We start from the raw sequence: 225,917 nt of genomic DNA on the forward strand, positions 1-225,917 counted from the left end.
CATGGCGCCGAGCTCCAAACGGCGCTCCGGGCATTCGCGCAGGGCGCAATACGGATTGTTCACGGGCTACGTGCTCGCCGGGATCGGTGCGATCGTCGGCGCGCTTCTGCTCGGCATTTCGCTGTGGCGGCCTGCGACGTTCAGCGGGCCGCGCACGGCCGCGACCGATGCGGTCGCGCCGGTCGGAACCGCCGGCGCGGTCGCCCGGACGGAAGGACAGGGCCTGTTCGACAGCATCGCCGGCTATCTTGCCGCCGGCAGCCAGAACGCGAAGCTGAAGAAGGAAGTCGAACTCGCCCGCATCCGGCTCAAGGAAGCCGATGCGGTGCGCTCCGAAAACGCGCGTCTCAAGGCCATCCTCGGCTTCCGCGAGAGCGACACGCGGCCGGTCGCCGTTGCCCGCCTCGTCGGGTCGACCGCGTCGAGCACGCGGCGCTTCGCCTATCTAGGGGCCGGGTCGGACCAGGGGGTTGCGGTCGGCATGCCGGTCCGCTCCCCGCGCGGCATCGTAGGGCGGGTGCTCGAGACCGGCTCCGAAAGTTCTCGCGTCCTCTTGCTTGGGGATACCGAGAGCGTCATCCCCGTCCGCCGTGCGAAGGACGAGGTCGTCGCATTCGCCGAAGGACGTGGCGACGGGCGCCTGCGGATCCGGCTGATCAATCTCGGGATCAACCCGCTGAAGAAGGGCGACGTGTTCGTCACCAGCGGTGCCGGCGGGTATTACCGGCCCGGTATCGCCGTCGCGATCCTGCAGGAAAAGACAATCGACGGCGGCGTCGCCGCGGTAATCAGCGATCCGGCCGCAACCGACTTCGTCGCCGTGGAGCCGATCTGGCAACCGGCTGCGGTCGCTGCATCGAAGACTCCCGTGGAGGTAACCGTCGGGCCGGAAGCGCGCGCCGAGTGATCGATCCCCTGTCCTCCCGCGCCCGCCGCGACCCGTACGGCAGCAAGATCAATCGGGCCCACTCGCCCATCCTTGCCTATGCCGTGCCGTGGGCGTCGATCATGATCGGGTCGCTGCTTGCGCTGTTTCCCATCGCCAGCGCGGTACCGCTGGTGCCCCCGCTCGGCTACCTCATGCTGCTGTCGTGGCGGCTGGTGAGGCCCGGCCTGCTGCCCGTCTGGGCCGGCTTTCCGCTGGGGCTGTTCGACGACCTGTTCAGCGGGCAGCCATTCGGCAGTGCCATGGTGCTGTGGTCGCTGACGATGATCGGGCTGGAGATTCTCGAGGCGCGCTTCCCATGGCGCGGGTTCTATCAGGACTGGCTCGTCGCCGGCCTGGCGGCCTCGTGGTACCTGGTGATGGCGGCCCTTTTCTCGGGTGGACGCATCGGCGGCACGATGATCCTGGTGCTCGTGCCGCAGCTCATCCTCACGCTTGCCCTCCTACCCGTCCTCGCGCGCTTCACCGCCGGGCTCGATCGCTTTCGCCTCACGCGCGTCCGGTCGCTCGGCTGATGCCGCTGCGCCGTCACCGTCGCCGGCCCAAGAGCGGGCCGATCGTCAGTCCCGCGACCCTGGCGAGCGCGTTCGAGCGCCGCAGCTTCGTGGTGGGTGCGTTCCAGGGCGGCATCGGCGTGCTGTTGGCAAGCCGGATGGCGTACCTGTCGATTTTCGAGAACGAGAAATACGCGCTCGAGTCGGAAAGCAACCGCGTGAACCTGTCGCTGATCCCCCCGCGCCGTGGCTGGATCCTCGATCGCAACGGGGCGCCGCTGGCCAGCAACAAGGCCGATTTCCGCGTCGACATCATTCCCGAACGCATGCGCAATCCCGAAGCCGAGCTCGCACAACTGGCACCCCTCCTCGGGTTGAGCCAGGAACGTGTGCGCGACTTGCAGGACAAGATGGAAACCCAGCGCGGTTTTCAGCCGATCGAAGTCGCAAGCGGTCTCGACTACGACCAGTTTTCCGCCGTCAGCGTGCGTTTGCCCGAACTGCCGGGCGTCGTGCCGCAGCGCGGATTCTCGCGGTATTATCCGACCGGCCCCGCGGTCGGCCACCTGATCGGCTTCGTCGGACCCGCCAACGCCGAGGAATATGAGAAGGACCGCAACCCGATCCTCATCACGCCGGGTTACAAGATCGGCAAGGACGGGATCGAAAAGCAGTTCGAGCAGGCGCTGCGCGGTGTGCCGGGGGCCCGCCGGGTCGAAGTCACGGCATCGGGCCGCACCGTTCGCAATCTCGCCACGCGCGAAGACGTCCAGGGCAAACCGATCCAGCTCACCATCGACGGTCCGCTGCAGGATTATGCAGCGCGCCGCATCGGGCCCGAGTCCGGGTCGGTCGTCGTCATGGACTGCGACAGCGGCGATCTCCTGTGCATGTCCTCGATGCCGAGTTTCGACCCCAACAGCTTTTCCGACGGCATTGGCCGTGTCGAATATTCGATGCTGAGCCAGGACGAGCGTGTCCCGCTGCGCAACAAGACATTGAAGGGCCTCTATCCCCCGGGCTCGACCGTGAAGCCGATGGTGGCCATGGCCTTCCTCGAAGCCGGCCTCGATCCCAAGGCGAGCGTCAATTGCAGCGGCGGCCTGCGCGTTGGCAATCGCGTGTTCCACTGCTGGAACCGGCGCGGCCACGGCACGGTCGACATGGCCAAGGGCATCTACCAGTCGTGCGACGTCTACTTCTATTACTTCGCCCAGAAGCTCGGGATGGATGTGATCGCCAGCATGGCGCACCGCTGCGGTCTGGGTGAGGAATATCCCCTTCCCGTCACCAGCCAATTTTTCGGCACCGTCCCCGACCCGGCGTGGAAGATGAAAAAATACGGCCAGCCCTGGCAGCCGTACGACACCGTGAACGCGACCATTGGGCAAGGCTACATGCTGGCGAGCCCGCTCCAGCTGGCGGTGATGGCGGGGCGGCTGGCGACGGGGAAGAAGCTGATGCCCCGCCTGCTGCTCGACAAGACGCCGCCGCGCCCGGCGTCGATGGATTTCCACGGCAACCATGTTGAGGTCATCCAGCAGGCGATGAGCGACGTGGTCAACGGCCCCGGAACCGCGGGCCGCGCCAAGCTTCCGATCGACAATGTCCTGATGGCCGGGAAGACGGGCACCGCACAAGTCGTCGGCCTCAACATCTCCAGCGGCAAGGGCGGGATTTGGAAGCACCGCGACCACGGGCTGTTCATCTTCTTCGCGCCGTTCGACAAACCGAAGTACGCTGGGGCGGTGGTGATCGAGCACGGCGGGGGATCGGGCGCCGCCTACCCCATCGCGCGAGACGTGATGACCTTCATGTTCGATCCGGCCAAAGGGCTCGAAGCGCTTTACGCGATGGAAAAGCAGTGGGGCGGCACCGCCCAGCAGCGCCTCGACGCGCGCTACGCCGCGTTCGCCGCCGCTTCCGGAGAAAGCGTCTCGCGCGCGCCGCGTAACGACGCAGATGTCTTCGCCCGTGTCGATGCGGAGGCGCGTTCGGCCCAGGCAGCGAAGCCGCCGCTCGAAACCGGGGCAGTCGCGCCGCCGCCCGAGCCCAGCGCCGTCACCGACGAGCCCGAACCGCGATGAGTTCGATCATCCCAGCGCCGATCGCGCGCCAGCCATGGTCGATGCTGGCCCCGCTGGTGCTGCTCGTCTGCTTCGGCGCAGCGGTTCTGTTTTCCGCTGCCGGAGGGAGCCTCCAGCCTTTCGCGCTCAATCACCTGATCCGGTTCGCGGTCTTCCTGGTGATGGCCGGCGTGATGACCCTGTTCTCGCGCGAGATCGTCAGGCTCGTCGCCTATCCCATTTACGGTATCATTCTCGTTCTTCTGATGGCGGTCGAGGCGATCGGGTTCGTCGGAGGCGGCAGCCAGCGCTGGCTCGATCTGGGGTTCATCGTGTTGCAGCCTTCCGAACTGATGAAGCCGGCCGTCGTCCTCGTGCTGGCCCGCTTCTACGCCGATCTGCCAAGCGGAATGGTGCCGACATGGCGCTCGCTGGTCCCTGCCGGCGTACTCATCGGCTTTCCCATGCTGCTCGTGCTTGCTCAGCCCGACCTCGGTACGGCGCTCGCGATCGGTTTCGGCGGGGCGATCGTGATGTTCCTCGCCGGCTTGCCCATGAAATGGTTCGGATGGGCCGGGGCTGCCGGCGCCGTTCTTGCGCCCGTGGCATTCTTCTTCGGCCTGCAGCCTTACCAGCAGCGCCGCGTTTTCACGTTCCTCGACCCCGAAAACGACCCGCTGGGCGACGGCTATCACATCACGCAATCGAAGATCGCGATCGGATCGGGCGGCATCACGGGCAAAGGGTTCAACGAAGGGTCGCAAAGCCATCTCAATTACCTGCCCGAACCGCAAACCGACTTCGTTTTCGCAACGATGGCGGAGGAGTGGGGCCTCCTCGGCGGCCTTTTCGTGCTCTTCGTTTTCTTCCTCGTCCTGCGGTGGGGGTGGAAGGTGTCGCTCGCCTCGGAGGACCGCTTCGCGCGCCTCCTCGGCGGGGGCATGGTCGCGACGATCTTCTTCTACGTTTGCATCAACCTCATGATGGTCATGGGCCTGGCGCCGGTGGTCGGCATTCCCCTGCCGTTCATGAGCCACGGCGGCAGCTCGATGATGACGAATATGATCTGCATCGGCACGCTCATGATGATCAACCGGTGGAATATCCGAAGCGGACGGCGCGGACTGGCGCATTAGGCCCTATTGGCCCCTTGGCATACGCGAAGAGGCCGCTATATGCGCCTCTCCCGACGATTCGGGGCCGGGCGAAAACACGGTCCCACGCCGACGGAATGGACGCATAGCTCAGTTGGTAGAGCAGCTGACTCTTAATCAGCGGGTCCTAGGTTCGAGCCCTAGTGCGTCCACCATCCTCCCCATCGTTGTAATCGGCGTACCGCCCGCTAGGGCGTCGGCATGACCGAACCGACTACACCCGGCGCACTCGATGGAACCCGCGTTCTGGACCTTTCACGCGTGCTTGCGGGGCCGTGGAGCACGCAGGTGCTCGGCGATCTCGGGGCCGAGGTTGTCAAGGTCGAGCAACCCGGCGCCGGCGACGACACGCGGGCCTGGGGTCCTCCGTTCCTGCCGGGTTCGCAGGACTCCGCTTATTTCTCCTGCGCAAATCGCAACAAGCGGTCGATCGCAATCGATATCGCTTCGGCGGAGGGGCAAGCGCTGGTCCGCCGCCTCGCGGCCGTCAGCGATGTCGTGGTCGAGAATTTTCGCGTTGGCGGGCTCATGAAATACGGGCTCGACTACGAGAGCCTGCGCGCGGTCAAACCCGATCTCGTCTGGTGTTCGGTCACCGGCTTTGGCCAGACCGGACCGGAGAAGGACCGAGGCGGATACGATTTCCTCATCCAGGGGATGAGCGGTCTGATGAGCGTGACTGGGGATGCGGATGGCCCGCCGACCAAGGTGGGCATTCCGATCAGCGACCTCACCACCGGGCTCTACGCCGCGATCTCGATACTTGCCGCCCTGCGCCACCGGGATCGCACCGGCGAGGGTCAGCGCATCGATCTGGCGCTGCTCGATGCACAGCTGGCGGTGATGAGCAATCAGGCGGCCAATTGGCTTAATGGCGGGCCGGAGCCGCGAAGGCTCGGCAACCAGCATCCGAATATCGTGCCCTATCAGGTCTTCGCGTGTGCCGATGGCGACATCCTGATCGCGACCGCGAACGACCGCCAGTATGCCAAGATGTGCCGGGTGCTGGCGATGGACGAACTCGCCGTCGACCCGCGCTTCGCCGAGATGAGCGGACGCGGGACGAACCGCGATGCGCTGCTCGCCCTGATCGAGCCCGCCATCGCCCGATGGCAATCGGACGAACTCGTCGCGGCGCTGAACGATGCCGGCGTGCCCAGCGGACGTATCAACACCGTCCCCGAAGCGCTGGCGCACCCCCAAGTCGCGGCGCGAGGACAGGTCGGCACGCTGACACGGCAGGACGGCAGCGCGGTTCGTTTCGTCGGGTTTCCCGCCAAACTTTCCGCCAGCCCCGCAACCTACCGCAACGCACCGCCGCGGGCGGGTGAGGACGGAACAGCGGTACTGGAGGAAGTTCTCGGCCTCCAAGCGGACGAGATTGCCCGGCTGCGCGATGCGGGGACCGTCGGTTAGGCGTTGAGATCCTGGTCGGGAATGAAGATCGCACGATCTTGCGCGATGGCGTGTTCGCGGTCGAGCCGGCGACGCTGAATGCTCGGCGCGCGGTCGGACCAAGTGTAGAGCGGTTGGCCGGTAAAGAACTGTTCGCCCATCTGCGGCCGGTCTTCGATTTCGAATTCCACGATCGGCTCTCCTCTCCCCCGCAAAACGAGTGCGAAGCGAGACCGGTTCCGTAAATTTGCGACGAATTGCGGGCGGTTGCGACGAACCGCCGTTGTCTAGATGTGCAACGCGCGGCCGTATGCCGCCAGCACGCTTTCGTGCATGGATTCCGAGATCGTCGGGTGCGGGAAGATCGTTTTCATCAGTTCCGCCTCGGTCGTTTCCAGCGTCTTGCCGATGACATAACCCTGGATCATCTCGGTGACCTCGGCCCCGACCATATGCGCGCCAAGCAGTTCGCCGGTCTTTGCATCGAATACAGTCTTCACGAAGCCTTCTGCCTCCCCCAGCGCAATGGCCTTGCCGTTGCCGATGAAGGGGAAGGTACCGGCCTTTACCTCGTAGCCCGCTTCCTTCGCCTTCGCTTCGGTCAGTCCCACGCTGGCGATCTGCGGGTGGCAATAGGTGCAGCCCGGGATGTTAGAACGGTCGAGCGGGTGCGGGTGGACGTCCTTGTTGCCCAGTTCCTGCGCGATGGCTTCGGCGGCGGTCACGCCTTCATGGCTCGCCTTGTGCGCCAGCCAGGGACCGGGGGTGCAGTCGCCGATGGCCCACAGCCCCTTCGACTTCGTACGGCCGTACGGGTCGATCTGGATGAAGCCACGGTCGAGCTCGACGAGCTTCTCCAGCCCCACGTTCTCGGTGTTGGGCACGATGCCGATGGCGACGATGCAGTGGCTGAAGTCCTGCTCGGCGACCTTGCCGTCCTTCGCCTTGATCTTCGCCTTCAATCCGCTCGCGGTGACCTTCAGGTCCTCCACCCCGGCGCCGGTCATGATCGTCATGCCCTGCTTGGTGAGGCTCTTCTCGAGAAAGGCGGACACGTCCGCATCCTCCACCGGCACGATCCGGTCGAGCATCTCGACCACCGTCACCTCGCAGCCCATGTCGTTGTAGAAGCTCGCGAACTCGATCCCGATCGCGCCGCTGCCGATCACCAGCAGCTTGGTCGGCATTTCGGCCGGGGTCATCGCATGGCGATAGGTCCACACCCGCTTGCCGTCGGCTTTCGCGAACGGCAGATCGCGCGCGCGGGCGCCGGTGGCGACGATGACGTGCTTGGCGGACAGCTTCTCCTCGCCCTTCGCGCCCTTCACGGTCAGGCTGGTCGGGCCGGTCAGCGTCCCCTCCCCCATGTGCACCGCGATCTTGTTCTTCTTCATCAGGTGCGTGACGCCCTGGTTGAGCTGTTTCGCCACCCCGCGGCTGCGCTTCACCACCGCGTCGAGGTCGGCCTCGATCGTGCCGCCGATTTTCAGGCCGTAATCCTTCGCATGCTGGGCGTAGTGCATGATCTCGGCGCTCCGCAGCAGCGCCTTGGTCGGGATGCACCCCCAATTGAGGCAGATCCCGCCGAGCAGCTCGCGTTCCACGATCGCGGTCTTGAGGCCCAGCTGCGCGCAGCGAATCGCCGCGACGTAGCCGCCTGGGCCGCTACCGAGCACGATGACGTCGTATTGGGTGTCAGCCATGGGAAACCTGTCTTTGCGTGAAACCCGTGTCACAGCGAACGGGGGTGTTTTTCGATTGCGGGTTCGGGCCGTCCTGCCCTCGGCAGAAAGGGTCGAAACGGGTGTCCCGGTTGTCACCTTCCGTTTCGACTGCCCTCGCGTCCCGATGCCTCGCGACGAGAAAGTCAGGCAGGACGAAGTGGTTGGTCATGCCCGGCATTATGGCATCGCATGACGGGTGTAGGAAAACGCTCATTCGTCGTTCGCCGAAAGCGCTGCCTCACTGACCACGCGGGGCCGGTCGTCGTCGCCGAGCAGCACGAACTTGAACGTACCGCTGCATACTTTCGTGGTCGCCTCGCCATTACGCTCGCGCGCGATGCCCTCGGCAGCGACGGTGAGCGAGGTGGTGCCGGTTGCGGCGACCTCGCAGAAGACGCTGAGCTCGTCCCCCACCGCCATCGCGCCGGGAAACGCGAAGTCGCTCGCCGAAACGACCACCGCCTTGCCCTTGCCGACGCGCGACGCCAGCGCCCCCGCGCCGAGCGCCATCTGGCTCATCAGCCACCCACCGAACACCCCGCCGTAGGGGTTGGTGTCGGATGGCATCGCGGTGACGCGGATGAAGGGGTCGCGCTCGATCAAAGCCCCTCTCCCCTCGCGGGAGAGGGGTTGGGGAGAGGGGGCTCGAGCGCAGCGAGAATGGCCGTACCCACGCCTTCGGTGTTCGTCAGGATATCGGTGTTCCAGAAACGCAGCACTCGAAAACCCTGATTCTCCAACCATGCCGCGCGCTCAATGTCTGCAGCATTCTCGGCATGTTGTGATCCATCCGCCTCGACGATCAGACGTGCACCGAAGCATACGAAATCGACTATGAAGTCACCGATCTGTTCTTGCCGCCTGAACTTGTGGCCGCCGAGCCGTTTGCCGCGCAGGATCGACCACAGGCGGGCTTCCGCCTCAGTCGGTTCATGCCGCATGCGCTTTGCGAGCGGCAGCAAGTTGCGCTGGCCCCCTCTCCTTCCCACCCGCTGTCGCGGGCGGGCCCCTTCCTCTCCCGCGGGGGGAGAGGAGTTTTGTGCATACTCACTCCTCCCCGCTTGCCGGAGAGGATACGAAGACTTGCGAGCTGGCTCGCTAGTCGCAGTTGGAGAGGTCAAGCCACCAGCCCTAGCGGTGCCTCCACCAGCGCTTTGAACGCCTGCATCAGCTGTGCCCCGGTCGCGCCGTCGATGGCGCGGTGGTCGAAGCTGCCGGTGGCGGTCATCACGGTGGCGATCTGGAGCGCGTCGTCGATGACGTAGGGGCGCTTCTCGCCCGCGCCGACCGCCATGATCATCGCCTGCGGCGGGTTGATCACCGCCTCGAACTGCTTGATCCCGTACATGCCGAGGTTGGAGAGGCTGGCGGTGCCGCCCTGGTATTCGGCCGGCTGCAGCTTGCCCTCGCGAGCCTTGTCGACGAGCACCTTGAATTCGCTCGCGATGGCGCTGACAGACTTCGACCCAGCATCGACCACCACCGGTGTGATCAGACCGCTCGGCGCGGCAACCGCGACCGAGATGTCCGCGCGGCTGTAGCGGCGCAGCGTGTCGCCGGCGAACGCGACGTTGCAATCGGGGACCTGCAGCAGCGCCTTGGCCAGCGCCTTGATCAGCAGGTCGTTGACGCTGAGCTTGATCCCCTGCGCCTCGAGCGAGGCGTTGAGTTCCCCGCGCAGCTTCAGCAGCGGATCGAGCCGCACGTCGATCGCGAGGTAGTAGTGCGGGACGGTCTGTTTCGATTCGGTGAGACGCCGCGCGATGACCTTGCGGACGTTCGACAGCTTCTCGTCTTCGTGCGGGATGCCGAAATCGGGGAGCGCCGCGGGGGCCGCCGGTGCGGATGCGGGTGCCGGAGTTGCGGCCGGGGCACTGGACGCCGGCGCCGCTGCGGCGGGAGCCTCGCCCGGCTGCGCGCTTTCGACGTCGGCCTTCACGATGCGGCCATTGGGACCGGAGCCCTTCATGCCGGACAGGTCGATGCCCTTCTGCTCGGCGATCCGCTTGGCGAGTGGGGAGGCGATGATGCGGTCGCCCTTCGTCACCCCAGCGGAAGCTGGGGTCGCTTTCGACTGCGCGGAATTATCTTTGCCAGCGATCCCAGCGTTCGCTGGGATGACGGGGTCGGAAGGCTCGGTGCGTTTGCGCTCGCCCTCGACTTCTTCCTTGCGCTCCTGCGTCGCGGCCTGTTCGTTCTTCGATTCGGGGGCAGAAGCAGGCGCGGCATCGGCCACCTCACCCGCATCGTCGCCCACGGAATCATCTTCTCCGGCCAGCATCGCGATGACGGTGCCGACCTTCACGCCCTCGGTCCCTTCGGCCACCTCGATCTTCGCGATCGTGCCTTCGTCGACCGCTTCGAACTCCATCGTCGCCTTGTCGGTCTCGATCTCTGCCATCACGTCGCCGGCGGCGACCGTGTCGCCTTCCTTCACCAGCCAGCGGGCGAGCGTGCCCTCCTCCATCGTGGGGGAAAGGGCGGGCATCTTGATCGGCGTGGCCATGGGCATCCTGCACTGGGGAGTGATGCGACACGCTTTGGCAAAGCCGGTGCGGAACGGCAAGCGGCTTGCCCTGAATACGATTTCCGCCGATACCGCGCGCCGCCGGTGGGAGGGAAACGGACCCGATGCGCGTCTATCTCGTAATCATGGACGAAACGGAGGAAGCGACGCGCGCGCTGCGTTTCGCCAGTCGCCGCGCGCTGAAAACCGGCGGCGCGGTGCACATCCTGGCGCTCGTGCCGCGGCAGAACTTCAACGCGTTCGGTGCCGTTCAGGCGACCATCGAGGAAGAGGCCAAGGACCGGGCCGAAATGGTCGCCAGCAGCGCCGCCGGATCGATCTTCGCCGAAAGCGGCAAGATGCCGGTGATCTCGGTCCGCTCGGGCGGCGCGCAGGAGGTCATCGGAGACTACCTTGCCGAACGCCCCGAGGTTGCGGCGCTGGTGCTGGGCGCGGCGAAGGACGGCGGACCGGGTCCGCTCGTCGCACACTTTTCCGCCCAGGCCGGCGGGCTGCCCTGCCCGCTGTTCGTGATCCCGGGCAGCCTGTCCGACGACGAGATCGACCGTTTGAGCTAGGCTACTTCTTGCGGCCCTGGTGACGGATGTTGCCCGGCCGGCCGCGCTTTCCCTGCATGTGCTTCTGCCGGTCCTGGAACTTGGGCCCGGGTGGGGTGCGGTTGCCCCGCGGTTCGATCTTGCCCTGCTGGTCGGGGAGTTCGAACTTGAGCGCGCCGGTCAGCGGGTTCGCCTCGGCCAGGCGCAGGTCGAGCTTGTCGCCCGGCGCGTAGGTCGTGCCGCTGTCCTTGCCGACGAGGCGCTGGCCGGCCTCGTCGTAAGTGAAGTATTCGCTGCCCAGCGTGCTCACGGGAATGAGCCCGTCGCCGCCTAGGCCGACGATGGTCGCGAAGAAGCCGAAGCCCTGCACGCCGGTGATACGGGTCGGGAAGACCTCGCCCACGCGGCCCGCGAGCCAAGCGGCGACATAGCGGTCGATGGTGTCCCGCTCGGCTTCCATCGCGCGGCGTTCGGCCTTGCTGATCGCGTCGGACACTTTCGACAAGTCGGCGCGGTCGCGCTCGGCGAGGCCGCTCGTCTCCGGAATGCCGGCCGGCGGCTTGGGCTGCTCGAGTTTGTAGGCATCGACCAGGGCGCGGTGAACCAGCAGGTCGGCATAGCGGCGGATCGGCGAGGTGAAGTGCGCGTAAGAGCCGAGCGCGAGGCCGAAGTGGCCCGCGTTCGCCGGGCCGTAATACGCCTGCGTCTGGCTGCGAAGCACCGCCTCCATCACCTGCGCCTTCTCGCTTTCGTCGCCGATGTCCTTGAGCATGCGGTTGAACAGGCCCGGCGTAATGACCTGGCCGAGCGCGAGGGTATGGCCGAAGGTCTTCATATAGTCGCGCAAGGTCACGAGCTTCTCGCGGCCCGGCGTCTCGTGGACGCGGTAGACGACCGGGGCGGTCTTCGCCTCCAGCGCCTTGGCCGCCGCGACGTTGGCCGCGATCATGAAGTCCTCGACCACGCGGTGCGCGTCGAGCCGTTCGCGAACGGCGATCTCGGCGATCCTGCCCTGATCGTCGAGCCGGACCTGCCGTTCGGGCAAGTCGAGGTCGAGGGGGTCGCGCTCGGCACGCGCCTTCGCCAGCAGAGCCCACGCGCCCCACAGGTGCTGCAGGAACTCGCGCGGCTGGCCCTCGTCGATTTCCTTCTGCGCGTCCTCGTAGGCGATGTTGTGCGCGATGCGGACGAGGGCGCGGGTGAAGCGCCATTTCGTGACCTTGCCGTCCGGCGAAATGCGCAAATGGCACGCCATCGCCGCGCGGTCCTGGTCCTGCTTCAGCGAGCAGACGTCGGCGCTCAGCACTTCGGGCAGCATGGGCACGACGCGGTCGGGGAAGTAGACCGAGTTGCCGCGCCTCCTCGCCTCGCGGTCGAGCTGACCGCCGGGCCTGACATAATAGCTGACGTCGGCAATCGCGACGAGGGCATTGTAGCCGCCCTCCCCGTCCGGCTCGGCCCAAATGGCATCGTCGTGATCGCGCGCGTCGGCGGGATCGATCGCGACGATGGGCAGATGCGTCAGGTCCTCGCGGTGCTCCCTCGACAGCGGCAGCTTCGCCGCGCGCTCCGCCTCGGCGATGGTCTCGTCGGAGAAGACGTGCGGGATGCCATGTTTGGCGATGGCGATGAGGCTGAACGACTTCGGTGCCAGCGGATCGCCGTAGATTTCGACGACCTTGACCCCCGATCGCGGCGACTTGCCGGCCGGTTCGGCGAGCACCAGCTGCCCCTCCTCGGCACCGCCCAGGTCGGAGATGGGGCTCGATGAGCGGACGCGCTTGTCGACCGGCGCGAGCCAGCCCTTGCCGGTGCGGTCGATCTCGACGACGCCTATCAGGCCGTCCTCCCGCGCAGGGAGCTTCTTCATCGGATGCGCGGTCCACCCGCGCCCCGTTTCCTCGGTCCGGGCGAGAACGCGGTCGCCGATCTTCAGCGCCGGGATCTTGGTGTTCCCCTTCCCCTTGCGCCCTTCGATCACGCGGATGCGCGGGGGCGGTGCGCCGTCGTCGGGCGACCAGGCGTCGGGAATGGCGTAGGGTTCGCCGTCGTAGATCTCGGCGACGCGCAGCACGGTGACCTTCGGCACCCCGCCCATGCGGTGGTAGGCGGTCTTCTTGCCGTCGATCAGGCCTTCTTCGGCCATGTCCTTCAGCAGCGCCTTCAGCGCGATCTTCTCCTGCCCCTTCAGACCGAACGCCTTGGCGATCTCGCGCTTGCCGGCGATCTGGTCGGTGGTCTGGAGAAATTCGAGGACTTGCGCCTTCGTCGGCATTCCGGGCTTGTGGCCCGCATTTCTGTTCTGTTTCATTGACCGCCGATATGGGGGCGGAGGCGCTACTTGTCACCCTCCGCCGCGAGCAGCGGCTCGAACGCCCCGCCCGGCACCGCGCTCGCGACCGGGCTGCAGGCACCGTTCGCCGCGCAGGCATTCACGCCGAAAATCCAGTCGTCGCCGCGAACTTTGGCGACGTAGGAATGCGTGCGCTCGGCCGCGGGCGTGACGGGCCGGGTACCGGTGGGCGTCTCGTAATTCACAATTGCGATCGGCTCGCCCCAGTCCGCGGCATCGGTTCGGCGGGCGAACACGTTATACAGGGGTGCGCCCGCCGTGCCCTTCCACTCGATCAGCGTGTCGGTCCGCACCGCCGCATCGGCTGTGGGCACAGGCGGCATCGGCGCCCGGGCGAGATGGTCGAGCGTACGCACGTTGAGCGCAGTCACCTTGGCGAGATAGGGAAAGTCCATCGCATCGACGGTGTCGCCGTAATGCGTCCCGTCCTCGACCCGCAGATCCTGGTGCTGCTTGTCGTAGTTCTCAACCGCCACGGAGAACCGGATAGCGGGATAGCCCTTCTCGAGGAACGGCAGGTGATCCCCGCCCCGGCCCATGCGATCGGCGCGCCAGATCGGACGGACTTCCAGCCCCGGCCCGTCGAGCCCGTCGATGAAGCGCGACAGGTTGCGGCTCGGGCTGTCGTTCTCGCCCGCGAACCGCCGCTGGTCGGCGCGGGTCTTGGCATCGAGATCGGCGCGCGGCCCTTCGCTGAAGACGCGAACGTGGGTATCGTCGCAGAAGCCGTCGCTGCCGCACGAATTGCCGACGATGTCGTTGTTGAGCACGGCCTTCACCTGCCAGCCCTGCTCGGCCGCGTAGTTGGCCAGCAGTTGACCACCGAACAGGCCCTGCTCCTCGCCCGAAAGCAGGGCGTAGACGATGGTCACCGGATACTGCCGCTTGCTGAGCACGCGCGCCGCCTCGAGCACCAGCGCGGTGCCGCTGCCGTCGTCGTTGGCGCCCGGCGCGTCGGAGGTGAAGTCCATCACGTCGGTCACGCGGCTGTCGATGTGCCCCTGCACGATCACGACTTCGTTCGGCCGCTCGGTGCCGCGCTGGATGGCGACGACGTCGACGATCTTGGTCGGCGTGGGAATGCGGCCGCCCGAAACGGTGTTCTCGGGCAGCACGACGGTCAGGCACCCGCCGCAGGACTTGCTCGTCTTCTCGAACTCCGCCGCGCCCCAGCGCCGGGCGGCGCCGATGCCGCGCGTCTTGCCGTCGGGGTCGGACAGGGTGTGCCGCGTGCCGAAGCCGACCAGTCGCTCGACATCGGATTTCAGGCGCGCTTCGGAAACCCCGGTCGCGGGATCGTCGGAAGCGGCGAGCGGGGCGGAGACGGCGATGGCCGCGGCGGCGGCAATAGGGGCGAAACGCATGGCGCGGTTGTCGGCCAGCCCCGTTTGCATTGCAAGCCGTCAGTCACCCGTTTGCGATGCGCCCTTCGACTTCAGCAATCCGATCGCGATGAGCGAGATCAGCGGCACCCACCCGATCAGCGCCTTCAGCGGCGATCCCTGCTCGATCGCAGCCGCATCCTGAACCGACCGGGGATCGAGCGCAGCGGCGAGAATGGTTTCCATTTCGCCGATCTGGTCAATCGCGAACCACGTGCTGAGCGCCAGCGCGGCGAACGGGATCAGGACGATCGCACCGGGCAGCCCGGCGTCCTTCGCCCGGCGGACCAGCGCTGCGCCGAGCAGGACGCAATTGACCAGCGACAGGCCGATGCTGACCCACAGCATGGTCTTCATTCCGGGCAGCATCGAGGCCATGACCGTACGGCGCATTTCTTCCGCATCCTGGCGGCCCGCGTTCTCCATCGCGGCCCCCATGGCATCGGCGGTCGTCGAGAGGCTGAACCCGATGCTGACGACGATGTTGAGGATGATGACGGCCAGCACCCACAACCAGAATGTCGTGCGCGCCTCGCGCCCGGACAGGTCGAACAGATGGCCCAGGTGATACCTGATGGATTCGATCATGAGACTGCCCCCTTCCCGGTTCAATAGGCCCGCGCGACCAGCACCCGCTCTTGAGCGGTTTCGCCCGTGAAAACGCAGGCTCCGTCGGCCGGCGCTGCATCGGCGGGCACGTTGCGCAGCGTGAGCTTCAGGGCCTTGAGCTGCTCGACCACCTTTTCGAGGGCGGCGCCCGTTGGCTTCGACCATTGCACCTCGAGCCAGCCGGGGTTCTTCACCCCTTCGGCGAAGTGGGCCTCGATCCCCGCCAAGTCGGTGACCGTGCGGTCGATCCGACCATCGCGCACCGCGGCCGCATCGGCCAGCAGGCTCGCCTGCATGGATTCCAGGATGCCGGGGATCGCCGATGCCGCTTCGTCCAGTTGCGGATACTCGAACGCGGGTTTGCCGTTGTCCGTATTCCAAAGACGGTCGCGGCGCAGCATGCTGACCTTGCCCCCTTCCATGTCGCGCCCGCCGACCTCGACGATGATCGGAGCGCCCTTGCGCACCCAGTCCCAGCGCTTGGCGGCGGCCTTGCCGGGCTTGCTGTCGAGATAAACGCGCACCGGTTCGCGCAGCGCATCGCTGGCGGCGAGCTTCGCGCGCAAGCCTTCGCAGTAGGCGAGCAGCGCGGCATCGCCGTCGTCCTCGCGCAGCATCGGCACGATCACGACCTGCCACGGCGCGATGGCGGGCGGAACCTTCAGCCCGTCGTCGTCGCCATGCACCATGATCACGCCGCCGATCATGCGGGTCGACACGCCCCAGCTGGTCGTATGGGCAAGCTGCTGCCCGCCGTCGCGATCCTGGAACTTGATGCCGCTCGCTTGGGAAAAGTTGGTGCCGAGGTAGTGGCTGGTGCCGGCCTGCAGCGCCTTGCCGTCCTGCATCATCGCCTCGATCGACCAGGTCTCCACCGCGCCGGGAAAGCGCTCGTTCTCGGGCTTCTCGCCGGCGATGACCGGCAGCGCGAGGTCCTCTTCGGCGCAGGCGCGATAGACCTCGAGCATGCGCAGAGTGTGCTCTCTTGCCTCGTCCGCGGTCTCGTGCGCGGTGTGCCCTTCCTGCCAGAGGAATTCGCTGGTGCGCAGGAACATTCGCGTGCGCATTTCCCAACGCATGACGTTGGCCCACTGGTTGAGCTTCAACGGCAGGTCTCGCCACGACTGGACCCAGCGCGCCATCGCGTCGCCGATGATCGTCTCGCTGGTCGGGCGGATGACCAACGGTTCCTCCAGCTTGGCGTCGGGATCGGGGATCAGGCCGCCGTTCGGCCCGGCGATCAGGCGGTGGTGGGTGACGACTGCCATCTCCTTGGCAAACCCGTCGACGTGCTCGGCCTCGCGCTCGAAGTTTCTGAGGGGGATGAGCAGCGGAAAATAGGCGTTGTCGTGGCCCGTCGCCTTGATCCGGTCGTCGAGCAGGCGCTGGATGCGCTCCCAAAGGCCGTAGCCCCACGGCTTGATGACCATGCAGCCACGCACGCCAGACTCTTCGGCCATATCGGCGGCTGAGATGACCTCCTGGTACCATGCGGCGAAATCGTCGGCGCGCTTGACCGACAGGGCGTGGCGGATCTGGGACACTGGTATGCTTTCGAAAAAATGAGGAGTTGTGCGGGCTTACTGCCCGAGGTCGTCGAGCTTCTTCTGCATCGCGGCCATCTGCGCGCGCAGTTCGGCGATCTCGTCCGACGTGGCTTCCGCCTTGGGCGCCGGCTTGGGTTCGGCCTTGCGCGGCATGAAGGTGTCGGCGGCGGCGCGCATCATCGCCATGTTCGTTTCCGCGATCTTGCCAAGCGGCGTGCCGCCGGCGCGCGCCATGAAGGCGTCGTGCAGCTTGGACTGGTTTTCGCGGAAGTTGTCCATCATGGCGTCGAGGTAGCTCGGCATCATCGACTGCATCGAATTGCCGTACATCGCGATGAGGTTCCGCAGGAAGCTGATCGGCAGCATCTGTTCGCCGCCGCTCGATTCCTCTTCCATGATGATCTGGGTCAAGATCGTATGCGTGATGTCGTCGCCGGTCTTGGCATCGAGGACCTTGAACTCCACGTTCTCGCGCGTCATCCGGGCCAGGTCGTCCAGCGTGATGTAGCTCGAGGTACCGGTGTTGTAGAGCCGGCGGTTGGCGTACTTCTTGATGGTGACGACGCCGTCTTCGCTCGCGCGCTTGGCCATATGCGGTCCCCGTTCGATTGTGCGCCTGCGAGATAGCACCCGCAGCTATCGCAACGCAACACGTGCTGCACCGATTGTGCGCAGCATTTCAGAGGCGGAAGCGGAGGCCGAGCGTCGTCAGCATCTCGTACTGCGACAGGCCCGATATCGCGGAGCCGGACGGCAGGTCGTAGGGAACGTCGATCCAATCACTTTCGCGCAATGTCGGTGCAGCGGCGAGGTCGACCACGACCATGTCCATCGATACCTTGCCCAGAAGCGGCAGGTCTGTCCCACCGTGCCGCAGCGCACCACGCGCCCCCCAGCAGCGCAGGAACCCGTCGGCATAGCCCAACGACACCACTCCAACGCGCATCGGCCGGTCGGCGACGAACGCGGCATTGTAGCCGACCCCCTCCCCCGGCGTGATCTCGCGCACCTGCATGATGGCGGCGCGGGGATACGCGACTTGCGCGATCCGCCCCGCCATCTCGGCGCGCTGCACCCCGCCGTAGAGCGCGAGGCCGGGGCGGGTGAGGTCGAACGCGAAGTCCGGACCCAGCGCGATACCGGCGCTGTTGGCGAGGCTGCGGCGCCGCGCCGGGATCGCTGCGGCTGCGTCACGGAAGCGGGCGAGTTGCCGGGCGTTGAGATCGACGTCCTCGTCGGCGCTGGCGAGGTGCGACATCAGCGTCCGGACCTCGAGCCCCGCCAATGCCGGGTCGCCGATCGACGCCATCGGAATGCCGAGCCGGTTGATGCCGGTGTCGACCATCATGTCGCATGGCCCGCCGCCGCTCGCCTTCCATCGCGCAACTTGCGGCAGGCTGTTGAGGACGGGCCGCACGCCGGTAGCCCGGGCGAAGGCGCAGTCGGCATCGGTCAGCGGTCCGTGCAGCACGGACACGCGTTCAGGCTCCACGTGCGCGATGACGCCGGGCACCTCGCTCCAATGCGCGACGAAGAAGTCGCGGGCGCCCGCCTCGGCCAGCACGGGGACCACGTTCGCGGTGCCGAGACCATAGGCGTCGGCCTTGACCGCCGCCCCCGCCGCCGCGTTGCCCGACATCCGGTCGAGCGTGCGCCAGTTCGCCGCCAGTGCCGCGGCATCGAGGTCGAGCCGCAGGGACGGCGGCGGCAGGTCGGTCATGGGATGGACGGTGAGACCGGCGGCAGTTCGCCGCTGTCCTCGAAGTCGCGCGGCGGGCCGCCGGGAATGCCCCACCAGGCGACCAGCAGGCCGAACGCCATCACCACCCAGCAGTACCACAGCCCGGAGTATGCATTGCCGGTGCTCGCGACGATGTACCCTGCGATCAGCGGCAGGAACCCGCCGAGATAGCCGGCCCCGATGTGGTAGGGGATCGACATCGAGGAATAGCGGATGCGCGCCGGGAACATCTCCGCCAGCAGCGCCGCCACCGAACCGTATGTCAGCGCCGATAGCATTCCCAATGCGCATAGCAGCGCGACGATGCCGACGATGTTGCCGAACGGGGGCACCTGCTTCGCGAAGTCGTAGCCCAGGCTTTCCAGACGCTCCTGCACCGCGATCTTTCGCTCCGCATCTTCGCCCGGGAAATCTTCGGGCACGAATAACGTGGATGGTGTTGCGACCGCCTGTGTCCGCACGGGTACCGCACTTGTCGCGATATCATTCGCGATCTCAGCCTTCTGATCGGCGTCCATCGGTTGCAGGATGTCGTAGGACACACCCAGCGACGTAAGGTCCTGCAGCAACCGGCCGCACGGGCTGGCCTGCCGTTCGGCAAACGGATCGTACCGACAGTCGCGCCCCGCGACGTGGATCGGCGCAACGCGGGCGCTTTCCGCAAGCCCCGGATTGGCAAGCGCACCCAGCCCCCAGAATATCGGGAACACGAACACCAGCGTCGCGATCGCGCCGATGATCAGCGGCTTCTTGCGTCCCACCCGGTCGGACCATTTGCCGACCATCACATAGAAGCTCATCGAGATGAGGCCGGCCACCAGCATGACGATCTCGGTCAACCGTTCGTCCACCCGCATCGGTCCGCGCAGGAACGACAGGCCGTAAAAGAACGCGGTGTACCAGATTACCGTCAGTACGCCCGCCACCCCGAACAGCGCGACGAAGATGCGCCTCTTGTTGCCGGGGTAGGTGAAGCTTTCGACGAAGGGATTGCCCGCGGTCTCGCCCGCTTCCTTCATGGCCTGGAATACCGGGCTCTCGCTCAGTTTCAGGCGCATCCACAGGCTGATGCCGAGAAGGATCAGGCTGAGGAGGAACGGCACCCGCCATCCCCAGTCCGCGAAAGCGTCTTCGGGGATGAAGGTGCGGCACAGGATGACGACGACGATCGACAGGACGAAGCCGCCGACCACGCTGGCCTGGATGAAGCTCGTATAGAAACCGCGCCGCTCCGGCGGTGCGTGTTCGGCGACATAGATCGCCGCTCCGCCGTATTCCCCGCCCAGCGCAAGGCCCTGCAGGATGCGCAGGACGATGACGATGATGGGGGCGACGATGCCGATGCTGGCGGCCGAGGGGATGAGGCCGACGCCGGCGGTGGCGATGCCCATCAGCGTCACCGTGACGAGGAAGGTGTACTTGCGCCCGAGCCGGTCGCCGAGAAACCCGAACAGGACCGCGCCCAGCGGCCGGAACCCGAAGCCGACCGCGAAGCCGGCCCACACGAGGAGAAGCTGCAGCGTCTCGTTATCGGCCGGGAAGAACGCCTTGCCGATCAGCGCGGCGAGCGTACCGTAGATGAAGAAATCGTACCATTCGAAGACCGTCCCCGCGCTGGAGGCCGCGATGACGAGGCGTATTTCTTCCGGCGTCGGTTCCCGGTGCGACGGCCGGGCCCCCGGCGTGGCGGCGATCTCGCTCATGGCGATGGCGGCTCCCTCTCTGATCCGCCGGCGGCTCTAGCGAGGGTCCCCGCCCTTGGAAAGCGCGTCGAGCGCGGCATCCCACGCCAACACGATCGCACCGTGCCGGCCGGGGTATTCGCGTGCCGCCTCGAGGCGCTCGATCCCCGGCCATTCGGGCGCCGGCCCCTCGCCGTCGAGCCATCGGCCGAGACAGGTTCGGTGGGCTGCGATGCCATCGCGGTCCTGGCCTCCGGCTCCGTCGGCGAAGATCGCGGCAGCCGCCTGTCCCACCGCGCACGCGGTCGCGCGAACGCCCAGCGCCTCGATCGAACCCGCAGCATTCGTCCGGCAGCCGAGGGTCACGGCGCTGCCGCAAGTGCGCGAACGCGCTTCGCCCCTCAGCGGCAGGTCGCCCGTCAGGGGGCGGTTCGCCAGCGAAACCGCGAGCGCGAGGAGATCGGGAGTGTAAAGCTTCGCGCCGCCGCGGTCGCCGGTCACGCGGGTTCGTCGGCCGGAGCGGCTTCGCTTTGCGTATCGCGCGACGAATTGCCGCGATTGTCGATCATCTTGACCAGCGCATCCGCGCTTGCGTTGACGAGCGGATAGGTGCGCGCTTGCACGACCCATCCCGGCCGGCCCGCAATGCCCCAGGCAGCGTCGTAGCCCAGCACGAGCAAGGCGAAGGCGCAGGTGACCACGACCGCCCCCTTGATCGCCCCGAATCCGAAGCCGAGCACACGGTCGATCGGACCGAGGAAGGAGGTGCGCGAACTTTCGCCGAGGCGTCCCGCAATGAGCTTCATCCCGGCGTAGGGGATCAGCAGCAGCAGAGCGAAGGCGAGCGTGGCAGCGCCGGTCGGATTGCCGATGCGCAGCACCAGCCATTCGTAGAGCGGCGTGTGCAGGTTGTAGATGGCCAGGATCGCGACGGCCCACGCGAGGAGGGAAAGCACCTCCTGCACGAAACCGCGCATGAAGCCGCCTATCGCCGCGACGGCGACGATGGTCAGCACGATGATGTCGAAACCCGTCATTGCGATTGAGGGAATACTTATGCCTGCGCCATTACCCGGTCAACGAGATTGCCCAGGCGGCTTAAGCCCCGATAGTTAAGTCCGGGTGAACCGGTGTCGGCATCGGCGGGACCGTAGCCGTGCCCGAACCCCAGCTTTGCGGCCTCTCGCAACCGCAGCCCGGCGTGGGCGACGGGGCGGATTTCGCCCGCCAGCGAGACCTCGCCGAACCAGACACCGCGCGTTTCCAGTGGCTTGTCGGCCAGTGCGGAAACGAGCGCCGCGGCCACCGCCACGTCGGCTGCCGGGTCGGACAGACGGTAACCGCCCGCGACGTTGAGATAGACCTCGGCGGACGAAAAATTGAGGCCGCAGCGCGATTCAAGCACCGCGAGAAGCATCGCGAGCCGCCCGCTGTCCCAACCCACTACCGCGCGGCGCGGGGTCGCCCCCGATTGCAGGCGCACGATCAGTGCCTGGATTTCGACCAACACAGGCCGGGTCCCCTCCAGCGCCGGGAACACCGCGCTGCCGGCCAGCGGCTCCTCGCGGCCAGAGAGGAACAGCATCGAGGGATTGCCGACTTCGGCGAGCCCTGCCCCTTCCATCGCGAAGACGCCGATCTCGTCGACCGCACCGAAGCGGTTCTTGATCGCGCGCAGGATGCGGTATTGGTGACTGCGCTCGCCCTCGAACGCCATGACCACGTCGACCATGTGTTCCAGCACGCGCGGCCCGGCGATGCTGCCGTCCTTCGTCACGTGCCCGACCAGGACCATCGCCACGCCGTTTTCCTTGGCGTAGCGGATCAGTTCGAACGCGCAACCGCGGACTTGGCTGACGGTGCCGGGCGCGCCCTCGATGGTGTCGGAGTGCATGGTCTGGATCGAATCGATGACCAGCAGCGACGGCGGCGGCATCGTGCCGAGCGTGGTGAGAAGATCGCGCACGCTGGTGGAACTCGCCAGCTTGATCGGCGCGTCGGCGAGGCCGAGCCGCCCCGCCCGCATCCGCACCTGCGCGGCGGCTTCCTCGCCGCTGACGTAGACGACGCTCGCCCCCCGCTTGGCCACCGCGCCCGCCGTCTGGAGCAGCAGCGTCGATTTGCCGATGCCCGGATCGCCGCCCATGAGGATCGCCGATCCCGGCACCAACCCGCCGCCCAGCGCCCGGTCGAATTCGGCGAGCCCGGTCGGCAGGCGCACCAGCGGCTCCGACGGGGCATTCAGCGACTCGAACACGACCGCCCGCCCCCCGCTCGAAAGGTCGTGCTTCATCGAAAACACGCTCGCCGGCGCGTCCTCCACCAGCGTGTTCCATTCCGCGCAATCGGCGCACTGGCCCTGCCAGCGGTGGCTGACGGACCCGCAGGCCTGGCACAGGTAGCGGCGTTTGGTCTTGGCCATCGCCGGCGGGTAGCGGGAACATTTGTGGAACGCAATTGCCTTTGCGCGAATCCCCCGCCAAGGTCACGCGCGATGCGGCAGAAGGAATTGCGGATAGCGCTCGTCTGCTACGGCGGGGTCAGCCTGGCGGTGTACATGCACGGCGTGACCAAGGAGCTGTGGCACCTTGCGCGTGCCAGTCGCGACTTCCTCGGGGAAGGCGAACCGGCATCGGGTATCCGCGCCGTCTATCGCGATCTGCTGGACCGGTTGCAGGACAGCCACGAACTTAGGCTGCGGGTGCTGCCCGACATCGTCACCGGGGCGAGTGCCGGCGGGATCAACGCGGTCTTCCTCGCCCAGGCGATCCATTCGGGCCAGAGCCTCGAGCCGCTGACCGACTTGTGGTTGACGCAGGCGGACGTCGAGCGGCTGACGGCGAAGGATGCGCGCCCCGCCTGGCGATTTGCCAAGATCTGGGCACAGCCGCTCGCGTGGTGGATCCTGCGTCGCCCGGGCAATGTCGTGAGCGAAAGCGTCGCACCCGAGACCCGCGCCGAAGTGCGCCGCAAGGTGTCGGCCCTTGTCCGAGGCCGCTGGTTCGAGCCGCCGTTTTCGGGGCCCGGTTTCTCCCGCCTGCTGCTCGACGGGCTTGAGGCGATGGCGGGCGGTCCGGTCGAAGCGCCGCTGCTGCCGCCGCGCCATCCGCTCGACCTGTTCGTCACCGCGACGGATTTTCGAGGGTATCTCTCGCTGCTGGCGCTCCATAGCCCGCCGGTGGTGGAGGAAAGCGAGCACCGCACCCCGATCGCATTCCGGGCCCGTACTCCGCGCGATGGCGGAACGGGCATCGCCGATCCGCTGGAACTGACGTTCGCCGCGCGCGCCACCGCAAGCTTTCCTGGCGCCTTCCCGCCCTTGCGGCTGGAGGAGATCGACGCGCTCGCCGAAGAATCGGGGCGCGACTGGACCGGACGGGCGGCGTTCCTCGAACGGATCATGCCGGTGCACATACGGCAGGGGAACGAGGCGCATGTTTCGTTGATCGACGGATCGGTGCTCGTCAATGCGCCGTTCGCTGCGGCGCGGGCCGCCCTGCCCGCCCGCCCCGCCCAGCGCGAGGTCGACCGGCGTTTCGTCTACATCGACCCGCGGCCCGACCGGTTCGGCGACATCGGGGCCCGCGTCGACAAGCCGGTGGGCTTTTTCGCGGCGATCTTCGGCTCGCTGTCCACGATCCCGCGCGAACAGCCGATCCGCGACAACCTCGAGGTGATCGAAGCGCAATCGCGCCAGGCGGTGAAGCTGCAGCGGATCGTCGCCGCGCTCCGATCCGAGGTCGAAACGGCGGTCGAAAAACTGTTCGGCATGACGCTGTTTCTCGACCGGCCGACGCCCAAGCGCCTCGCCGCATGGCGCAACAAGGCGCAGGTCGCGGCGGCGGAGCGCGCAGGCTACGCGTTCCAGCCTTATGCCCAGTCCAAGGTGGCCGGGATCGTCGACACGCTCGCCCAGACGATCCGCGAGAACGCCCCCGGCCTGAAAATCGTGGATGCGACGCCGATCGCCGCGCGGCTGCGGCGCGAGCTCGATGCGCGCGGCCTCGCGATATTGTCGGATCCCGGCGGCGGCGCGAGCGAGGGAGCGATCGCGTTCCTGCGGGCGCACGATCTCGCCTTCCGGGTGCGCCGCCTGCGCCTCATCGCCCGCCGGCTTTCGCGCGAGTGGGAGGCGGACGCGACCATTCCCGACGATGCGTTGGAGGATGCGCGCGAGGCGATCTACCGCATCCTCGCGCTCTACTTCGCGCGCGAAGGCGGGGCGCCGCTGGGCGACGATTTCGTGCCGCTGGCCGAGAAAGTGATGGAGGACCCCGGCGCGGTGCTCGATGCGCTGGCGGAGCGCCGTCTCCTTCCCGAGGTCGACTTGGAAGCCGAACGCATGCTGGCCGAAGCGCTGGAGGCGATGCCGCGCGAACTGCGCCGCCGGGTGCTTCTCGCCTACCTGGGCTTCCCGTTCTACGACGTCGCGACCCTGCCCCTGCTGCAGAACGAAGGGCTGACCGAATTCGACGCGGTCAAGGTCGACCGGATCAGTCCGGAAGATGCGAAGTCGATCCGCGCCGGCGGCACGCGCGCGACGCTGCGCGGGACCGAATTCTACAACTTCGGGGCGTTCTTCAGCCGGGCCTACCGCGAGAACGATTACCTGTGGGGCCGCCTGCACGGGGCGGAGCGGATGATCGACCTCGTCTGCTCGACGGTGGACGGTTTCGAGGAACGAGAACGCGCCGCATTCAAGCGCCGCGCGTTTCTTGCCATCCTCGACGAGGAGGAGGGCCGGCTGACCGCCGATCGCAGCCTCGTGCCGCAGCTGCGGCAGGAGGTAGAGGAGAAGCTTCCAGCCTAGCCTGCGATACGCCGGGCGATCGCGCGCGCAGCTGTGGTAACGTCCTGCCAGGTGAACTCGAACTGGTCTTCCCCGTCGTAATAGGGATCGCTGACGCTGGCCCCTTCGCGGCCCCTGATCGTGTCGAGGATCAGCGAGGTCTCCGCAGTCGCATCGGCTGGCGCAATCGCTCGCAAGTCGGCGAGGTTCTGGTCATCCATCGCGTAGATGTGTGTGAAGCGGCGGAAGTCATCCTCGCATACCTGTCGCGCGCGCGAGTGCGCGATATCGACGCCCCATGCGCGCGCGACTTCGACCGAGCGCGGATCGGGCGGCTTGCCGACGTGCCAGTCGGACGTGCCGGCCGAATCGATCTCGATGTCGAGCCCCGCCCTCTCCGCTTCGGCGCGCATGGCGGCTTCGGCCAAAGGCGAGCGGCAGATGTTGCCGAGGCAGACGAACAGGATCGCCGGCTTGCGGCTCACCCGCCGAACGCTTCCTTGATCCGTTCGAAGAAACCGCGGCTCTCGGGACATTCGTCGCCGGTCTCGGTGTCGCGAAACTGCTGCAGGATTTCCTTCTGCACGCGGCTCAGCTTCGTCGGTGTCTCGACGACGATCTCCACCACCATGTCGCCCCGTCCGCGGCCCTGCAGCACCGGCATGCCCGCGCCGCGCACGCGCAACTGCTTACCGCTCTGGATGCCCGCCGGGATGGTGACCGTATGGGTGTCGCCGCCCAGGTCGGGGATCTCGATCGTGTCGCCGAGCGCAGCCGTGGTGAAGCTCACCGGCGCGCGGGTGAGCAGGGTCGTGCCTTCGCGCTGAAATACGCTGTGCGGTTTGACGTGGACGAAGATATACAGGTCGCCCGGAGGGGCGCCATGCGGCCCTGCCTCACCTTTGCCCGACAGGCGGATGCGGGTGCCGGTATCGACGCCGGGCGGGATCTCCACGTCGATCGCCTGCTCGCGGTCGATGCGCCCCTCGCCGTGGCAGGCGCGGCAAGGGCTTTCGATCACCTCGCCGCGGCCGTGGCAGTTGGGGCAGGCCCGCTCCACGACGAAGAAACCTTGCTTCGCGCGCACCTTGCCCATGCCGCTGCACAGGTTGCAGCGCCGCGCACCGGTGCCGGGCGTCGCGCCCGAGCCGTGGCAAGTATCGCAGGTCTGGCTGACCTCGATCTCGATCTGGCGACTGGCACCGTCGAACGCCTCGTCGAGGCCGATCTCCATGTCGTAGCGCAAGTCCGCGCCGCGGCGCGCCTGTTGCCGCCCGCCGCCACTGCCGAATGCGCTGCCGAAAATCGTCTCGAAGATGTCACCGATATCGCCGAAATCCTGCTGGCCGCCGAAACCGCCCGGCCCGCCGCCCTGCTGGAACGCGGCGTGGCCGAACCGGTCGTAGGCCGCACGCTTCTGCGGATCCTTGAGGCATTCGTAGGCCACCGAGATGGCCTTGAACTTGTCCTCGTTCTCCTTGCACCCGGCGTTGCGATCCGGATGGTGCTGCATCGCGAGTTTGCGATAGGCGCTCTTGATGGTTGCCCCGTCCGCATCGCGGGAGACGCCCAGCACTTCGTAGAAATCGATTTCGGCTGCCATTGTCCCTGCCCCAAACTCAGCCGCCACCGGTGCACTGGGCACCGGTGGCGGGCCGGTTTTCCATCAGGCGATCAGCCCTTGGCGTCTTCGTCGACTTCCGAGAACTCGGCATCGACGACGTCGTCGTCAGTTCCGCCTTCGGAAGGCGCCGCAGCATCACCCTCAGGTGCGCCGGCCGAAGCCTGCTCCTGCTGGTAGATCTGCTGACCCATCTTCATCGCGACGTCGGTCAGCGCCTGCGCCTTGGCATTCATCGCCTCGGCATCGTCGCCTTCGAGCGCGGTCTTCACTTCGGCGATCGCGGCCTCGACTTCGCCCTTCAACCCGGCGTCGATCTTGTCGCCGTGCTCCTCGAGCTGCTTCTCGGTCGCATGCACGAGGCTGTCGGCCTGGTTGCGGGCTTCGGCCGAAGCGCGGCGCTTCTTATCCTCTTCGGCGAACTTCTCGGCATCCTGCACCATCTGGTCGATGTCGCTGTCGCTGAGACCGCCCGAGGCCTGGATGCGGATCTGCTGTTCCTTGCCCGTACCCTTGTCCTTGGCCGACACGTTGACGATGCCGTTGGCGTCGATGTCGAAGGTCACCTCGATCTGCGGCACGCCGCGCGGTGCGGGCGGGATGCCGACCAGGTCGAACTGGCCGAGCAGTTTGTTGTCCTGCGCCATCTCGCGCTCGCCCTGGAAGACGCGGATGGTCACCGCGTTCTGGTTGTCTTCCGCGGTCGAATAGGTCTGCGCCTTCTTGGTCGGGATCGTGGTGTTCCGGTCGATCATGCGGGTCATGATGCCGCCCAGCGTCTCGATGCCCAGCGACAGCGGGGTCACGTCGAGCAGCAGCACGTCCTTGACGTCGCCCTGAAGCACGCCCGCCTGGATCGCCGCGCCCATGGCGACGACCTCATCCGGGTTCACGCCGGTGTGCGGTTCCTTGCCGAAGAACTCCTTCACGAACTCGCGCACGCGCGGCATGCGGGTCATGCCGCCGACGAGCACGACGTCGTCGATGTCGCTCGCCTTGATGCCCGCATCCTCGAGCGCCTTCTGCATCGGGCCCTTGGTGCGCTCGATCAGTTTGGCGACCATCTTCTCGAGGTCGGCGCGGCTGATTGTTTCGACCAGGTGCAGCGGGGTCGTGCTGCCGCCTTCCATGCGCGCGGTGATGAAGGGGAGGTTGATCTCGGTGGTCTGCGCGCTCGACAGCTCGATTTTCGCCTTCTCGGCGGCTTCCTTCAGCCGCTGGAGGGCCAGCTTGTCGGTGCGGAGATCCATGTTCTCCTTCCTCTTGAACTGGTCCGCGAGGTATTCGACGATCGCGGTGTCGAAGTCCTCGCCGCCCAGGAACGTGTCGCCGTTGGTCGACTTCACTTCGAACACGCCGTCGCCGATCTCCAGGATCGAGACGTCGAAGGTGCCGCCACCGAGGTCGTAGACCGCGATGGTCTTGCCGTCGTTCTTTTCGAGGCCATAGGCGAGCGCGGCCGCGGTCGGCTCGTTGATAATGCGCAGCACTTCAAGGCCGGCGATTTGCCCTGCGTCCTTGGTCGCCTGGCGCTGGGCGTCGTTGAAGTACGCCGGGACGGTAATGACCGCCTGCGTGACCTTTTCACCGAGGTAGCTTTCGGCGGTTTCCTTCATCTTCTGGAGGATGAACGCGGAGATCTGGCTGGGCGAGTAGTCCTCGCCGCCGGCCGCGACCCACGCGTCGCCGTTCTTGCCCTTGGTGATGGTGTAGGGGACGAGCTCGGTGTCCTTCTTGGTCACCGGGTCGTCGAAGCGGCGGCCGATGAGGCGCTTGACCGCGAAAATCGTGTTGTCGCCGTTCGTGACCGCCTGGCGCTTCGCCGGCTGGCCGATCAGGCGCTCGCCGTCCTTGGTAAAGGCGACGATCGAGGGCGTCGTGCGCGCACCTTCGGAATTCTCGATGACCTTGGGCTTGCCGCCGTCCATGACGGCAACGCAGGAGTTGGTGGTGCCGAGGTCGATGCCGATAACTTTGGCCATGTCTTCCCTATTCGATTGGGCCGGCTTCTGCCGGGGTTTGTTGGACACCGCCCATCGGTCCCCCCGCATGCGCGGCAGGGCCCCCTCGGCGGCTCGGATTGCGTGGGCGATATAGGAGCGGAAATTCTTGGCACAAGGGAACCCGGCGGCTAGTCCCCACCCGACTTCCAACGAGGGGAAACCGATATGAAACGGCCGCTTCTGGCATTCGCCCTGACCTGTGCCACGCTCGGGCTGGGGGCGTGCGGAGAGACCGCCGCGCCCACGCCCGAGGCTGGCGCACAAGCCGGCATTCCCGGCATGACGATCACCAACCCGCGCATGGTCCTGGCACCTGTAGCCGGCAACCCGGCGGCGGTCTATTTCGACCTCGCCTACGACGGCGACCGCAACGTCGCGCTCAAGGGCGAAGGCGAGGTCGAAGGCACGAAGTCGGCGATGTTCCACGATTACGGCGAATACGACTTCAAGGTGCAGATGATGGATATGCTGCCCGTGCCGCTGAAGAACGGCGACCGGATCGCGTTCGAGCCGGGCGGCAAGCACCTGATGGCGATGGACCCCGACGCCTCGCTGCAGCCCGGCGGCACCGCCAAGGTCACGATCATGGTCTCGGGCGGCGGACGCCAGACGTTCGACGCGCCGATCAGGGCCGCCGGGGAAGACCGCTGAACGAAGCGGTCGACGATCTCGGCCTCGAAAGCCACGACGAACCTGCGCCCCCCGCCTGCCCCGCGGGCGGGGACCGCAGGTTGACGGACGGCGAGATCGCGCTCGCCCGCAGCGTGTTTGGCACCGCGATCGACTACAACAGAGTGACGATCCGACGGCGCAAGTTCTTTCCCTTCCAGCCGCGAAACACCACGATGGCGCCGCGCGGGCACCTCCATTTCCACCCGGCCGGTACCGCCTACTGCGACGACTTCGCCGGTGCCGGCCGGATCGCGCAAGGCCTCTTCATCCACGAGATGACCCACGTCTGGCAAACCCAGACGCGCGGGGACTGGTACCTCCTCCTCCACCGCCACCCGTTCTGCCGCTACGACTACAGCCTCAAGCCTGGCTGGAATCTGGAGAGATACGGCATCGAACAGCAGGCGCAGATCGTGAAGCACGCCTTCTGGCTGCGCAACGGGGTGGCGGTCGCGGGCGTGTCCGACGTCGCGGCGTACGATCTTCTGGTGCGCTTTCCCGGTGCGGGGTGAGTTCGCGCACCGCTCAGTCGTCGCCGGGATCCCACACGAGCGACAGCACGATACCCGAAAGCAGTGCGGCCGCGCGCTCGTCCCGGCCGGTGCGCGGCAAGGCCACCCGTCGATCGAACCCGTTCGCGAACAGCACGGCTTCCCCGCCATCTTCGAAATCCATCGCATAGCCGAGCGGGCTGCCTGAGGGGATGGCCAACCCCGGTGAAGAATGCAGAGACGTAACCCGCATCCGCACCGGGCCGACTTCGCCGCCCCCCGATCGCGCGGTGCCGATAGAGCCACCTACCTCCTCGTGCATCGCGATGCCGCCGAGGGGCTCTCCGTCGCGGTAGAAACCACAGGTCAGGACGTATGGCCCGGTCAGATAACTCGCCCCCACCGTAGTGCGGCGCGAAACCTGCTCCGAAATTTCGAACGTCTCGCGCGAATGGGCACATTCCGCGGACAACCCGTCGAACTCCCCGCCCATAAGCGAGAACGCGAGATCGCCGATCGCCAACTTGTCGCCATTCACCGTCCGCGACTGCGCGCTGCGCTTGAAGATGCCGGCAGTGCCGAGCGGCGCGATGACGAACCGGCCCGATTGCCCCACCCCCCGACCGTCGATCCTGACGACCTCCCCGCGCGACGCGGCAGCGTCGAAGCCTTCAACCGTTGTGATGGACTGGCATGCGCCGAGCATCAGCCCGGCAGCGAGACTCGTGGCGATTATCCGTCTCATTTGCTTCCTCCCGCCGCGTTGCTACGCCGACGGAAGAAACCGGAGATGAACGAAATTACAGCGTCGAAAGATCGGGCAGATCGGCCTTGTCGAGCGTGCCCGAATTGTCGGCCAGCGGATACTTGAGACCAGTCGCGCAATTGAAGAGAACCGCTTCGTCGGTCTCGTCGATCCAGCCCTCGGCGACCGCCTTGCGCCACGCGGCAAGGGTCGCCCCGCCCTCGGGACACAGCAGCAGCCCGTCCTGCTTGCCGCAATCGTCCACAGCGGCGAGGATGTCGGCATCGTCCACCGCAATCGCTCTGCCGCCGCTTTCGCGGACCGCGCGCAGGATCAGGAAATCGCCGACGGCCTTCGGCACGCGGATCCCCATCGCGATGGTATCGGCGTCTTCCCAGCGCTCGGCATGTTCGGCGCCGTCTTCCCAGGCCTTGACGATCGGCGCGCAGCCGCTCGCCTGGACGGCAAACATCTTCGGCCGTTCGCTGCCGATCCAGCCCAGTGCCTCGAGCTCGGCGAATGCCTTCCACATGCCGATGAGGCCGGTGCCGCCGCCGGTCGGATAGAAGATCGCCTTGGGCAGCCGCCAGCCGAGCTGGGCGGCAAGTTCGAGGCCCATCGTCTTCTTGCCCTCGATCCGATATGGCTCCTTGAGCGTCGAGAAGTCGAACCACAGCCCCTCGGCCGCGCCCTTCCCCACGATCGCGCCGCATTCGTCGATGAGGCCGTCGACGCGGTAGACCCGGCCACCCTGCGCGCCGATCTCGCGGACGTTGATCTCGGGCGTATCGTCGGGGCACAAGATTACCGTCTCGATGCCCGCGCGGGTCGCATAGGCGGCGAGCGCCGCGCCGGCATTGCCGTTGGTCGGCATCGCGATGCGGGTGACGCCGAGTTCCCTGGCCATCGCGACGGCCATCACCAGCCCGCGTGCCTTGAAGCTTCCGGTGGGGAGCCGCCCCTCGTCCTTCACGAGGACGTTGGGCCCGGCGCAATTCGGGACCGGTATCAGCGGCGTCTCGATCTCGCCGAGGCTGACGATGCTGTCGGTGCGGCGGACAGGGAGCAGTTCGCGCCACCGCCAGAGGTCGGTGGGGCGAGCGCATAGATCGTCCCGGGACAACGCCTTTCCGAGAGCGTCGAGATCGTAACGGACAAGCAACGGTCGGCCGGCATCGGACAGTCCGTGCAGTGTGTCGGCATCGTACCGCTCGCCGGTGAGCGAGCATTCGAGGTGCGTAACGAAGGTCGGGCGCTCGCCCGACAGGTTATCGGTGAGCGCCACGCCGGTTCAGGGTTTCTTCGCGACGCCGACCATCGCCGGACGCAGCAGGCGGTCGCGGATCATCCACCCGCTCTGCATTTCCTGCACCACGGTGCCGGGTTCGTGCTCCTCCGTCGGGATCTCGAGCATGGCCTGGTGCTGATTGGGATCGAGCAGCAGGCCGTGCGCGGCGATGCGGCTGATGCCGTGGCTGCCGAAGACCTTCTCCACCTCGCGCTGGGTCGCCTCGACCCCGGTCACGAGACCCTTGAGGCGCGGATCGTCATGCAGTTCGGCCGGGATCGCCTCGATCGCGCGGACGAGGTTGTCGTAGACCGACAGGATATCGCGCGCGAAGCCGGTCGCGGCATAGGCGCGGGCATCGGCCACGTCCTTTTCCGCGCGGCGCCGCACGTTCTGCGATTCGGCGCGGGCGTAGAGCACTTCCTGTTTCGCTGCGTCGAGATCGCTCTTCAGCGCTTCGAGCGCGGTCGAGAGATCGTCCTTTTCTTCCGCGTCCTCGGCCCCGGTCGCATCAGGGTCGATCATGTCGGCGGGTACGCCTTCGAGTTCCTTCGCCACGGCCTCGTCGGCCGCCTGCTTGTTGTCTTCGATCATTGGTCTTCGTCTATCCGATCAGTTTGCCCAGGGACCGGGCCGTGAAATCCACCATGGGGACCACCCGCGCGTAATTCAACCGCGTCGGGCCGATGACGCCGAGCACACCAACGACCTTGCCCTCGCGGTCGCGATAGGGGCTGGCGATTACCGACGAACCGGTGAGCGCAAACAGCCGGTTCTCGGCCCCGATGAAGATGCGCGTCGCCTCCGACGCGCGCGCCGATTCGAGCAGTTCGGCCACCGCCTGCTTGCTTTCCAGATCGTCCAGCAGCTGCCGCACCCGCTCGATGTCGCCCAGCGTGCTTTCGTCGAGCAGGTTCGCCGCCCCGCGCACTATCAGCACCGGGCGGCGGGCGGCATCCTCGCTCCAGACCGCCAGCCCGCGTTCGACCAGATCGCGGCTCGCGCTGTCGAGCTGGGTTCGTCCGGCGGCGAGCTCCGCCCGCATGGAGACAGCGGCTTCCGCCAGCGTCCGCCCCGCAAGGCGCGCGGTGATGTAGTTGCCGGCCTGGTCGAGCGCCGATTGCGGGACCGGCGCGTCGAGCGCGACGATACGGTTCTCGATATTGCCGTCCTCGCCCACCAACACCGCCAGCGCGCGATCCGGCGCGAGCGAGACCAGCGACAACTGCACGAGCCTAGGTTCGCGGCGCGGGACCATGACCATGCCCGCCGCCCCCGATATGTCCGACAGGAGCGCGCTCGTCGCCTCCAATGCCGCCTCGACCGGGCCGGGCGCGGACAATCGCTGCTCGATCACCCGGCGTTCCTCGGGCGACGGCTCGGCGACCTGCATCATCCCGTCCACGAACAGGCGCAGCCCGCTGGTGGTCGGCAACCGCCCCGCGCTGGTATGCGGCGCGGCCAGCAGGCCCAACTGCTCGAGTTCGGCCAGCACCGACCGGATGGAGGCGGGCGACAGGTTGAGCCCGCCCTCGGTCGCCAGCGTCTTTGAGCCCACGGGCGTGCCGTGTGCCAGATACCCTTCCACGACCATGCGGAAGACATCGCGCGCGCGTGTGCTCAGTTCGGAGACGGGGGGTGTCGGCATTGCGGTCAATCTAGGCCCGCCACTTGCGGCGGCAAGGGGCTTGGGCCTAGGCGCGGGGCACGACTCACAAAGGAATACCCATGCGACCTTCCGGCCGTGCGCCCGACGAGATGCGCGCCATCACCATCGAAACCGGTTTCACCAAGCATGCCGAGGGTAGCTGCCTGGTCAGCTTCGGCGAAACCCGTGTGCTCGTGACCGCTTCCGTGGAGGACCGGATTCCGCCGTGGCTGCGCGGAAAGGGCGAAGGCTGGGTGACCGCCGAATACTCGATGCTCCCGCGTGCGACCCACACGCGCGGCCAGCGCGAGGCGGCAAAGGGCAAGCAAAGCGGGCGGACGCAGGAAATCCAGCGCCTGATCGGGCGGTCCCTGCGCGCCGTGGTCGATCTCAAGAAACTCGGCGAGCGGCAGGTCGTGCTCGATTGCGACGTCATCCAGGCCGACGGCGGCACCCGCACCGCCTCGATCAGCGGAGCATGGGTCGCGCTCCGGCTGGCGGTCGACAAGCTGATGGCCGAAGGCGCGATCAAGGAAGACCCGATCACAGGCAAGGTCGCGGCGATCAGTTGCGGCATCCACAACGGCACGCCGGTGCTCGACCTCGACTACATCGAGGACAGCTCGGCCGATGCCGACGCCAACTTCGTGCTGATCGAAGGCGGCAAGATCGCCGAAGTGCAGGCCACCGCCGAAGGCGCGACCTACGACGAGGAAGGTCTGCTGCGTCTCCTTCGCCTCGCTCAGATCGGCTGCGCGCAGGTATTCAAGGCGCAGGACGAAGCGACCCGCGCATGACACGCCGCATCGGTTCGGGCTCGCTGGTCATCGCCACGCACAACGCGGGCAAGCTGAAGGAAATCGGCGCGCTGCTCGAACCGTACGGCGTGAAATGCATCAGCGCCGGATCGCTCGGCCTGCCCGAGCCGAAGGAAACCGGCACCACGTTCGTCGCCAACGCGCTGCTCAAGGCGCGGGCGGCGGCGGAGGCGTCGGGGCTGGTCGCGCTGGCCGATGACAGCGGGTTGTCGGTCGCCGCGCTCGACGGGCGTCCGGGGGTCTATACGGCCGACTGGGCTGAACGGCAGTGGTTCGAAGGGGAACCGGGCCGCGACTGGTACATGGCGATGGGCAAAGTGGAGGGGATGCTCCAGCAACGGGGGCCGGACGCCCCGCGCGATGCGTGGTTCAGCTGCGTCCTCGCGCTCGCATGGCCCGACGGAGAGACCGCGGTCTACGAAGGCCGCGTCGACGGCTCACTCACCTGGCCGCCGCGCGGCACGCTCGGGTTCGGGTACGACCCCGTCTTCGTGCCAACCGGGCGCGATACGACTTTCGCCGAGCTCGACCGGGACGAAAAGCACCGCATCAGTCACCGGGCCGATGCCTTTGCCAAGCTGGTCGCGGACCAGTTCGCCCGCTAAACTGCCGGCCATGGCGCGCGCGCTCTATATCCACTGGCCGTTTTGCCTGAAGAAATGCCCGTACTGCGACTTCAATTCTCACGTGCGCTCCGGCTTGGACATCGGTGCATGGCAGGCCGCGCTGCTTGCCGACATGCGGCACGAGGCTGCGCTTGCCGGCGGGGAGGCGCTGGAGTCGATCTTCTTCGGGGGCGGCACGCCGAGCCTGATGCCCCCTGCCCTCGTCGATTCGCTGCTGGCGGAGGCCGAGCGACTGTGGGGGTTCGCTCCCGGCATAGAGATCACGCTGGAAGCCAATCCGTCTTCCGTCGAAGCGGCGGCGTTCGCCGGGCTCGCGGCGGCAGGCGTCAACCGGGTTTCGCTCGGTCTGCAATCGCTGGACGACGAGGCACTGCGCTTTCTCGGCCGCCTGCACAGCGCCGACGAGGGCCTGCGCGCACTCGACACGGCGCAGCGGGTGTTCGCCCGCGTGAACTCCGATTTCATCTACGCCCGCCCGCGGCAAACCGAGGCGGAATGGCGGGCCGAACTGGCGCGCGCGCTCGCTCTCGGCACCGATCACCTGTCGCTCTACCAATTGACGATCGAGCCCGGCACCCGCTTCGCAACCGACGTACGGACGGGCGCGTTCGAGCCGCTGGACGACGACCCCGCGGCGGACCTGTTCGCCGTGACGCGCGCGATGACCGCAGCGGCCGGGCTGCCGGCCTACGAAATTTCCAACCACGCGGCGCCGGAGCAGGAAAGCCGGCATAACCTCACCTACTGGCGCTACCGCGACTATGCCGGAATCGGACCCGGCGCGCACGGGCGGCGCGGCGGGCATGCGACCTTGCGGCACAAGAAGCCCGAGAACTGGCTGGCCGCCATAGAACGGCACGGCCACGGCATCGTCGAGGAACGCGCACTTGGCCTGCGCGAACAGGCGTCCGAAGCGCTCCTCATGGGCTTGCGGCTTGCCGAAGGGGTTGACCTTTCCGCCATGCGCGCACGGTTCGGGATCGACGAGCTGATCGATCCGCGGCGCCTCACGTTCCACCGGGACCTCGGCTTCGTCTGGACCGAAGGCGATTGCGTTGGGGTGACTGAGGCAGGCATGCCCTTGCTCGATGCGCTGCTCGGCGAACTGGTGCCCGAGGCGCTGGTGGCGGCGTGAGCAAGGCGGACCTGCTCGAAGCCTGGGGCGCGCATCTGCGCGACGGGCGGCGGCGCAGTCCCCACACTGTGCGGGCGTACGTTGCCGCGGCCGATCGCCTGCTCGTCGCAATGGGACTCGAGGATTGGCCCCCGGTCGCGGCGATGGATGGTCCGGCCTTGCGCCGGCAATTGGCCTTGCGCCGGGCCGACGGGCTCGCCAACGCGTCGGCGGCTCGCGAACTGTCGGCGCTCAAGGGCTTCGTCGCGTTCGCGCGGTCCCAAATCGGCGCGGACGCGACGCCGCCGCGCCTGCGCGGCCCGCGGATGAAAAAGGGTCTGCCCCGCCCCGTGACCCCGGACGAAGCGGTCAATGTCGCCGACCTCGTCGCGGACAGCGCGGCGGAGGACTGGATCGGGGCGCGCGATCGAGCGGTCCTGCTGCTGATGTACGGCGCCGGGCTACGGATCGCGGAGGCGCTGTCGCTGACCGGCGGCGAAGTTCCCCTGGGCGAAACTATGACGGTGACCGGCAAGGGCGGCAAGCAGCGGGTCGTGCCGCTGATTCCGATCGTCCGCGCTGCCGTCGCGGATTACGCCGCGCGCTCGCCATGGCCGGCGGCACGCGACGAGCCGCTGTTCCGCGGGGCGAAGGGCGGCACGCTCGGGCAGGGAATGGTACAGAAAGCGATGGCGAAGGCCCGCATCGCGCTGGGCCTGCCTGCCACCGCCACGCCCCATGCCCTGCGTCACAGCTTCGCTACGCACCTGCTGGGCGCGGGCGCAGATCTCAGGAGCCTGCAGGAACTGCTCGGCCATGCCAGCCTCGGCTCGACGCAGATATATACGCGGGTCGATGCCGCCACGCTGCTCGACACCTATCGCAAGGCGCATCCCCGCGGCGACTAGTCCTCCGCCCCGGCGCGCTCGGCCCGCGGCTTCCACGTGGCAACACGCCAGATGTAGCCGACGATTGCCAGGCCGATCAGGCCGACGATGATCCATCCGAACACGACGTTGTACTTCTCGATGTAGCCAGCCAGCGCTCTGCCACCCAAAATCAGCACCGCGTTCCAGATTGCCGACCCGGCGAACGTCATCGCCAGGAACTTCCACAGCGACATGTGCGCAAGGCCAGCGGGAAGCGAAATGATGGTCCGCATCAGCGGGCTGAACCGTAGGAAGAACACCACCCATTGGCCCCGGTTATGGAAGAAGCGGCTGGCCGCCTCCATGTGGTGCCACTCGATCGTCAGCCAGCGTCCCCACCGGTCGATGAAGGGCCGCGTCCGTTCGTAGCCCCACTTGTCGCCGATCCAGTACCAGACCCAATTGCCTGCGACCGTACCCAGCGTCCCGATGATCAGCAGTGGCCAGAACTGCATGCGCCCCTGAGCCACGAGTACCCCGCCGAGCCCCATGATGACCTCGCTCGGCACCGGCGGGAATACGTTCTCGAGCGCCATCAGCAGGAAAATACCGACGTAGCCGCCGCGGGCGATCGCCTCGATGATGAAGTCGTGCATGGGCGGACAACGACCATGCGCGCGATGGGGTCCGGCGGCGGCTTGGCAAATGCGCCGACCTCGCGCTATCGGCCATAGATGCAATCCGTCGACTCGATCCTTTCGCAAATCACCGAACTTTACGACCGCGCAGTGGACACCTTGCGCGCCGACATTCTCGCCTATGCGCGGGGCGGCGCGCTGCCGCCGACCGCGAAACGCCTCGACGGCAGCTACGCCTACCCGGAACTCGTCGTGCGCTATGCCGGCGAGCCGCCGACCGGCAGCAAGGGCCGCGCCTACGGCCGCCTGAACGCGCCCGGCACCTATGCCACGACCGTAACCAGGCCCAAGCTGTTCGCGCCGTACCTCAAGGAACAGCTCGAATTTATGGCCGCCGACTACGCGGTCGAAATCGAGGTGCGCCCATCGCGGCAGGAGATCCCCTTCCCTTACGTCCTCGACGGGGAGGCGGGGGCCGAACTGGCCGGCATCGCCCCGCAGATTCTCGCGCGCCATTTTCCCGCCACCGAACTCGCGCTGATCGGCGACGAACTGGCCGACGGCATCGAGATCGGAAGCCCCGACGATGCGATGCCGCTGTCGCTGTTCGACGGCCTGCGCACCGATTTCAGCTTGGCGCGGCTGGCTCACTACACGGGCACCGACACGAAACACTTCCAGCGTTTCGTCTTGTTCACCAACTATCACCGCTACGTCGACGAGTTCGTCGACTGGGCGGCCGAGCAACTCGGCAGCAACGGGTATTCCGCCCTCGCCGGGGCGGGCGGCCTGCTGCTGACCGAAAAGCGGCAGAACGCGCGGATGCAACTGTCCGATACCGCATGGCGGCGGCACCAGATGCCGGCCTACCACCTCATCAACGAGGACCGCAGCGGAATCACCCTCGTCAACATCGGCGTCGGTCCGTCGAACGCGAAGACGATCACCGATCACCTCGCCGTGCTGCGGCCCGAAGCGTGGCTGATGATCGGCCACTGCGGCGGCTTGCGTCCCAGTCAGAAGATCGGCGACTACGTGCTAGCGCACGCGTATTTGCGCGACGATCACGTGCTCGACCCGGTTCTGCCGCCGGAAATTCCCCTGCCCGCGATCGCCGAAGTCCAGCAGGCGCTTTACGGCGCGGCCGAAGAAGTGTCTGGCCGCCACGGTGCGGACCTCAAGCAGCGGATGCGGACCGGGACGGTGGTGACGACCGACGACCGGAACTGGGAACTGCGTTACACCAGCAGCGCACGTCGCATGAGCCTGAGCCGCGCGGTGGGGGTCGACATGGAAAGCGCCACGATCGCCGGGCAAGGCTATCGCTTCCGGGTCCCCTACGGCACCCTGCTTTGCGTCAGCGACAAGCCGCTGCACGGCGAGATCAAGCTGCCGGGCCAGGCCAACAAGTTCTACGAGGAGGCGATTGCAGCCCACCTCCAGATTGGCGTCGCCGCCTGCCGCCGGCTTCGCGAAGAGGGCGAGCGCCTGCACAGCCGCAAACTGCGTGCCTTCAACGAACCGCCGTTCCGTTAAAATTCAGCCGCTCCTCACCCGCGCCTCATGGCTTTCATGCCTGGGCCGTCCATCGACCGGTTCGAAGGAGAACCGATGATGGACGAGTACGATGATCGCGACTGGCCGGAAAAGGTGCGTGACGAACTTCTGCCGTTCGCCGCGTTCTACGGCATGGGCCTTGTCTGGCTGGCGACGGTGAGCACGATGCAGGCATGGGACGCGAGCATCGCGCGCGGGATACTCATGCTGACCGCTTTCTTCGGCCTCCCGGTCACCGCGCTGGTGACGCTGATGATGATCTGGCGCACGCTGATGGTCGGGATCGACAGTGGGAAGGTTGTCGGAATGGTCGTCGCGGCCAGCGCAGGCATGGCGATACTTGCCGCTGCGGCGAGCCTCCTCTTTCCCGCGCTCGCGATCGGTCATGCGATCGGAGAGTTCCAGCAGGCCGTGATCGGCTCGTTGGGCTAGCCAGTTGCACGCAGCGGGTCGCGTGATAGCCTCGGGATCATGACAAACGCCCTTTCCCGCTCCGTCGCCGGACGGCGCGCAATCGTTACCGGGGCCGCGAGCGGCATGGGGCGCGCGACCGCGCTGCTGCTCGCCGCCGAGGGGGCCCGGGTCGCGGTGACCGATCTCGATCCTGAGGCCTGCGCGGCCGTTGCCGACGAAGGAGGCGCAGACACCCTGCCCTTCGCGCTCGACGTGTCCGATGGGGTGGCGATCGCGCATACGGTGCCGCAGATTGCCGAGGCGCTCGGCGGGATCGACATTCTCGTCAACAACGCCGGGATCAGCGCCTTCGCCCCGCTCGATGCGGGCGATGATTATGAAGCCGTCTGGCACCGCGCGCTGGCCGTGATGCTGACGGCGCACCAGCGGATGGTGCGCGCTTCACTGCCGTGGCTGCGTCAGAGCGACGCGGCGCGCATCGTCAACGTCGCTTCGACCGAAGGGCTCGGCGCGACGGCAGGCGATACGCCCTATGTCGCCGCGAAATCCGGCGTCGTCGGCTTGACGAGGGGGCTCGCCGTCGATCTCGGCAAGGAGGGGATCACCGTCAACTGCGTGTGCCCCGGCCCGATCCGGACCGGAATGACCGCCGCTGTGCCCAACGAAGCCAAGGCGGAGTTCTCCCGCCGACGTACCGCGCTGAGGCGCTACGGCGAGCCCGAGGAAGTCGCGCACGTGACGCTCTCTCTCGTGCTACCCGCCGCCAGCTACATCACCGGGGCCATCATCCCGGTCGACGGAGGTTTGATGGCGCGCAACGCTTGAGGTTCGCCGCGCGCCGTCAATGTCACCAACCGCCCGGCTTGCCCTTGTTCTGCTGGTCGAGCCACTTTTTCAGCGGCGCGAAGTATTCCAGCATCGGCTTGGCGCTCATCTCGCTGGTGCCGGTGAACACCTTGAGCGCGTCGGGCCACGGCTTCGACGCGCCCATTTCCAGCATCGTGTTCAGCTTCGCGCCGACATCCTTGTTGCCGTAGAAGCTGCAGCGATGGAGCGGGCCCTTCCAACCGGCCTGGTCGCACGCCGCCTTGTAGAACTGGAACTGCAGGATCCGCGCGAGGAAGTACCGGGTGTACGGCGTGTTGCCGGGGATGTGGTACTTCGCGCCCGGATCGAACGCGTCGGCCGGGCGGTCGACCGGCGGCACGATGCCCTGGTACTCCTTTTTCAGGTCGACCCACGCCTGATTGTACGTCGCCGGCGTGATAGAGCCGTCGAACACGCCCCAGCGCCACTTGTCGACGAGCAGGCCGAACGGCAGGAAGGCGACCTTGTCCATTGCCTGGCGCAGCAGCAGCCCGGTATCCTTGTCGGCGCTCGGCACCTTCGCTTTGTCGAGCAAGCCGATATCGACGAGGTACTGCGGCGTGATCGACAGCGCCACGAAGTCGCCGATCGCCTCGTGGAAGCCGTCGTTGGCCCCGTTGAGGTACGCGAACGGCTGGTCCTTGTAGGCGCGCTGGTAATAGTTGTGGCCGAGTTCGTGGTGGATGGTCACGAAGTCGTCGGAATTGACCTTCGTGCACATCTTGATGCGGATGTCGTCCTTGTTGTCGATGTCCCACGCCGATGCGTGGCACACGACCTCGCGGTCTGCGGGCTTGGTGAACATGCTGCGCTCCCAGAACGTCTGGGGCAGCGGCGCCATGCCGAGCGAGGAATAGAAACCCTCGCCGATCTTCACCATGTCGAGCGGGGTCTTGCCCTGCGCGGTCAGCAGCTCGCCGATGTCGTAGCCGACATCGCCCGAACCCGCCGGGGCGACGAGCGGATAGATGTTGCCCCATTCCTGCGCCCACATGTTGCCGAGCAGGTCGGCGCGGATCGGGCCGGTCTTCGGCTGCACCGCGTCGCCGTACTTCTCGTTGAGCTTCCAGCGGACGTAGGTGTGGAGCGACTGGTAGAGCGGCTTGGTCTCGTTCCACAGCCGCTCGGTCATCGCGGTAAATTCGGCCGGGCTCATGTCGTAGCCCGAACGCCACATCGCGCCGACGTCGGCGAATCCGAGTTCCTTGGCGCCGTCGTTGGCGATCGTGACCATCTGGGCGTAGTCGTCCTTCATCGGCGCGCCGACGTTGGTGTGCCAGCTCGTCCACATCTCGGCGAGTTCGGCGGGCGTGCGCTCGAGATTGCCCATCTCGGCCTCGATGTCGGAGCCGTTGATCTCCTTGCCGTTCAGTGTGCCCTTGCCCTTACCGTACTGGCTGTTGAGGCGGGTCGCGATCTCATTGAGCTCGGTCGCCGCGCCCGGCGTGGTCGGCGCGGGCAGGACGATGCCGTTGCGCATGATGTCGAGCTTGCGCTTCACGTCGGGATCGAGCCCCGGAAGCGCGGCGAACTTCGCAGCCTCGAGAGCGTACTTCACGCTCTTTTCGGTTCCCACCGCGTTAATCCGCGCGGCCATCGCGTCGGTATCCGGGGTGATATAGGTCGCGTTGACCCAGTTCACCTGGCTCGCCTCTACGGTGTAGTCGAACAGGTCCTTTTCCGCCGCGGCAACGAACTGCGCGGCGCCTTCGGCGGTCAGGGGATAGGCCGGGGCCGCTTCGGCCTGCGCCGAAGGTGCCGTCTGGGCGGCAGCGGGAGCGGCGAGCGCGATGGCGAGCGCCGAAAGCGCGACGGGTGCGAACTTCATCTGGGACCTCTCGGAATTGGGTGTGGGTTATCGTTGTTGGTTTCAGGCGTTACCGGTTTGCACCTGAGGCCTGGCTTAATCAAGCCGACAGGAAGGCGACCAGCGCGTCGCCCAGCGCGCCTTCCGTGACCGAGCTCATGTGGGTGCCGGGGATTGTTTCGAGCCGCCCATCGGGCAGCGCCTCGGTCAGCGCGACGGGATCGCCGTTGTCGCGGTCCTCGCTGCCGCACAGGACCATCGTGGGCATGGCGATCCGCTCGAGCTCGGCAGGGTCGGTGTCGCCGACCGACTGCAACAGCAGCCGCGCCGCAACCCGGTCGACTTTCTGCGTCTTCATGAAGGCGACCGCCATGAAGGCCGGATCGCCCTGCTTCACCGTGTCGAACCGGTCGATCGCGTCGAGGAAGAAACCTGCCCGACGGTTCCATCCGGCTAGGCCCTCCAGACCCATGCCCGCCAGCACCAGCCGCCGCGGTTCGAGTCCCGCGATGACGCCGCGCGCGGCAGTACGCGAGCCGAGCGAGAACCCGACGAGGTCGTAATTCGTCAGGGCCAGTTGCTCGACGATCGCGAAGGTATCGCGCACCAGCACGTCGCGCGGATAGGCGGCGGGTTCGTGCGGCCGCGCGCTTTCGCCGTGCGCACGAAAATCGGGCATGATTGCCTCGAACCCCGCCACAATCAGCTTTTCCGCGTGGCCGAACCGGATCCAGTTCGTCTGCGCTTCGGAAAAGAGGCCGTGCAGCATCAGCACCGGACGGCCTGCGCCCATCCGGTGAACGGCCAGCCGCTGTCCGTCGAAGCCTTCGAGGGTTTCGGTGCGATGTTCGCTCATTGCGGGGGCTTCGCCCGGGCGTCTTTCCATTTCTGGACCAGCACGTCGTACTCGTCCGTTCTGATGCGCGGCAGGCCGGAGGTGTCGAGCCAGGCTTCGTGCATCGCTTCCGCTCCGAAGTGATGCTTGGGCACGAAGTCCGATGGATCGTCGAAGCTGCCCACGGTGAGGTCCATGTTCTTTGACCCCTCCCTGAACCGGAAACCGAACGGAGTTCCGCAGCCCGAACAGAACGGCCGCTCGGCGATGGGCGAACTGGCGTACCAGTCGGGTTCTCCGTCCCACGCCACATCGGCCTGCGCGACGCTGACGAATGCCGCCGCGAAACCGCCGGTAGCGCGCTGGCACATCCGGCAATGGCAGAGATACGCCTCGGCCGGATCGACATCGACGGTGTAGCGTACCCGGCCACACTGGCAGCCGCCGGTCTTGGAAGTCTTGCCCATCGTTTCGGCCTCCCCTTCGCTTCCCCTAGCGGAAGAAGCAGTTCGTGCCGGCATAGAGGCTTTCGACAGTCCTGTCGCGCCCCTCCCCCTTGAGGAAACCCCGGATCGGATGGCCGTCGGCGGCGAGGTATTCGAACTCGCCGTCCAGCGTGCTGCCTTCTTCGATTGAGACGCTGCGCGTTATTCGAAGGTCGCGCAGCCGTGCGCCGGGACGGATGCCGTCGCTCGTCACGGCTTGCGGCTCGGCTTTCAGGAACCAGCCCGTAAGCCGCTTGTCGAGATAATTAAGGGTAAGCTCGCCGTATCGGGTGAACTCCATCGGTCCGGCCCCGCATTCGCCGTTCGCGCTGCGCTCGCCCTTGCCGAGCCACGCATCGCCGGCCTTCTCCACTGCTGCGCGCGGCGTGCCGAAGGCGAAATAAGTCGCGGTGCCGGGGTTGCGGCCGATCGCCAGCCCGCGCGCGTCGACGATCGCGTGCCGCACTTGCGACGGCGCCACGGTGGAGGCCGCTCGGGGAGGCGCCGAGGTTGCCGGCGTCTGAGAAGGGGCGGCTGTCGAGGTCGCGGCCCGCGCGGGCGCATCGCGCTCTGCCGCCGGCTGCTGGCAGGCCGCGAGCGCCAGCGCCGCCAGCGCGGCGAACTTGCGCATCGCGGTCAGCCCTTCTTAAGACAGCGCCGCCCGAGCAGTTCGGCGATCTGCACCGCGTTGAGCGCGGCGCCTTTCCGCAGGTTGTCGCTGACGCACCAGATGTTGAGGCCGTTCTCCACCGTCGGATCCTCGCGCACGCGGGACACGAAGGTCGCTCCGTCGCCGACGCACTCCACCGGGGTGACGTATCCGCCGTCCTCGCGCTTGTCGATCAGCATCACGCCGGGCGCCTCGCGCAGGATTTCCTGCGCCTGCTCCGCCGAAATCTCGCGCTCGAATTCGAGGTTGATCGCTTCCGAATGGCCGACGAACACCGGTACCCGCACACACGTCGCGGTGACCTTGATCCTGGGGTCGAGGATCTTCTTGGTCTCGACCACCATCTTCCATTCTTCCTTGGTCGATCCGTCGTCGAGGAAGCTGTCGATGTGCGGGATCACGTTGAACGCGATCTGCTTGGTGAACTTTTGGCTTTCGACCTGGTCGCCGACGAAGATCGCGCGGCTCTGCTGGAACAGTTCGTCCATGCCCGCCTTCCCCGCTCCCGAGGTCGACTGATAGGTGCTGACGACCACGCGCTTGATACCCGCCGCCTCGTGCAGCGGCTTCAGCGCAACGACCATCTGCGCGGTCGAGCAGTTGGGGTTGGCGATGATATTCTTCTTCGCATACCCATCGATCGCGTCGGGGTTCACTTCGGGCACGATCAGGGGAACGTCGGGGTCCATGCGGTAGAGCGAGCTGTTGTCGATGACGACGCAGCCTGCCGCGGCGGCCTTGGGCGCGTATTCCCTGGCCGGACCGCTGCCGGCCGCGAACAGCGCGATGTCCCAGCTTGCCCAGTCGAAATGCTCGATGTTTTTGCACTTGAGCATGCGGCCGGTGTCGCCGAACTCGATCTCGGTGCCCTGGGAACGGCTGCTGGCGACCGCGGCGATCTCGTCGCACGGGAACTCGCGCTCGGCGAGAACCGCCAGCATCTCGCGTCCGACGTTCCCGGTCGCACCGACCACCGCCACCCGGTATCCCACGGCCTTACTCCTTCGCACCTGCAAAAATAGGACCGTCCATCTAGGCGTTGCCGCAGAAAGCGCAACGCCCCGCCGTCAACGTCCGCCGCCGGGCACGCCGTTGCGGACCAAGAAGTTCAGGATCGAATGCCAGACGTGCGGGCTGATCTTGGGGCCCGAGACGCGGTGGGTGTATCCGGGATACAGCATCATCTCGAACGGGGTATTGCTGCCCTGCATCTTCGCGATGAAGGCGCTGGAGTTCTCGAACACGACGTTGTCGTCGCTAAGCCCGTGGATCAGCAGGAGCGGATCGACGATCTTTTCCGCATCCCGCATAGCATCGGACGTCTCGTAGACCTTCGCCCCCTCGCCAGTGGGAAGACCCATGTACCGTTCGGTATAGGCGGTGTCGTAAAGCTCCCACTTCGTCACCGGCGCCCCGGCGATACCGGCGGCGTAAAGCCCCTGGTCGGCCTCCAGCATCTTGAGCGTCATGTAGCCGCCGTACGACCAGCCGTAGGTGGCGATGCGGGCCGGATCGACGAAGTCGAGCGTCTTCAGGAATTCGGCCCCCGCCTTCTGGTCGGCAACCTCGACGGTGCCCATCGCGCGGTAGATTTGCTTCTCGAACTCCACCCCGCGGTTGGCGCTGCCGCGATTGTCGATCTCGAACACAATGTAGCCCGCGTCGACGATCGCCTGTTCCAGCGCCCCGCCCCAGCCCCGCGAGACCGTCTGCGAATGCGGCCCGCCGTAGTGCTCGAAGAAGACTGGGTAGCGCTTGCCCGGCTCCAGCGGAGGGGTCGTCATCTTCCAGTAGAGCTTGCTGCCGTCCGGCCCGTTGATCGTGCCGAACCGCGGTTCGCGATGGCTGGCTAGGAACGGCGCATAGGGGTGACTGTCGTCCAGCGCGTTCTCGTTGATCCATGCCAGTCGCTTGCCCGCGGTGTCGGCGAGATAGCTCTGCGCCGGCTGCCCCGGGTTCGACCGGCCGACGATCAGCGAGCGGCCCGCCTCGTCCATCCGGGCGCTGTTGGCGAAAGCCGGATCGCTGAGCCGCGCGATCTTCGACGGTGCCTTGAGATCGAGTGCGTAGATTTGCGGCGCGAGGACATCGTCCTTCGTACCGGTGAACACGACGCGGCCCGTCTTCTGGTCGACGCCCGACAGCCCGGTCACAGCCCAGTCGCCGCTGGTCAGTTGCTGCCACTTGCCGTTCGCGAAGCGATAGAGATGGCCGAAGCCGCTGCGTTCCGACCACCAGACGAGGCTGCCGTCGTCGAGCCATTTGTAGTTGTCGGTGAGGTTGATCCAGTGTCCGGCTGCGGCCTTTTCGGTGAACAGGATCCGGCTCTTGCCGGTGGCCGGATCGACCGCCAGCATGTCGAGCTTCGTCTGCAGCCGGTCGAGACGCTGGACGTAGAGCGTGCGGCCGTCCTTGGCCCAATCCACCCGCGCGAGGTAGATGTCCTTGTCCGCGCCGAGGTCGACCGGAACGCGGTTCGCCCCGTCCGCGTCCATGAGGAACAGCGAGACGTCGGCATTGGGCGTGCCGGCCGCGGGATAGCGCTGGTCGTAGGTCTTGGTGCCTTCCGCACCGATCGCCGCGCGGGTGACGACGCCCACCGGCGTCTCGTCCACGCGCGCGACAGCGATACGGCGGTCGTCCGGCGACCACCAGTATCCGGTGGAACGGTCGAGCTCTTCCTGCGCTACGAACTCGGCTTCGCCCCAGTGGACGAGGTCGCTTGTCTCGGGCGGCGAGATCGCCACCGGCGCGCCGTCGGCCGGTCCGGCATACAGGCGCCCGTCGCGCACGAACGACAGGTATCGCCCCGTCTCGCTGAGCGCCGGGTTGAGCGGATCCTTGCCGGCATCGAGCTTGGTCACCGACCCGTCGAGACGCGCGAGATAGAGCGCGCCGTCGAGCGGCACGAGGATCGCCTTGCCGTCCTTCGCCCAGTCGTAGGCGACGATGCCCTTCAGGCTGCCGATCCGCTGGCGTTCGCGCTGCATCTTTTCGGCTTCCGACAGCTCCGCGCCGGTACCGAGCTTGAGCGAATCCACCAGCATCGACCACTGGCCGCTTTCGCGGTCGAACGCCCACAAGTCGTAGCGCTCGCGGTCGTCGGCGCGGTTCCGCAGGACCGTGAGGTAGCGGCCGTCTGGCGACGGCTTGACCCCGCGCGGCGCACCGCCGTCGAGCGAGGGGCTGGCGAACACACGCTCGAAGGTCAGGTCGCCGGCGGCGGTCGGAACGGTCGGGTTCGCGCTCACGAGCGGGGTCTCCTGGGCCTGGGCGGCGGGCGATGTCAGGGCGAGTGCCGCAGCGGTGGCGGCGAGCAGGGTGGCTCTCATGCCGGATGCTCTAACGCTTGGATGCCCAAACGAAAAGGGCGCCCCGGTTTCCCGAGGCGCCCCATTTTTCGTAAGTTTAGTTTGGTGGCGGAAGAGCTCAGCTCTCCTTGCCGACCACCTGCTTGCGCTCGGCGATGCGGGCGCGCTTGCCGGTGCGGCCGCGCAGGTAGTAGAGCTTCGCACGGCGCACGACACCGCGGCGGACTACGGTCACGCTCTCGATATTCGGCGAAAAGAGCGGGAAGACGCGTTCCACGCCCTCGCCGAAGCTCATCTTGCGCACGGTGAAATTGCTGTTGATGCCCCGGTTCGAACGCGCGATGCACACGCCCTCGAAGTTCTGGGTACGGGTGCGGGTGCCCTCGACGACGCGCACGCCGACACGCAGGGTGTCGCCGGCCCGGAATTCGGGGATGTCCTTGCCAAGGTTCTCGATGGCTTCCGCCTCGAGCTGCTGGATCAGGTTCACTGGTCCGTTTCCTTCGTTTCGTGCCGCGCACCAGAGGCAGGCTGGACCCGAGCGCCACTATGACGCTCCCAAAGATCCGGCCTGCGTAGCCGTGTATCGTGTTCGCTGCGTGCCTTGCGCCACGCCGCGATCTTCGCATGATCCCCCGATCGCAGCACTTCGGGGATCGTGCGCCCTTCCCATTCCTGAGGTCGGGTGAACTGCGGATATTCGAGCAGGCCGTCCTCGAACGACTCCTCGGCTCCGCTGAGCGGGGCGCCCATTACGCCGGGAAGCAGGCGAATGCAAGCATCCAGCAGGGCGAGCGCGGCAGGCTCTCCGCCCGACAGGACGATGTCGCCGAGGCTCACCTGTTCGATGTGCGGACGCGCCTCGAACAGGCGCTCGTCGAACCCTTCGAACCGTCCGCACAGGATCGCCACCCCGGGGCCGGCGGCCAGCGAACGCACGCGCGCCTGATCGAGCGGCCTGCCCCGCGGCGTCATCGCCAGCACGGGCCGGTCGCTGCCCACGCTGTCGACCGCGGCGGCCAGCACGTCGGCTTTGAGCACCATGCCCGCCCCGCCGCCCGCCGGGGTGTCGTCGACCGTACGGTGCCTGTCTGTCGCGAAATCCCGCAGTTGCACCGTTTGCAGGTTCCAGTCGCCGCGTTCCAGCGCCCGTCCCGCAAGCGAAACGCCGAGCGGTCCGGGAAACATCTCGGGATAGAGCGTTATGACGGTAGCGGCGAAGGTCATGTCCTCGCCAATGCGCAAGGCTGGAGGGCAAGGCAACTATGAGCGACACCGAAGTCGGCGCGCCCGACGACTGCATCATCATCGGCGCGGGGCCTGCGGGCCTGACCGCCGCGATCTACCTTGCGCGCTATCACCTTTCGATCCGGCTTTTCGACAGCGGGGAGAGCCGGGCCGCGTGGATCCCGACCAGCCACAACCATGCCGGCTATCCCGAGGGGATCAACGGCAAGGACCTGCTCGACCGCATGTACCGCCAGGCGCGCCAATACGGCGCGGTACGGGAGGAAAAGACCGTCACGCACCTCGCCAAGACGGGCGATTGCTTCACGGTGGGCACCGACAGTGGCACCTACATCGCGCGCAGTGTGCTGATCGCAACCGGCGTCGTAAATCGCCGCCCGGACTCGCTGCCAGAAGACGTGCACGACGCAGCGCTTGCCGCCGGACTGCTTCGCTATTGCCCCGTGTGCGACGGGTACGAGGTGACCGACAAGCGCGTGGCCGTTGTCGGCACCGGCGACCACGGCACGGCCGAAGCGCTGTTCCTGCGCGGCTATACTTCCGACCTGACGCTGGTCAGCCCGCACGGCGATCATGACCTCGACGACGAATGCTCGGCCAAGCTGGACGACGCCGGCATCGTCCGCGTCGCCGGGCCCTGCGGGGAATGGACGATCGACGGCGAACGCCTCGCCTTCGCAACCGCCGAGGGGCGGATGGCGTTCGACAGCGTCTATCCCGCCCTGGGCAGTCACGTGCGATCCGAACTGGCGGAACTTGCCGGCGCGCGAACGACCGATGTCGGGTGTATCGTCACCGACGACCACCTCGAAACCAGCGTCCCAGGCCTGTTTGCGGCGGGCGACGTCGTGCTGGGGCTCGACCAGATCAGCCATGCGATGGGGCAGGCGGGCGTCGCGGCGACGACGATCCGCAACCATCTGGCGAAGGAACGCCCCCTCAGACGATAGACCGCTCAGACGATAAACGCGGGATCGACGAGCGCGCGAGTCCGATCCCATTCGGGGACCGCCTCGGCAGACATCGGCACCATCGCGCGCTTGCCGTCCGGCAGCTCGATTTCGAGCACGTCGCCCGCGCCGAAGTTGACGACGGCGACGATCGTGCCGAGCGCGTCACCTTGCGGCGATACCGCGGCGAGGCCGATCAGGTCGGCGTGATAGTACTCGCCTTCCTCCAGCGCCGGCATTGCCGAGCGCGGGACGGTGAGTGCGGTGCCGCGCAATTTCTCCGCGCCGGTGCGATCGGGAACTTCGGCGAACCGCGCGATCGCGCCGCCCTTCCCGTCCTCGCGGATCTTCTTTAGCGTCAATGCGCCATCGTTGAAGCTGTCGTAGCGGGCCAGCGCATCGACGCCGTCGCCGAACAGCTTCAGGCGGACTTCGCCCGTCACCCCGTGGGCAGCCGCGACGGCGGCCAGGGTGACGGGCTTGTCCATTCCGCAGCTCAGCCTTCGGCCTTGTCTTCGGTCGCTTCTTCCTGCGCCGGGGCGTCGGTCGCCGGTTCGCCGCCCGCAACCGGACCGCCTTCGTTGGCTTCCTCGGCCATCGCGGCGGCGTCTTCGGCGGTCGCATCGGCGGGGGTTTCGTCGGCAACGGCGTCGGACACGGCCTCTGCAGTCTCTTCAGTCTTCACCGAACCGGTCGCGTCGTTCTCGGCCGAGGTTTCCTCGACCTCGGGCTCGGCGGCAGCAGCGGCCTCGGCGGCAGCGGCCTTGGCGGCCTCTTCCTTCTCGGCACGCTCTTCGGCGCGGGCCTTCGCGTTCTCGCCCGGCTCACCCTTCTTGGGGTTGTTGCGGGCCGCACGCTCGCGAACGCCGGCGGCGTCGAGGAAACGGGCAACGCGGTCCGACGGCTGCGCGCCGACCGAAAGCCAATGCTTGGCGCGATCCCCGTCGATCTTCACGCGGTTCTCGTCGTCCTTGGCGAGCAGCGGGTTGTAGGTCCCGATCTGCTCGAGGTACTTGCCGTCGCGGCCCGAGCGGCTGTCGGCGACCACGATGCGGTAATACGGACGCTTCTTCGCGCCACCGCGCGACAGACGAATTGCAACTGCCATTTCACTTCACCTTTCTGAACTAAATTCCGAAAATCACTTCTTTTTCATCAAATCATTGAGGTTGCCCGGAAGGCGTCCGCCGCCCAGGCCGGGAAGCGCCGGAGGAGCCGAGCCGCTCCCACCCAAGCCGCCGCCACCAAGCCCGCTCATGCCGCCGGCACCGCCTCCGCCGCCCATGCCGAATGCAGCCGCGAGACCCTTGAACCCGCCCATCTTGCGAATCTGCTTCATCGCGCGGCCCATTTCCTGGTGCATCTTGAGCAGCTTGTTAACGTCCTGCACGTCGAGCCCGGCTCCGGCGGCCACGCGCTTCTTGCGCTTGGCATTCATCAGTTCGGGGCGAGCGCGTTCCTTCACCGTCATTGATCCGATGATCGCGTCCATGTGGACGAGCACCTTGTCGTCCATGCCGCTCTGCGCCATCGCCTGCTTCGCCTTCTTCATGCCGGGCATCATGCCCGCCAACATCCCCAGCCCGCCCATGTTTTGCATCTGCTTCAGCTGCATGCGCAGGTCGTTGAGGTCGAACTGGCCCTTCGCCATGCGCTTGGCCAGCGCCTCGGCCTCTTCCTCCTTGATCGCGGTTGCCGCGCGCTCGACCAGGCTGACGACGTCGCCCATGCCGAGGATGCGGTCGGCGACACGGCCTGGATGGAACGCCTCGATCGCGTCGAGTTTCTCACCGGTGCCCGCGAACTTGATCGGCTTGCCGGTGACGTGCCGCATGCTGAGCGCAGCGCCGCCGCGCGCGTCGCCGTCCATGCGGGTCAGCACCACGCCGGTCAGCGGCACTTCGCCCGAGAACGACTGCGCGACGTTCACCGCATCCTGGCCGGTCAGCGAATCGACCACCAGCAGCACTTCGGTCGGGACCGAGACCGAGGCGACCGCCTTCATCTCGTCCATCAGCGCCTGATCGACGTGGAGCCGCCCGGCGGTGTCGAGCATCAGGACGTCGACGTTCTGGAGCCGCGCCGATTCGAGCGCGCGGCGGGCGATGTCGACCGGCTGCTGGCCCTTGATGATGGGCAGCGTGGCGACGTCGACCTGGCTCCCGAGCACCGCGAGCTGTTCCTGCGCCGCCGGCCGCGCCACGTCGAGCGACGCCATGAGCGCCTTCTTGCCGTGCTTCTCGCGAATCCACTTGGCGAGCTTGGCCGTAGTGGTCGTCTTGCCCGAGCCCTGGAGGCCGACCATCATCACGACGACGGGCGGCTTCGCGGCAAGGTTCAGCGGTTCGGCCTGCGCCCCGCCTTCTCCGCCGAGCATCTCGACGAGTTCGTCGTGGACGATCTTGACGACCTGCTGACCCGGCGTGACCGAGCGCAGGACGTCCTGGCCGATCGCCTTTTCGGTAACGCTGTCGATGAAGCGACGCGCCACTGGCAGCGCCACGTCCGCCTCGAGCAGTGCCACGCGCACCTCGCGCATGGCATCGCGCACGTCCTGTTCGCTCAGCGCGCCGCGACCGCGCAGGCGGTCGAAGACGTTGCCAAGGCGATCGGACAGGTTGTCGAACATGCGGTACCTCAACTCGACCGGACCACATCAGCCCGGTAAATGCGAAAAACGCCGGCGGACGAAACCTCGTCGGCCAGCGTGCGGAAGCCCGTGGGCGACCGACTTGAAACTGTTCGATGGTGGAGCCTAGCGGGATCGAACCGCTGACCTCCTGCATGCCATGCAGGCGCTCTCCCAGCTGAGCTAAGGCCCCATCTCATCGATGTCTGCCGAACCGTCAGGTCCGGCGGGCCGCCCCTTTATGAAGGCGGCCCCGGGTTGGCAAGCCCGAAATCGGACTTGCGCGATTACTCGTCGTTATCGTCGTCGTCACCGCCGGTCTGCACGCCGAGATCGTCGTCGCCGCCGAGATCGACGTCGTTGTCGGGCGAATCGTCGTCCTCGTCGATGTCGTCGAGATCGTCGTCGTCATCGGACAGGTCGCTGTCGGGCTCCTTGTCCTTCTTCTTCTCTTCCTCGAACGGGATCGGCTGCTTCGACTTGAGGACCGGTTCCGGATCCCACTTCTCGCCGCATTCGATACATTCCACGGGATCGGCGTTGCCGAGATCGTAGAAGCGCTCACCGCACTTGGGGCACTGGCGCTTCGTGCCCCATTCAGGCTTGACCATTGTATATCCTCGATGCTGCCCGACCGCAGGCGATCCGGGCTGAAATTTCATGAGACTTGATGGGTGACCGGCGCACCGGAATCAAGAGCGGGCGCGCCTTGCCACAGGGTATGGGCGCTGTCAAAGAGCGCCGCCTGACGATGACCGAACCCCTGCCCACCCCGCGCACCTTCCTGCCGAGCGGCCCTTTACGCGGGCGCATCCGCGTGCCCGGCGACAAGTCGATTAGCCACCGGTCGGTGATGCTCGGCGCCCTCGCGGTGGGGGAGACACGCGTCACCGGCCTGTTGGAAGGCGAGGATGTCATGGCAACCGCCGCTGCGATGCAGGCGATGGGCGCCTCGGTCGAGAAGGTCGGCGGGGAATGGCGCATCCACGGCGTCGGGGTCGGTGGGCTGCTTCAGCCGCAGGCCGCGCTCGACATGGGCAATTCAGGCACCTCGACCCGCCTGCTGATGGGCCTGATCGCCAGTCATGCGATCACCGCGGCCTTCACCGGCGACGCCAGCCTCTCGAAACGCCCGATGGGGCGGGTGATCGAGCCGCTGAGCCGCGTCGGCGCCAGTTTCACTCCCTCGCCCGGCGGACGCCTGCCGCTGATGATGACGGGGGCCAGCGTCCCCGTGCCGATCGAATATCGCCTGCCCGTCGCCAGCGCGCAGGTGAAGAGCGCCATCCTCCTCGCCGGGCTCAACACCGCGGGCATCACCACCGTGATCGAACCGGTGCCGACGCGCGATCATTCCGAACGGCTGATGCGCAGTTTCGGTGCCGAACTGGAGGTGGGGGAAGCGGGCGGCGAACGCATCATCACGGTGCGCGGCGAGGCCGATTTGCGCCCGCAGACGATCGAGGTGCCGGGCGATCCCTCGTCCGCTGCGTTCTTCATGGTCGCCGCGAGCATCGTGCCGGGCAGCGACCTCGTGATCGAGAACGTCGGGCTCAACCCGACCCGTGCCGGTCTGGTCGAAGTCCTGCGGCAGATGGGCGCCAGCATCGAGGAAACAGACCGGCGTGAAGTCGGCGGAGAGCCGGTGGCGGACCTGCACGTCCGCCATGCCGAACTGACCGGCGTCGACGTCGATCCGGCGCTTGCGCCCAGCATGATCGACGAATTCCCCGTCCTCTTCGTCGCCGCAGCGATGGCGAAGGGGCGTACCGTCACCCGCGGGCTGGAGGAATTGCGCGTCAAGGAAAGCGACCGCCTCGCCGCGATGGCCGCTGCGCTGTTCTCCGCAGGCGCGCGGGTCCAGGAGACCGAGGACGGCCTCGTCATCGACGGGTCGGGCGGCGAACCCTTGCGCGGAACGGCGAATCGGCCGGTCCAAACCCATCTCGACCACCGGATTGCCATGGCGATGGCTGTAGCCGGCCTCTCTTCGAAAGACGGGATCGAGATTGACGATACCCGGCCCATTGCCACCAGCTTTCCCGACTTTCAGGCGCTGCTCGACAAGGTATCGACATGACCGACATCTACACTGTCGTCGGGTTCGCCGGCATGGCCTGTATCATCGCGGCATACGCGTACCTGACGTGGAGCCCGAAGCCGAACCCGTTCGTCCTCCACGGCACCAACCTTGCCGGCGCGGCGCTGCTCACCGTGTCGCTGCTGGTGCACACGAACCTCCCAAGTCTGGTGCTGGAAGGGTTCTGGGCGGCCATCGCGATCTACGGACTGGTGAAGGCCGTTCGGCAAAGGAAAGACACCGCATGATCATCGCCGTCGACGGCCCCACGGCGTCGGGCAAGGGTACTCTTGCCCGCAAGCTCGCCGAGCATTACGGATTGCCCTACCTCGACACCGGACTGCTCTATCGCGCGGTGGGACGGCAGGTCTTCCTCGACGGGGGTGACCCCGACGACGGCGGCGACGCGCTGGCCGCAACGACGTTTCCCGATGCCATGCTGAGCGACGAAACCCTCCGCAGCGAGGAGACCGGCGGGCTCGCGAGCCGTGTCTCGGTCCATCCTCCGGTCCGGCAGGCGCTGTTCGAACGGCAACGTCAATTCGCCGATCAGCCCGGCGGGGCAATCCTCGACGGACGGGACATCGGCACGATCATCGCGCCCGATGCCGACGTGAAGCTGTTCGTCACCGCCAGCGTCGATGCACGCGCGGAGCGGCGCTGGAAGGAGATGCGGGAGCGCGGCCTCGAAGCCGACCTCGCGGCGATCGCCGACGAGATCCGCAAGCGCGACGAGCGGGATGCCAATCGTGCCGACGCTCCCTTGCGCGTCGCCGAGGGCGCCTTCGTCATCGACACTACTGCCATGACCCGCGAACAGGCGCTCGCCGCGGCAATCGAAGCGATCGAGACGGCACGCAAGGCCTGACGCTGGAGAGCATTTTTCTACTCGGGCCCAGCACTCCATTAACAGGGCGATGGTTCCGACCCCCCAACCCGACATTCGACTCCGTGCGGGCCGCGACCGCGTTACCTGCACGAGCAAAAGGTGACAAAGGTTACGGCCCGAAAGGGTCTTTTCGGCCTAGGCGCCATTGCGAGCAGGGAGTTAACGAAACTCACCCCGTTCCGCTATGACAGGGCGTCGGCTTTTCCTTGCCATTTGCGCCACGCTGGCCTAGGCGCGCGCCCGTCCCGGACAGCTTTGGCTCGAATGGACCCGCGTGGCGGCATCCGGCCCCGCGCGGCATCGGCCCTCTTGGCCCGTTAAGGCAATCCCGCCGACGCGGAGAAAGACCCGGGTAGAACCCGAGGCCGGTAGCAAACACGAAGGAACCGCATATGGCTTCTGCAGCCACCCCCACTCGCGCCGATTTCGAGGCGCTCCTCAACGAACAGCTCGGCGGCGCCGGCGACGAAGGCTTCGAAGGCCGCGTCGTCAAGGGCACCGTCACCGCCATCGAAAACGGCATGGCGATCGTCGATGTCGGCCTGAAGAGCGAAGGCCGCATCGCCCTCAAGGAATTCGAGCGCGGCGAAGAAGATGGCTCGCATGGCCTCGAGGTCGGCAGCGAAGTCGAAGTCTACGTCGACCGCGTCGAGAACGCCGACGGCGAAGCGATGCTCAGCCGTGACCGCGCCCGCCGCGAAGCCGCATGGGACAAGCTGGAAAGCGAATTCGGCGAAGGCAAGCGCGTCGACGGCCGCATCTTCGGCCGCGTCAAGGGCGGCTTCACCGTCGATCTCGACGGCGCCGTGGCCTTCCTGCCCGGTAGCCAGGTCGACATCCGCCCCGTGCGCGACGTCACTCCGCTGATGGACATGCCGCAGCCGTTCCAGATCCTGAAGATGGACCGCCGCCGCGGCAACATCGTCGTCTCGCGCCGCGCCGTGCTTGAGGAAACCCGCGCCGAACAGCGCAGCGAGCTGATCGACAAGCTGGCCGAAGGCCAGGTCATCGACGGCGTGGTCAAGAACATCACCGACTACGGTGCGTTCGTCGACCTCGGCGGCATCGACGGCCTGCTCCACGTCACCGACATGAGCTACAAGCGGGTCAACCACCCCAGCGAGGTGATCAACATCGGCGATACCGTCACCGTGCAGATCGTCCGCATCAACCCCGAGACCCAGCGCATCAGCCTCGGCATGAAGCAGCTCGAGAGCGATCCGTGGGATGGCGTCGGCGCGAAGTATCCGGTCGGCATGAAGATGACCGGTACGGTTACGAACATCACCGAATACGGTGCGTTCGTCGAGATCGAGCCGGGCATCGAGGGCCTCGTCCACGTCTCGGAAATGAGCTGGACCAAGAAGAACGTCCACCCGGGCAAGATCGTCAGCACCTCGCAGGAAGTCGAGGTCATGGTGCTCGAGGTCGACAGCGAGAAGCGCCGCATTTCGCTCGGCCTCAAGCAGGCCCAGCGCAATCCGTGGGAAGAGTTCGCCGAAGCGCACCCCGTGGGTTCGAAGGTCACTGGCGAAGTCAAGAACGCGACCGAGTTCGGCCTGTTTATTGGCCTGCCTGGCGACGTCGACGGCATGGTCCACATGTCGGACATCGCCTGGGGCATCTCGGGCGAGGACGCGCTGGCGCTGCACCGCAAGGGTGAAGAGGTCGAGGCCATCGTGCTCGACGTCGACACCGACAAGGAGCGCATCAGCCTCGGCATGAAGCAGCTCGAAAAGGGTGCTCCGAGCGAAGCCGGTGCCGCTTCGGCGGGCGGTCTGAAGCGCAACGACGTGGTCACCGTGACCGTGCTCGAAGTGCGCGACGGCGGCCTGGAAGTGCAGGTCGGCGACGACGGCGCGACCGGCTTCATCAAGCGCAGCGATCTCGGCCGCGACCGCGACGAACAGCGCCCCGACCGCTTCCAGGTCGGCAGCAAGCTCGACGCGATGGTCACCGGCTTCGATCGTTCGAAGAAGCCCAACTTCTCGATCAAGGCGCGCCAGATCGCCGAAGAGAAGGAAGCGGTGGCCCAGTTCGGTTCGTCCGATTCGGGTGCCTCGCTCGGCGACATCCTCGGCGAAGCGCTGAAGAAGCAGGGCGAGTAAGCGAGTCCGCAAGGCAACTTGCGGACAACAGCGGCGAGACCGGCCGGCGGGCGAAGTCCGTTCGCTAGCGCCGCTGCCAGCGGCCACCTCACGGGATTTACTCCCGTGACGGCCTCGCCCGCCGAAGTGACAGGCCCGCCCTCCCCCACGGGATGGCGGGCCTTTCCTTTTCGTGCGGCGGGTCTAGTCTGCCGGGATGCCGCTCGACATTCACCAGTTCCCCTGCCTGTCCGACAACTACGGCTTCCTCGTCCACGACCCGGACAGCGAGGAGACCGTGTGCATCGATACCCCCGATGCCGACGCTTATCTCAAGGCCGCGGCCGAGCGGGGCTGGCAGATTACGCAGATCTGGAACACCCACTGGCATCCCGACCACGCCGGCGGGAACGAGGCGATCAAGGCCGCCACGGGCTGCACGATCGTGGCCCCTGCCGAAGTGACGCGGATTTCGCCGATCGACCGCGTGGTCGGGCACGGCGACACCGTCCGGATCGGCGATCACGAGGCAACCGTCATCGACGTGGGCGGCCACACGAACGGCCATGTCGCCTATCACCTGCCCGCTGACGAGGTGGCTTTCGTCGGGGACAGCGTGTTCGCGCTCGGCTGCGGCCGCATGTTCGAAGGCGAAGCCGAGCAGTTCTGGACCAGCCTCCAGCGCATCAAGGGGCTGCCGCCCGCAACGATGCTCTACTGCGCGCACGAATACACCCAGGCGAACGCCGCGTTCGCCTTGCACGCCGATCCCGACAACCTCGACCTCCAGCTCTACGCGGAAGAGATCGAGGGGCGCCGCGCACGGCGCGAACCCACGGTGCCGACCAAGCTGGAACGCGAACTCCTGACCAACCCGTTCCTCCGGGCCGAGCGCGAGGACCTTCGCAATCGCTGGGGCGGACGCGAACCGCACGAGACGTTCGCCCGGCTGCGCGCCGCGAAGGACGACTTCAAGGCCGCATGAAAGCGATTCGCGTCGAGCGATTGTCGGACGACCTGTCGGGGGTCGCGCTGGCCGACATTCCCGAACCGACACGCGCCAGCGGCCAGGTGCTGGTGCGGGTCCGCGCAGCCTCGCTCAACTACCCCGACCTGCTGATGACGCGCGGGGCCTACCAGTTCAAACCCGAACCGCCGTTCACCAGCGGTCTCGAGTTCGCGGGCGAGGTGATCGAAGCGGACGAAAGCGCTTCCTTCGCGGTGGGCGACCGCGTGATGGGCGGCACGAAGACCGGCGGTTTTGCCGAAGTTGCCGCCGTCCCGGCCGCGTCGCTGCGCCCGGTGCCCGATGGATTGGACTACCCCGCGGCCGCATCGCTGGGCGCGGCTTATACGACCGCGTGGACCGGCCTCGTCGAACTCGGCGGTTTGCGGGAGGGGCAGACCGTTCTGGTGCACGGCGCCAGCGGCGGTGTCGGACTCGCCGCTTGCGACCTCGCACGCGCGCTAGGAGCGCGTGTCATCGCCGCAACGCACAACCCCTCGAAGATCGACCGCATCGCCAAGGCGGTCTCGCCCGAGGCAGTCATTCTCAACGGGGGACGGTTCCGCGAGGAGGTGGCCGGGATGACAGACGGCAGGCTCTGCGATCTGGTGTTCGACCCGGTGGGCGGCGACGTGTTCGACGAAAGCACGCGCTGCGTCGCGTTCGGCGGCAAGCTCCTCGTCGTCGGGTTCGTCGCCGGACGCATTCCCGAGGTCGCGGTCAACATCCCCCTCATCAAGGGCTTCTCGATCGTCGGCGTCCGCGCCGGCGAGTACGCCCGCCGCTTCCCCGAACGGGGGACGCATATAAACCGCCAGGTAGCGGACAGGGCGGCGTCCGGCGCTATTGCTCCGGTGCTCGATCGCATCCTCCCGCTGGAGCGCTGGCGGGAAGGATTCGCCGCGATGGCGGCGGGCGAACTGGTCGGAAAGGTCGTGTTGGCGCCCTGAACGCTAGCCGGGGTACGGCGAATCCTTCAGCAACTTCGCAAGATGCGCTGCGTTGCCGACGACCATCTTGGCTGTCTCCGTCACCTTCTTCGGAGTATGCTCCAGATCCTTGAAGTCGGTGGAGCCCATGGCCTCGCCCACCCAGTAACAGGCCGCGACCGCGGGAATCGTCCAGCCCGTGTCGTTGAGGCTCTGGAACAGCTGCGAGCTTGCCCAGTGGGCACCGTCCTCGTTGCCGACGATGGCCGCGACCGCCACTTTCGAATAGCTCGGCATTCGCCCTTCGTCGTCGGTTTCGGAAAGGAAGGCGTCCATACGCTCGAGCACCCGCTTGGCGATCGAGCCGATCTGGCCCATCCATATCGGACCGCCGAAGACGAGAATGTCGTGGGCAAGGATCTTTGCGCGCAACGCGGGCCAGTCGTCGCCCTCGCCCTCGTCGGATGTGACGCCGGGCAGCACGTTGTAATCGGCGATACGCAGCCGCTCGCCGATCTCCACGTCGGTTTCTCGAAAATGCTCGCCGAGAAGGTCGAGCATCGCATCGGTCGAGCTCGGTTTCCCGTCGCTCTTCTTGAGGCTGCAGTTGATCTCGATGGCGGTCACGGTCACGGCGCTTCTCCGGTTGCTATGCCGGAGAAGCGCGCCGTGGGTGCCTATCGTTCCTGAAAGGGGTCAGATGCCCGCGATAATCTCGTCGGCAAGCTTGCGGTCGTCGGTCTCGCCGAAATCCTGCGAGATCAGCTTGCTTGCCGCCATCGTCGCCGCGGTAGCAGCCGTCCGGCGGACCGAATCGACGGCCTCGCGCTCCGCGGCGGCGATCTTGTCGGCGGCCATCCGCTCGCGGCGAGCGACCATTTCCTTGCTGTCGGTCTCCGCCTGCGCAACGATCCGCTCGGCTTCCGCGTGAGCGCCGGAGATCATCGTTTCGGCATCCTTTTCGGCACCGGCGATCTTGGCTTCGTATTCCGCACGAAGGGCTTCGGCTTCGGCACGAAGCGCCTTGGCATCGTCCAACTGCTGCCGGATCGTCTCGATGCGACTGTCTATGCCCCGAAGTACGAGTGCCGGGACCTTCTTCCAAATGAAGATGAACAGCAGCACCAGCATCGCCACCGCGACGATCTGGAACGGGGCGAGCCCGAACAGTTCGGGCGAGGCGTGCGTCGGCGCCCCGCCGTGGCCGGTCTCCGCCACGATCTGCGCGTCGGAAGTCGCAATGATCTCGGGAAGTTCGTCAGCCATGGCGCATTGCCTCCTTCACGGCCTGCTCCGCGCGGCTGCGATCGACAGGCATCTGGGCGAGCCGGGCGACGATGTCCTGCGCCGCATCCGCGGCCACACCTTCGACGTCCGACATCGCGGCGTCGCGCGCCTCGACGATGCGGCCTTCCGCACTTGCGGCTTGCGCATCGATCGCTTTCTGGGCGGCAGCAAGGCGAGCCTCGCTCGCGGCGGCGGCCCTCGCCTTTGCTTCGGCGACGACAGCCTGGGCGGCGGCGCGGTTCTCGTTTTCGCGCACCCGCCAGGATTCCTCCTCGCGGTCCGCCTGGTCGCGTGCGGCCTGGGCCGCCGCGAGGTCGGACGAAATCTGCGCATCGCGCGCTTCCACGGTCGCCATGACGCGGGGCACCATGCCCCGGCCGACGACGAAGAAGGTGAAGCCGAAGAAGATCAGCAACCAGAAGATCTGGCTCGAATACGTATCGGCAAGCTGGGCTATCTGGGGCATCGCACGCTCGGTATTACAACGCCGGCTGCGCCCCATGGCGCAGCCGGCGATGCGGGTTTGGGTGTCAGGCGACGAAGATCAGGATCATCGCGACGACGAACGCCAGCAGACCGAGGAGTTCGGCCGCGGCGAAGCCGATGAAGAGGCGGCCCTGCTGGCCGTCGGCGGCACCGGGGTTGCGCAGCGCGCTCTCGAGGAACGAGCCGAAGACGTTACCGACGCCGATTGCGGCCATGCCGGCGCCGATCGCGGCGAGACCGGCACCGATGAGCTTGGCGGCTTCCATGTCCATGATAAAACTCCTTGAAAAACTGTCTGTTGTGAACGGGACTTAGTGAAGGTTTTCCGCGTCGTTGATGTACAGCGACGTGAGAAGGGCGAAGACGTAGGCCTGGATGCCGGCGACGAGCAGTTCGAGCGCGCAGATGCCGATCATCAGGAGGAAGCTGGGAAGCCCGACGAGGAGACCGAACCCGACGCCGGCGTTCGTACCGTCGATCACGAAGCTCGAAAGCACTTCCAGCAGGACGTGCCCGGCCATCATCGCGACAAACAACCGCAGGCCGAGGCTGAACGGCCGCACCATGAACGAGATGAACTCGATCGGCGCGATGATCGGGATCATCGGCAGCGGCGTGCCGTGGGGCACGAACAGGCTGAAGAAATGCAGACCGTGCCGCCAGAAGCCGACGACGAGGACGATGGCGAACGACAGGACCGCCAGCAGGCCGGTCACGGTGAAGTGGCTGGTGAAAGTAAACGGGTGAAGGCCCACAACGCCCAGCGGCAGGAGGCCGAGCAGGTTGGCGAAAAGGATGAACATGAAGAGACTGAAGACGTAAGGCACGTACTTGCGCCCCGCCTTGCCGATGTTCGCCTCCAGCATGCCGTCGATGAAGCCGGTGAAGTATTCCACCGTCATCTGCCAGCGACCGGGCACCAGTTCGCGCCGCAATCCGCCGGCGACGAACAGCGTCAGCACCACGACGGTGATGAGCATCCACAGGGCGGAATTGGTGAAGGAGACATTGTAACCCGCGATCGACCAGTCCGCCGTGCCGGCGAGCGGCTCGATCGTGAACTGGTGCATCGGGTCGACCTTGGCTTCGGTTGCCACTGTACTGAAGTCCCTGATCCTTGGGCGCGTAGGCCGAGCGTTTCGCGCTTTGCGCTATTCGTCGGGGCGCTGCTTTGCAGAACGTAAGATGTTTCTGAAGGCGACGACGATCCCGAGAGCGAGACCCACCAACAGACCCCAGGGCAAGGTACCGGCCAGCCAGTCGAACAACCAGCCGAGCACCAGGCCGCCGAGAACCCCGCCGAGCAAGTCCGCCAACGCGCGGTTTCCGCTGCGATAATTCGCATCGGCACCCTGCATGTGCGGCTCGGTGCGCTTCTCTTCCCGCTCGCGTGCGGCCTTCAGCCGCGCCTCGAGCGCGTCGATCCGCGCATCTTCCCCGATGGGCTCCCGTGCAGGCGTCTCGTCGCTCATACCAATCTCCTGTTTCGGGCATCTTCCGCGAGGAAGGGCCGCAGTGAAGGAAACGCGCGGCATGCGCGAGAGGTGCCCGCCCAAGGCGCCGCCCCCTTACGGAGGGGGCGTTGCCGAGTCAACGCATGAGGCGGGGTTTTGCGTTTACGCAGGGCAGCGACTGTCGCGCTGCGGCGGCGCGGCGGTGCGGGTCTGCCAGCTGCCGTCGGGGGCCTGGTACTTTTCGCCCGGCGCCGTGCGCGCGATCGCGAGACATCCGGCGGTTAGCGCGTATTCCTCCAGCGTGGCGTTGGCGGCGCGGGCCTTCTCGGCATAGACCGCCCGGCGCTTGATATTGATGTCGCTCACCACGCGCTGCAGAGCGGCGTTGCCCGCTCCGACGATGCCGAGATAGCCGTCCATCTTTTCGCCCACCTGACCCGAAGAGCGCGCGGCCTCGTATGCCGGATCGCGCTGCGCCAGGGCCGGCGCGGCGATCAGGCCGGTTGCAGCGGCCGCTGCGGCGGCGGTTATCAGAAACTTGCGCATCAGAAGATGTCCTCGTTCTCGTCGATCGTGTTGCCCGCATCGGCGGCCAACCGGTATATCACTTCCTGCCGGATGTTGACGTTAAGTTCGATCACGATCGGCTTGTCGGGCGCGGTCACCTGGACGCAGCCCCCCAATCCGACCGCCCCCAGCATCGCCAGCGGCAGTCCCCGCACCCCGGCCCAGCGCGCAATCCGTCCGTCCCCTGTCATGGGCGGGATTGTCGCAAGCCTGCAGGTTCGGGTCAACTCGGCGCTCATCATGGCTTGGTCTCGCTTTCGGAGGACTGAATGGGGGGCCCGTCGGGGACGATGTCCTCGGGCTTTATCGCGGGCGGCGGCGGGCTCACCGCGCGTTTCAGCACGCGTCCATCGTCGGTCAGCAGGCCGAGCTCGCGGGGGTCGCGAACCGAGGCGGGGTCGTACATCGATTTGAGCGATGTGATCAGCTGGTAGAACGGGGCCCGGACGTTGACGTTGAAGCGGATGGGCAGGTTCTCGAATCGGCGGGTAATGAAGTTCCGCTTCGCCCCGGCGCCCTGTCTGACGCCGTCGAAGCGCACGCGGGTCACGATCTCGCCGGTGAGGTTGCCGTCCATACCGATCGACATCTGCTGGTAGTCGAGCGATTTCAGCGCATCGAAGGCGAAGTTCGCGATCGCGCCGAGGTTCTCCCGCGAAAGCTCGCCCACGTAACTGACGTTGCCGCCCGGCGGCCGCGCAATCAGCAGGCCGCCTTCGATCCGGCCCACGCCCGCGTTATCGAAGATGATCGGCATCGTGCCGTCGAACGTGCCGGTGGCGCTGATGTTGGGAAGCTCCATCCGCTCGACGAACTGTTCCGCCTCCAGCCCCACGATCTCGAACACGTATCGGCGCTCCTCGCTTTGGCCGAGATTGAGCGTCGTGGAGGTCAGCGTCAGCGTACCGCCCATAAAGGGCCACGTCGCGCCCTCCACCGCAAGGATGCGCCCGCCGGTCAGACTGAACGCCAGTTCGCCATCGGTCACTTCGATCCCCGGATTGACCGAGGCGAAGCGAATCTTCTGGCCTGGCGCGGTGGTAAGGTTGAGGAGGTCGCTGAACACCACGGTGCCGCTCGCTCCCTTCACCGGGCCGAAAGCCGCTGCGAAGTCGAGGTCGTCGCTGCTGAACGCACCGGTGCTGGTGACCCCGCGCTCGCTCCAGTCGATGCGGCCCGTGCCGGTTACCACGCCGCGGGTGTTGGCGACGACGCCCTTGGCGAGCGGGAACAGCGCGTCGGGCTGCAACCGGCGGTCGAACAGGATGCCTGGCACCGAAAGGTCGGCATGGCCGGTTCCGGTCGCGAGATCGTGGCGAATGGCAACGTCCGTCACCTTCCGCCGCGTGCCGGGCTCGAACATCGTCGCCTGCGCGTCGATCACGTTGTCGCGCAAGGTGAGCGTGCCGCCTTCCGACACGAGCGGATTGAACCGCCGCGCGTCCTGCCGGTCGACAAGGCGGAAGGCCCCTTCGGAAATGCTCAGCGTGCCGCCGGCATAGCGCCACTTGCCCGACGTGCCCTCCAGGTTCAGCGGCACGTTGAACAGGCGAACGTCGGAATCATCGAACGTACCGGCGATCTCGCGGCCGAATGTCGCCGTCAGGTTCGAGATGCGGAAGGTGCTGGCGGTCGCCACGGGGCCGAGACTGACGTCGACCGCGCGGGCGCTGAGCGCGCCGGGATAGGCGAAGCCGACCGCGCCGCTGCGCAGCCGTATGGGCGTCTGCGCGAGCCGCCCGGCAAGATCGAGCGAAGGCGCACCCGCCGCGATCCTGAGGCCGCGCCCGTCCTGGCGCAGGATCGGCTGCCCCCGGCTCGGGCATACACGCACTCCGCGCCTCTCGAGGCTGAGCGAGGCAAGCGCCAGCGCATCGAAACGCACGTCGATGCACCGCGTCCACATCGTGAGGCCGCCCCGCCCCCAGGTCCCCTGCAGTGGCAGTAAGAGATTGCGGGTCGAGCCACCGGGCAGCGGCCCGCTCGCCCGTGCCTGTCCGGCAAAACCGAGCGTACCGCCCGGCGCCTGCGCGAGGACCAGTTCGGGTATCTCCAGTGCTGCGCCGCCGGCGGCGTATTCGGCCATCCGCATACGCAGGACGGCCCGTCCGCCCGGCCCGCGCTCCATCCGGCCCACGATGCGTGGAAGACCGGCGCCCCCGGTCGCGAGGTTGCCGGAAAAGCGGGGCGGGCCGGAGCCGGCAGAGCTCAACGCCACCTGGCTTAGCGACAACAGGGTCGCACCGCTCCTGCCGCGCAGCGCTGCATTCGGGATCGTCACCCCCAGCCTGTCGGCCGTTTTTCGTGCCGTGACGCTCGCAGTGAAGGAACTCGCACGGCTCTCCCTCGCAAGCGCCGTGCGCGCCTTGCGCAGCAACGGCGCGAGCAAAGTGCCTTCCACTCCAGCCTCACCACCGGCGAGGATGCGATCGAGTGCATCGCCGGCACGCACACCGTTCCCTTCGAGGTCCGACTGCAGCACGGCCGAGCCGAAGCCATCGCGCGCGCGCAGCGTTCCGTCCGCCGTCAGCAAAGCGACCCTCGCCTGCGGATGCGCGAAACCGCGCGCGGCCAGCGTATATTTCGCGGTCAGGGCATCGCCGCGCCAGGTCGCGCGCATCGATCCGCTCGCGCTGCTCGCGCGCGTCTCTGCGACCGCGAGCGCGCCGGTCGCGATCCGCCCCCGGCCCTCAACGCCGCCGAAGTCCTTGTCGGCGGTGGCTTTCAGCGCGATTGCCGCATCGGCGAGCGAAACGCCCCGATCCGCGCACCGAAAGCTCGCTATGCGCAGCGGCCCGTCGATCGTCGGCTTGCCGCCCGATGTGGACACCTTGCCGTAAAGCGTCGCGCCGCGCGCGTTGCAGCCCGCCGCATCGAGGCGGGGCGCCGCAACCGCGATCATCCCGGCGAACCCGTCGTAGATCCGCCCCGCCCCTTCGGCCTTGATGCCGAGCGGGCCGTAATCGCTTTCGATCAGCGCGCGTCCGTCGGCGATGCGCACGTCCAGCTTGGGCAGGCCCGGCGGGGCGCCGGTCTTGCGAAACAGCGCCTTGTCGAGCGTGCCGAAGCTCAGCGTGCCTCCGCGCAACGTGCCGTACAGGCGCGGGCGAATCAGGGTGACCCGACCCAGCTGCGGGGTGCCGAGGCGGTAGCGGATGGCGACTTCGGCCCGTTCGATCGTCAGGTCGGGCGACCGCGGATCGCCCACGACCACGTTCTTCAGGACCTGGCGATCGGGCGCGATCCGTTCGATCTCATAGGTGGCCGGAATGTCGTATTCGCGAAGTTGGCCCTCGATGACGTTGCCCGCGATCCGCTCGCGCGACAACCAAGCAGCGGCCAGCAACGCGAGGACGAGGAGGACAACGCCGATGAGGACGCGCGGCCAGCGCCGGCGGGCTCGCGCTTCCTCGATCGCTATTGCTTCTTCGAGTTCGCCCGACGCCTGCGCCATCGCCCCCCACTTGCGCGACGCGCCGCCCAAAGGCAATGCGCTGCCGGTTCGAAGCGATGACGGGGGAAAGGTTGCCGCAGGGTGAAGGCGTTCCGGACGGCGACGGCAGGGCCGGCCACCGCGCGCGCCTGCGCCAGCGGCTGCTGACCGGCGGGGCCGAGGCGCTGGCCGACTACGAGGTGCTCGAGTTCCTGCTGTTCGCAGCCAACCAGCGCGGCGACACCAAGCCGCTCGCGAAGGCCCTGCTCGCCCGCTTCGGCAGCCTCAACGCCGTGCTCAATGCCGAACCCGGCGCGCTCGTGCAGGTCAAGGGCATGGGCGACGGCGGGGCGGCTGCGTTGAAGGCGGTGGCCCTGGCGGCCCGGCGCATGGCGCGGGGCGAGGTGCGCGACAAGCCGATCCTTGGCAGCTGGCAGGCGCTGCTCGATTACCTCACGATCGACATGGCGCACCTGACGGTAGAGCGGGTTCGCGTCCTGTACCTCGACACCCGCAACCGGCTGATCATGGACCACCATGTCGGCGACGGATCGGTGGACGAGGCGGCGATCCACCCGCGCGAGGTCGTCCGCAAGGCGCTCGATCTCGGCGCGACAGCGATGATCCTCGTCCACAACCATCCCAGCGGCAATCCCGAACCGAGCCGCGCCGACATCGAGATCACCCGCCGCATTGCCGAGGCCGGCCGCCTGCTCGGCATCGTCGTCCACGACCACGTCATCGTGGGGCGCGACGGCCACGCCAGCCTGAAGGCCAAGGGGTTGATATAGCGCCGCCGCGCCCCTAGCCGCTCCCGCGCGTCACTTCCCCCGATCCGCCGGAGTCGAACATGGTCCCCCGTTACGCCCGCCCCGCGATGTCCGCCATCTGGGAGCCGGAGGCGCGCTATCGCATCTGGTTCGAGATCGAAGCGCACGCGACCGAAAAGCTGGGCGAACTGGGCGTCGTGCCGACAAGCGCGGCGAAGGCGTTGTGGGACTGGTGGGCGACCGATCCGAAGATCGACGTCGAAGCGATCGACGCGATCGAGGCGGTGACCAAGCACGACGTGATCGCCTTCCTGACATGGGTGGCGGAGCAGGTCGGCGACGAAGCGCGCTTCATGCACCAGGGGATGACGAGTTCGGACGTGCTCGACACGACGCTCAGCGTCCAACTCGCCAAGGCGAGCGACATCCTGCTGGAAGATCTCGACCTGCTGCTCGCCGCGATCCGGCGCCGCGCGGAAGAGCACAAGTACACCCCCACCATCGGCCGTAGCCACGGCATCCATGCCGAGCCGGTGACCTTCGGCCTCAAGCTGGCGCAGGCCTATGCCGAGTTCGCCCGGTGCCGCGAACGGCTGGCCAATGCGCGGCGCGAAATCGCGACTTGTGCGATTTCGGGCGCGGTCGGGACCTTCGCCAACGTATCGCCCGAAGTCGAGGAACACGTCGCCGAGCGGCTCGGCCTCGCCATCGAACCCGTCTCGACGCAAGTCATCCCGCGCGACCGGCACGCGATGTACTTCGCGACGCTGGCAGTGATCGCGGGCAGTATCGAACGACTCGCGGTCGAGGTCCGCCACCTCCAGCGCACCGAGGTGCTCGAGGCGGAAGAATACTTCTCGCCCGGCCAGAAGGGGTCGAGCGCGATGCCGCACAAGCGCAACCCGATCCTCACCGAGAACCTCACCGGCCAGGCCCGCATGATCCGCGCCTATGCCCTTCCCGCGCTCGAAAACGTGGCATTGTGGCACGAGCGGGACATCAGCCATTCCTCGGTGGAACGGTTCATCGGCCCCGACGCCACGATCACGCTCGACTTCGCACTGGCGCGGCTGGCCGGCGTGATCGACAAGCTGCTGGTCTATCCCGAACGGATGCGGAAGAACCTCGACCGGATGGGCGGCCTCGTCCATTCGCAGCGGGTGTTGCTGGCTCTGACCCAGGCCGGTGTCAGCCGCGAGGATGCCTACCGCCTCGTCCAACGCAACGCGATGAAGGTGTGGGAATCGGACGGTGCGCTGAGCCTGCTCGACCTCCTCAAGTCCGACGACGAAGTCACCGCCGCGCTGACGCCGGAGCAGCTCGAGGAAAAGTTCGACCTCGACTACCACTTCAAGCACGTCGACACGATTTTCGCCCGTGTGTTCGGCGCGTAAGCCGCACTCTTCCCTTCCGGGGCCATTTCGTAATAAGCCGAGGCAAACGGCCACACGGGGAGCCACTCCGCCATGCAAATCGTCCGCACGATCGTCTGGGTTCTCATTTTCGTCGCACTGCTGATCTTCAGCTACTTCAACTGGAAGCCGGTTGAGGTGCAGATCTGGGACAACCTGGTGCTGGAGACGAAAGTCCCCGCGCTGGTCGTCGTGTCGTTCCTGCTCGGCCTCGTGCCCATGTGGCTGATCCATCGCGGGGCGGTGTGGCGGCACCGGCGGCGCATCAGCGCGCTGGAGGCGAACCAGCGCGCAACGGTGAACGCCATTTCCACGCCCACTTCCGCCCCGCCGCGGCCCGAACCGGAGACTGCCGTCACGCGGATGGCCACCGGCGGTCCGCTGGACAGCGAGCCCTCGCCGCGCGCACCGCATGGCCAGGCACCGGTACCGCGGGACGAAATCCTCAAGTGACGAACCCCGTCTTCCTCGCGCTCGACCTGCCGCGGCTGGACGATGCGGTCGCCATGGCCAGGCGCGTGAAGGGGCATGTCGGCGGGCTGAAACTGGGGCTGGAGTTCTTCTGCGCCCACGGTCATCACGGGGTGCACGAAATCGCCCGGGTCGGGATGCCGATCTTCCTCGACCTGAAGCTCCACGACATTCCCAACACCGTTGCCGGCGCGATGCAGGCGATCCACGTGCTGGAACCGGCGATCGTGACCGTTCACGCCAGCGGCGGACGCGCGATGATGGAAGACGCCAAGGCCGCCGCCGCCGAGGGTTGCAAGGTCGTGGCCGTCACGATGCTCACCAGCCTCGACGAACGCGATCTCGCCCGCACCGGCGTGGCGGGCAGCGCGCATGACCAGGTGATGCGCCTTGCCGAGCTGGCCGAGGCGGCGGGGCTCGACGGCATCGTGTGTTCGGGCCGCGAGGTGAAGGCGGTCCACGCACAGTGGAAGAACGGCTATTTAGTGGTGCCCGGCCTGCGCCTCCCCAGTGACGCGGTCGGCGACCAGAAGCGCGTCGTCACCCCGCGGCAGGCGCGCGACGACGGCGCCAGCGTGCTGGTAGTGGGCCGTCCGATCAGCCGCGCCGACGATCCGGTCGCCGCCGCCCGCGCGATCGAAGCGACACTCTAGGAAAGTTCATGGCAGACGTTCTGGTCAAGGTATGCGGGTGCAATACGCCCGAGGCGATCGACGCGGCGGTCGATGCGGGGGCGGATTACATCGGCCTCAACCTCTACGAGCCGAGCCCGCGTTATGTCACGCTGGAGGATGCCGCGAAGCTGCGCCGCCGGGTGCCGGAAAGCGTCAAGATCGCGCTCGTCACCGTCAACATGCAGCCCCCCGAACTGGTCCGCGCGATCGAAGCCGTCAGGCCCGAGGTGATCCAGTTTCACGGCGGCGAAACGGTCGAATGGCTGGCATTGGTCCGCAAGATGACCGACCTCGTCCTGTGGAAGGCGATCGGTGTCAGGAGCCGTGCCACTCTCGACGACACGTTGCGGTTCAAGGACGCGGCGCACCGCATCCTCTACGATGCAGCGCCGGGCGCGCTGCCGGGGGGCAACGGCCTCGCGCTCGACTGGTCGCTGCTGGCCGGGTTCGAGCACCAGATCCCCTGGGGGCTCGCGGGCGGGCTCACCCCGCACAACGTAGCGCAGGCGATCCGCGAGACGGGCACCGTGATGGTGGATGCCGCCAGCGGCGTCGAAAGCGCGCCGGGCGTCAAGGATCCCGCCCGCATCCGTGCCTTCGTCGAGGCGGCGCGCGCGGCCTGAGCGCCGCAGCCCCTCGACATGGCGCTGCCCGCGCGCCAAGGGACCGTCCGATGGAATCGACACCCAACTCCTACCGCAACCAGCCAGACGAACGCGGGCATTTCGGCGACTACGGCGGCCGCTACGTCGCGGAAACGCTGATGCCGCTGATCTTCGAGTTGGAGACCGCCTATCGCGCGGCGAAGGCCGACCCGGCGTTCCAGGCACAGTTCGACGATCTGATGGAGCACTATGTCGGCCGGCCCAGCCCGCTCTATTTCGCGGAACGGCTGACCGAGGCGCTCGGCGGGGCGCAGGTGTGGTTCAAGAGAGACGAACTCAATCACACCGGCGCGCACAAGATTAACAACTGCATCGGCCAGATCCTGCTCGCGATCCGCATGGGGAAGACGAAGATCATCGCCGAGACCGGCGCGGGCCAGCACGGCGTCGCCACCGCCACCGTTTGCGCGCGGTTCGGCCTGCCGTGCACGATCTTCATGGGCGCGACCGACGTCAGCCGCCAGCAGCCCAACGTGTTCCGGATGAAGCTGCTGGGCGCGGAAGTGATCCCGGTCACCAGCGGCGCGGCGACGCTGAAGGACGCGATGAACGAGGCGCTGCGCCACTGGGTCGCGCACGTCGAGGACACGTTCTACATCATCGGCACCGCCGCCGGCCCGCATCCCTATCCCGAGCTGGTGCGCGACTTCCAGAGCGTGATCGGCAAGGAAGCCCGCGAACAGATGCTCGCCCGCACCGGCCGCCTGCCCGACCTGCTCGTCGCGGCGATCGGCGGGGGCAGCAACGCGATCGGGCTGTTCCACCCGTTCCTCGACGATGCCGACGTCAGGATGCTTGGCGTCGAAGCGGCGGGGCACGGGCTCGACAAGCAGCACGCGGCCAGCCTTGCGGGCGGCTTTCCCGGCGTGCTCCACGGCAACAAGACCTACCTGCTGCAGGACGAGGACGGCCAGATCGCCGAGGCGCACTCGATCAGCGCGGGCCTCGACTACCCCGGCATCGGACCCGAGCACGCCTGGCTCAAGGACACTGGCCGCGTCGAATACACCGCCGTCACCGACGACGAGGCGCTCGACGCCTTCCAGCTGCTCTGCCGCACCGAGGGCATCATCCCCGCGCTCGAACCCAGCCACGCCATCGCCGCAGTCGCCAAGCGCGCGAAGGAGATGGACCGCGACGCGGTGATCCTCACCAACCTGTGCGGGCGCGGCGACAAGGACATTTTCACCGTCGCCGAGGCGCTGGGAGTGGAGATGTGAGCCGGTTAACGGCTGCCTTCGCCAAGGGCCGCCCCGCGTTCGTCGCGTTCATCACCGCGGGGGACGGCGACACCGCGGCCAATCTCGACGCGCTGGTCGCGGGGGGTGCGGACGTGATCGAGCTGGGGATGCCGTTCACCGACCCGATGGCCGACGGCCCGGCGATCCAGAACGCCAACCTGCGCAGCCTCGGCGCGGGCACGACCACCGCCGACGTGCTCGCCATCGCGACCGCGTTCCGCGCGCGCCATCCCGAGGTGCCGCTGGTGCTGATGGGCTATGCCAACCCGATGGTCCGCCGCGGGCCCGATTGGTTTGCGCAGGCCGCCAAAGCCGCGGGAGTCGACGGGGTGATCTGCGTCGACATCCCGCCCGAGGAGGACGACGCGCTCGGCCCTGCCCTTCGCACCGAGGGGATCGACCTCATCCGCCTCGCCACACCCACCACTGACGCCGCGCGGTTGCCCGCGGTGCTCGAAGGTTCGAGCGGGTTCGTGTATTACGTTTCGGTCGCCGGGATTACCGGGCTGCAGCAGGCCGCGACCGGCTCGATCGCGAGCGCTGTCGCGCGGCTGAAGGCGGCGACCGACCTGCCGATTGCGGTCGGCTTCGGCGTGCGCACCGCCGAACAGGCCGCCGCGATCGCGCAAGTGGCGGACGGCGTCGTCGTGGGCTCCGCGCTGGTTGACCTGTGCGAGCAGCACGGCGCAAACGCACCGGAACACATACAGGCGCTGGCCGCTTCCATCAGCGAAGCCGTCCACGCCGCAACACGAGAAACCGCATGAGCTGGCTCAGCCGCGTTCGCAACGCCCTGCCCTTCGCCCCCAAGCGCGAGACGCCCGACGCCCTGTGGGTGAAGTGCCCCAGTTGCCAGGAAATGATTTTCGCCAAGGAGTACGAGGAAAACCTCTACGTCTGCCCGCGGTGCGAACATCACGGACGGATCAACGCCGACACGCGCCTCGCGCAACTGCTCGATCCGGGTTTCGACCTGCTCGCCCAGCCCGAGGTAAAGGAAGACCCGCTCAAGTTCCGCGACACCGCGAAGTACACCGACCGCCTGAAGAAGGCGCGCGCGGCGAACCCGCACCGGGATGCGTTCAGCGTCGGCTCGGGCACGATCGACGGCCGCCCGGCCGTGGTCGGCGTGCAGGACTTCAGCTTCATGGGCGGCAGCATGGGCATGGCCGTGGGCACCGCCTTTGTGCAAGGGGCCGAACGCGCCCTGTCGCGCCGTTGCCCCTACATCGTCGTCACCGCGGCGGGCGGCGCGCGCATGCAGGAAGGCATCCTCAGCCTGATGCAGATGCCCAAGGCGACCGTGATGACCCGGCGGCTGAAGGAGGCCGGCCTGCCTTACATCGTGGTGTTGACCGACCCCACGACAGGCGGCGTCACCGCCAGCTACGCGATGCTCGGCGACGTCCAGATCGCGGAGCCCGGCGCGCTGATCGGCTTCGCCGGACAGCGGGTGATCCAGGACACGATCCGCGAACAGCTGCCCGAAGGCTTCCAGCGCGCCGAGTACCTGCTGAAGCACGGGATGATCGACATGGTCGTCCCGCGCAAGGAACTGAAGGGCACGCTGGCGACGCTGATCGATTACCTCAGCCCGAAGAAGGCGGCGTGATTTACGTCATCCCAGCGAAAGCTGGGATCTCTTGCCGCGAGCGCCGAGCCCGAGGAGAGCGATCCCAGCTTTCGCTGGGATGACGGACCCATGAAAGACTTCGCGACCTCGTCCGACCCTGCGGTCCAGGCGCAGCTCGACCGGCTGGCCGGATTGTCGCTGCCGCAGGGGCGGTTCGGGCTGCAGACGATCCGGGCATTGCTGGCCCGGCTGGGCGATCCGCAGACGCGGTTGCCGCCCGTATTCCATGTCGCCGGGACCAACGGCAAGGGTTCGACGTGCGCCTACCTGCGCGCGATCCTGGAGGCTGACGGCAAGGTCGTCCATGCAGCTACCAAGCCGCACCTCGTCCGCTACAACGAGCGTATCCGGATTGCGGGCGCGCTGATCTCCGACGCGGAACTGGCCGAACGGCTGGCGACTGTGCTGGACGCAGGCCAAGACCTCGCCCCCAGCTTCTTCGAAGTGACGACCGCCGCCACGTTTCTCGCCTTCGCCGAATCCCCGGCCGATGCGTGCATCGTCGAGGTCGGGCTCGGCGGACGGTTCGATGCCACGAATGTAATCGACGCGCCAGCGGCCTGCGGCATCGCCAGCCTCGGCATCGATCACGAGGCGTTTCTCTTGGCGCCGGAGGACGGCACGCCCGACGAACCCATCGCCCGCATCGCGTTCGAGAAGGCGGGCATCGTCCGCCCCGGCCGTCCGCTGGTGACGCAAGGGTATGTCGAGGCCGCCGAGCTCGAGATCGAGCGAGCCGCGCTCGCCGCCGGGTCGCCGCTCCACATGCGCAGCCGCGACTGGTCCGCCGCCGCGGGGGCGGTGATCGAATACGAGGATCGGCACGGCCGCCTCGCTTTACCTCTCCCCGCCCTGCCCGGCGCGCACCAGGCCGACAACGCCGCGCTGGCGGTGGCGATGCTGCGGCATCAGGACTTTGTGAGCGTGGGCACCGAGGCGCTCTCTGCCGGCATCCGGTCGGCGCGCTGGCCGGCGCGGCTCCAGCGGCTCGGTACGGGGCCGTTGACGGCGGTCGCCGCCGGGCGGGAGGTTTGGCTGGACGGCGGACACAATGCCGATGCGGGCGAGGCCATTGCGCGCCATTTCGGCGGGCCGGTGCATCTCGTCATCGGGATGCTCGCCAACAAGAACCCGGCCGCGATCGTCGGTCCGCTGGCGGGCCGCATAGCCAGCCTGTCGGTCGTACCGGTGCCGGGAAGCGACAGCCACCCGGCCGAAGCCTTCGGCGGTACCGCACGCGCGGATGTCGCCGCTGCGCTCGCCGCGATCCCGGACGATGGGCATCCAGTCCTGATCGCGGGGTCGCTTTACCTTGCCGGAGAGGTCCTTCGCCGCAACGACGAAGTGCCGGACTAGGTCGCCGCCGACGGCGCTTCGGGAGCGACTTCGCCGCGGTGCCCGGTCTTCGCCTGCCGCCACCATTCGAAACACACGAGGACCATCGCGCCGAGCCCGATCCACGTCGTCAGGATGAAGATCGGGTAGTAGCCCTGCCCCTCGATCATCTGGCCGAGCGCACCGCGGCCGAGCGTTCCGATGAGCAGCGTGAGCGAGGAAAGCAGCGCGTACTGCACCGCGCTGAACCGCTTCGACACGATCGAGCTGAGCCACGCGATGTAGGCGGCGCCCGCGATGCCGGTGGCGAGGTTTTCGCCCCCGATCGTCACCATCAGCCGCGCCAGTTTCTCGCTTCCCCCGGGGAAGCTGGAAATGAGCGCGGAGAACCCGGTCGCATCCGCCACCACGCCCATCACCCGGCCGCCGCTCGCCATGTCGGCATAGAGCAAATTGGTGAGCGAGGCGAGGAGCCCGCCGATCAGCAGCGTCGGCATCCGGCCGAGCGCGGTCAGCATCCACCCGCCGAGCGCCAGCCCGGCCACGATCGCGCCGACGCCGAAGAACTTCGAGGCCACCGCGACCTCGTCCTTCGTGTAGCCGAGTTCGGTGAGGTAGAAGGGATAGGCGAACGTGCCCCAGATCGCGTCGCAGATCCGGTAAGTCAGCACGACCGCGAGGATCAGCACCAGCGCCCAGCCAAGACGGCCGACGAACTCCTCGAGCGGAAGCACCAGCGCACGGTAGAGGTAGTCGGCGAAGTAGGCCCCGCCCCGCGCCGGCGGTGCGTCGGCAGCGAGCAGGTTCTCGCCCTTGCGCCGCTGGCTGGCGAGCCATCCGGCGATGAGAGCCGGCAAGATGATCGTCGCCACGATGATCCACGGACCCCATGTGGCGGTGAACTCGGTCGGATCGGGCCGTGCATCGGGCGCCGCCGTCATGGAGCGGATCATGAAGTTGAGCAGGACTGCGATCGTGCCCACCCACAGCAGGCCGACGATCGCGAGTGCACGGTAGCGGACCGAAGGCACGATCCCGCCGGCATCGCGCAGCGCGCGGACCTGCAGGTCGCTCTCGTCGGCAGTCGCGGTGCTGTCGGTCTCCGCGTTGGGCGCGAACAATCCCGCCGCGCCGATCGCGAGCAGGATCACGCCGAGCGTCGCATAAGTCTGCGGCCAGCCGATCCGCTCGGCGATGATCAGCGCCAGCGCGCCGCCCACCAGCGAGGACAGCCGGTAGCCCATCTGGTAGACGGTGCTCAGGATATCGAGCGTCGCCTCCTCGTCGGCGATGTCGATGCGCCAGGCGTTGATGGCGATGTCCTGCGTCGCGCTGGCAAAGGCGCCGATCCCGGCAAGAAGGCTGAACGTCCCGAGCGCGCTCTTCGGATCGAGCAGGCTCATGGTCACGAGGATCGCGCCAAGGATCGCCTGACACGGCACGATCCACTGCTTGCGCTTGCCGAGCTTGCGCAGCACCGGCACGTCCACCTTGTCGATCAGCGGCGACCACAGGAACTGGAAGGCGTAGGCAAGCCCGATCAGGCTGAATACGCCCATCGTCTCGAGGTCCACCTCGGCCTCGGTCAGCCAGGCGAACAGCGTGCCGAGGAACAACGCGAACGGCAACCCGCTGGCGAACCCGAACAGCAGCATGAACCCGGTCTTGCGGTTGTTCAGCGCGCGGCCCAGCACGCGCCAGCTCGACGGCTTTCTCGCTGCTTCGACTTCGGCCATTCCCTCGCGTCCTTCCCGTTGCGCCGCTTTCGTGCGACACTTAGCGCCGCAAGAGGAATAAGGAAGGCTCGCCATGAACGAGGCCACAACGCTTGGGGGAAAACGGCCGACCGACGGACAGCTGGCGCTGGCCGAGGCGCTGGTGCGCGGCGACACCCGCGCGGCGACGGGGATAACCCGGGTGCCCGCATCCGCGTACACCGATCCCGATCACTTCGCGCGCGAGAAGGCCGCGCTGTTCGGCCGCCTGCCGCAAGTGCTGATGCCGAGCGCGCTTCTGCCGGAGCCGGGCATGGCGGTGCCGCACGACCAGACCGGACGCCCGCTGCTCGTCACCCGCGACAAGGCGGGCACGGTACACGTGTTCCTCAATGTCTGCCGCCACCGCGGAACGCGGCTGGTCGAAGGGACCGAGGCCGAATGCGCGGCTCGGCTGGTGTGCCCGTATCACGCATGGACCTACCGCCTCGACGGCGAACTCCTTGCCCTCCCCCGGCCCGACAGTTTCCCCGGGCTCGACAAGGCCGACTTCCATCTCGCCGAACTCCCGTCGCGCGAGGCGGGCGGGCTGATCTGGTTCTCTCCGGTCGAAGATACGGATTTCACCCATGCCGAAACTCTCGGCGCCGATATGGATGCCTTCGGTGCGGCCGATCATTTTCTGTTCCGCCGCAAGACGCACAGCGTGGCAGGGAATTGGAAGCTGATCATGGACGCCTTCCTCGAAAGCTATCACGTCACCCGGCTGCACGCGAAGACGATCGGCCCGTTCTTCAAGGACGGGGTGACCAGCGGGGACCACATCGGCCCCCATGCCCGCAGCGCGGTCGGCCGGGTCGACGAACTTGACGGCATCGACCTTACCGACATGGCCGCGCTGCGCCGCCGGGTTACCTTCGCCTACCAGTTGCTGCCCGCAACCGTCATCATTCCCAGCCCCGACTATATAAACGTCATGTGCCTGTGGCCGCAGGCGGTGGACCGCACGCTGGTGGAGGATTTCATGCTGATCCCCGAACCGCCCGCCACCGAAAAGGCGCGCGACCACTGGGAACGGTCTTGGGCTCTGCTCGACGGCGGCGTATTCGCGAGCGAGGACTTCCGCGCGGCCGAACTCGGCCAGCAGGGCCTCGCGACCGGCGCGGTGCCGTATCTCACGCTCGGCAACCTCGAAGCCGGGATCAGCCGCTTTCACGAGACCGTAGGCGAGGCGTTGCGCGCGGCGAACTGACGGCGTAGGCGGCCCGCCATGCCCCCGACCGACAAGAGACCCGCCAATACGAAGCCCGCGGGCGAACGGATCGCCAAGCTGCTCGCACGCGCAGGCGTCGCATCGCGGCGAGAGGTCGAGCGCATGATCGCGGACGGACGCGTGGCGGTGGACGGCAAAGTGCTCGACACCCCGGCCACGATCCTGCCCAACCTGAAGGGCGTGTCAGTGGACGGCAAGCCGGTGGCGGCGGCCGAACAGGCGCGCGTCTTCGCCTTCCACAAGCCGTCGGGCCTGCTGACGGCGGAGCGCGATCCGAAGGGACGGCCGACGATCTATACCGCGCTGCGCAACGCGCTCCCCAAGAGCGCGCCGCGCGTGATGCCGGTGGGCCGGCTCGACATGAACACCGAAGGCCTGCTGCTTCTCACCAACGACGGCGAACTGAAACGCGCGCTTGAACTGCCCGCGTCGAACGTGCCGCGCACCTACCGCGTCCGCGCTTTCGGGGAGATCACCCAGGCGCAGCTCGACGACCTGATCGAGGGGGTGGAGATCGACGGAGTCCGCTACGGCAAGATCGAGGCGGACCTGGAAGGTGCGGCCCGGAGCGGAAAGGGCGGCCGCAACCAGTGGATCGTCATGACCCTGACAGAAGGCAAGAACCGGGAGGTGCGCCGCGTGCTCGAACACCTCGGCCTGCAAGTCAGCCGCCTGCTCAGGGTCGGATACGGTCCGTTCAACCTCGGCGATCTGCCGCGCGGCGCAGCGGTCGAGATCGCGCAGGCGCAAGTCGAGAAGCTGCGCAAGTCGCTCCGCTCGTGACGGTGCCGGTGAGGTCTCTGGCATGAGGATCGTCGCGGGCGAGTGGCGCGGGCGGAAGCTGGTGGCGCCGAAAGGCGACGCGACGAGGCCGACGGCAGACCGGACGCGCGAAACCGTGTTCAACATGTTGACCAGCCGCATCGGCGATTTCCAGGGGCTCTCCGTCGCCGATCTGTTCGCCGGCTCGGGCGCGCTGGGGCTGGAGGCGCTCTCGCGCGGTGCGGCATCGTGCCTGTTCGCGGAGCAGGACGACGCGGCGCTCAAGACCATCCGCGCCAACATCGATGCGCTGGGAGCGCGAGCCCGCACGGAGGTGCGGGGCGGATCGGTAATGGCATTGGGGGCGGCCCACGCCGCTTATGACCTGATCCTGCTCGACCCGCCCTATGGCACCGGTGCGGCGTCGGTCGCGCTCGACCGGCTGCTGCGGCTCGGTTGGATCGGCGAAGGCACCTGGATCGCGGCCGAGACAGGCGGCACCGAAACGGTCGATGTCGCGGGTCTGACCCTCGAAGTCGAGCGCAAGGTCGGCAAGGCGAAGCTCTCCCTGCTGCGCCGCGCGAACTGAAACTCACCGGTCGGCGTAGTCCCGACGCAGGAAGGGCGCCCCTTTCGGAGCGCCCTTCACGTTTCACCGGTTCAGGCGAAACCTCAGTTCATCGGCTTCTTGCCCGGCATCTCGCTGGCGGGCTGGCCCGGCCAGTAGTTCAGCGGGCGGGTGCCGGTCTTGTTCTTTTCCCACGAATTGATGCAGCCATCCTGCTGGTTCTTGGTGCAGACCGGAAGGTCGGCGGCATTCGTCAGGTTGGCCGAGGCTGTCGACGAAGCGGGGGTGGTCTGAACGACCTCACCGGCGACGAAACGCGGGCTCATCGTGCTGGCGCTGGCGGACGCGGTCGTGGCGGCCATGGCCGTGTTCGACGCGTTCGACGACGGCATCGTGCCCGAGCTCGTGTTTCCGGTCGCGCCCGTCGCGCCCGAAGCGGGCATACCGGCCATCTGCCGCTCGATTGCGGTCCAGGCCTGGACGCGCTGTTCCGGCGTCATGCCGTAGACGCGCGCACGCTGTTCGTCCGTCAGGACCCACCAGCCGTCGGCCTGCGTCGGGGTCAGCGTCCAGTAGTAGGTCTGGTAGGTGCTGGGCCAGGCAGTGTACATCGTCTGGCGCTCGGCGGGCCAGCCGTCGTACATCGTCTGCTGGGCGTCGGTCATCACATAGGCGTTACCGGCGGCATCGACCGCCATGGTCGTCTGGGCGGCGGCGGGGACGGCAAGAGCCAGTGCGGCGGCACCGGCGAGGATCAGCTTGTTCATCGGGTTTCTCCGTGTTGTCTGTCGGCTGCTCTACGCGTTGGGCGGTATGGCGGTTCCGGCCCGCCCTTGCGCACGCCCTCCATGTTCCCTAGCTGTTCGCCCCAGTGACCTCGCCCGACCCCGCCCTTCCCGCCATCACGGACCTTCCCGCCTACGCGGCGAACCTCAACGCGCCGCAACAGCAAGCCGTTCTGACGACGGAAGGCCCGGTATTGATGCTGGCCGGCGCCGGCACGGGCAAGACGGCGGCTCTCACCGCACGGCTCGCACACCTCGTCGCGATGCGGCTCGCGTGGCCGAGCGAGATCCTGTGCGTCACGTTCACCAACAAGGCGGCCCGGGAGATGCGCGAGCGTGTCGGCCGCCATATCGGACAGGCGGTGGAAGGCATGCCGTGGCTCGGCACCTTCCACTCGATCGGCGCCAAGATGCTGCGTCGCCACGCCGAACTCGTCGGGTTGCAGTCGAACTATACGATCATCGATACCGACGACCAGATCCGCCTGCTGAAGCAGCTGATCACCGAAAACGACGTCGACGAGAAGCGCTGGCCCGCACGCCAGCTTGCCGGACTGCTCGATCGTTGGAAGAACCGCGGGCTCAATCCCGGCGATCTCGATGCTGTCGAGAACGAGGCTTACGCCGATGGGCGCGGGCAGCAGTTCTACACGCTGTATCAGGATCGGCTGAAGGCGCTGAACGCCTGCGATTTTGGCGACCTGCTCCTGCACATGCTGAACATCTTCCGCCGGGAAACCCAGGTGCTGCGGCACTACCAGCAGCGCTTCAAGTACATCCTCGTCGACGAATACCAGGATACCAACCAGGTCCAGTACCTGTGGCTCCGCCTGCTCGCGCAGGAGCGCAAGAACATCTGTGTGGTCGGCGACGACGATCAGTCGATCTATTCGTGGCGCGGGGCGGAAGTCGCGAACATCCTGAAGTTCGAGAAAGACTTCCCCGGCGCGGCGGTGATCAAGTTGGAACAGAACTACCGCTCCACCCCCGACATCCTCGCAGCGGCCAGCGGCCTCATCAACGCGAACAGCGAGCGGCTCGGCAAGACTCTGTGGACCGAGTTGAACCACGGCGAGAAGGTCCGCGTCATCGGCGTGTGGGACGGGCCCGAGGAAGCGCGCCGCGTGGGCGAGGAGATCGAGCGGCTGGAGCGCGAGGGCGCCGGGCTCGACCAGGTCGCGATCCTCGTACGTGCACAATATCAGACGCGCGAGTTCGAGGACCGCTTCATCCAGATCGGCATGAACTACCGCATCGTCGGCGGCTTCCGGTTCTACGAACGCGCCGAAATCCGCGATGCGCTCGCCTACCTGCGCGTGATCGCGCAGCCGGCCGACGACCTGGCGTTCGAGCGCATCTACAACCAGCCCAAGCGCGGGCTCGGCGCAAAGACGCTGGAGCAGATGCACCGGCACGCCCGCGCCACCGGCTTGCCGCTGGCCGCCGCCTCGCTCCAGCTCGCCGACAGCGACGAACTACCGGCGCGCGCGCGCGGGACCATCGCCCAGTTGATGGGCCACTTCCTGCGCTGGCGCGACATGGCTGAAACAACCTCGCCGGCCGAACTCCTGCGCACGGTGCTCGCGGAAAGCGGCTACGACGCGATGCTCAAGGCCGACCGCAGCGCCGAAGCAGCCGGCCGCGCCGACAACCTCAGCGAACTCGCGCGGGCGATGGAAGAGTACGACACGCTGCAGGATTTCCTCGAACACGTTGCGCTGGTGATGGACAACGACCGGAACGATGGCGGGGAAAAGGTCACGATCATGACCATTCATGCCGCCAAGGGGCTGGAGTTCGATCACCTGTTCCTGCCCGGGTGGGAAGAAGGCGTCTTCCCCAGTCAGCGCGCGCTCGACGAGGGCGGTCTCGCCAGCCTAGAGGAAGAGCGACGCCTTGCCTACGTGGCTATTACCCGTGCGCGGCAGCGCTGTACGATCATCCACGCGGCCAACCGCCGCATCTACGGGCAATGGACGAGCTCCATCCCGAGCCGCTTTGTCGGCGAGCTGCCTAAGGATCATATAGAAGAAGAGACGACGCTCACCGGCGGCGCCAGCCTCTGGCGCGCGCAGATGAGCGAGCACGACGATCCCTTTGCGCACCTCGCCCGGGAGCAGCCCGCGCGCACGATGACGCGCGGGCCCGGATGGCAGCGCGCACTGACCAGCGGCTACGACCCCGCCCCCGCGCGCATCAAGGAAACGACGCGCAGCGCCGCGAGCTTCGCGGCGAAGCCGCGCGCCGACATCGCGGTCGGCCAGCGGGTCTTCCACGACAAGTTCGGATATGGCGAAGTTCTGGGACAGGAAGGCAACAAGCTCGAGATCGAGTTCGAGCAGGCCGGACGCAAGCGTGTGATCGACAGCTTCGTCACCGCCGCCTGAGGCGCCGCCGCCATTTCGCCGTCGAGCCTCTCGGCGCCTTCTTTCTTAACATCGGAACGCAGTGCCCGACCCGGCGTTGGGAGTCCCGGACGGGGGAGCGATTGGTCGCGAGCGAAGCGGCTCGTGCAAAAAACAAAAGGGAATACGCCATGAGAATGACTCTCCTTGTGCTCGCCGCAGCTGCTCTGCCCCTCGGCGCCTGCACCTCGTACAACAACGACAGCACGCTGCGCAGCGCCGGAACCGGTGCCGCGATCGGTGCGGCCGGCGGTGCCGGCATCGCTGCCATCGCGGGCGGCAACCTGCTGACCGGCGCGGCGATCGGCGCGGCCGTTGGCGGTCTCAGCGGCGCGGTCTGGGCCGACCGCAACAACGACGGCCAGACCGATGGCTACACCTACAACGGCCAGTACTACGAAGGCGCGCCGGCCGGTTACACCGGGAACTCGGCGGGCTACGACACCGCCTACGCAACGCCTGCCCGTCAGTGCCAGAACGTCGGCAGCACTGCGCTGAAGACCGGTGCGGCCGGCGCAGCCGTGGGTGCTGGTGCCGGTGCCCTGATCGGCGGTCTCGGCGTGCTCGAAGGCGCGGCGATCGGTGCGGCCGTCGGCGGCCTCGGCGGCGCGGTCTGGGCCGATTCGAACAACGACGGCTGCGTGGACGGCTACATCCGCGAGGGCCAGTACTACTCCGGTTCGCCTGTCGTTCAGCCGACGAACACCACGTATACCGGCGAACGAGGCTAACAGAATATGGCGAGCGTCATGAATACCGTACGAAACACCGTCGGCCGAGTGACGCTCGCCGCTTGCACGGGCGCGCTGCTGGTTTGCAGCGCGCCCGCGTTTGCCGCCCCCGCCAGTTCCGATCTGGCCGTCCGATCGGAAATCGCGCGCAAGGCCGACGACCTCTCTGCATTCTACCGCGCTCGCGGCGACAGGCCGCTGTGGATCGCGCCCGACGGGCGGGTCAGCGGTGCGGTCGACAATCTTCTAGCGCGGCTGGAGAGCGCCCAGTTCGACGGGCTCGCCCCACGCACCGTGCGCAACCTCGACACCCGCAATCTGCGCCGCGCGCTCGACCGTGCCCAGCGCGGCGACCCCAAGTGGGTGGCTCGCGCCGATGTCGCCGTGTCCGAACTGTTTGCCAGCTACGTCCGGGCTATGCGCGGCGCGAGCCACTCGGAAATGATTTACGAAGGACCCGCGCTGGCACCGATCGTGCCGACTGCCGTATCGGTCCTCGACGCCGCCGCCCAGGCACCTTCGCTCGACGCTTACGTGCGCGAGATGGGCTGGATGCACCCGCTCTATGCGCCGCTTCGCGATGCGATGAACACGCGCCTCTATGACGAAACGAGGCGCGCGACGATCTGGGAAAACCTCGATCGTATCCGCGCGCTGCCGGCGACCCCGGCGGATCGCTATGTCCTCGTCGACGCGGCCAGCGCGCGGCTCTGGATGTACGAGAACGGCAAACCGGTCGATTCGATGAAGGTCGTGGTCGGCAAGTCGGAATCGCAGACCCCGGCGATGGCCGGTTTCCTGCGCTATGCCATCGTGAACCCGTACTGGAACGTACCGACCGATCTCGTTCAGACCGGCACGGCGAACCACGTGCTGAAGAACGGCGTCGGATACCTGCGGAAGAACGGCTACGAAGTTCTCTCCGGTTTCGACGATGGCGCCACCGTGATCGATCCCAAGACGATCGACTGGCGTGCAGTCGCCAACGGCACCGCCCCCGCCCCGCGCGTTCGGCAGAAGCCGGGCGGCAGCAACTTCATGGGCGCAGTGAAGTTCGAATTCCCCAACGCGCAGGGCATCTATTTGCATGATACACCCGAACGCGCGCTGCTGAAGGCGGACGATCGCCAGTTCAGCAACGGCTGCGTCCGGCTGGAGGATGCCGAGCGGTTCGGTAAATGGCTGATGGGCACTTCGATCGCAAAGCGGGCCAAGGCGCCCGAGCAAAGGATCGATCTGCCCACGCTGGTGCCCGTCTACATAACCTATCTCACCGCGCTGCCCGGAGAGAAGGGCATCGTCTTCCGCGACGATGTCTACGGCCGCGACAAGAGCCGGACCATGATGGCCTACGGCGGTTGATCACCGCATCCGGCGGGTCGACCAGGTAAAGTCCGTCTGCAGGTATGTCTCGACCGGCTTCCCGGCCTCGTCGGTCGCGGGCTGGAAGCGGTAACGTTCGACGAACAGACGGCACGTCAGGTCGTCGAAGATCGCGTGACCGCTCGATTTCACAACATTGCACCTGTCCACGCGCCCGTCGGTGCGTACGCGGAAGCCGATGACGACCGTTCCTTCTAGCCGGGCAGAGCGCGCGGCACGCGGATAGTCGCTGTCGCGCAGGGCGCCGGCGATCCGCCGTGCAGGTGTGTCCACGGCCCCCTGCCCCCCGCCACCGGTTCCTCGTCCCACACCCCCGGCGCCTTGCCCGCTACCGGTCTCGCCCGCACCGCTCGCTACAGCGCGACCCTCGCCCGCGGCCGCCGCCGCGGGCCGGGATGAGAGGGGGACCGCAGCCGCGGGTGCCTCGACGGGAAGCGCGGCCTTCTGCGGAGCTTCCGGGGCTGGCGCAGCGGCCGGCGCATCTTCCGCGGTATTCTCGACCGGGGGCGGCGGTGGAGGTTGCGGCGGCAAGTCCACCGACACGGTGATGCTGGGCAAGGCTTCGCGCGGTTCGGGTACCGAAGCGGCGAACGACAGACCCCAGATCAGACCGGCCGCCAGGAGGGCATGGATGCCCAGCGTCGCGCCGATTGCAGCTAGCCGGTTATCTGGTTGCCGAACGTATGCCATCGCAAGCAGGGAAACGCAGCAAAACCCGGATAGGCTCCGCAGCGCCGAGCCCCATCGAACAGGCTACCGCGACCCCGGATGGCCGCGGCCGAACGGGATTCAGTTGAAACCCTGAGACAGGAAACCGGGTACCGGACCGTTCCATTCGCCCGGTGCGCTGGGCAGGCCGTCGTCGCGGTCGAAGCGGCGCGCCGGACGATCCCGCTCGGATCGGCCCGACCTTGCACTGTCGTCGCGCGTCGATCGTTCTTCGGGCCGGCTGTCGCGGTCTTGCTCGCGTTCGCGGCGGCGCGGCTTGCTTTCGGGGCGGTCCTCGCGCCGGGCCGTGTCGTGATTTTCCGGCGCGGGCCGCGCCTCGGGTTCGGGCGCCTTCAGTTCGACGCGCACGTCGCTCTTGCCGAAAACCGAAACCGGCGCGCCGGTCAGCTTCTCGACGTTGGCGATCGCTTCGGCGTCTTCCTCGGACACGAAGGTGAATGCCCGCCCCTTGGCGCCCGCGCGACCGGTGCGGCCGATGCGGTGGACGTAGTCGTCGGGGTGCCAGGGGGTGTCGAAATTGAAGACGTGGCTCACGCCCTTGATGTCGAGCCCGCGGGCCGCGACATCGCTGGCAACGAGGATGTTGACGTCGCCCGACTTGAACCGCTCGAGTTCCTTGAGACGACTCGACTGGTCCATGTCGCCGTGGATTTCGCTGGAGGCGAACCCGTGGCGCTGCAGGCTCTTGTTGAGTTCGCGCACCGTCGTCTTGCGATTGGCAAAGATGATCGCCGTCTCGACCAGGTCGTTGTTGAGCAGCCAGCGCAGCGTCGAACGCTTGTCGCGCGATTTCACCGGCACCTTGAACGCGGTGATGTTCTCGTTGGTGGAGGCGCGCCGGCTGACCTCGATCCGCTTGGGATTGGTGAGGAACTTCTTCGCAAGGCTCTCGATCGGCTTCGGCATCGTGGCCGAAAACAGCATCGTCTGCCGGGTTTCGGGAAGCTTCGAACAAATGAACTCGATGTCGGGGATGAACCCCATGTCGAGCATCCGGTCCGCTTCGTCGATGACGAGAAGCTCGCATCCCGTGAGCAGAATCTTGCCGCGCTCGAACAGGTCCATCAGGCGGCCGGGCGTGGCGATCAGGATGTCGACGCCTTCGTTCAGCGCCTTGAGCTGGTCGCCCATTTGTACGCCGCCGATCAGCAGCGCCATCTTGAGATCGTGGTTCGTGCCGTATTTCTCGAAGTTCTCGGCGACCTGCGCGGCGAGTTCGCGCGTGGGTTCGAGGATCAGCGAGCGCGGCATCAGCGCGCGGCGGCGGCCGTTCGCCATGATGTCGATCATCGGCAGCACGAAGCTGGCGGTCTTGCCGGTGCCGGTCTGGGCGATGCCGATGATGTCCTTCATCATCAGGACCGGCGGGATCGCCTGCGCCTGGATCGGCGTGGGTTCGGTATAGCCGGCGGATTCGACGGCTTTGAGCAGTTCGGGGGATAGGCCGAGGTCGGCGAAGGTCATGCAGTCTCGATTTTTGAGAGGATTCGGCGGGCGGAGCGCCCGTTCGCAACGTGCGCATCACGCCCGCCACGATCCGCGCGCGGGCCTGCCCGCACAGACGGGAAAAGTCAAGGTTTCAGCGGGCGCTCAGTCGGAAACGGCGACGAGCTGGCGCATCCGGCCGAGCGCGCAGTTAGCCCCGGCCCGCGAATGGAGCTTGTCGCGGTCGACGCAGAGCATGCCGTCCTTGCTCCGCTCGACGTAGAAACCGGAATAGAAATCGCGGGCGTTGCACGCCTTTTCGAGGCTGGCCGAGATCAGCCGGCGGTCGCGCATGAACAGCAGCAGCCGCCCGCCGGCATCGGGCCGGACCGCGGCGATCCCCGCCACCGGCACGCACTTGCCCATCTTGCGTTCGGTCAACCGCGGCGGGACCGACATCTGCGGCATTTCGGCGAACATTGCCGGACGCATCGATGAACTCGCCGGCGCGATCCGGATGACGACACGCTGTTCGATGCGGACCTGCTGCGCGGCCGGGACGGCGGCGGCGTCGATCGTGTTGAGTGCTTCGCCCTTCGCGGATTCGATCCGCTCCACCCGCGGAAGCAGCGCCGTATCGGCGTCGGACGACGGCGAAGCCCCGCCGGGAAGCGGGGCCAGCAGCGCGAGCGGCGCCAGGAGGAAGAGCGATGCGTGCATCAACAAGCGATCCGGGCTCTGCGCTTAGCCGCCCCGGTTGAATACCGGCTTAATCCCTCGCGCCGGGGCCGCAAGATGTGGCAAGGACACCGCCGATGACCACGCACGATGCATTCCTGTCCGAAGCCGCCGACCTCCTCGGCCCGCGCGGGCTGACTCGCGATTCCGACCTCCTCGCCCCCTGGCTCACCGACTGGCGCGGCCGGTTCACCGGTGCGGCGCTGGCGATGGCATCACCCGCCAGCACGGCCGAAGTGGCCGCCTTGGTCAAACTCTGCGGCCGTCACGGGATCCCCGTGGTTCCGCAAGGCGGCAACAGCGGCATGTGCGGCGGCGCGACGCCCGACGGCGCGGGCACTGCCCTCCTCCTCTCGCTGCGCCGTATGGACACGATCCGCTCGTTCGATCCGGATGCGCGCCAGGTCGTCTGCGAGGCGGGCGTGATCCTCCAGACCCTGCACGAAACCGCTGCGACGAAGGACCTGCGCTTCCCCCTCACCCTAGGCGGGAAGGGATCGGCCACGATCGGCGGCCTCGTTTCGACCAATGCCGGCGGCACGCAAGTGCTGCGCCACGGGACGATGCGCGCGCAGGTGCTCGGCCTCGAGGCCGTGCTGGCCGATGGCTCGGTTTTCTCCTCGCTCGTTCCGCTCAAGAAAGACAATCGCGGTTTCGACCTCAAGCAGCTCCTCATCGGATCGGAAGGAACGCTCGGCATCGTCACCGCCGCGACGCTGCGCCTGCTGCCCGCGATCGCCGACCGTCGCGTGCTATGGGCCGGTGTCGAATCGCTCGAGACGGCACGTGCGCTGCTGCTCCACGCGCAGGACATGGCCGGCGATGCGCTGGAGGGGTTCGAGGTTCTGGCACAGGACACGCTCGACGACGTGCTGCACCACATGCCGGCGGCGCGTGCGCCGCTCGGCGGCCGGCATCCCTGGCACGCGTTGATCGAACTCGTCGCGGAAGGGTCAGCGGCCGATCGCCTGCCGGACCTTGCCGAAACTCTCCTCGCCAGCGCGCTCGAGAAAGGCCTGCTCGAAGATGCGGCGATTGCCGCCAACGAAACACAGGCCGAAGCCTTCTGGGCCTTGCGCGACGCGATCGCCCCGGCGGAGCGCGAGAAGGGACCGGCGGTCCAGCACGACATTTCGGTCGCGGTCGAACGGATGCCCGCGTTCGTCGCAGAGGCGGTGCCCGCGATCGAGGCCGCATGGCCCGGAACCCAGGCGATCGGGTTCGGCCACCTTGGCGACGGGAACATCCACTTTCACGTGATCGCCCCGCCCGGCGTCGATGCGCTCGCATGGCAAAGCGGCGACGGCAAGGCGATCAGCGAGCAGGTCTACGACATCGTCCATGCGTTCGACGGTTCGATCAGCGCCGAACACGGCATCGGCCAGCTGAAGCGCGACACGCTGGCCCGGCTCGGCGACCCCGCGTCGCTGGCGATGATGCGGGGCGTGAAGGCCGCGCTCGACCCTGCCGGCCTGCTCAACCCCGGCAAACTGGTGCCGCTTGCGCCTGCCGGGACGAACCCCTAAAGCGCGCGCTTCCCGGCCAGCGGACCATCGCGCCCGCGCGCCACAGACATATCCAGCCCACCGGAGACGCTCGATGGCGACCGCGCCGCAACCCAGCCTGCCCCTGTTCTATCAGGACCTCATGCCGCTCAACAGCCGCGACCATGCGAAGTGGCATACGAAGTCGATGGACGCAATCAAGTGGGCGGCGGGCCACCACGCCATTCCGCTGACGGTCGAGGAATTCATTCCCGCGCAGCGCGATTTTCCCATCGTGTTCAGCTCGGGCGAGAACACCGTTCCCCTCGCGCTTATGGGTCTCAACGAAGGCGTGAACGTCTTTCTCGACGACGACGGCAAGCCGGTCGGCGAATTCTACCTTCCCGCCTACGTGCGCCGCTACCCCTACCTCCTCGCCAGGCTCACGCCCGAAGCGGAAGAGCTGTCGCTGTGCTTCGACCCGACGTGCGACGCGCTCGGCGAATTCGAGGACGGCAACGCGCTGTTCGATGCCGACGGCAACCCGGCCGAACCGGTGAAGATGGCGCTCGAATTCTGCGACAACTTCGAACAGGCCGGCGCCAAGACCCAGGCCTTCATCGAGGAAATCCAGAAGCACGACCTGCTGATGGACGGCGAGATCGCCATCACCCGCGACGAAGAGCCCGGGAACCCTTATGTCTACCGCGGCTTCCGCATGATCAACGAGGAAAAGCTGCGCGGCCTCGACGCCCAGACGATCAAGCAGTGGACCGAGAACGGCATCATGCCGATCCTGTTCGCGCACCTGATGTCGCTCGACATGATGCGGGTCATCTTCCAGCGCCAGTTCGAACAGGGCAAGGCGCCGCAGCAGACCCAGCAGGTCGTCGACGCCCCCGCGTGACCCGATCGCCGCCGGGGGCGCGCGCGGCGTACGACACGCGGCGAACCGCCCCTGGCACGCGACCGGACGGGTCTTGAAACAGGTTCGGCGAGGGACTACTTTCGCCTTACCCGGTTCGCGCTTCCCTCATGGCCGGATCGGGTTGGTACACTGCGGTGTACCTCCTCCCTGAACCTTGGCCACCTGGTGCATCGCACCAGGTGGTTTTTTCTTGCCTCTCGGGGTTTACCGCCCCCTATTCCGCCGCCAGCGGCAGCCTGTCGTTGCCGCGGCGGGCGACCTCTTCCGCCAAGTCGCTTACCAATCCCGACAGCAGCCGTGCCACCCCGGCGAAACGGCCGCTGGGCTCGGCAAGGCGTGCGTCGAGGTAAGTCGTGCGGCACACTTCGATCTGGAGCGCGTGGATACCCCGCGCCGGCTTGCCGTGCCGGTCGAGCACGTACCCGCCCGCATAGGGCCGGTTGTGCGCCGCCGGTCGGCCGTGCCGCGCGAAATAGTCGATCGCGGCGGTGGCGATGCTCCTGTCGCAACTGGCGCCGAACCGGTCGCCGATCACGAACCGGCTGCCCGCCCCCTCGTCCGCGGGCCCATCCGCCCCCCCGTCCGCCCGTGCCTTCAATGGCGGCATCGAATGCAGATCGATCAGCAGCGCAGCGCCCCATCTGTCCCGCAAAGTCTCCAGCGCCCCTGCCAGCGCGGCATGATATGGAGTGTGGATCTCATCGATCCGCTTACCGAGATCGGCGGCCGTCAGCCGCCCCTTCCATATCTCGCCCAGCCCCTGCAAACGGCGCGGCACGAGGCCCAGCCCGCCCCGCGCGCGGCGGTTGGCGAGCGAGTGGCGCGTCCGGGTTCCGGCGGGCGGACCCTCCACCACCATCGACCAGTCCATGTCGTCGGGCGAACGGTTGAGATCGATCATGGCGCGCGGGGCGTGCGCCACGAGCAGCGCGGCGCCGGTGGCGGCGGCGACCGCGCGGGCCAGATGATCGACGTGGCGATCTTCCAGCCGCAGCGCCGCGAACTGCGGATCGCGCATGCGTTCGACGATGGCGGGCGTGTATTCGCGTCCCCCGTGCGGGGCGGCGACGAGAACCGGCAGCGGGCTTCCTTCGGACTGGAACATGGTGAACGCCGGACTCGCGGTGCCCGGTATCGTCCCGCCCTGATTTGGCGCTTGCAAGACCCCGTCCATCAGGACCGGGAATACCCGCGTACGGCCGTGTGTCAAAGCTGGCCGATGGTCCATCGCGCCAAAGATTTCTTAATCGCAGCGTGGTAAAGGCGCGTGATGAACACGATGACCCCGATCCGCATCCTCCTCGCCGAAGACGAGGACGCGATGCGCACCTATCTCGCGCGCGCGCTTGAGAACGCCGGCTACGAAGTGGTCGCGGTCGATCGCGGCACCGACGCGATTCCGCATCTCGAATCGGACCAGTTCGACCTGCTTTTATCGGACATCGTGATGCCGGAAATGGACGGCATCGAACTCGCCCAGAGGTGCAACGAACTGTCGCCAGGCACGAAGGTCATGTTCATCACCGGCTTTGCCGCCGTCACGCTGAAGGCCAGCCGCGAACAACCGCGCGCCAAGGTTCTGTCGAAACCCTTCCACCTCAAGGACCTGGTGCTCGAAGTGGACCGCATGTTCGGGACCGAAGCTGCGGCGAGTATCTGATCGGCCGCATTGACCACTTGCGGTTCGCGAAACGGCTCGCTAATGGGCCCGCCTGCCCCGGATCACATCCGGGGGTTCGCTCGATGGTGTGGGCGTATAGCTCAGTGGTAGAGCACTATGTTGACATCGTAGGGGTCGCAAGTTCAATCCTTGCTACGCCCACCATCGAATAAGCCCGAAGGCGCCGCGAAAGCGGCGCCTTTCGCGTTTGGGGGCCCCACCTTGCGCCCTCCTGCCGCCGTGCTAGAGCGCGGCCAACCTTTTCAGACAGCAGGACGCACATGGACAAGATCAAGGTGAAGAACCCCGTCGTCGAGATCGATGGCGACGAGATGACCCGGATCATCTGGGAATGGATTCGCGAGCGGCTGATCAAGCCCTACCTCGACATCGACCTCCACTACTACGACCTCTCGGTCGAGAAGCGTGACGAGACCGACGACCAGATCACCGTCGATGCGGCCAACGCCATCAAGCAGCACGGCGTGGGCGTGAAGTGCGCCACGATCACGCCGGACGAGGCGCGGGTCGAGGAGTTCAGCCTCAAGAAGATGTGGAAGAGCCCCAACGGCACGATCCGCAACATCCTGGGCGGTGTGGTCTTCCGCGAACCGATCGTGATCGACAACGTGCCGCGGCTGGTGCCCGGCTGGACCGATCCGATCGTGGTCGGCCGCCACGCCTTCGGCGACCAGTACCGCGCCACCGACACGCTCATCCCCGGCCCCGGCAAGCTGCGGCTGGTCTTCGACGGCGAGGACGGCACGAAGATCGATCTCGACGTGTTCGATTTCCCCAGCGCCGGGATCGCGATGGCGATGTACAACCTCGACGACAGCATCCGCGACTTTGCCCGGGCGAGCTTCAACTACGGGCTCAACCTCGGTTGGCCGGTGTACCTCAGCACCAAGAACACGATCATGAAAGCCTACGACGGGCGCTTCAAGGATCTGTTCGAAGAGGTCTACAACACCGAGGGCTTCGCCGAGAAGTTCAAGGAAAAGGGCATCCACTACGAGCACCGCCTGATCGACGACATGGTCGCATCCGCGCTCAAGTGGTCGGGCAAGTTCGTGTGGGCGTGCAAGAACTACGACGGCGACGTGCAGTCCGACGTCGTGGCGCAGGGCTTCGGTTCGCTCGGCCTGATGACCAGCGTGCTCATGGCGCCCGACGGCAAGACCGTGGAGGCCGAGGCGGCGCACGGTACCGTCACCCGCCACTACCGCCAGCACCAGCAGGGCAAGGCGACCAGCACCAACCCGATCGCCAGCATCTTCGCCTGGACCCGCGGCCTCATGTACCGCGGCCAGTTCGACGACACGCCCGACGTGGTGCGGTTCGCCGAGACGCTGGAGCAGGTCTGCATCCGCACCGTGGAAAGCGGCAAGATGACCAAGGACCTCGCGCTCCTGATCGGCCCGGAACAGGCTTGGATGACGACCGAGCAGTTCTTCGAGGCGATCGTCGAGAACCTCGAGACGGAAATGGCGAACTGGGGCTGAAACCATCGCTCCGCTCGCTCATTGACTGAGCATTGGGACCGGGTCGGCCTGAGGCTGCACCCGGTCCTTTCGTATTTGCCGAACCGAGGGATATCATGGCCAAGGCGACCACCAGGAAGCGGGGCACCGCAGCCCGCGCGAAGACCGAGAAGCTCGGGCAAAAGCGGCTCGACATCCGCAACGCCCGGCCCAAGGACATCCCGGGCATCGCGAACCTCGTACGCCGGGTGTACAACGACATGCCGGCCTACACCCACGGCGAGATCCGCGGCCAGATCAACAACTTCCGCGAAGGCTGCTTCGTCGCCCTGCTCGATGACAACGTGGTCGGCTATTGCGCGACGATGCAGGTCGCCGAAGGGCTGGCCTTCCAGGACCACGACTGGGACGAAATCACCGGCAACGGCTTCGGCAGCCGCCACGATCCCACCGGCGATTGGCTCTACGGCTACGAGATGTGCGTGGACCCCAAGGTGCGGGGCGTGCGCATCGGGCGCCGGCTTTACGAGGAACGGCGCGCGCTGGCCGAGGAACGCGACCTGCAGGGCATCGTCTTCGCCGGCCGCATGCCGAACTATCGCCGCAACAAGCGCAAGGTGGACGGGCCCGGGGACTATCTCGACCAGGTTCTGGCCGGCAAACTCCACGACCCGGTGCTGCGCTTCCAGCTCGCCAACGGGTTCGAGCCGGAGCGGGTCATCGAAGGCTACCTTCCGGAGGACAAGGCATCCGAAGCCAACGCCGTGATGATGGTCTGGCGCAATCCCTACGTGGAGGCGGACCAGCCGGCCAAGAAGCGCCTGCCGCGCGGCGTCGAGAGCGTCCGCGTCGCCACCTGCCAGCTGCAGGCCCGCGCGGTGAAGGACTATGACGAGTTCCTCTCGACGATCCGGTATTTCATCGACGTGGCAAGCGATTACGAAGCAGACTTCATTCTCTTTCCCGAGCTTTTCACGCTGATGCTGCTGAGCTACGAGGAAAAAGAGCTTTCGCCGGTGGAGGCGATCGAGCGACTGTCCGAATACACCCCGCGCCTCAAAGCCGACATCTCCGACATGGCGATGCGGTTCAACATCAACATCATCGCGGGCAGCCACCCGACCCGCATGGACGACGGCGACATCCACAACGTCGCCTACGTTTGCCTGCGCGACGGGTCGGTTCATGAACAGGAAAAGATCCACCCCACCCCCAACGAACGGTACTGGTGGAACATTAAGGGCGGCGACAAGATCGACGTCATCCAGACCGACTGCGGCCCAATCGGGGTGCAGATCTGCTACGACAGCGAATTCCCCGAACTGAGCCGCCGCCTGGCCGACGAGGGCGCACGGATCATCTTCGTGCCGTTCTGCACCGACAGCCGGCAGGGATACCTCCGCGTCAGGTATTGTGGGCAGGCGCGCGCGATCGAGAATCAGTGCTTCGTCGTCCTGAGCGGCAACGTGGGCAACCTCCCCAACGTCGGCAACATGGACATCCAGTACGCGCAGAGCTGCATCCTAACCCCGTGCGACTTCCCTTTCGCGCGCGACGGGATCGCGGCCGAGGCGACCGAGAATGTCGAGACACTGACGATCAGCGACATCAACCTCGCCGACCTCAGTTGGGCGCGTGCCGAAGGCACGGTGCGCAATCTCGCCGACCGCCGGTTCGATCTCTACCGCATAGAATGGGACGAGCACGGCAAACACCCCGGTAAGCCCCGACCCCGCGCCGAGCCCCTGGGCGGCCCGCACGGGCCCGGCGGCGGCTAGCGCAGCGCGGCGCGTGCTCGCGTTCCCGGTACGGGCACATGCGGTATCTCGCCGCGCCGGGTTACCTTCGACAGCACACCTTCCAGCAGCGGCGTCATCGCACCGAGGCGACGCGCCTTGATCACGACGTCCCACAGGGGCTCGAACTTCTTCCAGCCGGCCTCGTAGGCGAAATGTTTCAGCGTATGCTTGGCGGTCCGATGGCTCAGCGCCCCACGCGCGATGTTCGTCCAGCCGTAGAAGTCGCGGTAGGCGCGCCGGTATCCCGCCTCGAGCGCGGCCGCGGTCAGCCTGGCGGGGCGAAAGACCGCGTGCCGGGTATCGTAGAGGTCCCAGTTCTCGCTCGTGATACGTCCCTGCGCGGTCAAGTCCCGGTGGAGTTTGGTGCCGGGATAGGGCGTCTGCACATGGAAAGTCGCCGTGGTCACGCCGTGCCGCACCGCCCAGTCGACCGTGCGATCGAACACGTCGGGTCCGTCGTCGTCCATCCCGAATACGAAACTGCCGTTGATCATGATACCCAGGTCCGACAGGCGCCGGGTCACGGCTGCATAGTCGCGGGCGAGGTTCTGTTTCTTGTTGCAACCGCGCAGGTTGTCGGGGCTGAAGGTCTCGAAACCGACGAAAAGACTGCGCAGGCCCGCCTCTGCCGCTTTTTCGATCAGATCGCCGCGCAGCACGCTGTCGACCGTGGCTGCACCCTGGAACAGCCGGTCCATGCCGCGCATGCCTTCGAACAAGCCCTCGGCGAACCGCCGATCGCCGAGCAGGTGGTCGTCGAGGAAATAGAGGTGCCTGCCCGGCAGTCTCTCGATCTCGCGCAGGGCCTCGTCCACTTTCTGGGTATAGAAACCCCGGCCGCCCGCGAAGAACGCATCCTTGTAGCAGAACGAGCAGTGCTGCGGACATCCCCGAGTGACGACGATCGAGTTGGGCACGAGATAGAGATGTCGCTTGATGAGATCGCGGCGAACCGCCGGAATGCCTTCGATCGTCCGGCCCCCGTCCGAAATGTACCGCGCGCTGGCATGCCCGGCCCGCCAGTCGCGCAGGAAGCAGGGAAACGTCTGTTCGCCCGGCCCCACGAATACGGTGTCGGCATGGCGCGCAGCCTCGTCAGGCAGCGAGGTGACGTGCAGCCCGCCAAGGACGACGTAGCATCCTTTCGCGCGGTAGTGGTCGGCGATGGCATAGGCCCGGTATGCGTTGGTGATGTAAACCTGGATCACGACCAGATCGGGCTCATCGTCGGTCTGGAGACGCTCGACATGATCGTCGACGAGTTCGACATCCCAGTCCGGCGGCAGGAACCCGGCCAGCGTGGCCAGCCCGAGCGGCGGGAACAGTGAATACTTGATCGGCCTGAACAGCGGGCTTTTCGCCTCGGTCAGGGCGGGAAGGATCATCTTAACGTGCATCGCTCGCTCTCCTGTCGTGGGAGACCATCAATGCCCGGCCGCTCGGTGAATGGCATGAGTGGGGGCTGAGAGTTCGCTGAAATCGCCGCGTCCTGCCCGCAACAAAACTGCCCTTCCGCGGCTCCATCCCCGGCAAAAGAACAATTGGTTTTCCTACCGCCGCCGGTTCGCGCTAGCACCCCGCACGATGATGCCGTTCGCCACCTTTGCCCTGCTCCCTGTCCTGGTCCGGCCCTCGAAAGTGGAAGGTGACAAAGGCGACGGGCAATTCGGGCGTTTTACGGATGGGATGGGCACCGGCGTGGTTTCGAAAGACATCCCCGGTTCGTGTGACACGGGGCGCGCGCGGTGACGGAAGGTTTGACCCAGTCGGAAACCTTGTCCGATGCGCTCGTGATCCTCGGTGCCGCGGGAATCGTCATTCCCCTGTTTCACCGGTTCCGCATCACGCCGGTCATCGGGTTCATCCTCATCGGTGTGCTGGTGGGACCGTTCGGCCTCGGTAGGCTCGTGCCGCAGGCGCCGTGGCTCTACCATGTGACGATCACCGACCCCGAGGCGCTGGAGCCGTTCGCCGAATTCGGCATCATCTTGCTGCTGTTCACGATCGGGCTCGAGCTGTCGTTCAACAGGTTGTGGGACATGCGGCGGCTGGTTTTCGGCCTCGGTGCGCTGGAACTCATCCTGATCGGGGCGCTGCTGGCGCTGGTACTGGCGGCCACCGGCGTCGGCACGACCGCAGCGATGGCGCTGGGCTTCGCGCTGGCCCTCAGTTCCACCGCCATCGTGCTGCCCATCGCGGGGACGACCAGCCCGGTCGGAAAAGCCGCGCTGTCGATGCTGTTGTTCGAGGACATCGCGATCGTCCCGATGATCTTCATCCTTGGCGCGCTTGCCCCCTATGCCCAGGCCGACGGGGTGGAAGGGCTGATCGGCACGCTGTGGCAGGGGCTGCTGGTGGTCGGCGCGCTGCTCGTCGTGGGCCGCCTCGCGCTTCCCCGCCTCTTCGCGCAGGCCGCCCGCACGAAGAGCCCCGAACTGTTCCTCGCCGCAAGCCTGCTGGTCGTCATCGGCGCGAGCCTGGCGACCGCGGCAACCGGCCTGTCGCCCATCGTCGGCGCGCTGATCGCCGGGCTGCTCATCGCGGAGACCGAGTACCACGGCGAGGTCGAGGGGATCATCGAGCCGTTCAAGGGCCTCGCGCTCGGCATCTTCCTCATCACCGTCGGCATGGGCCTCGACCTCGCCGTCGTCTGGGCGAACCTGTGGGCGATCGCGGGTGCCGTGGCCGGCGTGGTGGCATTGAAGGCCGTGGTGACGGGCCTGCTCCTGCGGCTGATGGGTGCCCGGCGCGGGACGGCCGCGGAAACCGGCCTGCTGATGGCGAGTCCCAGCGAGACGACGCTGATCGTCCTGTCGGCCGCCACCGCCGCCCTGCTCGTCGACCGCGAAACGGCGCAGTTCTGGCAGATCGTGACCGCCATCGGCCTCACCATCACGCCGCTTCTCGCAAAGATCGGGCGGACGGTCGGCCAGCGGGTCGAACCGCTGCCGCTGGCGGAAGAGGACATGCGCGACGAATCGCGCGTCATCATCGTCGGTGCGGGCCGCGTGGGCCGTCTGGTGGCGGACATGCTGACCGTTCACGGCAAGCCCTACATCGCGATCGACAGCGATGCCGACCTCGTCGATCGCGCGCGGCGCGAGGGCTACCGGGCGACATTCGGCGACGCGGCGCGCGAGGCTGCGCTCGACCGGCTCGGCATCGACAACGCGCTGGCGGTCATCCTGACCATGGACGAGCCGGTCCTTGCCCAGCGGCTCGTATCGAAATTGCGCAAGGAATACCCCGACCTGCCCATCATCGTGCGCGCGCGCGACCTGTCCTATGCCACCGCCCTCTACCGGGCCGGTGCAAGCCATGCGGTGCCCGAAACGCTCGAAAGCTCGCTGCAACTGAGCGAGGCGGTCCTCGTCGACTTGGGCGTGGCGATGGGGCCGGTGATCGCCTCCATCCACGAAAAACGCGACGAGTTCCGCATCCAGATCCAGGAGGACGCCGCGCTCGCCCACAAGCCCAAGCTGCGAACCGGGCCGGCAGACGCAGGATAGATCGCGCCGTTCGACCGTTGGGAAAGGGAAGGAGACTGAATGATGTCAGACAAGACCAACCCTGCCGACGCCAGCGAACAACCGAAAAACCCCGCCAACCAGACGGGCGAGGAGTTCGGCAGCGTGAAAGGCCAGCAGCGGACCGATCACAACACAAAGGTGACCGACACCCCGCGCGGAAGCGAGACGGAAACCCGCAATTCCAGCAACCAACGGGGCTGATGACCCTCAGGCGTTCTGCGAAGCGAGCGCGGCCTTGACCGCCGCGATCGCTTCGGCGCCCTTGCTGCCGTCGGGACCGCCGCCCTGCGCCATGTCCGGACGGCCGCCGCCTCCCTTCCCGCCCAGCGCCTCGACCCCGGCACGCACGAGATCGACCGCGCTGATATGCCCGGTGAGGTCGTCGGTGACAGCCGCCGCGATGGCGGCCTTGCCTTCGTAGACCGCCACGATCGTGGCCACACCCGACCCGAGCCGCGACTTGGCCTCGTCGAGTAACCCGCGCAGCGCCTTCGCTTCCAGCCCGTCGATGACCTGGCCGCTAAACTTGATACCGCCGACGTCCTCGTCCGCCGGACCTGCTGCCGCGCCGCCGCCGCCGCCAAGAGCCAGCGCCCTCTTCGCGTCCGCCAATTCGCGCTCGAGCCGCTTGCGTTCGTCGAGCAACGCCGCGAGCCGCGCCGGTACTTCTTCGGGAGCTGCCCGGATCGCGGCGGCGGCGTCCTTCAGCGCGTCTTCGCGGCCGACAAGCCACTGCCGCGCCGCCTCGCCCGTCAGCGCTTCGATGCGCCTGACGCCGCTCGACACCGCGCTTTCCGACACGATGCGGAACAGTCCGATGTCGCCCGTCGCCCGCACGTGCGTGCCGCCGCACAGCTCGACCGAATAGTTGCGACCTTCTTCGCCGGCGCGGCCCATGCTCAGAACGCGCACTTCGTCGCCGTACTTTTCGCCGAACAGCGCCATCGCTCCTGCGGCGATCGCATCGTCGGGCGACATCAGGCGCGTGGTGACGATCTCGTTCGCACGGATCTCGGCGTTCACCTTGGCCTCGACCGCCGCGATGTCTTCCGCGGTGAGCGGCTTGGGATGCGAGAAATCGAAGCGGAAGCGATCTTCCGCCACCAGCGAGCCTTTCTGCGTCACGTGCTCGCCAAGCCGGTGTCGCAGCGCCGCGTGCGCGAGGTGCGTCGCCGAATGGTTGGCGCGGATCCGGTCGCGGCGATCCGCGTCGACCCAAAGATGGACCGTGTCGCCCAGCTTGATCTCGCCCGCCGCAATCGTGCCCATATGCGTGTGCAACCGTCCGAGCGGCTTGCCGGTATCTTCGACTGCGATCTTGAGGCCATCGGGGGCCGTGATCGTCCCGGCATCGCCGGCTTGGCCACCGCTTTCACCGTAGAACGGCGTCTGATTGGTCAGCACGGTCACGGTCTCGCCGGTCCTTGCCGCCTCGACTTCGACGCCGTCGACGACGAGCGCGATGACGCGGCCTTCGCCCTCGGTCGCGGTGTAGCCGGTGAACTCCGTGCCACCCTCGCGCTCCGCTATGTCGAACCACAGCTCGCCGTCGGCAGCCTGCCCGCTGCCCTTCCACGCAGCGCGGGCGGCCGCCTTCTGCTGCGCCATGGCGGCATCGAACCCCTCGCGGTCCACGGTGAGACCGCGGCTGCGGAGCGCGTCTTCGGTGAGATCGTACGGGAAGCCGTAAGTGTCGTAGAGTCGGAAGGCGGTGCCGCCGTCGAGTTCGCCCCCTTCGGCCATGTCGCCCGTCGCTTCGTCGAGCAGCTTGAGGCCGTTCGCCAGGGTACGGCGGAACTGGGTCTCCTCGCGCTCCAGCGTCTCCTCGATCAGCGGCTGCGCCCGGCCGAGTTCGGGGTAGGCTTGGCCCATCTCCGCGACGAGTGCGGGCACGAGACGATGCATCAGCGGCTCGCTCGCGCCGAGCAGGTGGGCGTGGCGCATCGCGCGGCGCATGATGCGGCGCAGAACGTAACCACGACCCTCGTTCGACGGCATCACTCCATCGGCAAGCAGGAAGCTCGTCGAACGCAGGTGATCGGCGATGACCCGGTGACTGGCGAGCGCATCGCCGTCCGCAGACGAGCGGACGGCCGCTTCGCTCGCCGCGATGAGCGCGCGGAAGGTGTCGGTGTCGAATACGTTGCGCTGGCCCTGCAGCACGCTGGCAATGCGTTCGAGGCCCATGCCGGTGTCGATGCTCGGGCGCGGGAGATCGCCGACGATGTTCTCGGCTTCCTGCACATACTGCATAAAGACGAGGTTCCAGATCTCCACGAACCGGTCGCCATCCTCGTCGGGAGAGCCCGGGGGGCCGCCCGGCACGTCTTCGCCGTAATCGTAGAATATCTCGGAGCACGGCCCGCACGGCCCATCGGGACCAGCGGCCCAGAAATTATCCTTCGTGGCGATGCGGATGATCCGCTCGTCGGGCAGGCCGGCGATCTTCTTCCACAGATCGTAAGCCGCGTCGTCGGTATGATAGACGGTCGCCGTCAACCGGTCCTTGGCGAGGCCGAGTTCCTTGTGAACGAACCCCCAGGCAAGCTCGATCGCGCGTTCCTTGAAGTAGTCGCCGAAGCTGAAGTTTCCGAGCATTTCGAAGAACGTCAGGTGACGGGCGGTATAGCCGACGTTGTCGAGATCGTTGTGCTTCCCCCCGGCCCGGACGCACTTTTGGCTGCTCGCGGCCGTGGGCGCCGGCGGGGTTTCGAGACCCGTGAAGACGTTCTTGAACGGCACCATGCCGGCCGCGACGAACATCAGTGTCGGGTCGTTGTAGGGAACGAGCGGAGCGCTCGGCATCACGCGGTGGCCGGCATCGCCGAAGTAGTCGAGGAAGGCGTGGCGAATATCGTTCGTGGAGTTCATGGCGTCGAGGCAGGTAATGGTCGCCGGGCACCGCGACAAGCGCATAAAGGCGGTCGATCCGTGCCGTGAAAGCGATCAGTCCACTCTCTGTGAGGAAGCGCGATCAAACTGAGACCAATCGGGCACTCACTATCCAAGCAGAGGCTGGGAACGAGATGGTACCGTCGATGCACCGTTCGGTCAGCAGAGATCGCAGACGATTGTCGAAGTCCTCGCGCTCGCTTCCCTTCAATTCTGAAGCGGCACGTGCGGCTGGACCGATGGACTTGAAGAAGGTTGCGGCATCTTGCAGCGCATCGTCGCCAGCCCCCGCGACGTAAGCGAAGTCGACGGGCTCAAACTCGACCCCCTCCCATCCCGCTTCGGCTAGGATCCGTTCGACGCGGTCGGGGTTGGCGAACGCGAACGGTCCGGGCTCATCTGATTGCGACGATGGTGCATCGGTGGTGGTCAGGTTCGCGATCTTGGTCGCCCATGGGTTGTGCTCGCGATTTCGGAAACACGAAAAGACGAGGCGGGCTGAGGGGGCGGCGATGCTGGCGAGATGCGAGAACGCTCCAACGGGATCGGCGAAGGACATGACCCCGTGCCGCGAGACCAGTAAGTCTGGAGCAAAGCCGTCCCGGCGCCAGGTTGCTGCGTCGGCGACTTCGAAGGAAATGTTGGGCAGTTCGCCGGTACGCTCCCGCGCGGCGGCGACGAGGGGTTCGGAAACGTCAAGGCCGAGGACTTCGGCGGACGGGTACATGCGGGCGAGAGCGAGCGACAGTTCGCCGGCGCCGCAACCGATGTCGAGCACTTGCCGCGGTCGTTCATCGACGAGGACGGCAAGCAAGCGTTCGGTGAGGGGGGCGAAGCTGCGGTCGGTGCGGGGCCATTCTTCGGCCCATTTGCGGCCTACGCGGCCTTCCCATTCGGTGCGGTCGGTCATGGCATTAAGTTGACGAAATACATGCGGACGGCAACCGCCGATCAAAGTCCAACATGGCCCGAAAACCGGAAAAGCCGGCGACGCGTGGGGGGACGCGGTCGCCGGCTTTATGGGTTGCCTGCCGGGCGGGGGGATGCCCGGAAGGATTGAGGATCAGTCGTCGGAGTCCGCGTCCGGGCCCGTCATCATCTCCTCGGCGACCTGGTCGGTCCGGCCGCGGATCGCGGCTTCCAGCCTGTCGCAAACTTCGGAATTGTCCTTGAGGTATGTCTTGGCGTTCTCGCGGCCCTGGCCGATCCGGATCGAATCGTAGCTGAACCACGAGCCCGACTTCTCGACGATGCCGGCCTTGACCCCGAGATCGAGGATTTCGCCGATCTTCGAAATGCCTTCGCCGTACATGATGTCGAATTCGACCTGCTTGAACGGCGGGGCGACCTTGTTCTTGACGACCTTCACGCGGGTCGAGTTGCCGATGATGTCGTCGCGGTCCTTGATCTGCCCGGTGCGGCGGATGTCGAGGCGAACCGAGGCGTAGAACTTGAGCGCGTTACCGCCCGTCGTCGTCTCGGGATTGCCGTACATCACGCCGATCTTCATGCGGAGCTGGTTGATGAAGATCACCATGCACTTCGACCGGTTGATCGAGCCGGTGAGCTTGCGCAGCGACTGGCTCATCAGGCGGGCCTGGAGGCCGACGTGGCTGTCGCCCATCTCGCCCTCGATCTCAGCCCGGGGGACCAGCGCCGCCACCGAGTCGACGACAAGCACGTCCACCGCGTTCGAGCGCACCAGCGTGTCGGTGATCTCGAGCGCCTGTTCGCCGGTATCGGGCTGCGAGACGATCAGTTCGTCGATGTTGACGCCCAGCTTCTTGGCATAGACCGGGTCGAGCGCATGTTCGGCGTCGACGAACGCGGCGGTGCCGCCGTTCTTCTGCGCTTCGGCGATGACGTGGAGCGCGAGCGTGGTCTTGCCCGAGCTTTCCGGCCCGTAGACCTCGATCACGCGGCCTTTCGGCAGGCCGCCGACGCCGAGCGCGATGTCGAGCCCGAGCGAACCGGTCGAAATCGATTCGACCTGCATCGCTTCCTTCTGGCCCAGCTTCATCGCCGAACCCTTGCCGAACGCGCGATCGATCTGTGCGAGCGCCGCGTCGAGCGCCTTCTGACGGTCCGTATCCACTGACTTGCCCTCTACCAACTTGAGATTCGCAGCCGCCATGACACACCCTTTCGCGCTTTGCCTAGGCCCCCGGGCAATCCGGCGGCCACCTGTCGTCCGAAAAGCGATGTATCCCCTTTGTTCCATGAGAACAAGAGTGGAACGAAAATATTTCCAACAAGCGAATCCGGCGAATTATTCGTCGATGATCGTCCATTCGAGAGTGCGCCGCCCGCCCGCCGGGACGACGACCTCCACGATCCGTGCGCCGTCCTTCACCGTTACGCCGCGCAGGCCTGCAATGTGCGCCGCGCTGCCGCCGAGTTGCACCCGCACCCGTACCGGCGACCGGTTGGCGTTCGTCGCGATTGCCTGCATGGCGACCCGCTCTCCGGGCTTGCGCTCGCGCTCCGGGTCGGCCCGCGCGCACGACAGGTACACCTGCGCGCTGGTCCCAATCTCGAGCTCCACGTCCTGCCCGTCGGCATAATCGCGCAGCCGCTGCTCGCCCACCAGCAGCTCGCCCTCGGGCGTGCTCTCGAACACGGTGAGGCCCCCCGTGGGGAGCGCCCGCCCCAGCCCGTGCGCGCGGTCGTTGACGGTCGCGAGGAGGATGCCGGCGGGCTGCGGTTCGTCAGTCACGGCCCACGGCCCGCATTCGCCCGCGTAGAGCAGCCGCCCGGTGACCGCGTCCTCGTCGAGAAAGGCGACCTGCTTCTGGCTTTTCGCCGCCAGGTCCACGCGCTCTGGCACCCGGTAGAGCTTGAGGTCCGCCAGGTCTTCCTCGCTCGCGACCATCGCCGCCCGCGAAACGCGCGAGCCGGTCACGACTATGGCGCTGCCGATGTCCTGGGCGGAAACCGGCGCCGCCATCATTGCCGGCGGGGGCGGCGGCGGCGGCGGCGGCGGATACACCCCGTCGCGGGGCACCGGGGATCCCGCCGCGGTGCTGCCGATGGGATAGCAGACCAGTTGCAGCGGCCGGCCCTCGGGCGGGTCGGCCAGCGCGGCATAGTCGCTGGTGACCTGCAGCCGCCCCGCGACCGCCATCAGTTCGGCATCGGGAAAGGACTGGCCGTTGTCGTTCACCAGCGTCAGCCAGCTGGTCAGCCGCATCCGGAGGTCATCCGCCCCTCGCCCCTCGGCCAGCGTCGCGACATAGTGCGCCTGCCAGTCGAAGCCCCACGACAGGTAGGTGAGCGTGACGGTGTAGGTGCCGCCCGCCGGGCTTGCGGTGTCGATCGAATAGACGGGCCCCGCCGAAAGCCCGGCCGGCACCCGGTCGAAGGTCAGCCGCTCGGGCAGCCCGGAACAGCGGACCGCCTCGTAACCCGCCGCCGTCTGCAGCACGAGCCCGCCGTCCGCGCGCGTGCGCACGACCGCCGCCTCGCTGCTCTCCCGCCCCGTGGCGGGATCGGTGCGCGTGATCCTTACTCGGTTGCCGAGCGTGCCGTCGACGAGGGCGCCGGGGCTGAGGAGGTCGGCGTTGCGGTTCTTCTCGATCGTGCCGCCGGGCAGGCCGGTGACGATGGCGGTCACCGCGACCATCCCTTCCGAGACACCTTCGAACCGGATCGTCGATTCGCCGGGCGGGAGGGTGACGCGGCGGGTCTCGCTGATCATCGCGAAGCCGCGGGGCATATCGGCGTCCATCGCCGCTTCGGGATCGCGGTTCGGATCGCGATAGACGGTGATCGACAGCCTGTCGGGCGCGGAAGCATCGACCGCCTCGCGGGCGAGCGCGGCCGTCGCGCTCGTCGCCAGCAGCAGCGCGCCGAGCGCAAGATAGCCCCTCCCCTTCAGGGGAGGGGTTGGGGTGGGGACCGTCCTGTCGGGCCGGGGCGCGGCGATCGCGACAGGCCCCACCCCCTGCCCCTCCCCTGGAGGGGAGGGGTGAGGAAGCGAGCGGGCGGCCACGCTCAGTACCGGGTCTCGTACGTGACGCGCACCTCGCGCCGACCGTTGGCAGGCACTGTGACGAGATACTTGCGGGTGTCGGCATTCACCTGCTCGCCCATGGCATCCTCGCTCACGATGCGGAAGTCGCGCGCCCAATACCCGGGGTCGAGGCCGCCTTGCGTCAGTTCCACCTCTACGGGCACGGACTTGGCGTTGGTGAAGGTATAGCGCATCGTCGTGCGCCAGTATTCCACCGCGCGCTCCGCAGTCACCTCGCGCACGGAGCCGTCGCCGGAGATGACGCGGTAGCGCGCGCTGCGCTGGTACTCGTCGCCGGTTATGCGATCGCGGCTCACGACCTCGGCCTGGACGAACACGTCGAAAGCATCGCCGGTGGTCAGCGTCAGCGCGCTGCCCATCGGGGTGTGGCCGATCGTGCTCTCGCCCACGAACTGCGGCGTGCCCTGCCGGTCGCGCTGGTAGAACCGCACCGTCCCGGCGGGCAGTGCATCGCCCAGCCCCTGATCGCGCGCGGTGGAAAAGCCGATCGCGCTCGACACGTTTACCGGCTGGTCGTCGCTCGCGAGCCAGCCGATCGATCGCGCGTAGACTTTCTTCGCGGGCACGGCCTGCACGTCGAGGAAGCTCACCTGCTTGGTCTGCGCGTTGGCGATCGTGGTCCGTCCGGGCAGCGGGTAAAGGTAGTAATCGCCCAACTGTTCGCGGTCGGCGGTCTGAGTCCCGGGGACCATGCGTCCCGGGCGCGGAGGCGGCGGCGGGGGGTAGCCGCGCCCGGCATAGCGCCCGCCGCTTGCCTGCGGGCTGCCGGCGACGAGCACGGTATCGGCATCGTGGAACGTCGTGCCGGTGCGGTTGGTCAGCGTCACCCAGCCCTGCATATCGGTCGTGCCTTTGGCCTCGTCGTAGAGCGCGACGTAGTCGGCGGCCCAGCCGAGCCCGCCGGTGAGGTAGCGAATCGAGGCGGGGCGCGTGCCGCCGCGGTCGCTGTCGACCGTTACCGACAGGGTCGGGCGCGCGCGCAGGTTCGGCGGCACGCCGTCGAAGATCACGCGGGTCGGCAGCCCGTCGTCGCGCAGCACCTCGATCCTCTCGCCGATGCGCACGACTACCCCGCCCGCGGTCGACAGCACCGTTGCACGCTCCCGCATCTCGGCGCCCGTGGCGGGATTGGTGCGGACCAGCGTGACCGTCTGGCCGATCGCCTTTTCCATCAGCTTGGTGGGGGTCAGGATGTCGAAGTCGAAGTTCTGTTCGACGATGCCCGCGCCGGCGGTGTTGAAGCTCAGCGTTTCGGGCCGGATCTGCGCGGACACATCGGGAAACTCGATCCGGCTGCGCCCGTTGGCGATGGCCAGCTGGCGCACGTCCTGCACCAGCGCGATGTCGTTGTTGTAGATCGTGACGGCGAGGTCGCCCTGCGCGGTGGACGCCGTCTCGCTGCCGGTGTCGATCGTCTGCGCGGTTGCCGGCGATGCGACGGCCAGACCGATGGCGGCGGCCCCGAACGCGTGGATGGTGCTGCGCATGACGTTCCCCCTGACACTTCGCCGGGCAAGCGAATGTAACTATGTATCGTGGGAGAGTGCCTCAGCCCGCCAAGCCGGTCAACCCCGCGCCGCGCCGAGGACCGCGCCGACCTTGTCGGAGATGTCCTGCACGCTGAACGGCTTCGCGATGAAGTGCATGTCGGCGATGTCGATGTCGCGCCGCAGCTGTTCCTCGGCATAGCCCGACATGAACAGGACCGGCAGGTCGGGGTGAAGGCGGCGGATCGCCTTGGCCATCGCGGGGCCGTCCATCCCCGGCATCACGACGTCGCTGACGACGAGGTCGAAGGTGCCGCCGTTCGCCACCGCGGCCAGGCCGTCCTCGCCGTCGCTGCAGGCGGTTACTTCGTAGCCTGCGCGGACGAGCGCGCGTTCGGCGACGGCGCGGACCATGTCCTCGTCCTCCACCAGCAGCAGCTTGCCCCCACCCGACCATTGCGCGGCCGGTTTGGCCTCGACCTTCGCCTTGCGTGGCACTTCGCCGTGGTGGACCGGCAGGTACACGCTGAAGCGCGCGCCGGCGCGGGCGCCGTGGGTGGCGGGCATGTTGTCGGCGAAGATGAAGCCGCCCGACTGCTTGACGATGCCGTAGACGGTGGACAGCCCGAGGCCGGTCCCGCCGAGCATGGCGCCGCCGCGCCCCTCCTTGGTGGTGAAGAACGGCTCGAAGATCTTGGCCAGGTGTTCCTCCGGGATGCCGCCGCCCGAATCCTGCACGACCAGCACGGTGTAGTCGCCTTCCGGCAGGATTTCGGAGCCCATCTTGCGCACGTCGCGGGCGGTGACCCGGCGGGTGGCGATCGACAGCTTGCCGGTGCCGTCGCCGCGCGACTGCATGGCATCGCGCGCATTGGCGGCGAGGTTCACGATGACCTGCTCCAGCTGCTGCGGATCGGCGCGCACCGCGCCCAGTTCGCGGTCGTGGTGCACCTTCAGTTCGATCTTCTCGCCCAGCAGGCGCTTCAGGAGCTGGCTGACCTCGCTCACCACATCGGGCAGCTGGAGCACTTCGGGCCGCAGGGTCTGCTGGCGGCTGAAGGCGAGAAGCTGGCGGGTGAGCGCGGCGGCGCGGTTGGAATTCGCGCGGATCTGGTTGATGTCGTCGTAGTCGCTGTCGCCCGGCGTGTGGCGCAGCAGCATGAGGTCGCAAGTGCCGATCACCGCGGTCAGCACGTTGTTGAAGTCGTGCGCCACCCCGCCCGCCAGCTGGCCGACGGCCTGCATTTTCGTCGCCTGCGCGACCTGGCGCTTCAGTCGCGCTTCCTCGGTCGTGTCGACCAGGCTGAGGAGCGTCGCGGCATCCCCCAATCCGCGCACGCCCGCGATGCCGAGACTGACCGGCTCGTCGGGCGATCCGCGCAGGCGCACGGCCATGTCGGTCGAACTTGCCGGTCCCTTGCCGAAACGCCGCACCGCGTCGACGATCGCGGCCTTGTCCTCGCGCACCACGAGATCGCTCGGAAACTGCGGCAGCGCGATCCCCTCGATCCCGGCGGCGCGGCGGAAGGGCGCGTTGGCGAACAGCATCCGCCCGTCGCGGTCGGTCATCGCGAGACCCAGCGGCAGCGCGCCCAGCAGAGCCTCGAGCTGCGGGGTCGCCGCGCCGCCCGCAGGCTCCGCCGCCCCGCCCAGCCCGATCCCCGCATCGAGCAGCAGCATCAGCCCGGCAGATTCGTCCGCACCCGGCGCGCGCGGGTCGGTCGCATCGCCGAGCGGCACGTGGATCAGCGTCTGCGGATTACCGCGCCGCCCCTCGCGCGCGAAATAGATGCGCTCGCGCTCGTCGGCGCGCAGCAGCGTGGCGAAGTCCTGCCCGGCCAGCGTGGCCGACGCATCGCCCGCTGCACGCAGGGCGAAGCCGCCGGAGGCCGCACGCACCAGCCCGTCGGGCGAGACGACCGCCGCTTCCACTCCGCTGCGCGACAGGAGCGTCCCCAGCGTGCCCGCGATCGAGCGCGCGACGTCGGCCACGAAATCCTCGTCGGCCAGCCCTTCGAACCGCCAGACGAGGTAGTCGTCGCCCCGCCCCGCGCGCTCGGCCCGGGCCGACCATGCCGCCGAGCCGTCGGCGCTTTCGATCCGGCCGGTCTCCCCCGCCCCTTCGCGCCAGGCCTCACGCACGGCGCGCGACAGCGCCTCCAGCCCGGCGCGGTCGAGCGTCAGGTTCGGCGGCGCGGTGCCGGGCCCGAACCAGTCAGTGTAGGTGCGGTTGGCGCAGACCAGCCGGTTCGCCCGGTCGACGATGGCGACGCCTTCGCGCGGGCGCTCGATGGCGGCCACGGTGACCGACCAGTCGGGCGGCGCGAGTTCGTCGCTGCGGCCCGCCGGGCGCAAGCGGACGAGCGCGGCGATGCCGGCGAGCAGAACGGCCACGCCGCCCAGGAATCCCAGCGGCGCCGCGATGCCGCCGGTCGCCAGCCACAGCGCAGCCGCCGTGACGACCGCCGCCCCGGCCAGCACCGCATAGAGCCGGGAAGGCGCCGCAGCGTCGATGGTCACTCCTGCCCCTCCAGCACCGCCGCGCGGCGGGCGTGCAGCCGGCGCGCACGCCTGGTCGCGACGATATGCCGCCAGACCCAGCCGGAGACGACAAAGCTGACCGCCGAGGCGATGATCGCGATCACCACGAGGCCGAAGCCCGTGACCAGCGTCGCCCCGGTCAGCCACTGGACCATGTCGCCGAATTCGCTGTGCTCGATGGCGGAATTGACCGGCGCGACGATGGTCGCCGCATCCACCCGCAGCATCCACGATCCCACCTTGTAGGCCAGCACCCAGATAAGCGGCGTCGTCACCGGATTGGTCACGAACGTCGTCAGCGCGGCGACCGGCACGTTGGCGCGGATCGGCAGGCACAGCAGCGCGGAGAACAGGATCTGGGCGAAGGGCAGGATGATGCCCACGAGCATACCGAGCGCGACGCCTCGCGGCACCGACCGGCGCGTGAAGCGCCACAATTCGGACCGCAGGACGCGGCTGGCGAAGGGGCGGATCCACCGGCTCCGCTCCATCTGTTCGCGGGTCGGGAGATTGCGCTGTATCCAGGCGGAGGCTTTGCCGAACATCGATTCGCCGCTGTCCTAGGGGCTGGCGAAGGCCACGGCTAGCCGCGCTCGCGCAGCAGCCGCGCCTTGTCGCGCTTCCAGTCGCGATCCTTGATCGTGGCGCGCTTGTCCTGTGCCTGCTTGCCCTTCGCGAGAGCCAGTTCGACCTTCGCGCGGCCCGTTTTGTTGAAGTAGATCGACAGCGGCACCAGCGTCATGCCCTTGCGCTCCACCGCCCCCGTCATCTTGGCGATCTCGCGGCCGTTGAGCAGCAGCTTGCGCGGCCGCTTGGGCTCGTGATTGTTGCGGTTGCCGTGGCTGAATTCGGGCACGTTGGCGTTGACCAGCCATACCTCGCCGCCGCGGATCTCGGCGTAGCTGTCGGCGATCGTCGCCTCGCCCGCACGCAGGGACTTCACCTCGGTGCCGGTGAGCATCAGCCCGGCCTCGAACTTGTCCTCGATGAAATAGTCGAACCGCGCGCGCCGGTTCTCGGCCACGGTCTTCTGCTTGTCGAAGGTTTCGGGTTTGGGGCGGGCCATTGTGTCGCGGACCTAGTGTCCGCGCGTTAATTGGCAAGCGTCAAGCGGACTGTTTCACGGGAATTTGCGAAGTCAGATCAACTGCATCTTCTTCTAACCAGCACTCGATGGCATCGTAAATGGCTGCCAAGGCTTCCTGCGGTGTCTCCCCGTCCGCAATGCAGCCCCGTAATTCGGGAGCGTACGCGACAAACCCACCGCCAAGGCGCTCGATAAGCGGCTCAACATAGACCCGATAATCGCGGACGTCGGCTTGACGAGGTAGCCGCGTGCGACTGGGGGCTTCAAAAAAACGCATACGCATGACCTTATCCCAGCTTGTCGATCATCTCTACGAGCAGGAGGATGTATACCGATTTAATGGGTTTGCGGGCGGGGATTGTCAATTTGCCGTCGATTGCCGGGTGTTCAACCTTGAAGTGCGATCCCCGCTTGGGAGATTTACAAGCCAAACCGTAGGCTCGACAAACTGCAACGACATCATCGATCTGCCAGTCTCGCGGATTGGCCCGCATCCTTTCGAGCAATTTCTCTGCACGAGCCATGTCGCAGCCCTAAACCAAACCCGCATGCTCCAGCGCGGCGTCGACCTCCCTCTTCGCCGCGTCGCTGCATTCGACCAGCGGCAGGCGGACCGCCGGGCTGATTTCGGGGAAAACCCGGCTGAGAGCGTACTTGACCGGCGCGGGGCTGGCATCTTCGAACATGGCGTAGTGCAGCGGATAGAGCCGGTCGTTGAGATCGCGCGCGCGGGCCAGATCGTTGGCGGCGCACGCCTCCTGGAATTCAGCGCACAGCGCCGGGGCGACGTTGGCGGTGACCGAGATGCAGCCGACCGCGCCTGCCGCGTTGGCCGGCAGCGACAATTCGTCGTCGCCGGACAGCTGGCAGAAGTCCTTGCCGATCCCCATCCGGTGATCGACCACGCGGGAAAGGTCGCCGCTCGCATCCTTGATGCCGACGATCTTGCCCGGGTACTTCTTGGCGAGCGCGCAGACCGTTTCGGGTTCGATGTCGGTCACGGTGCGGCCCGGCACGTTGTAGAGCACAATCGGCAGGTCGCAGTGTTCGGCAAGGTAGCTGAAATGCGCCATAAGCCCGGCTTGCTTGGGCCGGTTGTAATAGGGCGCCACGCACAGCGCGGCGGCGGCGCCGGCCTTCTTGGAAAAGTTCATGTGGAGCAGCGCGTTCATCGTGTCGTTGCTGCCGCACCCCGCGATCACCGGCACGCGGCCGGCGGCCTGTTCGACGCAGACCTCGATCACGCGGTGATGTTCGGCGTTGGACAGGGTCGATGCCTCGCCCGTCGTGCCGCACGGGACCAGCGCCTTCGAGCCGCTGTCGATCTGCCAGTCGACGAGCTTGCGGAACGCGCGTTCGTCGAACGACCCGTCGCGAAAAGGAGTCACAAGAGCGGGTATCGAGCCACTGAACATTGCGGTAGCGCCTTTGGCTGGCCCATAGCGGCCGCGAAGGGGGGTGCCTCCGCGTGCCTCGGGTAGATATCATTCAGCGCCTGATAAGGAGCCGGTGACCAGAATGTCCAGCATGGTCGGTAATCAATTCAAATCGCTTCGTTTCATTGCCCTTGCCGCGCTGGCGGGCACGTCTCCGCTGGCAGCGCAGGTCTATACGTCGCCCGGTGACGCCGGGCGCGCCTCGATGGTCGCGATGCAGCCCACGCAGGCCGCCGCATCTGTGTCGCGCTGGCAGCAGTTGACCGCCAGCGACCGGATGGGCTTCGCCGACTACGCGGGCTTCGCGCTCGCCTATCCTGCTTACCCTCGCATGGAGCTGATCCGCGGCAACGCGGAAAAGGCGCTGGAACGCGATGCGCCCGGGCCCGAGCAGGTGGTCGCCTACTTCGACCGGTTCGAGCCGATCACGAACCCGGCACGGGCGCGCTATGCCCTCGCGCTGTCGAACATGAACCGCCCCGAAGCCCGCGAGATCGCGCGTGCCGCGTGGCGCGGGGGACGGATGAGCAGCCCGGCCGAAGCCTATCTCACCGGCATGTTCCAGGGCGCCTTCACCCCCGAAGATCACGACGAGCGCATGCGTTCGCTGCTGTGGCAGGGCGAGGCGGAGGCCGCCGCCCGCCAGATCGGGTTCACCAGCCCCGCCAACCGCAACCTGTTCATGGCGAGGCTCTCTTTGCTGCAGGGGTCGGACCCGGCGAGCATAGGTCTGGCCACGCCCGCCGGGGCGACCGCCGATCCGGGCTACGTCTACAACCTTGCGCGCTATTATCGCCGGAGCGGCCAAGGCAATCGCGGGCAGCAGCTGCTCGCCACGCGCGCGCCGTTCGTCCGCCCGCCGTTCGATGCGCAAGACATGGTCACCGAGATGCTGACGCAGGCCAAGAGTGCGTCGGCCAGCACCGCCGCGGCGATCGCGAGCAAGGTCGACGACCTGTTCGTGGCCGGCACCGACATTTCGGGCCTCAGCTACAAGCTGCGCGACGACTATACCTCGCTGATGTGGCTCGGCGGCACGAAGGCGCTGTGGTCGATGGGCGACGGCAACCAGGCCGCGCCGCTGTTCTACCGCTATGGCAACGCCGCGCGCACGCCGCAGACGCGCAGCAAGGGGTTCTATTGGGCCGGCAACGCCTCCGCCCGGGCAGGCAACCAGGCCGAGGCCAACCGCTATTTCGAGATGGCAGCGAAGTATCCCGAATTCTTCTACGGCCAGCTCGCGCTCGAACGGCTGGGCCGGCCGCTGCCGAACTTCCAGCGAGTCTCGCTGACCACCCCCACGCCGCAGCAGGTCGCCGCGTTCAACGCCAGCCCGCTCGCCGCCGCGATCCGCGCGACGGCGCGCAACGGCACCGACTGGCGGACCGAGCGGTATTTCTTCGTCGCGCTGGCCGATGCGGCGCAGGATGCGGCGCAGATGCAGCTCGTCGCCAACCTGGCGCGCGAGCTGGGGCTGGAAGAACTGGCCGTCGTGGCTGGGCGCAGCGCGCCGGAACGCGGGATCGAAGGCTTTACACGGGTGGGTTTCCCGGTCGTCCAGATTCCGGCGGGCAGCGACTACACGATGGTCCACGCCATCGCCCGGCAGGAAAGCGAATTCGACCGCGACCGGGTGAGCCATGCCGGCGCGCGCGGTATCATGCAGCTGATGCCGGGCACCGCCAACGAGCAGGCCGGCAAGATGGGCATGGCCTACATGTCGTCGAGCCTCACCGGCGATCCGCAGTACAACATTCGCCTCGGCGACGGGTATTTCGCCCGGATGATGGACTACTACGGCGGCAGCTATCCGCTGGCGGTCGCGGCGTACAATGCGGGCGCGGGCAACGTGAACAAGTGGCTGCGCGCGAACGGCGATCCGCGACAGGGCGGCATCGACTGGCTGCGCTGGATCGAGGAGATACCCATCTTCGAGACGAAGAATTACGTCCAGCGCGTGCTCGAGAACGCGGTCGTCTACGAAGCGCTGCATCCCGAGCGGATCAAGTACGGCGCGCAGCCCAAAACGATCTCGCAGTTCGTCGGCAAGCGCAGCCCCGGCTGATCCTGCCGGATGGGGGGCGACAATCCGATCAGTCCGGCGGGCCTTGCCGCGCTCAAGGCGCGCTACGACCACCTGCTGGGCATCGAGCGGCCGGCGATCGTCGAGATCGTGAGCTGGGCCGCCGGCAACGGCGACCGCAGCGAGAACGGCGATTATCTTTACGGTCGCAAGCGCATGCGCGAGATCGACCGCGAGCTGGCGCACATCGCGCGCCGGATGAAACGGGCGCGCGTGGTGGACCCCGCCGCCCAGCCCGACAAGTCGCGCGCGTTCTTCGGCGCCACGATCGAACTGGCGGACGAGGACGACGCGCGGCGCACGGTCACGCTGGTGGGCGACGACGAGCAGGACGCCGGCGCGGGCCAGATCGGCTGGTCGAGCCCGCTCGCCCGGGCCCTGCGCGGAGCCGCCGTGGGCGACCTTCGCACCGTGCGTCTGCCCGCCGGCGAACGGGAGTGGGAAGTCCTCGCGATTTCCTACCCGTGAGATTTTTTCGCAGCCGCGTGTAAGAAGCCGGTTCCCAGTTCGACTATACCTTCATCAATGGAGGGAAACCGAACGGTGCACATGACGCTCACATCACAGGACGGGTCCTACCGCGCCGCAGCCGAGCAATTCGGCGGCGCGATCGCCCGGCTGGCGCGCGGATACGAGGCGGACCCCGGTCTTGCCGACGACCTCGTCCAAGACATCCACGCCGCGCTCTGGCGCAGCTTCGCCTATTTCGAGGGGCAATGCTCGGTGCGCAGCTGGGTCTACCGGATCGCGCACAACACCGCCGTCAGCCACGTCCAGTCGCGGATGCGGCAAGGTCGCGGCGGGCTGGTCTCGCTGGAGGACATCGAACCGGTTGCATCCGACATCGATACCGAGGCTACTGCCGACGCCAGCCAGACCTCGACCCGCCTGATGGCGACGATCCACCGCCTCGCCCCCGCGGACCGCCAGGTCATGCTGCTCTATCTGGAAGACCTGACCGCTGCCGAGATCGGCGAGGTGACTGGCCTGTCCGCCGCCGCGGTCGCCACCCGCATCCACCGCATCAAGGGCCTGCTCGCCCGCCAGTTTTCGACCCAGGAGGACAACCGATGACCCCGGAGGATTTCGCTCGCACCGCATGGCAGTCCGCCCCGTCCGCTGCGGCAGCAATGCCCTCGCTCGACGAAGTGCGCGGCCGCTCGGACCGTTTCCGCCGGACGATCGCCCGGCGCAATGCCATCGAATACGCGGCCGGTGCATTCGTGATCGCGGCCTTCAGCGTCATCGCCGCCCTCATTCCGCTCCCTCTCATGCGGATCGCGTCGGTGATGATCGTGGCGGGTGCGATCATCATGCTCGTGCAGCTTCGCCGGCGCGGCAGCAACCTCGATGCCGGGGCGCAAGCGGGCGTGCTGCCGGTTCTCGTGCACCAGCGCGCGGCGCTCGTCCGCCAGCGCGAAGCCCTCGACGACGTGTTCGCCTGGTATATCGCGCCATTCCTGCCTGGCATGGTGCTGTTCTTCGCCGCGCCGGTGCTGGCCGATCCGCCCGCCATCGGCACCGAGGGGTTCTACCGGGCGGTGGGATCGTTCGTTGCGCTCGTCGCGATCACCGTGGGCGTCTGGCGCCTGAACAAGGTGGCAGCCCGCGATCTGCAGCGGCAGGTCGAGGAGATCGACGCGTTGCTTGCCGACTAGCGCATCCCCGCCGACACTTGCTAGGAGGGCGACCGTGCGAACGGTCGCCCTCTTTTGCTGTGTCGCCTTCGCCGCGCTCGCCGCCGTCCCCCTCGCCGCGAAGGACAGCCTCGGGATGTTCGGACAATGGGGCGCGTTCCGCGATCCCGGTGCCGGGCGCTGCTATGCCATCGCGGTCCCGCAAAAGAGCCGGGCCGCGCGCGAGACCGAGCCGTTCGCGAGCGTCGGCACCTGGCCGGGGCGCGGCGTGCGGGGCCAGTTCCAGGCGCGGTTGTCCCGCAAGCTGGCGGACAAGCCAGGCGTCACGCTCTCGCTCGGGGGCAGGCGCTTCGCCCTCGTCGGCGGCGGGACCGACGCGTGGGCGGCCGACAAGGCGATGGACGCCGCGATCCTCGCGGCCATGCGGTCCGCACGTGCGATGACGGTGAGTGCCCGCGACACCCTCGGCCGGCGCTTTTCCGACAGCTACGCACTCGACGGCGCGGCGACCGCCATGGACGCGGCCAGCGTCGGCTGCGCGCGCGTGCGCCGCTGATACGAAAAGGGCGGAGCCGAAGCCCCGCCCTCTCCGTCGTTACCGATCGCCAAGGATCAGAAGCGGATGCCCGCCGTCGCCACGACCTGATGACGGTCGGTGTCGATGTTGAAGCGGCTCGAGTCCGGCGTGTTGCCTTCGAAGTCGATCTCGGCTTCCGAGTACTTCGAGTAGCGGTATTCCGCGCCGATGTAGGCATTGCGGCTGACCGCGAACTCCGCGCCGGCACCCAGACGGTAGCCGTCGGTGTCGAACTTTCCGTCGAGAGTGGTCGTGCCGTCCGTACCGATCAGGTTGTAGCGCTGGTTGGTGTAGCCGCCCTTGACGTAAACCATCGTCGACGGGCTGGTTACGTAACCGAGACGCGCACCGACGTAGATTTCGTTATCGGCCTTCACGTTGCCGAGATTGAAAACGGTCGGCTGGGCGTTGTTGTAGTCGCGGCCCGCGCTGCTGCCCGAGAAGCTGGCTTCGGCGCCGAGGCGGAAGTTGGGGCTGACGGGGGCGTCATAACCCGCGACGACACCGTAGGTCACGCCGTCGATCGACTGCTTGATGTCGCGGCTGGTGTCGATGTCCTCACTGCTGCCGGTGCGGATGTGGTCGTAGCCGACCTCGCCACCGACGCGCACGCCGCTGAACGGGATCTCGGCGGCGGTCTGAGCCATCGCGGGGGTGGCAACAGCCATCATCGAGGCAGCGGCGAGCACAGCAAACTTGGTATTCATGGTATTCTCCGTCTTTTCACCGGGCGGGTAGGCAGCGCCATCCACCCTGGACCCGTTCAACGGAGCTGAACGGGGGGAGTTTCATGAACCTCACATAACGAGATTTATGTTGTATTCCGGTCACATGTGCTTCGACCAACCGCGGGAAACCCGCGACGAACGTTAGGAACAGCTTCGCAGAAAGTGCGTTCGCGTGTTGCGCGTGCGCGACAGAATGTAACTGTCACGAGCAATTCCTCAGCACAAACCTGGGCTGGAACCGCTAACCTTTGCCGATCCCGGCGTCGCGGCCTATATGCCGGGCATCATGTCCGACACCGCCCTCATGCCCATTCCGGGTCACGTCGACCCCGTGCCCGTCGCCCGCGACATCACGCCCCGTGCCGACGGCCGCGTCGATCTTCTCGGCCTGCCCCGTTCGCGCATCGCGGATCTGTTCGCCGAGGCCGGACTGGACGCCAAGGCGGCCAAGCTTCGCGCCAAGCAGGTCTTCCATTGGCTCTATCACCGCGGCGTGACCGAATTCGCGGCGATGACCGATATCGCCAAGACGATGCGGCCTTGGCTGGCTGAACGCTTCGTCGTCGGCCGGCCCGAAGTCGTCGAGGCGCAGCATTCGACCGACGGCACGCGCAAGTGGCTACTGCGCACCGCCGACGGGCACGAATTCGAGATGGTCTTCATTCCCGATGCCGATCGCGGGACCCTGTGCGTCTCCAGCCAGGTCGGCTGCACGCTCAACTGCCGGTTCTGCCACACCGGGACGATGAAGCTGGTGCGCAATCTCACCCCGGGCGAGATCGTGGGCCAGGTCATGCTGGCGCGCGATGCGCTGGGCGAATGGCCCAAGGGGAGCATGGCCGGACTGGAGGACGCGGAGGATGCCGGACACTATTCGTCCGACGGACGGCTGCTCACCAACATCGTGATGATGGGCATGGGGGAACCGCTCTACAATTTCGACAACGTGCGAGATGCGCTGAAGCTGGTGATGGACGGCGACGGACTGGCGCTCAGCAAGCGGCGGATCACGCTTTCGACCAGCGGCGTCGTGCCGATGATGGACCGCTGCGGCGAGGAGATCGGGGTGAACCTCGCGGTCTCGCTCCATGCCGTCACCAAGGACGTGCGCGACGAGATCGTACCACTCAACCGCAAGTACGGCATCGACGAACTGCTGTCGGCCTGCGCCGCCTATCCTGGTGCGAGCAATGCGCGGCGGATCACCTTCGAATACGTGATGCTCAAGGACAAGAACGACAGCGACGACGACGCACGCGAGCTCGTCCGCCTGATCCGGCTGTACGATCTGCCTGCCAAGGTGAACCTCATCCCGTTCAATCCGTGGCCGGGCGCGCCCTACGAATGCTCGACCCCGGAGCGCGTGAAGCGCTTTTCCGAGATCGTTTTCGAGCACGGCATCAGCGCTCCGGTCCGCACCCCGCGCGGCCGCGACATCGATGCCGCCTGCGGCCAGCTCAAGACCGCCGCGGAAAAGAAGAGCCGCGCCGAGAGGGACCGCGAGGCGGCAGCAGCGGAGACGGCTTGATCGTCGAGGCGATCTGCGCCGGGCGGGCGGCAGCGCTTCCCGGCGGCAAGCGCAGCGCCATCGCCAAGGTGCCTCTGGCGGGCCCGGTGGCGATCGGCACAGGCGGGATCGCCGGCGACGAACAGGTCGACCGCAGACATCACGGGTGGCCGGCGATGGCGGTCCACCTCTATCCTGCAGGTCACTACGACTGGCTGCGCGCGGTCGCCGGCGATCCGCCCGCTCTGGCCGGCCCGGGCAGCATGGGCGAAAACCTCTCGGGCCGCGGGCTCGACGAAGCGGACGTTCGGATCGGCGACCGTTTCCGCCTCGGCACCGCGTTGCTGGAGGCGAGCCAGCCGCGCCAACCATGCGCGACCATCGAACGGCACCTCGCGTGCAAGGGGGTGGTCAAGGCGATCGTCGAGAGCGGCCGCTGCGGCATTTTCTTCCGCGTGCTCGAACCCGGCATTGCGCAGGCGGGCGATCGGCTCGAACTGACAGAAAGCGGGTCGGAAGGCTGGAGCATCCGCCGTGCGTTCTTCCTCGTCTATGGTGGCGGACGCCCCGACCGGGCCGAACTCGACGAGCTCGCCGCCCTGACCGCTGTGTCGGACAGGCTGGTCCGCGACATCGAGCGGAAGCATCCGCGTCCCGCCCTCCGATAAGGTCGCTTCGTCCCGCCATTTCTTCTTACAACGGGCCATTCATCGCACGTTGGGCGGACTCTCCGCAGACCGGTTCTAGATAGAAACAGAACCGAGGGACCTCCCATGAAGAAGACCATGCTCGTCATCGCCGCCGCCGGCCTCACCCTGCCGATGGCCGCGCCGGCCGCCGCCGACCCGCCGCGCTGGGCCCCCGCCCACGGCAAGCGCGCCAAGGATGCACAGCGGCATTACCAGCAGCGCTATGCGCAGCAGGCCTACCAGCCGCGGTACTACACCTCCAATCAGGGCACGCAGTACTGGGCGGGCGACGATGGTCGCTACTACTGCAAGCGCTCGAACGGTACGACCGGTCTCCTGATCGGTGCTGCCGGCGGCGCACTCCTCGGTCGCACGATCCTGAGCGGCGGCGACCGTACGCTGGGCACGGTCATCGGTGCCGCGGCCGGTGCGCTGCTCGGCCGCCAGCTCGATCGCGGCGAGGTTCGCTGCCGCTGATCGAACCGATCCATTCGAAAGACGAAGCGCGTCGCTCCCTCGGGAACGGCGCGCTTTTTCGTTCGGTTCGTCGCCGCGGATTTTCGGTTCGTCCCGGATTCGGCGATACAACGATGCGTTCATCTGAGGTTGGGGACCCGCGAGCCACTTCGGACGTCGACACACCGAACCTGTGATCAATGAGGGAAAGGAAGACCCCATGAAGAAGATGATGTTTGCTCTCGCCGCCACGAGCCTCGCGATCCCCGCCGCTCCCGCGCTGGCCCACAACACCGGCTATCGCCACAGCCACAATTACGAAAACGGCGTGAACTACTGGCAGGGCGACGACGGACGCTACTACTGCAAGCGTTCGAACGGTACGGTCGGGCTGCTCGTGGGCGGTGCCGCCGGTGCCCTCGTGGGTCGCGCGATCGACACCCAGGGCAGCCGGGCCACCGGCACGATCCTCGGCGCTGCCGCCGGCGCGCTTCTGGGCCGCGAAATCCAGAAGCGCCGCGCAGAGGCGAAGTGCCGCTGACCGATATCCGGTTCCTTTGGCCAACGAGAAAAGGCGCGTCGTCCACCGGGCGGCGCGCCTTTCGCTTTTGCACGGGCGCGCCGATGTGCTTTGATGGCGCGGATGGCTGACGGCTCCCCTCCCCGCCCCGCAGTGCTGGTGACCGGCGGCGCCCGGCGCATCGGTGCCGCGATTGCTCGCGGGTTCGCGGCGGCAGGCTGGCATGTCGTGATCCACTACGGCCATTCCGCGCGCGAGGCCGAGGCGCTGGCCGCCGAACTACCCCATGCCAACGCGGTGCACTGCGACCTCGTCGACGGAAACGCGGCGGCCGAATTCGCGGCCATGCTGGCCGAGCGCCTGCCCGACTGGCGGGTGCTGGTGAACTGCGCGGCCGTGTTCGAGCCCGACACCGCCGAGCGGATGGAGATGGACGTGTTCCGCCGCGCGTTGCGCGTGAACGCCGCCAGCCCCGCCAAGCTGGCGCAGACCTTCCTCGCCAGGGCGAAATCGAACGGCGGCAAGCGGGTGATCGACATTACCGACCAGAAGCTCGCCAACCCGAACCCGGACTTCTTCAGCTACACCATGAGCAAGCACGCGCTTGCGAGCACGGTGACGATGCTGGCGATGGCGCAGGCGAACCCCGACGACCGCGTCTACGCGCTCGCGCCCGGGGCCATCCTGCCCAGCCACGACCAGAGCGCAGCGGAAGCCGAGGTGAGCCACCGGCTCAATCCCCTCGCCCGCCGCACGGGCGAGAACGAGATCGTCGAGGCGTGCCTGTGGCTCAGCGAAGGATGGCTTGCGAGCGGCGAGACCCTCTATATCGACAGCGGCCAGCACCTCCTCGCGCAGCCGCGCGACGTGATTTTCCTGGCGCGCGAGAAAGGCGTAACCGGCGCATGAAACGACACGCCCTGTCGACCCGTCTATGGCACTGGGTGAACCTCGTCTGCGTGGTGATCCTGTTCATGAGCGGGCTCAACATCTCGAACGCGCACCCGCGGCTCTACTGGGGGAAGTGGGGCTTCGACGCTGCCGACGCATGGCTGATCGTACCGCGCTTTCCCGAATGGTCGACCATTCCCGGCTACTACAGCCTGGCCGGAGCGCGCGACTGGCACACGCTGATGGTCTGGCCGTTTGCGCTAGGCCTGCTGATGATGTGGATCGCGATGCTCGCAAACCGGCATTTCAAGCGCGACCTGATGACGACGAGGGAGGAATGGCGCTGGAGCGCGATCCGCCGCGACATCGCCAAGCACCTCCGGCTCGACTTCCACCACGAGGGGTCGAAGCTCAATTTCCTGCAGAAGCTCACCTACGGCCTCGTGCTGGGCGTCATCCTGCCTGGTATGATCGTGACCGGCATGGGCATCAGCCCGGGGATGGAGCCCTATCTCGCGCCGCTCATCGAACTGGTCGGCGGTCGCCAGTCGATGCGGTCGCTGCACTTCATCTGCGCCTGGGCGCTGTTCGGCTTCTTCGTCCTGCACGTCGTGCTGGTGCTGCTGTCGCACCCGCTCAAGCAGATGCGGGCGATGATCACGGGAGGGCGCGAAAATGCAGCGTAGGGGGCTTCTCGCGGGGGCCGCGGCGTTCCTGGCCGCCGGGTGTTCCAAGGTCGCCGAGAGCAGTCCGGGCCGTTCGCTGTTCGAGACGGCGGGCCGCTGGCATCGCGGCGCACAGCGCGTCTTCGGCGATGCGCTGGTGACCGAATATGCGAAGGCCGACATCTCCCCATTCTTCCGCGGTAACGGCTCTACCGGCGTCGATACGCCCGAATACGCCGCGCATCAGGCGGCCGGCTTTGCCGACTGGCGGCTGGAGGTGACCGGCCTCGTCGATACGCCGCTGTCGTTCAGCCTCGACAACATCCGCAAGCTGCCGCAGCGCACCCAAATCACCCGGCACGATTGCGTGGAGGGGTGGAGCGCGATCGGCCAATGGACCGGCCCGCAGCTCGCCACCATCCTCAAAGGGGCGGGCCTGAAGCCAGAGGCGCGCTACATCGTGTTCCGCTGCGCCGACACGCTGTCGGGCGCGCGGTATTACGAGAGCATCGACCTCGACGACGCGTTCCACCCGCAGACGATCATCGCGCACAGCCTGAACGGCGAACCGCTGCCCGTCATAAACGGCGCGCCTCTGCGCCTGCGGGTCGAACGGCAGCTCGGCTACAAGCACGCAAAGTACCTGACCGGGATCGAGGCGGTTGCCAGTTTCGCCGACATCGCCGGCGGCAAGGGCGGGTACTGGGAGGATCGCTCCGACTACCAATGGTACGCCGGGATCTGACCGGGCCCAGCTGTCGCCGCCCGCTTGCGCCGAACTGACGGCGCGCGCATGACGCTGTCCGATCGCGCCCGGCGTTGCGGAACAGGGAACATCGGATATGGCCATCATCGACCGCGTGCTTGGCAGGATGGTCGAGCACGGCGTCCTCGAAGTAGTCCACCCCGATGGCCGCGTGGTGCGACTGGGCGAGCCGGCGGACGGCTTTCCCGAGGTCCGGGTGCGCTTCGCCGACCACAAGGTCGCGCGCGACATACTGCTCGATCCGCGGCTCGGCGCGGCGGAGGCGTTCATGGACGGGCGCCTGCTGATCGAGCGCGGCGACGTGATGGACCTCGTCGGATTGCTGCGAAAGAACAACCGCTGGGACCACGGCAAGGAGCTGTCCCCTCCCACGCTTCGACGTCGGCTTACGAACCGCTTCGCTGCGACTTTCGAAGCGATCAACCGGCAGTCATCGTCTAAGCGCAACGTTGCCCATCACTACGACATCGGCAACGACCTGTACGAACTGATGCTCGATGGCGACCACCTCCAGTACTCGTGCGCGTACTGGCCGCGCCCTGACATGACCCTGGAGGAAGCGCAGACGGCCAAGCTCGCGCATATCGCGGCCAAGCTCGCCCTCTCGCCGGGCCAGCGCGTGCTCGACATCGGCTGCGGCTGGGGCGGCATGACGATCTATCTCGCCCGGCACGTCGATGTCACCGTGACCGGCATCACGCTCAGCGAGGAACAGGCGGCGCTGGCCCGCCAGCGGGTGGCGGCGGCCGGGGTGGCGGACCGGGTCTTCATCGAACTCGTAGACTACCGCGACCTTGCCGGGCGCGGCGACACGTTCGACCGGATCGTCTCGGTGGGCATGTTCGAACACGTCGGCGTGCCGCAGTTCGAAACGTTCTTCCGCAGCTGCGCCAACCTGCTCGCACCCGACGGGGTCATGCTGCTCCATTCGATCACTCGCTTCGGCAAACCGGGAAAGACCGACGCCTTCACCCGCAAGTACATCTTTCCCGGCGGCTACATCCCCGCTCTCAGCGAAACCCTCTCCGCGAGCGAGAAGGTCCGCCTGATCGCCACCGACATCGAAATCCTGCGCCTGCATTATGCCAGGACGCTGCGCGAATGGTACGCCCGCATCGTCGCCAACCGGGAAACCATCGAGAAGACCTACTCCCCTCGGTTCTACCGCATGTGGACCTTCTACCTTGCCGGCGCGACCGCCTCGTTCGAGAGCGGGGGCATGGGCAATTTCCAGATCCAGTACGTCCGCGACCGCCACGCACTACCCATTACTCGCGACTACATCGCGGCGAAGGAAACCGTCCTGCTAGACGACAGCGCCGTTGCGGCGGGCCCCCACGGCTGATACCGGCGCGCCCGCAATCAGCGGAGCTGCGCCCCAATGTCCGACATCAAGAAGGTCGTCCTCGCCTACAGCGGCGGGCTCGACACCAGCGTGATCCTCAAGTGGCTGCAGGTCACCTACAACTGCGAGGTCGTCACCTTCACCGCCGATCTCGGACAGGGCGAAGAACTGGAGCCGGCGCGCGCCAAGGCGAAGCTGATGGGCGTGCCCGACGAGCACATCTACATCGACGACCTGCGTCAGGAATTCGTGCGCGACTTCGTGTTTCCGATAATGCGCGCCAACGCCCGATACGAAGGAGACTACCTGCTCGGCACCAGCATCGCCCGTCCGCTCATTTCCAAGCGCCTCATCGAGATCGCCCGGGAAACCGGCGCCGACGCGATCGCCCACGGCGCGACCGGCAAGGGCAACGATCAGGTGCGTTTCGAGCTGTCGGCCTACGCGCTCGATCCCGACATCAAGGTCATCGCCCCGTGGCGCGAATGGGATCTCACCAGCCGCACCGCGCTGATCGCCTGGGCCGAGGCGCACCAGATTCCCGTGCCGAAGGACAAGCGCGGCGAGAGCCCGTTCTCGACCGACGCGAACCTCCTTCACACCTCGTCCGAAGGCAAGGTGCTCGAGGATCCGTGGGAGGAGACGCCCGACTACGTCTATTCGCGCACCGACGATCCCGAGAACGCGCCTGATACGCCCGAGTACATCACGCTCGACTTCGAGCGGGGTGACGGCACGGCGCTGAACGGCGAGGCGATGAGCCCGGCGACCCTGCTCGCTGCGCTCAACGATCTCGGCCGCAGGCATGGCATCGGACGGCTCGATCTCGTCGAGAACCGCTACGTCGGCATGAAGAGCCGCGGCATGTACGAAACGCCCGGCGGCGAGATCTACGCCCGTGCGCACCGGGGTATCGAGCAGATCACCCTCGACCGCGGTGCCGCGCACCTCAAGGACGAGCTGATGCCCAAGTACGCGGAGCTCATCTACAACGGGTTCTGGTTCTCCCCGGAACGCGAGATGCTGCAGGCGGCCATCGATCTCAGCCAGGAGAAGGTCGGCGGCACCGTTCGCCTCAAGCTCTACAAGGGCAACGCGAGCGTGGTGGGGCGCAAGTCCGCCAATTCGCTCTATTCGGAACGGCACGTCACGTTCGAGGACGACGCCGGAGCTTACGACCAGACGGATGCGCAAGGCTTCATCAAGCTCAACGCACTGCGGCTACGGCTGCTGGCGCAGCGCGATCGCTGAAATTTAGTTACGCCCTGCCCGCTTGCGGTAGAATGTTGAGTTATCCACTCGCGTCCACAGCGTAATCGGCACCTGGGGGATAACTCGGACGCGGTCCGCTTGCGAGACTCGGCGCGGCACCGCACATTCAGGTCATCGGAAGGGAGCGGAAGCAACCGGACGGACGAACCTTCGGGTTCTGAAAGTCCAGCTGATTTCGCAAACGACCGTGATGGCGGCAGCTGTCCACGCGATCCTCGCAAGAAGAACGCGAAGCTCCGCAGCCATCGACCGGACTTTCCCGGTCCACTGCCGAGGAAGCGACGCAAGAGGGCTTCGGCCCAATCGCAGCGCAACCGTTCGAGGCAGCGGACCAGCAGCGGAAGACCGGTCTCGGAACCGCCCTGCACACGGAAAGGACTTCGGTCAGGACCGATCGCACGGAGGAACCGGATGCCGGTGCGCGCGCCGGTGACAGCGCCGGAAGACTTCGGTCGGACGGCAACGGCACTGGGCGCCAAGTCCCCTTCGGGGGCCACGCGCCGGTGAGAGTGGGGTCGACCTTCGGGTCGGCCCCATTTGCATTCCGGCCTCGAGCCAAGCGAATCGATCTTCTGCGTAAGGCTTCAGCGAAGCGGTCGGGAACCTTTCATCCAGCCAAACGTGGTTAACTTCGGGTAGGCCACGGCGAATTGTGGCGACTCCGGGGCGAGGCGAGGAACCGGGGGTGCCGCTGGGGCCGAATCCTCCGTAGACCCCTCGCCCATGGACGGACGCCCGAACATCTTCCGCCGCACGGCGCTGCGCGGTCTCGCACTTGCCGTTGCGATGGCTCTCCCCGCATCTGCCGGCGCCCCTGCCTTAGCCGAAAGCGGTACCGGACGTTTCGAAACAAGCTTCTCCGCCGTGCCGGCGCCCTCGACCGCGTTCGTCGCTGTCGCCAGCGCGGTCGACATCGCCGCGATCGAACCTGCCGTCGAGGCCGAAGACGAGGGCCGCAGCATCGCGGGCGGCGTCGCCAGCTTCTACGCCGACAAGTTCAACGGCCGCCGCACCGCCAGCGGGGAGGCGTTCAGCAACAGCGGCCTCACCGCCGCGCACCGCACCCTGCCCTTCGGCACCCGGCTGCGCGTGACCAACCCGTCGAACGGCAAGTCCGTCGTGGTCCGCGTCAACGATCGCGGTCCGTTTCACGGCAACCGCGTTCTGGACGTCAGCCGCGCCGCCGCCAGCGAGCTTGGCCTGGTCCAGCGCGGCAGCGGCCGCGTGGAGCTCGCCCTCCTCGACTGATCGCGGAGCCGGGCGAGCACCCCGGCCCGCTCAGTCGTCATTCGTCAGCGCGGATGGCTTGTGCGCGGCCTGCGCGCCGTCTTCAGTCTCGACAAGGTACTGCGGATCGTCCTCCGACGCGGCGACCTTGTGATCCTTGATGTGGGTCTCGCTGGTCAGCTTCTTCACGACCTTGCCGTGCGCGGTTCCGCCGCTGCTGTTCCACTTGACCTTGTCGCCCTTGCTGAAGGTCTTCTCGTCGCTGTCGGCCATGTCCGGCGCGCTCCTGTCTGCTGACCCGTCCGGACAGTTCAAGCCGTGAGCGCGCCGCCCGGTTCCCGCGCCGTCACGCACTGACTTCCGCCTTTCCCCGGAAAGACTGCGCCTGCCGTGCGTTGGTCCGGCAGACGCGAAAGGAAATGCGAAATGGGTGGAGATATCTGGAGCGTGGTGGTGATCGTCGGGCCGATCCTGCTGCTGGCGGCGTTCATCTTCGGTTGGTGGAGCAATCGCAACGCCAGCCGGCGCACGGTGGACGAGGCCGAGCGGGGCGCGGTTGAGCTGCGCCGCGACATCGAGGACGACGTGCCCCCGCCGAAAAGCTGACCGGAGCCGAGGGCCACTCCCCGCGACCGAGCGCACGCTATCACGCCGCGGCATCCGGCGCTTCGGCATAGTGCCACTCGTCCGGGTCCTGCCCCTCGAGCGGGGGGACGACGCACCACCAGCGATCCACCCCGGCTTCGAACGCGGCGACCTGCCAGTCCTCGACCTCGCAGGGGAGACAGCCGCGATAGCCCTTGATCGGCGGCGTGCCGGCCGGCCGCGCGTCTTCCATCAGGTTGATCCGGTCGAAGTACGTCAGGCCCTTCGGCGGGACCGCCGCGCCGTTCGGAGTATGGGAAAGGCCGTTCCACCCGCCTGACGGCTCGGTCGCGGTCCCCTCGGCCAGAGGGCTGTCACACCTGTCACACAGTCCAGGGACGAATGTCCGGCCCCCTTCCCCGGCCCCCTCCTTCTCCCCATCGTGCCCCTCCCCGGACGCGCATGGGTCCCCCGGCAAGGCCGGTGCGGGATCGTCGGGCGGGACGTCGACCAGCGGCAGCGCGGCGCCGCAATCCTCGCACACCGGCGCGGGATCGTCCGCCCCCGCTTCCCAGCGCTCGAGCGCGCCCTCGAAATCCTCGGCGAAGGCGGCGGCGCGCGTGTTCTCGGTGAGTTTGTCGAGCCGCGCGAGGTGGGCGAGCAGCAGCCGCGCATCGTAGCGGACCCGCCGCCCGACCTCCTCGCCCCGGAACCACACAGCCTCCTCCACCCCGTCGAGCGCGCGGGAGGCGAGCACGTCCTCCGACACCGCCCGCGCCGCGACCAGCGCCGCATCCCACGCCCGCGCGAACGCCGCGCTGGCCCGCCGCTCGCGATAGACCGTCCGGTACGAGATTCCCGCCCGCGCCGAAGCGACCCGCACCACCCCGCACTCGGCGAGCAGGCGCAGGAACTCGGCCTGGCGAGCGCGGGTGAAGTCGGCGGCGGGTTCGATCGCTTCCTCCCCGGTACGGGGGAGCCGAAGGCGCTCCGAAGGAACAGCGGGACCATCCGCAGGATTCTGAAGGGGCACCGCCCGCTGGCGAGCCCCCTCCCCCCGCTCGTCCCGAGCCTGCGGAGCCACCACCGGCTCCCACCCCCGCCCCGCCGGAGACGCCAACCCCCGCGCCTGCCAGCTCTCGGACGGCGTGCCGGGCTTTTCCCCCGCCCCTTCAGGGGAGGGGGTCAGGGGGTGGGGCGTGTCAGGCTCACCGCCCGGATTACAACCCCCACCCCTCGATCCCCTCCCCTGAAGGAGAGGGGAAGTGTCGTCGGCAATCTCGCACGGCAGCGAGAACTGGTCGGGCGGCATGGCGGTCATGGGGGCGGTCCTTGGAGCTACGAAGCAGGACCGGGTTCTCTATGCGCGCGAGAGGGGTGTAGGAAAATGGTTTTCCCGCCACCTCGGCCTTTGTCACTGCTGGGACTGCCGCAAACATCATGGCGCGGTGTTCTAAGCCGCGGCAATCTTCCCGGCGGATGGGGTGCGCGTAACCGGCGAGACCCGCCACTGGATCCACCGCCACTTCTGCCCCACCTGCGGCGGATCGGTCGTAGCCCGCTGGGAGGACGAGATCGAAGTCCACCTCGGCACCCTCGACGAGCCGAGCCGCTTCACCCCGACCTACGAAAGCTGGACCGTGCGGCGGGAGGACTGGCTACCGACGTTTGCGGGGATGCGCGGGTTTGAAAGAAACCGCAACAGCTAAACACTTGCCACCACCGCCGCTCACCTATCGATCGCTCAACGATGCTCCACGATACGCCCATAGAGCCACGATCGGCCCACTACAAATCGCTATGACTTCTTCCCTGTTGATCACGAGCCCTCTCCCGTCTAGCATGTCGGCGACCGTGGGCAGAACGTACTATTGAGAATCTCGATAGCTGAGTAGTAAGCAAGCAACGCTAGCTTCTCTGATGGGACTACTTGAAATATTTCTTTTACAATGTAACGCGACGTTACCGCGTAGGAGTGCCCACGGTCACAATGCTAACCGATCTGAAAGATTGTACAACGAGAGCTGCATTAGCTTCAATTCTGGGTGTAGAAGCCAAGGAGCTGGCATACGTTTTATATAAGATTGATCAGGGCTCCAAATATACATCATTTTGTATTAGTAAGAAAAATGGTGGTACCCGCCAAATTCAGGCTCCCATCCCTAAACTGCGTTTTATACAATCCAGATTGCAGCAGATTTCAATGGCATGCTGTGATGACATTGCCGATTTAGGAATCTACAAAGGCAAGTTATCATTTGCGTTTCAAAAGGACCGCAATATCTTTGAAAACGCGCGACCACACGTCGGTAAGCGTTTTATTCTGAACCTAGACATCCGAGACTTCTTTCACCAATGCAACTTCGGAAGAGTTAGAGGATATTTTATCCATTCCAAAGAATGGAAGCTTGATCCAGCAGTAGCCACTGTGATCGCTCAGATTGCTTGTGTGGACGAAGGTCTTCCTCAAGGGAGTCCGAGTTCCCCCATTATCGCAAATCTATTGGGGCAAATTCTCGACGTCAGGCTTACGAGATTTCTTCATCCGCGTCGCTGCACATATACCCGTTATTGTGACGATATCACTATATCAACAGATATGAGGGTATTCCCACGGGATGTCGCCGTTCAGGATGACAGCTGGCCTAGTGGCTGGGCTCTGGCCGCCCCTTTGGAGGACATTTTTGTACGGGCAGATTTTCCGATCAATTACAATAAGCTGAGAATGTCATTTGACTGTTCCAAAAAGGTCGTAACGGGCCTCACTGTAAATCGCTTCCCAAATATAGATAGGAAGTTCTACCGAGATACGCGACTACTATTGGATCGTTATGCGCAAACCTCTTCTTGCAAATACATAGAATTTACGGGGAACTTTGGAAATAACTGTGATAACACAGAAACGAAAAACAAAAATCCTATTCTACGTTTAGGAGGCAGGCTCGCCTTCATACACCACATCAAAAGCCGTACATCGTTGATCGGATACCCCGGAATCGTTCACCCTCAAAATCCTCAATTTTACGGCATGGTGCAGACTTACGCGTTTGCCAAGGACTTCGTCTTTAATAGTATTCCAACAGTAGTGACTGAGGGTCCGAGTGACATCATCCACTTGAAGGCCGCGATCAGAGCGAACCCTGCGTGGGCGCCTCACATATTCGATTCAAAGGAAAACCGCTTTCTTGTGAAGTTTGCTAGACACGACGGATTATTTGCCACTGTACTTGGCATGTCGGGAGGCACTGGCAACATCGGAAGATTTCTCGATCTTTATTACTCCAGATTCAAGAGAATAAATTACAAAATCAGAACTCAACCGTCTGTCATTGTTGTGGATAACGACAAAGGTTCGCACGGAATTTTGAAACGACTTAGCAATATCCACAAGATGAAACTCTCCACCGGCGATGGCCTCGTAGTCAAAAAGCTTCAGCCCTTTTTTTACATTTGCAAAACGCCCCAGCTCGCGGGAAAAGCTGAAACGGCGATTGAAGATCTGCTGCCGAGCGCGATAACGGGAATGGTGGTTGGCGGTAAAACCTTCGAGCCGGACACAAAGAAGTTTGAGTCATCCAAGAATTTTGGAAAGATTTTCCTTGCTAAGATGGTGGCCACCCAACACTCGGCGACTGCCTACGCAAACTTCCAGCAGTTCATCACCGGCTTAGACGACGCAGTCGCTGGGGTCGCTAAATAGCGCCGATCGGATTCGGTTATGCTGCGGGTATTGAGTCTCGCTGAGTTAAAGTGGCGCAGCCTTCTCCAGCATCGGCGCTAGATACCGCCCCGTGAAGCTCCGTGCATTTGCGGCCACGTCCTCCGGCCCCGGATCAAGTCCGGGGCAGGCTCGTTCCCGGGTCACGCATTCAGCATCGGCTTGAGATACTGGCCGGTGAAGCTCCGTGGATTGCTGGCCACCTCTTCGGGAACGCCCTCCGCCACGATCTCCCCGCCGCGCACCCCGCCCTCAGGCCCGAGGTCCACGATCCAGTCCGCCGTCTTGATCACGTCGAGGTTGTGTTCGATCACCACCACCGAGTTGCCCTGGTCCACCAACCGCTGGAGCACTTCGAGCAGCTTGCGCACGTCCTCGAAGTGGAGGCCGGTGGTCGGTTCGTCGAGGATGTAGAGCGTCTGCCCGGTGCTGCGGCGGCTGAGTTCCTTGGCGAGTTTCACCCGCTGCGCCTCGCCGCCCGAGAGCGTCGTCGCCTGCTGGCCGACCTTGACGTAGCCGAGGCCGACCTCGTTCAGCATGTGCATCTTGTCGCGGATCGGGGGGACGGCCTTGAAGAATTCCTCCGCATCCTCGATCGTCATGTCGAGCACGTCGGCGATGCTGAGGCCCTTGAACTTCACCTCCAGCGTTTCACGGTTGTAGCGCTTGCCGTGGCATTCCTCACACGTGACGTAGACGTCGGGCAGGAAGTGCATCTCGATCTTGATCAGCCCGTCGCCCTGGCACGCCTCGCACCGGCCGCCCTTGACGTTGAAGCTGAAGCGCCCCGCCTTGTACCCGCGCGCCTGGCTTTCGGGGAGGCCGGCGAACCAGTCGCGGATCTGGGTGAAGGCGCCGGTGTAGGTCGCCGGGTTGGAGCGCGGGGTGCGGCCGATCGGCGACTGGTCGATCTCGATCACCTTGTCGCAGTTCTCGAGGCCGGTGACCTTGTCGTGCGCGCCGGCGATCACCCGCGCGCCGTTGAGCGTGCGCGCGGCGGCGGCGTAGAGCGTGTCGATGGTGAAGCTCGACTTGCCGCTGCCCGATACGCCGGTGATGCAGCAGAACGTGCCCAAGGGAATGGAGGCGGTGACGTTCTGCAGGTTGTTCGCGCGCGCGCCGTGGACGGTGATCTTCTTGCCGTTGCCCTTGCGGCGCCTCTCCGGAATCTCGATCTTGCGGCGGCCGGTGAGGTAGTCGGCGGTGAGCGACTTCTTGCTCTTGAGCACCTGCTTCAGCGTGCCCTGCGCCACGATCTCGCCCCCGTGCACGCCCGCGCCGGGGCCGAGATCGACCACGTGGTCGGCGGTGCGGATCGCGTCCTCGTCATGCTCGACGACGATCACCGTGTTGCCGAGGTCGCGCAGGCGCTTGAGCGTTTCCAGCAGCCGGTCGTTGTCGCGCTGGTGCAGGCCGATGCTCGGCTCGTCGAGCACGTAGAGCACGCCCGACAGCCCGCTGCCGATCTGGCTGGCGAGGCGGATGCGCTGGCTCTCCCCGCCCGACAGGGTGCCGCTGGTGCGGTCGAGGTTGAGGTAGTCGAGCCCGACGTTGTCGAGGAAGCCCAGCCGCTCGTTGATCTCCTTCAGGATGGCCCTGGCGATCTGGTTCTGCGTTTCGGTGAGCTGGTCGGGCAGCGCGAGGAACCAGTCCTTCGCGGCCGTCACGCTCATCTGCACCGGGGTGGCGATGTCGGTGGCGGCCGCGCCCTGGCCGACCTTCACCGATAGCGCCTTCTCGTTGAGGCGCTTGCCGTGGCACGTCTCGCAGGCCTGCGCGGTCTGGTACTTGCCCAGCTCCTCGCGCATCCACGCGCTTTCGGTCTGCAGCATGCGGCGATTGAGGTTGCCGATCACGCCCTCGAACGCCTTGCGCACGGTGTATTCCTTGCGCCCGTCCTTGAAGGTGAGCGGCACGGCCTTGCCCTTCGTGCCGAACAGGATGACCTGCTGGTTCGCCTCGCCCAGATCCTCCCACGGGGTGGTGAGGTCGAACTTGTACTCCTTAGCGAGGCTGGAGAGCACCTGCATGTAGTAGGGGGACGGCGGGTTGGACTTCGCCCACGGCACCACCGCGCCCTGCTTCAACGTCAGGTGCTCGTTCGGAACGACCAGCTGCGGGTCGAACAGCAGCTTTTCGCCGAGGCCGTCGCACGCCGGGCAGGCGCCCTGCGGGGCGTTGAAGCTGAACAGGCGGGGCTCGACCTCCTCGATGGTGAAGCCGCTGACGGGGCAGGCGAACTTCTCGGAGAACACGATGCGGTTGGCGGGGAGCCCTGCACCCTTCATGGCGCCGCCGGCCGCATCCTCGCCCTCGCGGCCCGGCACGACGCCGTCGGCGAGATCGAGATAGACCAGCCCCTCGGCGAGCTTCAGCGCCTGTTCGAAGCTGTCGGCCAGCCGCGTCTCGATCCCATCCTTCACCGCGATGCGGTCGACCACCACCTCGATGTCGTGCTTGAACTTCTTGTCGAGCGCGGGGGCTTCCTCGATCGGATACATCTCGCCGTCGATGCGCACGCGGGTGAAGCCCGCCTTCTGCCATTCGGCGAGTTCCTTGCGGTATTCGCCCTTGCGCCCGCGCACGACGGGGGCGAGCAGGTAGGCCCGCGTCCCCTCGGGCAGGGTCATCACCCGGTCGACCATGTTGCTGACCGTCTGCGCCTCGATCGGCAGCCCGGTCGTGGGGCTGTAGGGCACCCCCACCCGCGCCCACAGCAGGCGCATGTAGTCGTAGATCTCGGTGACCGTCGCCACGGTCGAGCGCGGGTTGCGGCTGGTGGTCTTCTGCTCGATCGAGATCGCGGGGCTGAGGCCGTCGATGTGTTCGACGTCGGGCTTCTGCATCATTTCGAGGAACTGGCGCGCATAGGCGCTCAGGCTCTCGACATAGCGCCGCTGCCCCTCGGCATAGATCGTGTCGAAGGCGAGACTCGACTTGCCCGAGCCGGACAGGCCGGTGATCACGATCAGCGCATCGCGCGGCAGGTCGATATCGATGCCCTTGAGGTTGTGCTCGCGGGCGCCGCGGACGGAAATCTGGGTAAGGGACATGGGCTGGCGTGTTCCGCAAACGTTCGCGCCGGTCAAGGCTGGGGAAGTAGCCTTGCACCGATTGCGCGCGGCCGACCGCGATGTGGTGTTTGCGACCACGACTGCAAGCAGAGTCTGACTCTCATCCAGACCCCTACGGAAAGCGGATTTAATGCGCGACACCGGAACTCCGACAGCTTTTCGAATTTTGCGTAACCGGGACGCGCGCTGCCTCAATCTTGAGTGGGGTCTAACGCGACTATCATGTTCGGACCGTTGTTGATGACGTATTGCATCTTTCTCCGAGAAAGCGGCATTCACCAGGTAAGTGTACGTAGCACCGCGAACGGTTATGGAACGCGCGAATAGTCTGCAGATTTTGTGTAATTTCGAACCGCCACAATCTTAGGCTAACCAAAAGCCCCACCGTTCATCATCGTCTTCATCGCAAACCTTCAGGACGGGACATCCGAAGAGGAAGATGAGGACCATGACTATCAAGTATTCCAGTATCCGCCACGCGATGATGGCCTCGGTCGCCCTGACCGGCATGACAGCCGTCTCCGTCCCCACCGTCGCTCAGGCGCAGGCACTGCAGCCGGTGGTGGACGTGTGTACCGGGCTAGAACTGAACGATTCGGTTCTTCAACAGGTGATCAACGGAACGGTCGTTCCCACGGCAAGCGCTGTCGAAAGCATCTACAATTCGCTGCTGACGGTCGCCATCGTGGCGCCGCCGCTGCTGTCGCTGAGCCCGCTGCGGCTCGGCATCGCAGATACCACCGCCGCACTCGCGAGCGGCGATCCCGTATCGCTGGCGGTTCTCGACACGAACGGCAATGTCGTCGCGCCGGGCAACTGCAACCTGACGGCCGACGGCTACGCCCTCAACACGCCGGGCGGCATCGCCATCGGCGGCAACCAGATCACCGGCCTGGGCGCGGGTACACCGGCGACTGCCGGCGAGCTCGACGCCATCGCCTTCGGTAACGGTGCGATCACCGCAGTCGGCGCGACAGGCGCGGTGGCCCTGGGTACGAACGCGCGGGTGGACGTGGCAAACTCGGTCGCGCTGGGCGCCGGATCGATCGCCGATCGCGGGGCGCTGACCGGCTACACCGCGTACGGCATCACGGGTCCGGTCAATTCGGTCGGCAGCGTGTCGATCGGCGCTGCGGGTGCCGAGCGGCAGCTGACCAACGTCGCGCCGGGGACGGCCGCGACCGATGCGGCGACCGTCGGCCAGGTCCAAGGCGCGATCGCGGCGAACAACGCCGACGCCGTGCGCTACACCGATGCAACGCACACCACCGTCGCGCTCGACGGCCCGGGTGGCACGCGCGTGACCGGGGTCGCAGCGGGCGCCCTGTCCGCCGGATCGACCGACGCGGTGAACGGCAGCCAGTTGTTCGCGACGAACCAGCAGGTCGCAGCGAACACCGGTAACATCACCACCCTGCAGGGGCAGGTCGGGACGAACACCACCGATATCGCCAATCTGCAGGGACAGGTGGGCACCAACACGACCAACGTCGCGGGCAACACGACGGCGATCACCAACCTGCAGGGCCAGGTCGGCACGAACACGACCGACATCGCCAATCTGCAAGGACAGGTAGGCACCAACACCACCAATATCGCCGCCAACACCGCGAACATCGCCGGCAACACGACCGCCATCGCGAACGTGCAGGGCCAAGTCGGCACGAACACGACCAATATCGCGAACCTGCAGGCCGGCGTCACGGCGAACACCACCAACCTCGCGGCGCTCGACGATGCGGCGGTGAAGTACGACGATGCGACGCACGGCACGGTCACCTTCGACGGTCCGGGCGGCACGCGGCTCACGAACCTGGCGCAAGGGGCAGTGACGGCAACCTCGGCCGATGCGGTCACCGGCGCGCAGCTGTTCGCCACCAACCAGGCGATCGCCGCGGCGACCGGATCGCCTGGACTGGCGCTCACCTACGACGATGCCACGCTGGCGACGGCGACGCTCGGCGGGGCGGCGGGCACCACGGTCGATAACGTGGCGGCGGGTAACCTGGCCGCCGGTTCGATGCAGGCGGTCAACGGCAGCCAGCTCTTCGCGACGAACCAGCAGGTCGCCGCGAACACCGGCAACATCGGCGCCCTGCAGGGGCAGGTCGGAACGAACACGACCGACATTGCCACCCTCCAAGGACAGGTCGGCGCGAACACCACCAACATCTCGGCCGCGTACACACGGCTCGACAATCTCGACGCGTCGGTGACGTCGATCGACGGCCGGGTCGCGAACAACACCTCCGCGATCACCAACATCGACGGCCGGGTGACCGCCAACACCACCCAGCTGGCGGCGGTGCAGGCGCAGGTCGACAACATCCCGGTGGGCTACGTCAGCAACGCCGACGGCATCACGCCAAGTGCGACACCGACCGATACCGCGGCGTTCGCCGGTGCTTCGGGCGGAACGGTGCGCGTCACCAACGTTGCAGACGGTACGCTGGCCGCCGGATCGACCGACGCCGTGAACGGCAGCCAGCTGGCCGCCACCAACGCGCAGGTCGCGCAAAACCGGGCCGACATCGTCACCATTTCGGCGACGATCGGGGCCGGCTCGGCCGCTCCGCTGCAGTACTCCAACGCAGGCACGCCGACCGTCGCCAACGGCGGCACGCCCACGCAGGATGTGACGCTGGTGGGCGCGAACGCCGGCCAGCCGGTGCGGCTGCACAACGTCGCCAACGGCGTTGCGGGGACCGATGCGGTGAACCTGGGGCAGCTCCAGACGGCGATGACGCAGGTGCAGCAGCAGGTCGTGCAGGGCCTGAACAGCGCCAATGCCTACACCGACCTGCGGATCGCCGAGATCGGGTTCGACCTGAAGGAGCTGCGGCAGGATGCGTTCTCCGGCACCGCGGCGGCGATGGCGATGACCGCCATTCCGCAGACGATGACGGTCGGCGAATCGATGATCGGCGGTGCGGTCGGCCACTACCGCGGCGAGACCGCCTTCGGCTTCGGTTTCTCGACCACCGCGGGCGACCGGGTTGTGGTGAAGGCCAGCGGCACGATCGACACCAACGGAAAGGGCGGCGTCGCTGCCGGCGCGGGCTTCGCCTTCTGATCGGGTAACCCGGGGGAGGTCCTCACGTTCACTCGCCCCCGGGGAGGGCCGCGACGCTTCAATCGCAGCGCCGCGGCCCTTTCGTATGTGGTCGTCCGAATGCACCCGGGCCTCTTGCCAAGCGGCGGCGTGTTGCCCACATAACACGCATGCTCAACGTGCTTTCGATCATCACCGGCCTCATCGCGCTGGTCATCGTCATCCCCTCGCAGATCCCGCTTCTGGGCTGGGGCAACTGGTTCGCCCTGCCGCTTGCGGTCGTGGGCATCGTGCTCGGCGCGCTGTCGCGCAGCAATTCGGGCCGCAACCTGTCGATCGTGGTCTTCCTGATCGCGGTGATCCGCCTGTCGCTCGGCGGCGGGATCATCTAGTCCCGCCCGGCCCTCGCGCGGGCCGCGGCCTTCGCGAACAGGGTCGGCAGACCGGCGTCCTCCAGCCGGTCGACGGGCCACCACTGGCCCTCCCCCGCCGGTTCTTCGCTCGGGGAGACCAGGACGGCCAGTTCGAGGTCGAAGTGGGTGAAGCCGTGGCGGACCGTGCCCGCATCGCGCCAATCGCCGGCCGGCGCGCCCGTGCCGTCGCCTCGCGCCGACCAGCCATCGTCCGGGAGCGCGCGCATCCCGCCCAGCATTCCCGTTCCGGGCCGGCGGACCAGCCACACCGCCCCGCCGCGTTCGATCCACAGTGCGGTGCCCTTGCGTTGCGGCTTCGCCTTTTTCGCCGGCTTGACCGGGAAGCGGGCGGGATAGCCAGTGGCGCGCCCTTCGCACCCTCCGGCCAGCGGGCACAGCAGGCAACGCGGATCGCGCGGCGTGCACACGGTCGCGCCAAGGTCCATCATCGCCTGCGCGAAATCGCCCGCGCGGGTATCGGGGGTGATGCTGTCGGTGCGTTCGCGGATCGCCCTGCGCGCCTGCGGCAGCGGCGTTTCGATCGCGAACAGCCGGGTCACCACCCGCTCCACATTGGCGTCGACGACCACGGCTCGCCGGCCGAACGCGATGGCGGCGACCGCGGCGGCGATATAGGCCCCCACCCCCGGCAGAGTGCGCAGGCCCGTTTCGGTATCGGGAAAGCCGCCCGCCGCCGTGACCGCCTTCGCCGCGGCGTGGAGGTTGCGGGCGCGCGAGTAGTATCCCAGCCCCGCCCATGCCGCCATGACGTCGGGCTCCTCCGCCCCGGCCAGCGCCTGGACCGTGGGCCAGAGGGCCAGGAACTTCGCGTAATACGGCGCGACCGCGGCGGTGGTCGTCTGCTGGAGCATGACTTCGCTCAGCCACACACGGTATGGTTCTGGTGGCGGCTCGCCGGGCGGGCTGCGCCAGGGGAGGCTGCGCGCATGGCGATCGTACCACGCCAGCAGCGTCTCGCTCACAGTCAGGTCGCTGGCGCTCACGGTTCGCCTATGGCATGGGCGCGGGCAGGATGGAACGCACCCCGAAGCCCACCACGAAGCTCAAGGCGAAAGCATACGAGCGGCCGCGCGGCGGGCCTGCGAAATCGATCGCCGAGCTGACGCCGCAGGTCGGCCGCACCGCGTTCCGCCGCTACGGCTTCGTGCAGTCGAGCGTCGTCACCCGCTGGCCGGAAATCGTGGGCGAACATCACGCGAAAGTCTGCACGCCCGAGGCAATCCGCTTTCCCCCCGGGGAAAAGGCCGACGGCATCCTGCAGCTCGTCGTGCTGCCCGCCCATGCGCCGCTGATCCAGCACGTCATCCCCGAGATCATGGAGCGGGTGAACCGCTTCTTCGGCTACAAGGCAGTCGCGCGGGTCAAGCTGCGGCAAGGCGCGGTTAAGCCGCCGCCTGCCACCGCGCGCGCCGCTGCACCGCCGTCCCTGAAACCGGTGCCGATCGAGCTGGGCGAAAGCTTGCGCGACATCGGCGATCCGGAACTGCGCACGGTGCTTGAATCCCTGGCGCGGGCGCTGGGGCACAAGGAGGGTTCGACGTGAAATTCCCGACCATCGCACTGGCCGCGACCGCGGCCCTTGCCGCCGTTGCCGCGCCGGCTGCCACGAACTGGCTGACCGTCGTCGATACCAAGGGTGGCGGCCACGCGATCGGCAACCCCGCAGCGAAGATCAAGCTGACCGAGTTCGTTAGCTACACCTGCAAGCACTGCGGCGATTTTGCGAAACAGGCGACCTCCGCGCTCGACGTCTATGTGGCCACCGGCAAGGTCCAGCTCGACGTGCGCCATGTCGTGCGCGATCCGGTCGACCTCACCGTCGCGATGCTGGCGAACTGCGGCCCGGCGGCGAAGTTTCCGCGCAACCACGCCGCGCTGATGCTTGCCCAGCCGAAGTGGCTGCCGGTGGCGGAGAAGGCGACGTCGGCCCAGCAGTCGCGCTGGTACAACGGCCCCGGCCCCGCCCGCCGCCGCGCCATCGCGAGCGACCTGAAGCTCTACGACATCATGGCTCCGCGCGGGTACGATCGGATCGCGCTCGACAAATGCCTCAATGACGAGGCGATGGCCAAGCGCCTGGCCGACCAGTCGGTCGCCGACGACAAGAAGTGGAAAGTCGCCGGCACCCCCAGCTTCGCGATCGACGGCACGATGCTGTCCGGCACACATGCGTGGTCGATCCTCCAGCCGCAGCTCGACGCGCGGCTCTGACACGCGCCCTTGCATACTCGCCCATAGCTGTGGAAAGCGGCGCATTACGCTTCACCGCCCGCCCCGCAGGGGCTAGCCTCGACCGTCATTCGAAAGGACGCCAATGTTTCGTACCGCTTCCGTCGCGCTGATCGCCGCGCTCGCCCTCGCCGGGTGCGATTCCAAGGATGCCGCCGGCACCAGCGGCGAAGGCGAGATCGCGGAAGCCGCACCGGTCTCCGCGGTCGCCGCCCCGGCCGGGCAGCAGTGGTCGGAAGTCGCCTCGTTCACGCCCGAAGGCGGCGTCGTCGAAGGCAACCCGAACGCACCGATCAAGATCGTCGAGTACGCCAGCCACACCTGCGGCCACTGTGCAGACTTCGCTGCCGCCGCCGCAGAGCCGCTGCGCACGAAGTACATCGACACCGGCAAGGTCAGTTACGAACTGCGCAACCAGATCCACGATCCGATCGACCTGACGTTCGCCGTCCTCGCGCGCTGCGCCGGGCCCGAGGCGTTCCATGCGCTGGCCGAACAGGGGTGGGCGAACTTGCCCGCGATCATCCAGCGCGCGCAGGCCAATCAGGCCCAGATCCTGGCCGCCAGCCAGGCGACCGGCGCCGCCCGTTTCGACGGCATTGCCAACGCGACCGGCCTCTACGAATTCTTCGCCCAGCGCGGCATCTCGCAGGACCAGGCGAAGACTTGCCTCGCCAAGACCGACACGGCGACCCAGATCGCCAACAATTCGGACACCCAGTCCGAAGAACTGAACGTCACCGGCACGCCGACGTTCTTCATCAACGGCACCAACATCGGCACCCACACCTGGGCATCGCTGGAACCGCTGATCCAGCGCGCCGGCGCGCGGTAATGGGCCGGCGGGGGGAGTAGGCGCGAGGGTGCAGATCCGGCGGCTCAAGCTCAGCGGCTTCAAGAGCTTCGTCGAGCCGTCGGAACTGCGCATCGAACCCGGCCTGACCGGCGTCGTCGGCCCCAACGGTTGCGGCAAGTCCAACCTGCTGGAAGCGATCCGCTGGGTCATGGGCGAGAATTCGCCCAAGGCTATGAGGAGTTCGGGGCGCTCGGGCGGCATGGAGGACGTGATCTTCGCCGGCACCGCGCAGCGCCCGCCGCGCGACTTTGCCGAAGTCGTCCTGTCGGGCCTCGACGACGATGACGAGGACCTGGAGGTCGTCCGCCGGATCGAGCGCGGTGCGGGCAGCGCCTACCGCCTCAACGGCAAGGACGTGCGGGCGAAGGACATCGCGCTGACGTTCGCCGACGCGGCGACCGGCGCGCATTCCCCCGCCCTCGTCAGCCAGGGCAAGATCGCGCAGGTCATCGCGGCGAAACCCACCGAACGGCGCATGATGCTGGAGGAAGCCGCCGGGATCGCCGGCCTCCACGTGCGGCGCCGCGATGCCGAGGGCAAGCTCAGGCAGACCGAGGCGAACCTCGCCCGCCTGGAAGACCTGATGGCCGGCCTCGACAGCCAGATCGCCTCGCTGCGGCGGCAGGCCAAGCAGGCCGAACGCTACAAGGCGCTGTCGGACGAGATCAGGGTGGCCGAGGCGCGGCTGCTGTTCGCCCGCTGGCGCGATGCGGCGGCGGCGGCCGAGCGCGCGCGCGGCGAGGCGAAGGCGGCGGACATGGCGGTCGCCGCCGCGCAAGCGGCTGCCGGCGAACGACAGGCCGCGCAGAAGCGGGCGGCCGAAGCTCTCGCCGAAGTGCGCGACGAACTCGCCGACCGCCGCGACGATGCGAGCGCGCACGGACACCGGATGGCGGCGCTGACCACCCAGCTCGAGGCGGCCGAACAGCGCCTTGCGGACCTCGATCGCCAGCGGACCCGGCTGGAGGAAGACCGGGGCGATGCCGACCGGATGACGAAGGACGCCGCCGAAGCGCTGGCCCGCCTGGAGAAGGACCTTGCCGTCGGGGCAGCCGCCCTTGCGGCTGACGAGGCGCGGCGGCCTGCGCTGGCGGCGAAGCTCGACGATGTCGACCGGGCGGGCCGCGCGGCAGAACTTGCCCTGGCGAAGGCCACCGCCGACCACGCCGGCGTGGAAGCCGACTGGCGCGTCGCCGAAGCCGAAGTCGCGCAAGGGGCGGCACGGATCGCGCGGCTCGAGGGCGAAGCGCGGCGGCAGGACGAGGCGCGCGCCGCGCTGACCGCCGCCGGCGATCCGGTCGCTGCCGTCGAAGCCGCCGCAAAGGAAGCCGCTGCCGCAGCCGATGCGTTGGCGGCGGCACGCGTGCGTCTCGAGACAAAGCGGGCAAGCAAGGACAGCCTGCAAACAGCGCGTGACGAGGCAGCCAGCACCCTGGCGGCGGCGCGTGCCGAACTGGCCGGGCTCGACCGTGAATACCAGGCGCTCGACCGCGACCGGCAGGCCCGCGCGAAGGCGGCGGCGGGGCGCAAGGGCCTTGCCACCGCGCTCGACAGGGTGCGCGCGGCGCCCGGATACGAACGCGCGCTCGCCGCCGCGCTGGGGCGCGATGCGAAGACCCCGCTGGGCGATGTGCCGGAACGGTCCGGCGGCGAGGGACGCTTCTGGACCGGGTCCGATGCGCCCACACCCGTCGCGGATGCGCTGGCGAACCATGTCACCGACTGCCCGCCGCAGCTCGCCGCGCGGCTGGCGCTGGTCCATGTGGCCGATGCCGACGACGGCCGCGCCCTCGCCCCCGGCGAATGGTTGGTCACCCGGGCAGGCGCGCTGCGCCGGTGGGACGGGTTCGTCGCCCGGGGCGAAGGCGCGGCGGAGGCGGCGCGGCTGGAGGCCGAGAACCGCCTTGCCGAACTCGAAACCCTGCTGCCGCCCCGCCGCGCGGCGCTGGCTGCAGCCGAGGCGGCGCAGGCGCTCGCGCAGGACGAGCTTTCGACCCTGCAGCGCGAACTCGTCGCCGACGAACGCGCGGTGCAGGTGGCGGCCGAAGAGGAACGCTCCGCCCTGCGCCGGATGGATCAGGCCGAAGCGGCGCGCGAACGCCACGCGGCGCGGCTGGAGGAACTGGCCGGGGCGGCCCGCGACCTGGCGCAGCAGCGCAGCGCCGCCGAAGCCGATCTGGCCGCGGCCAGGGCGAAGCGCGATGCCCTCCCCTCGCCCGATGCCGGGCGTGTCGCGCTCGATGTGGCGCGGGCGAAGAACGAGGCGGCGCGATCGGCCCTGCAATCCGCGACCGCCGAACTCGCCGCGCACGACCAGGGGCTGGCGGTGGCGCACGAGCGGGCCGCCGCGATGAAGTCCGATGTCGCGAACTGGCAGGCCCGCTCGGGCGAAGCGGCGCGTCGCCTTTCCGACATGAGCCGCCGGTTCGAGGAGATTGAGCAGGAGCGCAGCGTCGTCGCCGCCAAGCCCGAGGGGCTGATGCGCGAGATCGAACAGGGCGACATCGTCCGCACCCGCCTGACCGCGGAACTGGCCGCCGCCGAGGCTGCGGTCGCCAAGGTCCAGGCCGAAGCGCAGGCTACCGATCGCGCGCTCGCCGAAGCGGCCGAGGCGCTGTCCACCGCCCGCGAGGCGCGCGCCGGCCTTGCCGCCCGCGCCGAGAACGAGGAACAGCGCCGCGAGGAGATGGCGCGCATCTCGGGCGAACGCTTCCAGTGCCCCCCGCCGCTGCTGGCGGGCCGCTTCGCCTTCGACGCCGACGCCGTGAAGGGCCACGCCGACGAGGCCGCGGAGATGGACCGCCTCGTCGCCAGCCGCGAGCGCATCGGGCCGGTCAATCTCGTCGCCGCCGACGAGCTCGCGCGGATCGAAGGCGAGCACGGCAGCAACGCCGCCGAACAGGCCGAACTCGCCGAGGCGGTCGCCCGCCTGCGCGGCAGCATCGGCAACCTCAACCGCGAGGGGCGCGAGCGACTGCGCGCCGCGTTCGAGGAAGTGAACGGCCATTTCCAGCGCCTGTTCACCCGCCTGTTCGAAGGCGGCGAGGCGCACCTCGCGCTCATCGACAGCGACGATCCATTGGAGGCCGGCCTCGAGATCTTCGCCCAGCCGCCGGGCAAGCGGTTGCAATCGCTCACGCTGCTGTCGGGCGGCGAGCAGGCGCTGACCGCCACCGCGCTGATCTTCGCGCTGTTCCTCACGAACCCCGCGCCGATCTGCGTGCTCGACGAAGTCGATGCCCCGCTCGACGATGCCAATATCGACCGGTTCTGCGACCTGCTCGATTCGATGGTCGCCGAAACCGCCACCCGCTATCTCATCGTCACCCACAACGCCGTGACGATGAGCCGGATGCACCGGTTGTTCGGGGTGACAATGGTCGAACGCGGGGTCAGCCGCCTGGTGAGCGTGGACCTCGGCGAAGCGGAATTGCTGGCGGCGGAGTAAGCCTCAGCCCCCGGCCGCATCCCACAGCACCCACAGGCCGATCGCCAGGAACAGCGCGGCGGCGATCCCGCGCACGACTTTGAGCGGCACGACCCGGACGATGCGGTCGCCCAAAAACACCGCGGGCACGTTGGCCAGCATCATGCCCAGCGTGGTGCCGAGAGTGACTATCGCGACGTCGCGGAAATGCGCCCCAAGAGCGATCGTGGCAATCTGCGTCTTGTCGCCGATCTCGACGACGAAGAACGCGACCAGCGTGGTCAGGAACGCGCCGAAGCGGGACGGGCGCGGCCCCTCGTCCTCGTCGAGTTTGTCGGGGACCAGCGTCCATGCCGCCATCGCGACGAACCCGATACCGACGGCATAGCGGAACCAGGGCCCGTCGAGCAGGCCCGCGACCGCTTCTCCCAGGAAAGCGGCGATGGCGTGATTGGCGATGGTCGCAAACAGGATGCCGAGGATGATCGGCAACGGCTTGCGGAAGCGGGTCGCGAGCACGATGGCAAGCAGCATCGTCTTGTCGCCGATCTCGGCGAGAGCGACCACAGCCGCGGAGGTGGTGAGAGCTTCCAAGAGAACGTCTCCGGGCCGGGCGAACGATACGACGACGGCACAGCGCCTCCCGCCCGGCCGGGCGGAAGCGCAGTGCCATCGGTCTCGTCCGGGCGGCTGAACCGCCCCCATCGCGCCACGACCTCTCGGCCGAGTGTGTTGACGCGTGGAACCGCGCTGTCCGCGCGGCGGGCTACTCCCCGATTGACGGGGCCGCGCTAGACGAAGCGGGCTGGCGCATCAAGCCGCTCACGGCGGGGATGTCCGGTAAGGTTGCGGCGGTGATTACTGCCGGTCGCCTGGCGCCGAAGAGGCTCAGCGTTCCAGCGCGGCGGCCAGGGTCGTGCGAATTTCGCGCAGCCGCGCGATCGCCTCGCGGTTGTCGGTCGCCATGACCCGGGGCGCCGCCGATCCGGAAAAATGTGCTTCGGTCGCCGCGCCCGTATCGTTCGCCACCCCGTCGCCATCGGCGCGGAAATCGGCCAGCGCTGCCTTCGCGCCCTTCAGCGTGTAGCCCTCGGCGTTCACCAAGCGGTCGATCTCGCGCAGCAGCGCCACGTCCTCGGGCCGGTAGTAGCGCCGCCCACCGCTCCGCTTCATCGGCTGGAGCTGGGGGAATTGCCCCTCCCAGTACCGCAGCACGTGCGCCTTCAGGCCCAGCGCCTCGCCGACCTCGCCGATCGTGCGGAGCGCGCCGTCATCCTTGCCGTCGTCGAAGCTGGCGACCATGCGCGCCTCCCATGCGGTTCTAGCTGCCCGCGACCTTGTCCTTGAGCAGCTGGCTGGCGCGGAAGGTCATGACCCTCCGCGGCGTGATCGGCACTTCGACCCCGGTCTTGGGGTTGCGGCCGATGCGTTCCTTCTTGTCGCGCAGGACGAAGGTTCCGAAGCCGGAAATCTTGACGTTCTCGCCCTTCGCCATCGCTTCGCACATGTGGCTGAGGATCGCCTCCACCATCTCGAGCGATTCCGCACGGCTGAAGCCGAGCTTCCGGTTGATTGTTTCTGCCAAATCGGCGCGAGTCAGCGTGCCCACCGAACGCATCACGTCGCCTCCTTTTACCGAACGTTGGTGCGACCCGAGTTCGAAGACGCGGTATTCCTTTTCACGGGCAACCGCAACGGGTTACAAGCGGCTTTTCCTACATCCGTACGACGCTGGCACCCCACGTGAACCCGCCTCCCATCGCCTCGAACACGACGAGGTCGCCCGGCTTGATCCGCCCGTCGCGCACGCCGACGTCGAACGCGAGCGGCACCGACGCGGCCGAGGTGTTGGCGTGGCGGTCGACGGTGACGATGACCTTTTCCGCGGGCAGCCCCAGCTTGCGGGCCGTCGCATCGAGGATGCGGGCGTTGGCCTGGTGCGGCACCACCCAGTCGACATCGTGCGGCGAGAGACCGGTTTCCGCAAGCACTGCGCGCAGAACGTCGGCAAGGTTGGTGACCGCGTGACGGAACACTTCCTTGCCCTTCATGCGGAGCTTGCCGACCGTACCCGTGGTCGAGGGGCCGCCATCGACGTAGAGCAGTTCGTTGTGCGCCCCGTCGGCGTGGAGCTGGCTGTAGAGCACGCCCGGCCCGGCGAAACCCTCGTCCGCGACCTCGCGCGCCTCCAGCACGATCGCGCCCGCGCCGTCGCCGAACAGCACGCAGGTCGTCCGGTCTTCCCAGTCGAGGATGCGGCTGAAGGTCTCCGCCCCGATCACCAGCGCCCGCTTCGCCATGCCGGCGCGCAGCATCGAATCGGCGGTCGCCAGAGCGTAGAGGAAGCCCGAGCATACGGCCGCCACATCGAACGCGATGCCGCCGCGCGCGCCGATGAGGTCCTGCACTTTCGTGGCGGTGGCGGGAAACGTCTGGTCGGGGGTCGCCGTGGCGAGCACGATGAGGCCGATGTCGGACGCCGCGATCCCGGCCGCCTCGAGCGCCTTCGTCGCGGCCTCGGCGGCGAGGCTGGCGGTAGTCTCGCCCTCGCCCGCGATATGGCGGTTGCGGATGCCGGTCCGCTCCACGATCCATTCGTCGCTGGTGTCGACCTGCCGCGCCAGTTCGGCGTTGGGAACGGCGCGCTTCGGCAGGGCCGAGCCGCTGCCGACGATCAGCGAACGGATCACTTGGCGGACACCTCCGATGTGGCCGGCTGGCGAGCGCGCACCGCGCCTACATTGCCGCCGAGCTGGGCGAGGTCCGCCGCGATACGCTGCGTCAGGTCGTCCTCGAGCAGGCGCGCGGCGACGGTGACCGCATTGGCCACGCCCGCCGCGGTTGCGCTGCCGTGGCTCTTCACGACCAAGCCGTTAAGGCCGAGAAAGACCGCGCCGTTGTGGTTGTTGGGATCGAGATGGTGCTTCAGCAACTCGGTCGCCGGTCGGCTGACGAGGAAGCCGATCTTCGATCGCAGGCTGCTGGTGAACGCGGTGCGCAGCAGGTCGGTAACGAAGCGCGCCGCTCCCTCGATCGCCTTCAGCGCGATATTGCCGGAAAACCCGTCGCACACGACGACATCGGTGGTGCCGCGGTTGATCTTGTCGGCTTCGATGAACCCGTCGAATTGCAGCGCCAGCCCCTTCGCCTCGCGCAGGCGCTGGGCGGCTTCCTGCACCGCATCGGTGCCTTTGATCTCTTCGGTACCAATGTTGAGCAGCCGCACGCGCGGTTCCTCGCGGCCGGTGACGATGCGCGAATAGGCCGCGCCCATCACCGCGAACTGCACGAGATTGCGCGCATCGCATTCGGTGTTGGCGCCGAGGTCGAGCATGATGACGTCGGTCTCGCCCAAGCTGGGCAGCAGTGCGGCGAGCGCAGGCCGGTCGATGCCGGGCATCGTGCGCAGGGCCAGCTTGCTCATCGCCATCAGCGCGCCGGTGTTGCCCGCGCTGACGGCGGCGCCGGCGTCGCCCTTTTTCACCGCATTGACGGCAAGGCCCATGCTGGTCGTCTTGGCACGGCGCAGCGCGCGGGTCGGCTGCTCGTCGCCGCCGACCACGTCGTCGCAGTGAAGGATCTCGCTCGCGCCGCGCAACTGGGGGTGCGCGTCGAGCGCGGCCTTGATCCGCGTCTCGTTACCCACCAGCAGGAACTGGAACTTGTCGTGCCGCCGGCGGGCAAGTGCCGCGCCGGAGATCATGGTCTGCACGCCCTCGTCCCCACCCATCGCGTCGACGGCGATACGCGGGAGGGTCATGACAGGACTATCCTGAGCCGGCTCAGAGGCCGACGGCGACGACTTCGCGGCCGTTGTAGTGCCCGCAGTGGGCGCACAGGTTGTGCGGGCGCTTCAGCTCGCCGCAGTTCGAGCATTCGTGATAGGCCTCGACCTTCAGCGAATCGTGGCTGCGACGCATGCCGCGGCGGCTCGGGGAAACTTTTCTCTTGGGGACGGCCATCGTGGCACCTGTTCCGTATTGATATCTGTGCGTTGTGCGGGTTCGCCCTAGGCGAAGGTCCCGGCGCGCACAACCCATGCGGATCGCACACGCAATATGGACCCCTCCTTGGCGGGAAGGCGCGGCCTATAGACGAAATGCCGCGCGTTGCAAGTCGCCGCGGGTGTGCTAGCTCTCGCGCCATTCGGATCGCATTCGGGGAGTGGGGCATGATCCTTCCGGTAACACTGACCTCGGCCGCTGCGGCGGCGATCATCAACCTGTGGCTCGGCATCCGCGTGGGGCAGATGCGCGGCCGCACCAAGGTGTCCATCGGCGACGACGGCGCCGGCGGACCGCTGACCGCCCGCATACGCGCGCAGCTGAACTTCGTCGAGAACACCGCATTCGTGCTGGTCCTGATCGCGGCGATCGAGATCGCCGGAAAAGGCCAGCCGTGGCTCGCGTGGGTGGCGGCGATCTACATGCTCGGCCGCGTGGCCCACGGCCTCGGCATGGACGGCGGCGCATTCGGCAAGGGGCGCATGGTCGGGACGCTCGTGACGATGCTGGTGCAGTTGGCGTTGGCGGTGGTGGCGGTGCTGGTGGCGCTGGGGGTAATGTAGGATAGAGAAACGAAAAATCGTGAATAGTCTAATGCCCGTGGTAATTTTCCAGATGGCACTTCGGACACATCGGATCACAAAGCGTTAGTTCGGCAGAGAGCTTCACTCGCGACGCGCCTCTCCGGATTAACGATGCGATAGTAGCATTTTTCGTAAGCGGATCGCGGTGATGCCAATGAAAGCCAGTTGGCAACGGGTTATTGCAAGGAGGATGCGTGCAAAATCCTCCCCGCGAAGTCGCTTCTTCGTTCGCCAGAATGCGATTTCGATTTTTTTTGTTCTTCCATGCCATCGCGCTTTTTCCCCAATATGCTAGGTTCAGGTGTCAAACCAGCGACCTATCTAGCGCACTACTTCCAACGCATAATCGCTCACGAACGCATTGGTCTGCCGCTCCCGCCCGAAGGTGCTGACCGGGCCGTGGCCGGGGATGAAGGTCACGTCGTTGCCGAGCGGCCAGAGCTTCTGGGTGATCGCGTCGATGAGGTCCTGGTGGTTGCCCATCGGAAAATCGGTGCGGCCGATACTGCCCTGGAACAGCACGTCGCCGACGACCGCGAACTGGCTCGGGCGGTGGAAGAACACGACATGGCCGGGGGTGTGGCCGGGGCAATGGATGACCTCCAGCGTCAGCTCGCCGACGGTCACGGTGTCGCCATCCTCCAGCCAGCGGTCGGGTTCGAAGACCCGGGCCTCCATCCCGTACTTGCCGCCATCCTCGTCCAGCCGACTGATCCAGAAACGGTCCGCCTCGTGGGGCCCTTCGATCTCGAGGCCCAATTCCTCGGCCAGCATGCCCGCCTGCCCGCAGTGGTCCAGATGGCCGTGGGTGACGAGGATTTTCTCGAGCGTGACCCCCGCCCGCTCGACGCCGAGCTTCAGCTTGTCGAGATCCCCGCCCGGATCGATCAGCGCCGCGCGCATCGTCTTCGTGCACCAGATCAGCGAACAGTTCTGCTGCAAGGGCGTCACCGGAATGATCGCGGCTTTCATTGGTGGAGTGGCGGACATATCGGTCATGCACGACAGGTGGCGCGAGATGCGCAGCAATGCAACTGTCGCGCTGGAGTTCGATCACCCGCCAAACGGGTATATCTCGCCAAGCTATGGTCAGTCCTGACGCATCTCCTCTACGCGCCAATCGCCACCCACTCGACAGGCGACGCCGCTGACTTGATCATCGGTAAATCGACGACAGACTTGGCCTTGGGCGTTGCGGAATTCGTCGCTCACTTGAGGAGCCCCTTCGTAACCGAGAAGCGACGGATCGTAGAGGACACTTTCCAGTTCCCCTGCAGCGATCAAGGATCCCGCTTCGTATACGAAGGGCGACTCCTGTCCCTGCACGAGCCAAGCCCCCTGAAGGAACGCTCCGATCGCGACCGCGCCGATGGCTGCGAACGACAGCCAGAAGATTGATCGCGAGCGCGGCCCGAATTGCCACGTTCGCACCGGCCCTTCGATCCCATTTACGCCATATGCGTCGGCCATGCGATTCCTCCAGGTGTAGTAGCAGGATAGAACACCTCCTGCGCATGTGCAAGCTCGACCGAAGGCAGCAGGACCTAGAGCCTGCCGCTTTTCCAGACCACGCGGCCGATGATCTCGAGTTCGTCCAGGCCCACTTCGACAGGCGGATAAACCGGGTTTTCGCTGAGCAGTCTCGCGCGTCCGGGGCCTGCGGCCGCCAGGCGCTTGACCATCAGCATATCGCCGAGACGCACGACATGGACCCCGTCGCGCAAGCCACGCTGTGTCCGATCCACGAGGATCTCGTCGCCGTCATGCAGGGTCGGGACCATCGAATCCCCCTGCACGCGGATCGTCGAGAGTTGGGCGGTGGCAAGCCCCTGCTCCTGCAGCCAGCGACGGCTGAAGCGGAAAGAATCGAACGGCCGCTCGTCCGCCGCGAGCGCGCCTGAACCCGCTGCTGCGCCGATCGACAGCCGTGGGACCTCGGTCCAATCGGCTCGGGGAACACCGACTGTTCCGGCAGAGATATCGTCCGCCCCGCCCAATTCCGATTCGCCCACCCCGAAGTAGCCAGCGAGCTTGCGGCGATCGCCTTCCTCCAGCTTGCGTGGAGAACCCTTGCGAATAAACTGCTGCAAGTAACTGGAATTGCGACCGATCATCTCGGACAGGCCGGCAAGACTGACCCCCTGCCCCTGCGCCAGTTCGAGAAGGCGGGCGCGCGCGGGGTCGTCAGAAGCGTTTACCATTCTTCCTTCCTACACGTAGGATTTTTCCTAGACAAGTAGGATTTCGGCTGGTTCCAAGGTGCTTCGATCGCACCACACGAGTCGCCGCCCGCACCCGTTGCGGGCGCACATGGAGACCCCATGCTGATACGCACCATCGAGAAATTCCTGCGCGAGCACGCCATGCCCGCAACCAAGTTCGGACGGCTGGCCGCCAACGACCCCCGCCTCGTCCTCGACATGCGGATGGGGCGCGAACCGCGGGCCGCGCTCAGTTTCCGTGTGGAACATTTCATGAACACTTATGGAGAAACCGCCCATGCCGGCTGATCCGGACACCCGCCCCGCCCGCACCATGCCGCGCGGCCCCGCCGGTCACCTGCGCGATGCGCTACTAAAGCTGGCGAGCGGCCGCGCCGTCTGCCTGCGGCAGTCCGAACGGCCGTGGGCCAGCGTGACCTTCGAAGGCGCGCGCCACACGTTCGAACTGCGCTTCGACGGTCTAACCGCCACGCTCGCCGGGGAGACGCTGATCGAACAGCTCCCCGATCACGAATTCACCATCCCCGGCCAGCTCGTGGCCGAAGCCCGCGTAACCGCCGTCGATCACCGCCTCGCACCCGAACCGTGCATGAAGGTGACGTGCGAGCTGCTGCTGCTGAAGGATGCCTAGTACCCGCGGGCCGGATCGAAGATCGGCGAGAGAGGTTCGCCCGCCACGTAGCGGCGGCAGTTCTCAACGAAGCGTTCGGCGGATCGGGCGAACATCTTCGATTGCGCACGGCCCGAAAGGTGCATGGTGACGTGGGCCGTGTCGAGATCCCACAACGCATGGTCGGCGGGCAGCGGTTCGGGCGTGGTTACGTCCAGCATCGCACCGCCGATCGCCTTCTTTTCGAGCGCGGCCACCAGCGCTTCCTGGTCCACCACCGCCCCACGCGCGATGTTCACCAGAACGGCGCTGTCCTTCATCGCCGCCAGTTCCGCCGCACCGATCATGCCGTCGGTCTCGGGAGTGGCGGGCACGGCGAGGATGACCCAGTCGAACTCGCCGAGACGGCCGCGCCAGTCGTCGGGGCCGAGTTCGCCGTCGCCGGGGGTGCGGCGCACCGGAACGACCTCGACCTCTAACGCCTCCAGCCGCGTCTTCACCAGTCCGCCGATCGCGCCCATGCCGAGCAGCAGCGCGCGGCTGCCGGCGAGTTCCATCTTCCCCGGGCTGTCGGCGAGCCATTCGTGACGGTCCTGCGCGCGCACGACGTCGCGGTATCCCTTGGCATGCACCAGCATCAGCATTACGACGTATTCGGAGATCGTCAGCGCGTTGATGCCCGCGCCGTTGGTGATCGTCACCCCCCGCTCCGCCAGAAGGTCGAGCGGCGCGAAATCGAGCCCGGCGTAGATCGAGTTCAGCCACTTGAGGCTGGTCGCCGCCCTCATCGCCTCGACCATCACGTCCTTGCGGTCGAGATCGAACCAGCCGATCTCGGCCTGGGGCGCGAGCGCCATCATCTCGTCCACCGACGTGAACCAGCGCGGCTCGATCTCCGGCGGCAGGTGCGGTTCGACCAGCGGGCGGACGAGGGCCGACAGGACTGCGATCGTCATAGCTTCCACTCCCATCCCAGCGGATCGCCGTCCATCACCTCGACCCCGCGCGCGGCGAGTTCGTCGCGGATCACGTCGGAGGCGGCGAAGTCCTTCGCGGCGCGCGCCTCCTTGCGGCGGGCGATCAGGCGGTCGATCTCGTCTTCCGCGATCTGCGCGTCGGCGGGCTTCAGGCGAAGCTCTTCGCGGGTCAGCGTCAGCAGGTCGAGACCGAGCAGCGCATCGGCTATGCGCACGATCTGGATGCGCTTGGCCGCGGGCACCTTCTTTGCGCCGACCGCCGCTTCGAGGGCGGTGAGCACTTCGGGCGTATTGAGATCGTTGCCGATCGCCTCGTCGAAGATCGCTCGCTCGTCGTCGCTGAGGGGGAAGCTGCCTTCCGGTTGCTTGCCGTCGGCCAGCGCGGCCTTGACGCGCTCGACAGCCATCACCAGCCGCTTCAGCCGCACCAGCGCCGCGCCCAGCCCTTCCCAGGTGAACTCGAGCTCGCTGCGGTAATGCGCCTGCAGGCACAGCAACCGATACGCGAGCGGGTGGTAGCCACGATCGACCAGCGCCTGCAGAGTGAGGAAATCGCCGGTGGACTTGCTCATCTTCCCCCGCCGGTCGACGAGGAAGTTGTTGTGCATCCAGATGCGCGCGCCGGTGTCGGGGCCGCAGGCATGCGCCTGGTTTTGGGCGATCTCGTTCGGGTGGTGAATTTCTCGGTGGTCGATCCCGCCGGTGTGGATGTCGAACGGGTGGCCGAGGAGTTCGGCGCTCATCACGCTGCATTCGATGTGCCAGCCCGGCGCGCCGCGGCCCCAGGGGGAATCCCATTCCATCTGGCGGGTCTCGCCCGGCGGGGTGGTGCGCCAGAGCGCGAAGTCGGCGGCATGGCGCTTGCCTTCGACGGTCTCGATCCGCCCCTCGCCCTCGTCGGTGCTCGCGCGTGCGAGGCGGCCGTAGTCCGGCACGGTCGAAACGTCGAAGTACAGCCCGCCGTCGAGCCGGTAAGCATGCTTACCCTCGATGCTCGCGTTCCACGCGACCATCTGTTCGACGTAGTCGGTTGCGCGCGGATGCTGCACCTCGCGGATGTTGAGCCGCCGCAGGTCCGCCTCGAACACCTGTTGGTAGTGCGCCGCGATGTCCCACGCCGATTTGCCCGCGGAGGCCGCGGCCTTTTCCATCTTGTCATCGCCCGCGTCGGCGTCGCTGGTGAGGTGCCCGACGTCGGTAATGTTGATGACGTGGGTAAGCTTGTACCCCTTGAAGCTCAGCACCCGGCCCAGCGTGTCCGCGAACACGTAGGCGCGCATGTTGCCGACATGCTGATAGTTGTAGACCGTCGGCCCGCAGGAATAGACTCGCGCCTCGCCCGGATGGATCGGCTGGAACGTCTCGAGACTGCGGGTAAGCGAGTTGAAGAGCTTGAGGTCGGTCATGCGGCGCGGGTTAGCCGCTGCGCCCGTCCGGTCAATCCCAGCCTTCCCAGCGCACCGCCTCGTCCAGCGGTGCACGGGCGACGGGGAAGGTGTTAACGGCCGCCTCGCGGTCGCCCCAGCCGATGGCGACGCCGCAGAAGAAGGTATGATCTTCGGGAATGTGGACAACCTCGCGGATCTGCGGGGAATAGACCGCCCACGCCTCCTGGAAGCAGCAGTCGAGACCTTCCTCGCGCAGCAGCAGCGCGATCGTCTGCAGCCACATGCCGATGTCCGACCACTGCGGTGGGCCCATGTATTTCGGCGTGTGGACAAGCAGCAGCACCGGCGCGCCGAACGCCCGGAAGTTGTTGGCGAACCACATCAGCCGCGCCGCCTTGTCCTCGCGCGGGATCTGGAGCGCGCCGTACATGTCCTCGCCCACCCCGCGGCGGCGCTGCTCGTAGGCACCGTCGAGTTCGGGCGGATACACGTGATACTCGGGCGCGAACGCCGCGCGGCCTTTCGGCAGATCCTCCGCCACGCGCGCGACCAGGCGCTGCATCGGTTCGCCGGTCAGCACGATCCCGTGCCACGGCTGCGTGTTTCCGCCCGAGGCGGAGCGCTGCGCTTTCTCGAGAATACGCTCGAGCAGCGCGCGATCGACCGGCTTGTCGAGATAGGCTCTGATCGAGCGGCGGCTGGCGACGGCTTCGGAAACGTTCATCAATCCACCTCGAACAGTTCTGCGAGTTGCTCGGTGATCGTGCCGCCCAGCTGTTCGACGTCCATGATCGTCACCGCGCGCTTGTAGTAGCGGGTCACGTCGTGGCCAATGCCGATGGCGACGAGCTGGACCGGCGACTGCTTCTCGATCCAGTCGATCACCTTCCTCAAGTGCTGTTCGAGGTAGCCCGCGCTGTTCACGCTCAGCGTGCTGTCGTCGACCGGCGCGCCATCGGAGATCACCATCAAAATGCGGCGATCCTCGCTGCGCGCGAGCAGGCGGTCGTGCGCCCAGAGCAGCGCCTCGCCGTCGATGTTTTCCTTGAGCAGGCCTTCGCGCATCATCAGGCCGAGATTGCGGCGCGCACGGCGCCACGGTTCGTCGGCCTTCTTGTAAACGATGTGGCGCAAGTCGTTGAGACGACCCGGTTGTGCGGGCTTCCCGTCGGCGAGCCACGCCTCGCGGCTTTGCCCGCCCTTCCACGCGCGGGTGGTGAAGCCCAATACCTCGGTCTTCACGCCCACGCGTTCCAGCGTGCGGCCGAGGATGTCGGCGCTGATCGCCGCGATGCTGATCGGCCGTCCGCGCATCGAACCGGAGTTGTCGATCAACAGCGTGACGACCGTATCCTTGAACTCGACGTCGCGTTCGACCTTGTACGACAGCGAGTGGCCGGGGCTGATGACCACGCGGGCGAGACGGGCGGCATCCAGCAACCCCTCTTCCTGGTCGAAGTCCCAGCTGCGGTTCTGCTGCGCCATCAGTCGGCGCTGGAGGCGGTTGGCGAGCCTCGTGACCACGCCCTGCAGGCCGGTGAGCTGGCTGTCGAGGTAGGCGCGCAGGCGATCGAGTTCCTCGCTGTCGCACAGCTCGGGCGCTTCGATCACTTCGTCGAAGCGGGTGGTCCACGCCTTGTAGTCGAAGCCTTCGGGAATGTCGGTCCACGGGCGGTTCGGGCGGACCGGCATCATGCCTTCCTCGCCCTCGTCCGCCTCGTCGGCGCCCTCCATGTCCTCGTCGGCGGACATCTCGGTTTCGCCGTCGCCGTCGTCCTCGCCTTCGGCCATTTCGCCGGCCATCTCGGTGGCCTGCGGGTCGCCCTGCCCCTCGGTGTCGTCCTCGCCCTCGTCCTCCTGCTCGCCTTCGGGCTCATCGCCGTCCTCGCTGTCGTCGGACGGCTGGTCCGGCTGCTCGGGCAGGGTCATCTCGAGGTGGCGCAAGAGTTCGAGCGCAAGCCCCTGAAAGGCCTTCTGATCGTCGAGCTTGCCGGCGAGCGCATCGAAATCCTCGCCCGCGCGTTCCTCGATCCAGTCGCGGACCATCGCGACACCCGCGCGGGCGCGCTCGGGGACGGGCTGTCCGGTCAATTTCTCGCGCAGGATCAGGCCGAGTGCGGTCGGCATCGGCACATCGCTCGCCTGCGTTGCGCGGGCGATAGGGTCGGACGCGGTGCGCAGTTCCACCGCGGCATCAAGATTGGCGCGTATCCCGCTGTAATCGTTCGATCCGATTGCTTCGTACCGGACCGTCTCGACCATATCGTATGCGGCGCGCGCGATCGGTTCCGACGGCGCGCCGCGCAGGTGCAGCACTTCATTGTGGTGCCGTAGGCGGAGCGAGAAGCCGTCGGCCACCCCGCGCGCTTCCCGCGCCTGGTCCGGCGGCAGGCTGCGGCCCGGCAGCGGCACCCGCAACTGCTTGCCCCGCGCCGCGGGCACGTCGGCGGTCCATGCGATCTCGATCTCGGGCTCCTCCGCGAGCGCGCGGGATGCGCCAGTCAGCGCATGCTTGAAGCGGTCGAGAGGCGTTTCATCGGCCAAGGGGCTAGAGGATCGACTGGCCGGTCTTGGCCCAGTCGGCCATGAAGCCTTCGATCCCCTTGTCGGTCAGCACGTGGTTCGCGAGGCTCTTGATGACCTTGGGCGGCGCGGTCATCACGTCGGCTCCGATCCGCGCGCTTTCGAGCACATGGACCACGTGGCGCACGCTGGCGACAAGGATTTCGGTCCGGAAATCATAGTTGTCGTAGATGAGCCTGATGTCGCGGATGAGGTCCATCCCGTCGAACCCGTTGTCGTCGTGCCGGCCGACGAAGGGCGACACGAATGTCGCCCCGGCCTTCGCCGCGAGCAGCGCCTGGTTGGCGGAAAAGCACAGCGTTACGTTGACCATCGTGCCGTCGTTCGTCAGCGCGCGGCAGGTCTTCAGCCCGTCGATCGTCAGCGGCACCTTGATGCAGACGTTGTCCGCGATCTTCCGCAGGACTTCGGCCTCCTTCATCATCGTCGCGTGATCGAGCGCGACCACTTCGGCGCTCACCGGCCCTTCGACGAGATCGCAGATTTCCTTCGTAACCTCCATGAAATTGCGGCCGGATTTTGCGATCAGCGAGGGGTTGGTGGTTACGCCGTCGAGCAGCCCCGCGTCATTCAGGTCGCGAATGTCGGCGATCTCGGCGGTGTCGGCGAAGAATTTCATGGCGGCGGGCTCTCTGGGAAAAGGGGCGATTCCCGCAAAGCCTTAGCCGGTGGGTTCGCCACCGGCTAGACCGCTGCCTAAAACGTCCGCGCCGCGCCGAACACGCCCATGATCAGCGGATCGTTGGTGCTCTGCGGATTGGCGCGGATGAATTCCTCTTCTGTCCCGATCTGGTTCCAGATCACGTCGTCCACGCGCCCGGTGAAGGTCCGCGCGACCTGCGGGATGTCGACGCCCGAGAGCGCCGCCAGCGCCTGCCCCACCAGGGGATCGCTCGCGACGCGCAGGCCCTGCCCGACGCCCGGCAGCATGGCGTCGATCAGGCGGCCGCCCATCTCGCCGCGCAGGTAACTGGTGGCAGAGCGCGGGCCGCCGCGGATGAGTTCCACCGCGTTGGCGAACCCGATCGTGCGCACGGTATCGGCGACCACGGGGGCGGCGCGCTGCGCAGCATCGAAGGCCACCGGTGCGAGGGCGTTCGCGAGCCGGTCCTTGAACAGGCCCGAGGTGAGGATCCGGCCGAGCGTGCCCCCGCGCACGCCGAGCACGTTCTCAAGCCCGATCGCGGCGACCTGCTGGTCCCAGAAACCGCCCTGCGACGTCATCCGGTCGAACGCGCGACCGGTCGACATGAACAGCAAGCGCGCGATCGCGTCGGTAAAGCTGAGCGGCCCGCCGAACCCGGTCGTGCAAGCGGGCAGCACGAGCGCGCCGCCGGCGAGGCCGATGCCGGCGAGGAACGAGCGGCGGTGAAAGATGGACGGGGTATCGGTAAATTCGGTCATAGGAAGGCTCCTATCCTTGCCGCCCCACCCCGGCGGCGCCCATATGGGCCACGAAACATGAACCGCGCACGACTGGTCATATTCAACGCCGCGCTCGGCCCGCTCGACTACCGCGTTCCGGAAGGGATGCGCGTCGGACCGGGGTCGGTCGTCGTCGCGCCACTGGGCCCTCGCCAGATCGTCGGGATCGTCTGGGAGGCGGAACGGCTGCCCGCAAGCGAGGTTCCGGCCGAGAAATTGCGCCCGCTGGTCGACGTGCTGCCGGTCCCGCCGCTGCGCGCCGAACTGCGGCGCCTGATCGAGTGGACGGCGGACTACTACTGTGCACCGCTTGCCGCGGTGGCGCGGATGGTGCTGGCGTCGGGCGGTGCATTGCGCGGCCCCTCGACCACCACCGAATACCGGCTGACCGGCGGCGCGCCCGAGCGGATGACGCCCCAGCGCCAGGCGGCGATCGACGCGCTGGAGGGGGAGCAGGCCACCATCCGCGAACTCGCCGGGATCGCCGGGGTCAGCGAAGGCGTGCTGCGCGGGCTCGTCAACCAGGGCGTGCTGGAGCCGGTGCTGGTCGATTGCGACCGGCCCTACCCCCCGGCGCGCGCGGACTTCGCGGTGCCCGAACTCAGCCCCGCGCAGGCCGAGGTGTCGGCGCGCTTCGTCGCGGCGGTCGAGGCGCGCAGCTTCGCCCCGTTCCTGCTCGACGGCGTGACCGGTTCCGGCAAGACCGAGGTCTACCTGGAAGCGGTCGCTCGCGCGCTCGAGATGGGGCGGCAGACGCTGGTCCTGCTGCCCGAGATCGCGCTGACCGAGGCCTTCCTGCGCCGGTTCGAGGACCGGTTCGGCGCGCCGCCGATCGTCTGGCACAGCTCGCTGAAATCGACCGAGCGCCGCCGCGCCTGGCGCTCGATCGCGGCGGGGGAAGCCCAGGTCGTCGTGGGTGCGCGCTCGGCGTTGTTCCTCCCCTATGCCAACCTCGGCCTCATCGTCGTCGACGAAGCGCACGAGATCAGCTTCAAGCAGGACGACGGCGTGCGCTATAACGCGCGCGACGTGGCGGTCATGCGCGCGCGGTTCGAACGCATCCCGGTGGTGCTCGCCAGCGCCACACCCGCGCTCGAAAGCCTGCAGATGGCCGAGAGCGGGGTGTACGAGCGGCTGGTGCTGGAGGACCGCTACGGCGGCGCGCGGCTGCCCGCGATCGACACGATCGACCTCACTGAAGAGAAACCCGAACGCGGCCGCTGGCTCGCCCCGCGGCTGGTCGCGCAGATGGAGGAACGGCTGGCACGCGGCGAGCAGTCGCTCCTGTTCCTCAACCGCCGCGGCTATGCCCCGCTGACGCTGTGCCGGAACTGCGGCTTCCGGTTCGAATGCCCGAACTGCAGCGCGTGGCTGGTCGAGCACCGCTTTTCGCAGCGGCTCGCCTGCCATCACTGCGGGCACGAGACCCCGCCCCCGCCCGCCTGCCCGGAATGCGGCGAGCTCGACTGTCTCGTCGCGTGCGGGCCCGGGGTGGAGCGGATTGCCGACGAGGTAGCCGAGATCCTTCCAGATGCGCGCGTCGCGGTCGTCACCAGCGACACGGTCAATTCGCCCGACAAGGCGGCGGAATTCATCGCGCAGGCGGAAGGCGGTGCGATCGACGTCATCGTCGGCACGCAGCTTGTCACCAAGGGGTTCCACTTTCCCGAACTGACGCTGGTGGGCGTCGTCGATGCCGACCTCGGGCTAGAAGGCGGCGACCTGCGCGCGGCTGAGCGGACCTACCAACAGGTCGCGCAGGTTTCGGGACGCGCGGGCCGGGGCGAGAAACCGGGCGAGGTCCTGATCCAGACCCGTCACCCCACCGCCCCCGTCATCGCCGCGCTCGCTGCGGGCGACCGGGACGCGTTCTACGACGCGGAGACCGAGGCCCGCCGCCACGCCGGTGCCCCGCCCTTCGGCCGCTGGGCCGCGATCATCGTCTCGAGCGAGGACGAAGCAGAGGCGCGCGAGGCCGCCAACCGCATCGGCGATACGCGACCCCGGGTGGAGGACGTCCACATTCTCGGCCCCGCCCCCGCCCCCCTCGCGTTGCTGAGGAACCGCTACCGCTACCGCCTGCTCCTGAACGCCCGCCGCAGCGCACAGGTGCAGGACGTGATCCGCGACTGGCTCGGCGCGCTGAAATTCCCCCAAGGCGTGCGGGTAACGGTCGACATCGACCCGTACAGTTTCGTCTAGGTTCTTCCACGCGTACGGTAGGGTTTGAATTCGGATCGAACTATGCAATTCGACCGGCGGGATATTCGAAGGGGGTTGCCGACATGATCAGACACGCCATTGCTTTGCTTGCGACAGCAATCGCCGCGCCAGCGTTTGCAGCGACCGACTGGTACGAAGCCGAAAGCGATCATTTCATCGTCTATTCGGCGGGAGGCGAGTCGGACGCCCGTGAACTCGCGACGCAGATGGAGCGGCTGGACGGTGCGCTGCGCATGATCCGCGGCATGTCCACCGAGAGCAAGGAATTGCCCGACGCCGTCAAGCTGACGGTGTACCAGTTCGGCGAGACGCGTGATATCGCCGCGCTCTACGGCAACAGCCGCAGCGGCGTTGCCGGCTTCTTCATCCCGCGTGCCGGCCGTTCGGTGGCGTTCGTCCCATTGCGGCAGGACCGCGACAGGGGCGGGATAGGGACGCGGGTCGTCGAAGGCGACCTCGATCCCGGCAAGGTTCTGTTCCACGAATACACGCACTACTTCATGTTCCAGCATGCGGCGGCGGCCTACCCGTTCTGGTACGTCGAGGGATTTGCCGAACTGTTCGGCACCCTGAACCTGACCGAAAACGGCTTCAACCTGGGCGAGCCCCCGAAGCACCGCGCCAGCGCCTTGCGCGAACTGACGATCGACGTCCGCAAGCTGTTCGATCCGCCGCGCGAGATGGACTACTACATGGCCATGAAGCAGTACGCTTACGGCTGGATGGCCGTGAGTTACCTGACGTTCGAACCTTCGCGAAAGGGTCAACTGGCCGACTACCTAAAGCGCATCAATGCCGGCGAGGAAAACCTTCCCGCGGCAGAGAAGGCATTCGGCGACCTGTCCGCCCTCCAGAAGGATCTCGAAGCATACCGGAACGGCCGCGCCCGCGCCATCGCGGTCACCTATGCGAATTATCAGCCGCCCCGGGTCGACGTCCGGCCGCTCACGGAAGCGCAAGCGGCGCAGATGGACCTGCACATCCGCTCCTCACGCGGTGTGAACGAGAGTTCCGCGCGGGCCCTAGTCGACCCTGCGCGGGAGCTCGTGACACGGTACCCCGAGAGCATCGCGGTGCTTCGCGCGGCGGTCGAGGCGGAGTTCGATGCGAAAAACTACGACCGGTCGAGCGCCATCGCGGATCGGATGCTCCAGTTGGACCCGGCGGCGGTCGATGCGCATCTCTACAAGGCCATGATCGCGCTGGAGAAGGCCAAGACCGATCCGGCGCAGTTCAAGGTCGCACGCCAGCACTACGTCGCGGCGAACAATATCGATCCGAACGAACCGCAAGCGCTATCGGGGTACTACCTGACGTACGCCTATGCGAACGAGACCGCGCCCGAGGACGCGCTGATCGCGCTCGACCGGTCATACGACTTGGCGCCTTTCGATCCCGGTATCCGCATGGCGCTGGCTCACCAGCTGCTCACGGAAAATCGGGACAAGGAAGCGTTGATGATCCTCGGCCCGATCGTGAACGATCCGCACAGCGGAAAGCGTGCCGAACGGTATCGCAAGCTGGTCGAGAACCTGAAAGCCGGCGATCGGGAACCCTTGCTATCGAAGCTTCAGCCGACGTTGAAGTCTGGAGACGAAGAGGAAGACGGGGACGGCTGACCTCGCCCGGCTCCGTCTGACCTCCGGCACAGTTCGCATCTTCGCGCATTGAGCGGGCAATGACCGCGCCCGTCCTCGTGCCGATCCTCGGCGACCAGCTCACCAATACGCTCGCCTCGCTGAAGGGCATGACGAAGGACGATACCGTCGTCCTGATGATGGAGGTGTGGGACGAGGCGACGTACGTGAAGCATCACAAGGCGAAGATCGTGCTGATCTTTTCCGCGATGCGCCACTTCGCCGCCGAGCTGGAGGCGGACGGCTGGACGGTCGATTACGTCAGGCTGGACGATCCCGACAACGCCGGATCGTTCACCGGCGAGGTCGTGCGCGCGGTCGAGCGGCATGAGCCCGAGCGGGTACGGGTCGTCGAACCCGGCGAATGGCGGGTCCGCGCCGCGATGGACGAGTGGGCCGACAAGCTGGCCTGCCCGGTCGAAATCCTGCCCGACGACCGCTTCGTCTGCTCGATAGCGGAGTTCGCCGACTGGGCCGACGGGCGCGATCACCTGACGATGGAGTACTTCTATCGCGAGATACGCCGCAAGACCGGGCTGCTGATGACGGCGGACGGCAAGCCCGCGGGCGGCGCCTGGAATTACGACAAGGAGAACCGCAAGCCGCCCAAAGGCGAGATGGTCGCGCCCGAACGCCCGCGCTTCGAACCGGACGACACCACCGCCGAGGTCATCGCGCTGGTGGAGGACCGGTTTGGCGATCACTTCGGTTCGCTCGACAATTTCGACTGGCCGGTGACGCGCGACCAGGCGGAAAAGGCGGCCGATGCCTTTCTCGCAAGGCGCCTCGGCAAGTTCGGCGACTACGAGGACGCGATGGTCCACGGGGCGGACCAGCTGTGGCATTCGCTGCTGTCGACAAGCATCAACCTCGGCCTGCTCGATCCGCTCGAACTGTGCCGCCGCGCTGAAGCGGCCTACGATGCGGGCGACGCGCCGCTGAATTCGGTCGAGGGCTTCATCCGCCAGATTGTTGGTTGGCGCGAGTACATCCGCGGGTTCTACTGGCACCAGATGCCCGCCCTTGCCGAGGCGAACGCGATGGGCGCGCACCGCCCGCTGCCCGAGTTCTACTGGACCGGGGAGACCGACATGCGCTGCGTGGCCGACTGCATCCGCTCCACCCGCGACAACGCGCACGCGCATCATATCCAGCGGCTGATGGTGCTCGGCAACTTCGCGCTGATCGCCGGGTTCGATCCGCAGCAAGTCGCCGACTGGTACCTGGTGGTCTATGCCGATGCCTACGAATGGGTGGAACTGCCCAACGTCGCCGCGATGATCCTCTATGCCGACGGCGGGAAGCTCGCCACCAAGCCCTATGCGGCCAGCGGCAACTACATCAACAAGATGTCCGATTACTGTGGCAAGTGCGCCTATTCGCCGAACGTGAAAACCGGCGAAGGGGCTTGCCCATTCAACCCGCTGTACTGGCATTTCATGGACCGCAACCGCGCGGCGCTGGAGAAGAACCACCGCATTGGCCGCATCTATTCCACCTGGGACCGGATGAGCGACGACCGCCGGGCCGAGTACCTCGACAGTGCCGAAGCGATCCTGCAAGGTCTGGAGCCTGCCCGCGAAGGGTGGGCGCGATCCGAGGGAGACTGACCATGCTCACCGTCCACCACCTGCGCCTGTCGCAGTCCGAACGCATCGTCTGGCTCTGCGAGGAACTGGGCCTCGACTACGATCTCAAGCTATATACCCGGCGGACCGACAACAATCTCGCCCCCGACGAATACAAGGCGCTGCACCCTATGGGGATCGCGCCGGTCATCACCGACGGCGACCTGACATTGGGCGAAAGCGGCGCGATCATGGACTGGATCGTGGCGATGCACGCGCCCGGCACCGATCTCGTCCCCGGTGCGGACGATCCGGATTTCGCCGACCACCTGTTCTTCTACCACTGGGCGAACGCGACCTTCATGACCAACGGGTTGATGACGCTGGTCGCGGGGCGCATGGCCGAAGGCGGGCAGATCCCCCCGTTCGTCGCCGATCGGCTGGCGAAAAGCTACGCAATCATCGAACACCGGCTGGGTGAAGCGGACTACTTCGGCGGGCGCCGCCTCACCACGGCGGACATCATGATGGGTTTCCAGCTCACCACGAGCCGCGCGATGAGCGGGCAGTCGGTGGACGGCATGCCGAACCTGAAGGCATGGCTGAAGCGCATCGGCGAACGCCCGGCCTACCAGCGCGCGATGGCGAAGTGCGAGCCCGGAATGACGCCCAAGCTGGACTAGGCCCCGGACTAGGTGGATCGACTAGGCGGCGGGGACTTCGACGGGTACCGGGGCCCCTTCTCGCTGCAGCCGGCGGCGCACCCACAATGGCCGCATCGGTTCGCCCCTGCGCGCGGCCAGCACGATCAGCCATGCGCCCGCAGCCCCGGCGAGCACCATCGCCACTACCGAAGCCTCCACCCCGAACGCGCCGCCCGACACCAGGACGGAACCGGCCGGATGCGCTTCGACGATGCCGTCCACCGGGTTGCCCGATACGGGCACGTCCCACACCATTCCCTGCGTCATGTTCCACCCGGCGTGGAGCGCCACCGGCAGCCACAGCGACCGGGTGAGCATGTACGAACCGCCAAGCAGCAACCCGGCAGACACCGCGATGCCAATCGCACCGACCGCCGTGGCGTTGGGATTGCTGAGGTGGACGGCCCCGAACAGCGCCGAAGTGAGCGCCAGCGCGAACCAGCTGCCGCCGAAATCCTCGAGGAAGCGAAACAGGATGCCGCGAAACAGCAGCTCCTCCAGGAACCCGGCCTGCAGACCGGCCACAAAGATCAGCAGTGGCCACGAAGTCGCCCCGCCCCACCCGACCAGGCGATAGCCGCCCAGCAATGCCACGACGCCGACGATCGCGCTTATCAACGCCGCCGATCCGGCCAAGCCGATCGCGACCTGGCGAACAGCACCGGGGAACGCGAACTCGTCGCGCGGCCGCTCGCCCAACCGCGTCAGCACGACTTTGGCAAAAACGACGGTCACGACCGGGACCGCCAGCCCGTTGACGATCTGCACGCCCGTCGGCGCCAGGCCCGCGAAGGCGACGCTCAACACGAGCGTCAGGGTTGCGAAGACGACTGCTAGCCCAAACAACGCAGCCATCATCGCAACGAGCGGAAACTGCCACACCCGCTTCCAAAACGGATCGGTCGAGTCGGCGGGAGCGGCAGCGTCATCCATCGGGACGCCTTGGGCCACGTGAACCGTCACCCTGTCAATCGCGGGCTGTGCTATCGCCCGCTCTCGCGCTTCAGCAGTTCGCGCTTGATGTCAAGGCCGTAGGCGTAGCCGCCGAGATCGCCGCCGGTGCGGATGACGCGGTGGCAGGGGATCAGCACCGCGACGTTGTTGCGCGCGTTGGCGCTCCCGGCCGCGCGCACGGCCTTCGGGTTGCCGGCCGCCGCGGCGATTTCGGCATACGTGCGCGTTTCGCCTGGTGGGATCGCGCGCAGGACCTGCCAGCAGCGTTCCTGGAACGCGGTGCCCTGCACGTCGAGCGGGATGTGCGAGAACTCGCCGGGGCTCTCCACCGATGCGACGACATCGGCGAGCAGGGCCTCGAACTCCGCCCCGCCCTCGACCAGTTGGGCGTGGGGGAAGCGCGCTTCGAGCTCCGCCCGTCCTTCGCCGAACGAGAGACGGCACACACCCCTGGCCGTGGCGGCCACCAGCATCGGGCCGAGCGTGGTTGGGGCGACCGCCCAGTGGATCGTTTCGCCCCGGCCGCCGCCTCGCCACGCACTCGGTGCCATGCCCATCTTGCCCTCCATCGCCTCGTAGAACCGGCCCGGGCCGGAATAGCCCGCATCGTAGATCGCATCGCTCACCCGCGCCGCGCCCGACAGCGTCGCCCGCGCCCGCTCTTCGCGCAAAGCCCGCGCGTAGGCCGCGGGCGAGAGGCCGGTGATCCGGGTAAAGATCCGCTGGAAATGGCTCGCCGAATATCCGGTCAGCGCAGCCAGCCCCGCGAGGCTGGGTGCATCGTCGTGGCTGCGGATCTCGTCGATCGCGGCGCGCACCGCGGCCTCGTCTCGCGCGACGTCGCCGGGCTTGCAGCGCAGGCACGCGCGAAGACCCGCCGCCTCGGCTTCGGCAGGCGAAGCATAGAAGCGCACGTTCCGGCGCAAGGGCGGCCGCGCGGCGCAGCTGGGGCGGCAGTAGATGCCGGTCGAATGCACGCCGGTCACGAACTGCTCGTCGAATCGCCGATCCTTTGCCAGCGCGATGCGCCAGCGGTCGTCGTCGGTGAGAGTCGCGGTGTCCATGGCTCGGGTTCCTTCTGGCCGATGCGAAGTCGGCTGGCCAGATACACCGGCACGGCGACGCGCGCGTCCCGCGGCTTGCGGTCAATGTCGCCGCGCGCCACAAGCACGCGGCAATGCACCGCCTGATCATCCTCTTTGCCGCGCTTGCGGCGCTCGCCATGCCCTCGGCCGCCCGGCCCGAGCCTGCCGACATCGCCGCCGCCGCCCGGGGCGTTGTGCGCGTGGTGATCGTGGGCACAGACGGCGACCGGGTGTTCCCCATCGGCCACGGCACCGGGTTCGCGGTCACCCCTTCGATGATCGTCACCAACGATCACGTCGTGCGCCAGGTGCTGCAGGACGACACCTTGCGCATCGCGGTCGTCCCGCCCGACGGCGAGGCGGCCGAATATGCGAAGGTGGTCGCGGTAGGGTCGGCCAAGGACCTCGCCCTGCTGGAGATCACCGGCACGCTGCGGTTGCCCCGGCTGACGCTGGCCGGAAGCGCGCCCACCGACGGGGACGAGGTGGCCGCGGTCGGCTATCCGATGAACGTCGACCGGGCGCAGGGACTTGACCTCGCCGACTTGTTCCGCCCCCAGCCGCCGGTGAAGAGCCGCGGCTTCGTGAGCGGCAGCCGGCCGAGCCGCGACCTCGACACCATCCTCCACACCGCCGCCATCGCCCGCGGCAACTCGGGCGGGCCCCTGCTCGACGGATGCGGGCGGGTGCTCGGGGTCAACAGCTTCGGCACCACGTCCGACGACGGGGCCGACGCGGAGTTCTCCTTCGCCGTCAGCGACCGCGAACTGCTGCCGTTTCTGAAAGCGAACGGCATCGAGCCCGCGGTCAACGCGCTGCCGTGCCGCAGCCTCGCGCAGCTCGACGCTGCCGAACGCGAGCGGACGAGCGCCGAACAGGCCGCCGCCCGCGCGCGGCTGGAGGGGCGCGCCGAAGCCGAGCGGACCGTTCGCGAGCGCGCGCAGGTGCAGGCGCAGCTGTCGGTGATGGAGGACCGCGAGAACGCAATGGCGCTTGCCGGACTGCTGCTGCTCGCGGCAATGGGCACCGGGTTCGCCGCCTGGAACCTGCGCACTCGCGACGACGGCGGCAAGGCGATGCGGATCGCCGGCGCGGCATCGGCGGCGCTCGCCGTAGCGGCGCTGGCGGTGTGGTTCACCCGCCCCGGCCTCGATGCAATCGACCGCCGGGTCGCCGACCGTCTGGCAGAGGCAAATGCCGGCGAGGATGCGCCCGGCGACGGTCCGGCCACGGCGGCCCCGGCGGGCGAACTCACCTGCTCGCTCCAGACCGAGCGCAGCCGCGTGGTCGGGCAGCCCCCGCAGGACATGGACTTCGGCTGGCAGGCCGACGGCTGCGTGAATGGGCGCACGCAATACGGTTTCGCGGGCGGTCGCTGGACCCGGCTGTTCGTGCCGAACGACGAGGATACCGTATCGGTCAACGCCTTCGATCCGGCCAGCCGCATCTTCCGCACCGACCGCTATCCCCTGTCGCAGAGCGCGATGGCGAAGGCCCGGGCGGCACGTGCCGCCTACAAGGCGCCGGTGTGCGGGGCGGACGGGGCCGCCGCGAAGTTGGGCGAGCTGCAATCGGGCGTCACCGCCCTCCTCCCCGCGCAGCCGACCGAGCGGCTGGTCTATTCCTGCCGCCCGAAGGCCGGGGGCTAGGCCGCCAGCGCGTCGCCGCTCAGCGTGATGCGGTGCATCTCGCGCGCGTGGCCGTGGTAATCGTTCATCGCGTTGTGCCAGGTCGTCCGGTTGTCCCAGATTGCCACGGTGCCGGGCTTCCATTCGACGCGGCACTGGTTGTCGTCGGTCAGCGCGGCGGCGAGCAGCCGCTGGAGCAGCGGCAGGCTCTCCTCGCGGCTTTGCCCGACGAAGTTGATCGTGAAGCTGCCGTTGACGTAGAGCAGGCGGCGCCCCGTCTGCGGATGGCGGATCACCACCGGGTGCACCGCGCCGGTCTCCACGTCCTGCCCGCGCAGGTCCTTGCCCTGGTCGGTGTGGGCGTAGATGCCGCCCTCCTTGTACACGTGATCGGCGGTGTGGAACGCCTTGAGGTCCTCGATCTCGGCCTTGGTTTCCTCGTCCAGCGCGTCGTAGGCGGCACCCATGTGCGCAAACAGCGTGTCCCCGCCCGACGGCGGCAGCGTGCGCGCGACGAGAATCGAACCCATCGCCGGCACCTGGTCGTACGAATGGTCGGTGTGCCATGCGCCGCCGATGTTGGTCTGCTGGTCCGCGCCCTTCCGCACGATGGCGATCTGGGGGTATTCGTCCTGCAGCGGGAAATAGTTGTTGATGTCGATCCCGCCCCACCGTTCGGCGAGCACGATGTGCTGTTCGGGGGTGAGCGTCTGATCGCGCAGCACGACGACGCCGCGGTCGTGGACGAGCGCCTTCAGCGCCTCCAACTCCTCGCCGTCGATCGTCGCCAGGTCAACGCCGGTCGCTTCCGCGCCGACCTTGTCCGCCATCGGGGTCCACTCCATCGCCGCTCTCCCAAGCTCGTAGCGACAGGTAGGATACGCTTAAGAAGTGCCCGCGGGAAGCCCCGTCAGGCGGCGGCGCTGGGGCGGGCGCTGACGGTCTCGTGCCAGCGCAGCAGCGCGCCGTTCTCGGGCCCCGGCCCGCAGCCCACGAAGGTCGCGAAATCGACCGTCGTCAGCAGCAGGATGTCGGCCATCGTGAAGCGATCGCCCGCGAGGTATTCGCTGTTCTCGAGGCTGCGGTCGAAGAACGCGAAGGCATCGGCCACCCGCGGCCGGTTCGCCTCGCCCCACTCGGTATTGCGGCCGGGCAGCGCGGAGGTGAACCGGTGGGTATGGACCCACACCGCGCCGATCGGGCTCATCGCGATCATCTCGACCCGTCGGCTCCACATCTCGACCAGCGCAACCTCGGTAGGGGTCGTGCCGAACAGCGGCGGCTGGGGGTGCAGCGCTTCGAGATAGCGGCAGATCGCGACGCTCTCTGCGATCACAGTGCCATCGTCGAGTTCGAGCGCCGGGGTCTGCCCGCGCGGGTTCTTCGCTATGAACTCGGGCGATTTCTGCTCGCGCTTCGGGATCGAGACTTCCCGGCTCGGGAGCTCGATGCCCTTCTCCGCCGCGAAGATGCGCACCCGGCGCGGGTTAGGCGCGGGGTTCGGGCTGTCGTAAAAGATCATCGGCATTCTCCGCATTCGTCATGCCAGCGAAAGCTGGCATCGCTCTCGATGCCGCGCGACCGGCCGGCGATCCCGGCTTTCGCTGGGATGACAACTAGTGGCCATCCTTCGGCGTTTCCATGATCTCGGTCAGCTGGCCCATCATGTCCTTGGGGTGGAGGAAGAAGATCGGCGTGCCGTGCGCGCCGACGCGGGTGCGGCCGAGGATGCGCTTGCCCAGCCCCTCGAACCACGCGCGCGCCTCCGCGATATCCTCGACCTCGTAGCAGAGGTGATGCTGTCCTCCCGCCGGGTTCTTGGCGAGGAAGCCGGTGAGCGTGCTGTCCGGCCCCAACGGCTCGATCAGCTCGATCTGGGTGCCCGCAGTGCCATCATGGCCGGGCGTATCGACGAAGCAGACCTTCACCCCCTGCTCGGGCAGGTCGAAGGGCTCGGTGATCGACGTCGCCCCCATCACCTCGCGGTAAAAGGCCACGCTGTCCGAGATCGAGGGCGTCGCGACGCCGATGTGGTTGAGACGGCCCAGTTTCATTTTAGACCCGCAAAAATCACAGCTAAAAGCAGGATGATGATCGAAATTGCGACGGCAGAAAGAAAAGCGTTTGAGAGGAAATTACCTACGCGCTGGTACGGTTGCAGCCCGTCATGGCTAATGGTCGTCGGAGTTGACACCTCCTTATCGTCGCCACGCCTGATCTCGTCTATCCGGTTTTTCACTTCGAGAGCTTCTACCCCGTAGTGTTCGGCGATTTTCTCGCGCTGCTCGCTTGTAATTGCCCCACGCCGAATGTGGAAACGGATCTCTTTGTCGAGCTTTCGATTTGCATCCATGATTAATCCCCTGGCCAATCGAGTCCTCGGTCACAACGGAATATTGTCATGCTTCTTCCACGGGTTCTCGAGCACCTTCCCGCGTAGCTTCCGCAGCCCCAAGGCAATCCTCCGCCGGGTCGAGTGCGGGTAGATCACCTCGTCAATGTAACCCCGCTGCGCCGCCACGAAGGGGTTGGCGAAGCGCTCCTCGTATTCGCGGGTCTTCTCCGCCTGCTCCTCGGCGCTCATGCCGCGGAAGATGATCTCCACCGCGCCCTTGGCGCCCATCACGGCGATCTCGGCGGTGGGCCAGGCGTAGTTGAGGTCGCCGCGCAGGTGCTTGGAGGCCATCACGTCGTAGGCGCCGCCGTAGGCCTTGCGGGTGATCACGGTGATCTTGGGCACGGTCGCCTCGGCATAGGCGAACAGCAGCTTCGCGCCGTGCTTGATGATGCCGTTGTGCTCTTGGCTCGTCCCCGGAAGGAAGCCGGGCACGTCGACAAAGGTCAGGATCGGGATCTCGAACGCATCGCAGAAGCGCACGAAGCGCGCGGCCTTCTTCGACGAATTGATGTCGAGCACGCCCGCCAGCACCATCGGCTGGTTCGCGACCACGCCCACCGTCCGCCCCTCGATCCGGCCGAAACCGCACAGGATATTGCCCGCGTGCGCCGGCTGGACTTCGAAGAAGTCGCCCTCGTCGAGCACCTTCCGGATCACCTCGTGCATGTCGTAGGGCTGGTTGGCGTTCGCCGGGATCAGGGTGTCGAGGCTGTCCTCCAGCCGGTCCCATGGGTCGTCGGTAGGCCGCTCCGGCACGGTCTCGCGGTTCGACAGCGGGAGGAAATCGAAGAACGCGCGGGTCGCCAGCAGCGCCTCGATGTCGTTCTCGAACGAGACGTCCGCCACGCTGGTCTTGGTGGTGTGGGTCACCGCCCCGCCCAGTTCCTCCTGCGTGACGACCTCGTTGGTCACCGTCTTCACCACGTCGGGGCCGGTGACGAACATGTAGCTGGAATCCTTCACCATGAAGATGAAGTCGGTCATCGCGGGGCTGTACACCGCCCCGCCAGCACAAGGCCCCATGATGAGGCTGATCTGCGGCACTACGCCGCTCGCGAGCACGTTGCGCTGGAACACCTCGGCATAACCACCGAGCGACGCGACGCCTTCCTGAATGCGCGCGCCGCCGCTGTCGTTGAGGCCGATCACCGGCGCGCCGACCTTCATCGCGCTGTCCATCACCTTGCAGATCTTCTCCGCGTGCCGCTTCGACAGCGAGCCGCCGAATACCGTGAAATCTTGGCTGAACACGAACACCAGCCGGCCATTTATGGTGCCCGAACCGGTGACCACGCCGTCACCGGGGATCTTCTGGTCCTGCATCCCGAAATCGACGCAGTCGTGCTCGACGTAGGCGTCGAGTTCCTCGAAGCTGCCTTCGTCCAACAGCACGTCGAGCCGTTCGCGCGCGGTCAGCTTGCCCTTGGCATGCTGCGCGTCGATCCGCTTCTGCCCGCCGCCCATCCGGGCAGCCTCGCGGCGGCGTTCGAGTTCGGCGATATTGGCTGACATATGCTCTCCCTGCGGACTTGGCCCGCGGTTAGGCTGCGCGCCCGAGCAAGGTCAAGCGATCACGTCCGCACGATGCCGTGCTGGATCAGGCTGTTGGCGGTATCGACGATGGTCTGCTTGCCGGGAATGGTGGTCCAGCCCAGCACGTCCTTCGCGTGCGCGCCGCTCACCACCTTGCGCTTGCCCACCTCGCCCGAAACCTGGCGGATCTCGCTGGAGAACAGCGCCATGATCTTGAGCACGAAATCGGGCATCCTGCGGGTCGGTATCTTCGCCGCCTTCGGCCCAAGTTCGGCGCGCAGGATGCGGGCGATGTCGGCCATCCAAAAGAAGTCCGCCGCCGCCGCGAAGCGTTCGCCCCGGATCGTGTCGCGGTCCGCCTCCAGCGCCAGCACGTGAAGGTCCGCCACATCGCGCACGTCCACCGTGGTGAGGCCGATATTGGGGATCGCGGGGATCTCGCCGGTCAGAAGGCGACGGACGATCTCGATCGAGGCGGCGAAGTCGTGGCTCGCAACGGGCCCGAGCACCGCGACCGGGTTGATCGAGCAGAACGCCATGTCCGGCGCGTTGTCCGCCACCCAGTCGCGCGCGGCGCGTTCGGCGACGGTCTTCGACTTGATGTAGGGCTGGATGCCGGGCGCGTCCGGATTGGTCCAGTCGCGTTCGTCGAACGTGGTCTTCGATGCCGGATGGCCGTAGGCGATCGCGGCCGAGCTGCTGGTCTGGACGAAATGCCCGATGCCCGCCGCGTGCGCGAAGCGCAGGGCGCGCAAAGTGCCTTCGCGTGCGGGGACGACCAGTTCGTCCTCGTGCTTCGGAATGCCGACCGGGAACGGCGAGGCGACGTGTGCGACGTGGGTGCACCCGGCGTTCGCCTCGGCCCAGCCGGCGTCGTCCATCAGGTCGGCCTCGAACACCCGCAGCCGGTCCTCCGCCCCCGCCCAGCGTCCGTAAAGCGCGCGTTCGCTCTTCGCCTTGCTGCGGACGGTGGTGTGGACGGTCCACCCCTTGCGGAGCAGGCGGGTGATCACCTCGCCCCCGATGTAGCCGGTGCCGCCGGTGACGAGTGCCGTTCCAGTCATGCCGCGTTCCCTATTTGAGGAGGACCATTTCCTCGGCCATGGTCGGGTGGATGGCGACGGTCGCGTCGAAATCCGCCTTCGTCAGGCCGGCCTTCACCGCGACCGCGGCGGCCTGCATGATCTCGGGGCTGTCGGGCCCGATCATGCCGATGCCCACGATCCGGTCGGTGTCGGCATCGACGATCATCTTGTAGAGCGAGCGTTCGTTGCGCCCCGCCAGCACGTTCTTCATCGGGCGGAAATCCGACTGATAGACCTTCACATTGCCCAGCTTGTTGCGCGCCTCGCCCTCGGTCATGCCCACCGCGGCGAGCGGCGGGTGGCTGAACACGGCCGAGGGGATCACCGTGTGATCCACCGCGACCGGGTTGCCGCCGCCGAACACGGTGTCGGCAAATGCCTGCCCTTCCCGTATGGCGACGGGGGTCAGCTGGACGCGGTTGGTGACGTCGCCCACGGCGTAGATGTGATCGACGTTTGTCTTGCTGAACCGATCGACGACGATCTCGCCCTTCTCGCCCAGTTCCACGCCGGCCGTGTCGAGGCCCAAGCCCTCGGTGTTCGGCACGCGGCCGGTGGCGAACAGGACGCAATCGACCTCGATGTCCTCGTGACCCGTCATCGAGACGGTGAGGCAGTCGCCCTTCTGCTCGATGCCGCGAAACTCGGCATTGAAGCGGAAGTCGATGCCCTTGGCGATGCTGATCTGAAGAAGGCGGTCGGACAGCGACCGGTCGTAGCCGCGCAGCAACTGGTCGCCGCGGTTGATGATCGTGACCTTGCTGCCGAACTCGTTGAAGATGCCGGCGAATTCGTTGGCGATATAGCCGCCGCCCGCGATCAGGATGCGGGGCGGGATCGCGTCGAGATGGAACGCCTCGTTGCTGGTGATGCCGAGCTCGTGGCCGTGGCAATCCGGGACGTGCGGGCGCGCGCCGGATGCGATGAGGATGTGCCTGGCGGTCACCGTCCGCTTGCCGTCGCCCAGCGCGATCTCGTGCGGACCGGTCAGCACGGCGCGTTCGTGAATGATCTCGACGCCGTGGTTCTCCAGCGTGTCGGTATACGCGCCGTTCAGCCGGTCGACGTCCTTCAGCACGTTGTCGCGCAGAACCTGCCAGTCGAAACTCGGCTTCTCGATCGTCCAGCCGAAGTTCTTCGCGTCTTCGAGGTCCTCGGCAAAGTGCGCGCCGTAGACGAGCATCTTCTTGGGCACGCAGCCGCGGATGACGCAGGTTCCGCCCACGCGGTATTCCTCGGCAACGGCGACGCGGGCGCCATGCGCGGCGGCGACGCGGCTGGCGCGCACGCCCCCGCTCCCCGCGCCGATGACGAAGAGGTCGTAGTCGTATTCAGGCTGCTTGCCCGCCATGTGCGTCTCCTATCGAGGGGCGCATATGGCGGGCGATGCAGGCGGGCGCTAGCCCTGGCGCGAAACGGGGCTGCCGCCGCCGCCGCGCTGGCCGCGAAACTTGCGGCCGCGGCTGTTCCCGCCGGGCTTGCCCTGCTGCTGGCCGCCGGAGCGCTGGGGCTTGCGTTCGCCGCCCTTGCGTTCACCCCCTTGGCGCTCGCCGCCCTGGCGAGCCTCGCCGTCGGGCTTGCGGCGCTGGTCGGACCGCTGGCCGGCACCGCGACCCAGCGGCTTGGCCTGCACCCGCTGGCCGCGCGGCGCGTTCTGCACCTGACCGGGGTTGCCCTTGGGCCGCACGATAGCGGCGTTCTCCACCACCTCGCGGAACTGCTCGGGCAACGCGAGGCGTTCCAGCGTTACGCCGGTGAGCTTCTGTATGTCCCTGAGGTAGGCACGCTCGTCGTCGCAGCACAGGCTGATGGCGACACCATCAGCCCCGGCACGCGCGGTGCGGCCGATGCGGTGGACGTACTGTTCGGCCACGTTGGGCAGCTCGTAGTTCACCACGTGGCTCACGCCCGGAATGTCGATCCCACGCGCCGCGACATCGGTCGCGATCAGCACCGGCACTTTGCCCGAGCGGAACTCCGCGAGCGCGCGCTCGCGCTGCGGCTGGCTCTTGTTGCCGTGGATCGCGTTCGAGGCGATGCCCTCCTGCGCCAGCTTCTTCACGACGCGGTCGGCGCCGTGCTTGGTGCGGGTGAACACCAGCGTACGGTCCATGTCCTTCGTCTTGTCGAAACGGCCCTTGAGGATGAGGCCCAGCAGGGCCTGCTTCTCGTCATGGTTCACCCGCACGACGTATTGATCGACGCGCTCGGCGGTGGTCGCCTGCGGGGCGACCGCGACCTGCGCCGGGTTCTTGAGGTACTGTTCGCCCAGTTGGCGGATCGAGTTCGGCATGGTGGCCGAGAACAGCAGCGTCTGACGCTCTGCGGGGAGCAACCGCACGATCTGCTTCAACGCGTGGATGAAGCCCAGGTCCAGCATCTGGTCCGCTTCGTCGAGGACGAGGATTTCCACGCCGTCGAGGCGGAAGGCCTTCTGGTCGATGAGGTCGAGCAGGCGACCCGGCGTCGCGACGAGCACGTCGGTGCCGCGGTGCAGCTTGTTGCGATCCTTGCCAACCGAAGTGCCGCCGACGACGGATTGCACCTTGATGCCGGTGAACGCGCCGTAGTCGATCGCCGACTTGGCAATCTGGCCGACGAGTTCGCGGGTCGGCGCGAGGACGAGCATGCGGCACGACTTGAACGGCGTCTGCCGGTCCGCTTCGCGCAGGTTGTCGATGCTCGGCAGCATGAACGCGGCGGTCTTGCCGGTACCGGTCTGCGCGATGCCGAGGAGGTCGCGGCCCTGCAGCACCAGCGGGATCGCCTGCTGCTGGATGGGGGTGGCGACAGTGTAGTTCTTCTCGTCGAGCGCCTGCATGAGGGGCTGCGAAAGACCGAGATTTTGGAATGACATGTGTAACGTACTCGTAAATCGAGCGACGGCGCACAGCCGAATGGCGCGCGCGATCGCGGGGGTTTTAACCGCCCGCGTGAAATGGGAAGTCTGGAAAATGAACCGAGGCGCGGCCGGGGCGATCGATGTGTCCGATCGCCGCTTCACGCTGGCTAGCGCGCTTCGATGGCAGCCAGATGGGCCGGAACCGGCGAAAAGTCAATCGAATCTTGTGCGGCGCACAATGGCCGCCGCTCCGCGGCATGCCACAGGGCGCCCAGTTCGAAGTCGATCCAGTCGGTCGCGAAGGGATCGAGACCCGACCCGGGATAGAGGCAGAACTCGCCGAACAGCGGCCGCCCCGCCACTTCGTAGAAATCGACGCGCAGGAAATCCTGTCCCGTCGCCAACGCTTCCGCCGCATCAAGCATCGCCAAAAGCGAGCGCGGTGGCGGAGGGGTGTCGCCTGCGGCCACGAGCTGGGTCCAGTCGCGATCGTGCACCACCCAGCGATGGTCGGCCGCCCGGTCGAGATGGACCTGAACGTGCGTCGCCTGCCCGCCGAAGACGTAGATCTTGTAATCGACCGGCAGCGCGCTCTCGGACGGCAGCAACGGCTCGGCCAGAAGCCCGCGCGGCGTGTCGCGATAGGCCCATTCGTCGAGCCAGTGCCCGTACGCCTTGCTCATCCAGTGCGCGCCCAGCTTCTGCAGATCGGCCCACGCCCGGTCCGACGGAGGTTCGCGCAGCACGCGGTACTGGTTGCAGCCGTGCCGCGCCTTCACGATCGCGGGAAACCCGAACGGCGGATCGTCGGGCAGAAAGTGGCCCGACCACGCCGTCGGCACGGTCCATTCCGGGCCGAGCGCGGCGGCGACCTCCGCCTTGGCGGCCAGCTTGTCCATCAGCACGCTCTGGCGCGGATCGCGATCGAACAGCTTGCGGCGCTGGACCATCTCGGTGAAGCGGGGCGCACCTTCCAGATCGGGCCAGCGGCCGTGCCGCCACCTGTAACAGAGCGCGATACGCACCCGCGCGGCAGCGTCGGTGCTAGCCCTGGACCGTCCAGTCGATAGGCTTGAAGCTGCCACCATTGGATGCGTAGGCGGAACAGGCGGTAAGACCAACGACGCAATCCATCCGTGCTTCGAAGACGATCCGGTCGCCCGCCCTGCTGACGGGAGGATCCACCCTCAAGGTACCGCTGCCGGAGACCGGCACGTTCATGAATACGTTGAACGCACAAGGGATGGAATCGGGTTCCACCCCCCACGGCTCCAGCGCCTTTGCGAGGTTGCCGAAGCACCCGCGATGAACGGGTTTGTCCTTGTAGAAATGGCGAAACGTCGCCTCGCTGCACGGGGTCAGCAGGAAGTCGTGCCGTCCGACAGTATCCTCGACGATCTCGAGCATCGGGTTCGAACGGTTCGACCACAGCGTCTTGCCGGTTGTGAGCGCGATCGTCTCCTCGTAATCGAAAGTCCGCCCGTTCGAGATCACCTCGCGCACGTCGGCGAGCGAATAGGCGAGAAGGTCCGAAACCTGCCCGCCTTCCGGATCGATTACCGTGAGCCGCTGTCCTTCGCGCAATTCGAACGCCGCGCCGGTCCGCGGCGCGATGCGATGTGTCTCGCTCATCCGCGCTTGTCCGAGAACGGGCAGACCCAGTCCTCGCCCACAGCCCTGCCGCTGTACTGGCGCGCCGCGCTGGCGGTGCCGTGCTCGGCGAGCATCGGATTGATCGATCCGGCAAGCTTCTCATCACGGGTCAGGATGCGTTCGCGCATGCGTTCGTACTTGCCCTGCTCGCGCAGCATCTCGAACTGCTTGTGAGGGTTGAACACCAGCACCGGGCGGGAAAACCGCCGCGCCGGGCGCGAGGCACCGGGATGCAGCCCGACCACGAACAGCGCCTCGCCGCCGAAGCTCAATGCGAAGTGGGGATTCTGCGGGTCCGCGCTCACGCTGTCGTCGTAGCTCTGACCCAGCCAGACATCCTTGTCGGCCAGCGATTGCAGCCGTTCCCACATCAGGCGTTCGAACCGTGTTTCGGAGAGGTCGCCGGGTCCGTCGAAGATGACGGCGAAGCTGTGCAACTGTCCTTCGTCCCCCGCCCGCGCCCGGTTCCAATCGAGGATGGCCCGATGGATTTCGAGATCGTTCCACGCGCTGGCAAGGTGGCGTGCGTGCACGAGGGTGAGATTACCGCGCGCGACAGCTGCTTTGGCGCCGACGCAGGGAAAGTCCTCCCCCCGGATCCAATCCCTGAATTCATCGGCGAGCGCGATCCGCTCGTCCGGCCGTTCGAGTGTCAACATGCGGGAGGAACGATCTGCGCAACAAACCGGTCCCCCAACCCTAAAAATGTTATGTGGATGCCAACCCCGCCGCCTCCAGCAGCGCCTCGGTGCTCGGGTCGAAATCGCTGTCGCCGCTCTCGATCTTGCGCGCGATGGCCTTGCCCAGTTCGACGCCGAACTGGTCGAACGGGTTGATGCCGGCCAGCACGGCATTCGCGAACGTGCGATGTTCGTGGAAGGCTATCAGCGCGCCCAGCGTGGCGGCGTCGATGTCGTCGACGAGGATCGTCGCGCTCGGCCGGTCGCCGGGATAGTTGCGGGCCGGGTCCTCGCCCTTGGCGCCCTGCATCAGTGCCGCGCCTTGCGCGAAGCAGTTCATCAGCAGGATGCGGTGATGGTCGGGTGTAAGCGCGTCGCCGGGCTCAATGCTCGCGATGAAATCGACCGGGATTTCGACCGTGCCCTGATGGAGGAGCTGGAACACCGCGTGCTGCGCATCGGTGCCCACCCCGCCCCAGGTGACCGGCGCGGTCGGGCCGGAGACGGGCGCGCCGTCCGCCGTCACGCGCTTGCCGTTCGATTCCATCTCGAGCTGCTGGAGGTAGTCGGGAAACAGCGCCAGCCGCTCGTCGTAGGCGAACACGGCGCGGGTCTGGCACCCGCGGACCCCGGTGTAGAAGCGGTCGGCGAAGGCGGCGCGCAAGCAGAGGTTCGCCCGTCCGTCGGTGTCGCGGAAATGCTCGTCCACCGCCCGCGCGCCCGCCAGCATCGCGTCAAACTCCGCCCAGCCCACCGCCAGCGCGACCGGAAAGCCGATGCTGCTCCATAGGGAGTAGCGCCCGCCCACGCTCTCGGGGAAGGGCAGCACGCGGGTTTCGTCCACCCCCCATTCGACCGCCTTGTCCGGGCTGGCGGTCAGCGCGACGACTCGGCCATAGGGATCTGCGACCCCGCCGTCCTTCAACCAGTCGAGCGCGCTCTCGGCGTTGGTCATCGTCTCGATCGTGGTGAAGGTCTTGCTCGCCACCGCGATCATGGTGGTGGCGGGATCGCAGGCTTCGAACGCCGCCTCCAGCGCCAGCCCGTCGATGTTCGAGACAACGTGGACGTCGACCTCGGCATTCTCGCGCGCCAGAGCGTCGATCGCCAGTTTCGGGCCGAGCGCGCTGCCGCCGATGCCGATATGGATGAGGTGCCGCACCTCGCCCAAAGCGCCGCCGTGGATCGCTTCCACCAGCATCGCCATGCGGTGATGCAGGGCGGCCGCTTCCTCGACCGCGAGATCGCTGCCGACGCCGCGCTGCGCGGTGTGTTCGGCGGCGCGGCCTTCGGTAATGTTGACCGCTTTTCCGGCAAGCAGCGCGGCCCGCCTGCCCGCGAAGTCGCGCGCCTCGGCGAAGGTTTCGAAGGCGGCCATGAGGTCGTCCGACAGGTGCGTCTTCGACCAGTCGAACAGCGCCCCGGTCTCGCCCCACTCCAGCCGGGTGGCGAGCTTGCCGACCCGGTCGGCGTCGCGCTCGAAGAGCTCGCCCAGCGTGAGCACCGGGCAGGCCTCGACCGTCTGCCATGCCTGTTCGACCGCGTCGCTCACCGCAAAAATCCTTTCCTACCGGGGTTCCGACCGCCTAGGGAAAGCGCCGATGTTTGCAAGCACCCTCGCCCCTTTGACAGCCGATGCCGCAGCGCTCCTTCCGGCCGCCGCGGCTTTGCTCCCTGGACTGTGTGACATGTGTGACAGGGCCGCCGCATGACGGTGCCCGCCGCACCTCGAAACCCCGGCGGCGAACAGCCCGCGGCCGAAACGGACAAGGAAACGCTCGGCAGCTTCGCGTGGTTCGTGCTGAAGCTGGTGATTGCCGTCGCGATCTTCCGCAGCTTCTTCTTCACGCCCTTCACCATCCCCAGCGAATCGATGCTGCCCGGCCTGATGAACGGGGACTATCTCGTCGCGCAAAAGTGGCCCTATGGCTATTCGCGCTGGTCCCTGCCATTCGCGGTGCCGCTGATCCCGGGGAAGATCTTCGCGCACGATCCCGAGCGTGGCGACGTGGTGATCTTCAAGCATCCGGTGGACAAGGTCGACTACATCAAGCGCGCGATCGGCCTGCCGGGCGATACGGTGGCGGTCCGCGATGGTCAGGTCATCCTCAACGGCCAGCCGGTCAGGCGCGAGCGTATCGCCGATTTCGCTCTGCCCATGAGCGCCAACACCGGCTGCACCTGGGGCGGCAAGGTCGTGCCGGCGCGCGGCGGCCAGGCCTGCGTCTATGCCCGCTTCCGCGAGACGCTGCCGTCGGGACGCAGTTTCGAAACGCTCGATTTCGGGCGCACGCCGCAGGACGATTTCGGCCCGGTCGTCGTGCCGGAAGGTTCGGTGTTCATGATGGGCGACAACCGCGACAACTCCTCCGACAGCCGTTTCCCTGCAATTCCCGGCCAGGGCATCGGCATGGTGCCGGAAGAGCTGCTGGTCGGCCGCGCCGCCGCGGTGCTGTGGTCGACCGACGGATCGGCGAGCTGGATCAACCCGGTCAGCTGGTTCACCGCCGCGCGGTGGGACCGGGTGGGCGACGGGCTGTGACCGCCCTGCTCGAACCCGCCACGCGCAAGTGGCTGGCCGACAGCGGCTTCACCGTGCGCGACGAAGGGATGTGGCGCGCCGCGCTGACCCACGGCAGCACCGGCGATGCCGAAAACTACGAACGGCTGGAATGGCTGGGCGACCGCGTGCTCGGCCTCTCGATTTCCGAATGGCTGTTCCACGACAGCGGCCAGGCCGAAGGGCACCTCGCCCAGCGCCTCAACGCGCTCGTCAGCCGCGATACCTGCGCCTGCTGCGCGCGCGAGATCGGGGTGCCGGACCACGTTCGCCTGGGCAAGCAGGCGCGCGACGACGGCGCGGCCGACAGCGACAACGTGCTGGGCGACGTGATGGAGGCACTGCTCGGCGCGAACTTCCTCGACGCCGGGTTCGACGCAACGCGCGACCTCGTCCGCCTGCTCTGGGCAGACGCGGTCGACGGTCGCCGCGGCCGGTCGAAGCATCCCAAGTCCGCGTTGCAGGAATGGGCTGCGGGCAACCGGCGCAAGGCCCCCGAATACGACCTCGTCGATCGGTCGGGCCCCGACCACAACGCCAGCTTCACCGTCCGCGTGCGGGTGCACAACGTGGGCGAGGTCGAGGGCAAGGCATCGAGCAAGCAGGCCGCCGAAACCGCCGCGGCCAAGGCATTCATGGAGCGATACGGATGACCACTCGCTGCGGCTTCGTCGCCGTCATCGGCGCGCCCAATGCGGGCAAGTCGACCCTCGTCAACGCGCTCGTCGGCCAGAAGGTCGCGATCGTCAGCGCCAAGGCGCAGACCACCCGCGCGCGCCTGATGGGTATCGCGCTGGAAGGCGAGGCCCAGATGGTGCTGGTCGATACCCCTGGCATTTTCGAGCCCCGCCGGCGGCTCGACCGCGCGATGGTCGGCGCCGCATGGGAGGGGGCCGAGGCTGCCGACGCGGTGCTGCTGGTGGTCGATCCGGTCAAGCAGCGCCGGCGTGAGCTCGAACCGCTGCTGGAATCGCTGGCGAACCGGCCGGAGCGCAAGATCCTCGTCCTCAACAAGGTCGACGTCGCGAAGAAGGAACCGCTCCTCGCGCTCGCGCAGGACCTCGGCACCAAGGTCGATTTCGCCGAGGTGTTCTTCGTCTCCGCGCTGACCGGAGACGGCGTGCCCGAAATGAAGGCGGCGCTGGCCGCGATGATGCCCGAGGGCGAGTGGGTCTATCCCGAAGACCAGGTGTCCGACGCCAGCGAGCGCCTGCTCGCCTGCGAGATCACCCGCGAACAGCTCTACCGGCAGTTGCACGAGGAACTCCCCTACGACAGCGCGGTGCGGCCCGAGAAGTATGTCGAGCGCAAGGACGGCAGTGTCGAGATCCACCAGCAGATCGTCGTCACCCGCGACAACCAGCGCGCGATCGTACTGGGCAAGGGCGGCAGCCGCATCAAGGAAATCGGCTCCGCCGCCCGCGCGGAACTGAGCGAACTGCTCGGCCGCAAGGTCCACCTGTTCCTCCACGTCAAGACCGAGGAGAACTGGGCCGAAAGCCGCGAGATCTATGAGGAGATCGGGCTCGAATGGGTGCGGTAACCCGCAAGCTCATCGAATCCGGCTCTCACGTCCCCGGGGTCGATCCGGCAACCTTCCAACTCCCGTTCGATACCGCGCTTCGCTACGAACGGGCGGGCGAGGAATTGCAACCTTACGTCGCCGACTATCACGTGCTCGATTCGATCCGGCCGCCCGGCTGGGTTTCGTCGGAGATCATGCTGCCGGGCGGCCCGGCGATCCGGTTCATACTCGAGGATCACGACTTCGATCTGGCGATCGGTTCCGGGCCGCACGGACCTCTGCCGAAGGCATCGCTCTACGGCTCCCTGAGCCGAAGCGCTAAAATGCGCGTCGGCCCGGGAGGTGTGACGATCGGTGTCTCGCTGACGCCGCTGGGGCTCGCCAGGATTGCCGGAACGGACGCCGACCGCCTGCGCGACACGGTGGTCCCGCTGGAATCGGTGATCGATCCCGCACTGGTTGGAAGCATTCAGAACGATCTCAAGGCCAGCGATCGGGGGCCCGGCGTAAAGGCCGTTCTCGATGCGCATCTTCGCGTTATTTTCGTCCGCTCGCATCCCCACGACGATGCCATCCAGCGCATCTCGGCGGTCATCGCGAAACCCGGCGTATCCTCGGTCGCGGAAGCGCGCGAATTGTCCGGTATGTCGAAGAGACAGTTCGAGCGCCTGACCAAACGGTATTTCGGCTTTCCCCCCAAACTGCTGCTGCGCCGCGCTCGCCTGCTCCGGTCGATCATCGCACTGAAGATGGCGGGCGAACCGTACGACATGCGCGTGCTCGAGGACGAATACTTCGACCACTCCCACTTCACCCGGGACTCCCACCGGTTTCTCGGGATGTCGCCCTTGCGGTTCCTGCGAACGCCGTCGCCGTATCGCGATGCGGCGCTGCGGGCGCGATCGATCGTCCTCGGATCGGCCGTAGCGGCGCTCGACGCTACGGTCGAATCGAAGACGGCGGCCTAGCGCACTAAATCGTGATGGCGGCGCGCGCGCACCAACGTCGCGCCGGTCGCCCTGAACCGCACCGCGCTGGTCACGAGCGCGACGGCGGCGAGTGCGGCCGCGACGAGCGCCGGGGTTGGACCGAGGCCGAGGCCCATCGCCAGCACCAGACCGACGAGCGCCGCCCCGGTCGACTGGCCGAACAGCCGTGCGGTCGACAGCAGGCCGCCCGCCGCCGCGGAACGATCCTTCGGTGCCTCACCGATCATCAGCCGCGAGTTGGGGGCGAGGAACAGCCCGAACCCGAGCGCCGACAGCGACAAGCGCCAGCCGATCTGGAACGCGTCGGCATCGGCAGGCATGAAGGCGGCGAACGCCAGCCCGACCATCGCTATGGCCATGCCCGCCACGCCCATCACCGACGGCGAAATCCTGTCCGACAACCATCCGGCCGCCGGCGCCACGAACAGCATCGTCAGCGGATAGGGCATGAGGAGAAGGCCCGCTTCTTCGGGGGAGTAGCCCATCCCCTGCTGCAGCTTGAACGGCAGCGCCACGATCAGCATCGCCGACCCGACGAAGGCCGCGACCGCGGCGATCACCGAGAACCCGATCGCGGGCTGTGCCATGAGGTCCACCGGCATGACGGGGCGCTCCACCTTTCGCTCGCGCAGGTAGAGCAGCCATGCCGCGGCGCAACCGGCCGCGAATGCCGCGCCCCCGAGGGCCGGACTGTCGTGGGTCGCCACCGCGAGACCGCCGATCAGCAGCAGCACCGTCACCGCGCTGCCGACCGCGCCGCCCCAGTCGATGACGCCCGTGCGCGGTTCCGGCTCGGGCAGCGACCGCCCGAGCGCCAGCGAGACGAGTGCGAGCGGCGCGGCCACCACGAACACCCAGTGCCAGTCGAACCGTTCGGTGATGAACCCGCCCAGAGTCGGTGCGATCGCATACGACGTCGCCACGATCACGCTGTTGATGCCGAGCCCGCTGCCGAGGGTTTTCGACGGATAGATCGTGCGCAGCATCGCGGCCGATACCGACAGCGCGATGCCGGCCCCGATGGCCTGCCCCGCCCTCACCAGCAGCAGTTCCCAGAAGCTCGTCACGAAGAACGCCGCCGCCGAGGCGAGGCAGAACAACACCTGTCCGATCTGGTAAAGCGTTCGGTGACCGATCCGATCGCCGATCGTCGCGAACGGCAACAGGACCATCACCATCGCCAGCTGGTAGACCGTGATCACGTTCGTCGAGGCGCCGCTGCTGACGCCGAGGTCGCGTGCGATCGTCGGCAGGGCAACGTTGGCGATCGCCCCGTCGACCACGAACAGCGCGGTGCCGAAGCTGATCGCCACGATCGCCCAGATGCGGCGCGGCATCGGAAGCCCGTCGAAATCCGCATCGGACGCAAATGCCACGTCGTCCGTCGTATGCATCTCGGCCGATCCGGTTTCGCTTCGCACCTGCAACATGCAGCGGGAACCGGTGCAGCGGTGAAAAGGTCCCGCCGCTGCCTCCTAGCGTTTCTTGGCGATCTCGATCCCGTTCTTCTTGGCGAAGTCCTTGGTCGATTCCTCGCTGCGATTGAGCGCCTTGGCGATCTCCTTCAGGCCCTTCCCCTTGCCCGCCAGCGTACGCAGCGTGCCGGCTTCATCGGCCTTCCACGGCTGCTTGTGGCGCTCGAAATGTTCCTTCGCCATCAATCCTTCGCCTTCGCCTTGGCCGGTGCCTTTTTCGCCGGTGCCATTTTCGCCGGCGCCTTCTTGGCGGCAACCTTCTTCGGGGCGGCCTTCTTGGCAGGAGCCTTGCGTCCCTTCTTCTTGGCCGGGCCCTTGGCGGCGCGGGCGTCGATCAGCTCGATCGCCTGCGCTTCGGTCAGATCCTCGGGCTTGGCATCCTTGGGCAGCGTCGCGTTGGTCGTGCCGTCGGTCACGTAGGGGCCATAGCGGCCCGCCATCACCTTCATCTCGCCGCCGCTGGTGGGGTGCGCGCCCAGCACCTTGATCGGCTCGGCCTTGGCCCGCCCACCCGCGCCGCGGTTTGCGCCCTGCGCGAGAAGGTCGACCGCGCGGTTCATGCCGACCTCGAACACCTCGCGGGTCGATTGCAGCTTGCCGTATTTTCCGTCGTGGCGAAGGTACGGGCCGTAGCGCCCGATCGCCGCCTCGATCTCCTTGCCCGTCTCGGGATGCGTCCCGACGATCCGGGGAAGGCTGAGCAGCTTCAGCGCCCATTCCAGATCGAAATCGTCGAGGTCCTTGGGGATCGAGGCGCGCTTGGCCTCCTTGCCCTCGCCCAGCTGGACGTAGGGTCCGAACCGGCCGGTCTTGCGTTCGACTTCGAGACCCGTCTCGGGGTCCTTGCCCATCGCCCCGTCGTTCTCCGCCGCTTCCGCGCCGCCGGGTGCGGCGAACTGGCGGGTGTACTTGCAGTCGGGATAGTTGGAGCAGGCGATGAACGCACCGAACTTGCCCCCGCGCAGGGCCAGCCGACCGCCGCTGCGCCCTTCGGCGATGCAGGTCTGGCATTCGCGCGGATCGTGCCCGTCGGCCCGCGGCGGGAAGAGGTAGTCGGACAGGTATTCGTCGAGCACCTCGGTCACTTCCGAGGGCTTGCGCTCCATCACGTCCTCGGTCTTCGGCTTGAAGTCCTGCCAGAACTGGCGGAGCAGCTTCTTCCAGTCTTCCTTCCCGTCAGAGACGACGTCGAGCTCGTCCTCCATCCCGGCGGTGAAATCGTAGGCGACGTAGCGTTCGAAGAACCGTTCGAGGAACGCCGTCAGCAGCCGCCCGCTTTCCTCGGCGAAGAAGCGGTTCTTCTCCATCCGGACATACTCGCGGTCGCGCAGCGTCTGGATCGTCGAGGCGTAGGTCGAGGGTCGGCCGATCCCCAGTTCCTCCAGCCGCTTGACCAGCGATGCTTCGGAGAACCGCGGTGGCGGCTGGGTGAAGTGCTGGTTCGCGTCGACGCCCGTCTTGGCCGGGCTGTCGCCCTTGCGCATCAGGGGGAGCAGGTTCTCGTCGTCATCCTCGCCCTTCTGGTCGAAGGATTCCTCGTACACCGCCAGGAAGCCGGGGAACTTCACGACCTGTCCGGTCGCGCGCAGCTCGTGCCGGCCGGTGGGGTTGCGCAGCGTCACGGTCGTCCGCTCGAGGTTGGCGGCGGCCATCTGGCTCGCCATCGCGCGCTTGAAGATGAGGTCGTAGAGCTTCGCCTCGTCGCCCGCCCCTGCCCGGTCACGGCCAAAGTCGGTCGGGCGGATCGCTTCGTGGGCTTCCTGCGCGTTCTTGGCCTTGCTCTGGTACATGCGCGGACTGTCGGGCAGGTAATGCCCGCTGAACCGGTCGCTGATCGCCTTGCGGCAGGCCGAGATCGCGCTGCCGTCCATCTGCACGCCATCGGTCCGCATGTAGGTGATCGCGCCCTGCTCGTAGAGCGTCTGCGCCAGCCGCATCGTGTGGCTGGCCGAATAGCCGAGCTTGCGCGCCGCCTCCTGCTGCAGGGTCGAGGTGGTGAACGGCGGCGCGGGGTTGCGCTTGAGCGGACGGGTCTCGACCTCCTCGACCGTGAAGCGCGCATCCTCGACCGCCTTCCTGGCAGCGTTGGCTGTGCCTTCGTCGCCGATGCTGAGGCGTTCGAGCTTCTCGCCGTCGTAGGTGACCAGCCGCGCATCGAACGCGGTGCCGTCGTGCTGCATGTGTGCGACGACAGACCAGTATTCCTGCGCGGTGAACGCCTCGATCTCGCGTTCACGCTCGACGATCAGACGCAGCGCGACCGACTGCACGCGGCCCGCGCTCTTGGCACCCGGCAGGCGCCGCCACAACACCGGCGACAGCGTGAAGCCGTAGAGGTAGTCGAGCGCGCGGCGGGCGAGATAGGCGTCGATCAGCGGCTGGTCGAGTTCGCGCGGCCGCGCCATCGCCTCGGTGACCGCGTTCTTGGTGATCGCGTTGAAGGTCACCCGCTGGACGTCGCCGGGCAGCGCCTTCTTCTTCGCGAGCAGATCCCGCACGTGCCACGAGATCGCCTCGCCTTCTCGATCGGGGTCGGTCGCGAGGATCAGGCGGTCCGCCTTCTTCGCGAGGTCGGCGATGTCCTTCACCCGGCCGGTCTTGTCGCGGTAGACCTCCCAGTCCATTGCGAAGTCCTCGTCCGGGCGGACGCTGCCGTCCTTGGGCGGCAGGTCGCGGACATGGCCGTAGCTGGCCAGGACCTTGAAGTCCGAGCCCAGGTATTTCTCGATGGTTTTCGCCTTGGCGGGCGATTCGACGATGACGAGTTGCATGAGAGAGGTGATCGATCCTTACGCGTATACGTGTACGCGAGGGTGGCGGCGGCATTCGGCGCTCGTCAAGCGGCGAGCGACACGCGGCCCCCTGCATGGCGAACAAGCCGGCCGGCGATCTCCAGTTCCAGCAGAGCAAGCTGGACGGAAGCGGGCGGCTCGCCCGACTGGCGGATGAGTTCGTCGACCGGCACCGGCGCGGTCGTTAGCAGGCCGGCGACGTCGGCGGGCTCCGCATCCGCCAGTTCGTCGGTCTCGAAGACGTAGGCCTGCGCCGCCTCGCGGAAGGTCGAGCGCGGCTTCCCGTCGAAGCCCGACAGCAACTCGATGACATCGTCCGGCGCCTGAACGAGGACCGCCCCGTCGCGGATCAGCTGGTTGCACCCCGTGGCGCGGCCTTCGAGGGGGCTGCCGGGTATCGCCATGACCTCGCGCCCCGCTTCGGCGGCGAGCCGCGCGGTGATGAGCGATCCGGACTTGGGTGCGGCCTCGACCACCAGCGTGCCGCTGGCGAGCCCCGCGATAATGCGGTTGCGGCTGGGGAAATGACTGCCGCGCGGCTCGGTCCCGGGCGGCTGTTCCGCGACCAGCAGGCCTTCTTCGGCGATCCGGTCCTGCAACGCCCGGTGCTGCGGCGGATAGGCGATGTCGATGCCGCTCGCGATCACCCCGATCGTGGCGGGCAGCGAGCCATCGTGCGCCGCGCCGTCGATCCCACGGGCGAGGCCCGATACCACGGTGAAGCCCGCCTCCGCCAGCGCTCCCCCGAATTCGCGCGCGAGCTTCACGGCGGCAGCGCTGGCGTTGCGCGCGCCCACCATCGCGACACAAGGCCGCGCCGCGAGCGCGACCGACCCACGCACCGTCAGGATAGGCGGCGCGCTCTCTATTTCGGCCAGGAGCGGCGGATAATCGGGCTGGTCGTGGAACAGGTACTTGGCCCGCGCCCGGCGGACCTGCGAGATTTCCTCGGCGATGCGCTCGGCCGGCGCGGCGCTGTAGGCACGGCCCCCGCGGCGGGCGAGATTCGGCAGCGCCTCGATCGCGGCCTCCGCCGTGCCGAACCGGCGCAGGAGCTGGCGGTAGCTGACCGGCCCGATGTTGGGCGACCGCAGCAGCCGGATGCGTGCGAACGCTTCTACCTGCGACAGGGTCACTTCGCGCCGATCCGCGGTTCTTCCCCGCGCATCAGGCGGCCGATGTTGGCGCGGTGCTGGAACCACACGACGATCGCCACCGCGATCAGCGCGGGGACGAGATCGGCCCGGTCCAGCGCCCAGACCACGACCGGCGCAAAGGTGACCGCCGTCAGCGAGGCGACCGAAGACATCCGGCTGGCGAACACTGTCGCGGCCCAGATCGCCGCGCAGATCAGGAACGAGGGCCAATGCAGCGCCAGCAGCACGCCTGCCGCGGTGGCGAAGCCCTTGCCGCCCTTGAACCGCAGCCAGATGGGGAAGCAGTGGCCGACGATCGCCGCGACCGCCGCCACGCCTTCGGTCCCCGGCCACAGCGCGGCGGCCAGCAGCACCGCCGCCACGCCCTTGCCCGCGTCGAGCAGCACGGTGGCTGCGGCCAACCCCTTGCGCCCCGTACGCAGCACGTTGGTCGCCCCGATGCTGCCCGACCCGATCTGCCGGACGTCGCCCGCCCCGAACGCCCGCGTCAGGATCAGGCCGAAGGGGATCGAGCCGAGCAGGTAGCCGGCGATGGCCGCGATGATGAAATCTGTCTGCAACCCCGGTCCCCACTTGGGCCGCGCTTGTGGAAGCGCCGCCTTTTCATCTAGCGCACCGGTTACGCCGAAACGAAGCCCGCCGACAAGCGCGGGCGAACGGGATTGATCTGACTTGGACGCTTCCGCCCCCATCCTCCTGTTCGATTCGGGCGTCGGCGGCCTCACCGTGCTGACCCGGCTGCGCGAGGTGTTGCCCGGCGCGCCGGTGATCTACGCCGCCGACACCGCCGGCCTGCCCTACGGCGAGAAAACCGAGGCCGAGATCGCCGCCCGTGTCGCCGGCCTGCTCGGCGTGCTCACCGAGCGATACAAACCGCGGCTCGCCTGCATCGCCTGCAACACCGCCAGCACGATCGCGCTCGGCATGGTGCGCGACGTGCTCGCCATCCCGATCGTCGGGACGGTCCCGGCGATCAAGCCCGCTGCGGCGATGACACGCACCGGCACGATCGGGCTGCTGGGGACCGGGGCGACCATCCGGCAAGCCTACGTCGACAACCTCGAGGCCGAGTTCGCCGCCGACAAGCGCCTCGTCCGTCATGCCGCGCCGGGTCTCGTGACGGCAGCCGAAGCAAAGCTGCGCGGAGAGCGGGTCGATCCCGCGGCGATCTCGGCCGCGGTCGCGGGCCTCGTCGAGCGAGCCGGGCCCGACCTCGACACCGTCGTGCTCGCCTGCACCCATTTTCCGCTCCTCGCGGACGAATTGACGAAGGCATTCGGCCCCGGCGTACGGTTCGTCGACGGCGCCGCCGGGATCGCCCGGCGGGTCGCGCACCTGGTTGCAGGACAGCCGTTGGAACGTTCCCGCCCGGACTTCGCGGTCTTCACCGGCCCGGTGCCGGCCGCCGAATGCCTGGCGCCCTACGGCCTCGATCACACCGAGCGGATTTAGTCGCGAACGATTCGCAAAGATCGCGGTGGCAAAATTGCGCTGCCCGGCGTACGGCGCAGCCGCGATGACGGACAGAGCGATGAACTACGACCTCGTTTTCGACCAGGCGATCGACCGCCTCCATGCCGAGGGGCGCTACCGCGTCTTCATCGACATCCTGCGCAACAAGGGCGCGTTCCCCAACGCGCGCTGCTTCGCGGGGCACAACGGGCCCAAGCCGGTCACCGTGTGGTGTTCGAACGATTATCTCGCCATGGGCCAGCACCCCAAGGTGATCGAGGCGATGGAAGCGGCGCTGCACGATGTCGGCGCGGGCAGCGGCGGCACACGCAACATCGGCGGCAACACGCACTACCACATCCAGCTCGAGGAAGAGCTCGCCGACCTCCACAGCAAGGAAGCGGCGCTGATCTTCACCAGCGGGTACGTCTCGAACGATGCCACGCTGTCGACGCTGGCCAAGCTTCTACCGGGCTGCGTGATTTTTTCCGACGAACTCAACCACGCCAGCATGATTGCCGGCATCCGCAATTCGGGCGCCGAAAAGCGCGTGTTCCGCCACAACGACATAGCGCATCTCGAAGAACTGCTCGCTGCCGAAGACCCGGCCGTGCCCAAGCTGATCGCGTTCGAAAGCGTCTATTCGATGGACGGCGACGTCGCCCCGATTCACGCGATCTGCGACCTTGCCGACAAGTACAATGCGCTGACCTACATCGACGAGGTCCACGCGGTCGGCATGTACGGCAAGCGCGGCGGGGGCATTTCCGAACGCGATGACGCGGCGCAGCGGATCGACATCATCGAAGGGACGCTGGGCAAGGCGTTCGGCGTGATGGGCGGCTACATCGCCGCCGACCGGAAGATCGTCGATTGCATCCGCAGCTATGCGCCGGGCTTCATCTTCACCACCTCGCTCAGCCCGGTGCTGGTCGCGGGCGTCCTCGCCTCGGTCCGCCACCTCAAGCAGTCGAGCGAGGAGCGCGATGGTCAGCAGGCCGCCGCCGCCCGCCTCAAGGTGATGTTCGCCGAAGCCGGTTTGCCGGTGATGGCCAGCACCACCCACATCGTCCCGCTGATGGTCGGCGACCCGGTGCGTGCGAAGAAGATCAGCGACATCCTGCTCGCCGAATACGGCGTGTATGTTCAGCCGATCAATTTCCCGACCGTGCCGCGCGGAACCGAGCGCCTGCGCTTCACCCCCGGCCCCTCGCACGACGAAGGCATGATGCGCGACCTGACCCAGGCACTGGTCGAGATCTGGGACCGTCTGGAACTCGAGTTCCGCAAGGCCGCCTGACGGCTGATCGCCGCCCGACAGCACACATGGCGGCATGATCCAGCGCTTCTTCGAACATCGGTCCGGCCGGGTGATCGCGCTGTGCCGGCTCGTCCTCGCGGTCGTCTTCTTTCTCGCGTTGTGGATCGATCCGGCCCAGCCCGTGCGCTCGGCGGAACTCGGATACGCCCTGCTCGGGAGCTACGTGGCGTTCGCGCTCGTCCTCTTCGCGCTCGCATTCACGAACTGGTGGTGGGATTATCGGCTGGCCTGGCCTTCGCTGGTGCTCGACGTGGTTGCCTTCCTGGCCGCGGTTTATTTTACCGAGGGCGTGAACGACGACTTCACGAGCCCTTTCCTCGCCTTCTTCGCCTACCTGATGCTGGTGACGACGATCCGCTGGAACTGGCGGGTCACGGCGGCGACCGGGATAGCGGTGACGGCGTTGTACCTGCTCGTCGGGCTCGGACTGGCAGGAGCCGAGATCGAGTTCGACAACCTGCGCTTCGGACGGCGTATCTCGTACATGCTGGTCCTCACGCTTATTCTGATATGGTTCGGCTTGCAGCGGCGCGAACAGAATGTCGGTCGATTCATCTATGGCGGAGAGGGCTCGCACGAGACGCAGCCACCGCTCGAGGAATCGCTCGGGTATGCCATCGAACAAACCGGTGCGCAGAGCGGAGCGATCGCGTGGATCGATCGCGAAGAGCCCCACGTGCTTGTCCGCACCACGGGCGTGGTGACGCCGATTTCCGGCGATGCCGCCACGGACCTGGCCCCGGACACGGCCACCGGCGACCGCATACGCCTGGTCTCTGCCGACCGGCGGCGGTCCTTGCGCGCGAGCCGTCGGGGCCGCCCGGTCGCGTCCGAGCGGGACAACCGCGAGTTTTTGGCGGACCGGCTCGGCATGGGGACATTCGTCGCGATACCTTTCGAGACGCCCGCCGGTCGCGGCGAGTTGCTGATGTCCGGCATACCGGGCGTTTGCGTGGATCATGTTCAGATAGGCGGTCTGATCGCTCGGGAAGTCGAAGGTGCCTTCCACCGGCACGCATCGTTGCAACTGGCGCAGGAAACCGCGCTCGCCCGCACGCGGGATGCGCTGGCCCGGGACCTGCACGACAGCGTCGCCCAGTCTCTCGCGGGCGCCGCGCTCCGGCTGGAAGGCCTTCGCAAGTGGATCGCAGCCGGCCACGATCCGGAACCCGAGATCGCCCAGATAAAGGACGCGCTTCGGTCGGAACAGGTCCAGGTGCGGGACCTGATCGAGCGCTTGCGGGACCCCCTTCCCGCCATGCCGCCCCAGCAAGTCGACCTGTGCCAGGCGACGGGTTCGCTCGCCGACGAACTGGCAGTGAGCTGGAACGTCGTGATCGATTGCCGGTGCGAGGAACCCGTCAGTGTCGATGGCGACCTTGCCCACGGCATGATGCAGATGCTGCGGGAGGCGGTGGCCAATGCCGTGCGACACGGCGGGGCGGGCACCCTTGCGGTGGCGCTCGCGGCCGCGCACAACGCCCTCGTGATGACGATCGACGACGACGGAACCGGCTTCGCAGCGGATGCGGGCAGCGATGCACCGCGGTCCATACGCGAACGCACGTCGCGACTGGGCGGAACGCTCACGATGCGCAGCGGACCGGCTGGCACCCACCTGCGTATCGAGGTACCATTGGCGGAGAGAGTATGATGAAGAGTGTCCTGCTCGCGGACGACCATCCATTCATGCGGGCGGGTGTCGAATCAGTGCTCCGCGGTTCGGCCTACGAACTGGTGGCCATGGTGTCCGACGGCGATGCGGCGCTTGCGGAGGTCGCTGCCCGCGATCCCGACATCTGCATCTTCGACGTGCGCATGCCGATCCGCGGCGGTGTCGCCGCGCTGGAGGCCCTGCGCGCCAGGGGCGACCGGCGGCCCGTCGTCCTGCTGACCGGCGAACTCGACGATCGCGCGCTGTATGCAGCGACGCAGGCCGGGGTGAACGGTATCGTGATGAAGAACGGCGCCGAGGACTCGCTGCTCCATTGCCTCGACACGGTCGCTGCGGGCGGACGCTCGATCGATCCCGCGATCATCCAGCGCGCGCTCGATCTGACGCTGTCGGGCGGCGGCGCCGATCCGCTGGCAAGGCTCGCGCCGCGCGAACGCCAGATCTCGGAACTGGTCGCCAAGGGGATGCGCAACCGGGAAATCGCCGAGCGTCTGTCGATGAGCGAGGGAACTGTGAAGGTGTACCTCCACGGCATCTACCAGAAAGTTGGAGTGGAAAACCGCACCGGGCTGGCGCTGCTCGCGCGCGACGCGTTGCCCAAGGATGAGTGAACGCTGCTAACGCGAAACCTATCTTTCGTTAGGATCGGAAACATCCTTAAGTCAGATTTAAGCCCAAGCCTTGTCGGCGTAGAAACACTCATACGCTCGATACCTTTGGAGTCGCGGGGGAGCGTTAATCATTCAGACTAACGCTAGGAAATCCGTATGAAGAAGCTCGCCTTTCTCGCCACCAGTGCGCTGGTCGGCCAGACCCTGATCGCCGCGCCTGCCATGGCGGCGCTCCCCATTCCGAACACCACGACCTTTGACGCGATGCAGGTTGCTTGCGATGCTGCGAAGCCCCGCAATACGAATGGCGTCATTTACACCACCGAACCGTACGTCGCCGCCGCTGTGACGAGCACGATCGAAACCGCCCGGACCACCATCGAGAGCATTCCCGGCGGTATCCTGATCAGCCAGACGCCCTTCGAATTCACCACTGGCTCGGAGCACCGCAACGGCTACAGCACCAACGTGCACGGCAATTTCACCAGCACCGCAGTCTACAGCGGCGGCAAGCTCGTGCAGGAAGTTACCGAGACGACGAACACCCAGTTCACCTTCGGCTGTAACGTCTTGAAGACCACTAACGGCGTGACCGACCTCGCCCCTCCGGGCCAGCAGGTCGATCCTACGCTGATCAAGAACGAGGTCGGCACGACGACGACGCGCACCGAAACGGTCTCGGCGCCCGACGTGACCGTGACCCTCAACGACGAGAAGGTCATCTGCATCTCGCCGAAGAAGAATCCCGGAACCTGGACCTCCCAGAACGGCTACGCCGGCATGTGTGACACTGCGCTGTATCTCAGGGTAGCACAGGGCGGACCGGTTCCCTCCAATTCGGTGCCCGGCGTGTCGCAACTCCTTCCCAACGCGCCCGATCATCAGACGGGCCTGCCGGAAGACCAGCTGTACTATCCGCAGCTTCCGAACGATCCGTCGGACTTCGACGAAATCTGATCGCGACTACCGACGGAACGATGGGCCGGCTCGCATGAGCCGGCCCATTTTCTTTGGCCGTTCGAATGGCGGTGGGCGCCGGACGGCAGGGTTTTCAAAATGCCTTGCGCACGCCGACATTGATGGTGCGTCCGACCGGATCGATCAGGAACGGCTGATAGCGCAGCGGCGTCGCACCGGTTTCGTCGCGCACGCGCTGCCGGGAATCGAACAGGTTCGCCACCTCGACCGAAAGCCGCAGGCTGCGCGCCCAGTCCCGCTCAGGCAGCAGTGTACCGACGTTCGCGAATGTCCGGACGTTCGCGACCAGACGTCCGGGAAACGTGATCAGACCGGGTGCCGCCACCGTGCCGGAACTGAGGACGTTGCGGCCCCGGTACTGCCCGTTGAAGCTCAGCCCCACGCCCCGCCCCGCCACCGCGCCGTTGAACAGCACCGAATGACGGCTCACGCCGCCGCCGTACCCGATCGCGCCGCCCCGCAGGAGGTCGATGACGGGCAATGCCGCGCGGGCCTGGCGCGTGTTCGACAGATTCCAGTCGTGCGTGAGGTCGAAGGTCACGCGGACCCCTCTGCCGGCAAGCGCTCGCGGCTGATCGCTTTCCTCGTCGACGACACCGCTCCCCGCGAATGTCCGGCGGAACCGCAAACCCCAGCGCAGGCTCTCCGAAGCTTCGCGTGCGAATGCAACCGGCCGCGAATCGACCAGCACGAGCGCCCCGGCCGCGTCCCTTACGAACCGGTCGGGAAAGGCCGCCTGCACCGCCGCGCTGACCGGCGGAAGAGCGGCAAAGACGTCGCGGTTGCTGGCGCGCGCATACTCGGCGGTGAAGGCCAGATCGTAGTCGGCGAACGGCCGGACGGTCGCCTGCGCCGAGAACAGCCGCCGGCTCTGGACCGGGAGATCGGGATTCCCGCCGATGATGTTCGGCACGACGACGGACTCGTTGCGGACAAAATCGAACAGCCGCACGTTCTGAAGGACGATGACCGGATCGTTGAGCGCCGATGCGGGGGGCGCAATCTGCTGGCGCTGGTACCCGACCGCGAAGTTCACCACCCGGCCGATGCTGCCATCGAGCCCCGCGTTCCAGTCGGTCAGCGCCCCTCCCCGCCCTGCCGAATGAACGTACGCACCCGCTTGTGCGTTCAGGCCGAAGCCGTCGCGGTTACCGCGGGCGAGGATGGGTGCGGTCAGGTTGGTCCGTGCCCCCACCTCGTCGCGCTCGAACCGGCGGACGCTCTCGACCGATCCTCTCGTTTCGCTGACCGAGCGATCGAAGCGGCCCTGCAGGGTGGCGGCAAGCTGGAGCGGTCCGGCGGGCAGCGAGAGCAACGGACCCGACAACGAAGCCTGGCTCGTCACGCTATCGGCGCGCGATCGCGACCGGCCGGGCTCGAGCGGCACGGCCGCGCGCAGAGCCGCGGTGTCGAAAGGATCGAGGGCGCCGGTGTCGATGGCCAGTTGCAAAGCGGCCGTATCATAACCCCGGTCGTTCGTGCCCTTGGCGTCGCGGTGCAGCAGGCCGGTACGAAAGGTCAGGCCGAAGCGGCCGAGGGTGGTGTTGATCGTCTGCGAAAGATCGAGCGACGAGATCGTCTGGCGCGACGTCAACGCATCGCCGATCAGGAACGCGAGGCCGACGGGCTGGCCGAACGGCGAGTTAGACGATCCCGCCGGCAGGGTCAGAAGCGCCGGTGCCAGACCATTGCGGTTGGCCGTCTCGATCCGGTCGAGCTTCAGGTTGACGAGCATGTTCGTCTTCGGGCTGAATCGCTGCGACAGATTGCCGTTCGCCGAAAGGCTGTCGAACGTCCCGCTCAGGGTGCGAAAGCGCCCGTCGCCGGCGGGATTGGGCCGCCCGGCCGTCGCCGCGAAATCCTGGAGAGACGGGTTCATCCGGCCCGGCGGCAGGCCGGCGACTTCGACGAAGGCACCGGCCAGGGCCGACAATGCCGGATCGATTTCGCTACCCGGCGTCAGGCCGACGACATTTCCGTCCAGCGCATACGGAATGGCCCCGCCGCCCGACACGATGCCGCGCTGGCTTTCGAACAGGGGATCGCGGTGGCTCGCGCGCAGGACGACGCTGCGGCGATTGCCGTTCGCGAGCTTGAGGAAATTCGCTTCGCCCTCCGTCTGGAAGGTATCGCCACGCGTGGCGGCGCCCGCCTTGCCGGACAGCGTCACCTGCGCCAGGTCCGGCTTGACGACAACGTTGACCACCCGCCGCGACGGATCGAGACCGAGCTTCGCCGCGGCGTCGCGCGACAGCACCTGAACCCTCGTGGCGGCTTCGACCGGGAGATCGTTCACGTCGTTCACGCCGTTGGCGCGCTCGCCGTTGATCAGCACGACCGGTCCATCGTCGCCCGTTCGCAGTTCTGCTCCGATCTGCTCGAGCACCTGGCCGATGTTGTCGTAACCGTAGGCGTCGATGTCCGCGCGGTTCAGCTCGTCCTCGACGACAAGATCGAGCTCGAGGGTCTGGCGGTAACCGGTCACCACGATGCTGCCGTCACCCGCGGCTGGCCCCTCCGCCTGCTCGGCCCATACCGGCGCGGCCATCGCGATCGCAACGCCCGCTGCGCCTGCCCGCAAGCCGATCGCGGAAGCCTTCCCCCTTGTCATGGCCGGCATGCCTACATCATCCGGCGGGATCGCGCATCCTAACGAAGGTTACGAACGCAGCGATTTCGGCTTTCGATCTGGCAGCTCGAGGGCCTGCACATTAGCCACCTGTCAACCATTCCCGTTTAGTCCGCGATCTTCACATCCGGAAAGGTCCGGACGGGCAATCAGCGGGCAAAATGTCGGTCAGGTCTCTCTTCAGCCGTGCATCGGTCGAAACGCCGGTTTCGCTTACCAGCGACGGGCTGCGGCATGCGATCCTCGACGATTTCGAAGCTACCGGCATCAACTGGATCTGGGCCTCGGACGCCGACGGTGTCCTGAGCTACCTGTCGCCGGCCGCGGCCGAGGCGCTCGATATGCCGCTCGCGTCGCTGCTCGGCCAGCCGATCTCGGCCCTGTTCGAAACCGACCCCGACGATCCCGACGGATCGGTGCGGACGTTCAATTTCCAGCTCAAGGCGAAGAACCGCATCGGCGATGTCGTGGTGCGCTGCGCCCTGCCCGAAGCGCGTACGGGGCGGCCGGTCTGGCTGTCCCTGTCGGGTCATCCGAAGATCGATTCGACCGGCCGGTTCCACGGATACCGCGGCGCCGCGAAGGATGTCTCGGTCGAATACCAGCGCAAGATCGAGGACTCGCGCCTCGCCGAGTACGACTCGCTGACGGGGCTCTACAACCGCCACCGGATGAGCCGCCGGCTCGAAAGCCTGCTTGCCGCCTACAAGTCCGCCAAGCGCAGCTGCGCTTTGATGATGCTCGACCTCGACCGGTTCAAGCAGGTCAACGACACGATGGGCCATCCCGCCGGCGACGCCTTGCTGCAGCAGGTCGCCGAACGGCTGCGCAACATCATTGGCGATCGCGGAGAGATCGGCCGGCTGGGCGGCGACGAGTTCCAGGTCATCCTGCCCGACATCGACGATCGCGGTAAACTGGGCGAGATCGCGGAAAAGGTCATCCAGATCGTCTCGCAGCCCTACCCCATTGACGACAAGCGGGCGATCATCGGCACCTCGGTCGGCGTCGCGATCGCGCCCTACGACGGGATCGAGCCCGACGAGCTGGTGCGGGCATCCGACCTTGCGCTCTATGCCGCCAAGAACGGCGGGCGCGGCCAGTTCCGCTTCTATTCCGCCGATCTCAAGGATGAGGAGGAGGAGCGCCAGCTGCTCCTCGACGACCTGCGCGAGGCGCTGGCGCAGGAAGAGCTCCAGCTGCACTACCAGCCGGTCGTGCGTATCGCCGACAACATGGTCGTGGGCATGGAAGCGCTGATGCGCTGGGAACACGAGGAACGCGGGTTCGTGCCGCCCGGCACCTTCATCCCGGTCGCCGAGGAATCGAGCCTGATCGGCCCGTTGGGCGAATGGGCTCTGCACCGCGCGTGCACCGACGCGATGGAGTGGCCCGGCACCGTGCGGGTGGCGGTCAACGTTTCCGCGCGCCAGTTCACGGCCAACGGTTTCGTCGACGTCGTGGAAGGCGCGCTGCAGGCTTCGGGCATCGACCCCGACCGGCTCGAACTCGAACTGACCGAGAGCGTCTTCATGGGCGACAGCGAGGCGACCGACGCGACCTTCGCCGCGCTTAAGAAACTGGGCGTGCGGCTGGCGCTCGACGATTTCGGGACCGGCTATTCGTCATTGAGCTACCTTCGCTCGGCTCCGTTCGACAAGCTGAAGGTGGACAAGAGCTTCGTCGATACCTGCACCCAGAAAGACCAGAACAGCGCCAAGATCATCACCGCGATCATCGGCCTGTCGAAGGCGCTGGGCATGGAGACCACGGTCGAGGGCGTGGAGGCATTCGACCAGCTCGCGGTCGTGCGCGAACGCGGCGGCGAACTGGTGCAGGGGTGGATTTACTCCAAGGCCCTGCCGCAGCCAGTCGTGCTCGCGAACATATCGTCGGGCGAATTCCGGATCGAGCCGAGCGGGCCCGACAAGCACCGGCAGGACCGCCGGTCGATGTTCCGCCGCATCGGCGTGATTCACGGCGATCACCGCTACGACGCGGTCATTCGCGACCTCAGCAAGAACGGCGCCTTCATCGAAGGGCTGGTCGGCGTGCCGAAGGGCACCGCCCTGGTGCTCGACCTTGGCGGAGGACAGCTTGCGGTGTGTGAAGTCGCCCGCTCGGAAGGCGCGCAGATCGGCGTGGAGTTCGAACAAGCGCTCGTCAGCGACGGCGCGGGCGGCCTGTGCACCCGGCACCGCGTCAGCCCCTACGCCCTGGCCGCCGCGGGCATGCCCCTCACCTCGCTCGGCCACGGCGGCGCACCGCCAATGCAGCAATCGTCGTCCCCGCCCCTGTTCATGCAGGTCCAGGTCGGCACCGGCGGCGGCTGAGGCCGAGGCTTTACTCGGGCTCGCGACCGGTTATGCCGGTTGCCATGAGCAACGCGTCCATTCCCAGCTACGACGAGGTCGTCACCGGCCGCCGTTCGATCCGCGGCTATCTCGACAAGCCCGTCCCGCGCGACCTGATTGAGGAAGTGCTCGCGCTAGCGATGCGGACGCCGTCGTCGATGAACACGCAGCCGTGGCACTTCCATGTCATCACCGGCGAACCGCTGGCCCGCATCCGCAAGGGCAACACCGACAACATCCTCGCCGGCGTGCCCGACAGCCGCGAATTCCGCCGCGGCAGCGCGTTCGGCGGCGTCCATCGCGACCGGCAGGTGGAGGTCGCCAAGCAGTTGTTCGGCGCGATGGGCATCGAGCGCGAGGACAAGGACGCCCGGCAGGACTGGGTTTTGCGCGGCTTCCGCCAGTTCGACGCGCCGATCTGCGTCATCATCGCCTACGACCGCGTGCTCGACGACGGGGACGACAGCAAGTTCGATTGCGGGGCGGTCGCGACCGCGCTCGTCAACGCCGCCTGGAGCCGCGGGCTCGGCTGCGTGATCAACTCGCAAGGGATCATGCAGTCGCCCGTGGTGCGCGAGCACGTTGGCATTCCCGAGGACCAGGTCATCATGAAGGCGGTCGCGATGGGCTGGCCCGACGAGAGCTTCCCCGCCAACGCGGTCGTCTCGAACCGCAGGAGTGTGGACGACGCCGCCCGTTTCGTGGGATTCTCCTCGTGAGCGCGGGCGGCATGATCGACTGCGGACACGGCTTCCGGTCGATCCGCGGGGACTTCCGCGTCGGCGGCGTGGTGAACGTCGGGACCCAATGCTCGCTGGTGAAGCGCACGGACGGCGGTTTCGTGTTTCTCGACAGCTATACGCTGAGCGACGAGACCCGCGCCGCGGTGGACCGCCTGACGGATGGCGGCGCGGCGGTGGAGGCGATCGTCAACCTTCACCCCTTCCACACGATCCATTGCGAATGGATGCACCGGGCCTTTCCGCAGGCGAAGCTCTACGGCACGGCGCGCCATCACGAGAAATGGCCCGATCTGCCGTGGGAGGAAGGCCATTGCGAGGCGGGCGAGTTGCCCGCGCTGTTCGGACCGGATCTCGAATTCTCGATGCCCGACGGGGTGTCGCTGGTGTGCCAGGACGAGGCGGTGCATTTCTCGTCAATCCTCGCCTATCACCCGGCAAGCGGGACGATCCACGTTGACGATACGCTGAGCTATCTCAACGCGCCCTTCCCGCTCTCGCTGCTCCCGATGACCGGCCGGCTGGACTTCCACCCGACGCTCGCGAAGGCGCTCAAGCCGGAGGCCGGCGCCGCCGACGCCTTCGAACGCTGGGCCAAGGATCTTGCCGTCGACTGGTACCAGGCGAAGCGGATCGCGGCCGCCCACAATGCGATCCTGCCGCTGGCGCACGAGCAGCTCCCCGAGCTCGTCGGCGCGGCGCTCGGGCGGGCGGCCCCCGTCCTCAAGCGGCACCGCGAACGCTACGGCTGAGCGGCGACCCGCCGGCGCACGAGCGGCAACTGGTCGTTGCCGAAATACATGTGGTCGCCATCCACGAAGATCGTCGGGGAGCCGTAGGCCCCGCGCGCAATCGCTTCGTCGGTATTCGCACGCAGACGGTCCTTGACCGGCTGGCCGCTCGCGACATCCGCCAGCGCGGCCCCGTCGAGGCCGCAACCGTTCGCGACCGCGATCAGGACCGACGGTTCGTCGATGTTCCGCATCTCGCCGAAATAGGCATCGAAGGCGGCCGAGGCGAACCGCTCCAGCGCCGCCTGATCGTCCTCGAGCGCGCACGCGAAGCGCATGGCGTTCACGGATTTCACCGGGTGGTGCTCGGACGGAAAGTTCATCGCGACACCCGCGAGGTCGGCCCATTCCTTGAGCCACCCGAAGCTGCGCGCGAGCTTCGCGGCGTTTTCCGGCTTACGGCTTTCGTAGACGGCCGGGTTCACCGCATTGAACACTCCGCCGACGAGGAAGGGCCGCCACACCAGCGTGTAAGCGAGCCCTTCCAGCGCCGGACGGATGTTGGCAAACGCAAGCCGCGTCCACGGGCTCGACAGGTCGAAGAAGAACTCGACCGTCGGGTCCGCAGCGCCGATCAGCGCAGGCTCACCACGTTGTCGCTGGCGCGCGGATCGACGCGGTCGCCGCGATAGAGGCTCGCCATCGGCTCGTCCTCGACAACGATCTGCTCGGCATTGCCGAAGCCGTTGAACCCGGTCTTCATCGCCGCGCCATATGCGCCGAGCATGCCGATCTCGATGTAGTCGCCCGCCTGGATGTCGGCCGGCAGCATGAAGGGCCCCTTCATGTAGTCGGCATCGTCGCAAGTGGGGCCGTAGAAGGCGAATTCCTCCAGCGGCTGCTCGAGATCGTCCTCGAGGGCACGGACAGGGAAGCGCCAGCCGATATGCGCGGCGTCGAACAGCGCGCCATAGGCACCGTCGTTGATGTACAGTTCCTCGCCGCGGCGCTTTTCCACGCGCACGATCAGCGAGGAGTACTCGGCGCACAGCGCGCGGCCGGGCTCGCACCACAGCTCGGCGTTGTAGGCGATGGGCAGCGCCTCGAAGTGGCGATGGATGATCGCGAAGTAATCTTCCAGCGGCGGCGGCTCCATGCCCGGATAGTCGGACGGGAAGCCCCCGCCGACATCGACCACGTCGATCACGACCGAAGCCTCGGCCACCGCAGCGCGCACGCGCTCCAGTGCCTGAACGTAGGCGAACGGCGTCATCGCCTGGCTGCCGACGTGGAAGCACACGCCCAGCCAGTCGCAATGCTGGCGGGTGACGCGCAGCAGTTCCGCCGCGTCGGCCAGGTCGCAGCCGAACTTCGACGCGAGGCTGAGTTCCGAATACTCCGACGATACGCGCAGGCGAACCAGCAGGCGCAGGTTGGTCGCGCGCTCACCGGCCTCGCTGGTGGTGGCATCGACGATCTTCTCCAGCTCCTCGATGGTGTCGAGGCTGAAGGTCTTCACGCCGTGCTGGAAATAGGCCTCGCGAATGGCGCGCGTGGTCTTGACCGGGTGCATGAAGCACAGCTCGGCGTCCGGCAGCGCTTCGCGCACCAGCCGCACCTCGGCGATCGAAGCGACGTCGTAGTGCGTCACCCCGTTGTCCCACAGGATGCGAACGAGTTCGGGGCTGGGGTTGGCCTTGACCGCGTACAGCGACTTGCCCGGAAACTTCTGGGTGAAGAAACGGGCGGCGCGCGCCGCGGCGTGCGGGCGGTTCAGGATGACCGGTTCGTCCGGCGCGAGGGCGCGAACTACAGACCGAGCGTCAGGATGATGGTGCAACTCAAGGGACCCCCAAACGGCAAGTTTGAACGAGGCAGCCTTGCGGTTAAGGAAGTCCCCTTGGGGCTGCGGGGTGCGCGTATATCGGCGCGGGCGTGAACCGCAAGTGAAAATGGCGCGGTCGGGAAACAAGGTTGCGCGGGATAAGTCGTGCCCCTCCCCCGCTCAGCTGAGCCGGTCGCGAAAATCCTCGTATCCGAACGACTTGATCTGCTCCAGCGCATCGGTTTCGCTGTCCCACAACCAGATCGAAGGCAGCTGCACGCCGTTGAAGGTGTTGGTTTTCACCATCGAATAATGCGCCTGGTCGAGGAACGCGATTCGGCTCCCCGGCTCGTTGGGCACGGGCAGGCGATAGTCACCGATCACGTCGCCCGCGAGGCACGATGGGCCGCCGAGACGAACCTCGTTGCCCTCACCTGCCTCGTGCAGCATCGCGGGCCGGTACGGCGCCTCGATCACGTCGGGCATGTGGCAGGTGGCCGAGATATCGACGATCGCGACGTCCACGCCGTTGAAATGCGAATCGAGGATCGTGCCGACCAGAATGCCGGCATCGAGCGCCACCGCTTCGCCCGGTTCGAGGTAGATCTCCGCCCCGGTATCGTCCTTCGCATCGCGCAGGAACTCGACCAGTTCCTCGCGCTGGTAGTCGGCGCGGGTCACGTGATGTCCGCCGCCCATGTTGATCCATTTGAGGTCGCCGAACCACGGCTCGATCGCGTCGAACACCGTATCCCACGTGCGCTTCAGCGGTTCGAAGTCCTGCTCGCACAGGTTGTGGAAGTGGATGCCGTCGACCTGCTCCATGATCTCCGGCGTCAGCTGGTCGATCGGGAAGCCGAGGCGGCTGCCGGGGCTGGAGGGATCGTACCGCGGCACCTCGCCCTGTGGGCAGAGCGGGTTGATGCGCAGGCCGACGTCGAAGTCTTGCCCCGCCGCCCGCGCCGCATCGAGAATGGGGCGGTATCGTTCGAGCTGGCCGGGGGAATTGAAGATGACATGGTCCGACAGCCGGCAGACTTCGGCCAGTTCGCCCGGCTTGTAGGCTGCGCAGTAGGTCGCGATCTCCCCGTCGTAGAACTCGGACGCGAGACGCGCCTCCCACAGGCCGCTCGTGCAGACCCCGTCGAGGTATTCCCCGATGATCGGCGCGACCGACCACATGCTGAAGGCCTTGAGCGCTGCCAGCACCTTGATGTCCGCCTCGTCGCGAATGTCGGCGAGGATCGACAGGTTCGCCCTGAGCTTCGCCGCGTCCACGACGAACGCCGGCGAATCCACGCGGTCGAGGTCGAAACGGGCGAATGCTCCGGGATCGCCGGCACGGGTCTCCATCAGAAGTCGACCGGCCCCGACAGTTCCTCGACCGTCCACGGCAGGCCGTCGCTGTTCAGCATGTCCATGAACGGATCGGGGTCCATCTCCTCCATGTTGAAGACGCCCTCCCCGCTCCACTTGCCGGTCACCATCATGGCGCTGCCGATCATCGCGGGGACGCCGGTGGTGTAGCTGACGGCCTGGTTGCCGGTTTCCTCGTAAGCCGCCTCGTGGCTGCAGATGTTCTTGATGTAGAACGTCTTCTCGCCCGATCCGTCGAGCGCCTCGCCGGTGGCGATCACGCCGATGTTGGTGTTGCCCTTGGTCTTCTCGCCCAGCGTTTCGGGCTTGGGCAGCACGGCGGCGAGGAACTGCAGCGGGATGATGTCCTTCCCCTGGTAGCGGATCGGCTCGATCGAAGTCATGCCGACGTTCTGCAGCACGGTGAGGTGGGTGATGTAGGCGTCGCCGAAGGTCATCCAGAACCGTGCGCGCTCGAGCTCGGGCACGAACTTCGCGAGGCTTTCCAGCTCCTCGTGGTACATCAGGTAGGCGTTCTTCGGCCCCACCGCCTCGAAGTCGAACTCGGTCTTCACCTGCATCGCGGGCGTTTCAACCCACTCGCCGTTTTCCCAGTGGCGGGCGGGCGCGGTGACTTCGCGGATGTTGATTTCCGGATTGAAGTTGGTCGCGAAATGCTGGCCGTGATCGCCGCCGTTGCAGTCGAGGATGTCGAGCTGGCGGATGGTCTGCAGCTTGTGCTTCTTGAGCCACATCGTGAACACGCTGGTGACCCCGGGATCGAACCCCGAGCCCAGCAGCGCCATCAGCCCCGCTTCCTTGAAGCGGTCGTGATAGGCCCACTGCCACTTGTATTCGAACTTCGCCTCGTCCTTGGGCTCGTAGTTCGCGGTGTCGAGGTAGTTGACCCCCGCCTCCAGGCAGGCGTCCATGATCGGCAGGTCCTGATACGGCAGCGCGAGGTTGACGACGAGGCTGGGCTGCACCTTGCGGATGAGGTTGACCATCGCCGGCACCTCCTCGGCGTCGATCGAATAGGTCGCGACGTCCCGGCCCGTGCGCTCCTTCACCGAGGTGGCGATCGCGTCGCATTTCGACTTCGTGCGGCTGGCGAGATGAATGTCTGAGAAGATTTCGGCATTCATCGCCATCTTGTGAACGCACACGCTGCTGACGCCGCCCGCGCCGATTACCAGGACTGTCGACATGTAAACTCCGAAGGGATTCGATTGGCTGTAACTGGCGAACGCACTAGGGCGGGCGAATGTTTCGCGAAAGCCCCAGAGCGCCCACCCAGGACGGCGTGCTGCGCGCAGCCGGCAAGATCGCCGCGATCCTGCCGCCCACGCCGCTGCTGCCGGTCGAGATCGGCGGAGTGCGCGTCCATGCGAAATGCGACAACCTGCAACCCATCGGCGCGTTCAAGATCCGCGGGGCATGGCACCGGCTGACCGACCTGACGCCCGAGGAACGCGCAGGCGGGGTCATCGCGGTGTCGAGCGGCAACCATGCGCAGGGCGTCGCCTGGGCCGCCCGCGAACTCGGCATCGAAGCGGCCATCGTGATGCCGGCCGACGCGCCGCGGGTGAAGCTCGAAGCCACTGCCGCGCTAGGCGCCGAGATCGTGCTCTACGACCGGGCCGGGGGCGAGGACCGCGACGCCATCGCCAACGCCCTGTGCGACGAGCGCGGCCGCATCCTCGTCCATGCCTATGCCGACCCTTGGGTGATCGAGGGGCAGGGGAGCATGGGGATCGAGATCGCGGAGCAACTGGGGCGCGAGCCGAGCCGGATCGTGGTGTGCTGTGGGGGCGGCGGGCTTGCCGCGGGCCTGGCCCTCGCCTGCCGCGACAGCGCCATCGTGCCGGTCGAGCCGAAAGGGTGGGACGATGTTGCGCGCAGCCTCCAAACCGGCACCATCCAGCGCGTCGAACCCGGCGCGCCCAAGACGATCTGCGACGCCATCCAGACGCCGAGCACCGCGCCGGTCAATTTCGCCGTGCTACGCGAGCGATGCGATCCAGGCGTCACGGTGACCGACGCCCAGGTCCGCGCCGCCCAGCGTTTCGCGTTCGCAAAGCTGCGGCTCGTGGTCGAACCGGGCGGTGCCGCCGCGCTCGCCGCCGCACTGGCGGGTAAGGTCGCGCTCGACGAACACACGGTCGTCACGATCAGCGGCGGCAACACCGATGCCGCGGATTTCGCCCGCACCCTGTCGACGACCGATTAGTCCCGTTTGACAACCGTTCGCCGGGAGCGCACTCCCGAGTGAGAGGGTCAATTGGGGGATATTTCGATGCAGGCACAAATGCTCGCACCCGCCGCCGTTCTGGTGGCTTGGACACTGGTCATGCTGGTCTGGATGGCGGCCACGCGGCTGCCGGCCCTGAGCAAGATGGGCGGACTCGGCAACGCCAAGCCCGGCGGACGCGGCCAGAACCTCGAGGGCGTACTCGACGACCGCATCAACTGGAAAGCGCACAACTACGCCCACCTGATGGAGCAGCCGACGATCTTCTACGCGGCTGTGCTCATCCTCGCGATCATGGGCCCCGGCCCGCTGGACCCGCTGTTCGCGTGGATCTACGTCGCGCTTCGCATCGTGCATTCGGTCTGGCAGGCGACGGTCAACGTCGTGAAGGTGCGGTTCCTGCTCTTCGCCCTTTCGACCCTCGCCCTCATCGTGCTCGCCGTCCGAGCGCTGATCGTGACGCTGTTCGCCAATCCGGGGATCGTGTCGTGATCGGCATGGACATCCTTAAGCCGGTCGTCGCGCTGCTGGCGTGGACGATGGTGATGTGGGTGTGGATGTACGCTATCCGCATTCCCGCGATGAACAAGGCGAAGGTCGATCCCGACCGGTTGGTCGACGATCCCGACATGTCGCTCGATCGCGCCCTGCCGGTGCGCGCGCAGTGGCCGGCCCACAACTACAACCACCTGCACGAGGCGCCGACCGTGTTCTACGCGGTCGCCATCGTGCTGGCGATCATCGGTCAGGGCGACGGGCTGAACACGACCATCGCGTGGATCTATGTGGGCCTGCGCATCGCCCATTCGATCTGGCAGGCGACGGCGAACCGGGTCATGGTCCGCTTCGCGCTGTTCGCGCTGTCCACGCTCGCGCTGATCGCGCTCGTCCTACACGCCGCGATCGGCGTGTTCCACGGGTGAGCTCGGCCCGCCCGGCCCGCTGAGCTAGGCGGCTTCCTCCGCCTTCTCGACATGGCCTTCGAGGTCGATGTCGAGGCCGGCGACGAACCGCTCCGCATCGAGCGCGGCCATGCAGCCCGTGCCCGCGGCGGTCACCGCCTGGCGGTAGGTGTGGTCCATCACGTCGCCGCACGCGAAGACCCCGGGCACCGCAGTCTTGGGCGTGCCGGGTTCGACGATCAGGTACCCGCCGTCGTCGATCGGCAGCTTCCCCTTGAATAGCTCCGTCGAAGGCGCGTGTCCGATCGCCACGAACGCGCCGTCGGCGGCGAAATCGCTCGTCTCGCCGGTGACGGTGTCGCGCAGTTCGAGGTGGGTGAGGCCGCCCGCCAGCGGATCGCCGGCGAAGCGTTCGACCGCCTTGTTCCACAGGACGGTGATCTTGGGATGCTTGAACAACCGGTCCTGCAGGATGCGTTCGGCGCGCAGTTCGTCGCGGCGGTGGATCAGCGTCACGTCGTCGGAATGGTTGGTGAGGTACAATGCCTCCTCGACCGCGGTGTTGCCCCCGCCGATCACCGCGACCTTCTTGCCGCGATAGAAAAACCCGTCGCAGGTCGCGCACGCGCTCACGCCCTTGCCGCCCAGTTCCATCTCGCCCGGAACGCCCAGCCATTTCGCCTGCGCGCCGGTGGCGATGACCAGCGTGTCGCCTTCGTACACGTCGCCGTTGTCACCGGTGGCGCGGAACGGATGGCCGGAGATGTCGATGTCGACGATGGTGTCCCACATCATCCGCGTGCCGACATGGACGGCCTGCGCCTCCATTTCCTGCATCAGCCAGGGGCCCTGGATCACGTCCTTGAAGCCGGGATAGTTCTCGACATCGGTGGTGATCGTCAGCTGACCGCCGGGCTGCAGGCCCTGCACCACGATCGGCTCCATCATCGCGCGGGCGCCATAGATCGCGGCGCTGAGCCCGGCGGGGCCCGAACCGATGATGAGCAGCTTGGTCTTGTGGGTAGCCATCGTAATCTCCGTCAGGCGGCGCGAGATAGTGCCTGCGCGCGCCGGAATCGAGTGGGTGTTTGCGGGCTGTCCCCGTCAGGCGACGAACTTCGCCCGCAGCCGGTCGCGCAAACCTTCGTCCACCCCGATCGTATCTGCGAGCCAGGCGTCGAGCGAGCCCGCCATCTCGCGCACGGTTTTGTGGAAGCGCGCAAGGTAATCCTCATGCACCTCCAACAAGGCGCGGATCGATTCGTCGTCCACCTTGCGCCCCAGCCGCGCCTCGATGCCGGGCACCGACTGGGCGCGCAGGACGGCCAGCGTCGGCGCCTGGTTGGTCAGCAGGAATTCGTCCCGCTGATCCTCCTCCGACACGCCGAGGATGTGGAGCAGCAGCGTCGCGGCGATGCCGGTCCGGTCCTTGCCAGCAAAGCAATGCACCAGGCTCGCCCCCTCGCGGTCGGCCAGCGCGTTCAGGTAGCGGCCGAACATCGCGTGCATCGCCGGATTGGCGGGCATCCGGGTATAGACCGACAGCATCCGGTCGCGTGCGTACTGCGCGGTCGTGGTGCTGGCGTCGATGTCCATGTGCGGCGGGCTGCTGCTGGTCTCGCCGTCGTGCGCGATCACCTCGCCCGCCCAGCCTTCGTGCCGGCGACAGGGGTTCATCTCGCGCTCGGTGATACCGCGCAGGTCGATCACGGTGCGGATATCGAGCGCGCGCAAGGCCTCGAGATCCTCGTCGGTCGCCTTCACGTGCTGGCCCGACCGGTAGAGCAGCCCCCGACGCACCGTCCCGCCGTCGGCAGCGTAACCGCCGTAGTCGCGGAAATTGTGGATGCCTTCGAGCGGGGGTTGGAAGCGGTCGGTCATGGCCGCCGCCCTGCCAGTTGGCGGACTACTCGGCAACCGGCTGGGGATGATTGGGAACGAGGATCAGCGTCGATCCTTCGACCCGCCACGATGCAAGGCGGCTGAGCAGGTTCATCCCGATCACGTTGGTGTTGCCCATGTTGGGCGCGATCACCGCGTCGAGGCCGCCGGCCTTGACGTTGCCGAAGGTCAGCGTGTCGATCGTCGTGATCTCGGCCGAAACGGTGCCGTTCGCGGTCGCGATGCGCACCGGCATTCCGCCTGTCCGCGGCTTCAGCCCCGCGCTTTCGGCGACGGGTACCGACACCGCCGTCAGCGTAGCGCCGGTATCAACGAGGAACCGGGCCGGAGTGCCGTTGACCTCCGCAGTGATCCAGAAATGACCGTCGCGCGCCAGCTCGACGCGCGTCTCGCGCCCGGCGACGGTTTGCGACGGCAGGCCAAGTTCGGGAACGGCAACGTCGAGACGCGGGTCGAAGCGCGACACCTGCAGCACCACCAGAACGAGGATGCCCGCCAGAACGAACGTGCTGCCCGTCGCCAGCCAGCGCCCGAACGCGCTGCCACGCCGGGCGATCGCGCCGCCCACCATGCTGCCGACGACTGCGGCGACGGTGGCGATCAGCAGGCCCGAACGCGGAACCTCGCGCAGGAGATCGGCGGTGGCTTCGACGATTGTCTTCACGTCCATGGCTGCGACCCTACACCCGCCATGCTTTCGCCGCCATGACTCTCCATCCCGCGATCAGGGCGCCGAGCGCGGGATGGTGGCATCGGCAAGGATGAGCGAGAACCGCCCTTCCCCGTCGGTCCACCGCTCGCGCGGCGTCCAGCCACCGGCGAGCAGGAGCTGGTAGCTGCTCCGGCGCGAGAACTTATGGCTGTTCTCAGTGTGGATCGTTTCGCCCGCCGCCATGGAAAAGCGCTTGGCCGATACTTCGAACGCAATGTCGCGCGTAGCCTGCAGATGCATCTCAATGCGGGCGAAGTCGTCGTTCCAGCGGGCTACGTGCCGCAGGTCGTCCACCGGAATGGTGCCGCCGAGTTCGCGGTTGATCCTCCGCGCGAGGTTGAGGTTGAAGGCGCCCGTCACCCCTTGCGCATCGTCGTAAGCCGCCTCCAGCACCGCGGGATCCTTGACGAGATCCATCCCGATCAGCAGCTGCGATCCCTCGCCCAGCGTGGCGCGCATCGTGCGCAGCAGATCGGTCGCGGTGCGCGGCACCATGTTGCCGATCGTCGAGCCGGGGAAGAAGCCCAGTTTCGGCAAGTCCGCGACCGCCGCGGGCAACTGGACCTGGCGCATGAAATCGGCCTCGACCGGGTGCACCGGCAGGCCGGGAAACTTCGCCGACAGTTCCTCCGCCGCGGCGCGCAGGAACTCTCCCGAAATGTCGAGCGGCACGTAGGCGGCGGGCGCGATGCAGCCCAGCAGCAGCGGCGTTTTCACCGAACTGCCCGATCCGAACTCCACGACGGCGCGGCCTTCGCCGATCAGGTGCCGAAATTTATCACATTGCGCGCGCAGAATTTCGGCTTCCGCACGAGTCGGATAGTATTCCGGCAGCTGCGTGATGTCCTCGAACAGCTGCGATCCGGCGTCGTCGTACAGCCAGCGCGCCGGCAGCGCCTTTTGCGGTTCGGACAAGCCTCGCAGGACGTCTTCGCGAAACTTGGTGTCCACGCCGTGCTCGTCCCGTTCGACGAGCGCCAGCCCCTCCCGTGCAGTCATCAGGTGTCCTTCGCGAGCCGCAGTCCGGTGAACTGCCAGCGCTGGTGGGGGTAGAAGAAATTACGGTAGCTGGCGCGCGAATGGCCCCGCGCCGTGGCACAGCTCGCTCCCTTGAGCACGAACTGCCCGCTCATGAACTTGCCGTTGTATTCGCCCACGGCGCCCTCCGCAGGGCGGAAGCGCGGGTACGGCAGGTAGCCTGAACGGGTGAACTGCCAGCAGTCGCCGAACAGGTCTGTGCCACCGCGCGGCAGCACCGGGTGCGCGCCATCGAGCTGGTTGCCGCCGGCGGGATCGTGCCCTTGCGCGATCGCCTCCCATTCGAACTCGGTCGGCAGCCGCGCGCCGGCCCAACTGGCGTAGGCGTCTGCCTCGAAATACGAGATATGGGTGACGGGCGCGTTGCGGTCGCGCGGTTGCCACCCGGCATGGGTGAAGTGTTCGTCGCCCCGCCAGTAGAGCGGCGCGGCAATCCGCTCGTCCTTCACCCACGACCATCCGTCGGACAGCCACAAGACGGCTGTCCGATAACCGCCATCGTCGATGAAATCCTGCCAGTCCCCGTTGGTGACCAGCCGGTAGGCGAGCGCGAACGGTTCGAGAAGGACACGGTGCCGCGGCCCCTCGTTATCTAAGGCGAAGCCGCTACCATCGTGGCCGATCATCGCGATGCCGCCCGGATGCGTATGCCATCCGCTTTCCGCAACCGGCTCCGCCGGTTCAGGCGCGCCCTCGAACATTGCCGGGCCAAGCGGGTTCTGGAACAAGGCGTGCTTGATGTCGGTCAGCAGCAGTTCCTGGTGCTGCTGCTCGTGCGCGATGCCGAGGCGTATGAGCGGCTCCAACGCCGGATCGCCGAGCACCCGCTCCATCGCCGCGTTCACATGGCCACGCCATTCGAGCAATTCCGCCAGTGTAGGACGCGAGAGCAGCCCGCGCGAAAAGCGCGCAATCCGCTCGCCTTCCGCCTCGTAATAGGAGTTGAACAGGAACGGCCAGTCTTCGCGGTACAGCCGATAGCCCTGCGCATGGTCGCGAAGGAGGAAGGTTTCCCAGAACCAAGTCGTATGCGCGAGATGCCATTTGGCGGGGCTCGCATCCTCCATCGACTGGATGGTCGCGTCGGCATCGGACAGCGGGCCGGCGAGTGCCTCGGACATCGCGCGCGTATGGCGGAAGTCGCCGGCGAGCATGTCGACGGCCGATCGTGTCTGGTCCACCCTCGGCTGGGGCAAGAGATCTCTCCTGTCGTTGCCGCCGTGACGGGACCATGGCAGACGGTCTTCAAATTGCAAACCGGCCGCGTTCGGTTTTCGTTCCGACATTTGTTCAAGAAAGGGCCACCATGCGGTTTCGCCAGGCTTACATCGAGCGGACCGGCGGGCCCGAGGTCATTGCGTGGCGCGAGGTCGATCTGCCCAGCCCCGGCCCCGGCGAGGTGCTGCTGCGGCACGAGGCGGTCGGGCTCAACTTCATCGACACCTACCACCGGTCGGGCCTCTATCCGATCGACCTGCCGGGCACGCTCGGCCTGGAAGCGGCCGGGATCGTGGAGGAGGTCGGCGAAGGCGTGCATTTCTCCGTCGGCGACCGCGTCGCGACATTCGGTCCGAACCGGGCGGCCTATGCCGATGCCCAAGTCACGTCTGCGGACGCGCTGTTCGCGGTTCCCGACGGGATCGAGCTCGACGTTGCGGCGGCAGTCCTGCTGAAGGGGCTGACGACCGAGATGCTCTCCGAGCGGGTGGCGCCGCTGGCCGAGGGCGACTGGGCACTGGTGCACGCGGCGGCAGGCGGAGTCGGGCAACTGCTGGTGCAATGGCTCGCCGCACGCGGCGTGCGGGTCATCGCGACGGCCGGCACCGACGAGAAGTGCGCGGTTGCGCGTGGCCGGGGCGCGAAACACGCGATCCTTGCAGACGATGCGGATCTCGCCGCCAAGGTCCGCGACATCACCGGCGGCGCGGGGGTGCGCGCGAGCTACGACGGCGTCGGCAAGGCGACGTGGGAGGCGTCGCTCGAGGCAACCGGACGGCGGGGCATCATCGCGTCCTACGGCAACGCCAGCGGCCCGGTGACCGGGGTGGCGCTCGGCAGCTTGGCATCGGCGGGATCGCTCTTCGTGTCGCGGCCGACATTGTTCGACTACTACCGTGAGCCGGGCGAGCGCGCGGAAGGCAGCGCCATGTTGTGGGACCTGCTCGCCAGCGGCAAGATCGAGGTCGACATCGGACAGACCTACCCGCTGGAGGAGGCCGCGCAGGCCCACCGCGATCTCGAATGGCGCAAGACCACGGGCTCGACGATCCTGCGGCCCTGATCGGCCAAGCGGCGCTTCAGGCCGCCCGTTTCACGCAGTCCCGCCCCGCCTGCTTGGCAGCGTAGAGCGCCGCGTCGGCTCGTGCGAACAAAGCGAGTGCGCTGTCGCCCTTGCGCCAGCCGGCGTATCCGAGACTGATGGTCACGGCCGGCACACCCTCCACCGCGCTCTCGGCGGCGATGGTCTGGCGCAGGCGCTCGGCGCAGGCGCGCGCGATCGCGAGGTCAGCGCCCGGCAGGATGCACAGGAACTCCTCCCCGCCGATGCGCCCAACGGTGTCGCCATCGCGGAGCGACTTTCGCGCAAGCTCGGCAACCCTCACCAGCATCGCGTCGCCCGCGGGATGCCCGTACCGGTCGTTGACGGCCTTGAAGTGATCGATGTCGAAGACGAGCATCGCCAGCGGCTCGCCCTCCTTCGCCGAGGCGAGCGCTGCCCGATCCGCCTCGGCCATCGCGCGGCGACGGTTGGCGAGGCCGGTCAGCGCATCGGTTTCGGCAAGGTGCCGCGCTTCCTCCGCCGCAGCGAGCGCGGCGAATCTCTCCGCCGCCAGTGCCGCGACCTCGCGCCGCCTCTCAGTCACGTCTAGGGCGACCCCGTGGCGCTCGACCAGGCACCCGTCGTCGCCGAAAATGTTGCGCGCGATCACGCGCAGCACGCGATGCTCCCCGTCGAAGCGCACGATGTCGACATCGAATGCGAACGGTGCGGCGCTCTTATGATTCTCTTCGAAAACCCGCCGAAAGGTGGCGCCGCCGTCGACCATCATCTCGCGCTGCGTCTCGTCGTCCGGGGCCATTCCGGCAGGAACGCCCACGATCCGGCACAGTCCGTTCGACCACTCCTGCGCTCCGGCCGGACTCGCGCGCCAGCGCCCGAGGTCGGCAAGCTGCTCTGCCATGTCGCCGAGAGCGATCGTGTCGGCGAGCGCGCGATCGAAGCGCGCGGTCGCCGAACGCAGGCCGGCCATCGCGCGCATGGCGATGACAAGCACCGCCCCGAGCAGGACGACTGTGAGCGCGAGCGCCAGAATCATGCGCCGGCGATGGCATGGCCGGGTTAATTTCCCGCCAAGTTGCCCGGCGTTAGTTTACCTACGCGGCGTCCGCCTGTCCGGCCTGCGCCTCGAGGTTGAGCATTTCGGCCAGCAGGAAGGCGAGTTCCAGCGACTGCGCGGCGTTGAGGCGCGGATCGCAGTGGGTGTGGTAGCGGTCTCCCAGCGCAGCATCGGTGATCGCCACCGCCCCGCCGACGCACTCGGTCACGTCCTGCCCGGTCATCTCGACATGGATGCCCCCCGCGTGTGTGCCTTCCGCCCGGTGCACGGCAAAGAAGCCCTTCACTTCCGACAGGATGCGATCGAACGGCCGCGTCTTGTAGCCGCTGTCGGACTTCACGACGTTGCCGTGCATCGGGTCGCAGCTCCACACCACGGGATGCCCCTCGCGCTCGACCGCGCGAACGAGGCGGGGGAGACCGGCCTCGACCTTGTCGTGGCCGAAGCGGCTGATGAGCGTGATCCGCCCCGCCTCGCGCGCGGGATTGAGCGTGTCGAGCAGTTGCAGCAGGTCGTCGGTCTCGAGGCTCGGCCCGCATTTCATACCCAACGGATTGCCGATGCCCCGGCAAAACTCGACGTGTGCGCTGCCCGGGAAGCGGGTGCGGTCGCCGATCCAGACCATATGGGCGCTGGTGTCGTACCAGTCGCCGGTCAGCGAATCCTGCCGCGTCAGCGCCTGTTCGTAGGGCAGCAGCAGCGCCTCGTGACTGGTGTAGAACGTCGTCCGCTCGAGTTGCGGCAGCGTCTCGGGGTTTACCCCGCACGCTTCCATGAAATCGAGCGATTCGCCGATGCGGTCGGCCACGTCGCGGAAGCGGTCAGCCCACGGGCTGCGACCCATGAAATCAAGCGTCCAGCGATGCACCTGCCTGAGGTTGGCATACCCGCCCCCAGCGAAGGCGCGTAGCAGGTTGAGCGTGGCGGCGGCCTGCGAATACGCGCGGACCATGCGCTGCGGATCGTTGCGCCGGGCGTCGGCATCGAACTCGATCCCGTTGACATTGTCGCCGAAGTAGCTCGGCAGCGTGACCCCGCCTTGCGTTTCGGTGTCAGAGCTACGCGGCTTGGCGAACTGGCCCGCCATGCGCCCCACCTTCACGACCGGTCGCTTGCTGGCGAAGGTCATCACCACCGCCATCTGCAGCAGCACGCGGAATGTGTCGCGGATGTTGTTGGGATGAAATTCGGCGAAGCTTTCCGCGCAGTCCCCGCCCTGCAGCAGGAAACCCCGCCCGTTGGCGACTTCGCCCAGGTCCGCCTTGAGCGCCCGCGCTTCGCCGGCGAACACGAGCGGGGGATAGCTGCCGAGCGTGGCCTCCGCCTCGGCCAGCCCGGCAGGGTCGGCATAGCGCGGCAAGTGCCGTGCCTCGTGCCTTTGCCAGCTGTCAGGTGCCCAGTTCGTCGCCACTATACCGTCCTTGCTCGCTCGTGTTGGTCCGCCGCTTCATACCGGCCGGACCGGCCAAGCGCAAAAGCGGTCCGGAACCAAGCCAGTTGAACTTGGGGCGGCCCAAGCTCGATAGCGTCAGCGCCCGGTGGCGGCGCCCGCCGGGACCGAGGTCGCGAGCGTCTGCCCTTCCGGAATGATCGCGATCCGAAGCGGACGAGTGCCGGTAAGATACTTGCGGGCGAGCGCCTGCAGTTCCTGCGGCGACACCTCGGTGTAGTCCGACAGCAGCGACCTCAGCTGACCCACCCGCACCGGATCGGTCGTCGCGCCTTCGAGCTGGTAAAGCCAGAAGGTATTGCCGGTAGCCGACCGGGTGATGAGCTGCTTGAGCGGCTCGGTAACCAGCGCGAGTTCGGCGGCCGGCGGCGGCGCGGCGGCAAGGTCGCGCACGATCTCGTCGGCGGCGGCGAAGAAGGCGGGAACATCCTGCGGGCGCACCATACCGAGTGCGCGGATCGACCCGCCGTTCGCGAGATCCTCGGGCCACTGGCTGCCGACCTGCGGCGAGTAGCTCGCCCCGGTCCGTTCGCGCATCTCGTTGAGCAGCCGGTTGTTAAGCAGGCTGGTGAGCACCTCGAAGTGGCGCGCTTCGCGCAGGTTCGTCGAACCGCCGCCGGTGGGCCAGGCAACCGCCGCGGCCGCCTGGGCTGCGTCGCCGCGATGGTAGAGTACCCGCGTATCGGCCACGTCGCCCGGAACGGTCGGTACCCGCGCCAGCGCCTCCGCCGGGATCGGCGTGCGCGGGGGCAGCGCGCCGAAGGTCTTGCGCAACGCGTCTTTCACGGCGGCGGAGTCGTAGTCACCGAAAACCAGGACCTCGACCGGCCCCTGCTTCAGCAGCGGCTCCCACACCTCGCGGAACCCTTCGGGTGTCGCCGCGTCGAGCTGTGCCGGGGACGGCGTCGCATAGATCGGGTCGCGGCCGAAGGTCTCGTACTTGAGATCGCGTTGCAAGACGCCGCTTGGGCTCGTCGCATAGCTTTCGTAGGCGAGCTTCGATGCCGCCTTGGCGCGCTGTACCGGGTTGGCATCCCAGCGCGGCATGCCGAGCTTGGCGGCGAACAGGTAGAGCTGGTCGGCAATGTCGGCCGGCCGCGTCTGCGCGGTGAAGGTGAATACGCCGTCGTCGATCGCGAAATCGAAGCCCATCTTGCGGCCCGTCGAGATGCGGTCGAGTTCCTCCTGCCCGAGCGAACCCACGCCCGAGCCCACGAGCGCGGTCTCGCCCAAGGCGGCATAGACCGCATCGTTGGCATCGAACGCACGGCGGCCCGATCCGAACCGCACCTTTACGATGGCGCGCCCGGCCTCGGCCTGGTTGTTCCACAGGATCGCGGTGACGCCGTTCGACAGCTTCACCCGCTCGATGTCGAGGATGCCGAGCGGCTTGTCATCGACGATCGTACCGGGCTCGCCGATCGCCGGAAGATCGGCGAAGGAGATCGACTTCGCCGCAAGCCGCGAAGATCCGTCTGCCACTGCAGGCGCGAGCAGCGCAGCCCGAAGCGCCTCGGCCGTCGCCTCGCCCGTCGCCGGGGTGACGTATACGCCCCGAATGACCGATCCGGTGAAGAGCGACCGCGTATGGGCCAGCACGTTGGCGGGCGTGAACTGATCCTTCATGCCGCGGAAAACCGTCAGCACCGTTTCCGGCGCCGCGACCGTTTCGCGTATATCGACCGCTTTCACTACGTCGTCGGCCAGCTTGCTGCCCTGAAGCACGGCGCGCTCGTCGACCGAGGCAGCGAAGACCACGTCGAACTCGGCCATCTCGCGGTCGATCTCTTCCTGCGTCGGCGGGGTCGCCATCGCGTCGGCGATCACGCCGCGCACGTCGGCAAGCGCCGATTTCCAATCGTCGGTGAGAGGGGCGAAACTGACGAAGGTAGCGTCGGAGGTGCGGCTGACATCCTCCTGGTTGACCTGTGCATAGAGGAAGGAACCGCCCGCCCGTGCCTTCGACTCCAGCCGGCGGTTGATGATCGACTGCGCCAGCGAGTCGAGCAGCAGGCCCTGGTTGTATTCGATAGTGTCGTTGACCGGCCGCCACGGGCGGGCGACCGCATAGGTCAGATTGCGCGGCAGGTCCGGTTCGACAAGCACGGCGGTCTCGCCGACGGGATTGTTCGGGTCCGCCCCCGCCGGTGCCTTCGGATCGCCGAAATCGGGCGCCGCAACGTGCGGCCCCTTGCCCTTCCAGTCGCCGAAATACTTCTCGACGAGCCCAGCGAGCACGGTCGCATCGGCATCGCCGGCGACGACCACGACCGTGTTCTCGGGCCGATACCACCGTTCGTGGAAGGCCCGGACCGCAGCGGGCGTCGCACCGGTCAGCGTCGCCTCGGTGCCGATGGGGAGCCGGTTCGCAAGGCGCTGTCCGGCGAAGATGGTCTTGCGGCTTTCTTCCGATACGCGCTGCGAGGCGGCGGCCTGCTCGCGCTTTTCGGCGAGCACGATGGGCAGGTCTTCGCGCAAGCCCTTGGCGGTCAGCGTCGGCGCCTCGATCATGCCCGAGAGCAGCTTGAACACCTCGTCGAGCTTGGCCGGATTGATGTCGGGAACGTCGAGCTTGTAGACCGTCTGCGTCGGCGTCGTCTCGGCGTTGGTATCGCTGCCGAACGTCGCGCCCAGACGCTGGAATGTCGCGATCGCCTGGCCATCGGGAATATAGCGGCTTTCGCGGAAGGTCATGTGCTCGAGCAGGTGAGCGAAACCCTGCTCGGAATCGGTCTCGTGGATGGACCCGGCATCAATGCGCACGCGGATTGACACCTGATCGGGCGGCACGCCGTTCTTGCGGACCGCGTAACGCAAACCGTTGGGCATCTTGCCGAAGACCCATTCCTTGTCACGCGGAACGTCGCTGCCTTCATAAATCCACGGCGTCGTGGTGCCGGTCTGGATGGATTTCGGCTGGACCGGGGCAGTGTCCTGCGCCGAGACCGGCGAACCCAGGAGAGCGATGACGAGAAGCGGCGCGAGGTGCCGGACGGCACGCGAAGGGAAGGTCATGCCGGTCGCTATAGGGAGGGGCCGCGTGAAGGGATAGTGAATGGCCGACAAGAAACGCATGGGGCTCGACGAACTTGCCCCGCCCCGCCCCCGCTCCTACATCGCCGCCATGTTCATCGAGACCGAAACCACGCCCAACCCGGCGACGCTCAAGTTCCTGCCCGGGCGGCAGGTCATGCCTTCGGGCACCCGCGAATTCGCCGATCCCGAAGCGGCGGAAGCCAGCCCGCTGGCGCAGGCCTTGTTCGACACAGGCGAAGTGTCGAACGTGCTTTTCGGCAGCGATTTCGTCGCCGTTTCTGCATCGCCCGGTGCGGACTGGAGTATGCTCAAGCCGCAAGTCGTCGCGTGCCTGCTCGACCACTTCGTCTCCGAGGCGCCGCTCTTCGCCGGGGGCGATGCGGGCGGGATCATGGTGCCGCCAGAGGAGGACATGGCGGTCGACGAGGACCCGGCCGATGCCGACATCGTCGCGCAGATCCACGACCTTTTGGAAACGCGCATCCGACCGGCAGTGGCCAACGACGGCGGCGACATCGTCTATCGCGGCTATCGCGACGGTATCGTCCACCTCGCGATGCAGGGCGCCTGTGCCGGCTGCCCGAGTTCTACCGCGACGCTCAAACACGGCATCGAAGGCTTGCTCAAGCATTACATTCCCGAAGTCACCGAGGTGCGCGCAGCATGACTAAGCAGTTTCACGACCAGCCGCTCGACGACCGGGCGCTCGACCAGGTTTTCCGCGAGGCGCGCAGCTACAACGGCTGGCTCGACAAGGATGTGAGCGAAACACAGATCGAGGCGATCTACGACCTGCTCAAGATGGCGCCGACGAGCGCGAACATGCATCCCGCTCGGTTCGTCTGGGCGAAATCCGCGGACGCGAAGGAGAAACTCGCCGGGTTCGCTTCCGAGCAGAACAAGAAGAAAGTCCTAACCGCACCGGTGTGCGTGATCATTGGCTACGACATCGACTTCCACGAAGAACTGCCCTGGCTGTTTCCGCATACGGATGCGAAGAGCTGGTTCGAAGGCGACGAGGCGGGCCGCAAGGAGGCCGCGGCTCGCAACTCGGCGCTTCAGGGCGCCTACCTGATGCTGGCGGCCCGCTCGCTGGGGCTCGATTGCGGGCCGATGTCGGGCGTCGATCTCGACAAGGTGACGGCGGAATTCTTCGCCGACGAACCGCGGGTACGAGCCGACTGGATCTGTTCGGTCGGCTACGGCGACGCATCGACGATCTTCGATCGCAGCCCGCGACCCGAGTTCGGCAAGTTCAACCGCATCGTCTGACTTGAAGCGGCGCCGGTGCTGCGGCATCGGACCCGTACCATGCGCATCCTCGCCATCGACACCGCCAGCGAAGCGTGCTCGGTCGCGCTTGTCGAAAACATGGGCGATGGTCCCTCGACCCTTGTGGGCCGCGACCACCGCGTTCTCGGGCGCGGGCATGCCGAACACCTCGTCCCGATGATCGCCGCCCTGCCCGGTAAAGGGCGGGCCGATGTCGTTCGCGTCTCGCTCGGGCCGGGCAGCTTCACCGGGGTCCGCATCGGCATCGCCGTGGCGCGCGCGCTCGGCATCGCATGGGAGGCCCGCGTCAGCGGGTATCCGACGTTGGCTTTGCTCGCCGCGCAGGCAGAGCAGGCCGTGGGAGAGACGCTGGTCTGCGTGCAGGGCGGCCACGGCGAATGGTTCGTCCAGCCTTTCGGTCCCGGCCTCGAACCCCTCGCCCCTGTCGCATCGATGGCACCCGCCGCTGCGGTCGAAGCCTTTTCGCAAACGATCGTCACGGGGTCCCGGGCGAACGATTTCGTCGCGCTTCGCGGGTTCGGCGAGGCTATCGACGCCTTGCCTGACGCGGCGGCGGCTGCGCGCCTGCCGGAGACCGTCATGACCGACGCGCTGACCCCCATCTACGGACGCGCGCCCGACGCGCGGCTGCCCGGATGAAGGACGATCTCGACCGCATCATGGATGTGATGGCGGCCGCCTTCGCCCCCGAATGGGGAGAGGCTTGGACCCGGCGGCAAGTCTCCGATTCCCTTGCGTTCCCGCACACCCACTACCGGCTTATCGATGTTTACGGTGCGATCCCTGCGAGCGCTGACCCCGCCGCCGGCTTCACGCTCGTCCGCTCCGCGCCGGGGGAGGAGGAGCTCCTGCTCATTGCCGTTGCCCCGCAGTGGCGCGGGCACGGCCTCGGCGGCGCACTGCTGGCCGACGTCGTCCGTCAGGCAAGAACGCGCAATGCGGAACGTATCTTTCTAGAAATGCGGGAAAACAATTCGGCCCGATTACTATACGAGCGGCACGGGTTCGAACCGATCGGAAGACGGCCGGCGTACTACCGCAAGCCCGACGGATCGCGCATCGATGCAATTACGTTCGGGTATACGATTGCCGACTGATCCGACATCGCACCAAAGTATTAGACAATTAACGGGTGTCGCGGGCTTGTCACAAGACGCTCCGTGGCCCAATGAAATCTCGTGCCGAGCGCGATTACTTTTTCGCCAAGGCATATCTCAATCGCACGAGGTTCACATGGAAACGCTTGAAACCGACATGACGGAGACGCTGATCACGCTGACGTCCGACATCGTCGCCGCACACGTCAGTAACAACAATGTCGAAGTGGGCGATGTGCCCGAACTCATCACAACCGTCTATCAGGCGCTTTCCGGTCTCGGCGGCGCGGCGCCGGTCGAGGAAGAAAAGCTCGAGCCTGCGGTTTCGGTGCGGTCTTCGGTCAAGAAGGATCATCTCGTCTGCCTGGAAGACGGCAAGAAGATGAAGATGCTCAAGCGGCATCTCATGACCGAACACGGCATGACGCCTGACGAGTATCGCGCCCGCTGGGGCCTCGGTGCCGACTATCCGATGGTCGCTCCCGACTACGCCGAAACGCGCCGCGATCTCGCGGTCAAAATCGGTCTCGGCCGGAAGCCCGGCCAAAAGCGCGGCCGTAAGAAGAAGTCGGACGCCTGATTCCCAAGCCTAACGCTTGAGACTTGCGCCCCGGTTCCCTAGGTTCCGGGGCGTAATTCTTTGGCGGAGCGCGGCTTGCACCAGACGATCGATCTCGAACAGCTCTGCGCGGACCGCGGACTGCGCATCACCGAACAGCGGCGGGTGATCGCCCGCGTCCTGTCGGAGAGCGAGGATCATCCCGATGTCGAGCAGGTGCACACCCGCGCCTCCGCCATCGATCCGAAGATCTCGATCGCCACCGTCTACCGCACGGTCCGCCTGTTCGAGGAAGCCGGCATCCTCGACCGCCACGATTTCGGCGACGGCCGCGCCCGCTACGAGGCCGCGCCCGAGGCGCACCACGACCATCTGATCGACGTGGAAACCGGTAAGGTCGTCGAATTCGTCGATCCGGAGCTCGAGGCCTTGCAGCGCCAGATCGCCGAGAAGCTCGGCTACCGGCTCGTCGATCACCGCATGGAACTCTACGGCGTGCGGCTCGACCGCGAAAGCTGATGGACCGCGCCCTGCCCGCGCCGCGCATCCAGCCGCTGGGCTGGGGGCTGATCGGGTTCCGTCTGCTGCTGATGCTGCTTATGCTGGTGGTGTGCACCCCGCTTCACTTCGCATGGCGCGCGGTCGGTGCCGGCCGGTGGTGGCCCCGCATCTTCCTGTCCGCCATCGGAGCGATCGCCGGCCTGCACATCCGAACGGAAGGGCGTGCGGTACCGGGCGCACTACTGCTGTCGAACCATGTGAGCTGGCTCGACATTCCCGCCCTCGCACACACCGCCGGGTCCGCCTTCGTCGCGCACGACGGGCTCGCCGCCTTCCCGTTTCTGAAGTGGCTGTGCGAGATGAACGACACGGTGTTCATTGCCCGCCACGACCGGGCGAGCGTCGCCGAACAAGCCGGCCATGTGCGCGCCGCGATGGCCGCTCGGGGTCGGCTGACCCTGTTTCCCGAGGGGACGACGAGCGACGGCACCTCCCCCATCGCCTTCAAGTCGTCGCTGCTCTCCGCCCTCGAACCCCTGCCCGAGGGTGTCGCTGTGCAGCCGGTCGCGCTCGTCTACGAGGATGCCGAGCGGATCGCCTGGGTGGGCGAGGAACACGGCCTCGACAACTTCAAGCGCATCCTCGCCCGGCTTCGGCCCATCCGGCTGACGGTTCGCTTCCTCCCGCCGCTGGGCGGGGCCGAGCTTGCGGGCCGCAAGGCGATTTCCGCCGCCGCACGCAGCGCGATTGCCGGTACGATGGCGCGCTAGCCTCCGCGGCGTATTTCGGCTAACCGCCCCGCCCCATGCAGACCTCCCCGCCCCCAAGGACCTACCGGGTCAAGAGCTTCGGCTGCCAGATGAACGTCTACGACGGCGAGCGCATGGCCGAACTGCTCGCCGCGCAGGGCATTTCCCCGGCACCCGAGGGCGAGGACGCCGACCTCGTGGTCCTCAACACTTGTCACATCCGCGAGAAAGCGGCCGAGAAGGTCTATTCGGACATCGGCCGCATCGTGAAATCGGGCGACAAGGCTGGCCGCAAGCCGCTGATCGCGGTCGCCGGCTGCGTGGCGCAGGCCGAAGGCGAGGAGATCATGGCCCGCGCCCCGGCCGTCGGCATGGTCGTCGGCCCGCAGGCCTACCACCGCCTGCCCGAAATGCTCGAGCGAGCCGTTGCGGGCGAGCGCGCCAGCGACACCGATATGCCCGCGATCGCCAAGTTCGACGCATTGCCCGAGCGGCGGAAGATCGGCCCCAGCGCCTTCCTCACGGTGCAGGAAGGCTGCGACAAGTTCTGCACCTACTGCGTCGTGCCCTACACGCGCGGGGCCGAGATTTCGCGCCCGTTCGCCAGCCTGATCGACGAGGCGCACAGGTTGGTCGATGCCGGCGCGCGCGAGATCACGCTGCTCGGGCAAAACGTGAACGCGTGGAGCGGAGAGGATGCTGCCGGCCGCGCCGTCGGGCTGGACGGCCTCATCCGCGAGTTGGCGACGCTGCCCGGCCTCCAGCGAATCCGCTACACCACCAGCCATCCGGCAGACGTCACTGACGGACTGATCGCCGCGCATGGCGAGGTCGCGAAGCTGATGCCGTTCCTGCACCTGCCCGTGCAGAGCGGATCGGACCGCGTCCTGCGAGCGATGAACCGCAGCCACACCGCCGACGGGTACTTGCGCCTGCTCGACCGTTTTCGCGATGCGCGGCCCGATATCGCGATTTCCGGCGACTTCATCGTGGGCTTCCCCGGCGAGACCGAAGCCGAGTTCGCGGACACACTGAAGCTCGTCGAAACGGTCGGATATGCCCAGTGCTTCAGCTTCAAGTACTCGCCCCGCCCCGGCACTCCGGCGGCGACGATGGACGGACAGGTCGCGCCCGAGGTGATGGACGACCGCCTTCAGCGCCTGCAAGCCGCTCTCAATCGCGACCAGTCCGCCTTCAACGCCGCCTCTGTCGGCAAGCGGTGCGCCGTTCTGGTGGAGCGCAAGGGCAAGAAGCCCCGCCAATGGCTCGGCAAGTCGCCGTGGCTCCAGAGCGTGTGGTTCGAAGGCGATCATGCCATCGGTGACCTCGTGGAAGTCGAACTCGTCGAGGCCGGGCCCAACTCGCTCGCCGGACGGGTGTTGCAACCCGTCCACGCCTGACGCTTTTCCACCGCGTCGGCCGACCACCCGGCTTGCGCGCGGGCCATCGCGACCACATCTTGCGAATCGCACACGCGAAAGGAACGCTAGACTGGCTCGCAAACCCGCCCGCGCCGATGGCGCCATACCGTTCTCACCCGCCGCCCCGCGCCGGGCCCGGACGGAGATCACCTTCGACGAGCAGCGATTGCTCGGCCCGCTGTTCGGCCAGTTCGATGCGAACCTCGTCCAGGTCGAAAACCGGCTTGGCGTGTTCATCTCGGCCCGCGGCGACAAGGTGCAGATCGAAGGCAGCGACGATGCCGTCGCCCGCGCGCGCGATACGCTAAAGGCGATGTACGACCGGCTGGCGATGGGGCAGGAACTCGACGCAGGCGCAATCGAGGGGCTGATCGCGATGTCCAACGAACCGACGCTGGAAGGCATCGTGCGCGGCGGTGACAGCGCGCCGCCGGTGATGATTCGCACACGCCGCAAGACGATCGTCCCGCGCAGCGCCGGCCAGATCCCCTACATGCAGCAACTGGCGAGCCGCGACATCGTGTTCGCGCTCGGCCCGGCGGGTACCGGCAAGACCTATCTCGCGGTCGCGCAGGCGGTCAGCCAGCTCATCACCGGCAGCGTCCAGCGCCTCATCCTCAGCCGCCCGGCGGTCGAGGCGGGCGAGAAGCTCGGCTTCCTGCCCGGCGACATGAAGGACAAGGTCGATCCCTACCTGCGTCCACTCTACGACGCGCTCTACGACTGCCTGCCGCCCGAGCAGGTCGAGCGCCATCTCGCGAGCGGTGTGATCGAGGTCGCCCCCATCGCCTTCATGCGGGGTCGCACCCTGTCGGACGCGTTCATCATCCTCGACGAGGCGCAGAACACCACTCGCGAGCAGATGAAGATGTTCCTCACCCGCTTCGGCCAGAACAGCCGGATGATCGTGTGCGGCGACCCCCGGCAGGTCGACATTCCCGGCGGCGACCGGATGAGCGGTCTGGCCGATGCGGTCGACAAGCTGGAAGGCATCGAAGGCATAGCGGTCAGCCGCTTCACCGCCGCCGACGTCGTGCGCCATCCGATCGTCGGCCGCATCGTGGAGGCCTACGAAGGCCCGATCGACTGAGGTGACGCTCGACATCGATATCGAAGGCTGGCCTGCGTCTACCGACTGGGCAGACCTTGCCGAGCGCGCACGCGCGGCGGCCGAAACCGTCGCTCCCGAATTGGGGGGCGAACGGCTGTCCGCCAGCGTATTGTTTACGAACGACGCGCAGGTCCACGCTCTCAACCGCGAATGGCGCGGGAAGGACACGCCCACCAACGTGCTGTCCTTTCCGATGCTGGACCGCGCCGACCTCCTCGCGCTGCCCGCCGACGGTCCGCCCGAAATGCTCGGCGACATCGCGCTCGCTTACGAGACCTGCGAGCGCGAGGCTGGCGAGAAAGGCACTCCGTTGGACAGCCACGCGGCGCACCTGATCGTCCACGGCCTGCTCCACCTTGCCGGTCACGACCACATCGACCCGGCGGAAGGCGATGCGATGGAGGCGCTGGAGATCAAGGCGCTTGCCAGCATGGGTATCGCCAATCCATATGGGAACGACTGAACCTCAGGGGACTTTTTCAGGGGCCATGCCCGACACCGAATCCCAGACGGGAGAAGCGGACAGTAACCGCGGGCTCTGGCTCGCGATCCGCAAATTCTTCGACACCGACGACAACGAACGCTCCTTGCGCGAACAGCTCGAGGAAGCGATCGACGAGCACGAGGAAGGCGGCGAAACCGAAGGGTCCGCCGGCAAGGGCGACCTGTCGCCCGTCGAGCGGCAGATGCTGCGCAACCTCCTGCATTTCTCCGAACACGATGCCGACGACGTGGCCGTACCGCGGGGCGAGATCGTCGCGCTGAACGCGGCCGCCAGCTGGGATGAAGTCGTCGCTGCCTTCGCCGAGCACGGCCACTCGCGACTTCCGGTCTACCGCGAAACGCTCGACGAAGTCATCGGCATGATGCACATCAAGGATGTGTTCCCGATCATCGCGACGGGTGCCGCCCCGCCGGCGGACTGGACCACGCTGATGCGCCAGCCGCTGTTCGTGCCGCAGGCGCGCACCGCGCTCGACGTGCTGGCCGACATGCGCCAGCAGCGGGTCCACCTGGCGGTCGTGCTCGACGAATATTCGGGCACCGACGGCATCATCACGATCGAGGATCTGGTCGAGGAAATCGTCGGCGACATCGAGGACGAGCACGACGACGAGGCGGAGGAATGGATCGTCGCCCTGCCCGACGGCATGTGGGACTGCGACGCGCGCGCCGAACTCGACGATGTGGCCGAACGGATCGACCCGCGCCTTGCCGAGGTCGAGGAAGCGGTCGACACATTGGGCGGGCTCGCGTTCGTCCTGGCGGAATCGGTGCCGACCGCGGGCATGGCGCTGTCCCATCCCAGCGGCTGGACCCT

General features: G+C 67.1%; 218 protein-coding genes and 3 tRNA genes (1 of these 221 running past the window's edge). 106 read left to right on the forward strand and 115 right to left on the reverse strand.

Annotated features, from left to right (window positions below; translation table 11 throughout):
* Position 1: 1 nt before the first annotated feature.
* The 6 genes from mreC to D4766_RS00850 all read left to right on the forward strand — a co-directional run bounded on the left by mreC (position 2) and on the right by D4766_RS00850 (position 6,076).
* The gene (mreC, locus tag D4766_RS00825; RefSeq protein WP_120715746.1) at positions 2-907 is read left to right on the forward strand and encodes a rod shape-determining protein MreC; all 906 of its coding nucleotides are present in this window, start codon (positions 2-4) and stop codon (positions 905-907) included.
* Positions 904-1,461, forward strand: coding sequence for a rod shape-determining protein MreD (locus D4766_RS00830; RefSeq protein WP_325049094.1), 558 nt, complete (start codon positions 904-906; stop codon positions 1,459-1,461). Before mreC ends, D4766_RS00830 begins: the two co-directional genes overlap by 4 nt.
* Positions 1,461-3,527, forward strand: a complete 2,067-nt coding sequence (gene mrdA / locus D4766_RS00835; RefSeq protein WP_120715747.1) for a penicillin-binding protein 2 — start codon at positions 1,461-1,463, stop codon at positions 3,525-3,527. Before D4766_RS00830 ends, mrdA begins: the two co-directional genes overlap by 1 nt.
* Positions 3,524-4,642 carry a rod shape-determining protein RodA gene (gene rodA / locus D4766_RS00840; protein ID WP_120715748.1) on the forward strand — a complete coding sequence of 373 codons (1,119 nt, stop codon included), beginning with the start codon at positions 3,524-3,526 and terminating at the stop codon, positions 4,640-4,642. Before mrdA ends, rodA begins: the two co-directional genes overlap by 4 nt.
* A 97-nt stretch (positions 4,643-4,739) precedes the next feature.
* Positions 4,740-4,815, forward strand: a tRNA-Lys gene (locus tag D4766_RS00845).
* 46 nt (positions 4,816-4,861) lie between these two features.
* Positions 4,862-6,076, forward strand: coding sequence for a CaiB/BaiF CoA transferase family protein (locus D4766_RS00850; protein ID WP_120715749.1), 1,215 nt, complete (start codon positions 4,862-4,864; stop codon positions 6,074-6,076).
* Here D4766_RS00850 and D4766_RS13655 read toward each other — a convergent pair.
* The 5 genes from D4766_RS13655 to D4766_RS00870 form a co-directional block, all read right to left on the reverse strand.
* A complete protein-coding gene (locus tag D4766_RS13655) occupies positions 6,073-6,246 on the reverse strand; it encodes a hypothetical protein (RefSeq protein ID WP_162935609.1) in 174 nt (57 codons plus the stop codon). The genes D4766_RS00850 and D4766_RS13655 overlap by 4 nt on opposite strands.
* A 96-nt stretch (positions 6,247-6,342) precedes the next feature.
* Positions 6,343-7,758 (reverse strand): dihydrolipoyl dehydrogenase, encoded by a 1,416-nt coding sequence (gene lpdA / locus D4766_RS00855; RefSeq protein WP_120715750.1) that lies wholly within the window; start codon positions 7,756-7,758, stop codon positions 6,343-6,345.
* Positions 7,759-7,989: 231 nt separating this feature from the next.
* The gene (locus D4766_RS00860; protein ID WP_120717971.1) at positions 7,990-8,346 is read right to left on the reverse strand and encodes an acyl-CoA thioesterase; all 357 of its coding nucleotides are present in this window, start codon (positions 8,344-8,346) and stop codon (positions 7,990-7,992) included.
* 32 nt (positions 8,347-8,378) lie between these two features.
* Positions 8,379-8,741, reverse strand: coding sequence for an endonuclease domain-containing protein (locus tag D4766_RS00865; RefSeq protein ID WP_234024840.1), 363 nt, complete (start codon positions 8,739-8,741; stop codon positions 8,379-8,381).
* Positions 8,742-8,896: 155 nt separating this feature from the next.
* A complete protein-coding gene (locus D4766_RS00870) occupies positions 8,897-10,285 on the reverse strand; it encodes a pyruvate dehydrogenase complex dihydrolipoamide acetyltransferase (RefSeq protein WP_194955776.1) in 1,389 nt (462 codons plus the stop codon).
* 125 nt (positions 10,286-10,410) lie between these two features.
* Here D4766_RS00870 and D4766_RS00875 point away from each other — a divergent pair, with 125 nt between their 5' ends.
* Positions 10,411-10,863 carry a universal stress protein gene (locus D4766_RS00875; protein ID WP_120715753.1) on the forward strand — a complete coding sequence of 151 codons (453 nt, stop codon included), beginning with the start codon at positions 10,411-10,413 and terminating at the stop codon, positions 10,861-10,863.
* Between the two features lies 1 nt (position 10,864).
* Here the strand turns inward: D4766_RS00875 and D4766_RS00880 are convergent, their stop codons facing one another.
* From D4766_RS00880 to radA, 10 genes are all read right to left on the reverse strand, one after another.
* Entirely contained in the window at positions 10,865-13,153 is a 2,289-nt protein-coding gene (locus tag D4766_RS00880; protein WP_234024841.1) for a ribonuclease R family protein, read from the reverse strand.
* Between the two features lie 26 nt (positions 13,154-13,179).
* The gene (locus D4766_RS00885; RefSeq protein ID WP_524539511.1) at positions 13,180-14,559 is read right to left on the reverse strand and encodes a M28 family peptidase; all 1,380 of its coding nucleotides are present in this window, start codon (positions 14,557-14,559) and stop codon (positions 13,180-13,182) included.
* Positions 14,560-14,598: 39 nt separating this feature from the next.
* Positions 14,599-15,165: a DUF805 domain-containing protein gene (locus D4766_RS00890; protein WP_120715756.1), complete on the reverse strand. Its 567-nt coding sequence runs from the start codon at positions 15,163-15,165 to the stop codon at positions 14,599-14,601.
* A gap of 20 nt (positions 15,166-15,185) precedes the next feature.
* Positions 15,186-16,730, reverse strand: a complete 1,545-nt coding sequence (gene proS / locus D4766_RS00895) for a proline--tRNA ligase (protein WP_194955777.1) — start codon at positions 16,728-16,730, stop codon at positions 15,186-15,188.
* 36 nt (positions 16,731-16,766) lie between these two features.
* Positions 16,767-17,324, reverse strand: a complete 558-nt coding sequence (phaR, locus tag D4766_RS00900) for a polyhydroxyalkanoate synthesis repressor PhaR (protein ID WP_120715758.1) — start codon at positions 17,322-17,324, stop codon at positions 16,767-16,769.
* 88 nt (positions 17,325-17,412) lie between these two features.
* Complete coding sequence (locus tag D4766_RS00905; RefSeq protein ID WP_120715759.1) at positions 17,413-18,453, reverse strand: alanine racemase; 1,041 nt, start codon at positions 18,451-18,453, stop codon at positions 17,413-17,415.
* On the reverse strand, positions 18,450-20,177 hold the full coding sequence (locus tag D4766_RS00910; RefSeq protein WP_120715760.1) for an MFS transporter: 1,728 nt from the start codon (positions 20,175-20,177) through the stop codon (positions 18,450-18,452). Before D4766_RS00910 ends, D4766_RS00905 begins: the two co-directional genes overlap by 4 nt.
* Positions 20,178-20,213: 36 nt before the next feature.
* On the reverse strand, positions 20,214-20,657 hold the full coding sequence (locus D4766_RS00915) for an iron-sulfur cluster assembly scaffold protein (protein WP_194955778.1): 444 nt from the start codon (positions 20,655-20,657) through the stop codon (positions 20,214-20,216).
* Positions 20,654-21,193, reverse strand: a complete 540-nt coding sequence (locus tag D4766_RS00920; protein ID WP_120715761.1) for a CvpA family protein — start codon at positions 21,191-21,193, stop codon at positions 20,654-20,656. The genes D4766_RS00915 and D4766_RS00920 overlap by 4 nt, the downstream gene beginning before the upstream one ends.
* A 17-nt stretch (positions 21,194-21,210) precedes the next feature.
* Positions 21,211-22,578, reverse strand: a complete 1,368-nt coding sequence (gene radA, locus D4766_RS00925) for a DNA repair protein RadA (protein WP_120715762.1) — start codon at positions 22,576-22,578, stop codon at positions 21,211-21,213.
* A gap of 72 nt (positions 22,579-22,650) precedes the next feature.
* On the opposite strand from radA, the gene D4766_RS00930 reads away from it, so the two are divergent.
* On the forward strand, positions 22,651-24,966 hold the full coding sequence (locus D4766_RS00930; protein ID WP_120715763.1) for a patatin-like protein: 2,316 nt from the start codon (positions 22,651-22,653) through the stop codon (positions 24,964-24,966).
* On the opposite strand, the gene D4766_RS00935 is transcribed toward D4766_RS00930, so the two are convergent.
* The 3 genes from D4766_RS00935 to dnaK all read right to left on the reverse strand — a co-directional run bounded on the left by D4766_RS00935 (position 24,963) and on the right by dnaK (position 28,617).
* Entirely contained in the window at positions 24,963-25,430 is a 468-nt protein-coding gene (locus D4766_RS00935; protein WP_120715764.1) for a low molecular weight protein-tyrosine-phosphatase, read from the reverse strand. The genes D4766_RS00930 and D4766_RS00935 overlap by 4 nt on opposite strands.
* Positions 25,427-26,548: a molecular chaperone DnaJ gene (gene dnaJ / locus D4766_RS00940; RefSeq protein WP_120715765.1), complete on the reverse strand. Its 1,122-nt coding sequence runs from the start codon at positions 26,546-26,548 to the stop codon at positions 25,427-25,429. Before dnaJ ends, D4766_RS00935 begins: the two co-directional genes overlap by 4 nt.
* Positions 26,549-26,619: 71 nt before the next feature.
* Positions 26,620-28,617, reverse strand: a complete 1,998-nt coding sequence (dnaK, locus tag D4766_RS00945) for a molecular chaperone DnaK (protein WP_120715766.1) — start codon at positions 28,615-28,617, stop codon at positions 26,620-26,622.
* A gap of 117 nt (positions 28,618-28,734) precedes the next feature.
* On the opposite strand from dnaK, the gene D4766_RS00950 reads away from it, so the two are divergent.
* Entirely contained in the window at positions 28,735-29,220 is a 486-nt protein-coding gene (locus D4766_RS00950) for a copper chaperone PCu(A)C (protein ID WP_120715767.1), read from the forward strand.
* A gap of 80 nt (positions 29,221-29,300) precedes the next feature.
* On the forward strand, positions 29,301-29,753 hold the full coding sequence (locus D4766_RS00955; protein WP_162935610.1) for a vgr related protein: 453 nt from the start codon (positions 29,301-29,303) through the stop codon (positions 29,751-29,753).
* A gap of 13 nt (positions 29,754-29,766) precedes the next feature.
* Here D4766_RS00955 and D4766_RS00960 read toward each other — a convergent pair whose 3' ends face one another.
* From D4766_RS00960 to hrcA, 4 genes are read right to left on the reverse strand one after another with little or no spacing between them, the layout of a single operon-like run.
* On the reverse strand, positions 29,767-30,477 hold the full coding sequence (locus D4766_RS00960) for a VV20781 family protein (protein ID WP_162935611.1): 711 nt from the start codon (positions 30,475-30,477) through the stop codon (positions 29,767-29,769).
* A 55-nt stretch (positions 30,478-30,532) separates the two neighbouring features.
* Positions 30,533-31,762 (reverse strand): threonine synthase, encoded by a 1,230-nt coding sequence (locus D4766_RS00965; protein WP_234024843.1) that lies wholly within the window; start codon positions 31,760-31,762, stop codon positions 30,533-30,535.
* A 6-nt stretch (positions 31,763-31,768) separates the two neighbouring features.
* Positions 31,769-32,359, reverse strand: a complete 591-nt coding sequence (locus D4766_RS00970) for a nucleotide exchange factor GrpE (RefSeq protein WP_120715769.1) — start codon at positions 32,357-32,359, stop codon at positions 31,769-31,771.
* A 10-nt stretch (positions 32,360-32,369) separates the two neighbouring features.
* Positions 32,370-33,413, reverse strand: coding sequence for a heat-inducible transcriptional repressor HrcA (gene hrcA / locus D4766_RS00975; RefSeq protein ID WP_120715770.1), 1,044 nt, complete (start codon positions 33,411-33,413; stop codon positions 32,370-32,372).
* A gap of 80 nt (positions 33,414-33,493) precedes the next feature.
* Here hrcA and rph point away from each other — a divergent pair, with 80 nt between their 5' ends.
* Genes rph through D4766_RS00995 form a run of 4 tightly spaced genes read left to right on the forward strand, consistent with a single transcriptional unit; the run spans position 33,494 to position 36,879 of the window.
* Positions 33,494-34,210 carry a ribonuclease PH gene (rph, locus tag D4766_RS00980; RefSeq protein ID WP_120715771.1) on the forward strand — a complete coding sequence of 239 codons (717 nt, stop codon included), beginning with the start codon at positions 33,494-33,496 and terminating at the stop codon, positions 34,208-34,210.
* Positions 34,207-34,836: an RdgB/HAM1 family non-canonical purine NTP pyrophosphatase gene (gene rdgB / locus D4766_RS00985; RefSeq protein WP_120715772.1), complete on the forward strand. Its 630-nt coding sequence runs from the start codon at positions 34,207-34,209 to the stop codon at positions 34,834-34,836. Before rph ends, rdgB begins: the two co-directional genes overlap by 4 nt.
* Positions 34,837-34,846: 10 nt before the next feature.
* The gene (gene hemW, locus D4766_RS00990) at positions 34,847-35,992 is read left to right on the forward strand and encodes a radical SAM family heme chaperone HemW (RefSeq protein WP_120715773.1); all 1,146 of its coding nucleotides are present in this window, start codon (positions 34,847-34,849) and stop codon (positions 35,990-35,992) included.
* A complete protein-coding gene (locus D4766_RS00995; RefSeq protein WP_120715774.1) occupies positions 35,989-36,879 on the forward strand; it encodes a tyrosine recombinase XerC in 891 nt (296 codons plus the stop codon). Before hemW ends, D4766_RS00995 begins: the two co-directional genes overlap by 4 nt.
* Here D4766_RS00995 and D4766_RS01000 read toward each other — a convergent pair.
* Positions 36,876-37,496, reverse strand: a complete 621-nt coding sequence (locus tag D4766_RS01000; RefSeq protein WP_120715775.1) for a DedA family protein — start codon at positions 37,494-37,496, stop codon at positions 36,876-36,878. The two genes, D4766_RS00995 and D4766_RS01000, sit on opposite strands and share 4 nt — an antisense overlap.
* Before the next feature lie 78 nt (positions 37,497-37,574).
* Here D4766_RS01000 and D4766_RS01005 point away from each other — a divergent pair, with 78 nt between their 5' ends.
* Genes D4766_RS01005 through D4766_RS01015 form a run of 3 tightly spaced genes read left to right on the forward strand, consistent with a single transcriptional unit; the run spans position 37,575 to position 40,274 of the window.
* On the forward strand, positions 37,575-39,014 hold the full coding sequence (locus D4766_RS01005; RefSeq protein WP_120715776.1) for an AMP nucleosidase: 1,440 nt from the start codon (positions 37,575-37,577) through the stop codon (positions 39,012-39,014).
* A gap of 36 nt (positions 39,015-39,050) precedes the next feature.
* On the forward strand, positions 39,051-39,467 hold the full coding sequence (locus D4766_RS01010) for a hypothetical protein (protein WP_162935612.1): 417 nt from the start codon (positions 39,051-39,053) through the stop codon (positions 39,465-39,467).
* A gap of 39 nt (positions 39,468-39,506) precedes the next feature.
* On the forward strand, positions 39,507-40,274 hold the full coding sequence (locus tag D4766_RS01015) for an SDR family NAD(P)-dependent oxidoreductase (RefSeq protein ID WP_120715778.1): 768 nt from the start codon (positions 39,507-39,509) through the stop codon (positions 40,272-40,274).
* Between the two features lie 22 nt (positions 40,275-40,296).
* On the opposite strand, the gene D4766_RS01020 is transcribed toward D4766_RS01015, so the two are convergent.
* From D4766_RS01020 to trmD, 8 genes are all read right to left on the reverse strand, one after another.
* On the reverse strand, positions 40,297-42,144 hold the full coding sequence (locus D4766_RS01020; protein WP_120715779.1) for a M2 family metallopeptidase: 1,848 nt from the start codon (positions 42,142-42,144) through the stop codon (positions 40,297-40,299).
* A gap of 79 nt (positions 42,145-42,223) precedes the next feature.
* Positions 42,224-42,979 (reverse strand): alpha/beta fold hydrolase, encoded by a 756-nt coding sequence (locus tag D4766_RS01025; protein WP_120715780.1) that lies wholly within the window; start codon positions 42,977-42,979, stop codon positions 42,224-42,226.
* The gene (locus D4766_RS01030; protein ID WP_120715781.1) at positions 42,976-43,425 is read right to left on the reverse strand and encodes a GFA family protein; all 450 of its coding nucleotides are present in this window, start codon (positions 43,423-43,425) and stop codon (positions 42,976-42,978) included. Before D4766_RS01030 ends, D4766_RS01025 begins: the two co-directional genes overlap by 4 nt.
* Positions 43,426-43,450: 25 nt before the next feature.
* Positions 43,451-44,074, reverse strand: coding sequence for an aspartate-semialdehyde dehydrogenase (locus D4766_RS01035; protein ID WP_120715782.1), 624 nt, complete (start codon positions 44,072-44,074; stop codon positions 43,451-43,453).
* 5 nt (positions 44,075-44,079) lie between these two features.
* The gene (locus tag D4766_RS01040; protein WP_120715783.1) at positions 44,080-45,105 is read right to left on the reverse strand and encodes an aspartate-semialdehyde dehydrogenase; all 1,026 of its coding nucleotides are present in this window, start codon (positions 45,103-45,105) and stop codon (positions 44,080-44,082) included.
* A 75-nt stretch (positions 45,106-45,180) separates the two neighbouring features.
* Positions 45,181-47,445: a S9 family peptidase gene (locus tag D4766_RS01045; RefSeq protein ID WP_120715784.1), complete on the reverse strand. Its 2,265-nt coding sequence runs from the start codon at positions 47,443-47,445 to the stop codon at positions 45,181-45,183.
* 97 nt (positions 47,446-47,542) lie between these two features.
* On the reverse strand, positions 47,543-47,914 hold the full coding sequence (gene rplS / locus D4766_RS01050; protein ID WP_120715785.1) for a 50S ribosomal protein L19: 372 nt from the start codon (positions 47,912-47,914) through the stop codon (positions 47,543-47,545).
* Positions 47,911-48,651, reverse strand: coding sequence for a tRNA (guanosine(37)-N1)-methyltransferase TrmD (gene trmD, locus D4766_RS01055; RefSeq protein WP_120715786.1), 741 nt, complete (start codon positions 48,649-48,651; stop codon positions 47,911-47,913). Before trmD ends, rplS begins: the two co-directional genes overlap by 4 nt.
* A 38-nt stretch (positions 48,652-48,689) precedes the next feature.
* On the opposite strand from trmD, the gene D4766_RS01060 reads away from it, so the two are divergent.
* Positions 48,690-49,622 carry an NAD(P)/FAD-dependent oxidoreductase gene (locus D4766_RS01060; RefSeq protein ID WP_120715787.1) on the forward strand — a complete coding sequence of 311 codons (933 nt, stop codon included), beginning with the start codon at positions 48,690-48,692 and terminating at the stop codon, positions 49,620-49,622.
* A 5-nt stretch (positions 49,623-49,627) separates the two neighbouring features.
* Here D4766_RS01060 and rimM read toward each other — a convergent pair whose 3' ends face one another.
* The 5 genes from rimM to D4766_RS01085 all read right to left on the reverse strand — a co-directional run bounded on the left by rimM (position 49,628) and on the right by D4766_RS01085 (position 52,862).
* Positions 49,628-50,110, reverse strand: a complete 483-nt coding sequence (rimM, locus tag D4766_RS01065; protein WP_120715788.1) for a ribosome maturation factor RimM — start codon at positions 50,108-50,110, stop codon at positions 49,628-49,630.
* An 8-nt stretch (positions 50,111-50,118) separates the two neighbouring features.
* Entirely contained in the window at positions 50,119-50,730 is a 612-nt protein-coding gene (rpsP, locus tag D4766_RS01070; protein WP_120715789.1) for a 30S ribosomal protein S16, read from the reverse strand.
* Between the two features lie 33 nt (positions 50,731-50,763).
* Positions 50,764-52,251, reverse strand: a complete 1,488-nt coding sequence (ffh, locus tag D4766_RS01075) for a signal recognition particle protein (RefSeq protein WP_120715790.1) — start codon at positions 52,249-52,251, stop codon at positions 50,764-50,766.
* Between the two features lie 117 nt (positions 52,252-52,368).
* Positions 52,369-52,444 (reverse strand) — tRNA-Ala (locus tag D4766_RS01080).
* A 94-nt stretch (positions 52,445-52,538) separates the two neighbouring features.
* Positions 52,539-52,862 (reverse strand): FYDLN acid domain-containing protein, encoded by a 324-nt coding sequence (locus D4766_RS01085; protein WP_120715791.1) that lies wholly within the window; start codon positions 52,860-52,862, stop codon positions 52,539-52,541.
* A 140-nt stretch (positions 52,863-53,002) separates the two neighbouring features.
* Between D4766_RS01085 and aroA the strand changes: the two genes are divergently transcribed.
* The 6 genes from aroA (at position 53,003) to D4766_RS01115 (ending at position 59,263) form a co-directional block, all read left to right on the forward strand.
* Entirely contained in the window at positions 53,003-54,331 is a 1,329-nt protein-coding gene (gene aroA / locus D4766_RS01090) for a 3-phosphoshikimate 1-carboxyvinyltransferase (protein WP_120717975.1), read from the forward strand.
* The gene (locus D4766_RS01095) at positions 54,328-54,579 is read left to right on the forward strand and encodes a CBU_0592 family membrane protein (RefSeq protein WP_120715792.1); all 252 of its coding nucleotides are present in this window, start codon (positions 54,328-54,330) and stop codon (positions 54,577-54,579) included. Before aroA ends, D4766_RS01095 begins: the two co-directional genes overlap by 4 nt.
* Complete coding sequence (gene cmk / locus D4766_RS01100) at positions 54,576-55,199, forward strand: (d)CMP kinase (protein WP_120715793.1); 624 nt, start codon at positions 54,576-54,578, stop codon at positions 55,197-55,199. The genes D4766_RS01095 and cmk overlap by 4 nt, the downstream gene beginning before the upstream one ends.
* A gap of 413 nt (positions 55,200-55,612) precedes the next feature.
* A complete protein-coding gene (gene rpsA, locus D4766_RS01105) occupies positions 55,613-57,328 on the forward strand; it encodes a 30S ribosomal protein S1 (protein WP_120715794.1) in 1,716 nt (571 codons plus the stop codon).
* 196 nt (positions 57,329-57,524) lie between these two features.
* On the forward strand, positions 57,525-58,292 hold the full coding sequence (gene gloB, locus D4766_RS01110; RefSeq protein WP_120715795.1) for a hydroxyacylglutathione hydrolase: 768 nt from the start codon (positions 57,525-57,527) through the stop codon (positions 58,290-58,292).
* Positions 58,289-59,263: an NADPH:quinone oxidoreductase family protein gene (locus D4766_RS01115; protein ID WP_120715796.1), complete on the forward strand. Its 975-nt coding sequence runs from the start codon at positions 58,289-58,291 to the stop codon at positions 59,261-59,263. The genes gloB and D4766_RS01115 overlap by 4 nt, the downstream gene beginning before the upstream one ends.
* A gap of 3 nt (positions 59,264-59,266) precedes the next feature.
* Here D4766_RS01115 and D4766_RS01120 read toward each other — a convergent pair whose 3' ends face one another.
* The 9 genes from D4766_RS01120 to D4766_RS01160 all read right to left on the reverse strand — a co-directional run bounded on the left by D4766_RS01120 (position 59,267) and on the right by D4766_RS01160 (position 66,490).
* Complete coding sequence (locus tag D4766_RS01120; protein ID WP_120715797.1) at positions 59,267-59,875, reverse strand: flavodoxin family protein; 609 nt, start codon at positions 59,873-59,875, stop codon at positions 59,267-59,269.
* 63 nt (positions 59,876-59,938) lie between these two features.
* A complete protein-coding gene (locus D4766_RS01125) occupies positions 59,939-60,508 on the reverse strand; it encodes a F0F1 ATP synthase subunit B family protein (RefSeq protein WP_120715798.1) in 570 nt (189 codons plus the stop codon).
* A complete protein-coding gene (locus D4766_RS01130; RefSeq protein ID WP_120715799.1) occupies positions 60,501-60,995 on the reverse strand; it encodes a F0F1 ATP synthase subunit B family protein in 495 nt (164 codons plus the stop codon). Before D4766_RS01130 ends, D4766_RS01125 begins: the two co-directional genes overlap by 8 nt.
* Positions 60,996-61,059: 64 nt before the next feature.
* Complete coding sequence (locus D4766_RS01135) at positions 61,060-61,287, reverse strand: F0F1 ATP synthase subunit C (protein ID WP_057884388.1); 228 nt, start codon at positions 61,285-61,287, stop codon at positions 61,060-61,062.
* Between the two features lie 39 nt (positions 61,288-61,326).
* Positions 61,327-62,112: a F0F1 ATP synthase subunit A gene (locus D4766_RS01140; RefSeq protein WP_120715800.1), complete on the reverse strand. Its 786-nt coding sequence runs from the start codon at positions 62,110-62,112 to the stop codon at positions 61,327-61,329.
* Positions 62,113-62,166: 54 nt separating this feature from the next.
* Entirely contained in the window at positions 62,167-62,487 is a 321-nt protein-coding gene (locus D4766_RS01145) for an AtpZ/AtpI family protein (RefSeq protein WP_120715801.1), read from the reverse strand.
* A 144-nt stretch (positions 62,488-62,631) separates the two neighbouring features.
* Positions 62,632-63,015 (reverse strand): YdbL family probable chaperone protein, encoded by a 384-nt coding sequence (locus D4766_RS01150; protein WP_120715802.1) that lies wholly within the window; start codon positions 63,013-63,015, stop codon positions 62,632-62,634.
* The gene (locus D4766_RS01155; protein WP_234024844.1) at positions 63,015-63,227 is read right to left on the reverse strand and encodes a YnbE family lipoprotein; all 213 of its coding nucleotides are present in this window, start codon (positions 63,225-63,227) and stop codon (positions 63,015-63,017) included. Before D4766_RS01155 ends, D4766_RS01150 begins: the two co-directional genes overlap by 1 nt.
* 47 nt (positions 63,228-63,274) lie before the next feature.
* A complete protein-coding gene (locus tag D4766_RS01160) occupies positions 63,275-66,490 on the reverse strand; it encodes an intermembrane phospholipid transport protein YdbH family protein (RefSeq protein ID WP_120715804.1) in 3,216 nt (1,071 codons plus the stop codon).
* Positions 66,491-66,546: 56 nt separating this feature from the next.
* Between D4766_RS01160 and radC the strand changes: the two genes are divergently transcribed.
* The 9 genes from radC to D4766_RS01205 all read left to right on the forward strand — a co-directional run bounded on the left by radC (position 66,547) and on the right by D4766_RS01205 (position 74,691).
* The gene (gene radC, locus D4766_RS01165) at positions 66,547-67,260 is read left to right on the forward strand and encodes a RadC family protein (RefSeq protein WP_120717976.1); all 714 of its coding nucleotides are present in this window, start codon (positions 66,547-66,549) and stop codon (positions 67,258-67,260) included.
* A 59-nt stretch (positions 67,261-67,319) separates the two neighbouring features.
* Entirely contained in the window at positions 67,320-68,633 is a 1,314-nt protein-coding gene (gene purB, locus D4766_RS01170) for an adenylosuccinate lyase (RefSeq protein ID WP_120715805.1), read from the forward strand.
* Between the two features lie 72 nt (positions 68,634-68,705).
* Complete coding sequence (locus D4766_RS01175; protein WP_120715806.1) at positions 68,706-69,104, forward strand: LapA family protein; 399 nt, start codon at positions 68,706-68,708, stop codon at positions 69,102-69,104.
* Complete coding sequence (gene pyrF / locus D4766_RS01180) at positions 69,101-69,775, forward strand: orotidine-5'-phosphate decarboxylase (RefSeq protein WP_120715807.1); 675 nt, start codon at positions 69,101-69,103, stop codon at positions 69,773-69,775. Before D4766_RS01175 ends, pyrF begins: the two co-directional genes overlap by 4 nt.
* Before the next feature lie 8 nt (positions 69,776-69,783).
* Positions 69,784-70,419, forward strand: a complete 636-nt coding sequence (locus tag D4766_RS01185) for a phosphoribosylanthranilate isomerase (protein WP_120715808.1) — start codon at positions 69,784-69,786, stop codon at positions 70,417-70,419.
* Between the two features lie 50 nt (positions 70,420-70,469).
* Positions 70,470-71,681, forward strand: coding sequence for a tryptophan synthase subunit beta (gene trpB, locus D4766_RS01190; RefSeq protein ID WP_120715809.1), 1,212 nt, complete (start codon positions 70,470-70,472; stop codon positions 71,679-71,681).
* Complete coding sequence (gene trpA, locus D4766_RS01195) at positions 71,678-72,469, forward strand: tryptophan synthase subunit alpha (protein ID WP_120715810.1); 792 nt, start codon at positions 71,678-71,680, stop codon at positions 72,467-72,469. The genes trpB and trpA overlap by 4 nt, the downstream gene beginning before the upstream one ends.
* Positions 72,466-73,314: an acetyl-CoA carboxylase, carboxyltransferase subunit beta gene (gene accD / locus D4766_RS01200; RefSeq protein ID WP_120715811.1), complete on the forward strand. Its 849-nt coding sequence runs from the start codon at positions 72,466-72,468 to the stop codon at positions 73,312-73,314. Before trpA ends, accD begins: the two co-directional genes overlap by 4 nt.
* Positions 73,315-73,404: 90 nt before the next feature.
* Positions 73,405-74,691, forward strand: a complete 1,287-nt coding sequence (locus D4766_RS01205; RefSeq protein WP_120715812.1) for a bifunctional folylpolyglutamate synthase/dihydrofolate synthase — start codon at positions 73,405-73,407, stop codon at positions 74,689-74,691.
* On the opposite strand, the gene D4766_RS01210 is transcribed toward D4766_RS01205, so the two are convergent.
* Positions 74,688-76,406: an AmpG family muropeptide MFS transporter gene (locus D4766_RS01210; protein ID WP_120715813.1), complete on the reverse strand. Its 1,719-nt coding sequence runs from the start codon at positions 76,404-76,406 to the stop codon at positions 74,688-74,690. The two genes, D4766_RS01205 and D4766_RS01210, sit on opposite strands and share 4 nt — an antisense overlap.
* Before the next feature lie 73 nt (positions 76,407-76,479).
* Here D4766_RS01210 and D4766_RS01215 point away from each other — a divergent pair, with 73 nt between their 5' ends.
* From D4766_RS01215 to rsmD, 3 genes are read left to right on the forward strand one after another with little or no spacing between them, the layout of a single operon-like run.
* Positions 76,480-77,637: an aromatic ring-hydroxylating oxygenase subunit alpha gene (locus D4766_RS01215; RefSeq protein ID WP_120715814.1), complete on the forward strand. Its 1,158-nt coding sequence runs from the start codon at positions 76,480-76,482 to the stop codon at positions 77,635-77,637.
* A gap of 18 nt (positions 77,638-77,655) precedes the next feature.
* The gene (locus tag D4766_RS01220) at positions 77,656-78,441 is read left to right on the forward strand and encodes a pseudouridine synthase (protein ID WP_120715815.1); all 786 of its coding nucleotides are present in this window, start codon (positions 77,656-77,658) and stop codon (positions 78,439-78,441) included.
* A gap of 22 nt (positions 78,442-78,463) precedes the next feature.
* Complete coding sequence (rsmD, locus tag D4766_RS01225; protein WP_120715816.1) at positions 78,464-79,009, forward strand: 16S rRNA (guanine(966)-N(2))-methyltransferase RsmD; 546 nt, start codon at positions 78,464-78,466, stop codon at positions 79,007-79,009.
* A gap of 83 nt (positions 79,010-79,092) precedes the next feature.
* Here rsmD and D4766_RS13960 read toward each other — a convergent pair whose 3' ends face one another.
* On the reverse strand, positions 79,093-79,755 hold the full coding sequence (locus D4766_RS13960) for a hypothetical protein (RefSeq protein WP_234024845.1): 663 nt from the start codon (positions 79,753-79,755) through the stop codon (positions 79,093-79,095).
* 104 nt (positions 79,756-79,859) lie between these two features.
* Between D4766_RS13960 and D4766_RS01235 the strand changes: the two genes are divergently transcribed.
* The 3 genes from D4766_RS01235 to D4766_RS01245 all read left to right on the forward strand — a co-directional run bounded on the left by D4766_RS01235 (position 79,860) and on the right by D4766_RS01245 (position 84,271).
* Complete coding sequence (locus D4766_RS01235) at positions 79,860-82,160, forward strand: ATP-dependent helicase (protein ID WP_120715817.1); 2,301 nt, start codon at positions 79,860-79,862, stop codon at positions 82,158-82,160.
* 149 nt (positions 82,161-82,309) lie between these two features.
* Positions 82,310-82,909, forward strand: a complete 600-nt coding sequence (locus tag D4766_RS13900) for a YMGG-like glycine zipper-containing protein (protein ID WP_194955780.1) — start codon at positions 82,310-82,312, stop codon at positions 82,907-82,909.
* 18 nt (positions 82,910-82,927) lie between these two features.
* Complete coding sequence (locus D4766_RS01245) at positions 82,928-84,271, forward strand: L,D-transpeptidase family protein (RefSeq protein ID WP_120717978.1); 1,344 nt, start codon at positions 82,928-82,930, stop codon at positions 84,269-84,271.
* Here D4766_RS01245 and D4766_RS13660 read toward each other — a convergent pair whose 3' ends face one another.
* From D4766_RS13660 to D4766_RS01260, 3 genes are all read right to left on the reverse strand, one after another.
* Complete coding sequence (locus D4766_RS13660; protein ID WP_162935613.1) at positions 84,272-84,565, reverse strand: energy transducer TonB; 294 nt, start codon at positions 84,563-84,565, stop codon at positions 84,272-84,274.
* A gap of 516 nt (positions 84,566-85,081) precedes the next feature.
* Complete coding sequence (locus tag D4766_RS01255) at positions 85,082-86,485, reverse strand: DEAD/DEAH box helicase (protein ID WP_120715819.1); 1,404 nt, start codon at positions 86,483-86,485, stop codon at positions 85,082-85,084.
* Positions 86,486-86,611: 126 nt separating this feature from the next.
* On the reverse strand, positions 86,612-87,166 hold the full coding sequence (locus tag D4766_RS01260) for a hypothetical protein (protein WP_120715820.1): 555 nt from the start codon (positions 87,164-87,166) through the stop codon (positions 86,612-86,614).
* Between the two features lie 95 nt (positions 87,167-87,261).
* Here D4766_RS01260 and D4766_RS01265 point away from each other — a divergent pair, with 95 nt between their 5' ends.
* Together D4766_RS01265 and D4766_RS01270 are read left to right on the forward strand one after the other, a co-directional pair.
* Positions 87,262-88,710, forward strand: a complete 1,449-nt coding sequence (locus tag D4766_RS01265) for an FAD-binding oxidoreductase (protein WP_120715821.1) — start codon at positions 87,262-87,264, stop codon at positions 88,708-88,710.
* 73 nt (positions 88,711-88,783) lie between these two features.
* Complete coding sequence (locus D4766_RS01270) at positions 88,784-89,575, forward strand: SapC family protein (RefSeq protein ID WP_120715822.1); 792 nt, start codon at positions 88,784-88,786, stop codon at positions 89,573-89,575.
* A 235-nt stretch (positions 89,576-89,810) separates the two neighbouring features.
* Here D4766_RS01270 and D4766_RS01275 read toward each other — a convergent pair whose 3' ends face one another.
* Positions 89,811-90,758 (reverse strand): N-formylglutamate amidohydrolase, encoded by a 948-nt coding sequence (locus D4766_RS01275; protein WP_234024846.1) that lies wholly within the window; start codon positions 90,756-90,758, stop codon positions 89,811-89,813.
* Positions 90,759-90,866: 108 nt separating this feature from the next.
* Here D4766_RS01275 and cpdR point away from each other — a divergent pair, with 108 nt between their 5' ends.
* The 4 genes from cpdR (at position 90,867) to D4766_RS01295 (ending at position 94,518) form a co-directional block, all read left to right on the forward strand.
* Positions 90,867-91,256 (forward strand): cell cycle two-component system response regulator CpdR, encoded by a 390-nt coding sequence (gene cpdR, locus D4766_RS01280; protein ID WP_325049096.1) that lies wholly within the window; start codon positions 90,867-90,869, stop codon positions 91,254-91,256.
* A gap of 90 nt (positions 91,257-91,346) precedes the next feature.
* Positions 91,347-91,421 (forward strand) — tRNA-Val (locus D4766_RS01285).
* A gap of 116 nt (positions 91,422-91,537) precedes the next feature.
* Complete coding sequence (locus tag D4766_RS01290) at positions 91,538-92,761, forward strand: NADP-dependent isocitrate dehydrogenase (protein WP_120715824.1); 1,224 nt, start codon at positions 91,538-91,540, stop codon at positions 92,759-92,761.
* Between the two features lie 95 nt (positions 92,762-92,856).
* The gene (locus D4766_RS01295) at positions 92,857-94,518 is read left to right on the forward strand and encodes a bifunctional GNAT family N-acetyltransferase/carbon-nitrogen hydrolase family protein (protein WP_234024847.1); all 1,662 of its coding nucleotides are present in this window, start codon (positions 92,857-92,859) and stop codon (positions 94,516-94,518) included.
* On the opposite strand, the gene D4766_RS01300 is transcribed toward D4766_RS01295, so the two are convergent.
* Complete coding sequence (locus D4766_RS01300) at positions 94,515-95,924, reverse strand: B12-binding domain-containing radical SAM protein (protein ID WP_234024848.1); 1,410 nt, start codon at positions 95,922-95,924, stop codon at positions 94,515-94,517. The two genes, D4766_RS01295 and D4766_RS01300, sit on opposite strands and share 4 nt — an antisense overlap.
* A 360-nt stretch (positions 95,925-96,284) precedes the next feature.
* Between D4766_RS01300 and D4766_RS01305 the strand changes: the two genes are divergently transcribed.
* Positions 96,285-98,048: a cation:proton antiporter domain-containing protein gene (locus tag D4766_RS01305; RefSeq protein WP_120715826.1), complete on the forward strand. Its 1,764-nt coding sequence runs from the start codon at positions 96,285-96,287 to the stop codon at positions 98,046-98,048.
* A gap of 42 nt (positions 98,049-98,090) precedes the next feature.
* Positions 98,091-98,270 carry a hypothetical protein gene (locus D4766_RS01310; protein ID WP_162935614.1) on the forward strand — a complete coding sequence of 60 codons (180 nt, stop codon included), beginning with the start codon at positions 98,091-98,093 and terminating at the stop codon, positions 98,268-98,270.
* A 6-nt stretch (positions 98,271-98,276) separates the two neighbouring features.
* Here the strand turns inward: D4766_RS01310 and alaS are convergent, their stop codons facing one another.
* The 11 genes from alaS to dapA all read right to left on the reverse strand — a co-directional run bounded on the left by alaS (position 98,277) and on the right by dapA (position 111,524).
* On the reverse strand, positions 98,277-100,940 hold the full coding sequence (gene alaS / locus D4766_RS01315) for an alanine--tRNA ligase (protein ID WP_120717981.1): 2,664 nt from the start codon (positions 100,938-100,940) through the stop codon (positions 98,277-98,279).
* Positions 100,941-101,043: 103 nt separating this feature from the next.
* The gene (locus tag D4766_RS01320; protein WP_120715828.1) at positions 101,044-101,871 is read right to left on the reverse strand and encodes a class I SAM-dependent methyltransferase; all 828 of its coding nucleotides are present in this window, start codon (positions 101,869-101,871) and stop codon (positions 101,044-101,046) included.
* Positions 101,872-102,024: 153 nt separating this feature from the next.
* The gene (gene recA / locus D4766_RS01325) at positions 102,025-103,095 is read right to left on the reverse strand and encodes a recombinase RecA (RefSeq protein WP_120715829.1); all 1,071 of its coding nucleotides are present in this window, start codon (positions 103,093-103,095) and stop codon (positions 102,025-102,027) included.
* A gap of 135 nt (positions 103,096-103,230) precedes the next feature.
* Positions 103,231-104,901, reverse strand: a complete 1,671-nt coding sequence (locus tag D4766_RS01330; RefSeq protein ID WP_120715830.1) for a DUF4139 domain-containing protein — start codon at positions 104,899-104,901, stop codon at positions 103,231-103,233.
* Between the two features lie 53 nt (positions 104,902-104,954).
* Positions 104,955-106,481, reverse strand: coding sequence for a DUF4139 domain-containing protein (locus D4766_RS01335; RefSeq protein ID WP_120715831.1), 1,527 nt, complete (start codon positions 106,479-106,481; stop codon positions 104,955-104,957).
* A 78-nt stretch (positions 106,482-106,559) separates the two neighbouring features.
* The gene (locus D4766_RS01340) at positions 106,560-109,001 is read right to left on the reverse strand and encodes a hybrid sensor histidine kinase/response regulator (protein ID WP_120715832.1); all 2,442 of its coding nucleotides are present in this window, start codon (positions 108,999-109,001) and stop codon (positions 106,560-106,562) included.
* Positions 108,998-109,567, reverse strand: coding sequence for a DUF2062 domain-containing protein (locus D4766_RS01345; RefSeq protein WP_120715833.1), 570 nt, complete (start codon positions 109,565-109,567; stop codon positions 108,998-109,000). Before D4766_RS01345 ends, D4766_RS01340 begins: the two co-directional genes overlap by 4 nt.
* 38 nt (positions 109,568-109,605) lie before the next feature.
* Positions 109,606-110,088, reverse strand: a complete 483-nt coding sequence (gene smpB / locus D4766_RS01350) for an SsrA-binding protein SmpB (protein ID WP_120715834.1) — start codon at positions 110,086-110,088, stop codon at positions 109,606-109,608.
* A gap of 40 nt (positions 110,089-110,128) precedes the next feature.
* Positions 110,129-110,392, reverse strand: a complete 264-nt coding sequence (locus tag D4766_RS01355) for a type II toxin-antitoxin system HicB family antitoxin (RefSeq protein WP_234024849.1) — start codon at positions 110,390-110,392, stop codon at positions 110,129-110,131.
* Positions 110,393-110,396: 4 nt separating this feature from the next.
* Positions 110,397-110,633, reverse strand: coding sequence for a type II toxin-antitoxin system HicA family toxin (locus D4766_RS01360; protein WP_120715835.1), 237 nt, complete (start codon positions 110,631-110,633; stop codon positions 110,397-110,399).
* A gap of 9 nt (positions 110,634-110,642) precedes the next feature.
* Positions 110,643-111,524 carry a 4-hydroxy-tetrahydrodipicolinate synthase gene (gene dapA / locus D4766_RS01365; protein WP_120715836.1) on the reverse strand — a complete coding sequence of 294 codons (882 nt, stop codon included), beginning with the start codon at positions 111,522-111,524 and terminating at the stop codon, positions 110,643-110,645.
* Between the two features lie 103 nt (positions 111,525-111,627).
* On the opposite strand from dapA, the gene D4766_RS01370 reads away from it, so the two are divergent.
* From D4766_RS01370 to D4766_RS01390, 5 genes are all read left to right on the forward strand, one after another.
* A complete protein-coding gene (locus D4766_RS01370) occupies positions 111,628-113,610 on the forward strand; it encodes a lytic transglycosylase domain-containing protein (protein WP_234024950.1) in 1,983 nt (660 codons plus the stop codon).
* A 9-nt stretch (positions 113,611-113,619) separates the two neighbouring features.
* On the forward strand, positions 113,620-114,096 hold the full coding sequence (locus tag D4766_RS01375; RefSeq protein ID WP_120715837.1) for a GreA/GreB family elongation factor: 477 nt from the start codon (positions 113,620-113,622) through the stop codon (positions 114,094-114,096).
* A gap of 81 nt (positions 114,097-114,177) precedes the next feature.
* Entirely contained in the window at positions 114,178-114,702 is a 525-nt protein-coding gene (locus D4766_RS01380) for an RNA polymerase sigma factor (RefSeq protein WP_120715838.1), read from the forward strand.
* Positions 114,699-115,286, forward strand: coding sequence for a hypothetical protein (locus D4766_RS01385; protein ID WP_120715839.1), 588 nt, complete (start codon positions 114,699-114,701; stop codon positions 115,284-115,286). Before D4766_RS01380 ends, D4766_RS01385 begins: the two co-directional genes overlap by 4 nt.
* A 34-nt stretch (positions 115,287-115,320) precedes the next feature.
* Positions 115,321-115,821 (forward strand): invasion associated locus B family protein, encoded by a 501-nt coding sequence (locus D4766_RS01390; protein WP_120715840.1) that lies wholly within the window; start codon positions 115,321-115,323, stop codon positions 115,819-115,821.
* A 56-nt stretch (positions 115,822-115,877) separates the two neighbouring features.
* On the opposite strand, the gene D4766_RS01395 is transcribed toward D4766_RS01390, so the two are convergent.
* Positions 115,878-116,549, reverse strand: coding sequence for an outer membrane protein (locus D4766_RS01395; protein WP_120717984.1), 672 nt, complete (start codon positions 116,547-116,549; stop codon positions 115,878-115,880).
* A gap of 307 nt (positions 116,550-116,856) precedes the next feature.
* On the opposite strand from D4766_RS01395, the gene rlmN reads away from it, so the two are divergent.
* From rlmN to D4766_RS01445, 10 genes are all read left to right on the forward strand, one after another.
* Positions 116,857-118,098, forward strand: a complete 1,242-nt coding sequence (rlmN, locus tag D4766_RS01400) for a dual-specificity RNA methyltransferase RlmN (RefSeq protein WP_120717985.1) — start codon at positions 116,857-116,859, stop codon at positions 118,096-118,098.
* Positions 118,095-118,745, forward strand: coding sequence for an MOSC domain-containing protein (locus tag D4766_RS01405; protein WP_120715841.1), 651 nt, complete (start codon positions 118,095-118,097; stop codon positions 118,743-118,745). Before rlmN ends, D4766_RS01405 begins: the two co-directional genes overlap by 4 nt.
* Positions 118,746-118,850: 105 nt before the next feature.
* Positions 118,851-119,243 carry a glycine zipper 2TM domain-containing protein gene (locus D4766_RS01410; protein WP_120715842.1) on the forward strand — a complete coding sequence of 131 codons (393 nt, stop codon included), beginning with the start codon at positions 118,851-118,853 and terminating at the stop codon, positions 119,241-119,243.
* 199 nt (positions 119,244-119,442) lie between these two features.
* Complete coding sequence (locus D4766_RS01415) at positions 119,443-119,763, forward strand: glycine zipper 2TM domain-containing protein (RefSeq protein ID WP_120715843.1); 321 nt, start codon at positions 119,443-119,445, stop codon at positions 119,761-119,763.
* A 102-nt stretch (positions 119,764-119,865) separates the two neighbouring features.
* Positions 119,866-120,651: an SDR family oxidoreductase gene (locus tag D4766_RS01420; RefSeq protein ID WP_120715844.1), complete on the forward strand. Its 786-nt coding sequence runs from the start codon at positions 119,866-119,868 to the stop codon at positions 120,649-120,651.
* Entirely contained in the window at positions 120,648-121,319 is a 672-nt protein-coding gene (locus tag D4766_RS01425; RefSeq protein ID WP_120715845.1) for a cytochrome b/b6 domain-containing protein, read from the forward strand. The genes D4766_RS01420 and D4766_RS01425 overlap by 4 nt, the downstream gene beginning before the upstream one ends.
* On the forward strand, positions 121,309-122,043 hold the full coding sequence (locus tag D4766_RS01430) for a molybdopterin-binding protein (RefSeq protein ID WP_120715846.1): 735 nt from the start codon (positions 121,309-121,311) through the stop codon (positions 122,041-122,043). Before D4766_RS01425 ends, D4766_RS01430 begins: the two co-directional genes overlap by 11 nt.
* A 97-nt stretch (positions 122,044-122,140) precedes the next feature.
* On the forward strand, positions 122,141-123,409 hold the full coding sequence (locus D4766_RS01435) for an SAM-dependent methyltransferase (RefSeq protein WP_120715847.1): 1,269 nt from the start codon (positions 122,141-122,143) through the stop codon (positions 123,407-123,409).
* Positions 123,410-123,445: 36 nt separating this feature from the next.
* On the forward strand, positions 123,446-124,660 hold the full coding sequence (locus tag D4766_RS01440) for an argininosuccinate synthase (RefSeq protein WP_120715848.1): 1,215 nt from the start codon (positions 123,446-123,448) through the stop codon (positions 124,658-124,660).
* 744 nt (positions 124,661-125,404) lie between these two features.
* Complete coding sequence (locus D4766_RS01445; protein WP_120715849.1) at positions 125,405-125,929, forward strand: septal ring lytic transglycosylase RlpA family protein; 525 nt, start codon at positions 125,405-125,407, stop codon at positions 125,927-125,929.
* A gap of 30 nt (positions 125,930-125,959) precedes the next feature.
* Here the strand turns inward: D4766_RS01445 and D4766_RS01450 are convergent, their stop codons facing one another.
* The gene (locus D4766_RS01450) at positions 125,960-126,181 is read right to left on the reverse strand and encodes a hypervirulence associated TUDOR domain-containing protein (protein WP_120715850.1); all 222 of its coding nucleotides are present in this window, start codon (positions 126,179-126,181) and stop codon (positions 125,960-125,962) included.
* A 153-nt stretch (positions 126,182-126,334) separates the two neighbouring features.
* Here D4766_RS01450 and D4766_RS01455 point away from each other — a divergent pair, with 153 nt between their 5' ends.
* Complete coding sequence (locus tag D4766_RS01455; protein ID WP_120715851.1) at positions 126,335-126,514, forward strand: hypothetical protein; 180 nt, start codon at positions 126,335-126,337, stop codon at positions 126,512-126,514.
* Positions 126,515-126,554: 40 nt separating this feature from the next.
* Here D4766_RS01455 and D4766_RS01460 read toward each other — a convergent pair whose 3' ends face one another.
* Positions 126,555-127,526, reverse strand: a complete 972-nt coding sequence (locus D4766_RS01460) for a hypothetical protein (protein ID WP_120715852.1) — start codon at positions 127,524-127,526, stop codon at positions 126,555-126,557.
* 451 nt (positions 127,527-127,977) lie between these two features.
* On the opposite strand from D4766_RS01460, the gene D4766_RS13920 reads away from it, so the two are divergent.
* Positions 127,978-128,202, forward strand: coding sequence for a GFA family protein (locus D4766_RS13920; protein ID WP_199798093.1), 225 nt, complete (start codon positions 127,978-127,980; stop codon positions 128,200-128,202).
* 281 nt (positions 128,203-128,483) lie between these two features.
* Complete coding sequence (locus tag D4766_RS01475) at positions 128,484-130,193, forward strand: retron Ec67 family RNA-directed DNA polymerase/endonuclease (RefSeq protein ID WP_162935615.1); 1,710 nt, start codon at positions 128,484-128,486, stop codon at positions 130,191-130,193.
* A gap of 161 nt (positions 130,194-130,354) precedes the next feature.
* Here the strand turns inward: D4766_RS01475 and uvrA are convergent, their stop codons facing one another.
* On the reverse strand, positions 130,355-133,264 hold the full coding sequence (gene uvrA, locus D4766_RS01480) for an excinuclease ABC subunit UvrA (RefSeq protein ID WP_120715854.1): 2,910 nt from the start codon (positions 133,262-133,264) through the stop codon (positions 130,355-130,357).
* Between the two features lie 460 nt (positions 133,265-133,724).
* On the opposite strand from uvrA, the gene D4766_RS01485 reads away from it, so the two are divergent.
* On the forward strand, positions 133,725-136,358 hold the full coding sequence (locus D4766_RS01485; protein WP_120715855.1) for a YadA family autotransporter adhesin: 2,634 nt from the start codon (positions 133,725-133,727) through the stop codon (positions 136,356-136,358).
* Positions 136,359-136,507: 149 nt separating this feature from the next.
* Complete coding sequence (locus tag D4766_RS01490; RefSeq protein ID WP_120715856.1) at positions 136,508-136,729, forward strand: hypothetical protein; 222 nt, start codon at positions 136,508-136,510, stop codon at positions 136,727-136,729.
* Here D4766_RS01490 and D4766_RS01495 read toward each other — a convergent pair.
* Positions 136,726-137,754: an A/G-specific adenine glycosylase gene (locus tag D4766_RS01495; RefSeq protein WP_120715857.1), complete on the reverse strand. Its 1,029-nt coding sequence runs from the start codon at positions 137,752-137,754 to the stop codon at positions 136,726-136,728. The genes D4766_RS01490 and D4766_RS01495 overlap by 4 nt on opposite strands.
* A 29-nt stretch (positions 137,755-137,783) precedes the next feature.
* Between D4766_RS01495 and D4766_RS01500 the strand changes: the two genes are divergently transcribed.
* The 4 genes from D4766_RS01500 (at position 137,784) to D4766_RS01515 (ending at position 143,304) form a co-directional block, all read left to right on the forward strand.
* Positions 137,784-138,314, forward strand: a complete 531-nt coding sequence (locus D4766_RS01500; protein WP_234024850.1) for a DUF721 domain-containing protein — start codon at positions 137,784-137,786, stop codon at positions 138,312-138,314.
* Complete coding sequence (locus D4766_RS01505; RefSeq protein ID WP_162935616.1) at positions 138,311-138,982, forward strand: DsbA family protein; 672 nt, start codon at positions 138,311-138,313, stop codon at positions 138,980-138,982. The genes D4766_RS01500 and D4766_RS01505 overlap by 4 nt, the downstream gene beginning before the upstream one ends.
* 103 nt (positions 138,983-139,085) lie before the next feature.
* On the forward strand, positions 139,086-139,835 hold the full coding sequence (locus D4766_RS01510) for a thioredoxin domain-containing protein (protein WP_120715860.1): 750 nt from the start codon (positions 139,086-139,088) through the stop codon (positions 139,833-139,835).
* 28 nt (positions 139,836-139,863) lie between these two features.
* Positions 139,864-143,304, forward strand: a complete 3,441-nt coding sequence (locus tag D4766_RS01515) for a chromosome segregation SMC family protein (protein WP_120715861.1) — start codon at positions 139,864-139,866, stop codon at positions 143,302-143,304.
* A 3-nt stretch (positions 143,305-143,307) separates the two neighbouring features.
* Here D4766_RS01515 and D4766_RS01520 read toward each other — a convergent pair whose 3' ends face one another.
* From D4766_RS01520 to rpmF, 6 genes are all read right to left on the reverse strand, one after another.
* A complete protein-coding gene (locus D4766_RS01520; RefSeq protein WP_120715862.1) occupies positions 143,308-143,877 on the reverse strand; it encodes a TMEM165/GDT1 family protein in 570 nt (189 codons plus the stop codon).
* 294 nt (positions 143,878-144,171) lie between these two features.
* The gene (locus D4766_RS01525; RefSeq protein WP_120715863.1) at positions 144,172-144,585 is read right to left on the reverse strand and encodes a MerR family transcriptional regulator; all 414 of its coding nucleotides are present in this window, start codon (positions 144,583-144,585) and stop codon (positions 144,172-144,174) included.
* 19 nt (positions 144,586-144,604) lie between these two features.
* Positions 144,605-144,901: an integration host factor subunit alpha gene (locus D4766_RS01530; RefSeq protein WP_120715864.1), complete on the reverse strand. Its 297-nt coding sequence runs from the start codon at positions 144,899-144,901 to the stop codon at positions 144,605-144,607.
* 97 nt (positions 144,902-144,998) lie between these two features.
* Positions 144,999-145,973 (reverse strand): beta-ketoacyl-ACP synthase III, encoded by a 975-nt coding sequence (locus D4766_RS01535; RefSeq protein ID WP_120715865.1) that lies wholly within the window; start codon positions 145,971-145,973, stop codon positions 144,999-145,001.
* The gene (gene plsX / locus D4766_RS01540) at positions 145,970-147,043 is read right to left on the reverse strand and encodes a phosphate acyltransferase PlsX (RefSeq protein WP_120715866.1); all 1,074 of its coding nucleotides are present in this window, start codon (positions 147,041-147,043) and stop codon (positions 145,970-145,972) included. The genes D4766_RS01535 and plsX overlap by 4 nt, the downstream gene beginning before the upstream one ends.
* A 22-nt stretch (positions 147,044-147,065) precedes the next feature.
* A complete protein-coding gene (gene rpmF / locus D4766_RS01545) occupies positions 147,066-147,245 on the reverse strand; it encodes a 50S ribosomal protein L32 (RefSeq protein WP_120715867.1) in 180 nt (59 codons plus the stop codon).
* Positions 147,246-147,454: 209 nt separating this feature from the next.
* Here rpmF and D4766_RS01550 point away from each other — a divergent pair, with 209 nt between their 5' ends.
* Positions 147,455-147,850 carry an MAPEG family protein gene (locus D4766_RS01550; RefSeq protein WP_120715868.1) on the forward strand — a complete coding sequence of 132 codons (396 nt, stop codon included), beginning with the start codon at positions 147,455-147,457 and terminating at the stop codon, positions 147,848-147,850.
* Positions 147,851-148,192: 342 nt separating this feature from the next.
* On the opposite strand, the gene D4766_RS01555 is transcribed toward D4766_RS01550, so the two are convergent.
* The 3 genes from D4766_RS01555 to D4766_RS01560 form a co-directional block, all read right to left on the reverse strand.
* Positions 148,193-148,843, reverse strand: a complete 651-nt coding sequence (locus D4766_RS01555; RefSeq protein WP_120715869.1) for an MBL fold metallo-hydrolase — start codon at positions 148,841-148,843, stop codon at positions 148,193-148,195.
* A gap of 117 nt (positions 148,844-148,960) precedes the next feature.
* Positions 148,961-149,341, reverse strand: a complete 381-nt coding sequence (locus D4766_RS13665) for a hypothetical protein (protein WP_162935617.1) — start codon at positions 149,339-149,341, stop codon at positions 148,961-148,963.
* Between the two features lie 74 nt (positions 149,342-149,415).
* Positions 149,416-150,072 (reverse strand): S24 family peptidase, encoded by a 657-nt coding sequence (locus D4766_RS01560; RefSeq protein WP_120715870.1) that lies wholly within the window; start codon positions 150,070-150,072, stop codon positions 149,416-149,418.
* A 120-nt stretch (positions 150,073-150,192) separates the two neighbouring features.
* Here D4766_RS01560 and D4766_RS01565 point away from each other — a divergent pair, with 120 nt between their 5' ends.
* Both D4766_RS01565 and D4766_RS01570 read left to right on the forward strand, forming a co-directional pair.
* A complete protein-coding gene (locus D4766_RS01565; RefSeq protein ID WP_120715871.1) occupies positions 150,193-150,381 on the forward strand; it encodes a hypothetical protein in 189 nt (62 codons plus the stop codon).
* A complete protein-coding gene (locus tag D4766_RS01570) occupies positions 150,371-150,724 on the forward strand; it encodes a hypothetical protein (RefSeq protein ID WP_120715872.1) in 354 nt (117 codons plus the stop codon). Before D4766_RS01565 ends, D4766_RS01570 begins: the two co-directional genes overlap by 11 nt.
* On the opposite strand, the gene D4766_RS01575 is transcribed toward D4766_RS01570, so the two are convergent.
* The 6 genes from D4766_RS01575 to D4766_RS01600 all read right to left on the reverse strand — a co-directional run bounded on the left by D4766_RS01575 (position 150,721) and on the right by D4766_RS01600 (position 157,055).
* The gene (locus D4766_RS01575) at positions 150,721-151,659 is read right to left on the reverse strand and encodes a D-2-hydroxyacid dehydrogenase (RefSeq protein WP_120715873.1); all 939 of its coding nucleotides are present in this window, start codon (positions 151,657-151,659) and stop codon (positions 150,721-150,723) included. The genes D4766_RS01570 and D4766_RS01575 overlap by 4 nt on opposite strands.
* Positions 151,656-153,086 carry a cysteine--tRNA ligase gene (gene cysS / locus D4766_RS01580; RefSeq protein ID WP_120715874.1) on the reverse strand — a complete coding sequence of 477 codons (1,431 nt, stop codon included), beginning with the start codon at positions 153,084-153,086 and terminating at the stop codon, positions 151,656-151,658. Before cysS ends, D4766_RS01575 begins: the two co-directional genes overlap by 4 nt.
* 31 nt (positions 153,087-153,117) lie before the next feature.
* Positions 153,118-153,792 (reverse strand): nitroreductase, encoded by a 675-nt coding sequence (locus D4766_RS01585; RefSeq protein WP_120715875.1) that lies wholly within the window; start codon positions 153,790-153,792, stop codon positions 153,118-153,120.
* Complete coding sequence (gene cobT / locus D4766_RS01590) at positions 153,792-155,612, reverse strand: cobaltochelatase subunit CobT (protein WP_120715876.1); 1,821 nt, start codon at positions 155,610-155,612, stop codon at positions 153,792-153,794. The genes D4766_RS01585 and cobT overlap by 1 nt, the downstream gene beginning before the upstream one ends.
* Before the next feature lie 4 nt (positions 155,613-155,616).
* Entirely contained in the window at positions 155,617-156,270 is a 654-nt protein-coding gene (gene fsa / locus D4766_RS01595) for a fructose-6-phosphate aldolase (protein ID WP_120715877.1), read from the reverse strand.
* 77 nt (positions 156,271-156,347) lie between these two features.
* A complete protein-coding gene (locus D4766_RS01600; RefSeq protein WP_120715878.1) occupies positions 156,348-157,055 on the reverse strand; it encodes a DUF4197 domain-containing protein in 708 nt (235 codons plus the stop codon).
* Between the two features lie 57 nt (positions 157,056-157,112).
* On the opposite strand from D4766_RS01600, the gene D4766_RS01605 reads away from it, so the two are divergent.
* The 4 genes from D4766_RS01605 to D4766_RS01620 all read left to right on the forward strand — a co-directional run bounded on the left by D4766_RS01605 (position 157,113) and on the right by D4766_RS01620 (position 163,187).
* Complete coding sequence (locus D4766_RS01605) at positions 157,113-159,278, forward strand: primosomal protein N' (protein WP_120715879.1); 2,166 nt, start codon at positions 157,113-157,115, stop codon at positions 159,276-159,278.
* A gap of 83 nt (positions 159,279-159,361) precedes the next feature.
* Positions 159,362-160,918, forward strand: coding sequence for a tetratricopeptide repeat protein (locus D4766_RS01610; RefSeq protein WP_162935618.1), 1,557 nt, complete (start codon positions 159,362-159,364; stop codon positions 160,916-160,918).
* Positions 160,919-160,977: 59 nt separating this feature from the next.
* On the forward strand, positions 160,978-162,546 hold the full coding sequence (locus D4766_RS01615; protein WP_120715881.1) for a cryptochrome/photolyase family protein: 1,569 nt from the start codon (positions 160,978-160,980) through the stop codon (positions 162,544-162,546).
* Positions 162,547-162,548: 2 nt separating this feature from the next.
* Positions 162,549-163,187, forward strand: a complete 639-nt coding sequence (locus tag D4766_RS01620; RefSeq protein ID WP_120715882.1) for a glutathione S-transferase family protein — start codon at positions 162,549-162,551, stop codon at positions 163,185-163,187.
* 21 nt (positions 163,188-163,208) lie between these two features.
* Here the strand turns inward: D4766_RS01620 and D4766_RS01625 are convergent, their stop codons facing one another.
* Positions 163,209-164,141: a CPBP family intramembrane glutamic endopeptidase gene (locus tag D4766_RS01625; protein ID WP_120715883.1), complete on the reverse strand. Its 933-nt coding sequence runs from the start codon at positions 164,139-164,141 to the stop codon at positions 163,209-163,211.
* A 50-nt stretch (positions 164,142-164,191) separates the two neighbouring features.
* The gene (locus D4766_RS01630; RefSeq protein ID WP_120715884.1) at positions 164,192-165,226 is read right to left on the reverse strand and encodes a bifunctional transcriptional activator/DNA repair enzyme AdaA; all 1,035 of its coding nucleotides are present in this window, start codon (positions 165,224-165,226) and stop codon (positions 164,192-164,194) included.
* Positions 165,227-165,339: 113 nt separating this feature from the next.
* Here D4766_RS01630 and D4766_RS01635 point away from each other — a divergent pair, with 113 nt between their 5' ends.
* Positions 165,340-166,896 carry a S1C family serine protease gene (locus D4766_RS01635; protein WP_120715885.1) on the forward strand — a complete coding sequence of 519 codons (1,557 nt, stop codon included), beginning with the start codon at positions 165,340-165,342 and terminating at the stop codon, positions 166,894-166,896.
* Here D4766_RS01635 and D4766_RS01640 read toward each other — a convergent pair.
* The 12 genes from D4766_RS01640 to pgi form a co-directional block, all read right to left on the reverse strand.
* Positions 166,893-167,720: a TauD/TfdA dioxygenase family protein gene (locus D4766_RS01640; RefSeq protein WP_162935619.1), complete on the reverse strand. Its 828-nt coding sequence runs from the start codon at positions 167,718-167,720 to the stop codon at positions 166,893-166,895. The two genes, D4766_RS01635 and D4766_RS01640, sit on opposite strands and share 4 nt — an antisense overlap.
* 65 nt (positions 167,721-167,785) lie before the next feature.
* Positions 167,786-168,403, reverse strand: a complete 618-nt coding sequence (locus D4766_RS01645) for a glutathione S-transferase family protein (RefSeq protein ID WP_234024851.1) — start codon at positions 168,401-168,403, stop codon at positions 167,786-167,788.
* An 88-nt stretch (positions 168,404-168,491) separates the two neighbouring features.
* Positions 168,492-168,929 (reverse strand): methylmalonyl-CoA epimerase, encoded by a 438-nt coding sequence (gene mce / locus D4766_RS01650; RefSeq protein ID WP_120715886.1) that lies wholly within the window; start codon positions 168,927-168,929, stop codon positions 168,492-168,494.
* Positions 168,926-169,228, reverse strand: a complete 303-nt coding sequence (locus D4766_RS01655) for a hypothetical protein (protein ID WP_120715887.1) — start codon at positions 169,226-169,228, stop codon at positions 168,926-168,928. Before D4766_RS01655 ends, mce begins: the two co-directional genes overlap by 4 nt.
* A 30-nt stretch (positions 169,229-169,258) precedes the next feature.
* Positions 169,259-170,785, reverse strand: coding sequence for an acyl-CoA carboxylase subunit beta (locus D4766_RS01660; protein WP_120715888.1), 1,527 nt, complete (start codon positions 170,783-170,785; stop codon positions 169,259-169,261).
* Positions 170,786-170,844: 59 nt separating this feature from the next.
* The gene (locus tag D4766_RS01665; RefSeq protein ID WP_120715889.1) at positions 170,845-171,870 is read right to left on the reverse strand and encodes an NAD-dependent epimerase/dehydratase family protein; all 1,026 of its coding nucleotides are present in this window, start codon (positions 171,868-171,870) and stop codon (positions 170,845-170,847) included.
* 10 nt (positions 171,871-171,880) lie between these two features.
* Entirely contained in the window at positions 171,881-173,242 is a 1,362-nt protein-coding gene (gene gor / locus D4766_RS01670; protein ID WP_120715890.1) for a glutathione-disulfide reductase, read from the reverse strand.
* A gap of 48 nt (positions 173,243-173,290) precedes the next feature.
* The gene (locus tag D4766_RS01675; RefSeq protein WP_120715891.1) at positions 173,291-174,748 is read right to left on the reverse strand and encodes a DEAD/DEAH box helicase; all 1,458 of its coding nucleotides are present in this window, start codon (positions 174,746-174,748) and stop codon (positions 173,291-173,293) included.
* A 152-nt stretch (positions 174,749-174,900) separates the two neighbouring features.
* A complete protein-coding gene (locus D4766_RS01680) occupies positions 174,901-175,758 on the reverse strand; it encodes an ATP-grasp fold amidoligase family protein (RefSeq protein WP_234024852.1) in 858 nt (285 codons plus the stop codon).
* 19 nt (positions 175,759-175,777) lie between these two features.
* Positions 175,778-176,365, reverse strand: a complete 588-nt coding sequence (locus D4766_RS01685; protein WP_120715892.1) for a DUF1989 domain-containing protein — start codon at positions 176,363-176,365, stop codon at positions 175,778-175,780.
* Positions 176,362-177,045 carry a guanitoxin biosynthesis heme-dependent pre-guanitoxin N-hydroxylase GntA gene (gene gntA / locus D4766_RS01690; RefSeq protein WP_120715893.1) on the reverse strand — a complete coding sequence of 228 codons (684 nt, stop codon included), beginning with the start codon at positions 177,043-177,045 and terminating at the stop codon, positions 176,362-176,364. The genes D4766_RS01685 and gntA overlap by 4 nt, the downstream gene beginning before the upstream one ends.
* A gap of 49 nt (positions 177,046-177,094) precedes the next feature.
* A complete protein-coding gene (gene pgi, locus D4766_RS01695) occupies positions 177,095-178,618 on the reverse strand; it encodes a glucose-6-phosphate isomerase (RefSeq protein WP_120715894.1) in 1,524 nt (507 codons plus the stop codon).
* Positions 178,619-178,774: 156 nt separating this feature from the next.
* Between pgi and lepB the strand changes: the two genes are divergently transcribed.
* The 4 genes from lepB to D4766_RS01715 are packed head-to-tail and all read left to right on the forward strand — an operon-like array spanning position 178,775 to position 182,119.
* Positions 178,775-179,608, forward strand: coding sequence for a signal peptidase I (lepB, locus tag D4766_RS01700; protein ID WP_120715895.1), 834 nt, complete (start codon positions 178,775-178,777; stop codon positions 179,606-179,608).
* Between the two features lie 5 nt (positions 179,609-179,613).
* On the forward strand, positions 179,614-180,279 hold the full coding sequence (gene rnc / locus D4766_RS01705) for a ribonuclease III (RefSeq protein WP_120717989.1): 666 nt from the start codon (positions 179,614-179,616) through the stop codon (positions 180,277-180,279).
* Positions 180,276-181,169 (forward strand): GTPase Era, encoded by an 894-nt coding sequence (era, locus tag D4766_RS01710; protein ID WP_120715896.1) that lies wholly within the window; start codon positions 180,276-180,278, stop codon positions 181,167-181,169. Before rnc ends, era begins: the two co-directional genes overlap by 4 nt.
* Positions 181,157-182,119, forward strand: a complete 963-nt coding sequence (locus D4766_RS01715) for a helix-turn-helix domain-containing protein (RefSeq protein WP_120715897.1) — start codon at positions 181,157-181,159, stop codon at positions 182,117-182,119. Before era ends, D4766_RS01715 begins: the two co-directional genes overlap by 13 nt.
* Here the strand turns inward: D4766_RS01715 and D4766_RS01720 are convergent.
* The 5 genes from D4766_RS01720 to plsY all read right to left on the reverse strand — a co-directional run bounded on the left by D4766_RS01720 (position 182,116) and on the right by plsY (position 188,124).
* The gene (locus D4766_RS01720; protein WP_234024853.1) at positions 182,116-183,516 is read right to left on the reverse strand and encodes an MFS transporter; all 1,401 of its coding nucleotides are present in this window, start codon (positions 183,514-183,516) and stop codon (positions 182,116-182,118) included. The genes D4766_RS01715 and D4766_RS01720 overlap by 4 nt on opposite strands.
* A 99-nt stretch (positions 183,517-183,615) precedes the next feature.
* Complete coding sequence (locus tag D4766_RS01725; protein WP_120715899.1) at positions 183,616-183,798, reverse strand: hypothetical protein; 183 nt, start codon at positions 183,796-183,798, stop codon at positions 183,616-183,618.
* Positions 183,798-186,386: a type I DNA topoisomerase gene (gene topA / locus D4766_RS01730; protein ID WP_120715900.1), complete on the reverse strand. Its 2,589-nt coding sequence runs from the start codon at positions 186,384-186,386 to the stop codon at positions 183,798-183,800. Before topA ends, D4766_RS01725 begins: the two co-directional genes overlap by 1 nt.
* 65 nt (positions 186,387-186,451) lie before the next feature.
* A complete protein-coding gene (dprA, locus tag D4766_RS01735) occupies positions 186,452-187,543 on the reverse strand; it encodes a DNA-processing protein DprA (protein ID WP_120715901.1) in 1,092 nt (363 codons plus the stop codon).
* Positions 187,540-188,124, reverse strand: a complete 585-nt coding sequence (gene plsY, locus D4766_RS01740; protein ID WP_234024854.1) for a glycerol-3-phosphate 1-O-acyltransferase PlsY — start codon at positions 188,122-188,124, stop codon at positions 187,540-187,542. The genes dprA and plsY overlap by 4 nt, the downstream gene beginning before the upstream one ends.
* Positions 188,125-188,236: 112 nt before the next feature.
* Between plsY and murI the strand changes: the two genes are divergently transcribed.
* From murI to D4766_RS01765, 5 genes are all read left to right on the forward strand, one after another.
* On the forward strand, positions 188,237-189,016 hold the full coding sequence (gene murI, locus D4766_RS01745; protein WP_120715902.1) for a glutamate racemase: 780 nt from the start codon (positions 188,237-188,239) through the stop codon (positions 189,014-189,016).
* Positions 189,017-189,095: 79 nt separating this feature from the next.
* The gene (gene hemA / locus D4766_RS01750) at positions 189,096-190,316 is read left to right on the forward strand and encodes a 5-aminolevulinate synthase (protein ID WP_120717991.1); all 1,221 of its coding nucleotides are present in this window, start codon (positions 189,096-189,098) and stop codon (positions 190,314-190,316) included.
* A 184-nt stretch (positions 190,317-190,500) separates the two neighbouring features.
* A complete protein-coding gene (locus D4766_RS01755; protein ID WP_162935620.1) occupies positions 190,501-191,991 on the forward strand; it encodes a sensor histidine kinase in 1,491 nt (496 codons plus the stop codon).
* Complete coding sequence (locus tag D4766_RS01760) at positions 191,991-192,623, forward strand: response regulator (protein WP_120715904.1); 633 nt, start codon at positions 191,991-191,993, stop codon at positions 192,621-192,623. Before D4766_RS01755 ends, D4766_RS01760 begins: the two co-directional genes overlap by 1 nt.
* A 156-nt stretch (positions 192,624-192,779) precedes the next feature.
* Complete coding sequence (locus D4766_RS01765; protein WP_120715905.1) at positions 192,780-193,580, forward strand: hypothetical protein; 801 nt, start codon at positions 192,780-192,782, stop codon at positions 193,578-193,580.
* Positions 193,581-193,674: 94 nt separating this feature from the next.
* On the opposite strand, the gene D4766_RS01770 is transcribed toward D4766_RS01765, so the two are convergent.
* Entirely contained in the window at positions 193,675-196,212 is a 2,538-nt protein-coding gene (locus D4766_RS01770) for a hypothetical protein (protein WP_162935621.1), read from the reverse strand.
* Between the two features lie 179 nt (positions 196,213-196,391).
* On the opposite strand from D4766_RS01770, the gene D4766_RS01775 reads away from it, so the two are divergent.
* Genes D4766_RS01775 through D4766_RS01785 form a run of 3 tightly spaced genes read left to right on the forward strand, consistent with a single transcriptional unit; the run spans position 196,392 to position 200,076 of the window.
* The gene (locus D4766_RS01775; RefSeq protein ID WP_120715907.1) at positions 196,392-198,563 is read left to right on the forward strand and encodes a putative bifunctional diguanylate cyclase/phosphodiesterase; all 2,172 of its coding nucleotides are present in this window, start codon (positions 196,392-196,394) and stop codon (positions 198,561-198,563) included.
* Positions 198,564-198,607: 44 nt separating this feature from the next.
* Positions 198,608-199,303, forward strand: a complete 696-nt coding sequence (locus D4766_RS01780; protein WP_120715908.1) for a nitroreductase — start codon at positions 198,608-198,610, stop codon at positions 199,301-199,303.
* An 11-nt stretch (positions 199,304-199,314) separates the two neighbouring features.
* Entirely contained in the window at positions 199,315-200,076 is a 762-nt protein-coding gene (locus D4766_RS01785) for a hypothetical protein (RefSeq protein ID WP_120717992.1), read from the forward strand.
* On the opposite strand, the gene D4766_RS01790 is transcribed toward D4766_RS01785, so the two are convergent.
* The 4 genes from D4766_RS01790 to D4766_RS01805 all read right to left on the reverse strand — a co-directional run bounded on the left by D4766_RS01790 (position 200,067) and on the right by D4766_RS01805 (position 204,444).
* Positions 200,067-200,693: a 2-hydroxychromene-2-carboxylate isomerase gene (locus tag D4766_RS01790; protein ID WP_325049139.1), complete on the reverse strand. Its 627-nt coding sequence runs from the start codon at positions 200,691-200,693 to the stop codon at positions 200,067-200,069. The genes D4766_RS01785 and D4766_RS01790 overlap by 10 nt on opposite strands.
* Positions 200,690-201,895 carry a type III PLP-dependent enzyme domain-containing protein gene (locus D4766_RS01795; protein WP_120715909.1) on the reverse strand — a complete coding sequence of 402 codons (1,206 nt, stop codon included), beginning with the start codon at positions 201,893-201,895 and terminating at the stop codon, positions 200,690-200,692. The genes D4766_RS01790 and D4766_RS01795 overlap by 4 nt, the downstream gene beginning before the upstream one ends.
* Positions 201,896-202,060: 165 nt before the next feature.
* A complete protein-coding gene (locus tag D4766_RS01800; RefSeq protein ID WP_120715910.1) occupies positions 202,061-203,233 on the reverse strand; it encodes a carboxynorspermidine decarboxylase in 1,173 nt (390 codons plus the stop codon).
* Complete coding sequence (locus tag D4766_RS01805; protein ID WP_120715911.1) at positions 203,233-204,444, reverse strand: saccharopine dehydrogenase family protein; 1,212 nt, start codon at positions 204,442-204,444, stop codon at positions 203,233-203,235. Before D4766_RS01805 ends, D4766_RS01800 begins: the two co-directional genes overlap by 1 nt.
* Positions 204,445-204,500: 56 nt before the next feature.
* Between D4766_RS01805 and D4766_RS01810 the strand changes: the two genes are divergently transcribed.
* From D4766_RS01810 to D4766_RS01820, 3 genes are all read left to right on the forward strand, one after another.
* A complete protein-coding gene (locus D4766_RS01810; RefSeq protein ID WP_120715912.1) occupies positions 204,501-205,466 on the forward strand; it encodes a threonine ammonia-lyase in 966 nt (321 codons plus the stop codon).
* A 66-nt stretch (positions 205,467-205,532) separates the two neighbouring features.
* Entirely contained in the window at positions 205,533-205,979 is a 447-nt protein-coding gene (locus D4766_RS01815) for an MAPEG family protein (protein ID WP_120715913.1), read from the forward strand.
* Between the two features lie 5 nt (positions 205,980-205,984).
* A complete protein-coding gene (locus tag D4766_RS01820; RefSeq protein WP_120717994.1) occupies positions 205,985-206,410 on the forward strand; it encodes an MAPEG family protein in 426 nt (141 codons plus the stop codon).
* A gap of 24 nt (positions 206,411-206,434) precedes the next feature.
* Here D4766_RS01820 and trxB read toward each other — a convergent pair whose 3' ends face one another.
* From trxB to egtB, 5 genes are all read right to left on the reverse strand, one after another.
* Complete coding sequence (gene trxB / locus D4766_RS01825) at positions 206,435-207,418, reverse strand: thioredoxin-disulfide reductase (protein WP_120715914.1); 984 nt, start codon at positions 207,416-207,418, stop codon at positions 206,435-206,437.
* Between the two features lie 75 nt (positions 207,419-207,493).
* Positions 207,494-208,270: a tyrosine-protein phosphatase gene (locus D4766_RS01830; protein WP_120715915.1), complete on the reverse strand. Its 777-nt coding sequence runs from the start codon at positions 208,268-208,270 to the stop codon at positions 207,494-207,496.
* Positions 208,271-208,295: 25 nt separating this feature from the next.
* Complete coding sequence (locus tag D4766_RS01835) at positions 208,296-208,961, reverse strand: retropepsin-like aspartic protease family protein (protein ID WP_120715916.1); 666 nt, start codon at positions 208,959-208,961, stop codon at positions 208,296-208,298.
* A 54-nt stretch (positions 208,962-209,015) separates the two neighbouring features.
* Entirely contained in the window at positions 209,016-210,002 is a 987-nt protein-coding gene (gene egtD, locus D4766_RS01840) for an L-histidine N(alpha)-methyltransferase (RefSeq protein WP_120715917.1), read from the reverse strand.
* The gene (gene egtB / locus D4766_RS01845; RefSeq protein WP_120717995.1) at positions 210,002-211,195 is read right to left on the reverse strand and encodes an ergothioneine biosynthesis protein EgtB; all 1,194 of its coding nucleotides are present in this window, start codon (positions 211,193-211,195) and stop codon (positions 210,002-210,004) included. The genes egtD and egtB overlap by 1 nt, the downstream gene beginning before the upstream one ends.
* 152 nt (positions 211,196-211,347) lie before the next feature.
* Between egtB and D4766_RS01850 the strand changes: the two genes are divergently transcribed.
* The gene (locus D4766_RS01850; RefSeq protein ID WP_120715918.1) at positions 211,348-212,322 is read left to right on the forward strand and encodes a quinone oxidoreductase family protein; all 975 of its coding nucleotides are present in this window, start codon (positions 211,348-211,350) and stop codon (positions 212,320-212,322) included.
* 16 nt (positions 212,323-212,338) lie between these two features.
* Here the strand turns inward: D4766_RS01850 and D4766_RS01855 are convergent, their stop codons facing one another.
* The 3 genes from D4766_RS01855 to D4766_RS01865 all read right to left on the reverse strand — a co-directional run bounded on the left by D4766_RS01855 (position 212,339) and on the right by D4766_RS01865 (position 217,844).
* The gene (locus D4766_RS01855; protein WP_120715919.1) at positions 212,339-213,358 is read right to left on the reverse strand and encodes a GGDEF domain-containing protein; all 1,020 of its coding nucleotides are present in this window, start codon (positions 213,356-213,358) and stop codon (positions 212,339-212,341) included.
* A 58-nt stretch (positions 213,359-213,416) separates the two neighbouring features.
* Entirely contained in the window at positions 213,417-214,790 is a 1,374-nt protein-coding gene (locus D4766_RS01860) for a class II 3-deoxy-7-phosphoheptulonate synthase (RefSeq protein ID WP_120715920.1), read from the reverse strand.
* Positions 214,791-214,907: 117 nt separating this feature from the next.
* The gene (locus D4766_RS01865; RefSeq protein ID WP_120715921.1) at positions 214,908-217,844 is read right to left on the reverse strand and encodes a M16 family metallopeptidase; all 2,937 of its coding nucleotides are present in this window, start codon (positions 217,842-217,844) and stop codon (positions 214,908-214,910) included.
* Positions 217,845-217,953: 109 nt separating this feature from the next.
* On the opposite strand from D4766_RS01865, the gene D4766_RS01870 reads away from it, so the two are divergent.
* The 11 genes from D4766_RS01870 to D4766_RS01920 all read left to right on the forward strand — a co-directional run.
* Positions 217,954-218,532 carry a NifU family protein gene (locus D4766_RS01870; RefSeq protein ID WP_120717996.1) on the forward strand — a complete coding sequence of 193 codons (579 nt, stop codon included), beginning with the start codon at positions 217,954-217,956 and terminating at the stop codon, positions 218,530-218,532.
* Positions 218,529-219,137 (forward strand): malonic semialdehyde reductase, encoded by a 609-nt coding sequence (locus D4766_RS01875; protein WP_120715922.1) that lies wholly within the window; start codon positions 218,529-218,531, stop codon positions 219,135-219,137. Before D4766_RS01870 ends, D4766_RS01875 begins: the two co-directional genes overlap by 4 nt.
* A gap of 39 nt (positions 219,138-219,176) precedes the next feature.
* Positions 219,177-219,797 (forward strand): tRNA (adenosine(37)-N6)-threonylcarbamoyltransferase complex dimerization subunit type 1 TsaB, encoded by a 621-nt coding sequence (gene tsaB / locus D4766_RS01880; RefSeq protein ID WP_120715923.1) that lies wholly within the window; start codon positions 219,177-219,179, stop codon positions 219,795-219,797.
* A complete protein-coding gene (locus D4766_RS01885; RefSeq protein ID WP_120715924.1) occupies positions 219,794-220,255 on the forward strand; it encodes a GNAT family N-acetyltransferase in 462 nt (153 codons plus the stop codon). Before tsaB ends, D4766_RS01885 begins: the two co-directional genes overlap by 4 nt.
* Positions 220,256-220,391: 136 nt before the next feature.
* The gene (locus tag D4766_RS01890; RefSeq protein ID WP_120715925.1) at positions 220,392-220,835 is read left to right on the forward strand and encodes a Ros/MucR family transcriptional regulator; all 444 of its coding nucleotides are present in this window, start codon (positions 220,392-220,394) and stop codon (positions 220,833-220,835) included.
* A 75-nt stretch (positions 220,836-220,910) separates the two neighbouring features.
* Positions 220,911-221,333 (forward strand): Fur family transcriptional regulator, encoded by a 423-nt coding sequence (locus D4766_RS01895; protein ID WP_120717997.1) that lies wholly within the window; start codon positions 220,911-220,913, stop codon positions 221,331-221,333.
* On the forward strand, positions 221,333-222,085 hold the full coding sequence (locus D4766_RS01900) for a lysophospholipid acyltransferase family protein (RefSeq protein ID WP_120715926.1): 753 nt from the start codon (positions 221,333-221,335) through the stop codon (positions 222,083-222,085). Before D4766_RS01895 ends, D4766_RS01900 begins: the two co-directional genes overlap by 1 nt.
* A 35-nt stretch (positions 222,086-222,120) precedes the next feature.
* Positions 222,121-223,464: a tRNA (N6-isopentenyl adenosine(37)-C2)-methylthiotransferase MiaB gene (miaB, locus tag D4766_RS01905; RefSeq protein WP_120715927.1), complete on the forward strand. Its 1,344-nt coding sequence runs from the start codon at positions 222,121-222,123 to the stop codon at positions 223,462-223,464.
* A 91-nt stretch (positions 223,465-223,555) separates the two neighbouring features.
* The gene (locus D4766_RS01910) at positions 223,556-224,575 is read left to right on the forward strand and encodes a PhoH family protein (RefSeq protein ID WP_120717998.1); all 1,020 of its coding nucleotides are present in this window, start codon (positions 223,556-223,558) and stop codon (positions 224,573-224,575) included.
* 1 nt (position 224,576) lies between these two features.
* Positions 224,577-225,059 (forward strand): rRNA maturation RNase YbeY, encoded by a 483-nt coding sequence (ybeY, locus tag D4766_RS01915; protein WP_120715928.1) that lies wholly within the window; start codon positions 224,577-224,579, stop codon positions 225,057-225,059.
* Between the two features lie 25 nt (positions 225,060-225,084).
* On the forward strand, positions 225,085-225,917 hold the 5' portion of the coding sequence (locus D4766_RS01920) for a hemolysin family protein (RefSeq protein WP_120715929.1). The gene runs 82 nt beyond the window's last position; only the first 833 of its 915 coding nucleotides appear in the window; the start codon lies at positions 225,085-225,087; its stop codon lies beyond the right edge, outside the window.

Source organism: Tsuneonella amylolytica (genome assembly GCF_003626915.1).
Classification (GTDB): Bacteria; Pseudomonadota; Alphaproteobacteria; order Sphingomonadales; family Sphingomonadaceae; genus Tsuneonella; species Tsuneonella amylolytica.

Excerpts from the sequence above, each read along its gene's own strand:
- rdgB (WP_120715772.1), top strand. The coding sequence starts at position 34,207 with ATGACACGCCGCATCGGTTCGGGCTCGCTGGTCATCGCCACGCACAAC.
- D4766_RS01115 (WP_120715796.1), top strand. The coding sequence starts at position 58,289 with ATGAAAGCGATTCGCGTCGAGCGATTGTCGGACGACCTGTCGGGGGTC.
- phaR (WP_120715758.1), bottom strand. The coding sequence starts at position 17,324 with ATGGCCAAGCGCGCGAGCGAAGACGGCGTCGTCACCATCAAGAAGTAC.
- purB (WP_120715805.1), top strand. The coding sequence starts at position 67,320 with ATGGTCCCCCGTTACGCCCGCCCCGCGATGTCCGCCATCTGGGAGCCG.
- D4766_RS01805 (WP_120715911.1), bottom strand. The coding sequence starts at position 204,444 with ATGTCGACAGTCCTGGTAATCGGCGCGGGCGGCGTCAGCAGCGTGTGC.
- smpB (WP_120715834.1), bottom strand. The coding sequence starts at position 110,088 with ATGGCCCGCCCCAAACCCGAAACCTTCGACAAGCAGAAGACCGTGGCC.
- D4766_RS01060 (WP_120715787.1), top strand. The coding sequence starts at position 48,690 with ATGAGCGACACCGAAGTCGGCGCGCCCGACGACTGCATCATCATCGGC.
- D4766_RS01265 (WP_120715821.1), top strand. The coding sequence starts at position 87,262 with ATGACCACGCACGATGCATTCCTGTCCGAAGCCGCCGACCTCCTCGGC.
- D4766_RS00870 (WP_194955776.1), bottom strand. The coding sequence starts at position 10,285 with ATGGCCACGCCGATCAAGATGCCCGCCCTTTCCCCCACGATGGAGGAG.
- D4766_RS01490 (WP_120715856.1), top strand. The coding sequence starts at position 136,508 with ATGCTCAACGTGCTTTCGATCATCACCGGCCTCATCGCGCTGGTCATC.
- recA (WP_120715829.1), bottom strand. The coding sequence starts at position 103,095 with ATGGCGGCTGCGAATCTCAAGTTGGTAGAGGGCAAGTCAGTGGATACG.
- D4766_RS01565 (WP_120715871.1), top strand. The coding sequence starts at position 150,193 with ATGCTGATACGCACCATCGAGAAATTCCTGCGCGAGCACGCCATGCCC.
- D4766_RS01335 (WP_120715831.1), bottom strand. The coding sequence starts at position 106,481 with ATGCGCAGCACCATCCACGCGTTCGGGGCCGCCGCCATCGGTCTGGCC.
- D4766_RS01310 (WP_162935614.1), top strand. The coding sequence starts at position 98,091 with ATGTCAGACAAGACCAACCCTGCCGACGCCAGCGAACAACCGAAAAAC.
- D4766_RS00970 (WP_120715769.1), bottom strand. The coding sequence starts at position 32,359 with ATGATCGAAGACAACAAGCAGGCGGCCGACGAGGCCGTGGCGAAGGAA.
- D4766_RS01455 (WP_120715851.1), top strand. The coding sequence starts at position 126,335 with ATGGGTGGAGATATCTGGAGCGTGGTGGTGATCGTCGGGCCGATCCTG.
- aroA (WP_120717975.1), top strand. The coding sequence starts at position 53,003 with ATGACCGAACCCCTGCCCACCCCGCGCACCTTCCTGCCGAGCGGCCCT.
- cysS (WP_120715874.1), bottom strand. The coding sequence starts at position 153,086 with ATGACCGACCTCAAGCTCTTCAACTCGCTTACCCGCAGTCTCGAGACG.
- tsaB (WP_120715923.1), top strand. The coding sequence starts at position 219,177 with ATGCGCATCCTCGCCATCGACACCGCCAGCGAAGCGTGCTCGGTCGCG.
- D4766_RS01360 (WP_120715835.1), bottom strand. The coding sequence starts at position 110,633 with ATGGCTCGTGCAGAGAAATTGCTCGAAAGGATGCGGGCCAATCCGCGA.
- D4766_RS01785 (WP_120717992.1), top strand. The coding sequence starts at position 199,315 with ATGATCGACTGCGGACACGGCTTCCGGTCGATCCGCGGGGACTTCCGC.
- D4766_RS01005 (WP_120715776.1), top strand. The coding sequence starts at position 37,575 with ATGCAATCCGTCGACTCGATCCTTTCGCAAATCACCGAACTTTACGAC.
- mce (WP_120715886.1), bottom strand. The coding sequence starts at position 168,929 with ATGAAACTGGGCCGTCTCAACCACATCGGCGTCGCGACGCCCTCGATC.
- D4766_RS01560 (WP_120715870.1), bottom strand. The coding sequence starts at position 150,072 with ATGGTAAACGCTTCTGACGACCCCGCGCGCGCCCGCCTTCTCGAACTG.
- D4766_RS01440 (WP_120715848.1), top strand. The coding sequence starts at position 123,446 with ATGTCCGACATCAAGAAGGTCGTCCTCGCCTACAGCGGCGGGCTCGAC.
- D4766_RS01780 (WP_120715908.1), top strand. The coding sequence starts at position 198,608 with ATGAGCAACGCGTCCATTCCCAGCTACGACGAGGTCGTCACCGGCCGC.
- topA (WP_120715900.1), bottom strand. The coding sequence starts at position 186,386 with ATGCAACTCGTCATCGTCGAATCGCCCGCCAAGGCGAAAACCATCGAG.
- radC (WP_120717976.1), top strand. The coding sequence starts at position 66,547 with ATGACGGGGGAAAGGTTGCCGCAGGGTGAAGGCGTTCCGGACGGCGAC.
- rlmN (WP_120717985.1), top strand. The coding sequence starts at position 116,857 with ATGTCCGACACCGCCCTCATGCCCATTCCGGGTCACGTCGACCCCGTG.
- dnaK (WP_120715766.1), bottom strand. The coding sequence starts at position 28,617 with ATGCGGGGGGACCGATGGGCGGTGTCCAACAAACCCCGGCAGAAGCCG.
- D4766_RS01610 (WP_162935618.1), top strand. The coding sequence starts at position 159,362 with ATGATCAGACACGCCATTGCTTTGCTTGCGACAGCAATCGCCGCGCCA.
- D4766_RS00880 (WP_234024841.1), bottom strand. The coding sequence starts at position 13,153 with ATGAAACAGAACAGAAATGCGGGCCACAAGCCCGGAATGCCGACGAAG.
- D4766_RS00875 (WP_120715753.1), top strand. The coding sequence starts at position 10,411 with ATGCGCGTCTATCTCGTAATCATGGACGAAACGGAGGAAGCGACGCGC.
- D4766_RS01345 (WP_120715833.1), bottom strand. The coding sequence starts at position 109,567 with ATGTTCGGCAAAGCCTCCGCCTGGATACAGCGCAATCTCCCGACCCGC.
- dnaJ (WP_120715765.1), bottom strand. The coding sequence starts at position 26,548 with ATGGCAGCCGAAATCGATTTCTACGAAGTGCTGGGCGTCTCCCGCGAT.
- D4766_RS01185 (WP_120715808.1), top strand. The coding sequence starts at position 69,784 with ATGGCAGACGTTCTGGTCAAGGTATGCGGGTGCAATACGCCCGAGGCG.
- D4766_RS01020 (WP_120715779.1), bottom strand. The coding sequence starts at position 42,144 with ATGAAGTTCGCACCCGTCGCGCTTTCGGCGCTCGCCATCGCGCTCGCC.
- radA (WP_120715762.1), bottom strand. The coding sequence starts at position 22,578 with ATGGCCAAGACCAAACGCCGCTACCTGTGCCAGGCCTGCGGGTCCGTC.
- D4766_RS01600 (WP_120715878.1), bottom strand. The coding sequence starts at position 157,055 with ATGACCGAATTTACCGATACCCCGTCCATCTTTCACCGCCGCTCGTTC.
- D4766_RS01770 (WP_162935621.1), bottom strand. The coding sequence starts at position 196,212 with ATGACAAGGGGGAAGGCTTCCGCGATCGGCTTGCGGGCAGGCGCAGCG.
- D4766_RS01510 (WP_120715860.1), top strand. The coding sequence starts at position 139,086 with ATGTTTCGTACCGCTTCCGTCGCGCTGATCGCCGCGCTCGCCCTCGCC.
- D4766_RS01295 (WP_234024847.1), top strand. The coding sequence starts at position 92,857 with ATGGCCAAGGCGACCACCAGGAAGCGGGGCACCGCAGCCCGCGCGAAG.
- D4766_RS00860 (WP_120717971.1), bottom strand. The coding sequence starts at position 8,346 with ATGCCATCCGACACCAACCCCTACGGCGGGGTGTTCGGTGGGTGGCTG.
- D4766_RS01640 (WP_162935619.1), bottom strand. The coding sequence starts at position 167,720 with ATGGAGTGGACCCCGATGGCGGACAAGGTCGGCGCGGAAGCGACCGGC.
- D4766_RS01810 (WP_120715912.1), top strand. The coding sequence starts at position 204,501 with ATGTTTCGCGAAAGCCCCAGAGCGCCCACCCAGGACGGCGTGCTGCGC.
- D4766_RS01410 (WP_120715842.1), top strand. The coding sequence starts at position 118,851 with ATGAAGAAGACCATGCTCGTCATCGCCGCCGCCGGCCTCACCCTGCCG.
- D4766_RS01025 (WP_120715780.1), bottom strand. The coding sequence starts at position 42,979 with ATGAGCGAACATCGCACCGAAACCCTCGAAGGCTTCGACGGACAGCGG.
- D4766_RS01045 (WP_120715784.1), bottom strand. The coding sequence starts at position 47,445 with ATGAGAGCCACCCTGCTCGCCGCCACCGCTGCGGCACTCGCCCTGACA.
- D4766_RS01625 (WP_120715883.1), bottom strand. The coding sequence starts at position 164,141 with ATGGATGACGCTGCCGCTCCCGCCGACTCGACCGATCCGTTTTGGAAG.
- D4766_RS00910 (WP_120715760.1), bottom strand. The coding sequence starts at position 20,177 with ATGAGCGAGATCGCCGCCACGCCGGGGGCCCGGCCGTCGCACCGGGAA.
- rsmD (WP_120715816.1), top strand. The coding sequence starts at position 78,464 with ATGAGGATCGTCGCGGGCGAGTGGCGCGGGCGGAAGCTGGTGGCGCCG.
- D4766_RS01800 (WP_120715910.1), bottom strand. The coding sequence starts at position 203,233 with ATGGAGACCCGTGCCGGCGATCCCGGAGCATTCGCCCGTTTCGACCTC.
- D4766_RS01475 (WP_162935615.1), top strand. The coding sequence starts at position 128,484 with ATGCTAACCGATCTGAAAGATTGTACAACGAGAGCTGCATTAGCTTCA.
- D4766_RS01615 (WP_120715881.1), top strand. The coding sequence starts at position 160,978 with ATGACCGCGCCCGTCCTCGTGCCGATCCTCGGCGACCAGCTCACCAAT.
- D4766_RS01575 (WP_120715873.1), bottom strand. The coding sequence starts at position 151,659 with ATGACGATCGCAGTCCTGTCGGCCCTCGTCCGCCCGCTGGTCGAACCG.
- D4766_RS01555 (WP_120715869.1), bottom strand. The coding sequence starts at position 148,843 with ATGAAAGCCGCGATCATTCCGGTGACGCCCTTGCAGCAGAACTGTTCG.
- rodA (WP_120715748.1), top strand. The coding sequence starts at position 3,524 with ATGAGTTCGATCATCCCAGCGCCGATCGCGCGCCAGCCATGGTCGATG.
- D4766_RS01375 (WP_120715837.1), top strand. The coding sequence starts at position 113,620 with ATGGGGGGCGACAATCCGATCAGTCCGGCGGGCCTTGCCGCGCTCAAG.
- rph (WP_120715771.1), top strand. The coding sequence starts at position 33,494 with ATGCGACCTTCCGGCCGTGCGCCCGACGAGATGCGCGCCATCACCATC.
- D4766_RS01675 (WP_120715891.1), bottom strand. The coding sequence starts at position 174,748 with ATGTCATTCCAAAATCTCGGTCTTTCGCAGCCCCTCATGCAGGCGCTC.
- gloB (WP_120715795.1), top strand. The coding sequence starts at position 57,525 with ATGCCGCTCGACATTCACCAGTTCCCCTGCCTGTCCGACAACTACGGC.
- D4766_RS00930 (WP_120715763.1), top strand. The coding sequence starts at position 22,651 with ATGCGGCAGAAGGAATTGCGGATAGCGCTCGTCTGCTACGGCGGGGTC.
- D4766_RS01655 (WP_120715887.1), bottom strand. The coding sequence starts at position 169,228 with ATGGATGCAAATCGAAAGCTCGACAAAGAGATCCGTTTCCACATTCGG.
- D4766_RS01370 (WP_234024950.1), top strand. The coding sequence starts at position 111,628 with ATGTCCAGCATGGTCGGTAATCAATTCAAATCGCTTCGTTTCATTGCC.
- uvrA (WP_120715854.1), bottom strand. The coding sequence starts at position 133,264 with ATGTCCCTTACCCAGATTTCCGTCCGCGGCGCCCGCGAGCACAACCTC.
- D4766_RS01255 (WP_120715819.1), bottom strand. The coding sequence starts at position 86,485 with ATGACCTTCGCCGACCTCGGCCTATCCCCCGAACTGCTCAAAGCCGTC.
- D4766_RS01085 (WP_120715791.1), bottom strand. The coding sequence starts at position 52,862 with ATGGTCAAGCCTGAATGGGGCACGAAGCGCCAGTGCCCCAAGTGCGGT.
- D4766_RS00885 (WP_524539511.1), bottom strand. The coding sequence starts at position 14,559 with ATGCGTTTCGCCCCTATTGCCGCCGCCGCGGCCATCGCCGTCTCCGCC.
- lpdA (WP_120715750.1), bottom strand. The coding sequence starts at position 7,758 with ATGGCTGACACCCAATACGACGTCATCGTGCTCGGTAGCGGCCCAGGC.
- D4766_RS00960 (WP_162935611.1), bottom strand. The coding sequence starts at position 30,477 with ATGAGACGGATAATCGCCACGAGTCTCGCTGCCGGGCTGATGCTCGGC.
- D4766_RS01270 (WP_120715822.1), top strand. The coding sequence starts at position 88,784 with ATGGCGACCGCGCCGCAACCCAGCCTGCCCCTGTTCTATCAGGACCTC.
- D4766_RS01290 (WP_120715824.1), top strand. The coding sequence starts at position 91,538 with ATGGACAAGATCAAGGTGAAGAACCCCGTCGTCGAGATCGATGGCGAC.
- D4766_RS01775 (WP_120715907.1), top strand. The coding sequence starts at position 196,392 with ATGTCGGTCAGGTCTCTCTTCAGCCGTGCATCGGTCGAAACGCCGGTT.
- trxB (WP_120715914.1), bottom strand. The coding sequence starts at position 207,418 with ATGGCTACCCACAAGACCAAGCTGCTCATCATCGGTTCGGGCCCCGCC.
- D4766_RS01815 (WP_120715913.1), top strand. The coding sequence starts at position 205,533 with ATGCAGGCACAAATGCTCGCACCCGCCGCCGTTCTGGTGGCTTGGACA.
- hemA (WP_120717991.1), top strand. The coding sequence starts at position 189,096 with ATGAACTACGACCTCGTTTTCGACCAGGCGATCGACCGCCTCCATGCC.
- D4766_RS01430 (WP_120715846.1), top strand. The coding sequence starts at position 121,309 with ATGCAGCGTAGGGGGCTTCTCGCGGGGGCCGCGGCGTTCCTGGCCGCC.
- D4766_RS01485 (WP_120715855.1), top strand. The coding sequence starts at position 133,725 with ATGAGGACCATGACTATCAAGTATTCCAGTATCCGCCACGCGATGATG.
- D4766_RS01435 (WP_120715847.1), top strand. The coding sequence starts at position 122,141 with ATGGCCATCATCGACCGCGTGCTTGGCAGGATGGTCGAGCACGGCGTC.
- D4766_RS01355 (WP_234024849.1), bottom strand. The coding sequence starts at position 110,392 with ATGCGTATGCGTTTTTTTGAAGCCCCCAGTCGCACGCGGCTACCTCGT.
- D4766_RS01765 (WP_120715905.1), top strand. The coding sequence starts at position 192,780 with ATGAAGAAGCTCGCCTTTCTCGCCACCAGTGCGCTGGTCGGCCAGACC.
- D4766_RS01035 (WP_120715782.1), bottom strand. The coding sequence starts at position 44,074 with ATGCGCAAGTTCGCCGCGCTGGCGGCGCTGGCGCTCGCGGCCTGCCAG.
- miaB (WP_120715927.1), top strand. The coding sequence starts at position 222,121 with ATGCAGACCTCCCCGCCCCCAAGGACCTACCGGGTCAAGAGCTTCGGC.
- D4766_RS01220 (WP_120715815.1), top strand. The coding sequence starts at position 77,656 with ATGCCCCCGACCGACAAGAGACCCGCCAATACGAAGCCCGCGGGCGAA.
- D4766_RS00950 (WP_120715767.1), top strand. The coding sequence starts at position 28,735 with ATGAAACGGCCGCTTCTGGCATTCGCCCTGACCTGTGCCACGCTCGGG.
- lepB (WP_120715895.1), top strand. The coding sequence starts at position 178,775 with ATGACGGTGCCCGCCGCACCTCGAAACCCCGGCGGCGAACAGCCCGCG.
- D4766_RS01260 (WP_120715820.1), bottom strand. The coding sequence starts at position 87,166 with ATGCACGCATCGCTCTTCCTCCTGGCGCCGCTCGCGCTGCTGGCCCCG.
- rpsP (WP_120715789.1), bottom strand. The coding sequence starts at position 50,730 with ATGGCAGTTGCAATTCGTCTGTCGCGCGGTGGCGCGAAGAAGCGTCCG.
- D4766_RS01125 (WP_120715798.1), bottom strand. The coding sequence starts at position 60,508 with ATGGCTGACGAACTTCCCGAGATCATTGCGACTTCCGACGCGCAGATC.
- plsX (WP_120715866.1), bottom strand. The coding sequence starts at position 147,043 with ATGACCCTCCCGCGTATCGCCGTCGACGCGATGGGTGGGGACGAGGGC.
- D4766_RS01630 (WP_120715884.1), bottom strand. The coding sequence starts at position 165,226 with ATGGACACCGCGACTCTCACCGACGACGACCGCTGGCGCATCGCGCTG.
- rimM (WP_120715788.1), bottom strand. The coding sequence starts at position 50,110 with ATGGACAAGCCCGTCACCCTGGCCGCCGTCGCGGCTGCCCACGGGGTG.
- D4766_RS01760 (WP_120715904.1), top strand. The coding sequence starts at position 191,991 with ATGAAGAGTGTCCTGCTCGCGGACGACCATCCATTCATGCGGGCGGGT.
- D4766_RS01320 (WP_120715828.1), bottom strand. The coding sequence starts at position 101,871 with ATGACCGACCGCACCGAATGGGAAGGCCGCGTAGGCCGCAAATGGGCC.
- D4766_RS01500 (WP_234024850.1), top strand. The coding sequence starts at position 137,784 with ATGGAACGCACCCCGAAGCCCACCACGAAGCTCAAGGCGAAAGCATAC.
- D4766_RS01395 (WP_120717984.1), bottom strand. The coding sequence starts at position 116,549 with ATGAATACCAAGTTTGCTGTGCTCGCCGCTGCCTCGATGATGGCTGTT.
- hrcA (WP_120715770.1), bottom strand. The coding sequence starts at position 33,413 with ATGCCGACACCCCCCGTCTCCGAACTGAGCACACGCGCGCGCGATGTC.
- D4766_RS01385 (WP_120715839.1), top strand. The coding sequence starts at position 114,699 with ATGACCCCGGAGGATTTCGCTCGCACCGCATGGCAGTCCGCCCCGTCC.
- D4766_RS01585 (WP_120715875.1), bottom strand. The coding sequence starts at position 153,792 with ATGAACGTTTCCGAAGCCGTCGCCAGCCGCCGCTCGATCAGAGCCTAT.
- D4766_RS01850 (WP_120715918.1), top strand. The coding sequence starts at position 211,348 with ATGCGGTTTCGCCAGGCTTACATCGAGCGGACCGGCGGGCCCGAGGTC.
- cmk (WP_120715793.1), top strand. The coding sequence starts at position 54,576 with ATGATCATCGCCGTCGACGGCCCCACGGCGTCGGGCAAGGGTACTCTT.
- D4766_RS01130 (WP_120715799.1), bottom strand. The coding sequence starts at position 60,995 with ATGCCCCAGATAGCCCAGCTTGCCGATACGTATTCGAGCCAGATCTTC.
- hemW (WP_120715773.1), top strand. The coding sequence starts at position 34,847 with ATGGCGCGCGCGCTCTATATCCACTGGCCGTTTTGCCTGAAGAAATGC.
- D4766_RS00905 (WP_120715759.1), bottom strand. The coding sequence starts at position 18,453 with ATGACCGACCTGCCGCCGCCGTCCCTGCGGCTCGACCTCGATGCCGCG.
- D4766_RS01875 (WP_120715922.1), top strand. The coding sequence starts at position 218,529 with ATGACTAAGCAGTTTCACGACCAGCCGCTCGACGACCGGGCGCTCGAC.
- D4766_RS01865 (WP_120715921.1), bottom strand. The coding sequence starts at position 217,844 with ATGACCTTCCCTTCGCGTGCCGTCCGGCACCTCGCGCCGCTTCTCGTC.
- egtD (WP_120715917.1), bottom strand. The coding sequence starts at position 210,002 with ATGACTGCACGGGAGGGGCTGGCGCTCGTCGAACGGGACGAGCACGGC.
- trpB (WP_120715809.1), top strand. The coding sequence starts at position 70,470 with ATGGAATCGACACCCAACTCCTACCGCAACCAGCCAGACGAACGCGGG.
- D4766_RS01645 (WP_234024851.1), bottom strand. The coding sequence starts at position 168,403 with ATGCCGATGATCTTTTACGACAGCCCGAACCCCGCGCCTAACCCGCGC.
- D4766_RS01415 (WP_120715843.1), top strand. The coding sequence starts at position 119,443 with ATGAAGAAGATGATGTTTGCTCTCGCCGCCACGAGCCTCGCGATCCCC.
- D4766_RS01570 (WP_120715872.1), top strand. The coding sequence starts at position 150,371 with ATGCCGGCTGATCCGGACACCCGCCCCGCCCGCACCATGCCGCGCGGC.
- D4766_RS01820 (WP_120717994.1), top strand. The coding sequence starts at position 205,985 with ATGGACATCCTTAAGCCGGTCGTCGCGCTGCTGGCGTGGACGATGGTG.
- era (WP_120715896.1), top strand. The coding sequence starts at position 180,276 with ATGACCACTCGCTGCGGCTTCGTCGCCGTCATCGGCGCGCCCAATGCG.
- mrdA (WP_120715747.1), top strand. The coding sequence starts at position 1,461 with ATGCCGCTGCGCCGTCACCGTCGCCGGCCCAAGAGCGGGCCGATCGTC.
- D4766_RS13900 (WP_194955780.1), top strand. The coding sequence starts at position 82,310 with ATGAGAATGACTCTCCTTGTGCTCGCCGCAGCTGCTCTGCCCCTCGGC.
- mreC (WP_120715746.1), top strand. The coding sequence starts at position 2 with ATGGCGCCGAGCTCCAAACGGCGCTCCGGGCATTCGCGCAGGGCGCAA.
- D4766_RS01205 (WP_120715812.1), top strand. The coding sequence starts at position 73,405 with ATGAAAGACTTCGCGACCTCGTCCGACCCTGCGGTCCAGGCGCAGCTC.
- D4766_RS13665 (WP_162935617.1), bottom strand. The coding sequence starts at position 149,341 with ATGGCCGACGCATATGGCGTAAATGGGATCGAAGGGCCGGTGCGAACG.
- D4766_RS01155 (WP_234024844.1), bottom strand. The coding sequence starts at position 63,227 with ATGACAGGGGACGGACGGATTGCGCGCTGGGCCGGGGTGCGGGGACTG.
- gor (WP_120715890.1), bottom strand. The coding sequence starts at position 173,242 with ATGGCGGGCAAGCAGCCTGAATACGACTACGACCTCTTCGTCATCGGC.
- rpmF (WP_120715867.1), bottom strand. The coding sequence starts at position 147,245 with ATGGCCGTCCCCAAGAGAAAAGTTTCCCCGAGCCGCCGCGGCATGCGT.
- D4766_RS01030 (WP_120715781.1), bottom strand. The coding sequence starts at position 43,425 with ATGGGCAAGACTTCCAAGACCGGCGGCTGCCAGTGTGGCCGGGTACGC.
- ffh (WP_120715790.1), bottom strand. The coding sequence starts at position 52,251 with ATGTTCGACAACCTGTCCGATCGCCTTGGCAACGTCTTCGACCGCCTG.
- D4766_RS01605 (WP_120715879.1), top strand. The coding sequence starts at position 157,113 with ATGAACCGCGCACGACTGGTCATATTCAACGCCGCGCTCGGCCCGCTC.
- D4766_RS00850 (WP_120715749.1), top strand. The coding sequence starts at position 4,862 with ATGACCGAACCGACTACACCCGGCGCACTCGATGGAACCCGCGTTCTG.
- D4766_RS01725 (WP_120715899.1), bottom strand. The coding sequence starts at position 183,798 with ATGGCGAAGGAACATTTCGAGCGCCACAAGCAGCCGTGGAAGGCCGAT.
- D4766_RS01665 (WP_120715889.1), bottom strand. The coding sequence starts at position 171,870 with ATGACTGGAACGGCACTCGTCACCGGCGGCACCGGCTACATCGGGGGC.
- alaS (WP_120717981.1), bottom strand. The coding sequence starts at position 100,940 with ATGAACTCCACGAACGATATTCGCCACGCCTTCCTCGACTACTTCGGC.
- D4766_RS01300 (WP_234024848.1), bottom strand. The coding sequence starts at position 95,924 with ATGATCCTTCCCGCCCTGACCGAGGCGAAAAGCCCGCTGTTCAGGCCG.
- D4766_RS01900 (WP_120715926.1), top strand. The coding sequence starts at position 221,333 with ATGGACCGCGCCCTGCCCGCGCCGCGCATCCAGCCGCTGGGCTGGGGG.
- D4766_RS01215 (WP_120715814.1), top strand. The coding sequence starts at position 76,480 with ATGAACGAGGCCACAACGCTTGGGGGAAAACGGCCGACCGACGGACAG.
- D4766_RS01000 (WP_120715775.1), bottom strand. The coding sequence starts at position 37,496 with ATGCACGACTTCATCATCGAGGCGATCGCCCGCGGCGGCTACGTCGGT.
- D4766_RS01855 (WP_120715919.1), bottom strand. The coding sequence starts at position 213,358 with ATGATTCTGGCGCTCGCGCTCACAGTCGTCCTGCTCGGGGCGGTGCTT.
- gntA (WP_120715893.1), bottom strand. The coding sequence starts at position 177,045 with ATGTTGACACTCGAACGGCCGGACGAGCGGATCGCGCTCGCCGATGAA.
- trmD (WP_120715786.1), bottom strand. The coding sequence starts at position 48,651 with ATGACCTTCGCCGCTACCGTCATAACGCTCTATCCCGAGATGTTTCCC.
- dapA (WP_120715836.1), bottom strand. The coding sequence starts at position 111,524 with ATGTTCAGTGGCTCGATACCCGCTCTTGTGACTCCTTTTCGCGACGGG.
- D4766_RS01135 (WP_057884388.1), bottom strand. The coding sequence starts at position 61,287 with ATGGACATGGAAGCCGCCAAGCTCATCGGTGCCGGTCTCGCCGCGATC.
- D4766_RS01660 (WP_120715888.1), bottom strand. The coding sequence starts at position 170,785 with ATGTCAGCCAATATCGCCGAACTCGAACGCCGCCGCGAGGCTGCCCGG.
- D4766_RS01145 (WP_120715801.1), bottom strand. The coding sequence starts at position 62,487 with ATGAGCGACGAGACGCCTGCACGGGAGCCCATCGGGGAAGATGCGCGG.
- D4766_RS01550 (WP_120715868.1), top strand. The coding sequence starts at position 147,455 with ATGATCCTTCCGGTAACACTGACCTCGGCCGCTGCGGCGGCGATCATC.
- D4766_RS01450 (WP_120715850.1), bottom strand. The coding sequence starts at position 126,181 with ATGGCCGACAGCGACGAGAAGACCTTCAGCAAGGGCGACAAGGTCAAG.
- D4766_RS01425 (WP_120715845.1), top strand. The coding sequence starts at position 120,648 with ATGAAACGACACGCCCTGTCGACCCGTCTATGGCACTGGGTGAACCTC.
- D4766_RS01685 (WP_120715892.1), bottom strand. The coding sequence starts at position 176,365 with ATGAGCGAGACACATCGCATCGCGCCGCGGACCGGCGCGGCGTTCGAA.
- D4766_RS01835 (WP_120715916.1), bottom strand. The coding sequence starts at position 208,961 with ATGGACGTGAAGACAATCGTCGAAGCCACCGCCGATCTCCTGCGCGAG.
- D4766_RS00920 (WP_120715761.1), bottom strand. The coding sequence starts at position 21,193 with ATGACGGGTTTCGACATCATCGTGCTGACCATCGTCGCCGTCGCGGCG.
- D4766_RS01015 (WP_120715778.1), top strand. The coding sequence starts at position 39,507 with ATGACAAACGCCCTTTCCCGCTCCGTCGCCGGACGGCGCGCAATCGTT.
- D4766_RS01420 (WP_120715844.1), top strand. The coding sequence starts at position 119,866 with ATGGCTGACGGCTCCCCTCCCCGCCCCGCAGTGCTGGTGACCGGCGGC.
- D4766_RS13960 (WP_234024845.1), bottom strand. The coding sequence starts at position 79,755 with ATGAACAAGCTGATCCTCGCCGGTGCCGCCGCACTGGCTCTTGCCGTC.
- D4766_RS01890 (WP_120715925.1), top strand. The coding sequence starts at position 220,392 with ATGGAAACGCTTGAAACCGACATGACGGAGACGCTGATCACGCTGACG.
- D4766_RS01525 (WP_120715863.1), bottom strand. The coding sequence starts at position 144,585 with ATGGTCGCCAGCTTCGACGACGGCAAGGATGACGGCGCGCTCCGCACG.
- D4766_RS01380 (WP_120715838.1), top strand. The coding sequence starts at position 114,178 with ATGACGCTCACATCACAGGACGGGTCCTACCGCGCCGCAGCCGAGCAA.
- D4766_RS01010 (WP_162935612.1), top strand. The coding sequence starts at position 39,051 with ATGCCTGGGCCGTCCATCGACCGGTTCGAAGGAGAACCGATGATGGAC.
- D4766_RS01245 (WP_120717978.1), top strand. The coding sequence starts at position 82,928 with ATGAATACCGTACGAAACACCGTCGGCCGAGTGACGCTCGCCGCTTGC.
- D4766_RS01150 (WP_120715802.1), bottom strand. The coding sequence starts at position 63,015 with ATGCGCAAGTTTCTGATAACCGCCGCCGCAGCGGCCGCTGCAACCGGC.
- D4766_RS01635 (WP_120715885.1), top strand. The coding sequence starts at position 165,340 with ATGCACCGCCTGATCATCCTCTTTGCCGCGCTTGCGGCGCTCGCCATG.
- D4766_RS01175 (WP_120715806.1), top strand. The coding sequence starts at position 68,706 with ATGCAAATCGTCCGCACGATCGTCTGGGTTCTCATTTTCGTCGCACTG.
- D4766_RS01885 (WP_120715924.1), top strand. The coding sequence starts at position 219,794 with ATGAAGGACGATCTCGACCGCATCATGGATGTGATGGCGGCCGCCTTC.
- D4766_RS01445 (WP_120715849.1), top strand. The coding sequence starts at position 125,405 with ATGGACGGACGCCCGAACATCTTCCGCCGCACGGCGCTGCGCGGTCTC.
- cpdR (WP_325049096.1), top strand. The coding sequence starts at position 90,867 with ATGAACACGATGACCCCGATCCGCATCCTCCTCGCCGAAGACGAGGAC.
- D4766_RS01210 (WP_120715813.1), bottom strand. The coding sequence starts at position 76,406 with ATGGCCGAAGTCGAAGCAGCGAGAAAGCCGTCGAGCTGGCGCGTGCTG.
- D4766_RS01870 (WP_120717996.1), top strand. The coding sequence starts at position 217,954 with ATGTTCATCGAGACCGAAACCACGCCCAACCCGGCGACGCTCAAGTTC.
- egtB (WP_120717995.1), bottom strand. The coding sequence starts at position 211,195 with ATGCTCGCCGGCGACTTCCGCCATACGCGCGCGATGTCCGAGGCACTC.
- accD (WP_120715811.1), top strand. The coding sequence starts at position 72,466 with ATGAGCTGGCTCAGCCGCGTTCGCAACGCCCTGCCCTTCGCCCCCAAG.
- D4766_RS01620 (WP_120715882.1), top strand. The coding sequence starts at position 162,549 with ATGCTCACCGTCCACCACCTGCGCCTGTCGCAGTCCGAACGCATCGTC.
- D4766_RS00890 (WP_120715756.1), bottom strand. The coding sequence starts at position 15,165 with ATGATCGAATCCATCAGGTATCACCTGGGCCATCTGTTCGACCTGTCC.
- D4766_RS01095 (WP_120715792.1), top strand. The coding sequence starts at position 54,328 with ATGACCGACATCTACACTGTCGTCGGGTTCGCCGGCATGGCCTGTATC.
- fsa (WP_120715877.1), bottom strand. The coding sequence starts at position 156,270 with ATGAAATTCTTCGCCGACACCGCCGAGATCGCCGACATTCGCGACCTG.
- D4766_RS01830 (WP_120715915.1), bottom strand. The coding sequence starts at position 208,270 with ATGACCGACCGCTTCCAACCCCCGCTCGAAGGCATCCACAATTTCCGC.
- D4766_RS01715 (WP_120715897.1), top strand. The coding sequence starts at position 181,157 with ATGGGTGCGGTAACCCGCAAGCTCATCGAATCCGGCTCTCACGTCCCC.
- D4766_RS01160 (WP_120715804.1), bottom strand. The coding sequence starts at position 66,490 with ATGGCGCAGGCGTCGGGCGAACTCGAAGAAGCAATAGCGATCGAGGAA.
- rpsA (WP_120715794.1), top strand. The coding sequence starts at position 55,613 with ATGGCTTCTGCAGCCACCCCCACTCGCGCCGATTTCGAGGCGCTCCTC.
- D4766_RS01530 (WP_120715864.1), bottom strand. The coding sequence starts at position 144,901 with ATGCGTTCGGTGGGCACGCTGACTCGCGCCGATTTGGCAGAAACAATC.